Raw genomic sequence first — 230,686 nt, 5'->3', positions numbered from 1 at the left:
AAATCCTGCTGATTTTGCATGAGCTTTATGAATGAACCCTAGAAGACTGACCCCATCGATGTCGTTGCTGATTGCTTTCGAAGCCGCAGCCCGGCATGGCAGCTTCACCAAAGCCGCGGAAGAATTGACGCTGACCCAGAGCGCGGTCAGTCGGCAGGTGCAAACGCTCGAAGCCCAACTTGAAGTCGAGCTGTTCAGACGTGACGGACGCAAGATCGAACTGACGGCCGCCGGGGCGCTTTATCAGCATGAACTGGCCGCCGCTCTGGGGCGTATTCGTAGCGCAACACTGCAGACCATTTCGTACAAAAATGAAGGTGGACCTTTGAATCTGGCGGTGCTGCCGACGCTGGGCTCAAAGTGGCTGCTGCCGCGCATGCATGAGTTCTATGCGAAGCACCCTGGAATACTGGTGCACATCCACTCAAGGATTATCCAGGCAGAAACTCAGCCCACCACGCACGACATGGACGCAATCATCTGTGTAGGTTTAGGGGAGTGGCCTGGTTATGTCTCGCACAAGCTGCTCAGCGAAAAACTCGTGGTCGTTGCCAGCCCTGCAGCACTGCCCGACTACGAGGCAATGACGCCCGCCAGCGTTGCAGAGCATGCACTGCTCAACGTTGTGTCGCGGCCCAGCGCGTGGTCTGACTGGTTTGACAGTTATGACGTTGATCATCGAAACATGAGATCCGGCCCTAGTTTCGAACTCACTGCACATCTTATTCAGGCGGTATCGGCAGGCATCGGAATCGGGCTGGTACCGGAAATCCTGGTCCAGGACGAACTCAAGAGTGGTGAGCTCGTTGCACTGTTTGACGCGATGGACAGCGGCCGCAGTTATTACCTTGTCTACGCGACCCGGTATCAGCATCTGCCATCGCTGAACGCGTTCAGTCAGTGGCTTCTGTCGTTGCCATTTCCTGACAAGTAAAAACGCCGTCATTGCGTTGAATGCATTTCTTGAGGAGTTGCCGAAGGCTGCGAAGCATTAACGCTATCTCAACCTTCGGTAGCTCCTACAAGTGAATGTTTCTCAGACTACAGCTCCAACAAACGGTCAGCGATCAATCCCGACGCAACACTCTCTACCGACCCGATGAGAAATACCGGCCCCATCCCATCCCAGCGAACCGTCACGGTTCCGCCATCACACTCAACCTCGACCGTATTGTCCAGCAGACCACGGCGTATACCGTTGACGGCAGCACCACACGCGCAGGAGCCCGAACCGAGGGGAATGCCACCGCCCCGCTCCCAGATACGCAAGCGGATATGCTTGCGGCTCATAATCTGGACGAAATGCACGTTCGTCTTGAGCGGAAACAAGTCATTGATTTCAAGCGCCGGGCCTATTTTTGCGATATCAACATCGGCCAGATCATCGACAAAATAGGTACAGTGCGGATTGCCCATGCTGCAGGCTGTCGGACGACCGGCCAATGGTAAAACAACCGAGTCCAGCTCCACGGCCAGCGGAATATCTGCCCAGCCAAATAGCGGCTTGCCCATGTCGACCGCAATATCGCCGGTCGACGTTCGCTCGCACGCCAACAAGCCACGATTAGTCCTTAACGTTACCGACGTCACATCCGCTTCACGCATCAACAGATCCGCAACACCGCGCGTCGCGCTTCCGCATGCATCCAGCGCAGAGCCGTCCGCGTTCCAGAATATCAAGCGCGCCGCCGCATCATCGCAATCCAGCAGCACCGCAAGCTGATTGAAACCCAGACCTCGGTTACGGTCGCCCAATCGCCGAGCGATGGCACTGGTAAACGGATTGGCAGCGTTTCGTGTATCCACAATGACGAAGTCATCGCCATTGGCATGCATTTTATGAAAACCAAATGGCATCAATAAGATCCTGCAACGAGACATGGGTGATGTTTAAAGCGCTTCAGTCCACCACAAACAACTTGGCACCGGTAGTGGTAAATGACCGATGCCCCTCGGCGTCATTGCTCACTTGGTAGCTCATACCGGCAGTGAGGATGAACTGTCGACCATCCTCCAGTTCAGTGTGCAACTCACCCTCCAGACACAGCAGGATATGGCCTCTCCAACACCAGTGATCAGCAAGATAGCCGGGGCTGTATTCCACCATACGAACGCGAACCGAACCAAACTCACAGGTGCGCCAATAAGCAGTACCGGTTTCACCGGCATGTTCTACGGGTTCGATTGTCGACCAGTCGGTTGTACCGAATGGGAAAGCGCTGAGTTCGATCATGGCTGGCTCAAAACAGGAGGGATGCAAACCGTATCAGCCTGAAGGAATGGCTGATAGATACAGATTGCTTGTAGTCGCGGGATACAGCGCGCCTCAGTGACTGCGGCAAGCACCATAAATAGGCTGCCGCGCAATACGGCCCTTCAGACAGAATTACAACACGGCGGAGTCGTACCAAAACACGAGAGCGCCCTCTTGAAGCACTAGCGACTTAGCATGGCAGCCGTATCCAGCTGAAACTCATCATCAATGGCGAGTTGCTTCATTATGACGCCGTCGGTTCTGCCCCTCCTACTCTGGTAAACTCCCCCCCTCATCACGCCGTGATCAGCGCCGACTGACACCGTCCAGAATTGGTACAGATACGTTGAACACCATGTCGCCCGAAGCTCTCAACAATGTTCGCACTACGCCCCCTGAACCCTCCCGCCGCTTCAGCGTCGCTCCCATGATGGACTGGGCCCACTCTTGGTTCGGGCACTGTCCTACGTGACCTGCACGAAAGGTGGCTATTCTTCGTACCACTTCTGTACCACCCACTGCGTGTGTGTGTTTACCTCAAATATCGAATCGGCCCGAGGATAGCTGCAGTCAGCGGTTTTCAAGTCTCCAGACTTTTCTATAAACAGAAAATTACAGAATTATCAATTCCTAAAACATGACATTCGCAGTGCCCTGCACACCACATTATTCGGTTCTGAAGGCGTTTGTTTCGGAACGTCATCCCAAGGCTTACAGGCGGCAAAGGGTCACAAAAATTATGCTCCACCCCGTCGGATATCCGATCGGGTTCTGAATCTGGCAGACGCAAAACGCGCACCTGATTAGGGCTTTGTCGCCGTTCTCATTTTAAGGAATGTCCCTTATGAATATGTCTGAACTCCAGAACTGCTATCGACATAACTCAGCTCTGCCGGACTTGATCGGCAGCTATCGGACGATTCTGTTGAAAACAGCCGGTTTACCCAAACTGCTCAAATATTGATGGATAGAAACACCCTTTTTTTGCGGCTACGTGAAGTCCGAGCAAGGCAGCCTCTGCTGAAGGAAAGGATTTCGCTCTCAGGCGCGTACTTTTCAGCCATCGAAACCAGCTGGATTTTTTCAACACAATCGGACCATCGCTGCCTTTCAGTTACCATTATTTCCTAAGAAATCCACCACGAAATATGGAGCTATCCATGTGAATGTGCAAAGGTCATATGCTACGGTATTGTGATGAATTTGCACGACACAAAATTGCTTAAACTGTTTGCCAGCAAGCGCGCCATTCGTCAATAATCGAAAACTCTAGCAACGCTGCATTACCAAGCAATGCAACCGACTAAAATGGAAGTTGATTTTATGAGACCACAGGACAGCAAGGAATTTTTTAAAACTTACAACACCTGCGCAGAAAAACTTGCCCAATATAATCTAACTATAGCTACGCTTGCAGAAATATATGACGACCATACAGTAAAAACTCCAGCATTAGAGGACACGGCTATACTTTTGGCCTCAACAATTCAGAAGATTCCACTCGTTCACTCCGTGCGATGGAGAATCAAAGACGCGAAGCGTCTAATTTCGAAAATAATTAGAAAGCACGAGGCCGGTAGTGAGAAGTACAAAGATATTAATGCATCCAACTACCGTTCGATAATTCAAGACCTCGTAGGCTTGAGAGCGCTACACCTTTATAAGAGCGGCATGTTCTCTATTGACGACGAGATCAGGAAAACGCTAAATATCCTAGAAGGGCCCACTGCTTATATACGGCAAGGTGATTTGAAATCGGCTATGGAAGGCAAGGGTTTTACAGTACAGGAGCACGCTGATGCCTACCGGTCTGTGCACTACATAATCCAGACCACACCCTATAAAGAAACTACTTATACAGAACTTCAGGTCCGCACCATCTTCGAAGAAGGGTGGGCGGAAATCGATCATGACATCCGGTATCCCGACTACAACGACAATGCGGTGGTGAAGCAGTTTCTGAGCATCTTCAACCGCCTGTGCGGCGGAGCAGATGAAATGGGCGACTTCGTAAAGACACTGACTGATGCGCTCTCTGCTGGAGAATCCGGCGAATCACGCGAGTCGAAAGACACCCCATCCCAGATAAACTCGCTCAAAAACAACCTCTCTAAACTGCAAACCCTACCAGCTTCAGACGCGCAACATGAAATCATCGAAGCCCTAGCGCAACAAATCAACGAGCTAGAAGCGAGCTATACACATACAATAGTTGTTGCGAATAATGCGGTGAAAAACTCCTACGAAGGGCTCAACGGTTGGGGCTTGGCGGCCCGACTTATTTCGGATGTGATTGCCGCGTCTGCGGCAGCAGAAAAAGTCAAACAAGCGCAACCTATAATACTGGATATGGGGAAGGCAGTTACCCTAGACATCCCAGCGAGTAAGCATGGAAACCATAAATAGGCCCCCTTCCTACCTGGCCTGGCTCGCAATTCCCTTCGCACTTCTCGATGCTCTCCACCAAGAGCTAAAATAACCATTAGGGAACGTCTACTATTTGACCGATAGCTACCAGTGACTCCGGAGGTCATTGAAAATCAGAGGCTTACGTATTTCTATAAGTGGCCCTTGTCGTTAGGTACTAGTGAACACAAACGACGGACAACGGTGTCAATCCTATCAACCCGATATGGTAACCAACCAGCAGGATGCATCATGAAAGAAATCACACTGGAAAAACTGAATAGCACGTCTTTTGAAGGTATCGTTAAAGCATTAGCAATGGAAAAACTTGGTCCCGCTGGCCATGTCTTTCCTCCCGGCCCAGATGGGGCACGGGATTTTTCTTATGAAGGTTTAATAGAAGGCTATCAAGCTCAAAAGTGGGATGGTTATCTGGTAGTCCAAGCGAAGTTTAAAGAAAAGCTTCGTGGAGGCAGTGATGTCACATGGTTAATTGATCAACTTTCAGGCGAGCTAGCCAAATTTACCCGACCAAACTCGACCTACAGAAAACCACAATACTATATTATTGCAACAAACATCAACTTATCTGGAGCAGATACAAAAACCAAAACCTCAACAAGAAAGAGCGGATTAACAAAAGTTTCTGACCACATGAAAACCTGGGTCAATCAGATCGGCCTCAAAGGTTTTGATATATGGCCATCTGAAAAAATCGAAACCTTTCTCACTGCCTCAGAGGCGATTAGAACTGCCTATCTACCGTCCTTACTCGCAGGAGACGTTTTAAATAAACTTTATAGCAAACTAAATAAAGACCAAAAAAACCTAGAATACGCACTAAAAGTTTCACTTATACATTTATTAAAGAGAGACAAAAATGTCAGACTAAAAGATGCCGGCAGTTTGACCGATGATGCTATAAGAGCAAGCCAAGTATTCGTGGACCTGCCCACACGCCCGCTGACTGGCGTATCAATAATGCACTCAGGCCCTTTTGTAAAGCGCACCATTTATGATTCGAAAGGCATTTTTAGAGCTCAAAATATTGGCACAGACTCATCCCAAAAAAGAGATAGGAGGAATAAAATCGTTCTTCTTGGGGGTCCAGGACAAGGAAAATCTACAGCATCGCTTTTTCTCACGCAGCTTTTCCGCGCAGCTCTACTGAGAGAAACACCCAATCAGACTTTTGATGATCAGACTAATGAACTAATTACCGAAATTTTTGAGCGCGCGATCAACGAATCTATAGATGATGTGCTGCCAAGCAGATACCCAGCCTGGGTATCATTGCCTCAATTTGCTGACAAAATTAGCGCAGCAAAAGCTGGCAAAGTGAAAAAACCAAGTATCTTATCATTCATCGCCAACGAAATCTCTGATACCTCTCACATAGAGATCACTGTTAGCGACCTGCGTGATTGCCTTAAAAACTTCCCATGGTTTTTCACTTTTGACGGACTAGATGAAGTTCCACCAAGTGGAGAACGCGAATCTGTGTTGGCAGCAATTCAAGACTTAATAACTGAAGTTGAACTTCTTAATTGCGATGCTTTTTTTGTAGTCACAAGCAGACCGCAAGGCTATAACTCTGACTTTGACCCAGAACAATGGACTCATAAAGAGCTCAAGGACCTCCCCCTTACAACAGCTCTTTCCTACGCCAAACTACTTGCTAAATCGTATTACAGGGACGACCCCTATAGACAGCAAAAAATCGTTGATCAGTTAGAGCGCTCCGCCGATCGAGCTTCGACTAGGCGTCTAATGAAGAGCCCACTGCAAGTCACTATATTACATATGATAGTTGACACTGGCGGCGGAGTACCTAGCTCTCGATGGAGCCTGTTCCATGAATACTTTGAAATCCTGAAAAAGCGAGAAAAATCAAAGGGAGGAGAAGTACAGCGAACACTCGATAAAAATCTAACCCAGATCGGCCCTATTCACCAACGTGCGGGCCTACGCCTTCACGTAGACGCGGAAGTAGCCGGAAGTGCAACAGCGTCGCTAGATATGTATAAGCTGTCAATCCTTATCCGCAGCTTCTTAGTAAAAGAAGGCTTCGAGGAAGTTGAAATTCAAGAAAGGCTTGCGGAGTTGACCGAGCTAGCGCTCAACCGACTAGTGTTATTGTCCTCTCGAGAGGAAGGTAAAATAAGCTTTGACGTCAGGTCTCTCCAGGAGTTCATGGCGGCCTCCGCCTTGACAGCTGAGTCACCACAAGTAATTGAAGAGCGCCTGCTATTACTGGCAGGAAAGTCACACTGGCAACATGTGTTCACTATCGCCGCGAGTCGTTGTTTTTCTGAAGATAATCTACACTATCTCAGATCGGCAATTACCCAAATACCAAAAAGGCTTGAAGATAGTCGACCACATCAACTCGTGGGCAACGGAGCACTCCTCTCCCTCGCTTTATTCTCAGATGATATCGCAGCAGACCACCCAACTTTTCGCCGACTTCTTGCTCTGCATGCTTTGGAGACTCTACTACACGACTTCGACCACAATGCGGACCTGAATATCCTCATAGAACCCCACACAGAACAATGCATCTTCGATGCACTTCGCGACAAATATATCACTCATACTGATGACGCAGTGAAAGCTGCTGCGTGGGAACTTATAATTTCTCAGTCAACAAAAGGCCACCCAGTAGCCAAGCAATATTTAAGCCAATACTGGCCTTCCTGCACAGTTACTTGTTTTGAAATCATAAAACATGGCACCTTTCCTGCGCTTGATATCGAGTTTCACCCACTAGTACTCAAAACTTTAGTTCAAACGTCATTTTGCAAAATCCTATCAAACGCACCGACTTTAATATCCAGATTACTGTCCGATTTTTTTCAGCCTGAGCTTGATCCTGAAAGCCTTGAAATAATAAGCACTAGTAATCCCGGCATTATTGACACACTTAAAATATTTAGTCCTGGAAAAATTGAAGTCCCTGCATTGGGCCTACCTGGTTCTGTGAGCTCCGTGACAGCAAAACTCATAAAAATCGATGGACTATCGGGAATACCAAAGCCTCCCCCATCTATAAAACCCCATCCAGAGTGGGAATTTTTATTTACTTCAATCGACTTTTCAGACGCTCCAACTCGTGCGAACCTCGAGGCATGCGTCAGCGTTTATGATCAACTTTCGATATCTGATGACGATAAGAGTACTCTTTTAGACCACGTACCATGGGTAATACCCACCGCCATATCTTCATGCTCAGACCACTCGATTAACCTGAGCAAAATCCCAGACAGTTTCGACCTTGGTACTTTCGAGGACTGGAACCGAGCCGAACAGCGCTTTCTGTCCAAAGGATTCACACTTGAGGATTACTTTTTTCAAAGTAAACAGACAAATATTACCTCAGACATTTCGGAAACCGGTATTGGTCACTTCACTGGTTATTCACTGAACACCCAAGAGGATCCATCACCCGTCATTACTTATTATGTTGAAAAATGGCATCAAACGACAGATGAAAAAGCCAAAGAACTGCTCGAAAAATTTATTCAATATGAATTAATCACTCACAAAAGCTTTATCGACCTCGATCAGAAACTAACTTCAAATTTAATACACATACTTAACAATTACATCTCCAACCCGCAACACGATAGTCGCTTTATTTATCACGAGTCAGTTACAAAAATCAAGGATTTTGCATTAAAAGAATCAGACATCTTTAAACTAGTTAATATTGCTAACAAGGTAAAAGTAACTTTTCAGGAGCAGTTCGTAGAACCTTCTCAAGAGTCAAACTTTCACTTGCTGTGTTCCCATATCGATCTAGACACAAACAAAAAATCCCTCCTTAATATTGTATGCATTCTTAGAACCATATACAAAAATTCCACCACAACTTTGCGCCGACATTTGTTGTCCGAGCTCGCCAATGACATCGATAAAAATATATCTTTTTCCGCAAATACAATCCTATTTCTTGACAATCACAAAAATGCAAATGACTATGCTCAGGATATTATACCCTTGCTCAAACTTGATACTGAATCCAACCACTTCAACATACTGCTTAATGTCATTGAAAACCACAACCTAAAACTTCAATCCAAAATAGATCTAACATCCGCGCTAGTTGAATATTATCGGATCCACAATCATGCCAATTCAGTGAAACTCAAAACCAAGCTTAAATCATTCTTAGACTCGGAGTTTAGCGGCTTAGCAGAACAGGAAACATGGCTGAAATTAAGCTTACCTGGAGACGCGCACCTTCCTAACTCTCTATAAAATTACGCACAAAAAAGCCCATAGCGAGGCACTACCCTGGAGGGCTTTAAATGCACTTCAGGGTAATAGCCACTAAAAAGCAAGCTCATAGAACGAAAACTCAAAATTTCTCGTTCTTTAAGCAATCAGGTTGAACTTCATTGCAGATCTTGATCAATGGCTACAACGAGCGGTCCATTAAACGCTAAAAGGTAGCGCCGAGCACTCGCGTGGTAATTAGTCGGGGGTGGAGGAAAGTCTGAGCGTAGACAAAGTCCGCTGTGAATGTTCACCATTCTGGGCGAAGGAGAAAAGGCATGCCCCGATTAATGTGAGGGTCTAGACAGCGACGACAGGGAAGTTTTTCAAGCAGCTCAGGCCGAATGGACGCGTGTTTGTACCCGCAAATGGCTAGCTTGAGTGGGTCAAGGATGCTAAACGACCCGAAGAAAAAACAGCCCTAATTCATCAAGCTGAAAAGCCAGGCACCCATGTTTTATGGCGGACTGGCTCAGGTGGCACCCGGGTTGGAACCGATGGATGAGAATGGATTTGTGACCATCACCGCAGTCAGCGATCAAGGCATAGTCGACATTCACGATCGGCGACCGTTCGTGCTGAAGCCGGAATAGGCGAGTGAATGGCTTGATCCTGACCTTTCACCCGAACGTGTTACAGAGATTGCCATGGAGTGCTGCAGGCCGGTCGACGAATTCGAATGGTACGCAGTGGGCAAAGAGGTCGGGAACGTCAAGAATCAGGGCGTGCAACTGCTGCGCCCTGCTCTTCACAACAACATCATCCCTTAGTAACACCGACCTCTTCATAGCCTGGCGTAGGGACCATCCCTAAGACTGACTTGAGCTCATGCCAGGGGTACTTGCCTCCATGCTCGGCAGGACAGCCCTTCGCATGGACAAACTGCTCCCCTGACTCAACGACCTGCTGGGTAGCCAGGCACTGAGTACAAATCATGAAACTGCCCATCATTGACCAGCGACCAGTCCAACCAATGATTTGGTCGCTGATTCGTTCTGAGTCGCTCAGGGCCTTGCAGTACTCGTATACATCAAACTCCTTTGACATATCTTTCTCCTTGTGGGCAAAGAACGGTAGATACCGATAGCTCACGCTTTGAAGAACAAACCAAGGGATCAGCAAAACAGCCCACCCAGATCGGCGGGAACCCAATTGGTAATCACCAGCTCTCCGCTCACATCGGCTTGGCCCAGTCGCTGGTTTGTGGTGGTGTACTGGATGTTCAATGTTTCAAAGTGAAAGCCATCGAACACCCGGCGAATATCCGGATGGTCGTTGATGCTGACCATCACCTTGCCCTTGCAGCGCCGCATGAAGTCGGCCATCCGCTCGAAATTCTCAAACGCAAAGTCGACGCCATAGCCGGTAGTCTGCCAATACGGTGGATCCATGTAATGAAAGGTGTGAGCACGGTCGTAGCGCTCAGCGCATTCCAGCCAGGGCAGGTTCTCGACATAGGTGCCAGATAACCTTTGCCAGGCTGCTGATAAGTTCTCTTCAATGCGAAGCAGGTTGATTGCCGGGGCGGTCGTAGCCGTGCCGAACGTCTGGCCAGACACCTTGCCAGCGAAAGCATGGTGCTGCAGGTAAAAGAATCGAGCGGCGCGCTGGATATCAGTGAGGGTTTCCGGGCGGGTCATCTTCTGCCACTCAAAGACCTGGCGCGAACTGAGCGCCCATTTGAACTGGCGGACAAACTCTTCAAGGTGATTTTGCACAACACGATATAAGGTCACTAGGTCGCCGTTGATGTCGTTCAAGACCTCAACGGGAGCCGCCTGGGGACGCATGAAATACAGGGCCGCACCTCCGGCGAACACTTCAACGTAGCATTCATGAGGTGGGAAAAGAGGGATGAGGCGGTCGGCCAGGCGACGTTTGCCGCCCATCCATGGAACGATAGGTGTGGACATTAATTGCAAACCTTTACTGTATGGATAAACAGTTGCTAGACTCCGCTCCGCTTTGTGCACGAAGCGGGAGTCTTGGCTGGACTTGCAGGAAAAGGGCTGCGGGTTCGGCGTTCAGTCCGGATGTTGACGCATCCGGGCTGATCGCTCCTTTTGATTACTCGGCCTGTCCGAGACAAACCGTTCTGACGTACTGCTGCAGTGCGCTCAGTTGCCGGATGGCGTCGTCGCCGTCTGTTCCGGTATGGAGAATTCTTTCCGCAACCGCTGGGTCAAGTTCGGCTCTACCTTCTTCATCAGGCTGGCCGGTGGGGCTTGGGGCGGCTCGCACAGCGGGACAACTGGCTTTGACGTACACCCGCTGAGCGCCAGTAGCGACAGCAGCAAGCAGGGGCTTATTCGTTTCATCGGCTTTGGCCTGATCCTGAGTGTGCTGCGTGTCGAGATCGAGCAGCAGCTTCTGGGTTTTCTTTCGGGATTCATTGGCAGCGGTGAGCTTCCCCACCTTTTCTCGCTCCGCATTACGCTCAACCGTGACGGCATCGCGGGCGACCTTCACGGCATCAAGGCGCAGGGCCAGGTACGCAACAGCCACCAACAGCGCCACCAATGCCCACACCCAGACGGGCACCAGTTTGAAGAGAGCCGTCATGGCACGTCCCGAAAGAAAATGTGACGGCCGAGCTTCAGCGTTCGCTTCGCATTGGCTGCCCAGTCCGGTGCTTTCGGCATCGTGGTGGAGTAATAGTGAGTGGCTCCACCAGTGGGATTCGGCTGTTTCCCATCGATGACGATTGCAGCGGCCTGACGGGCCTGAGCGAATTGGGCAGCGGGGATCGGCTCAGCACCGCTCAAAAATGGAAAGTTCGGATCGTTCTTGTTCCAGCAACTGAATTGCCAGGCTTTCTGGCATACGCCTGTATAGCCCTCACCCCACCAATCCGGTTTACCGTCGTTGTGCAAATCCATGTCCACGCGGTTGCGAATAGACCAGGCCACCGCGACCATACCCGCCAAACCTTCACCACGGGCTTCACCCCACAGCGTCCGGGCGAGGATGTCGCGGTCTCTTTCAGTAACAGTAATGCTTTTCTCCAGACGAAAAAAAACCGCTCAATGGCGGCCTTGGGGATCGATGGTTTCGTTACAGCTGTACGACCTTGACTGGCTTCTTCTCCTTCTTTTTCTTGCCTTTAGCTTTGGCTTTACCGGACTTGCCACCATTGCATTCAACGGTCGTTGTCCAACCAGACTGGGTGAACATCTGCTCAACTGAGTCGACCAGGTATTCGCCGTCCAGGCCAACCTTGAAGCCTTGGGCTTTCACGATGCGCTCTGCAAACAGGTCTGTACGCCCGGCCATCTCCAGTCGGACACCCGCCGTGCTGCGATTGAATGCTGCCAGCCGGGCCTTCGCAGCCTGTTCTGCTGCAGACTTGTTCGGATAAATGTGGCGGTCGGTGTGCACAGGTGGCATGCCATCCGGTGATTCGTCGTTGCTCAGCTCGACGACCTGTAGCTTTCCGTTTTTCTTATCCTGGTGCTTGGTCTGAACGGCCTTGTGCGTGGATTTGTCGCCAAGCCGGATTGCCAGCGAGATACATCACTGACCCGAATCGTGACCACCCCCAGCGCTTTGCCGCTCGCGCTCTCGCTACCCTGACGCGGCATCACCAGCAGCTTGCCGTCCGCAACCTTTGCGGTGCAGTCGTACTGTTTGGCCAGCCGAGTAATGAAATTGAAATCTGATTCATTGAGCTGATCAACACGGGGGATTTTCGTCTGCACCGGGCAGACAGGCTCCCAGCTATTACGAGCCGCCACGTCGCGAACAATCTGCTGCAGCGAAACGTTTTCCCAACTGCCACTACGCGTGGTCTTGCCACTGCCCCGCATATCACTGGCTTTACCGCGAATGACCAGGGTGCTCGGAGGACCCGACACATCGATGTCATCGACGGTGTAACGCCCTACTTTCGTGAGCGCGTGACCGGCGTATCCCAGTTGCACCTCGATACCCGCACCGCGCCGAGGCAACGCGATAGCACCATCGCGGTCATCAAGGCGCAGCTCGAACTCATCCGACTCTAGGCCTGGTTTATCAGAGGTACGTAAAGACAGCAGCCGATCATTGATCAAGGCGGTGATGTCCTTGCCATCGGCAATAACTCGAAAGGTCGGCTTCATAAAGTCTCGTGCAAAAAAAACCTCGCCAAGGCGAGGTTATGATTTATCTGATTGGGCCTAGAAAGCTTCAACTGGCTTGGCCTGCTTCTCTTCAATCCTCTTGGAATCGAATTTGGGGAATGAGAAACGAATCACTAGAGCGTTGAAAGGCGGCATACTCGCAGCTACCATATCTGCTGCGCGGATGTTGTCAGGTTGGGATGCGAGGACGCCTGCCAGATTCCCGTTCCCCTGGAGATCAAACTTGCCTTCCAGAAAGGTATAAGTGAACTTCCCAGAGTTGAGGCCAAGCGATTCATAACGGTTAACCATTGCCTCCAAATCTTGATCTGAAGGCGTATCAAAGAGCTCAGCGATGTCCAGCGCTGTTTTGTCATCAGTCATACGAACTATGGTGAACGTCTTATTAAGTGCAGCACGAACATCAGAATACGCAGCTTGGCTAAAGGCCGTCATCAGACTGACCATCGTCAATTTCGAATCGGAAAATAAGAGCGATAGCGTGAAACTTCTACCGAGGAAGTCGACCTTGTTTCGGCATAACGCGTCTTGACCCACAGACTTCGTACAGTTGTAAAACCCTTTCACAGCTGCATAGGTTTTTTTATCGGTGCCGTACGCATAATCTTTGAACAGATTATCTGCAGCCCAAGCCGCATTCATATTAGTCATACCTGCAGCTAACAGCAGTAAAGCCCCTATTGTCTTACGCATTGTTCCATCCGGTAGATTCGATTAATGGCGGTAGGCTACCAGCGTGATTCTAACTTGTCTTGCTCAATCCCACAGCTGTATGAGCTCCTCATTCGTAACCGGCATATCCGGTAGCACGATCAGCACCCCCGCACGGAACGGTTGAGGCTCATCTGCCAGCCCCTGATTGGCATCCAGCACCGCCTCAACAGAGCCATTCAGGTGCCCATAATACTGCTGACACAGGGTGTCCAGCAGGTCGCCGTTAGACGTTCTGCAGGTCTTCGCCATAACTCACAAACTCCAGTGAAAAGCCCTGTTTGCGAGGAATGCCCCCAGCAAGCAAATGGCTCTGTTCTTCATCGACATTAAGCAGGCACCAGTTGCCCAGCACCTCGCCATAGCCTGTAGTGAGGCTCAACGGTTGCAGGTTGCTGGCCGATCTGGTTAAGGAGGCTGCGTGATGAGCCGGATATTAACCATGACCGGCCAGTCGTTCGATTTCTACGCGCCGGAAGCCGATCAGATCGACCCACGGGATATCTCACACGCCCTGGCCCACTTGTGTCGATTCAACGGTCACTGCCGAGACTTTTATAGCGCGGCCCAACACAGCTGCATCGTCGCGGACTTAGTGCCAGAGGAGCATAAGTTAGCCGCCCTGCTTCACGACGCCACCGAAGCTTACGTGGGCGACATGGTGTGCCCGCTCAAAGAGTTGATGCATGCCTACCAAGACGTCGAGAAATCGATATGGGAACGGATATGCACCCGCTTCGACCTCGAGGCTGACCTACCAGACGAAGTGCACCAAGCGGACCATGTTGCAGTTGCCACAGAACGCCGCGACCTCATGCCACCCGATACGGCCATCTGGCAATGGCTGGTAGGTATCGCCCCATCGAACGACATCATCCGGCCCTGGTCACCACTTGAAGCGCGGCTCACCTATCACCAGCGGCTGATGGCTCAGCTCGCTATCGAACACCGGAGGAAAGCGGCATGACTCACACACTGACACACAACCAGAACCTAACCGCTTTGCTCCGCATCACCGACAGCATCACCGCGCAAAAAACAAACAGTCTCTGCTGCGCAGCAGCAGGCATTACTGCTCTTTGCCGCAGCACCACCGAGGTGCTTATACCCCACGAAAAGCTGCGCGAGGCAGCCACAACCGATACAACGCTGATAGCTCAGGATCGCCCGCTCGCGCAGCTTTTGGTGGGGTGTCAGAGGTATTTGAAGTCAAAATGTGCCATGTTAGAGAGAGGCAATTTCCTCATCCCACTTCTCAAGCTCAGCCAGCAAGCTTCTGGCTTCCCGCATCACGAAAGAATGGCGAGTGAAATCGTCATAAAGAATTTTCTCCCATGCAGCCCCCACGACAGCGTTTTCTCTAAGCCCAATCAAGTAATGAATCATCTCGATGTGCATAGACGTAAGCGGAATTTCCTTCAACATCGCAGCGCTGGATTGAAGCTCGTTGAATATGTGCGGATCATCCAAGCTGGGTGGTGTAATCAGTCTGTAGGTAGAGGGAGAAATGGCTCTCAAATTTGTAACGCGCTCGAAAAGCCTGACTTGGTGATCCTTAAGAGCTATCACCGCATTCCTTGCATCTTGCCGTTGAGTTTTGTCTTTGTCCTTCTCAGCCTGGAGAGCCTGCTTACGCTGAATCTTAAGCGTCGAAATACCTACAAGCATGGCAGCAACGGTTGCAACGCCCTGAAACCAAGCTTCAAGCGATTTAGCCCCGATGGTATGAAGCCCCCCCATAACCAAGGCGACGATGACAAAGGCCAAAATGTAGGTCCGATAATAATCCCAACGGCCATCCGTTTTGTTCATCTCAACTCCAGCATAATTTTGGCCACAAAAAACCGGAAAGGCAGAAATCCGACCTCATTAGGTGGGCCATCAGTATGAACACCGCATTCATTCTGATGGCTCAATACAGTGGCCGGGCAATCATCCCACTAGATGAAGTTTGCAAAGACTACTTTACGCACCTCACGCCGGAGATGTTCCAACGCAAGGTGCTCGCTGGCCAAATCAAGATCCCGATAACGCGCTTGGAGCTTAGTCAAAAGAGCGCGAAAGGAATCCATATCACCGATCTAGCAGCATACCTTGACCTTCAGCGCGAGGCCGCCGTGAAGGAATGTGCTCAACTAACCGGCTATCGCCGGGCCAGTTGATTACTTCTCCATCCGAGCGCCCAATTTAACGGGCGCCAGGATAATCGGCTGAAGCCATGACCAGCCGATATAGGGATCCCCCCTCCCACGAAGATGGGTATAGCGCCGCAATGAGTTCCAATCACGGTGGCCCGAAACACTGGCCACTCTGCGAACCCAAGCCTGAGCTGCTTGTTTCCGGGCGAAGGTCTGGGCCTCTTGATAGACTATCGTCCCTTGCTGCTTGATCCGGATTTGAGCGGTGTAGCTGACTGATCCGTCGACCTTCTTTCTTGGTCTGATAGTCGCCATGGCACCGGTGGTACAAAGTAGAAAGTTAGGGGTACATTGCACCACCGACATCCAAAAAACGCCTGAAAATGCCCTAAAACGCATCAAAACACGTAGAGCCAAATGGTACAGAAAACCCGCCACACACCAGTATATACGAGCGATACAGTGATTAGACGCTTCTCCGTCGCCCCCATGATGGACTGGAACGACTCTTAGCTCAGGCCCTAATCTACGTGGCCGCCACGAAAGGCGAATATTCTCCGTACCACTTCTGTACCACCAACTGCGTACCGGTGCCTGCCTCACATACCGAGTCGCTCCGAGGCTAATCACCCGGGCTCTGGTTTCCCGCGAACGCAAAAAAGCCCACCGTACTGGCCGTTCTGGGGGGGGGATTTAAAAAATGTCCCGCTGTATGTAAAGGCATTGCCTCCTATGATTCCGTGTTAATGTTCTTGAAAGTGCGAATCTATTCGAGCAATAGCCATGGCGAACACAACTTACTGTGCTCTCTGCGAAGAGCAGATTGAATTCTCCAACAATTCCCGCGAGCATATCATTCCGCATTCAATAGGAGGCCGACGCAAAATCCGGTCGTTCATCTGCATCGATTGCAATAGCCGTACGGGCGATAGCTGGGATGCAGAGATTTGGCGGCAATTCTCCCATCTTGCGATGATGCACGGCGTTGATCGAGAACGAGGAATTCCACCGAGCATTAATATTAAAACCATCGATGGAGAAAATTACCTGCTGCTACCTGACGGCAGCATGACGATCCCTAAAGCTACCTACAGGTCTGAGGCAAACGAAAAAGGTTTGAAGATTCATATCACAGCAAGCGACAAGGCCACTGCTCGAAAAATGGTAAAGCAAGTGGCGAAAAAGAACCCAAAGGTTGATCTAAACTCATTCATGACTGACATGGCAGTTACAGAGACTCTCCTTGAATCACCCGTGACTTTCTCCGCTCAATTCGGTGGAGAGCTTGCTGGACGTTCAATAGTTAAAACTGCGGTTGCATTTGCTGCATCCTGCGGTTTGAGTTCCCAGAACTGCGATGCTGCGATGGAATACTTGAAGAGCAAAACTGCACTACCATCTTACGCATTTTTTTACTTGCGTAATCTGGTGAATAATCGACCGTCAACGCACGCCCTCAATTGTGTAAGCATTGTAGGTGTACCCGCTAAACGGCGATTACTAGGCTATATTGAATATTTCTCCATGTGCCGGGTCGTGGTTATATTGAGTGAAAAATATCATGGACCCAGCTTACATGCTACCTACGCCTTTGACCCCGCCACCGGATCTGAAATCTCACTTACCGTAGACCTTAACTTATCCGATGATGAACTAGAGATGGTCCGCGCCAATCAAGCGTCGACCGATGACGCCTATTCTACCGCTTTGAAGGAAGGCTTCGATATCATCTATAAACGCAGCCAAACTCGACACCTAGAACGCGAGGCAGGCAATGCCGTCAATCATGCGTACGAGCTGATGCGCATTTCAAGAGACAGCGCTATTCCTCCTGAACGTGCTCATGAGTTTTCCAGCCTGTTCGCAAGTTACCTCGCGTCGAAGATAGCTCACATGAATCGACGCTAGACATCACCGCGAGAAGATATTGTGACTTAGACCGCCCCCTCGGTTAACTCATCAAGTACTTTATAAACCTCCTCCAACTTCGCTGCATATGTTGCAGTATAATTTACAGTAATCACATTTCTTTCGACCCCTGTCAAACCCATATCCATAATACATTCACGATTCCGCCGCCAGTAGAGGCCCATTTGAATAGGGCTCAAACCGCCTGACAACCCTTTTGATGTAGGAATATAACCTCTCCCTGCTATCATCGAATAGAAATCATTCGTCAGATTAGCTAAACAGTAATCTATAAAATGATAGGCATTTTTTGGGCTCAAAACTGGGCAAAAACAGACTTCGAAGATGTAGCGATTCGTGATTTCAGCTATATCAGCTGAATCTCCTTTCCCGCACTCATCATAAACACCACAGCCCACGCCAGAACCACGGCCTCGTTCTAGATTTGCTAATTGATACGAAATAAATGTCTTTACCGAAGAGCGCGTAGCGGCCACCCGATCCGTTAACGGCCTGCTGCCTGGATTAGCTTGTACGTATTCACTATCATAATGGTTAGCCGCCTCCCCTAGGAAATCCACATCGGGAACTAGGTCAACCTCATCAAAGAAATTCAGACCACTATCTATATACCTTCTCTTAAACCTCGAAAATACTTCCTGAGACAAATACCTCATTCCCTCAACTGCAAGATATTCAACCGGACCGGTCGTTGCGGCGTTAATATCCTGATGCAGGATGAGTGCGGACTGTAAATTATGCAACTGCCCTTTCCTGTCTGCGCAACAAATCAGCCTGAACATCATTAGATCATTCCATCCTAAGACCCCTCTCTCAGGAGAAACTAGCCTATCGATCAAACCCTTTCCTTCATATTCCCCTTCCCCATAGATCCTCCTTGCAATCTCAACTATTTTTTCAGCGTTATTATCCGTGCGATTAGGCTCCCCCCAACCAGCCCTATCCAACAGACTACCTAGCGTAAAAATAGATCTAGGGCGAAGCGAAAGTTCAAAGAAGTCTAACCATGAGTATTTTGGTAAATAGTCTACAAGCGTATTTATTGCCTCGCCTGCAATTGGACGACTTAAGTTCTGAGACTGATTAGTTAGCACACGCCAAAATTGTTCTTGCGCATGCTCCCCATCCGCGAGAGCAAAAACCCTCTCTTCTAAAACCACACCTACAGACTTACCACTCGCAACACGAGTCACCGCATCCTTATAAAGGATGTATGTTTTACGCGGTTCAGGCTGAGATAAATGCACAATGAGACTTAAATATTTATCAAGATTACGATTTTCTCGACTGTTAAAACATGCTCGCGTCTTGATTGCATCCTCATCAGCTTGTTGGTAAGTTCCATACCCTAGAGATTCTACACAGAAAAGCTGCTTCAACAGAAATTTGGCACTGGGTTCCGTAACACCACCCAAATAGTCTCCAAACTTTTTATGATTAGCATAACCAGCTTGTTTCGCCCCCCTCACAACCCCAAAAAACCCTAAACGCCCCTCAGCCTCTTCATTATAAACATCCCTAAATACCGCAGGATAGTTCAAATATATCAAAACCAAATTGACTATATCTCTGCTATCGAAATCAGTAGCAACCCAGTCTATTCGCTCCAACTGCATAACAATCAATGAATTTACAAACCGTTTAACCTTCCTTAAATCTCCAATCAAAGGCTTGTAGTCCGCTACCGACTCCCCATCAAGCAGATCAGCTAATGTGCTAAGTATTGAACCCAGCTTCAGCATACTATCTGCGGGAACAGAGACCACATTCGCCCCTTGAGACTTCCAGTCAAAATCCAAATACCTTTTAATATACTGAACATCAACAAACAAACTAATCTTGACCATGACAAACTTTTCTAAAAACTCTCGTGCCTTCTGCCCATCAGATGCGCCCCTTATTAAGTTTTCAGTATCATAACAAAGAATATAAGTAGCTTGAGACAGATTAAATGTCCGGCGCACGGTAAAAAACACATTATTAACCGTAGCAGCTTCAAGCCGGTCCAAGTCATCAATAACGATCACAACTCGTTTCCCCGCTCTCTTCAGCACATCATCGATATCTTCTAGCAAATCATCAATTGTATCTACTGCAGGCTCGAGCGATAGCTTAAATCCGAGAAAAGAAAAATCGGCCTTCCCTTTTATAATTCGCGAATAACGGCTAGCAAAAGGCTTGAATTCCGGCACGAAAACTTGCTTCTGAATTACAGCAGATAGTTCCCTAATAAATCGTACAGCCAAGTCTGGCTCAGATGCATATCTAAGTGACTCAAAACGAAAAACAATAGCCGAGTCCTTATTATTTTTTTCCCAATGCTGTTGAGCAAGATTTATAAAACTCGTTTTCCCTACTCCCCATGGACCATCGACGCCAAATACCAAGCTCGCATGAGCGCCACTCGCCATAACAGTATCCGCGAAAGCTTTAGTCCGATCATCAGATGTAAATACATCCTGCGACGCTTCTCTTATCTCCTCGTCGGCGAGAAAATAGCCTTGCGTGTCTCTGCGCACCAAACTAAGTAAATACCCTCTAATTAGCGAAGATATCAGCATCAGTACCAGCATCGTCAAAACGACTGATGCCCAATATGCGTTGCTTTTCTCAACCACATCATGTCCAGGCCTTAAAAAAGGTTCAATCAGGAAATTGCTCCACACTCCAACCAGCAACGCTCCGAGCAAATCAATTCGCATGCTTTTTCCGAGACGCGCAGTAGCTGCGCAAGCACCACGCCCCCACGCATATAACGCACACACTCCAACTATAAATATTATGCCAATAGCAATTGGAAGTAGTGTAAAGCCTGTCAGCTTGACCGCTAAATTCGAACCTGAATAATAAGAGACACGAAAAATTTCAGCACCAATTACTCCAACCATAAATGCTTTAATATATACAATTAATTCAGGCATTTTTACTACTGATCGAGCCTCAGCCATTCCCCGCTCCCATCCCTTGGTCAAATTTTATCAGGCTTAGCTCTCTTCACTGCGAAGATCGTATTCAAGCCGCTAGTTGGTAGCGTAGCTAATCACATTTCACCGTCCATAGCTGACTTAGATTTGTCGTAAAGCTCTGACTCATCATTTCTCGCCGCATTGCCCAGTCTGGATCTGAGGGCACATTTGCGGTGCGAAGCGTCCCGCGCCCCCATTTTTGATTGATTTCGTCTAGGACGCCCATCACTTTCTCTGCTGCTTGCGGCTGGCATGGCGCGAACAGGTCATCGGTGAATTCGCCAGGCTGTCGCAAATCCATCAGCAGCACCTCAGCCTTGCTGTATTTGTACCCAGGCCGGAACAGACGGTTGACCGCCTCAGTCGCAGCCTTGGTCATCAGGCGCACATCGTTGGTGGGATACGGCAGCTCAACCAGAGCGCCGTTGGCATATTTCGCCTCGTCCGGATTGAACATGCCTGTTCGGATGCTGACTCTGATCTTTTTGCACAGCGAGTTCTGCGCTCGCAGCTTCTCGGCTGCGCGCTGAACGTAGGTGGCCACCGCCTCTTTTATAGGCTTGATGGTGGTAAGGCGCTTGCCAAACATCCGGCTGGAGCAGATCTCCTGCTTCGGCGGCTCCTCTTCGCCCAGCTCTAGGCAACTGATTCCGGATAGCTCGCGGACGGTCTTCTCGATGACCACACTGAATTTCTTCCCAAGCATCGTCGGATCGGCCTTGGCCAAGTCCATCGCGGTCAGGATGTTCATCGCTTCGAGATGGGCTTTCATCTTGCGTCCAACGCCCCACACCTCTGAAACCGCCGTGTTACGCAGCACCCATGCACGCTTGAATGGATCGCAGATGTCAACTACTCCGCCCGTATTGGACTGCAGTCGTTTGGCTGTGTGGTTGGCCAGCTTTGCCAGAGTTTTGGTCGGGCCAATCCCTACGCCGACCGGAATACCGGTTGCTCGGTGTACCGCGGCACGGATCGTTCGGCCAAATGCAGTCAGGTCGCCAGGGATGCCGGTGAGGTCGCAGAACGCTTCGTCGATGCTATACACCTCAACAGCGGGCACCATTGACTCGATGACGGTCATGACCCGTTCGCTCATGTCCCCGTACAGCGCATAGTTGCTGCTGAACGCCTGGACGCCGTTTTGCCGTAGCGCGTCCTTGATCTGGAAGTACGGCGCGCCCATTTTCACGAACGGCTTTGCGTCGTAACTGCGGGCAATGACACAGCCGTCATTATTGCTCAGCACCACTATCGGCGTTTTCGCCAAATCGGGCCGGAACACCCGCTCACAACTGGCATAAAAACTGTTGCAGTCGACCAGTGCGAAGACTGACTCACGAGTTGTCATGATCGCGCACGCTGTATTTCACAACGCCCCAGATCACTAACTCGTCGCATTCCAACACATGGCGTGGTGGATATTTGGCGTTTTCAGAGGTGAGCATGCACACGTTGTCACGCATATGGAGACGCTTGCACACCGGCTCTGAATTGAGCGCAGCAATAACGATATCGCCATGCTCTGCGTACAGGCTGCGATCAACGATCACGATGTCCCCGCTGTATATGCCCGCCCCTTGCATGCTGTCGCCCTCGATCTTGACCAGGTAGACATGCGGCGCTCGGATGTCGAAAAGCTCATCCAGGGAAAGATGCTTTTCGATGTGATCAGCGGCCGGTGACGGAAATCCCGCAGGCACATGGAAAGAATAGAGCGGGAGCTTTTCGCCCCCAGTAGACACTGGGCCAAGGACGGTAACGGTCATGATGCTAACCTAACGCTAAATACTGTATGAACGTACAGTTAACGATTTCGAAAGGCTGTGGTCAATCTCATGTGTAGGACATTTCGACGGGTGACATCATGTGCGGACGCTACTCGATCTACGAACCTATGGCCCACTACCTGAAAGAGTTGGGGTCAAAACAGATCGTGATCAACGGTTATGACGAGTGGCCGATTGAACGCTACAACGTCGCACCCAGCACTCGCGTGGAGGTCATTCGGGGGGTGGAAAATGGTATTAGCGTGGACAAGGTCCGCTGGGGATGGTCGCCCTTTTGGGCGAAAGGGAAAAGGCCCGACCCGATCAATGCGAGGGTCGAGACAGTAACGACGGGGAAATTCTTCAAGCAGCTTTGGCCAAATGGCCGTGTGCTTGTACCAGCAAATGGATGGTTTGAGTGGGTCAAGGATCCAGACGACCCTAAGAAAAAGCAGCCCTACTTTATCAAGCTGAAAAGCCAGGCTCCCATGTTTTATGGCGGGCTGGCTCAGGTGACGACCGGACTGGAGCCGAGCGATGAGGATGGGTTTGTGATCATCACCGCCGCCAGCGATCAAGGCATGGTAGATATCCACGACCGGCGACCGCTAGTGCTGACACCGGAATACGCGAATGAATGGCTTGAGCCTGACCTATCACCCGATAGGGCGGCGGAAATTGCGATGGAATGCTGCGCCCCGGTCGATGATTTCGAGTGGTACCCGGTGAGCAAGGCCGTGGGCAATGTTCGTAACCAAGGGGGTCAACTGATCGAGCCCATTTAGAAGTCAACAAAATTTTAGCCGCTAAAATTCGGCAAGCTAGATTCATAGCAATCTTGCCAGGGTGTCCTCGCTACCTAGCCCGGACCATTGCTATCGGGCACTTTTAACTATACGTATCTACAGATACCTATCTCTAACTCTACGTATCTACAGATACCTATCTCTAACTCTACGTATCTACTGATACCTATCTCTAACTCTACGTATCTACTGATACCTATCTCTAACTCTACGTATCTCTAGATACCTATCTCTAACTCTACGTATCTCTAGATACCTACCTTTAACTCTACCTATCTCTATCTCTATCTCTATCTCTATCTCTATCTCTATCTCTATCTCTATCTCTATCTCTAACTCTACATATCTCTATCTGCCTCCCCCCTACAAGCTGTTCGGCCCTGCAATTGGCCCTTTAACGGTTTAACGGTTTAACGGTTTAACGGTTTAACGGTAATGCTGAGCCTGCCGAGCCCCAGCCCTTTGCACCCTGCAGCCCTGATGCGGCCAGATTTAATGTGGATCGCACTCACCATTAATTAGGAAACAAAATTTGATGTAGCGCGCCTACATGGAAATTGGATTGTACAATCCAAAAAGTTGGCTACAAAAAATATTGACGTGGGAATAGGAGTTGATTAAGGTGACTTAAATCTTCGCCGCAACTATAGCCAAACAACCTTAACGGGTAAGCTGTGCGCGAATGGTTTTAAGAAAAAATGTAGTCAGCTTTAATGAAAAGGCGGAAGGGTTCGAGCCCTCCCACCTTATTTGCGAAAGCGCATAAACGTGAATCCTGAGGACGTTTAAGCCTTCAGCGCTTAGCTTTTCGTCTTACCTTCAGCAAGGAGACGTTAGCACAAGACGCTGGCGGGACCAAGACTCAGGCAACCAGAACCATGGGTATCCCGCCATGCTCAAAGAGCTACTCGTCCTGCTTTTGATAGAAGTAGTGAAACTGCTGCAAATTCTACTGACGTGACATAAAGGAGATAGGCAGGATTCCAGAATCCTGCCGTCACCCTCAGAACAGGCAGCCTAGAGCCGATGGTACCCAGTTCATGATCACCAGCTCACCCGATATCCCCGCCGCGCCCTGCCGTTGGTTAGTGGTTGTATAGCGAATATCCAGTGTTTCAAAATGGAAGCCATCGAACACGCGGCGAATATCCGGATGGTCGTTGATGCTTACCATTACCTTGCCTTTGCAGCGCCGCATGAAGTCGACCATGCGCTCGTAGTTCTCAAACGGGAAGTCGACACCATAGCCGGTGGTCTGCCAGTACGGCGGGTCCATGTAATGGAAGGTGTGGGCACGGTCGTAGCGCTCTGCGCACTCCAGCCACGGCAGGTTTTCAACGTAGGTGCCGGACAACCGTTGCCAGGCTGCTGACAAGTTCTCTTCAATCCGAAGCAGGTTGATCGCCGGTGCCGTCGTTGCGGTACCGAAGGTCTGGCCAGATACCTTGCCAGCGAAGGCATGGTGCTGCAGGTAGAAGAATCGAGCGGCACGCTGGATATCAGTGAGTGTTTCCGGACGGGTCATCTTCTGCCATTCAAAGACCTGGCGCGAACTGAGCGCCCATTTGAACTGGCGGACAAACTCTTCAAGGTGATTTTGGACGACGCGATATAAGGTCACCAAGTCGCCGTTGATGTCGTTCAAGACCTCAACGGGAGCTGCCTGGGGACGCATGAAATAGAGGGCCGCACCTCCAGCGAATGCTTCAACGTAGCATTCATGAGGCGGAAAAAGAGGTATGAGGCGGTCGGCCAGGCGACGTTTGCCGCCCATCCAGGGAACGATAGGTGTGGACATTAATTGCAAACCTTTACTGTATGGATAAACAGTTGCTAGACTCCGCTCCGCTTTGTGCACGAAGCGGGAGTCTTGGCTGGACTTGCAGGAAAAGGGCTGCGGGTTCGGCGTTCAGTCCGGATGTTGACGCATCCGGGCTGATCGCTCCTTTTGATTATTCGGGCTGCCCGAGGCAAACCGTTCTGACGTACTGCTGCAGTGCACTCAGTTGCCGGATGGCGTCGTCGCCGTCTGTTCCGGTATGGAGAATTCTTTCTGCAACCGCTGGGTCAAGTTCGGCTCGACCCTCTTCATCAGGCTGGCCGGTGGGGCTTGGGGTGGTTCGCACTGCGGGACAACTGGCTTTGACGTACACCCGCTGAGCGCCAGTAGCGACAGCAGCAAGCAGGGGCTTATTCGTTTCATCGGCTTTGGCCTGGTCCTGAGTGTGCTGCGTGTCGAGATCGAGCAGCAGCTTCTGGGTTTTCTTTCTGGATTCATTCGCAGCGGTGAGCTGCCCCACCTTTTCCCGCTCGGCATCACGCTCAACCGTGACGGCATCGCGAGCGACCTTCACGGTATCGAGACGCAGGGCCAGGTACGCGACAGCCACCAGCAGCGCGACTAACACCCAGACCCACATCGGCACCAACTTGAAGAGAGCCGTCATGGCACGTCCCGGAAGAAAATGTGACGACCAAGCTTCAGCGTTCGCTTGGCATTGGCTGCCCAGTCCGGTGCTTTCGGCATCGTGGTGGAGTAATAGTGAGTGGCTCCGCCAGTGGGATCAGGTTGCTTGCCGTCAATGACGATTGCAGCGGCCTGACGGGCCTGAGCGAATTGGGCCGGGGGAATCGGCTCAGCACCGCTCAAAAATGGAAAGTTCGGATCGTTCTTGTTCCAACAACTGAATTGCCATGCTTTCTGGCATACGCCTGTATAGCCCTCACCCCACCAATCCGGTTTACCGTCGTTGTGCAAATCCATGTCCACGCGGTTGCGAATGGACCAGGCCACCGCGACCATACCCGCCAGGCCTTCACCACGGGCTTCGCCCCACAGGGTCCGGGCGAGGATGTCGCGGTCTCTTTCAGTAACAGTCATGCTTTTCTCCAGACGAAAAAAAACCGCTCAATGGCGGCCTTGGGGATCGATGGTTTCGTTACAGCTGTACTACCTTGACTGGCTTCTTCTCCTTCTTTTTCTTGCCTTTAGCTTTGGCTTTACCGGACTTGCCACCGTTGCATTCGACGGTCGTTGTCCAACCAGACTGGGTGAACATCTGTTCAACTGAGTCGACCAGGTACTCACCATCCAGTCCGACCTTGAAGCCTTGGGCATTCACGATGCGTTCGGCAAACAGATCCGTACGCCCGGCCATCTCCAGCCGGACACCCGCAGTGCTGCGATTGAACGCTGCCAGCCGGGCCTTAGCCGCCTGCTCTGCTGCTGACTTGTTGGGATAGATGTGCCGGTCTGTGTGCACGGGTGGCATGCCATCTGGTGATTCGTCGTTGCTCAGCTCAACGACCTGCAGTTTTCCGTTCTTCTTGTCCTGGTGCTTGGTCTGAACAGCCTTGTGCGTGGACTTGTCACCGAGCCGGAATTGCCAACGCGATACATCACTGACCCGAATCGTGACCACGCCCAGCGCTTTGCCGCTCGCGCTCTCACTTCCCTGACGCTGCATCACCAGCAGCTTGCCGTCCGCAACTTTGGCGGTGCAGTCGTACTGTTTGGCCAGACGAGTGATGAAATTGAAATCCGATTCGTTGAGCTGATCGACACGAGGGATTTTCGTTTGCACCGGACAGACAGGCTCCCAGCTATTACGAGCCGCCACGTCGCGAACGATCTGCTGCAGCGAAACGTTTTCCCAGCTGCCACTGCGCGTGGTCTTGCCACTGCCCCGCATGTCACTGGCTTTGCCGCGAATAACCAGGGTGCTCGGAGGACCCGAGACATCGATATCGTCGACGGTGTAACGCCCCACTTTTGTGAGCGCGTGACCGGCGTAGCCCAACTGCACCTCGATGCCCGCACCGCGCGGAGGCAAGGCAATAGCACCATCGCGATCATCAAGACGTAGCTCAAACTCATCCGATTCAAGGCCAGGCTTATCGGAGGTGCGTAACGAAAGAAGCCGATCATTGATCAGCGCGGTGATGTCCTTGCCATCGGCAATAACTCGAAAGGTCGGCTTCATAAAATCTCGTGCAAAAAAAACCTCGCCAAGGCGAGGTTATGATTTATCTGATTGAGGCTAGAAAGCTTCAACTGGCTTGGCCTGCTTCTCTTCAATCCTCTTAGAATCGAATTTGGGGAATGAGAAACGAATCACTAGAGCATTGAAAGGCGGCATACTCGCAACCACCATATCTGCTGCGCGGATGTTGTCAGGTTGGGATGCGAGGACGCCTACCAGATTCTCGTTCCCCTGGAGATCAAACTTGCCTTCCAGAAAGGTATAAGTGAACTTCCCAGAGCTGACGCCAAGAGATTCATAACGGTTAACCATTGCCTCCAAATCTTCATTTGAAGGCGTATCAAAGAGCTCAGCGATGTCCACCACCGTTTTGTCATCACTCATACGAACTATGGTGAACGTCTTATTAAGTGCAGCACGAACATCAGAATACGCAGCTTGGCTAAAGGCCGTCATCAGACTGACCATCGTCAACTTCGAATCGGAAAATAGGAGCGATAGCGTGAATTTTTTACCGAGGAAGTCGACGTTGTTTCGGCATAACGCGTCTTGCCCCACAGACTTCGTACAGTTGTAAAACCCTTTCACAGTTGCATAGGTTTTTTTATCGGTGCCGTACGCATAATCTTTGAACAGATTATCCGCAGCCCAAGCCGCACTCATGTTAGTCACACCTGCTGCTAACAGCAGTAAAGCCCCGATTGTCTTATGCATGGTTCCATCCGGTAGATTCGATTAATGGCGGTAGGCTACCAGCCTGATTCTGACCTGTCTTGCTCAATCCCACAGTTGAATGATCTCCTCAGTCGTTACCGGCATATCCGGCAACACGATCAGCACCCCATCACGAAACGGCTGAGGCTCATCTGCCAGACCCTGATTGGCATCCAGCACCGCCTCAACCGAGCCATTCAGGTGCCCGTAATACTGCTGGCACAGGGTGTCCAGCAGGTCGCCGTTAGACGTTCTGCAGGTCGTCGCCATAACTTACAAACTCCAGTGAAAAGCCCTGTTTGCGAGGAATACCCCCGGCAAGCAGATTGCTTTGTTCTTCATCGACACTGAGCAGGCACCAGTTGCCCAGCACCTGGCCGTACCCTGTCGTGAGGCTTAGCGGTTGCAGGTTGCGGCCCATGCTGCGCAATGTGTCGAGCTGTTTGAGACCGCCCTTGAAGCCGGGAAAGATCACGCCCTTAAGACTCAGTTTGTCCTCTCCCTGCCCGATCGCTTGCTGGGCGATGCTGCGGGTTAGCCGTTCCTGACCGGCCCAGCGAAACCCCGTCTGCCGACGCAACTCGTCAAACGCGGCCGTATCAAGGTTGAAGTAGTACGGCTGCGAATCGGCCTTGAGTGGCTGAATGATCAGCAGATGGGGGAACGGCTTCACCGCCTCCGGAGCCGGTGTCGCATCGGTTGCCAGGCTGCTGGAGGGGACGATGCTACCCAGCGAGGGACTGACACTGCCCGCGATCCGATTGACTGCAGCACCCGCCTTCGCGGCCTGTTCCTTGAGCCTGCCGATGCTGTCCTGCACTTGCGAAAACGCCCGAGTTGCCCGGCTGTAGGTCGCAGCCACCTGACCGACCTTCGCCTGAGCGGCGCTGATTGCCCGCATGGTCCGCTGCAATTTTGCCCCGATGGCAGGACCAACGAATGGCACGTTTTCCAACTCGGAGGCCGCCCCTGTGATATCGCTGACCGCACCGTTCATAGGCCCGAGCATGTCGTCCATGTTTCGCCGACCGGCCTCACCGGCAGCAACCAGCGATTTCAGCCCGGACTGCAATTGTTCTGTGTACGTCATCACACCTCCTACGCCACATCGGGCTGATCAAACAACTGGCGGGCCGAGGCCTGCCGACTGAACTCATCGAATTGCCGCTGCAGGAACGGGGCAATTTCCCTTGCCAATTGAGCAGGGTCTTTCACGTCGCCCTGCACAGAGACCGCTACATTCGGTGCGAACGCGAACTGCTGATCAATCTTCGGCGGGGCTGGCTTGCTCTGCTCTGCCGCCTTGGCGATAGCAGGTATCGACTCAGGCGTAGGGGAAGCGGTTGCCATGGACTTGACGACATCTCCCGGGGCGTTCGCCCCCTCACCCGATCCAAAAAAGGACTTACCGAGAAAACCACCAAGACTCTCGCCGCCCATGCCGCCGAGAAACGCGCCTACGACACCACCAATCGCGGTACCGATCACCGGCACAATGGACCCTATCGCTGCCCCTGCTGCACCACCGGCCAGCGCACCGCCTAACCCGCCCGCCGCACCGCCATAACCCTCGGCTTTTTCGTCCTGGGTCTTAGCGTTCTGAAAGGTATCCAAGGCCATCAGCCCTGCATCGAGAATCTTCCCACCCGGTATTGCCTTGGCGACACCGCCCAGCTTCCCGGCAGCGCCGGTCAGCCGGGCCATTCGTCCCGGTGCAACAGCCGGAGCAGTTGATGCCGCTGAGGGCTGTAAACCACCGGCACGAGCACCAGCACCACCGCGACGACGTCCACGTCGCGAACGACGCTGGCCGCCAGCCTGACCTCCCCCGCCCGGGCCACCACCGATGGCATTGGCATTGACCACAAAGACCTTTTGCGGCTGACCATTGGCCCCGCCATTTCCGTCGTTGCTCGCACCGCCAAGCTGATCAAGCACCTTCAACCCCGCGCTGACAGGATTGAGGCCCTTGCTCTTGGTGCCAGTTTCCAACAATCGCCGTCCGCCTGATCGCTCCAGAAGAGAGCCGCGAGCAATATTGGCAATACCCCGACCGATCTTGACCGCGCTCAAGACTGACTTCAGGGCGACCAAACCTGCCCCAAGTGTCGTGATGCCCAGCACAACGGGTTTGGCATTGTCCGAAAGTCCGGTAAACCCTTTAGCCACCCAGGCGATGCCTTCAGCCACCTTGTCGGTCGCAGGACGAATGGCATCACCAATGCTGCGCATCGAGTCGTCGAGTGCCTGAAAGGTCTCTGACCAGATCTGCGACGAGGTCTGCCGACGCTCTGCCAAGTTCTTGTCGAGAATGCCCGTCGCGCTCTGGGCATCGGTCTTCAACTGCTCATACAGCGCTTTGTTTTGCGAAAACGCTGTCAGTGCCGCCTTGACCTGCATGTCGGCGAACAAATCACCTGTGCGAAGGGACTTCTCCAAGGACTCAAGCATCGACTTGGCTTTGACTGGGTCGGCTTCCTTGCTGATCCCAGCCATAGCCTCGGCCATTTTCTTGGCCTGCTCGGGGTTCGTGGCTTGAACGTAACGCTGAGCCAGGGCAAAACTCGATTCGAGGGTCGACATGCCCTTTTGAATCCCGGTATTCAGCGATGCCTGGTAATCAATCCCGGCATCCTTGTAAGCCTTGACCACATCGCCCGAACCAATTTTCTCGATCCAGTTCTTCAGGTTGTTTGCGGCTTCGTCAGAACCGCCGGCCGTTTTCATTTGCACCTGCAGCATCGCACCCAACTGCGCCACCGAATCAAGTCCAGTGCTGCCGTTTTTCTCCATGCTAGCCAGCAACTGCGGAAACCACTTCGCCATGTCGGACGCCTCGAAGCTACCCGCCTGCCCCTGCAGGGCGATGCCTTCCAAGGCCTTTTCCATCACAGCCGGGTCAACGATCTTGGCGTTTTGCTGCAGGGCCATGATCATCTTCGCGGTGTCTTCCCCACCGGAGCCCTGACCGATGGCGAACTTGGCAGCAACCGGCGCGTATGACAGGGCCTTGTCCAGTTCCATACCGGCTCCGACCAACTGGTTGACCAGGTCAGCCACATCGTTGCGCCCCATGCCGGTCTGCTGGGAGGTTTCGATGATCGTCCTGTTCATCTTTTCCTCTTCTGGCTTGTTCGCCACACCAGCCTTGATCGCGATATCGCGAACGATTGCCTGGTAATCCGCGCTGATCTTGGTCGGGATCGCCAACGCACCGACCCCAGCCACGGCAGTCCCTATGCCGGACTTGAGACCAGTCTTACCCTGTTCGACCTGTTGATGCCCTTTGACCTTGAGGTCGATTCCCTTGGCGACATTGCCGAGAGACTGATATTCCTGCCTCAGTTTACTGACCTGAACACCCTGCTTTTTAAGGCTGTCCAGGTTCGTTTCAAGCTTGCGCAGTAACCCCGACGCTGAGGCAGAGCCGCTGTCGTGGGCTTTCTTCCATTCATCGCGCAAGCGCATGGTTTCGCCAATGGTGTTCTTCAACACCTTGGCCCGATTGCCCTGCTGCTCCAGTTTCTTGATGCGGCCCTCAACCGAGTTGAACGCGGCACCGAGCGTCGAGCTGACAGCACCGCCAATCACCAGCCCGAGCGATAGATTGTTCGCCATCGTCCACCCCATTTATGCGGGAAAAAGGCTCAGTCCGTGAGCCACCAGACCATGTCAGAGAAAGACATCGACATGATCTCTTCAGCGGAAAAGTTCAGCTCTTTGGCGAGCCGCTTTGCCGCCAATTTCTGTAGCTTGGGGTCAAAGCTCATCATCCTGGACCATACGAAAATAGCCCGCCTGGAGACGGTTGTAGTCCTTGAGCGGCAACCCCTCCAGATCCTTGGAGCCCATCTCAGTGAGCGAGGCAAACAGCATCATTTCCCGCTGCTCGGAGTCGCCGTTAGATGTGGCCGTCGCGGCGCGGACATCGCGAACAGTTGGCTCGCGCATGGTCACGGTATCGACTTGCACACCATTCACCTCTGCAGGCCTGCTGAGTTTGATCTGGGCGTGACCGGCAGCGAAGGTTAACCACGAGTAGTTTTGCGTTACTTGAGACATAAAAAATCCTTAGAGGCCAAGGGCCGAGCGAACAGCAGCAAGTTGATCAACACCGTCAACAACACGGACCATGGCGAGAGGATCGATCTCGTACATCACTCGACCATCGACCTCGACCTTCCAGTAGGTCAGCGCCACGGCATGCTTGATTTCGGCCTTGTCGCCGGTCTTCCAGTCGCCAAGGTCGACCTCTTTGAGCATGCCGCGCAACGTGACCACCACCGGAACGACCGTGCTTCTCAGTCCCTTGAAAGCTCCACGGAACGTGCCGTTAAAAGCGGTGCCGTCTGCCAGGCCGAAATACTTCAGCGACTCGCGGCGTACCCCCACGGTTACAAAAGAGGCCTCGCCTTTCTCCATGCCCATGTCCATTTCGATAGGTGCATCCATGCCCCCGGCCCGGTGCTCTTCCGTTTTGAGCGTGAACTTCGGCAGGGTCAGGCTGGCGACATCGCCGTTGAAACTAACGCCATCGACGAACAGGTTCAGGTTGAACAACATCTGCGGAATCATTGCCATGTTTTTGCTCCTTAAGCGGCTATGTCGAGCACTTCAGTGATGTAGTCGTCCGTCACTTCGACGAGGAAGGTCGGGTTCTCCGCAGGCGGCACGTCGGTAAAACGAATACGCCAGAACACGCGACCCTCGCTCAGTTGGCTGGCCGTGTTGAGTTCGTTGTCCGGATAGACTTCGAAGTTGATCACCGCGCCCTCGTTCTTCAGGTCGCGCATGAAGGCTTGTAGGCCTTCGGTCACGTCTTTGACGTAGGTCTTGGTGATGGAGCGGTCGACCGCCCATTTGTGGCCATAGAGAATGGCGGCCATGACCATGTCTTGCGTTCGAACCCGGGTGACAAATGACCACTTGGGATCACTCGACAGCGTGCGGTTGCCCCACAGCCGATAGCCGTCATCGCGGATGATGGTGGTGATGTGAGCCTTGTTCAGCAGGTTCGCCCGGCACGTCGCATCACCGTCCAGAAACTCAACCGAACGAGTCGTGCCCGTGATGCCCACAAATTCCTTGTTCGACGGCGACGCCCAGAAGCCGTACTCGCTGTCTGTCCATGCAAACAAGCCAGCGGTCCAGGCTGATGCCGGTGCGTCCACCGTGGCATTGGCGACCGTGCTCCAGAACTGCACACCAGGATCGACCATGAACAGACGCTTGCTGCCGAAGTTTGCGGCGTAGGCAATCGCGGCTTCATCCGTAGTGCCTGGCCCGTCGATGATCGCAATAGCACCGAGTTTCCCAGCCAGCGCATCCATTTCAGTCGCCACTGCCTGGATACGGGAGTGACCCGGAGCGATCAACAAACGAGGCTGAGCGTTGAACAAGCTCTTGCCATCCAGCAGCGCCTGCAGCCCAGAGCGCGCTCCGGATGCCTTCACCCCCCCGATGACGGCAGAGGTCAGCGCGGCTTGGTCGGCAGTCTCAGCAACACCCACCGCGACGATCACCGCTTTGGCGCGCTTGTAGATTGCAGCCGCTGCCAGAGCAATAGCTGAGCCTGTACCGAATGCTGCAATGGCTTCACGCTCGGTCGTCAACAGCACCGGAACGCCAACAACGGCGGTAGGGATGCCGTCGGCCAGCGGCCCAGCAGAAAAGGTGTCCACCAAGCCAATGATCGAGGACGACGGCAGCGAGATCGTACGCGATCCCGTATCGACGCTCGTGACCGTGACACCGTGAAAGAAATCAGTCGCCATAAAGACTCTCCAGATACGAAAAAAGCCCGCTGAGCGGGGTTGTGTGTGAAGCCTGCGTTACGCGTAACGGAGGGGGGTTAGATGGAGGTCCACGGGTTGATCTTGAAAGTCATCCCCTTGGCTGGCTCATCGAGCTTGAACGCGTGATCCGGTCGGATCTTGAAACCGAGACGCACGACAAAGGCGCGGTCCGGCTTGAGCTGCCAGACCCAATACAGGCCGTACCAGCGCGCCCAGCGACCGGGGCGCTGCGCCGTCACGAACTGGAAGCCGCCCTTGCCCGGACTGTCTTCCACCAACGGCTTGCCCAAGTAATCGATCTGGCATTCCGCTACAGGGCAGCTAAAGGCCCGCAGCAAGCGCATGTTATTGACCGGGTTGCGCACTGCAGCCCACCACCAGCGGGCCAGCCAACTGGTGACGGCGAGCGGCGCAATGGGCAAACCGGCGCGCCGCAGCAATGGCAGCAGGCCAAACAGCACCTGGGCATCACAGTTCTCTGCCCACCAGTTGCGCTTATCGCCGTTGATGCCGTCGAAATCATTGCCGAACAGCCACGCCCAGCGCGGCAGGTTGACGATGGGACGCCCATCGCTGAGCGAGACACCCGGAACCGCCCAGAACACCGCCAGCGCGACCACAGGAAGCCCCAGCACAATCGGTACCATCCGTAGGAACAGCAGCAACAACCATTCGATACGGGCAAAAGCCAGCGCGCATAGCCAGGCCGCGCCATTGAAGACGTTTTTCATCGTTGAACTTCCAGTCAGGGAAAGCGGAAAAGAAAACGCCCCGTCAGTGCAGGGCGTTTAAATGGTGTCGAGCCAGTCAGGTGCGACCGGGCGAGCGCTTGAGTCGGGAAAGTCGGACGACTCCGGCCAATCCCGCAAAGCTTGAATATGCTTGAGCAATGCTGCGTACTGGTCAGGCGTGAGCGTTGTTTCCCGTCCCAGCTCCAGCTCGTCGCGATGCCGATCACGCGGCCCGGTGACCGCAACTAGCTGGCGGTCACGCCACTGACGCTCAGTGTCGATTAAGCTTTGCCGCTCGGCGTCCGCCATCATTGCCAACAGCTCGGGCGCACTATCGTCCAGCCACTGCTCGGCGATGCCGGGTTGTAAATTCGCAAACTGGCCGACAATTGCACCTGTTTCATTACGTTGAACAAATGGCATGCATCCCCCCTTAGGAAAGCTCCGTGTATCCGAGAGAAGTGACCGAATAGAACCCGGCATTACCTTGCGAATACTGCAAAGCAATAGCTCTTCCCGTGTCGGTGAGAATATCGAACGGAATAGATCCAAAGTCGATATCTGACGTGTTCATACCCAAACCGGCGCCCCAGGCTGCCAAGCTGGCAGCGGAGTTAGTGGCTACCAATAACTTGATGGGAATCTGCGCGGCGTCGGTGGAACGCGCATAGAAGCTGGAAGCATTGCCAGTAAATGCGGCTTGGAACTTGGCAATAACGCGAACACCGGGCGGCACTGTCATCGTCAAAGTGATTGCATTCGTATCCGTATTCGCGACCAGCGACCCAGCCGCCTCTTTCACCGGCGTAACCCACCAGAAATGGCGACCTACGTTGATAAACGGGGTGATGGAACGAGCAGGAGCAGGCACACCACTACCCGCCGTGCCAATGGAAGCTATCCGCCTGATCAACTCATACCCATTCGGAACAACAGCCGCTGTCAGACTTTTCGAGAGCAGCATGTCAGCCGCACCGTCCGCGAGTCTCCGGATCACAAAGACGTGATACCAAGACGCCTCGGCACGCACCCCCGTGTCCAGCTTGTTGCCACCACTGCCCGCAGACCAAGCGCCCGCATCCTGCAGAACCCCTGAAATTGTTTCGGTTAGTACAACCGGACTACCTCCAGCACGCGCGCAACCGGGAGCAAGGTCAATCGTCGTTTGCGGCGACGTAGCATTCATCGACAGCCCAAATCCGGTCAGGTAGTAACGAGGCATTGCGGCCGAAAGACTGGCGGCCAAGGCCGCAATGTCGATACTTCCCTGATTAACCGGCGCAGCCCACGCCTTGATACACCACATTACCGCTATGTTTCGCGGCCGTGTCTCTTCACCGCCGAATGCTGCTGTGCTGTCGGACCTGTCCAATCGCAACACGCCGGTATCGGATTCGGTTGAATCGTCATGGGCCAGCTTTCCAGCCCCTAAGGGCGGTAGCCCGCTATGGCTGTGACTTTCTAGCTGCCCGGCCTGATAGCTGCCCAAAACGCGACCGACATCCACGCCACGGCCGTGATCCCAGCCCCGAAAGAACTCACCGCGAGACTCGGGCAAACGCGTCCAACCGGCTGCGTCTCCAGCACGATTGTGTTTTTTGTTCAGGTGAACGGCCAAGTCAGGGTAAACCGTGTCCTGGAACAATTCGCCATTAACTTCAAGAAAACCAGGGGGGGCGGAATCAACTGAAAATGGGAACATAGCCCCCACGGGAAGAGACGAGGATTGTGCGACCAATGCTTGAGTTTCTTCCTTCGTATACGCATTTTTGATGTTGTTCCCGTCCAGCGTGTCCGGGTTATCCCCCGACACGACGATACCCTGCTCGTTGACCTTGACCCGAGTGAACTGACCCGCTGTCTTGTTCTTGGGCAGGACGTTTAGAATGGCCGCATCAACGTAAGCCCGGGTTGCCAGCACAACGGTGGAATCAATTTTCAGCTCAACGCTGCCCGCGTTACTGACGATGATATTCAGGCGCACGATCTGCGTGCGGCCGGAACCTTGTACCAGTAGTGGCTTGAACGACGGCGCGCAGTTTGCCACCGCAACGAAATCACCATCGGCGTCATAAAGGCCGATTTCGCGAATCCAGAAGCCGCCGACATCGGCCGGAATGACCTGCTCAGCAATGATCACCGAGGCGTTGGCCGGGTCGATCTTCAACTGGTTCAGAGGTGCGCGCCGCACTTCGTTGATCAGCTTGGTTTGTTTCACGTCAGGGACAGGATCCGCACCGTTGGCATCACCAATCGCCATCTGCGTGATCTTCCAGGGCACGCCCAGCGCATCAGCGTTCGCCTGCTTGGCCGCGCCGACGTTGGTCAGCGTGGCAAAGAACTGTGAGTTCTGGTTAATCATTAGAAGACATCCAAAGTATCGATAGAGGTTTCACGCGCCACCATCCCGAAAGAACCCGTGACCTCGATGTCACGCGGCACAGGGGGATAAATGTCGATTTCGTCACCTTCGTAGAGGCAGGCCGACATGTACTGGCGACCAGTGCTTTCGAGGCTGATCGCCAGCCCCGTGAGGTGACGACTGAGCGGCTTGGCGTCATCGATGAGCCACACCAATTCCTGATAGGTTTGCTCTGTAATGCCGGTTTCAAGCACACCGACTTCCAGAGCGAAGGTGCCAGGAACACCCTCAGGCATCGTCTCCCACCACTCTTGCACCTGGACCAAATAGCCCAGCGGCTCGACGACGCGACGAATCGCGCCAATCGTTCCTTTGTGTTTGTGGATGTAGAACGAGGCGCGGATGGCGGCCCGTTTAACAGACTCTGACCAGGTGTTGTCCCAGCGGTCCACGGACCAGGCCCAAGCGAGCTGGTAGAGCAAGTGCGCCGGGCAGGTATCGGGGTTGTACAAGGTGCGTAGTGGGACGACGGTCTGCTCATCAGCGGCCGCTTCCAATCCCCGTTCCAGCGTGACGCTATTGAGCGGGATCAGGCTGGTCATATTGCAGCTCCAGGCACAACTTCAAACCCTGTACACCAGGCGGCCTGAGCTTTGGTTACCGGGATGTCCACCCAATCCGTCAGCTCAACCTTACGGACACCGCTAATGTGCAGCTGCGCATCGATGGCCGAGCGAGAGATCTCGACGCCCAAGCGGCGACGAGGGTTGATCCAGTCAGCCAGGCGCTGAATACACTCAGCCAGGACCGCCTCGTTCTCCGAGCCGGTACCGGCCATGTGCACCACAGCGTCGATTCGGTACGGCAGCACCTGAGCGCCCCGAACAATGACCCTGTCGCCCAGCGGTCGCACGTCTTCATCATTGAGCCCGGCGCGCACCACGTCCAGCAACTCGTCATCAGCAGTGCCATCGCCCTCCAAGGCCAGCACCGTCACCACCACCGTGGCAGGCGAAGGACTCTCAGCCGATGCATCGGCGACTAACCCCGAGGCGTTTCGAGCGTGAAGGATGTAGCTGTTTCTGGGTCCTGCTGTAGTCAGTCCCTCGTACACCAGCTGGATCCGCTCGCGTAGCGCATCGTGCTCTTCCAGCACTTCGCTCACCGGCGGGACCGCCGTCAGATCCTCGGCCTGAACTACCAGGCGTTGCAGGTTGACGTTGGCAGCCAAGTGGTCAAGGTCGGTCCCTTTGGCGTGGGCCAGCAGCAGCGCCTTGGCAGCGTCATTGACCCGCGCCCGATTGCCCACCTTTCGATAGGCTCCAACCTCCAGCAGCTTGACCACTGGATCGCTTTCAAGCTGAGCCGTCCAGCTGTCGCCCATGTAAAGGCGGAAGGTTGCCAGATCTTCCTGATAGACCTCTTCGAAATCGAGGTCTTCCAGCACTTGCGGCGCGGGCAGCGCCGACAGATCAACGGTACTCATGCCGTTACCTCCACTATCTGGGAATCGCCCAGGTACTGCCCGGTCAGTTGCAGGGTGATCTTCCCGCCGACTACTGCTACCACCCGGACGCGCTCCAGTTTCAAACGCGGCTCCCAACGTGACAGCGCCCTGGCTACCTCAGCCTGAACGGCACTTTTCCAACCGTCATTGACGGGTAGATCGACAAAGCGACGTATCTTGCTGCCGTACTCGGGACGCATACGACGGCTGCCAATCGGCGTGCTGAGGATGTCCTCAATGGACTGCCGCAGATGCTCGACGCCGGAGATGGGCAAGCCGGTGCGACGGTCCATTCCGATCATGGGTTACTCCGGTACAGGCTCAAGGTCAGGATGCTGGTTGAGGTAATCCAGCGCGGCCGTGTCCATGACTGGAGCCGTCACGCGCCCCGCTGTCACCCTCAACTGACGCCCACCGGGCAGGATCAGCACCCGAGAGGTGTAGACGGTGTCGCGAAATGTCGACACCGCAACTGAAGGCTGGACTGCCGGTGCTGTTTGCGCGCCCGAAGTTGGGTCCATGCCCTGATCTGTCGCGTCCGCACTGACGGTCGTCTTGTCGGTTTTCCCACTGGCCATCGGTTTTTCTCCAGACATTAAAAAGCCCGCGGTGCGGGCTGATGGGTTAGTGCTTGTGGTTCGGGGTATTTCCCCCGGTGTCGATGATCTGACCGCCACCCTGAATGTCACCGACTACAGCCAGCTTGCCGCTGATGGTGACGTCGCCATCCAGGGTGATAGCGCCGGTCAGGGTGATCGTGCTGGCCGTCGCGGTGATTGCAGCGTCAGTGACAATCGCCGAACTGCCACCGACCTTAGTCGTGAGCGTGCCAGTGGGCAGGTCGATGCTGTAGCTATTGGCTTTCCAGTCGTATATCAGCGAGCCGCCGTCATCGAAGCGCCAGACTTCCACGTGGTCGCGGTTATCCGGCTGCGGACCAGCATCGCCGAACAACCCCGACACAAACGTGCCCAGTGCAGGGTTGCCGCTCGGGCTGATCAGCGCGCCCTGCTCACCCACACTCGGCGCTCGCCAATGCCTGGCCTTACCGGCCGCCTGGCTGTGCCACCGCACCAGGGCACTGGTCCAGCCAGCACCATCAGACACACGCACCATCGCGGCAGCCAAGTCGACCGCCACCACGCTGCAGGGGATGATGAGCCCCGAAAGCATGCGGTCATGTTGCGCGGATGCATAACTCATCGCTCAACCTCCATACCCGCCTCAACTACGTCATCACCCAGATCGAGGACCAGGACGCCAGCAGGCTGATCCGGCCACGGCCATTCTTCAGAACCGAGATAGATGCCTTGGGTCCACTCGACCACCCAAACCGCGTAACCATCCAGTTCGGGTCGCGTCCAGTCCTGCGCGGCACGCACAAACTCGGCGTGATCGACCGCAAGCCCCCAGCACTGAGTCCGCAGCAGCACGGCGATCTGTGAGGCGACAAAGGCGGCTTGTTGCTGGCATTGCTCCTGCTCGGAGCCAACGATCACACGGGCTTCTAAGCGGGCCGTCAACGCTGTTTCGCCAGTGCCTTGATCGTGGCCTGGCTCAAGCTCCACCAACTCCAAAACGACAGCCGGGATGGGCACATGATTAAGCATGTCCGGCATGGTTCCAACGTACTGCAGGCCCGGAATAGCATCACGAATGTGCGCCTCTATCGCCGCGTATAGTTGATCAAGGGTGAAGGTCTCTTCAGGCACGGGCTGATCCTCTCAAGTACTTCTGCAGCTCAAAGTTGAATTCCTGCTTGAGGATCTCCAGCAGACGTTGATCCGCACGCTTGATCCAGTTATCAAAGTGAGGACGGGCGTTTTCCAGAGACACTTTGGCTTTAGCCAACGGGAAGCGCCCGCCGCCCTCTTCGACGAAGCCGGTGCGACGCTTGCCCTGTTGGGATTCTGAATAATCGCCACCGGCAAAATGCTTGCTGGCCGTGCGGATCCAGATATCAGGGCTGCTGCCATAAACTGTCTTGTAGAACGCGCCTGCGTAACGACGCCCCGCGACAGACACGCCGGTGCGGCTCTGCCGGGCACGGCCGATACGGCTGGCCGAGATGGCATCCAGACCAAACCAGAGCTTGCCGCGCATCGTCCCGCCGCTCACCGGATAGGCCCGCAACCGCTGTCGAACAGCGGCGACGGCAATGCGTTCCTGCTGGCTGACCGCCCGTGCAATGTGTGTACGCAACCAGCGCAACGTCTTGTTGATCGCACGGCGCTGAGCAGCGGCGGCAGCTTTTGGAACCAACGAGGCAAAGTCTTTGAAGGCTTCCAGATCTGCGGCAGAAGGTTGCAGCGTGATCATGCCGTCGCGAGCGGATTGCTTGTAAAAGCTGCCGATGCTCATGGGTTGATCCTCAGTACCAACGTGACAAGACCGTCACCACCAGGCTCGACACGGATCAACGTGTAATCACCGCCACCGTCAGGTTTGGGCAACTCCACGCGGACCTGCTGACGCTCCTGAACACCTTCGGAATCTGCAACCCGAATAACCAGGTGCGGCTCACGCAGTCCGGTATTGATGCGGCCTAGCTTGGGCTGCAACCAAGGTGCGGAGAACATCCCCAGCACCTCGCGCCCTTCGATGAACGCTGGATCGCCCAGCGTTTCGAACACGGTATCGTCGACCGCAGCCACCAGTTCCCGGAACCCCACGATCAGAGCTCCAGAAGGATCTGCGCGAGCGGACGCGTGCACAGGTGCAACGGGTTCGACTGGGCTTCGCCAGCCATACCCTTGTTGAATGGCAGCGGCTCAATCTTGCTGTAGTAAGGAACACCCTCTGTGTTGACTGTTTCCATGTAGTCAGCCGGTGCGTACACCGAGATATACAGGTCCGGGACGCCTTCAGGAATGAGCAAAGCCTTGTCGTCGTGAACGAACGTTACACCCGCAATTTTGCCGCGATAGCGCTCCCAGACAATGCCACCAAACTCGAAACTTTCCCGTGCATCACCGCGCAAAGCGGCAGCCTGCTGAGTGTTGAGGTAAGTATCTTTGACTGATTTATGAACCAGCAGCTTGTTCCAGAAGTTCTTGCCGCAGAGGGCTCGCGAGCCGCTGCTGGTAACACTGCCGAGGGCTTCTTCTTGCAGGTCCAAGGCCTCGCCACATTTGACCCGCAGTTCGGTGTCGGGGTTGTTGAGTTCCATGGACATCTTCTTGCGGGACACCCCGAAGGTCTTGTAGAGGTCCAGCAGAACCGTCTTGCCATCCGCATCCAGAATCTGCCCGTTCAACGCCCCCATGCGCTGGTATTCATGCGTGGCATCGAGCTGACGGCGAGCCTTGGCCAGCCGTTTGTTGACCACGTCCTGCACTGCCTGCAGCTCTGAACGGCTACCGAAAGCGCGAATGCCTTGGATCTCGTCGGCCTTGATCGCGAAACGTTGCGGCAGATGTACAGTGTTGAAGGGGATCAAGTTGCGCTTGGTGCCCGCAACAACCAAACCAGAGGTGCCGCGTTCGCCAGCAGGCACCAGCGCGAGGGTGTCACCGTCCTTTTCGATCTGGACCGTCAGGGTGGTGATGCCCTCTTCCTGAAACAGACCCAGGCTACTGATGCGGCCTGGCAAATACTCTTGGTCGTTGATCGCAGCAGTCAACGAGGAGACGGAAAACGCGTCGTCGTTAAAGATTTCAATATCAGCCATGAAGCTATCTCCAGAAAACAAAAAACCCGCACATGGCGGGCTGGATCAGTCGAGGTGGATCGCCTTATCGGACGATCAGGAAGTGCGTTGTCAGGGCTTTCTCAGCGGCGGGGTCGAGCCCCGTCAGATGGGCCTCACTGATTTCAGCGAGGCGAACCACGGCACGACCGCGACGAGTGACATCAGACTCACCCAGCGGACCGTAAAGAATGGCGACCGCGTTTTCGGTACCGTCTTCGGCCAACGGATCGTATGGGGCAAACTCGCCGGTGAGGCTGATCAAGCCAAGCACTTGGCCAGGCTCCAGTGCAGCACCGGCAGCAACGTTGATGGCCTCACGGGAGATCGTGCCAGGTGCCTCGGACAGCAGGAATTCACCTGCATGCATCGGCTCGCGTTGAATGGTCATGTTCTTGCTCCTTTTGCAGATTGGGGTTTACCTGTCTGCGCGGCTTGCCGAGCTGACCAGATTGAGGATTGATCCAGTTGTTTAGCCTGCACCTTCGGCGCAGGGTCATTATCCAACGGCAAGCTGTTGTCGATTTCGAAGCCTTTGCCACTGGTGACGATCTTGTCGAACAGGCGCGCCCGGACAGCTGCTGCATCCAGGCCAGCTTCAACATACTCAGCGCTGAATTCAGGTAGCCGCGCTGCCACACACAGATCGTGCACGGCCTTGGCCCGCAAAATTCCGGCTTGGACAATGGACTCGCTTTCGAGCTGGGTGGAACTCAGCAACGGCGCGACCAAATTGCTGATGCCTTCTTCAGCACACCGTTGGGTGATCATCAGCGCCAACTTTGCCGAATCAGAAACCGGCAGCCCAGCAGGTGGGTCAACCGGGTCCGGCTCAGGGTCCTGCTCGGGCGGCTCATCCAGCTGGGCAAGTAGCTCAGGGGGTGCGTTCAGGTAACGCTGCAGCACTGCACCTTGTCCCAAACAAGCCTTGACCGAAATACCGTCGCCGACCTCGTCAGCCAGCCCCAAGGCCACAGCTTCACTGGCTGTCAGCCAGGTTTCAGCATCCACCAGTCGCCGCAGTTCAACTTCATCAATGTTGGGTGCCTTGGCCTTGTAGGCCGCGATGATCACCTCCATGGCTTGGTCGAGAGCGTCGGCTACTTTACGAAGGTCTTCGGCATCCCCTGCCGCGTAAGTCCATGGGTTATGGATCATCAGCATCGCGTTGGAGGCGATGACCACCCGGTGCGCGCCGCATACCGCAACGCTGGCAGCACTCGCTGCCAGCGCATCAACGCGGCCGGTGCAGCGTTCACCAAGGCGCGACAGCGCGTTGTGAATTGCCAAGCCGTCGAAGAGTTCGCCACCAATACTATTAAACGCCACGATCACCGGCGACACGCCGTCGTCCAGGGCGCGCAGATCCTGCACAAACTGATTCGCGGTGATGCCCCAGGTACCGATCTCGCCGTAAACGAAAACCTCGATCACACGCTCGGTGGCTTCGCCTTCGGCCTGCACGGCATACCAGCTTTCGTCTTTCACCTGGACTTGTTTACCAGCCCGGTTGTAAACGCGTGGACGCGCTTTCTTGCTCATGATTGCTCCTTCTCTTCGACGACTAACGTGTCGAGAGTGCTGTAATTGAGGCCGAGGTTTGTGGCCCTTTGGAGGTCAGCGGCGTTTTCCGCATCGACCGTTTCGGCGTCATAGCCGGTACGCAGGACCATCTCGCTACGCGAAGCAAAGCCCGCCCGCACTTCCATCTGCCGTGCCTGGACGTCCTGCACCGGCTGGATATAGGCCCAACCTTGAGGCACCCAGCGTGTACGCAGGTATTCCCGACGGCGCTTGGCGTAGTCTTCCAGCGCCAATGCACCCGACAGCACCGCCATGTCCATCCATGCAGCCCTGACCGGGCGACACAACTGATGCACGTAAACCCCGAACTGCAACTGTTCCAGGCGACGTCTGAACTCGTTGAGCACAACCCGCAAAGCCCGGTCGTTGACCTCGCGCATGTCGCCAGTGAGGATTTCGTAGGGCGTGCCAGTACCGGCCGCCGCAGCCATCAGCTGCTGCCGCATGAAGTCGGGATAGTTGTTGCCCGCATCGGGTGGCTTGGAAAACTCCACCTCTTCGCCAGGCCCCAGTTCCTGCATCGTGCCGGGTTCAAGTGCGACCATCGGGGTGAAACCGTCCCGGTCCAGGCTTAGCGGCTGGCCGGTGACGGGATCTCGAGGCACAGGTCCGGAGTCCGGAGCCGGTCGGCTAATGAATCCGGCGAACAGGTTGGCCACCTCCTGACGGAACAGCACGGCGTCGTCGTAGTTATCGAGACTGCGCAGGCGTTTGAGTACCGGTGACAATCTCGGCACACCACGCAACTGCCCTGGCTCCACCGGCTCGAAGATGTGCAGCACCTGAGAAGCTGGAACACGCACCAACTGGTTGTAACCGGCATTCAAGGATGATGAGTCGCGAGGGTGCGACAGATACATCCACACCGCTTCGCGCTTGCCACCGGGGGTGAACTCGATCCCGGCACGGATGATGTTGCCGTTACGGGTGGTCTCGAACTTGTCGTGCGGCACAAACTCAGGGGCCAGCACCTGCAGTTGCAGAGGAACCGCCAGCCCTTCATCCAAACTGCGCGGACGCAGGCGAACAAAGCATTCGCCCGACGTTTCAACGGTGCGGGCAATCAGCGCCTGCAGGCCGTAGAAGTCGGTGCGCTCATCGGCGTCGGCCTCGTCGACCCAGTCGTCCCAGAGCTCTTGCTGCCTCTGACGAAGCGCAGCATCTTCGGTCTTCGGTCGCGGTGTGATGCCGGTACCGATAAGGTTGCTGACTCGTTTGTCGATCACGTTGAAGGCATACGGATCGTTGCGAACCGCAGCCCGTGATCGAGAACGCAAGTTGCGCAGTGCCGGGGTGTTGATGGTATTGACCCCGTTGTCGGGAGCATCCCAGCCAGCAGATCGTCGGCCCTCTCCGGCACCTTCGTAACTGGCCTTGATGTTCGACGGCAGCAGGAATCCGTTACGAGTCAGTGTCGGATAGTGGCGAGCCATCAGAGTCCTTTGCCCCCGTGACACAGCCGGACAACACGAGAGCGCGGCCCGGCAGCGTTAACCAACGATGAACGAATCTCTTCACGAGCCTTGAGCAGCTCGTCTACCGTACGGTACTCAACGGTGCGGTCGGTATAGCGAACGGTTTTTTCACCGCGAGCGATAGCCGCCTCAACTGCGTCGAGGTGCTTTTTAGTAAATGACATATCAGCGTCTCTTCAGGTAACCGCTGCTTGAGCTGCGGCGTTGAGGTGGCGGTGCCACAGACCGGGGTTGAACGGCCGGAGCAGCAGGTTGCGGAGCTGGCTGTGAAGCAATGACTGGTGCCGCTTGAACAGCATTGCTGACACGTTCGCCTTGAACTGGCTTGATGCCCAGCGCATCGTCGAATAAGCCGGTCTGCGCGAGCGCTTGTCGTACCCGCTCCCAGTCATGTTCCTTGTAACGATTCAGGCCGAGGTAATGCGCCATCGCCAGGCAATACACCATCAGGTCAAGTGCCTCGTTACGCTCTGCCTTGCCCTTGACCCATTCGATACGCTTGTGGCCCCGAACGTAACGAGCGACTTTGCGCTCAGCAACGCACTGGTCGAAGAAGTCATCGGGCAGGTCGTTGGCAAAGTGCAGGGCACCCGGGCCAGATTCAAACGGGTAGCGGTTGTATATCCAGTCCTTGGCTGTGTCCGTACCGACGAACCAAAGCTCGGCACCGTTACGTTCGGTCTGGCCCTTCCAGGTCACGTCGACCATCGACGGCCGCTGAGCAATGACCGGCTTGCCAGGCTTGCTGGCACCCTTGATAGCGAACACGTTTCGCCAGCGCCGAACGCGGCAGAACTGGTACACCTCATCGGTGTGGTGACCACCAGAGTCGACGGCGACCGCAAGGATGCCAAGGCCAACGCCGCACGGATGGCGGTACTTAGCCTTGAGCAACTCATCCAGCGCCGCCCAAGTGCGCTCATCAGCGGGGTCGCCGGAGACGATCTGGTAATCAACTACCCAACGCTCCATGCCAACGCCGTATCCCATCGCCATGAACTCAAGACGATTGGCCTGCACGTCGACCGCACCAGTGATCATCAGCACAGCGGCTGGAAGCGAGCCGAGCGTGAAGTCTTCCAAGCGTGCCCGTTGTTTCAGCACGGAGGCCTTCGTTTGCTCCTGCGCGCTGTCCCAAACCTTCGCCAAACGTGTGTTGTAAAACACCTGCATGGGTTCAAGGTCGCCTTTGGCCTGGGCTTTCTTGGCCTTCTCAAACTGCTTTGCTAGGGACTTCCAATCCATCCAGCCCAGTGGCGAATACAGCGCATTGAGATGGAAGCCAACGGTCTCACCGTCGCCTTCTGAATGGCTGCGCCACTCGCCTTGCGCAAGCATCTCGCCCTTGTGGTACTCCTCGATCAGCACGTCACATTCAGGGCCTGCGCACTGGTAATGGACTACGCTGAAATCCTTCGAGTAGTGCAGCCGCTCCCACTCCAAAATCTGCATGTGACCGCAGGTCGGACACGGCACGTAGTAGTAACGTTGATCGCTACCTTCGAACAGGTCAGAGATCCGCGAAGCGCCCTTGATCGTCGGAGAGCTGGAGAAATAGAACTTGGCATTGCGGCCAAATGTACTGCCCCGGGTTTCCGCCAGTTCAATCGGGTCGCCCTCTTCACCGATGTCCACTTCCCAGCGGTCGATCTCGTCGCCGTACACGTAGCGCGCCGACAGTTCGGAGAGGTTGGCCGCCGAGCCAGCGGTCGTAACGTACAGCGAGCCACCTTCAAACTCTTTGGTGTCCATGGTGTTGCGCGAATCCCGCGACCGGCTGGACGCCACACGTTCGCGCAGCACCGGGGTCGCCTTGATCGTCTTGCCGATCCGAGACGAAACCCGCTTGGCGAGGCCGAGGCTGGGCAGCAGCGTCAGGATGTTGGAAGGTGCCATGTGGATCAGGCCACCTATCCAGTTCAACGCGATCTGGGTCTTCATCAACTGCGAGGCCACCATGGTGACGACACGCTTGCAAGGATGAGCCGGTGACAGGCAACGCATTGGCTCTCGGGCATACGGGGTACGCGAGGTGCGGTACTTGCCGGGTTCAGCGGCACCGGTGTCACGCGGGATCCGCATGTACTCATCGGCCCACTGATCAATCCAGACATCCGGGTCTGGTTTCAGTCCACGGAAATACGCCTCACGGTACACCTCTGCGCCGTCAGGAATTTCCTGGGTCATGGGCTTAACTCGTGATCAGTGCATGTTCAAGGTCAGCAGAGGACATGCGCTCTGCGTCTTCGAGGCAACGGCGAATGGCCGCCGTCAGGTGCTTCTCGATTTCCCAAGGGTCGGTCAGGGACGCCAGTTCGGGGGCAAGTTGCGGAGGCATGCCCAGCAATTGATCGCGCAGCATGCGTCCGGCGTTGAAGGCACCGTCCTTGACCGCCGCCATGGCGACCAGCGATCCCTTGGCCTTGTGTAATTCGATCTCGGCAAGCTGTGCCAGGTTGTGCTCGCGCAGCGCCCGGGCCTTCTGGAAATCCGGGAGCTGCCCCGCAGGGGTTAACGCGAGCGGCGGCGCAGCCGTTGAAGTCGGCTCGGCCACGGTGGATAGCTGGCTGTAAACATCCCGTTGGAGCCGATCTTGGTGGTGGCGATCCGCGACGGCGGCCTTGCTGGGGTCAGCGGTGTCGAGAATCAATGCTTCGCTGGCAAGTACATCGACCTGCTTACCGTCGGCGCTCAGCACCAGTCGGTCGTTGTTTTTCAACCAGGTGATGTAGCTGGGTGCCCTGCCAATCCGAGCCGCAAAGGCGCTCTTTGACAGGTACATTGGTTCTGTCATAAGCCCTCCTTTTCAACGGCTTTTCAATGGAAACCTTTCAATTTCAATGGATTGAATTTCAGTAAGCTGGGAACCCAGCCGCTAACACTTTCCCGCGGGTTTGCGACCCCGTACCCCCGAGATAACCCCAGGGTCCCCGGCAGTTTTGGGAACTCAGAACGGTTGAGGGTCGCGAATTCGATGGCATCGACCTACTGCCCCGGCTCGCCGTTGGCTGGCGGCACTTGGCAAACACCTAGTCGCTTAGCTGCCCACCGTTCGTACAACCCAATGGCAACATCAGCACCTGCCATGGCGGTGAGGCAACCGAAGCCGCCCGCCGTCCAGATCGAAACGCCTGCCGCGTACAGCAGCATCATGGTCGACAACCCACAGACTACGCAGGCACCGGACCGCAGGGCCAGCCGCCGAATCAGCGACCAGCCATGCATGCCGTCTTTGTCTGCCCTCCACATCTCGCCCGATACGCCGCCGACCAGGGCGAGGACGATCACTAACCAGATTGGCATCTCTGCCAACGCTTGCTGCTCTGTTGTCATTGCCCCGCCCCTTAAACGCAAAAACCCGGCGCAATGGCCGGGTTTGGTGGTGTGGTGCAAGCCGCTCTATGCGGTCGCACCTATCGAAGATGACTACTTTTTACAGGTCGATTCCGGTGGCAGCAAGCCTGTTTTAATGCCACCCGGTGAATATCTGGTGAACGCCTAGGCAATGTACGTGAATATCTCAAATCCGGTTCCCAGCGCCTGCGGCGCTGTCCGGGCTGTCCTACTTCTTTAATCGAAGTAGGACACCTGAGAGCACCTAAATTCGGGGCTTTGCCTCACTGTCCTACCTTTATTACTTCATTCTCCCGTAAAGAGGGAAAGCTTAAAACACGCTAACGCGCATAAGCGCGTGCACGATGCCCGCTACGCTCACACATGTAAGCGGTGTGCATGATGGTCGGACGGTCGGACAGGTCAACAACAACGCGCCCCGCGCTTGTCCGGCTGCTTGCAATTGCAGTAGGACAAGGCGAGCCAGTAGGACAACAACAGGCAGAACACGGGCTGGCATCAAGCAGCAGCCCCCATCAACATGCCGAAGATGCAGAGGTGAGCGTCATGTAGGCGTTGATAGTAAGTGTCACGCCCACAGCCGCAGTGGGCATATCGCAGGCGCATATCGATGGAGTCGGTGCAGTAGTGTTCACGTACGACCTGCTCCAACACAGGTTCGAGGTGTTTGGTCACGATCAGCTCGATGTCCAGCGATCCCTCAAGCGGAGCGCGGAATGCACGCCGACCTCGAATCAACTGGCCGTTGCTCTCCATCATCATGGCAACCATATTGCCACCGGCAAGACCGCCCTTGGTGAAGTCGCTGTGCAGTTCTTGAGCCCAAGTGCGCAGGCGTGCATCGATCTCTCTAATCAAAGCATGGCTCCTCGAACTGCTCCTGAACCAGGTTCGACGGCCTGCCCCAATCGGCGGGTTTCTTATAGGCCCAAGGCCGCTGCCCACTCTTTGGTAGAGCGGCAAGCCGGACCTTACGCCAGCCAAGACGATGCATGATCGCGCCGACACGCATTTGCTCAGGTTTGCCCCAGTGGCCGAGGTCGAGCTTGAGAGGGCCAGCAAGAATCTCGCTGCCAGTGGCTGTTTCGCCGATCTGTGAGTTCTCCAGCCAATCCAGAATCGGCCCTTCCCACTCGTCCACCACGAACCGCTCTTCTTGGGCATCCGCGAACAAGGTCGACTCTTCCCGGTTGACCCACCAAATGTCTCCAGATTGGTAGCAGAACATCGCCTCAGCCCAAAGCTGGTCGCGAACCTCTCGCAGCTTATCCAGATCTACCTTGGTACACGCCACCGGCCAGTAACGTCGGTTGCCTGTGGCATCTTTGAGGTATTCGTCCTGGTTGGTCGTACCCACGAAAACACACTGGCGTGGCACGTCCATCGTTCTACGGCCATAGCTCTCGCGGTAGGTGTCGGTCGAGGCTGAGAAGAACTGCTTAGCCTTCGTCGATTCCGCTTTGTTGAAGCTGTCCAGCTCCCCCAGCTCGACGATCCATTTGCCACGTATGGCCTGAAATCCATCCTTGTCACCCAGGGCAAAAGGAGTGTCCATGAACCACTCGCCACCAAGGACACTCATCGCCGTCGACTTACCAGCACCTTGGGCACCTTCAAGGATCATTACAGAGTCAGCCTTGCAGCCAGGCTTCATGACGCGCCCAACGGCTGACACCAGCCAACGCTTGCCAACCTTTGAACTGTACTCTGTGGGGACTACACCCATGATGTCGGTCAACCAAGCATCAAGGCGTGGCACACGATCCCACTCCAGTGCATTCAAGTAATTCCGTACGGGATGGAATGCATGGTCGTGCGCGACCACACTTACAGCTTCGATCACACTGCTGGCTTTGACCCGCAGGTTGTACTGCTGCGCCAGCCACTTCATCACCAACATGTCATCGATGTCGGCCCAGTCACCCACACCGCCGCCATACGGCGCTGCACGTAGCTTGACGATCTTGGAGCTGAAAGCACTGAAACCGATGACACCAGCCCAGCGCTCGTCGTTACCGAGGATCAGCTCGACGTTTTGCATGTGCGCAATCAACATGCCGTTCTCGGTCCGAGCGAGTTGGTCCTTCCAACCGCCCGCAGCTGGGGGTTTGACCACCGCCAGTACCTGACGGCGAACGGCCTCTAACCCCTCAGCGCAATGCAGGTCATTGAAGTCAGTCCACCTGTCCTCGCGCTCGACGGCGAAGATCGGTGCGACCACCTGACCACCAACAACTGTCGCCGCGTTTTCGGCCTTTTCCTTACCAGGATTCCAGGCATCACCATTTGATCGCTTTGTCTTCCAATCGTCGTCCCGGCAAATAATGATCGGACGACCAGGGAAGCGTTCGCGCATGGTCTTGGCGACGGACATCAGATTGCCCGCATCAAAAGCAATGGCGACCGTTAGTGAGGTCGCCATATGCAGGCTTGCGCCGGTAGCGAGTCCTTCACACACCAGCACAGACTCACCCGGCTCCGGGTGCGGCCCGATCAAATGGAAAGCACCCTCCTTCGACATCCCGTACGGCCAATAGGATTTATCCCGGCCGGTGCTTTCTTGTTTCTCTGGGTAGATCACCTGCAGACCGACGATCTGGTCACGCACATCACACATCGGAACCAAAACCGCGCCGGAGCGCGGAGCATAACGAACACCAAAACCGACTATCTGCTTTCGATCCAGATAACCGCTACGGCCCTTATCAGGCATCCGTTTGAACATTCCAGCGGCGCGGTTAGCAGCCCGCCGTGCCGCGTTGGCAGCTACTTCAGCAGCCCTACGTTTGGCCTCTTCCTGTCGAGCGCGCATGACCTCACGCTCTTCGGCGCTCATCTTGCCCGGCTTGACCTTGATCTTATGTGTCTCGCCCGAACGCCAATCGCCAAAGCTGCCGAAAATGAGCGTATCGCCCTTCTCGGTGCGATGCTCATGCACCACATACCAACCGTTTTTTTCAGTTCCCTTATCCTGAGAGGTCTTGCACCGAGTCAGCTTGGCAAATACCAAAGGCTGCTGGGGCTCCAAGCCGTAGTCCGCGAACTGGTTCAGTACCTCATCGAGCATGGCGTGCCCCAACAATTTCATCGACAGATTGGCAAACCACGCACTGGGTGCAGCCGGGTACTGCCAAACGGCGAGCTGGGGGAATGGGCTCGTCACAGGTTTCGCAGAAGAGGAACGAATGTCCCGCTAAAACAGACTTGGCAGCTGTACGCGCAGCCAGCGCCTGATCAAGCCGCTCCTGCACGAGGTCATTGGCGAAATCAGCAATATCAGCCACGAGCAGCCCCCTTAGTCGTCTGGTTGACGTAAGAGGCACGGTTGTACATGCCCAACAGCCCTTGGATACCTCGGAAAACCTGCTGACGGATTTCAGCAAGCTCCCCATCATCTACCCTGCCATCTCCAATGTGCTTAGCCCAGGTCTCGGACAAATCAGCGACTTGACGGAAGAAGGACGCGATACCCGATGTAAGGGTTTCAGGCATGTCACCGGTGTAAGTTTCAGCAAGGTCCTGCCACATGGTGTCGCCAACTAAAGCGTGCACCGCATCCAGGATCCGGCGATCCTTGGTCAGTTCAAGGATCTCAGCGAACTCCTGAATGTTGACAGTGTGGCTCGGGTGCGTAGGTGAAAGCTTATGCTGCAAGGTTGTCGCATTACGTCCGGTGGTCGCAGCAATAGCTGCGGCCCCGCCGGGATAGTCACGAGCGGCGTGGTAGAGCGCGAGATCGAGCGGCAGGATTTCCCGCTTTGCACGATCAACGCTATTGAGAGCAATTCGGCTCATGGCATTAATCCTTAAAAGTTGCCAGTGCCGCGCGACATGTAGTGGTGATACATTTGCCGCGTGGCTGAGAGGCCCAAACGCCGGTAAGGTCCGCAAGACCAAAAACGGCACCGTGCCGAGGCAAACGATCCGTCGTTCACCTCTGGCGCAACAGCTGCCCGCTCTGTGGTGGAAGAGGCAGCAACACCAATGCATCCGTGCATTGGAAAACGCTCTGAAGGTCGACGGTTTGCATGTGGTGTGCCCGTCTATCTTCATTGCGACCCGACAGCGCTGTGGTGGTGCTTATCGGGGGGAACGGGGCGGCCTATGGGTCGCCTTTTTTCTATCTAGCTATGCAGCTTTGATGGGTGACTCCGTGACGCCGAAATGCACGAGTACTTCGGCAAGCGATACACAACCATCGCTCTCACGAGCCAATGCTTTGATCAAAGAAACGCTTGGATCTTTGCTGGCGTATTTCACGTGCAGGCTGAGATAGCTAACCGCGATGCCACACCGCCGTGCATAAGCAATCAGGCCGTTCTGGTCCAACGAATTGATGTAGAGACGTAATTTCATGGGTATACCTCCTGAGCGCCAAATTAACCCTAATGGTTAACTTTATCAATACCAAAATGGACATTCACCCACAAGGTTAATTCTCTCAGAATTGATTCATGAAAATCTCAGATACCCGGCTCAAGAATTTCCGACGCCTCATTGCGGAGCGAAAGCTTCGTTTGACAGATATTGCCGATCTCCTAGGCAAGGCACCTGCGCAAGTCAGTGCTTTTGGGGGGAAAAATCCCACCAAAGGTATAGGCGATCAGATCGCTCGTGAGATTGAAGCCGGATTAGGTTTGCACACCGGCTACCTCGATATGCCCTATGGAATTGGGGAGTTCAACAACGCTACGATGCTTAGCCATACGGGACGCAAACTACCAGTGATGGGATCAATCGCGGCAGGTACTTGGTGCGAATCCGAAGGAACATTTGATCCGCGGGATGCAGAGGAATGGATCGATGCTCCCGGGCCAGTGGGACCTAAAGCATTCATCCTACGGGTGGAGGGCATAAGCATGGAGCCCAAGTTCATGGAGGGTGACAAGATCGTCATTGACCCTGCGCTTGAGGCTTTGCCTGGGCACTTTGTAGCAGCACGAAGAACCAGAGACCACGCGGCGACACTCAAACAACTTAAGCAAGAAGGTGGCGAGCAATATCTTTACGCGCTCAACCCTGACTGGCCTGAGAGAGTGATAAAGATGAACGAGGAATGGACTATCTGCGGCCGTGCACGTTGGAAAATTTCAGATTTGTAACAGTCAGGGACGCTCAACCAAAACGTCCCTGACTATCATTAGGTATCTAAAAACTGTTTACCCATATTCAAAGCCTTGCCCAATCCGTAGAAAATCTCATATCTGCAGTTAGTTTTAACCCTAGGATTTATATTAGAGACACTTCTATCTTTAAAACACCAGAAGAAAAATTTCTGGCCATTATCTGCCTCTTGAATACAAGAAATGATATTCATTTCGTAGAGAAACTGTAGAAACTCTACTTCATTATCCAAGAATGCGGGCCTTGCTTCAGCGTGCTGATCGACGAACTGTAAATACCGCTTGAAACAAGCGGTAAATTCATCCATTGAAAAGGCGTAATCGCCCCTTAAAAATTCAAAAAACTTCAAAAACAATTGATAATCTTTCTCAGAGTAGTAAAAAGACAAATGATCTTTTACTTCTCCCAATAAGTATTCGGAATATCGGCGCCTAAAGTGCGGATCTCTGAAATCCTCCTCAATGAAATAGTTCCTTTTGTTGCCACTCTCAATATGCAACTCTTTGAGAATATTTAACATAGTGACAATATCACGAGGCCTAAAATATGAAAACCGTAAAAAAGATATAAAAGAGTGTTCAACTTTACCTTGGACCGTCACAGTATAAGGGAAATAGTTCTCCCAATGAGAGTCTTTCTCTAACTCCTTCGACTGTCCAATGGAGAGCAACCTATTGGGGAGTTTGTAAAGTTCAGACTGCTCAAATCTGTTATAAGGGATTCGCCAGTCAAGCAACGCCGAGTTATCACGAATCCGATTATTCGCGTTCTGCAGACCTATCGCATGAAAAATGTCTGGCCGCAACAAAATAGTGACTTTCAGCCGGCCCCTTGAGTCGTTTATTGTGGAAAAAAATTCATTGTTGATAGACCAAACAGCATTTCCTAGCCCCTTAACGCACTCAAGATAGTCGCCGTAATCAATACCAGATGGCCGCAAGTCAACTCCATCTATAAAAACAGTGTGATTCTTTTCAAGCTTCAATGATCGAAGAGCATCTTCAAACTTCCTCTGAATATAGAGCAAATTTGTCTGGTATTTATTTTCAGTAAATGTTTTCTTGACAGCACTTACGCCTTCCAAGCTTGAATACTCAGAGAGCAAAGAAGCGGTTACAGAGGAGTCGTGCACAAACTCAATAGCATTCATTATTTCAGGAGAGAATGCGCCATCATAGTAATCATCAATAGCTTTATTAACTGCACGAAACTTAATATACTTATTGATCAATGTTTCCTTCCCCTCAGTCTCGTAGACGTGCCGGGAAATCAACAGCAGAATAATGACCTTCCAAATGTTAGTATAATCGGAAAGATTTAGATTCTTCTCTTTCTTAAGAGTAACGAATTTTTGGTATTCAGTCTCTCCAATATAATTTAAAGTTGATCTAGTATTTTTATATTCATTATTGGTCAACCACACAGCATAAGCGGTTTTACCTGTACCCTTATCGCCTATCAAAAAGTAAGTTGAGAGATCCATCAACTCATCCAACTTATCATTTTTGATGAAAATCTGATTGAAGGCTGTTTTATTCTCACGACGTCGATAGTTGATCGCGTCATTGAAACCCAAATTCAAATCCCTGATCTGTTTCAACATAATATCCTTTTACCTAGCAGGTGGAATGCAGGTCTGCCTGCGACCTATGAGAGCAGCATTCCACAAATGATGCCATATCGCCAGTCCTCATCAGATTAGGGAGGACTGCCTAACGACATCCAAGAAAACAACCCCAATGGTTGTTTTGTATTGACATATTAACCTCAAAGGTAGATTTTTATCTCACTCTTCCACCACAGAGCGAGGCAACACCATGCACACCACTGCAACTCTGCACGTCCATCCGGCCGCTGCTGAACCGTTCCGCATCTTCGAAATTCGCCGCCTAGCGCGTGAATCAGGCTGCGCGTATGTAGCCACCAAAACCAAACCAAAAAGCCGTTACGCGCCCGCACCGTTCGACCCCAGCGACGGAGGCCGGGCAGCATGAGCAAGTTCAAGGTCGATAACCGCACCCTAATGCTGCTCAAGGCCCAAGCCAACATGAGCGAAAGCTTCAACCACACATTGCGCTCAGCCCCAATGCGGGAAGCGCTGTCATTTCGTCTCAAGGTCGAACGCAACCAGGCGGACACTTTGTTCACCGTTGAATTGGGGGCCGAACGCCACACCCTGACCCTCGACAACACCCCGAAAGCTCACCTCAAGCTGGCCGACTTTATCGAAGAGATAGTCAACGGACCTTACGATCCGAGCACTGCAACCCATCTTCAACATGCGAGCCGTGAATACGCGGCCTTCAATGCTGAGCATCGCCAGAAGGTATTCGATCTTGTCCGCACTGGCGGGGCGCTGATTCTGGAAATGGGCTTTGAACTGCCCATCCATTTGGCTATTGATCGCTCTCAGAGACGCCAAGGCATCACCACCATCGTGAGCATTGGTGTGAAACGTCCACGCACTAAATGCTTCACCGCATCCGGCAGTGATGTCGAAATGTTTGAGATGGTCGCTGAATCCATCAACCACCTTGCAGCGGCAGCAACGCCTGCAGCTCATGCGGCTTGAGGGGGCAGACATGGAACGCGACCTCGAAAAGACCGCCAAGTACTTCGGCCTTACCCGCCCAAAACTCATGCAACTGATGCGCGCAAAGGACCTGCTTAAAGGAAACCTGCCCGCCTACCCAGTCCGCGACCGAGCATACCTGCGGATCAAAGACAGCAGTTGGTATCACGACACCCTGGGCATGCAGTACAGCCAGTCGACCAGAGTTCGCCAAGCCGGTATCCCCTGGCTTGCCGAGCAACTTGGCCTCGACCTTCCTGCCATTCCGGCAGACAACCGTGACGTGGCCTAGGGAATACGCCCGCCAGATCGTCGCTTTACGCACACGAGAGGAGCGCAATGCAGCGCTCCTTGAGGTGCCTGAGCATCTGCGCGAGCTCACCAAACGCCACTGCTTGAACAGCTGGAATCACCCAAAACGGAGAAGACCAGATGAAGGACACTAACCAAAACCCACTGCGCCTGATGGCAGCACCGGATCCGGCAACCATTGAACTGCTCTACCGGACCTTTGGTGACGTCTTGATCCCACTGGAAAAGCTGCGCGAGCAGTACTTTCGCAACCTCAATGAACAGACCTTTGCCATCGAGATTATGAACGGTCGTATTCAGCTACCGGTGACCACTCTGCACGCGAGCCGAAAGGCTCCCAAGTATGTGCACATTCGTCACGCAGCAGCCTTGATCGACATTCAGGCCTATCGGGCAGACGAGCAATACGCAAAAACTCAAGACCTGCCGGCCGACGACTAGCAATAACCGAAATGGCTGTCACCACCAGCCAAACACCACCACCAAGAGCACACCACATGACAACCACACAGATTTACGCACTGATCGGAATCATCTTTCTAGTCGGCCTTCTTTTTTGGTTTGGCTACATGATGGGATGGAGTGCAGGGGTAACTATCGGCCTTAAGAAAGGCGAGGCCAGCCCACGTCAACAAGACCTGTCCGCCATCAAAGAACTTGAGGAATCGCTACAACTCCTCCGAGCTGAACACCAGCGCCTAGCAAAGCATTGCAAAAGCCTTAAGCAAAGCTTGGCCTGGGGCATGAAAGAAAAAGAAGCACTGCTCGACATCGCTGAGAAGCTGCGGATTGCTGCAGAGACATTCAGCGCGTTCCGTACCGGCAAAAAACTTCACAGGGATTGCCTGAGCCTGCGAGAGCAAGCTCTGGAGATGGCCGCACGTCTGCAGACGACAGAGCAGGAGCAAGCAGCATGAGAAAGCCCATATCTGTGATCCGTCTCAGCCCGGAGGCGGCCGGTGATCTGAATCAAAAATACCTTAAAGCTAGCTCCGAGCTAAATAAGCTCAGCCGCTATCAACGTGAGTTCGACAAGCAACTAAAGGTGCTGATCGGGCAGGAAGCGTTGCGCAAATTGCACAAAGCCACCGAAAACGCGCTATTGCTGGGCGACCTGGTTAAGGAGGCTGCGTGATGAGCCGGATACTAACCATGACCGGACAGTCGCTCGACTTGTACGCGCCTGAATCCGATCAGATCGACCCACGGGATATCTCACACTCCCTGGCCCATTTGTGTCGATTCAACGGTCACTGTCGAGAGTTTTATAGCGTGGCCCAACACAGCTGCATCGTCGCGGACTTAGTGCCAGAGGAGCACAAGTTAGCCGCCCTGCTTCATGACGCCACTGAAGCTTACGTGGGCGATATGGTGCGCCCGCTCAAGGAGTTGATGCATGCCTACCAGGACGTCGAGAAATCGATATGGGAACGGATATGCATCCGCTTCGGCCTCGAAGCTGACCTACCAGACGAAGTGCACCACGCGGACCTCGTTGCACTCGCCACAGAACGACGCGACCTCATGGCACCCGATACCGCCATCTGGAAATGGCTGATAGGTATCGCCCCATCGGACGAGATCATCCGGCCTTGGTCACCACTTGAAGCGCGGCTCACCTATCACCAGCGGCTGATGAATCAGCTCGCCATTGAACACCGGAGGAAAGCGGCATGAATCACACACTGACACGCCACCAGAACCAAGCCGCTTTACTCCGCGAAAACTGCCGTATCAACGCGCAAAATACAAACAGCCTCTGCTGCGCAGCAGCAGGCATTACTGCTCTTTGCCGCAGCACTACAGAGGTGCTTATACCCCACGTAAAGCTGCGCGGGGCTGCACTCACTGATGCAATGCTAAACGCTCAGAAACGCCCGCTCGCGCAGCCTGTCGTGGGGTCTGAAACCACCTCGTACACTCGAATTATGAGCAAAATAAGGGAGCTTATGTGCATTCCCAGCGGCGGTCGAAAGCCAGCCGGACAGATCCATTCAGCGGGCTACCGACTGAGCCTCAGCGTGGTACAGCTAGGAGAACGTCAATGACACTCATTAGCTCAGACAACCCTGATCTCTGGACTAGTGACTCTTTTGAAGACTCTGTCGCCGCAGCCTTGATCACCTGCTTTGAAACCAGAATCAAAAAAAATAAAGGGGCAGGCCCAAATACTCTTACTAGCGAGCGGATGGGCTTCATCAGAAAAATCGGTCCCTATATTCCGAGCACCGACAGGTTCATTATCGCGCCAAGCACGACTGGCGTTGGAGATTGGGAATTCGATGTTACCAATGACCCTTTGCCTACACTGGGATGCATTGGATATACCAAGACAAAACAAACACCGCCCGACGAATATGGTGGCTTTTTTCAAACCACATACGTTCGGAAAGTCACCAGTCTGCCCAAGACATGGCACAAACGTTCGGGCGGACAGTTGTATGAAATGATAATTGCCGCATCAGAAAATGATTTTATTGAAGGTGAGCGCTCTTTCTTTTGCATAACGAGAGAAGGCAAAGTTGTTGCCTGTGAACAACGCTTTGAAATCGCTGGTCGGTACAAAACCAGCCACGACCTCACTACGCCGGAAAACGAATTAAGAGGTCGTGAAGCCAGAGCATCGATTGCTTTGCAATTCATAGCAGACAGCCGTTACTGCTGGACAATTGAGGCCCGTGAAGCCAGCTGCCTCGCTCGCCTGGGTTCAATGCCAGAGCAAATTAAATCCTTGCTGTACGCGAGATCAGTTCCGCTGACCGAGACAGGACGAAAACGACCGATACTCCACTTGGTAGCCGCTCATCAACGTCGTTTGAAGAATGGCATTGATGTCGACATAACAGGATTTCTTAGGGGCGTTCAAACAGTCGAGATAGGTGGAACATATTTTACTGTCAGGCCAGCACCAGCACTACTGCCAGACCTAACTGCGGCCAGCAGAAGCAAAGTATCCATGCGCGAGGATATAGAATGAACACAGCTTTCATTCTTATGGCCCAGTACAATGGCCGGGCCATTATCCCGCTGGAGCAGGTATGCAAGGACTACTTCACGCACCTGACCACTGACATGTTCCAGCGCAAGGTCCTTGCCGGACAGATCAAAATTCCGATAACTCGGCTGGAGTCGAGCCAGAAAAGCGCCAAAGGTATCCACATCACTGATCTCGCGGCCTACCTTGATTTGCAACGGGAAGCTGCGGTGAAAGAATTCAACAAGCTCAACGGATACCGCCGAGCCAGTTAACTCACTGTTTACCCCAGGCGCCCAGCTTCACGGGCGCCTGAATGATCTTTTCTAACCACGGCCAATTGGCATAGTGGTCACCTCTCCCGCGTAAGTGGGTGTATCTACGCAATGAATTCCAATCCCGATGCCCTGAAACACTTGCCACTCGTGGGATATCCCAGTCCATTTCAAATAACCGGCTCACGCCCTCGTGCCTCAGATCGTGGAAGTGCAGATCATCAATCATCATAAATTTGCACGCCTTTGCCCAGGCAGTGGCTATCGATGACGAGTTATAGGGGAAAATCTCTGCACGCTCCTTTGGCATGCTTTTCAGAATGCGCCAGGCCTCATCCGGGAGGTGACACCAAACATCGTTGCCAATCTTCTGGCCCGGGTTTTTCATGTCCCGCACCATCACCCGCTGACGCTCCTCATCGACGTCCTCCCAAAGTATTCGGCCAATCTCGTCTTGCCTACGCGTGGAGAACAACGCGAAGCCGGTGACTTTGAGCATGTTGATCGAACTAGGGCGACGCTGCTGAATACCTACGAAGTGCTCCAGCACCTTATCCAGCTCGTCCTTGGTCGGCCGCCGATCCCGCTCGCGGCTTTTCATGTTGTAACCCAGCTTTCTCAACACCTTTCGAGCGTCTGCCATCGCGTGGACATCGACCTCATACCCCCAAGCTGGCCGAGCAATCGATAGGACAGCCCCAAGGTGCGCCAGATCGTTGCCTGCCGTCTGCGGTTGGACACCGCCGCCCTCTTTGCTCATACGCCATAGTGCAAAATCCACCAATCGCTGACTGTTGATGGAGGAATCAACGGTCTGGCCAAACTCGGTCGCCGCGATAGCATTTAGAGTGGCTTCCTTGGTTTTACCCAAAGGGCGGACTTTCTCCATTTCATCCAGGTACTGCTTGATCATGTCCTGCACGGTGACGCCCTTGCGGTTCGCCCGCTCAATCGCACCAGGCTGATCCAGCTCTGCCTCACGCCGCCGCACCCAAGCTTGTGCGGCCTGTTTCCGGGCGAAAGTCTGGCTCTCTTGGTAGACTTGTGCTCCATCGCGATACAGGCGTATCTGTGCCGTGTAACTGACTGAGCCATCGGTGCGTTTTCGTGCTCTGATCGTTGCCATAGTCGACTGGTACAATTCGGAAAGTGATTGGTACATTGTACCAGCGCCACCGAAAAAACGCCTGAAAACGCCTAAAAACACGCTATAAATACGTTGAGCCAAATGGTACCAAACACCCACCCCAGCCCAGTAAACTCGAGCCCTGCGCTATCTAGGAGGTTCTCCGTCGCCCCCATGATGGACTGGACAGACCGTCACTGCCGTTTCTTCCTGCGCCTCTTGTCAAAGAACGCCCTGCTCTACACCGAAATGGTCACCACCGGCGCTCTGCTCAACGCCGATCCGCATCGTTTCCTCCAGCACGACGAGGCGGAGCATCCGCTGGCGTTGCAGTTGGGGGGCAGCGTTCCGGCTGATCTGGCGGCGTGTGCGCGGATGGCTGAGGCGGTGGGTTATGACGAGGTCAATCTGAATGTGGGCTGCCCGAGCGATCGGGTGCAGAACAATATGATTGGTGCAGTGCTGATGGCGCATCCGCAGTTGGTGGCCGATTGCGTCAAGGCGATGCGTGACGCGGTGTCGATTCCGGTGACGGTCAAGCATCGAATCGGGATCAATGGACGCGACAGCTACGAACAGCTATGCGAGTTCGTCGGCACGGTGCGTGACGCGGGCTGCACCAGTTTTACGGTTCATGCGCGGATTGCGATTCTTGAAGGTCTATCGCCCAAGGAAAACCGTGATATCCCGCCACTGCGCTATGACGTGGCCGCTCAGTTGAAGCGGGATTTTCCTGATCTGGAAATCATCCTTAATGGCGGTATCAAGACTCTGGAGCAATGCCAGGAGCACTTACAGGTGTTCGACGGCGTGATGCTGGGCCGCGAGGCGTATCACAACCCTTACCTGCTGGCCGAAGTTGATCAGCAACTGTTCGGCAGTGATGCACCGGTGATTTCCCGTGCTGAAGCGCTGGCGGCGATGCGTCCGTACATTGCGGCGCATATTCAGAGTGGTGGCTCCATGCATCACGTCACCCGCCACGTACTAGGGCTTGGCACAGGTTTCCCGGGGGCGCGACGCTTCAGGCAATTGCTGTCGGTGGACATCCACAAAACTCAGGATCCGCTGGCTCTTCTGGATCAGGCTGCCGGACTGCTGGAAGGTCGCTGACCGTACGGAACAACACAGGCGGATCGCGCTCCAACCAGTCTGGATCGAGTTTTCGCCCACCCGGCAGCAAGCCGCCCCGTTCTGGCGCAGCGTTATACTTTGCGCCCTTGAGTGGGCGGCGGCGCTCGGGTAATGTCATCTAACCGCACAGGACAGAGCACTCTCATGACTTCCAAGCTGGATCAACTCAAAGCATTCACTACCGTTGTTGCCGATACCGGCGATTTCGCAGCCATCGAAAAGCTCAAACCGGTCGATGCGACCACTAACCCTTCTCTGCTGCTCAAGGCCGGTTCAAGCGACAGCAATGCTGATCGCCTCAAGGCTGCCTTCAGCGGTGCCAATGGCGATATCGGTCTGGCATCTGATCGTTTTGCGGTCGCCATCTGCCAGGAAATCCTCAAGGTTGTGCCGGGCCGTGTTTCCACTGAAGTCGACGCCCGCCTCTCTTTCGACACCAACGGCTGCATCGAACGCGCCCAGCGTCTGATTGACATGTATGACCAGGCAGGCATCAGCAAGGATCGTATCCTGATCAAGCTGGCGTCGACGTGGGAAGGTATTCGCGCTGCCGAAGTACTGGAAAAGAAAGGCATCCAGTGCAACCTGACCCTGCTGTTTTCCTTCGCCCAGGCCCAGGCCTGTGCCGATGCTGGCGTGTTCCTGATCTCGCCGTTCGTGGGCCGGATCTACGACTGGTACAAAAAGGCCGAGGGCAAAGACTACGTTGGCGCGGAAGACCCAGGCGTAAAGTCTGTAACCCGCATCTACAACTACTACAAGGCCAATGACTACAAGACTGTGGTCATGGGTGCCAGCTTCCGAAACCTGAGCCAGATTGAGCAGTTGGCCGGTTGTGACCGCCTGACTATCAGCCCGGATCTGCTGCAAAAACTGGCGGAAGATAACGGCACACTGGAACGCAAGCTGTCGCCAGGCAATGCCGGCGAGCCACGCGTGACGTTGAATGAAAGCCAGTTCCGCTGGGCATCGAACGAAGATGCAATGGCGACCGAGAAACTGGCCGAAGGCATTCGCCAGTTCGCTCGTGATCAGGAAAAACTGGAAGCGCTGCTTAGCGCCAAAGTCTGATCTGTAAGTCTGAAATACTAAAAGGGCGGCATCCTCACGGGTGCCGCCCTTTTTGCTGCCAGCGAATCAGGGAGTGATCAGTGACGCTCGAGGGCGTTAACCAGATCATGGAAGGCTTCGCGATTGGAGTCATTGAGTCCCATGAGGATCTTGTGCGCTTCCAGCACCTTGGACTTGACCACTTCTTCGCACTGATCCTGGGACGGCAGGTCTGTCAGGCACTCAGGACACGGTATTGGTCGGTCAACGATGTTGAATACCTGATCGAAACCCATCGACTGCAAGAGCCGGGTGATGTCTTCATGGGTGGTGACCAGCGTTGGCAACAATCCAACTTTTTGACGCGACAAGATCGACAACTTGGCCAGCAAGCCGAGTGTCGTACTGTCGATGCTTCGGGTTTCGGTCAGATCGATCACAACTGCTGAAAAATTCAGTGCAGTGAAAATCCGCTCAATAGTCGCATCCAAAGCCGAACATAAGGTCAACCGCACTTCCCCAACAAACTTGAGGACAAACGTGCCTTCCTGCTCGGCGAACTGGATTCTACCGGTACTCATTAAAGGTTCCTGCTCAGCACTAACAAGGCGATATCATCCGGCATCTCCCCTAGCGTGGCCAATCCAAAACTCTGGCGCAGACCATCCAGGCTGCCACCCGCCGCTTTTACCAGTTCAGGTAGTACGGCCTCTTTCTCTTTGAGTGTATCACCGGGAAGAAGATCCAGAATGCCATCAGACAACAGGGTCAGACTAAACGACTCAGGCAAGTCGATCACATGATCCTGATAAGTGGCTTCGTTGAACAGCCCTACCGGCAAGCCACGCCCCTCAAGATAACGTGCTTCACCTGGCGTATACAGCACAGGCAACGGCAGATGACCGCCGACAGCGTAAGTCAGTTGACCCGATTCTTCATCAATCACACCGCCGACCATCGTCACATGCTTGCCCAGCTTGCAGCTGATCAAACCGCGATTGATGTGGCCCAGGACATCCGAGGGCTTGAATTCCGGCAGCGTACCACCGCGCTTTGACTCGAACAGCAAGCGCGTGGTCATGAACTTGAGCAGCACCGTAATGAATGCTGACGACGCACCATGCCCGGAAACATCCGCCAGATAAAACGCCACCCGGCGCTCATCGACGCGGAAGTAATCAACAAAATCACCCGACAGGTAGAGCGACGGAATGATTTCATGGGCGAAATTGAACTGATCAATCGACCACGGGCTGGTCGGCAGCATGTTCATCTGCACCTGGCGCCCGGCATCCTGGTCTTCCTGAAGCAGATGCAGACTGGCCTCCAGCTCGCGATTCGCCGTTTCAAGCTTCTTGCGATAGAGCTGGTTTTCCTGAAGCAGGCGCGCACGATCCAGAGCCCGACGCACTGAATGCTCAAGCACTGCGAGGTCTTCAAGCGGCTTTATAAGATAATCGGCGGCCCCCAGACGAAGTGCCTCGACGGCGTCGTTCATAACGCCCGCCCCCGACACAACGATTACCGGGGTCTCGGGCGCTATGGCCGTTACCTGACGAATAACCTCAAGCCCACCCATCTGCGGCATGCGCAAGTCGCAGATCACCAGATCGGGCTTGTCTTGCTCGAATATCTGTATGCCCTGCAAGCCATTGTTAGCTTGCAGGACGCTGAAGCCACTGTCTTCCAAATAGGCGGCAAGACTCGCTCGCACTACTTCGTCGTCATCGATTATCAGCAGCGTGGCACTGGTTTTCTGCATGTGGGCAAACGGCGCCAGATTAGGTTGGCGTAGGCAACCCGGTTCTCGGGTCTGCGTACTGGATTCGCTTCTAGCCTCTCTGACCGCTCGACTGGACTTTTGATCCTGTGGGAAGCGTTTCAGAGGTGCCCTTCAAGGCGCAGACGGTACTCCCATCCGACGGGCGTTTCAAGCACACGCCAGCGCCCACTTTGCGTCTTTACACGGCAAATCGCTCAGAGTTATAAGAACTGTGAATTCAGCAACGAAAACGAAGGACTGGACATGAGTCTAAATGATCGAAGCTACGAGGAGAAACGAGACTACATCCGCATGCGCGTGGAAGCCGACGTCAGCTTGATCTACGCAGGCCAGATCATTCCGGCTGTATGCATTGATTTATCGAGCTCCGGGATGCAGGTACAGGCACCCAGAACGTTCAAAGTAGGCGATAAGCTGAGCGTACGTATCGATTCAGACCATGCTGCACTCAAGGGGCTTGAAGCAGATACAGAGGTTGTCTGGGTGACTGACGAAGCCGATGGCGGACAGAAACTGGGCCTGACAATCGTCAAGATGAACTGATCTTCGACGGAACTGGTTCACAAACGGTAAAAAAATAAAGGCGACCACAGGTCGCCTTTATTCATTCAGCTCGGTTGATCAGAAATCGTCAGTGACCTGACCGTCCTTGACCCGGAACTCACGGTTCTGCAGATACGCGTTGCGGATGAAGATGTACTTGTCACCGTTGATCAAGCGCTCTGCCGACAACAGGCTAGCGCGGGTATCGACCAGGTTGATGCCCAGTGCCGTGTTACGGGTGGGTACGTGATCAATGTAGCGGTACGGCGAGGTGTAGGTGTCCGGGTACTTGGCAACGGCGTCACGCACGGTGCTCGGGCCAAACAAAGGCAGCACCACATACGGACCGCTTTGCACGCCCCAGTAGCCCAGCGTCTGACCGAAGTCTTCGTCGCTGCGTTGCAGGCCCATTTTGGTGCCTACGTCGATGAAGCCCAACAGACCAAAAGTGGTATTGAAAATCAAGCGAGCGGTATCAACACCGGCAGCGGCAGGTTTGGCCTGCAGCACGTTGTTGGCGAAATTGCCGACATCGCCGATGTTGTTGAAGAAATTATGAACGCCATCTTCAACAAACTGCGGAGCAACGAATTGATAACCCTGCGCGATAGGTTTCAAAGCATAGGTATCGATGGTGTCGTTGAAGCGGAAAATCACCCGGTTAACGCTTTCCCACGGATCTTCTTCAGCGGCCTGTGCAGCCATTGGCGCCAGCGCCATACCGGCACAGACACACAGCTGAGCAAGACGATTGAACACACCTGCACCGGTCACGGGCATAGCTGAAACTCCTGGCAAAAGTAATGAAGCGGGCGCTACGCCCCCACACGTCAAGGCTGGGAGTATAAGGCCATATGACAGGAATTAGGCAGCACCTTGGCTATTGAAGTCTGTAAGACCCGCGAAACGCCTTTAAACATCATCACCAGATATTCATCTTACTGTCACAAATGCTCAGTAGCGTTCAGCGTTATTTCAGAGATATCGCCATGCTCGCGCCTGTGACAGCCCCACTGCCCGCCTTTACTGCCGTCCTTTTTGGCCTGAGCGGCTGTCTGGTGGATTTCGGCGCGCAAGCGCGTAACGCTCGCGAACCGAGTGATGAACACTCGCTGATCACCCCAGGGGCGCTAAAAGCCTTACAGCGACTGCATCAACAAGGCATACCTTGCGCCTGGCTGGATGAGTTGCCAGAGAACGTCGCCACTCGAATGGCTCAATCAGTCAGCCATTTGATCAGAGCCTCCAGGACTACCGAGACACGCTGGCCTGCCCCCGATGCTTGCTGGCAAGCGCTGATGACCTTGAATGTCAGCCAACTGGACGGCTGCGTACTCGTCAGCGGCGAGCCAGACCTGCTGAAAGCGGGCCTTAACGCTGGCCTCTGGACCGTAGGCCTTGCGTCATGTGGATCGCTGTGCGGCCTGTCTCCCTCACAATGGCAAGCACTGACCGATGCCGAACGTGAACACCGCAGGGGGCAGGCGACATTGCAGCTTTACGCACTGGGGGTGCACTCAGCGATTGATCATCTGGGTGAACTGGAGTCGTGTCTGGCAGATATCGCGCTACGCAGGACCAAGGGCGAGAAACCCTAGCATCTGCTGATGCGTCTGCTGATGCGCCTGTTGCGCAGACTTGGGTTTGCCTGTGAGTTCTCTGCTTTGTCTTTGCCCTGCAGGAGCCCCTTTAGCCAGTCCTGCGGCAATGCTCCTGTTTGATCACAGTCATGCAACCCGCGCCGCGTTGGATTAGTCTTGATACAGGCTCATGACGAACCTTTGGCATTACGCCGGGGTCCATGGGACAGACTTATCAAACAAGGAGCACCTCATGCCTGCCCGCGAACTGCAAGAACAACTCAATACCCTGCGCGAGCAACTGGAGCAGAATCCACCACTGAACGAAGCTGAGCGCGCCGACCTCGAAAACCTGGCACAGCAGATTCAATCCCAGATCGAACTGGAATCTGTGACGCAGGACCCAAGCCTGGCCGACGGGGTCAATCTGGCGGTGGAGCGCTTTGAACTTGACCATCCCGGCATCGCTGGCACGCTGCGTAACATCGTAGTGACTCTGGGCAACATCGGTATCTAGTTCCCCTATCTGAAACACCGGCCACAAAAAAACCTGCTCCGCTCGCCTGAAGTACATTCTGAACAGGCGGCGAAGCAGGCTTTGGCTTGACGCTTACTGCAGTGGCACTTGAACGTCTGTGCTGGCCGCGACCGCAGCACTCGGCACCGCGATTTCTACCGGCATGCCGTCTTCAGCAGCGACTACGTCGCGAACCAGATCCCAGTTCATCCGCAGGTTGTTCGCCAGGTCTTCGCGCTTGAGCAAAGCGTTGATCACCGCCGTATGCTTGTCGACCACCGAAGGGTTGCCGTTGTCATCCACCGGCGTATGCGCCTCCAGATACACCTTGCCGCCGCTCAAACCAAACTTGTACGGCTCGGCGATGATGCGCACCGTGGTACCCACTGGAGCCATGCCAGCCAGTTCCAGCACGTTGTTGTTGTACATGCGGAAGCAACCGTGACTGGTGCGCATGCCGATACCGAATTTCTTGTTCGAGCCGTGGATCAGGTAACCGGACATGCCCAGGCCGAATTTGAATGGCCCCAGTGGATTATCCGGACCTGCAGGCACCACGTTCGGCAGTGGATCGCCATCAGCAGCGTGCTCGGCACGGATCGACGCCGGTGGAGTCCAGGTCGGATTAGGCGTTTTGGCGATCACCTTGGTGACGCCGATAGGAGAGCCCCATCCCTCACGACCAATACCCAGCGGATAGGTGTGAACCACGTTCTCACCTTTGGGGTAGTAGTACATGCGGTATTCGGAAAGGTTGATCACGATGCCTTCGCGCGGACCGGCTGGCAGTATGAAACGGGTCGGCAACACGATCTGAGTACCAGCGCCCGGCAGCCACGGGTCGACGCCCGGGTTGGCGGCGATCATTTCCAGATATCCCAGATCGTATTTGGTGCCCAGGTCGGCGAAGGTGTCTTCGTATTTGGCGGTGACGGTCTGCACCTGACCAATGATGTCTTCACCCGGAGGTGGCAGAGGGAATTCCAAAGCGGAAACGGAGCCCGCCGCACACAGTGCAGCAAGCGACAGGCAGCGGGTAACGGCTGGAATGCGCAACAACATCCGGGAATCCTTGGGCAATACGGCGGGTAGTGAAGATGGCGAATTGTACACCCAGTCCTGCTGGACCGGGAATCACCCCGCAATCTACTCCATGAAGCGCAATTCCGGCCAGATTGGCCGGGTGCCGCGCTTCTGTGCTTCTACAATAGCGCGACACAACGAGCATAGCCGCTCGTCACGAAAAACCTCCCTCGCCACCAGTGACCAGCGCGGCTGCGCAGGCAATAAGGTGCCACACAGCGTGCGGTCGACGGTCCCGCCCAGTTCCAGTTGACGGGCAACCAGATGCACTTTGACTTCCTGGCACGCGAACAGATCGAGCTGCTCATCGGGCTCGATCATTTGGTAGGCATACAGGGACCAGGCAGGACGTGGCATGGAGGGCTCCAGATTGGGGGCGCCACCTTAGCCGAAAGCCCCCGCCTAGAAAAGCCTCAAAGCAGCGGTTTTAGCGTCGGCCAGACATTTTCCAGCAACTTTTGCTGAGCATTGGCCGCTGGATGCAAGCCATCAGCCTGCATCAACTCGGGAACACCGCCTACCCCCTCCAGAAAGAACGGCACCAAAGGTACTTTTTTCTCTTCGGCCAGGTTGCTGTAAACCGCCTTGAACGCGTTGGTGTAGCGCGGTCCATAGTTAGGCGGGATCTGCATACCCAGCAAAAGTACCTTGGCGCCAGCGTCCCGCGAGCCATCAATCATCGATGCAAGGTTTTGTTGCAATTGAGTTGGCTGCTGACCACGAAGGCCATCATTGCCGCCCAGCTCTAGAATCACGAGTTCCGGCTTATGCTCTGCAAGCAGCGCAGGCAGCCGCGCCCGTCCTCCGGCACTGGTATCGCCACTAATGGAGGCATTGATCACTTTGTCGGTGAATCCCTCCTGCTTCATACGCTGCTCAAGCAAGGCAACCCAGCCAATGCGGGTATCCAGGCCGAAAGCCGCGCTGATACTATCCCCAACGATCAATACTGTGCCCGCCGCTGCGGCTTGTGACAGCAACAGCAAACCCAGGCCAGCACTTAAAAACCACGCACGCATCGGATTCTCCATGAGTGAAAGTATTCTCAGTGCTCTGAGCCTCAACAAAGTGGTCCCCAGCACCGAAGGTGACCTGACCATCCTGCACGAACTCTCTCTGGAACTAAACAAGGGCGACAGTCTGGCCATCGTCGGCGCGTCCGGCTCCGGTAAATCCACCCTGCTCGGCCTGCTCGCCGGTCTCGACCTGCCAAGCTCCGGCGCGGTGGTCCTGGCGGGACGCAACCTCAGTGAGCTGGACGAGGATCAGCGGGCGCGGGTTCGAGCGGAACATGTCGGCTTTGTATTCCAGTCATTCCAGTTGCTGGATAGCCTCAATGCGCTGGAAAACGTCATGCTGCCCATGGAACTGGAAGGTCGCAAGGACGCCCGCGATCAAGCAAGAGTCCTCCTTGAGCGAGTCGGGCTGGGCAAGCGTCTGACCCACACGCCGCGCCAACTGTCGGGCGGTGAACAGCAACGAGTCGCCATTGCCCGCGCGTTTGCGGCTGATCCGTCAGTGCTGTTCGCAGACGAGCCCACTGGCAACCTGGACAGTCAGACCGGTGAGCGCATTAGTGACCTGCTGTTCGAGCTAAACAAGGAACGCGGCACGACGCTGGTACTGGTTACCCACGACGAGCGCCTGGCACATCGTTGCCGACGCCTGATCCGTCTTGAAGGTGGCCGCCTGGTCGCCCCACTGGAGCCTTGATGGTACGCCTGCCGTTTTCGCGCCTGCTCACCCTCGCCACTCGCCAACTGCTGCGTGATGCACGCGCCGGGGAACTGCGAGTCCTGTTCTTTGCCCTGCTGGTCGCGGTAGCCGCCAGTACCGCTATCGGTTATTTCGGTGCTCGCCTGAATGGCGCGATGCTGTTGCGCGCCACCGAGTTTCTCGGTGCTGATCTGGTCGTAGAAGGCTCAAGCCCGGCCAAGCCTGAGCAGATTGAGGCGGGCGAAGCACTCAAGCTCGACCATGCGCAAATCGTCGTATTTTCTACGGTTATCGCCACCGATGCCGGTATTCAGCTTTCCAGCATCAAGGCTGTCGACAGTGTTTACCCGCTGCGCGGAGAACTGAAAAGCGCGGCCGACCTGTATCAGCCTGAAGAAGTCAGCCGCGGCCCGAAACCCGGTGAGGCCTGGGCGGAGTCGCGCCTGTTCCCGGCTGTGGACCTTAAAGTGGGTGACGACATCGATGTTGGCTCCAAGACACTCAAGCTGACCCGGGTTCTGACATATGAGCCCGATCGTGCCGGTAACTTCTACAGCCTGACGCCTCGCGTCATGATCAACATGGCTGACCTGCAGGCCACCGGCGTTGTACAACCGGGCAGCCGTGTCAGCTATCGGGACATGTGGAGCGGCCCACCTGAAGCACTGGCCGCGTATCGCAAGGCCATCGAGCCGGGCATGGAGCCTCATCAGGAAATCAAAGACGCTCGCGACGGCAGTCAGCAGATTGGAGGTGCGCTGGGCAAGGCCGAACGCTATCTGAATATGGCCAGTCTGGTTGCGGTGCTGCTGGCCGGTGTGGCCGTTGCACTTTCTGCTGCACGTTTCGCCGTACGTCGATTCGACGCCAGTGCGCTGATGCGCTGTCTGGGTCTATCCAGAAATGAAGCACTGGTGCTGTTCAGCCTGCAATTGGCCATGCTCGGCCTGCTTGCCGCATTGAGCGGTGCGTTGCTGGGCTGGCTGGCGCAGTTGGCGCTGTTCGGTCTGTTGCATGATCTGTTACCCGCCACCGTACCTCCCGGTGGCGTGATGCCTGCATTAGCCGGTATCGGCACCGGGCTGGTCGCACTGGCCGGGTTTGCTCTGCCGCCGCTTGCAGCGTTGGGCCGCGTACCGCCGCTTCGCGTGTTACGCCGTGACATGCTGCCGATCCCGGCCAGCTCATGGCTGGTATACGGTGCCGCCCTGCTCGCTCTGGGTTTGATCATGTGGCGTTTGAGCCTCGATCTGGTGTTGACCTTTGCCTTGCTGGGGGGCGGCGTGATTGCCGCGGTGGTGTTGGGCGGTTTGCTGTTACTCGCCTTGAAAAGCCTGCGTCGCCTGTTGGCCCGTGCATCACTGCCGTGGCGCCTGGGTCTGGGTCAATTACTGCGCTACCCCATGGCTGCTGCCGGGCAATCACTGGCGTTCGGCCTGATTCTGCTGTCCATGGGCTTGATCGCGTTATTGCGTGGCGAACTGCTGGACACCTGGCAAAACCAGTTGCCCAAAGACGCCCCAAACTACTTTGTGCTCAACGTGCTGCCAGATCAGAAAGACGCCTTCAGCCAGCAGATCAGCAAACTCTCACCCCACGCCGCACCGCTCTACCCGGTAGTGCCCGGTCGCCTGTTGAACATCAACGACAAGCCGGTGAGCGACTTCGTGACCAAGGATTCGCGCGGTGAAAATGCTACACGCCGCGACCTGAACCTGACCTGGTCGGCAAACATGCCGGAAGGCAACACCCTGACCGCAGGCAACTGGTGGCCAGCCAACGGCGAAACAAGCGCAACCCCCGGGGTTTCGGTAGAGGCCAAGCTGGCTGACAGCCTGCAGATCAAACTGGGCGACCGCTTGAACTTCATGGTCGGCGGGATGAGTCGTGATGCCGTGGTTACCAGTCTGCGGGACGTCAACTGGGACACCTTCCAGCCAAACTTCTTCATCATCTTCCAGCCAGGCACCTTGCAGGATCTGCCGACCACCTACATGACCAGCTTCTATCTGCCTGCTGAAAACGACAAACAGATCGTCGAGCTGTCGCGCACCTTCCCGGCCATCAGCATTCTGGGCGTCGAAGCATTACTGGCGCAGGTGCGCAGTATTCTGGATCAGGTCACGCTAGCGGTGCAGTTCGTGCTGCTGTTCGTCCTGGCGGCGGGCATTGCAGTGCTGTTTTCCGGCTTGCAAGCGACCCTTGATGAGCGCATTCGCCAAGGCGCTCTGGTGCGGGCTTTGGGTGCAGAACGGGCATTACTGATCAAAGCGCGACGCATCGAGTTCGGCCTGCTGGGTGCCGTCAGCGGCTTGCTGGCTGCACTGGGCTGCGAACTGGTGACGTTCGCGCTGTATCGCTACGCCTTCAACCTTGACTGGGCGCCGCATGCGTCGCTGTTGCTGTTGCCTGTCGTTGGCGCGTTGCTGGTCGGTGGCGCGGGCGTGTTTGGTACCCGTCGTGCGTTGAACGTCAGCCCGCTGACGGTTTTGCGTGATGGCTGATAAACTTCGCGCCCCTGTCCACTACAACGACAAGCCATGAGTCGCTACCGCCCTCCCCGTACCGCTGGCACCGCGCTGATCACCCCCGAGGGTGAAGCGCGGATGCGTGCCGAACTCCATGAGCTTTGGCATGTACGCCGTCCGCAAGTGACTCAGTCGGTGAGCGAAGCAGCGGCTCAGGGGGACCGCTCGGAGAATGCGGAATACACCTACGGCAAAAAGATGCTGCGCGAAATCGACAGTCGCGTGCGCTTTCTAACCAAACGGCTGGAAAGCCTCAAAGTCGTCGACGCGCACCCAAGCGATGTCAACAAAGTCTACTTCGGCGCCTGGGTGACCATTGAGGACGAAGATGGCAAAGAGTCGCGCTACCGGATCGTCGGCCCTGACGAACTGGACCTAAAACTGAACCTGATCAGCATCGACTCACCGCTCGCCCGCGCCCTGATCGGCAAAGAGCTGGATGCCGAAGTGAAGGTTCAGACCCCTACCGGTGAGCAGCTCTGCTACATCGTGGCGATTGATTACCCCTGACAACGCTGCATTTGCACGGGCGGCCACCGGCCCTGTGGGAGATTCTATGTTTGCCTAAAGGCTTGATCTTGAAGGACTAGCCGGGCGGCGCGATTTATGTGGGAGCAGGGCTTGCCCGCGATAAACGATAACTCGGTATGCCTTATGGCTGCATCTCATGCATCGCGGGCAAGCCCTGCTCCCACATAAATGGCATTCCAAAATGTGTATGCGGTGTTTTTTACGATCGCCAGGGGATCGGACATGCACCTGGGATAGAAGCCCTCAACACCGAGTAATCAACCCCTGCCGGGCAATCCGCGTCAGGTTACGTACCACTTCTTCCACACGTTCGGCAGACGGCGCCTGAACCACCGCCAGGTCGAACTGATCATCCTTGAAGCTGGCCAGTGACTGCCGCGGATCGACAAACTGGATCAGAAACGCGTGAGGCCCACCGTTGCGTCGCGGACGACCATCGAGGAAGCGCAACAAGGTTGGCTGGTGTGAACCGCACAGCAGGATCTTCGGGTTACGACGGGAAAATTGCGTGGCAATCGGGGAAATACGAACGACGGGATGGCTCATGATGTTTTGTCTCAGCCTCAATATCTCCGCTGGGCAGCGGTGAGAGGCAACACCGAACCAACGCTTTAGCGGTATTTCGAAGGCCCTGAGGACTTCTATCGACAAGCTTCATGCCTGTCTGGCGCCCCGCAAGTAGTTGTTTAAATCGGCGCATGGGCAGCATCGTAGAGAAGCGGCCGGTTGATTGTCAATTGCCATTAACGCATCTCAGCTTCGCCTTAAAATAAAAAAGGCCCGCAGCAGGCGGGCCTTTCAGGCGATATCTCTATCGTCGATCAGTTGCCGATAGCACGGTCGAAGGACAGCTTGCCCGCACCTTCAATCAACACGGCGACCACACCGCCCAGCAGCGCCAGAGCAAATTCGTAACCGTTGTTGGACATGAACAGGCCGTTGCTGATGTGTACCGAGAAGATCGCCACGACCAATGTTGCCGCCAGTACCAATGCCGCTGGACGTGCCAGCAAGCCCACCACCAGACCCAGACCACCGAAGAATTCTGCGCTGCCGGACAGCAGCGCCATCAGGTAACCCGGCGTCAGACCCAGGCTGGCCATGTACTGGCCGGTGCCTTCCAGACCATAACCGCCAAAAGCGCCGAACAGTTTCTGGCTACCGTGGGCAACAAAGATGATGCCGACCAGAATACGTACAACCGTCAGGCCGTAGCCAGCGCGCGTGGTGAAGAGCGATTTGATCTGAGTGTTCATGACGTGCGTTCCGTGAATGAAGTTGATGGCGCCATATTAATCGACTCAGCAAATGTGACAATCGCAAAAAACTCGCCATCAACATCTATTTATTCGATCACTTCCTGACTGTCACTTTGCCGGTTGGTGTGCTCTCCAGCGAATCACGCTCGCGATCAAACGCAAGGTAGTACTTGTTGACGCTGTTGACGTAACTCACCACGCCCATCCCTGCCTGATCCATGGCAACCCGTTCGGTCTGAAAGAACCACTGATCAGGGTTGAGCCCGCGTCGTTTGGCTTCCTTGCGCATGCCTTGAACGCGCTCGGGGCCAAGGTTGTAAGCCGCCAGCGTAAACGCCATCCGCTCACGCTCATTGAATCTGGAGCTGGCGAAAAACTTGCGCCGGATCAGCGCCAGGTACTTCGCCCCGGCCTGAACGTTGTTATCGGTGGACTGGATGTCTCCCACGCCCACTCGCTTGGCGGCCGACGGGGTGATTTGCAGCAAACCAGTAGCACCGCCGCTGCCTTGCGCCTGCGGCTCAAGCCCTGACTCCTTGAACGCGAGCGCAGCCAGGTTCAACCAGTCCATGCCTTGAGCGTCCGCATGGCGTTGCAAGGTGGGGCGCAGTTGTTCAAGCCGCTGGCGATCAGCGCGAGCCAACGGGTTGTGCACCTTATAGAGATTCTTGTAGGCCTTCTGGAACGCCAGATCCTGATTGGCTGGCGCCTTGTAGGTTTTCAGAAAACCGTCAATGGTAGCTCGCAACAGCGTCGCGTCCTGACGCACAAACCAGTTCATGTCGCTATTGGTACTGAGCGTCAGTGAACGGTCCACGCGCAGTTTGGGCATGACTTTGGCCCAGCGTTCAGCAATGGGCTGCTCGACAACGGTGAGGTGAAAGATGCCCGCCTGGACCATTTCCAGCACATCCTCTACGGCAAGACTGGGGTCCACCCACTCGATCTTCACCGGTGCCAGTTTGCGCAATGCCAGTCGCTGATTCAGAAGATGCACCGCTTCGTCAGCCGCGCTGCCCGCCGACAAACTCAAGGTTCGCCCGGAAAGCTGTTCGATGTGCCTGAAACTGCGCGTCCCTCTGACACCCACGACAACCAGTGGCACATGCCGGATGATCGGCTGACTGGCCTCTATGCCCTTGGTTTCCCGTGTGTCGAGCAGCTCGCCGGGGGCAACCAGATCACCCTCCCCACGCTGCAACGCACTGAGCAATTGGTTCTTGGCTTTGGGAATGATCTTGAACGTTACCTGTTGGCCATCACGGGAGTGGCCGTTTAGGTATTTTTCGAACGCCTGCAGTCGATGGTACTCGACGCCTATTTCCTCACCTTTTGCGTCCCCCGAACTATTGCGGCTCTGATTGACGAGCACGCGCAACACTTTGCTGCTGCGAATCGACGGCAGGTCACGCACAGCCGTCTTATGCTCGGCAACTTGTGGCCCGGCTTGTCGGGCACTGACCGAAAACGGCAGCAGTGCCAGCGCAAAAACAATGAGGTAGCGGGAGGCTCGGATCATTCACTCTCCAGGGAAATGCCGTTCTAAAAACATGAAAAAGAAGTCGATAGCGCCGCGCAGATAGCGTTTGGGCCACCCGCGCACTGCGAAATCCAATCAGGAAGACCGCACAAGGGCCTGATTGTATTGCCTTTTATTATTAGAACCGAAGCTCTGATATCCTCAGCGGTCTTCGGCCTGAGGTAGCACCATGCAACTCATCGACATCGGCGTCAATCTGACAAATGCCAGCTTCGACTCGCAACGACAAGCGGTGCTTGATCGTGCCTATGCCGCCGGGGTGTGTCAGTTACTGCTTACCGGCACCAGCGTCGAGGGTAGTGAACAGGCATTTCAGCTATGCCAGGAGCTGGACGAAAGCGCTCTGCGCCTATTCAGCACCGCAGGCATTCACCCACATTCGGCGGTTGACTGGAACGCTGACAGCGAGCGCCAACTACGCGCACTGCTTCAGGAAGATCGTGTAAAGGCCGTGGGCGAATGCGGGCTCGATTTCAATCGCGACTTCTCCCCGCGCCCGCAGCAGGAAAAAGTCCTGGAAGCACACCTGGCACTGGCCGTGGAGCTGCAAATGCCGGTGTTTCTTCACGAAAGGGATGCTAACCAGCGCCTGCTGGAAATCCTCCGCGATTATCGTGACCGTCTACCGGCTGCGGTCGTGCACTGCTTCACCGGCGAACAGCGAGCGCTCTATAGCTATCTGGACCTGGACCTGCATATCGGCATTACCGGGTGGATCTGCGATGAGCGCCGTGGCAGCCACTTGCATCCACTGGTGCGCGACATACCCCGCGGCCGATTGATGCTGGAAAGCGATGCGCCGTATCTGCTGCCTCGCACCCTGCGGCCCAAGCCGAAGAACGGTCGCAACGAACCCGGTTTCCTTCCGGAAGTCCTGCGTGAAGTCGCGCTGCACCGCGAGGAAACCCTGTCGGACCTGGCCAGCCACACCAGCGCCGCCGCCCGGAATTTTTTCGCACTGCCACAAATACCTGTCACCGACCAAGGATAGGTTGACCCACGTCAAGGAACGCTTTGTTCAGTGGGAGATGATGATGGCACCTTGCTGCATTTCTCCTGACTAACCAAAGAAGACCTCCTATGGGCACCTGGATTAGCAACCTTTCCTTGAAGTACAAATTCTGGGCCGTCAACGCGGTGGCCTTTTTCACCACGCTGATGCTGGTCATCTACGCGCTGCAACTGGAACGACAGGCGCGCTTCGACGCGGCCCGTGAATCCGCGCAGGCTCAGGCGCGCCTGCTCGGCAGTTGGCCCTTACCGCAGGCGCTGCCCGCGAATCCACAACTGTTGATTCTGAGTGCAGGACAAACACCCACATTCCAGAACCAGCCATTGCCGGAGCTCACCACCGCCAAGGACTGGGTCGCACTGAGCTCACAACCCCTGACGGGCGAGCATGCTTTGATTGGCGCTCAGGTCACGGCGCGCCCTGACGGGCAGCGTATCGCGGTGCTGGCTTTCGGTCCGAGTCTGATGCAAGTGCTGGAGGAGCGTTTCGCCAACTACGCCATTGCTGTGTTCGTGCTGATGCTGGCGATGCTGGGAGCCTCACAGTTGCTGATCCGCTTCTTGCTGAGCCAGCTCAATACCCTCAAGGACGTGATGCTGCACGTGGAAAAAACTGGCGACCTGTCAGCCCGCGTACCCTTGACCGGCGAAGATGAGGTGGGCCAAATGGCCAAGGCATTCAACGCCATGCAGGCCGGCTACCAACGGGTGGTCACGACGGTCTCGCAGACTGCGGCACGCCTTGATCAGGGCGCCGCACATCTGGCCGCAGGCATGAACGACGTGCGTCACGGCATGCTCGGCCAGCAAAGTGAGACCGATCAGGTCGCTACCGCTATCAATGAAATGTCCGCGACGGTTTTCCACATCGCCCAACACGCCAGCACCACCCGGGACCAATCCCAGACGGCCGATGGGCTGGCCGGTGGCGGCAAGGCTGTGGTTGATCGGGTTCAAACCTCCATTGCAGGCCTGTCCACTGGCGTACAGCAGACCGCCGTGATGATTCAGCGTCTGGCCGAAGACAGCCAGAAGATCAACGGGGTGGTCAGCGTGATCCACAGCATCGCTGAGCAGACCAACCTGTTGGCCTTGAACGCGGCAATCGAAGCGGCGCGGGCCGGAGAAATGGGTCGCGGCTTTGCTGTGGTAGCTGACGAGGTTCGTAATCTGGCAAAACGCGTACAAGTCTCCACCGATGAAATCACCACGATGGTTTCAGCCTTGCAATCGGGCACTCGCGATGCCGTGGACTTCATGCAGGACAGCTCGTTCAAGGCTGATGAGTGCGTGCAGCAGGCACACGAAGCGGGTGAAGCCCTGGCGGCCATCGCCGGTGCGGTAGCGCAAATGCGCGAAAGCAATACTCAGATTGCAGTGGCCGCCCAACAACAAAGCCAGGTCGCAGAAGAAATGAACCGCGCCGTGGTGAGCATCCGCGACGTGACCGAACGCACCGTCAACCAGACTGTGGATTCCGCCAGCACCAGCGATGAGCTCGCCACCCTGGCAGGAGAGCTGAGCAAGGCAATCGGGCAGCTTAAGCTTTAAAGCGGAACTGACTAGACCTTCATTTGCCCAGTTCCTTCGCCATACAAGGTTCTGTGGGAGCGAGGCTTGCCCGCGATAAGAACACCGCAACATGTCAGATAGACCGAGTCGCCTGCATCGCGGGCAAGCCTCGCTCCCACAGGAAATCGTGTTTCATTCCGCAAGTGGAGTTTCGAGGCTGACGTGTTTAGGCCCTATTACACCGATAGTCAGGCTTGATTCGCCGCCCCAGCGAGTCAGGCCTACTCTTCAGGCATTCACATAGTGTTTGTAGAGGAATGCAGTCATGGGCAAGCGGTTACCCAATCTTCATACGTGGCAGTGGCGTGGTTATGCCGACAATCACTGTCATCCGACAAATTTCGTCCTGCATCTAATCGCCGTGCCGTTGTTTATCCTGGCTGCGCTGCTGATTCTAGATGGGCTGTTTTCACTTAGCTTCTCTTCGCTGGCCATCGGCATCATAGGTCTGATCGCGGCGCTGGGTGTTCAGCGCCATGGTCATTCGCTCGCGATTTAACAGCAGCCTCACCCAAACACCGTCACCGTCTGCCGACTGATCGCAATCAACTCCCCGGTTGGCGACCAGAGCATTGCTGCCGTGTGACCGTAGCCATCGCGGGCATGCTCGATCACCGCCTTGTAAGAACACCAGTCATGAGTGCTCAACACAGGCATCGGCTGGACGAATTCGATGGTCCAGGTCAGCGAGCTGCCCGGTGCAGGCTTGCTCAGGTGTGGCAACAGCGCAGGTGGCCAGGTGTCGACCAGTGCCAGCACATGCGCCTCACTGGAAGGCCCCTCTTCGATATCGCGAAACCGTACGTAGCCACCAATCGCCGGTGACGGTGTGTTGCTGAAAGGCAGGCCACCCAACGCCCACCGTAGCTCCATGAACCTCAGGTACTCGGGCATCATGCCGCTGACGAAAGGTAATTGCGGGCATTCCTCCAACGGTTTGAGCGTGGGTGCCGGGTCGGCCTTGACCGAAATCACCGACTCACGCGCTGCACCGAAGCTGCCCTGAATCAGCGTCATAACCTGACCATTTTGCGTTGCACGTCCGAGCACCTGGCTGACGGCTTTACCGTCGCGTAACACTTCCACTTCGAAGGCGATCGGTACGCCGGGCTCGGCAGGACCGACAAACGTGAGGGCAAGGGAGCGTACGGGGCGATCAGCAGGCACTCTGGCACGCATCGCTTCATATTGCAGCGCCGCCATCAAGCCACCAAAACTGGCGCGGCCCTGCGCCCATTCAGCCGGAATAGTCACGGCCAGCGGATTGCTGCGCACCGCGTCGATCAGCTCGGAAAACTTCATGTATACCCCGTAGTTCCGATAATAAAAGACCCGCGCCGTGGCGAATCAGCAGACAGGCGTTGATCTTAACCAGCTATCTTGTGATGCGCGCACGGCATATCGGCCTTTTCTACGGACTGACAAGAGCAGCCTTGTGGCCAAAGCGCCGCGCTTTTCCCGGCAAGCAACTGTTCCTGTAAAAAGTACAACTACCTGATTTGGAGCGATTTTCTGTAGGAGCGCACGAGCACCGCGAGGCCGCGATGGGGTCCTGTCTGATACACCGCCATCGCGGTCTCGCGGTGCTCGTGCGCTCCTACAGCTCGGTATTTGCTTCGCGACAGCGCGGTGTCAGGGATACAGGACGATCTCATTCAGAACATACATCTGGCTTCAGTTAATTAATCTTTCCCCGGAGCCATCAACCTAATGCGTTTCAGCCGAAACAGGTCTTGCTCAAACGCACCAGCGCCACATCGGCTTTCTTCTCGGCACGCACGATTCCGGTTTGCCAGGCGGCGATGCATGGCGCCAGATCATGTTCGCGTCCGGCTTGAGCCAGCCATTGCAGATGATCGTGCCAATCACCCAACGCGCCTTGAGCAGCTTTCAAGCGCGACTGCATTTTCTTCGGTTGATGGCTCAACTCCGGATAAGCATCCGCAGCGTAGCGCACGCGCTTGATCAGCAACCGCAGACGGTGACGATCATGAGCGGGGTCGGCGATGGCTTCGCGGAGTTTTTTCCACTGTTTGTCCATGCCTTTCTCGACAGTCTTGCGTAGCCCCCGGAGCAATTGCTGGCGCTGTTGCACACGCAAAAACCCTGGGAATTGATCCAGAGTGGTGAACAGACGAGCGAGTTCGGCAGAGCTCGCAACCTGCCCGTAAGCCTTACTGACTTTATTGATACGCACGGCCGCAGCGTCAGTCAGCCCCTGTTCGGCCAAGTGGGCAGCCAGTACTTCAATGTCCCGTAGCGGCGTGGTCAGCTCCCCTACCGCTTTGGCCGCCACCTCCAGCTGTTCGACGCCTGCCACACCGCGCAAAGGACGTAACAGGCTGCGCAAGCGGCGCACAGTGGTGCGCAGGTCATGTAAGGCTTCAGGATCAGTGGACGCCGCAAGACGCGCCTGACAAGCCAGCAATTTTATGTGCAAGCCCAGGACTTGCGCGACCAGATGGTCGACCATCGATGACATGAATTCATCCTTATCGTGAATCGTGGGTTTCTTTGGCCGCAGACAAACGCCACGGCAAGCGACGAGGCAGTTGCTTCAAACGCCTGCGCAGTTCAGCCGGTGAAGGCGGACTTCCGGCGTAACGCTGCGCCTGAAATTCTCTGACAAACGCATCGATAGCTTCGGCGTGCGCCGGTAACAACAACGCTGCGCGGCGCGAAAACTCCTCGGCGCCCTCACTCGGCAATCGTCGCAGGCCATGACGGGACAGCAGTCTTTCGAACGCGTTGAACAGACGAAGTTGCGAGTCACTTTCCCGCTGCCAGGGTTTGAACACCCACAACGCAAGCAGTCCCAGAATCAAACCCAGCCCTGCGATGAAAGCAGGTGCTTGCAGACCGGAAAACCAGCGATTGAGTACCCGCAACTGCTCCTGCCCCTGATAGCCGAGCACCCAGCGCTGCCAACCGTAGTTCAGGTTGTCCCAACTCAAACGCAACGAGTTGATCCAGGCAACATTGCGGTACCGCAGTGCAGACATGGGGGAGTCTTCGAGAAACGCTTCATCCGCTGCCAGTGCCTGCTCCAGCCCCTGCTCGATACGTTGCGGCGCGACCGCAGCGGTAGGGTCAACACTGCGCCAGCCGACACCCGGCTGCCAATATTCAACCCAGGCGTGAGCATCAAACTGGCGAACGGTGAGGTATTGGCCGTCCGGGTTCAATTCACCGCCCTGATAGCCGGCCACTACCCGGGCCGGGATTCCCGCAGCGCGCAACACAAAGGTCATGGCCCCGGCGTAATGCGCGCAGAAGCCACGACGGCTGTCGAAAAGGAAGTCATCGATGCTGTCAGGGCCCAGCGTCGGAGGCTTGAGGGTGTAGTGATAGGCTTCGCGGGCAAAGTAATCGAGCATGGCTTGCACCAGCGCATCCGGCCTGGGGTAACGTCGCGCCAGATCACTGGCCCACTGCCGCGCCTGAGGGTTACCTTTGGCGGGGAGTTGGATGTCCTGACGCTGAATGTTCTCGTTGAGTTGCGCCTCACGGGTCGCGTCCGGCCAGGACGTCACGCTGTAGAGCAACGACTGTTCGACAGGCCGCCGTCGCTGCAAGCGAAAATCGTTCATCTGGCGCACATCTGCCAGCGTGCTTTCACCTACGTCCAGACTCGATAACCAGGGCCGACCACTGGGCTCCATCACGATGCTGTAACTCAGCGGATCACCGCGCTTCTGCCATTGCGGCATCTGTACCGTCTGCGCCCGCAGCGACTGTGACCAGCGCCGACCGTCAAACTGCTCAAGGGTCAGAGAGCGCCAGTACAACTGGTTGCGCGCCGGAATGGGCCCTTCAAAACTGGCGCGAAACACCAGTGCTGCCGACTTGCTCAACTCGGCCATGTCACCCGGCGCCATGCTGTCGGAAAGCCCGGTAAGCCCCCTGTTGCTTGGCTGCGGCAACGACCAGAGCGGCTCCAGTCGCGGAAAGAACAAAAACAGCAAGAGCATGAGCGGCACTGCTTGCAACAACAGCTTGAGTGCCAGCTTCAGACTGCTGCCTTGGCCACTGGCTTGAGCGGAAGACTGCAAGCCAATGAGTGCCGCCAACAGCATGCTGACCGGCAGCAGAGTAAACGCGGCCCATAGCAAGTTATTTTCAAACAGATAGCCGACCACAACGCAAAAGAAACCGAGAAAGATCAGCACCAGCGCGTCACGTCGACTCTGCATTTCGAGCATTTTGAGAACGAATGCCGACACCAGCAAAGCAGCGCCGGCTTCCAGCCCGACCAGACTGCCGCGAGCCAGAAACACCCCGCCTGCGGTGCCCACCAGCAGGCCGCCTTTGATCCACGAGCCGGGATGACGGGCGCGCATGCGAAAGATTTGCACACGCCAAAGCGTACAGGCCAGCCACAGAGCAATTATGATTCCGGGTATGTGCTGAATGAACGGCACGACGACCAGCGCCTGCGCCAGCAGCAACCAGATCAGACTGGTACGCGGGATCGGCAGGCTCAGGCCGGATGCGGCACCGCTCATTGCCGCACGCCATACAGCGCCAACGCGCGCAGGCAGGTTTCACGATGTTGATTGCCGCTGTCGACCGCCGACAGAAAACCCGGCAGACGCAACGCGAAAGGCTGCTGCCGCTGGGACAAAACCACCACCCAATAACACAAACGCGACAGCCGCTCTTCGATGTCACCGCCCAGTGCCATGAAATCCAGACATAAATCGTGGCCGCTCAGATCAGTGAAATCCTTAAGCAGCAGCCCTTGGCCTCGGGAATAAGCCTTCCAGTGCAGACGACGTCGATTGTCACCGGGTTGATAAGTGCGCAAGCCTTGGTAATCGTCGACACCCGGCCCCTGAGTCGCGAGCCCCTGATCCTCGGCGTGGGGTTGAACTCCCTCTAGCAGTGGCATGGCCCCCGCCACGGGACGAGGATAAATCAGCGCATTCTGCTCCAGATCCAGCCAGCTCCAGGTACGCAGAATGCTCAAGGGGAAGACGCTTTCGACCCGCAGCCGAGGTGCTCGCAACCAGCCGCGATTTTGCGCGGGCAAGCTCAGTTCGACCTCGACCCGCTCCTCCAAGGCAATATCGATTTGCTGCAGTTGCTCGGCGTCCCATCCCAATGAAATGGCCTGATGAGCATGGCCAGCGCTTTCAAGGCGCAGCTTCAATTGCACGGTCTCGCCGACGAAAACCGAACGCGCAACGCCAGCACTGATCACTAGGCCACTCAGGTTACGGTAGGTGTGCAAGATCCCCAGAAACGCCATCGACAGCAGTAGAAAGGTCAGGCCGTAAGCCAGGCTGTTCTGATAATTGATCGCCACCAGCAACATTAAAAACAGCACCAACGCGAAGCTGCCACCGGTACGAGTGGGCAGGATGAAAATGCGCCGATGGTCGAGCTGGACCCGCGAAGCCGGCGGGATACGACGCGCCAGCCAGCGCTGCCAGAACGGTTTGAACTGTTCGATCAAAGTGCCGGCACCTCACGCAACAGCCATTGGACCAGCGCTCCTAAGCCATGCCCGGTGGGGTCAGTGCGCTCGCGCAAACGGTGGCCGACCACCGAGGGTAAAATCGCCTGCACGTCTTCCGGAATCACGTACTCGCGTCCGGCCAACAGCGCCCAGGCCCGTGCAGCACTCAGGATCGCCAGACTGGCGCGTGGCGACAGGCCGTATGCGAACTGTGGCTGAGCACGGGTCGCGTCCACCAGGCGCAGCACATAATCAACCAACGCGTCGCTCACCCGCACTTGCCGGACCAGCTCCTGAAGCACCCGCAGCTCGGCGTGGTTCAGCAGTGGTTGCAGGCGGGGCACGAGATCCCGACGCGACTCGCCCAGCAGCAAGGCTTTTTCTGCCGAACGCGCCGGATAGCCCAACGAAAGACGCATCAGGAAACGATCCAGTTGCGACTCGGGCAACGCGAAGGTGCCGCCCTGGCTAAACGGATTCTGAGTGGCAATCACGAAGAATGGATCAGGCAGCAAGCGCGTCGTGCCTTCGATAGTGACCTGCCCCTCCTCCATGGCTTCGAGCAACGCACTCTGACTTTTGGGCGTGGCACGATTGATCTCGTCGGCCAGTACCAGTTCAGCGAAGATCGGGCCCGGGTGGAAGGTGAACTGCCCGGTTTCCCGATCGAATACCGAGGTGCCCAGAATGTCCCCCGGCAATAGATCCGAGGTGAACTGAATTCGTTGAAAACTCAGGCCCAATACTTTGGCCAGAGTATGACTGAGGGTGGTTTTGCCCATGCCGGGCAAGTCTTCGATCAATAAATGGCCGCCGCCGAGCAGACAAGTCATTGCCAGTCGGATTTGCGGCTCCTTACCCAGCACCACCTCGTTGATGGCGTTAAGGCACTCATCAAGTTTTCTGCCCATCGAAAACACTCTCCAGGCGACTGCCTATGGCTAAAAACGGGACTGCTGTGCAGTCACAATAAAGTTAGCGTAGGTGTTTTCGCCAGAGAGAAGAGGAAATTGGTACGGGAGGATGGGAATGTTGACTGAAAAAAATTGTGGCAGCAGTGCTTGTGCGCGATAAACGATAACTCGCCATGCCTTCTGGCTGCGTCTCATGTATCGCGGGCAAGCACCGCTCCCACAGGCGCGACCTACTCGACTTACCTGCCTGCGCGGGACTCACGGATGTAGAAGCGGGCTTTTTCGGCTTTTTCGGTGCAACCTTCAAATGCTTCGAATTGTTGCTGGGTCTTGGCACCGGTCAACAAGGACAAGGCCTTGGAGTAGCTGACCGTACCGGCGAAGCCTTCAGCTTTGGCCAGATCAAGTTCCTTCCAGGCCGAATCCAGTTGCGTCCCGCAACTTTCGCGATAACCGGTTTTACCCGCGCAACCAGTGAGAACCAGAGCAAACAAGGGCAGGACAATCCAGGCTTTCATCGGTGTTACCTCAAGAAGAACTATCAATGGTGCAGCTTTGACGGCGGCACTTGCTGAAAGTGCCATTACCGGGGCCGCAAGCGTAACTGTTTTTTACTGAAATAGAGCCTTCACACCACGCAAATGAACGATAAAAATAGCCCGATTCAAGCGTATGGTGGATCAATCTGACTCGGGGGGCCTTTCATGAAAAAACGTATAGCACTGGTGCTGGGTTCTGGAGGCGCTCGGGGTTATGCGCATATCGGTGTCATTGAGGAATTGGAGCGCCGCGGCTACGAGATAGCCTGCATTGCGGGTTGCTCCATGGGCGCAGTAGTCGGCGGTGTCTATGCGGCAGGTAAACTCAGGCAATACCGGGAGTGGATCGAAAGCCTGGACTATCTGGATGTACTGCGCCTGGTAGACGTCAGTTTCCGCCTTGGGGCGATTCGGGGTGAGAAAGTATTCGGGCAGATCCGCGAGATCGTCGGTGAAATCAATATCGAAGACCTGCGCATTCCCTACACAGCAGTTGCTACCGACCTGACCCATCAGCAGGAAATCTGGTTTCAGGAGGGCTGCCTGCATCAGGCCATGCGCGCCTCGGCGGCCATTCCCAGCTTGTTCACGCCGGTGATGCAAGGTAACCGCATGCTGGTAGATGGCGGCCTGCTCAATCCCCTGCCCATCGTGCCGGTGGTGTCCAGCCATTGCGACCTGATCGTCGCGGTCAATCTCAACTCGACCACCCAAGGGCATTATCAATTACCGGTGATCGAGCGCCCGCCAGCGGTTAAACGGCGCGTCGATCAAATGATCAGTTCGCTGGGTTCGCGCCTGCCGTTCCGACGCAAGCTGGACGCCGGTGGCAACGAGGTGTTGCACCTTTCTCAGAACACGCCCAAGGCAAGCGCTGCGACGATTGACAATCCCTGGCTGGAATCCGCCGACCCACAAGGTCAGCAACCCGCCGCAGCCCCTCAAGGCGAGAGCGCGCCGAAGTCCGCTACGGGATCAGTCATCATCGACAACGTCGGCCCGGCGTCGCTGCTGGACCTGATCAACCAGAGCTTTGAAGTGATGCAGACGTCACTGGCGCAGTACAAGATCGCCGGGTATCCGCCGGACATCCTGATCAATGTGCCAAAACGCGTGTGCCGGTTTTTCGAGTTTTACAAAGCCCCGGAACTCATCGCCCTGGGCCGGGAGATCGCCAGCGATACGCTGGATCGGTATGAGGCGGAGCATCGAGGCAATAGTTGAAGCGCTATTGGATGACTCATACCCTGTGGGAGATTCTATGTTCGCCCACGTCATCAGTTATACCTGTGGGAGCAGAGCTTGCTCGCGATAGGCTGGACGCGTTCTAAAGTGAATCGCGTACCGCTTTATCGCGAGCAAGCTCTACTCCCACAGGTATGCATTCAGTCACAAAAAGTGTTCAGGCCTCCCGCAACCGGTACCCCACCCCCGCCTCGGTCACGATAAACCTTGGCGCGGCAGGGTCATCCGCGAGTTTCTGGCGCAAATGACCGACCACAATTCGCAGGTAATGGCTGTCTTCGGTGTGGGTCGGGCCCCAGATGTCCTTGAGCAGTTGCTGCTGGGTGATGACTCGTCCTGGATGCCGTGCCAACTGGGCCAGGACCGCGTATTCCTTGCGGGTCAAAGCCACTTCAACCCCATCCAGCAGCACCCGGCGATACGCCAGGTCCACGGTCAATGGACCGAATACCAGCGCCGCACCCTGTTGCTCGCCCGTGGGAGCCTGACGCAACAGCGCGCGAATCCGGGCCAGAAACTCCTGAATGCCAAACGGTTTGGTCACGTAGTCATTGGCGCCACCATCCAGCGCCTCGACCTTCTGTGCTTCGCTGGCTCGCACCGAAAGCACCAGTACCGGGACGCTGGACCACTCGCGAAAATCGCGCAGCACCTGCTGGCCGTCCATGTCCGGCAAACCCAGATCCAACACCAATAAATCGGGCTTGCTCAGCGCGGCCTGGTTCAAGCCCTCAGCACCGGTCCCGGCCTCCAGCACTTTGTAGCCTTGGGACGCGAGGCTGATACGCAGAAACTTGCGAATCTGTGGCTCGTCGTCGATTACCAGAATGGTTGCGGTCTGACTCATGATTACCCTGATTCTTTAACGTAAAACCGGCTCAAGACAGCAGTTCCGCTTCGCTTTCGCCCTGAGGCTGAGCCTGCAGCGGCAAATATAAAGTGATGCACGTGCCATGACCATCGATGCCCTGACCGACGCTTATCCGGCCGCCATGCGCGCCGACCATACCCTGACAGATGGCCAGCCCCAAACCGGTGCCCTGCCCGCCGCGATCACCCCGTGCGGCGGTATAGAACATGTCGAAGATCTTTGCCCGCTCCTCTTCTGGAATGCCCGGCCCTTCATCACTGACCGCAAAGAACAGCTCGCCATCAATAGCCCCGGCTTCAAGTTCAAGACGGCCATTCACCGGCGAAAAACGTGCAGCGTTTTCCAGCACGTTGACCAGTGCCTGTTCGATCAAGGCCGCATGGACATACAGCAGCGGCAGCTCGCTGGGGAGCAAGGTTTTGACCTGCAATGGTGCCATCACCGCCCGCAGTCGATTCAGCGCACTGCCGACGATATCTCCCGGCGAGACCCAGTCCCGCGCCAGCTTCAACGCACCGTGTCCCAGACGGGTCATGTCCAGCAGGTTCTGAATATAGCGATCCAGACGCTCGGCCTCGTCGCGCGTGCCCTCGAGCAATTCCCGCCGATCTTCAAGAGGGATGGCTTCGCCCAGCGCCAGCAGACTGTCGATGCTGCCGCGCATGGCCGTTAGGGGCGTGCGCAAATCATGGGACACCGACGCCAGCAAGGCACTGCGCAACTGCTCGGTTTCGCCGTGCAAACGCGCCGCCTCCAGGTCATCCGCCAGTTGCGCGCGCGCCAGCGCCTGAGCCAGCGGTTGGCTCAGCGCAATCAACAGTCGACGTCGTTGCGCAGTGAAATCCTGCCCCGTACGCGCACTGACACCCAACAACGCCAACGGTCCGTCTTCGCCGGATAACGGCCACCACCACCAGCGACTGGACGGCAACGTGCCAGTGCCATAACCGGCAGGTTGATCATGCTGCCAGGCCCAGTCAGCGGCAGCGCGCTCAGGTTCAGACAGTTGGGCGCTGCCGCCTTGCACCTTCCAGCCGTTCGGGCCGTCACGCTCTATCAGGCAGATTTCCAGCTCCTGCCAGCCGCTCAAATGCTGCACGGCAGCGCTGAACACCGCCTGGCGATCCGTGGCGGCCGTCAGTTTGCGCGACAGGTCGAGCAACTCGCTGGTTTCTTCCTGCGTTTCACGCAAGGCTTGCATCTGGCGACGCTGACGGGCCGCAAGGTTGCCGGTCAACGCTGACATGAGCAGGAAAAACAGTAAGGTCAGCACGTCTTCTTCGCGCTGGATACTCAGGGAGAAACTCGGGGTGATGAACAGAAAGTCATAGGCCAGAAACGACAGAATCGAACAGGCCAGCGCCGGTCCCGTGCTGGTCCGGACGGCCACCAGCAGCACCGCGGCCAGAAACACCAGCGAGATGTTCGGCAAATCCAGCACGCTGGACACGGCCCAGGCAAAGGCGCTGGCCAATAACGTGGCGATCACCGCTAATAAATAGTCCTGCCAGCGGGCGGGACGCGCAGAACGCACCCGGGGTTGATCCGGTAAAGGTTCGCTGTCCAGCACGCTGATTTCCAGCCCGTGGGCTTCGCGCAGCAGACGTTCAGCCACCCCGCCACCGAACCAGCGACGGCGCAGTCGTGGCTGCGATTGACCCACCAGCACCACGCTGGCGCGGCGTTCACTCGCGTGCTGGATCAAGGTTCTCGCCACTTCCCCAGCCCGTAACAACACCACTTCACCGCCCAGCCGCTCGGCCAGTTGCTGAGCGCTTTGCAGGCGGGCACGATTTTGTTCATCGAACGGTCGGCCATTGTCGACATGCACCAGGCTCCAAGGCAGGTGCCGCCGCTGAGCGACACGACTGGCGTGGCGCACCAGTCGATCAGCATGCACATCGCCATCGACGGCGACCAACAGACGACCACGAACGGCCGGTGCAGCCTGCCCCAACTGGCGATACCCCTGAGCCAGATCGTCGTCGACCTGAGCGGCAGCCGTCTGCATCGCCAGCTCACGCAAGGCGGTCAGATTGGTCTGGGTAAAGAACGCGTCGATGGCTGCGCGAGCCTGCTCCGGCACGTACACCTTGCCGTCGCGCAGACGCTCGAGCAGTTCACGCGGAGGCAAGTCGATCAGCACCAGCTCATAAGCTTCCTGCAACACCCAGTCCGGCAACGTTTCCCGAACCTGCACGCCGGTAATGCCGCGGACCTGATCATTAAGGCTTTCCAGATGCTGGACGTTGACCGTGGTATAGACGTCGATGCCAGCGGCCAGCAGTTCCTGAATGTCCTGCCAGCGTTTGGCATGGCGACTGCCGGGGGCGTTGCTGTGTGCCAGTTCGTCGACCAGCACCAGTTTCGGCTTGAGCCTGAGCAGACCGTCGAGGTCCATTTCTTCAAGCGTCACGCCGCGATATTCCGAACGAACCATCGGCTGCTGCGGCAAGCCACTCAGCAGCGCCTCGGTCTCGGCCCGGCCGTGGGTTTCCACCACCCCGGCGATCAGCGCCACGCCTTGGCGCAACTGAATGTGGGCGGCCTGCAACATGGCGTAGGTCTTGCCCACACCCGGCGCAGCGCCGAGAAATACCTTGAGTCGACCGCGTCCGTCTCCGGGCATCTGGGCTAGTAACGCATCGGCACGGCCGGAATCACTCATATTGCTCACTCAAAGCTGTGCTTGTTGTTGCGCAGACGGTAACTCATTCAGGCTGCGATTCAAGTTCAAAACGTTGACCACTGGCGGACCGATCAGCGGCCGCGAGGTATTAGCCTCGATCAAGCTCTGGACTTTCTCCAGAGACAGCTTGCGCGCTGCGGCGACCCTTGCAGTCTGGTAAGCCACTGCCTCAGGTGAAAGGTGCGGATCAAGACCGCTGCCGGAAGTCGTCAGCAATGCCAACGGCACCGGCCCCTGAGCTGCAACGAGTTCTTTTGCGGCATCTTCGCTGATCCGCGTGGCCAATGCCGGATTGCTCGGAGAAAGGTTGCTGGCACCACTGGCGACCGTGGCAAAAGCACCTGCAGAAGGCCGCGAGTGGAACCACTCGTCTCCGGTGAAGGACTGGGCGATCAACTGCGAGCCACGGACCTTGCCGTCGGCGTCATGGATCAAGCTGCCATTGGCCTGGTCCGGGAAAGCGACTTGGGCAACACCGGTGACGGCCAAAGGGTAAGCGACGCCGGTGATGAGGGTCATCAAAACCAGAAGGCTCAGGGCGGGACGGATGATGGTGGACATGGTGAGAATCCTCATAAATTGATTTTGAAATGCAACCTCTTGTGGGAGCAGAGCTTGCTCGCGATCGGGTTCACAAATAATCGCGGGCAAGCCCAGCTCCCACAGGCCCGTTTGCCTTCAGTTAAACCAGGTGCAGCCCGACCAGAATCAGGTCAATCAACTTGATCCCCACGAACGGCACGACAATCCCGCCCAACCCGTAGATCAGCAGGTTTCGGCGTAACAGTTGCGCAGCATTCGCGGCCTGAACACGCACGCCGCGCAGCGCCAGCGGGATCAGCACCACAATGATCAAGGCGTTGAAGACGATGGCCGAGAGAATCGCGCTCTGCGGGCTGGCCAGTTGCATGATGTTCAGCACGCCCAGTTGCGGATAGATAGCCGCGAACAGCGCAGGCAATATCGCGAAGTATTTGGCGATGTCGTTGGCAATCGAAAAGGTCGTCAGCGCACCACGAGTCACCAGCAACTCCTTGCCGATCTGCACCACATCCAGCAGCTTGGTCGGGTCGCTGTCGAGGTCGACCATGTTGGCCGCTTCCCGCGCTGCTTGCGTGCCGTCATTCATCGCCATGCCGACGTCGGCCTGCGCCAGTGCCGGGGCGTCGTTGGCACCGTCACCACACATCGCGACCAGACGACCGTCGTTCTGCTCGGCACGAATACGCTCAAGCTTTTTCTCCGGCGTGGCTTCGGCCAGCACATCATCGACGCCCGCTTCAGCAGCAATCGCCGCAGCGGTCAGCGGGTTGTCACCGGTGACCATCACGGTGCGAATGCCCAGTTTGCGCAGCTCGGCAAACCGTTCGCGAATGCCTGGTTTGACCACGTCCTTGAGGTGAATCGCACCGATCAACTTCTTGTCGACACACACCAGCAACGGGGTGCCACCGGTCTTGGCAATGCCGTCGATTTCACGAGCCAGCGACGCGGGCAAATCACTGCGCTGCATGTCGACAAAAGCCAACAGCGAATCCACCGCGCCTTTGCGATACACCCGGTTCTGATAGTCCACACCCGACAACCGAGTTTCAGCGCTGAACGGCACGCCGGTGACGTCGGCAGGTTTTGGCTCCACCATCGGATGCAGGTTGCGCAGGTATTCGACGATGGATTTACCTTCTGCCGTGTCGTCAGCCAAAGAGGCCAGCAGCGCGGCTTCGCTCAGTTCTTTCGGGGTCACACCCGGTGCAGCATAGAGTGCACTGCAACGGCGGTTACCAAAGGTGATGGTGCCGGTCTTGTCCAGCAGCAGCACGTGCACATCCCCCGCCGCTTCCACTGCACGGCCGGATTTGGCGATCACATTGAGACGCACCAGGCGATCCATACCGGCAATCCCGATGGCCGAGAGCAAGCCGCCAATCGTCGTCGGAATCAACGTCACCAGCAGCGCCACCAGAAACACCAGCGGCAAACTCCCGCCCGCGAAGTGGGCGAAGGGTTGCAGAGTGACCACCACCAACAGGAAGATCAGCGTCAGACCGATCAGCAGGATATCCAGCGCTACTTCGTTGGGCGTCTTCTGCCGCTTGGCGCCTTCCACCAGAGCAATCATCCGGTCCAGCGTGGATTCACCGGGGTTGCTGCTGATGCGCACGAGCAACCAGTCGGAAACCAGCCGGGTATTGCCGGTCACCGCCGAACGATCACCACCGGATTCACGAATCACCGGCGCGGATTCACCGGTAATAGCCGCTTCGTTGACCGCCGCAATACCTTCAATGACCTCGCCATCTCCGGGAATCATTTCCCCGGCCTCGACTCGCACCACATCGCCTTTACGCAGGATGCTGGCGTTGACCACGCTGAAACGGCCCGACTCGTCACGACGACGCGCCGTCAGGCCTTCGCTGCCTGCTTTGAGGCTATCGGCCCGCGCCTTGCCGCGCCCTTCCGCCAAAGCTTCGGCGAAGTTGGCGAACAGCACGGTGAACCACAGCCACAGGGCGATCTGTACCGCAACGCCAGTGGACACAGCCGGATCAGGAATCAGGCACAACACGGTGGTGAGGATTGCAGTCAGCTCTACCACCAACATGACCGGTGAGCGTGCTAACTGACGAGGATCGAGTTTGACGAACGCCTGGATCAACGCCGGACGCCACAACGCGGCGAAGCCGGTTTTCACAGCCTCGGTTGCAGGCTGCGCTTGCACTGGTTTTGGTTCGGGAGATGCGGGTTTGGCAATGTGCATATTCATGGTCGGCTCCTCAGAAACCCAGACTCAAATGTTCGGCAATCGGTCCTAGAGCCAGGGTCGGCAGGAACGTCAGGCCGCCGACAATCAGGATCGTCATGGTCAGCAAGGTGACGAACAGCGGGCCGTGGGTCGGGAAGCTGTTCAGGCCCAGCGGCGCACTCTTCTTCATCGCCAGACTGCCAGCCAGCGCCAGCACCGGCAGGATGTAGCCGAAGCGACCGATGAACATCGCGAGACTTAGCATCAAGTTGTGAAACACGGTGTTGGCGCTGAAGCCACCAAATGCCGAACCGTTATTGGCTGTGGCCGAGGTATAGGCGTACAGCAACTGACTGAAACCATGCGGGCCGGGGTTACTGACCGACGCTATCGAGCCAGGCAAAGTCGCGGCGATGGCGCCCAGTACCAGCACACCCACCGGCATTACCAGCAAGGTAGCCACCAACAGCTTGACCTCCTGGGCTTGCAGCTTTTTACCGAGGTATTCGGGGGTACGGCCGATCATCAACCCAGCCAGAAACACGGCGATCAGCACATTGAGCAGCATGCCGTTCAGGCCCACGCCGACGCCGCCGAAGATCACTTCGCCGACCATCATGTTGGCCAGCGCAACCATGCCGCTCAGCGGGTTGAGGCTGTCATGCATGCCATTCACCGAGCCGTTGGACGCCGCCGTGGTCGCCGTCGCCCACAACACCGTGCCGGTTGTGCCAAAACGGCTTTCCTTACCTTCCAGAGGTGCGGTCTGCTCCACGTTGGCGACATTCAACGTCGGATTAGGCTGATATTCGGCCCACATCGACACGGCACCGCCGATCAGCAGCAGGGTCAGCATGCAGGCCATGATCGCCCGGCTCTGGCGCATGTCTTTGACGTAGTGGCCGAAGGTGAACACCAGCGCCGCCGGAATCATCAGGATCGACGCCAGCTGAAACAGGTTGCTCCACGCGGTCGGGTTCTCGAACGGATGCGCCGAGTTGACGCCGAAGAAGCCGCCGCCGTTGGTACCCAGTTGCTTGATCGCGATCTGGCTGGCAGCCGGCCCCATCGGCAGGCTTTGATCAGCGCCCTGCAGAGTCAGCGCATCAATGTAGTGAGCGAAGCTTTGCGGCACGCCCTGCCAGACCAGCAACAACGCCAACACGATGCACAATGGCAGCAAGCCGTAGAGTGTGACGCGGGTCATGTCGGTCCAGAAGTTGCCGAGATTCTGCGTCGAGCGACGGCTGATACCACGGCAGAACGCCAACAGCACGGCGATACCGGTCGCGGCGCTGACGAAGTTCTGCACGGTCAGGCCAGCCATCTGGCTCAGGTAACTCAACGACGCTTCGCCGCTGTAGGCCTGCCAGTTGGTGTTGGTGACGAAACTCATGGCGGTGTTGAACGCCAGTGACCATTCCATGCCTGGCAATTGCTGCGGGTTAAGCGGCAACGCGCCCTGCCCCAACAGCATCGCGAACAACAGAACGAAACCTGCGAGGTTGAAGGCCAACAAGGCCCAGATATAGGTTTTCCAGTTCTGCTCGACAGCCGGATCAACGCCCGACAGGCGATAGCAGAGGTTTTCAACCGGTCGCAGAACCGGCGTCAGCCAGGTGCGTTCGCCCTCCACCACTCGGTAATAGAAACGCCCCAACAATGGCGCGGGCAGCAGAACCAGTGCGAGGAAGGCCAGAATCAATAGATAGTCATAACTGTGCATGGCGACTCGACTCCTAGTTCTGGCCAGCGCGTAGTAGCGCGACCAGTAGGTAGATGAACAATCCAGCAGCCAATAACAGCGATACCCCGTCCACAACGCTCATCGAATTACTCCGTCTCTACGGCGATTGCCGCGTGTGGTTAATTGTCGGGAGAGTGGGTGTAAAGGAACGAGAGCGAGGGGTGGGGAGTGGCGTAAAGATGGCGTAAAGAAGAGGGATTGGAACCGCCGAGAGCGGACTTGCACATATCCATTACCGCGGTCTTGCTGATATTGGTTGCGCTTTACAGCGCCTCACTTTTGAACAGCGTGTATGGACCGGCTTCCGGAACCAAAAGTGACGCGCCGTAAGGACGCAACCAATAGAAGCCATGCCGCGGCAACGGATATGTACACGCATTTTGTACCAACCCCGATACATTCCAGACACGCCCCCGACACCCCCTCACGTCACCCTTTCGCCGCGCCTCCCGGCGAAGTAGCATGGCGGGTAGCGTTGATCTTCAATAGCGGCCAGTGATGGCGGCATCATCAGGCAGCAGTCGCATCATGCAACCAACTCCCGATACTTCAGCTCCAGCCCCACAGAACACCGAACAACGCTGGAACACCCGCGCCCTGATCGTCGACGACGACGTCCCCATCCGTGAACTGCTTTGCGACTACCTGGCACGCTTCAACATCCAGTGCCGGGGCGTGACCGACGGTACCGAAATGCGCCTGGCTCTCGAGGAAGAAAATTTCGACGTCATTGTCCTCGACCTGATGCTGCCCGGCGAAGATGGCCTGTCACTGTGCCGCTGGCTGCGCAGCACCTCGGACATCCCGATTCTGATGCTCACTGCCCGTTGCGAGCCCACCGACCGGATTATCGGCCTGGAGCTGGGTGCCGACGACTACATGGCCAAACCTTTTGAACCACGGGAACTGGTGGCACGCATCCAGACGGTGTTGCGCCGTGTACGCGACGACCGCAACGATGAACGATCTACCGTGCGTTTCGATGCCTGGCGTCTCAACAGCGTGCTGCGCCAGTTAATCGCTGCCGATGGTCTGGTGGTGCCCCTGTCCAACGCCGAGTTCCGTTTGCTACGCGTGTTTCTGGAACGTCCGCGCCGGGTACTGAGCCGCGAACAACTGCTCGATGCCGCACGCGGTCGCTCCATTGAGGCCTTTGACCGCAGCATCGATCTGCTGGTCTCGCGCCTTCGTCAGAAGCTCGGCGATGATCCGAAAAATCCACAGTTGATCAAGACCGTTCGCGGTGAGGGTTACCTGTTCGACGCAAGGGATATTGGTTGATCCGTTCTGCTGACACACTCTTCGCCCGCCTGTTCGGGGGAGCGTTGATTGCTATTTTACTTGCGCACCTGCTGGCGTTCATGTGGTTCAGATTCTATGGATTCCCGCCACCGCCGCCTCCGCCCATGTCCGAACAGTCAGGGCAACATATCGACGGGGCTAATTTTCAGCGTCCGGAAGACGGCCCACCGCACGACCGCCGACCACCGTTTCTTCGGGGTCCTGTGGTGCCGCTCATCTTCCAGCTGATTACTCTGGTGATCGCTGCATGGTATGGCGCCAAAGCATTGAGCAGACCTATTCAGCGTTTGAGCAATGCAGCCGAAAGACTCAGCGAAAATCTCGACAGCCCGCCCATGGAAGTCAAAGGTCCGCTGGAAGCACGTCAGGCGGCACAGACGTTCAACCTGATGCAGCAACGTATACGCGAGCAGGTGCAGCAGCGCGGACGCATGCTGGCAGCGGTTTCCCATGACCTGCGCACGCCACTCTCGCGCCTGAAACTGCGGGTCGAGCAGATCGACGAACCAAAACTGCACGGGCAGATGACTCAGGATCTGAACGACATGATTGGCATGCTCGATGCTACCCTGACCTACCTGAATGAGCAGCGCACCAGTGAAATCGTGCAGTTATTCGACCTGCAGGCCCTGATCGAATCCTTGGCTGAGAACGCCCAGGACAATGGTGATGACGTTCAAGCCAGCGGACAGTGCCTGCCGCTCAAGACGCAACCCATGGCGCTGCGCTCGTGCATCAATAACCTGATCGACAATGCCCTGCGGTATGCGGGTCAGGCGCGGGTCGAGATTATTGATGGCGCGCAGCAGGTGCGCGTCATGGTGATCGATCACGGCCCGGGGATTGGCGTCGAGCACCACGAAGCCGTGTTCGAGCCCTTCTACCGGCTGGAAGGCTCGCGTAATCGCAACTCCGGTGGCGTCGGCATGGGCATGACCATCGCCCGTGACGCAGCGCGACGCATGGGTGGCGACTTGTCACTGGCACAGACGCCTGGCGGTGGCCTGACCGTATTACTCGTCTTGCCGCGCTTCTGAGCAGAACGGGTATCGGCGTCGATACAAACACTAAACACCCTCGACATGAGCGACCTAGAGGCTTGATAAGCCGGTGCACCGTTACCGGATCAATCAACCTGAGGGAGTCAGCCCGATGATCAGTGGCGTCAGTAGTAACAGCTATTCGAGCTACACCAGTTCAAGCGCGAGTACCGCCGCGAGCAAGAAATTCCAGGAGCAATTGCTCGCCAAACTGGACACCGATGGCGACGGCAGTATCAGCAAGGACGAGTTGAGTGCGGCCAATTCGTCGTCCGACAGCAAGGACGGTATTACCGTCAGCCTGAGCGAAGCGTTCAGCAACCTGGACGCCAACGAGGATGACAGCCTCGACGCCGATGAGCTGGCTGCAATATCGGCACCGCCTCCGCCACCTCCAGGCGGCGCGCCAGCAACCGATGTTGCGGAGGACCTGCTCAGCGCGCTGGACACCGACGGCGACGGCACGATCAGCAGCGACGAACTGACCGCTGGCTTGAGCAGCGCTGGCAGCAGCGCCGACAGCGCGCAGGTGTTTGATGCACTGGACACCAACAAGGACGGCACCGTCAGCCTCGAAGAGCTGACCGCCAGCCTGCAGCCGCAACAGCCTCCTGCTCCGCAGGTTGCGGCCCAACAAGCCAGCGATGAGTTGTTTGGCTCATTGGACACTGATGGCGATGGCAGCATCAGCTCTGACGAACTGACCAGTGCCCTGACCGCAACGTCAAACGGCAGCACCAGTTCCGCTAACAAAACCTCTGAAGCCCTGAACCGCATGGTCGCAGCGCTGACCGAGCGTTACGACACCAGCGGCAGCAAGCCCGTTGGCAAGTACCTCGACACGGCTGCTTGATGTGAGACCTTTGCCTGCGCCCCAGTGCCAGGCAGAGCGACATCACTGTAGGAGCTCACGAGCACCGCGAGGCAGCGATAGCGGAGTGTCAGACAACCGTGATCGCTGGCCTCGTAACCTCGGTGAGCTCCTACAGGTCCAGTATGGCCACATCAAAACGCATCCCCATTCTGCGCCACTGGACGAACTTGTCCCCGTCGTCACCGGTCTGACATTTGCCTGCCTATTGAGTACCGCAAATGCCCGCGTTCGACCCCGCAATGGTTATCTGGATTGTCGCCGCCTTAGCCATCTGCGGCGTCATCACGCGACCGTGGCGGGTGCCGGAATTTGTCTGGGCGATGGGGGCCGCGGCGCTGCTCACGGCGTTGGGATTCATCCCGCTGCACAAGGCACTTGGTGCGGTAGCGGAAGGCGGTGATGTCTACCTGTTTCTGATTGGCATGATGGTTCTGGCTGAGCTGGCCCGGCAACAGGGCCTCTTCGATTGGCTGGCCATGCTTGCCGCGAAACACGCGAAAGGCTCGGGACAACGACTGTTCGACCTGGTGTTTCTGGTCGGCACCCTGGTCACCGTGTTTCTGTCCAACGACGCAACCGCCGTTGTCCTGACGCCCGCTGTTTACGCAGCAGCCCGCGCCGCCAAAGCCGAACCCCTGCCCTATCTGTTTATCTGCGCCTTCATCGCGAATGCGGCCAGTTTTGTCCTGCCGATTTCAAACCCGGCCAACCTGGTGATATTCGGCAGCAACATGCCGCCACTGGCAACCTGGCTCTGGCACTTCAGCCTGCCGTCGATTGCGGCCATTGGCTTGACCTATCTGGTGCTGCGCCTCACGCAACGTAGCCACCTGCGCAAACCTCTGGAAACAGACATCACCCTGCAACCGCTGTCCGGCGGTGCACGTCTGACGGCGTTCGGAATTGTGCTGACGGGGATCGTATTGCTGAGCGCATCGGCGCTCGACTTACAACTCGGTCTACCGACGTTTTGTGCGGGCATCGCTACCGCTGCACTGATCCACATACGTCAGCGACTTAACCCGCTGCCGGTGCTCAAGGCGGTTTCCTGGAGTGTATTGCCGCTGGTGGCCGGTTTGTTCGTGCTGGTCGAGGGTCTGGCACTGACCGGGGTTATCGATCATCTGGCCCACGCGCTGAAATCGCTGGCCGACCAATCGGGCACTCAGGCGACGTGGGCATCGGGTGTGTTGGTGGCGATTGCCAGCAACCTGATCAACAATTTGCCGGCCGGTTTGATTGCCGGCTCTGTCGGCCACATCGCCCATCTGCCCACCGAAACCACCAGTGCGTTGGTAATAGGCGTGGATCTGGGTCCCAACCTCTCTATCACCGGCTCGCTGGCAACCTTGCTCTGGCTGATCGCCATCCGCCGCGAAGGCGAAAACGTCACCGCAATGGGCTTTCTACGGCTGGGAATTCTGGTCATGCCACCCGCGTTGATCGGCGCACTGGCGGCGTTGTCAATTACCACCGGCTGACAAAATAGCCTGTCAGGCCACGACACTGGCAGGTTGCAACAACCTTGCCTCCAGTTGCCGGGCAATGCCCTGCAGGTCCATCAGCGTGGCCCGCCAGCTGTTTGCGCCACTGCCGATGCTCACCAGCGAGCGCGCCCGATCATTGACCGACACCACTTTGCCCGCATTGGTCTGCCAACCCTGAGCGAGCATCGTCGGGTCAAACTGGTTGAACGAATCAATGGCTTCCACCTGGGACACTGCAAAGCCAAACGTCAGCGTTTCTCCCCTGACGACCAGCACCCGCGACAGCGGCGTATGGGGCTGGGGCAGCGATTCGATCAGGCTGCTCAGGCACACCAGCGGAAGCTGTTCGCCCCGCAGATTGAATTGCCCCAGCAAGTGATTTTCCGGCTGAGCAAGGCCGATCATGTGCGTCGGTATCGAAAGAATTTCGAGTACCTGACTGAGCGGAACCACGAACTGGGTCGGCGACTTGAATAGCAGACAGGCCTGACGCATGACCGCTTTCGCCCTGCTCGCCCGACTCTCGGATGATTGCGGCTGGGTCTGGTAAAGCGCGGCGTAGTTCTTGACCCCGGATCGCTCCAGCAGAGCCTGATGATTGATCAAGACAGCCTGCAATCCTTCACGGAGGTTCATTACACCGGCCAACAGCTCCGGCTCGCGCAAGCCATAGGCAGGCATCGGCAGCAGGCTGTGCGGGTCTCGACGCTCGATGGCAACCATTCGATCGTAACCGAAACCCGACACCCTGCCGTCGGTGGCCGTCAGCAACAGAAGCTGGCTCTTGACTTGCGCGTTATTGCAGTCGAAACCCAACACGTGAGACAGGCTCAAAACCGGAATTTTGGTCTCGCGAATCACGGTTACGCCCAGGCAATAGCCATTGCCAAAATCGGTGGGCGCGACCTGCGGTTTGTCCACCAGCTCGGTGACCACGCTGGCATCGATACTGAAATGTTGCCCGTCACACTCAAATACCAGGTAATGACGCAGCTGACTTTTCGCCTGCAACGTATCGCGACTGATCGGTCCCGCCGCCGTATCCGCAGCGAACAGCACGCCGGGCAAGCCTGCCAGAAAGGCCAGATCCAACATGTAAATCAAGCGACTGTCATCAGCGCTCATGATCAGCGTGGGGATCAGCCCGCTGCCCTCGCCGCCCGGCCCCAAAGGACAGAGCTGGGAGTCAGCAGCCTTGACGATGTCGCACACGCCATCAATGGCAACGCCCAACAGACCGCCGTTGTACTTGAGGATGGCAACCAGCGGAGTTGGCGCATGCTCTGGCATGTCGTCACTGAGCAAAGGTCGCAGGTCCACCAGAGGAACCGGTCTGCCCCGCAAGGTGAAGACCCCTGCCAACACACCGCGCGTGACGGGGTGGCGCTGCAGATTGGTCGGCCAGTGAACGGCCTCCATCAGCGAGGTGGCTTCGATACCCAGAAACGCACCATTTATCTGCACCACGCCGTAGGCGCGCAGGGTGTTCATGCAGGCAGCCCGGAAGGCTTGCTGGTAAGGGCGCTGGTATTCACAACACCCTGCTCATTGCCAACCTTGGTCTGGTGCAATTCGAAAATGAGGGTTTCTACCTGACCCGCTGAATCCATTTGCTTGGCGGTTGCGGCATTGATGCTGTCGATAGCCACGGTGGTCTCGTTGACCCCTTTGACGATCTGCTCGAACGCGCTGCCGGCACTCAAGGAAATCTCGCTGCCAGATTTAATCCGGCTGACGGTTTCCAGGATCAGTTTGTTGATTTCCTTGGTGGCCAGCGAAGACTTCTCGGCCAGCTTGCGCACCTCATCAGCAACTACCGAGAAGCCCAGGCCATGTTCACCGGCTCTGGCAGCTTCGATGGCCGCGTTGAACGCGAGCATGTTGGTCTGACTGGCGATTTCACTGATCACCTGAATGATGTCCTGAATATCTTCAGCAGACTTGCCAATCATGGTCATGGCCTCGGCAGCCTTGACCAGCGTTTGCGAACCAAGGCTTGCCTGTTCACGGGTCAGCCTGGCCAGATCAGTGGCTTGATCCGTGCTCTGCGCCACATAGGAAATGGCGCTCATCAGGTTCTGCACGGAAGCGCCCATGGCCTGGGTCTTGGCTTCGATGGCTTCTTCCAGTTCGACCTGTTGAGTGATATCCGTGGCGAACTTCACCACTTTGTAAGGTTTGCCATCGCTGTCGAAAACGGGGTTATAGGTCGCTTGAATCCAGATGTGCTGGCCAAACTTGCTCAAACGCATGAACCGTCCGGAGAAGAACTGTCCTTGAGACAGGTCATGCCAGAACTCCCGGTACGCGGTGCTGCGCACATATTTCTTCATCGCAGAAGATACGGTGGTGCTGACCACGCAGCTCTTGCAGGCTGTAACCCAGCGACTTGAGGAAGTTGGCGTTGGCATCAAGGATATTGCCTGCCATGTCGAACTCGATCACAGCTTGCGCGCGATCAATTGCATTGACCTTGCCCTGACGCTCGGCGCTGCTTTCTTTTATTTCGGTGACATCCAGCGCGAACTTGACCACCTTGTAAGGCTGGCCGTGGGAGTTGAGAATCGGGTTGTAAGTGGCTTGAATCCAGATTTCCTTACCGTCTTTGCGCTTGCGTCGATATTCATTGGTGTCGTATTCGCCGCGACCGAGTTTTTCCCAAAACTCGCGGTAGCCCATGCTGGAACCGAACTCTTCGGTGCAGAACATCCGGTGCGGCTGGCCGATCACTTCGTCCAGCTCATAACCAAACACCGCGAGGAAATTAGGGTTGGCGGACAGGACTTTGCCGGTCAGGTCAAATTCGATCACCGCCTGAGAGCGCTCGATGGCGGTGACCTTGCCGACGAACTCGGCATTGCGGGCACGCACTTCAGTGACGTCGTTGGCAAACTTCACGATTTTGTACGGACGGCCATCGGGGTCAAAAATTGGATTGTAGGTGGCGCTGATCCAGATCTCACGCCCGCCTTTGCCCAGCCGCATGTACTCGCCGGAATCGTATTCACCACGTTCAAGCTTGGCCCAGAAGGCCCGATAGGCTGGACTGTTGAGGTATTGATCATCGCAGAACATGCGATGGTGCTGGCCCAGCACTTCGTCCAGACGGTAGCCAAGAACCTTCAGAAAGTTTTCATTGGCCGCCAGCACGCGACCATTCAGATCAAACTCGATCACGCCTTGAGAACGCTGAATGGCTTCAACCTTGCCTTCGTACTCCGCATTGCGCATGCGCTGATCGGTAATGTCCGTGGCGAACTTCACCACTTTGAACGGCTCGCCGGCCTGATTCAGAATCGGGTTATACGTCGCCTGCAGCCAGATTTCCTTGCCGCCCTTGCCCAGCCGTTTGTACTGCCCCTGATCAAACTGCCCGGCCGCCAGCTTTCGCCAGAAATCGGCATACTCGGGGCTGGAAGCGTATTCCGGGGTGCAGAACATCCGATGATGGCGGCCCTGCACTTCTTCGAGACGATAGCCCACCTTGTCGAGAAAATTGGCATTGGCCTGCAGTATGTTGCCTTCCAGATCAAACTCGATCATTGCCTGGGAATGATTGATGGCATTCATCAAAGAGCTCAGATCAATGGCAGATTCAACAGATGAGTTTGCAGCAGGAGTAGACATGGGCGGGTCTCGGAAAGGGGAGTAATCGTCGGGTTCTTATTGTTGCGTTGTCGGCCCTGACTGAAACTTCCTTAATGAAACTTCACAACCATCCGATCAGCGGGTGGCTATGTGCCATTAACGATGGATTGAGCGTAACTTACGTTATTCCGCAGCCCTTGATAATCATTATTTTCAATCGACCCGATAATATTTTCCGGAACTTTTCACTAGCGCCAAAGTCCGGCCTGCCGAGGCATGCAGGCAAAAAGACTGCCTGAACGCCCTTCTTTGAATTTAAATATGGATCCAATAATCCTGGCGTCAAAGTGCCTTTCAGGACAAAGACAATTAATGAGCTTTTGTAGCCCTCATACTGAAAAGGCATAACGACGGTAAGTCATATTGCAAAAAAAAGACCGCCCGACTCTTCAGTCATTAAGCGGCCTCAACTTCTTCAATCACACGATCTACTAATGATTCAATACACGCTCTACGAAATGCACCTTGATGCAGCGTTGTATTGAGCGGTCATCATGCCTTGTCGAGCGACTCGACACCCATTTCATCCCAGACCTCTTCGGCCAGGTGAAACGTTGCGTTGGCCGCCGGAATACCGCAGTAGATTGCGCTCTGCATCAGCACTTCCTTGATCTCTTCGCGAGTGACACCGTTGTGCTTGGCGGCCTTGAGGTGCAGGCGCAGTTCGCCTTCACGGTTCATGCCGATCAGCATGGCGATTGTCACCAGGCTGCGGGTGTGACGTGGCAGACCGGGGCGAGTCCAGATATCCCCCCAGGCGTGCCGGGTGATCATTTCCTGAAATTCTTCGTTGAACGGCGTGAGTTTTTTCAGGCTGTTGTCCACATGGGCGTCGCCCAGGACAGCGCGGCGCACTTGCATACCGGCTTCGTAACGTTGCTTTTCGTCCATTGCCAACTCCGGATTCAGGCTTGTAAAAAGGTGACGACACGCTCACCAAATGCCCTTCCCGCTTCGATGCTGGAAAGGTGCGCAGCGTGAAATTCGGCATACTCGGCACCGGCGATGCGCTCGGTCAGAAAACGCCCGTCGGCAGGCGTGGTAACAGCGTCCTGAGTACCACAGACCACCAACACCGGCAGCGTGATTGCGCTGATCTGCTCGCGGAAGTCCGCGTCGCGCACCGCTGCGCAGTTGGCGGCATAGCCCTGTGGTGAGGTCTGGGCCAGCATGTCCACCACAGGCTCCACCTGCCGCGGCTCGGCCTTGGCAAATTCAGGGGTGAACCATCGCGCAATCGACGCCTCGCGCAGGGCCTGCATGGCGGCTTTGCCGTCGCGCAGAACGGTATCAATACGCGGGTTCCAGATGTCGGGATTACCGATCTTCGCGGCGCTATTGCACACCACCAACCGTTGCAGACGCTGTGGCGCATTGATCGCCAACCACTGCCCAATCAGACCACCCATGGACAGACCGCAGAACGACACGCTCGGCAGTTGCAAGGCATCCAGCAAGGCCAATACGTCGCGACCGTTCTGTTCGATGCTGTAAGGCCCTTCGGTGACCAACGATTGACCATGCCCGCGGGTGTCGTAGCGCAGCACCTGGAAGTGCTCGGTGAACGCAGGCATTTGCGAGTCCCACATGCTCAGATTCGTGCCCAGTGAGTTGGACAACAGCAAAACCGGCGCGCCTTGCGGGCCATCGAGTTGGTAATGCAGATCGCCGTCGGGGAGTTGGATGAAGGGCATTTTGGGCTCCTGAAAATTGAAAATTGAATCTGGTTCATGCGCATCAAGTGTTTTCTGTAGGAGCTGCCGAAGGCTGCGAAAGCGATATTTCTGTCACACCGCCGTTCGCAGCCTTCGGCAGCTCCTACAAGCTCATCATTCCAGAATAAACAACCCATGCTCCGCGACCGCCCTCTCCACCCACTGCTGCGCAAGGCCCAGGTAGTTGGCGGGATCAAGCAGATGGTCCAGCTCTGCGGCAGAAAGCTCGGCACTGACCTGCGGATCTGCGCCAAGCACTTCGCGCAGATGCAGGCCCTGCTGCACAGCTCGGCGGCAGCTTTGTTCAATCAGATGATGCGCCGCATCGCGACCGATGCGCTGGGCCAAAGCGATGCTGACCGCCTCGGCAAGCACCAGCCCTTGGGTGGAATCCAGATTGGTGAGCATTTGCTCTGCGTTAACTTCCAGCGCAGGAATCACTTGCAAAGCCTGCTGCAGCGATCCGGAGACCAGGCAGCACAGCTCAGGCAAGGTTTCCCACTCGGCGTGCCACAGACCCAGGCTGCGCTCGTGCTCCTGAGGCATGGCCGCGAACATCGTCGCAACCAGCCCCGGTGCGCGCACGGAAGCGCTGATCATCACCGCCGCGCCCACAGGGTTGCGCTTGTGGGGCATGGTCGACGATCCGCCCTTGCCTGCTGCCGCCGGTTCGAAGACTTCGCCCACTTCAGTCTGCATCAACAGACTGATGTCCCGACCGATCTTGCCCAGGCTACCGGCAATCAAGCCCAGCCAGCCGGCGAACTCCACCAGACGGTCACGCTGGGTGTGCCATGGCTGCTCCGGCAAGCTCAGTTGCAGTTCGCGGGCCAGTGCTTCGGCCACGGGCAAAGCGTGATCGCCCAGTGCCGCGAGGGTGCCGGACGCGCCGCCAAACTGCAGGCTCAACAGCCGAGGCTTGAGTTCTTGCAGACGTTGCCGGTGACGGGTTATCGCCCCCAGCCAACCGGCGATTTTCATGCCGAGAGTGACCGGCGTCGCCTGCTGCAACCAGGTGCGCCCGGCCAACGGGGTGACGGCGTAACGTTGGGCCTGCCCGCAAAGCGCTTCAGCCAGCTCAGCCAGATCTCGCTCCAGCAACGCAATGGCGTCGCGTAATTGCAGCACCAGTCCACTGTCCATCACGTCCTGGCTGGTGGCGCCCATGTGCACGTAGCGTTCAGCCGTTGGATTGCGTGCAGCGATCTTCTTGCCCAGCGCCTTGACCAGCGGGATGGCTGAATTACCGGCGTTGCCAATCGCAACTGCCAACTCGGCAAAGTCGAACAGCTCAGCGCTGCAACTGGCCTGAATATCCTTGACCACCTCGGCGGGAATCAAACCCGTGCTGGCCTCGGCCCGGGCCAGCGCCGCTTCGAAGTCGAGCATGCCTTGCAGCCGACCGTGGTCAGAGAAGATCTCGCTTATCTGCGGCTGGCTGAAGTAAGCGTCGAAAAGTTGCTGACTCGATCTGTTCAAAACATGACTCCTGAATTCATGTGGCGTCCGAATGGCTGACCCAGCCTTTGATCAGCACCGCAATGGCCGCCAGTGCCGCAGGCACCACCAGCGCGGTCAGTACTTGCTCGAAATTCCAGCCCAGGCCCAGCAACGTAGCACCCGCCCAGGCACCGAGAATTGCACCGAAACGGCCGATGCCCAGCATCCACGAAACACCGGTGGCACGACCTTGAGTCGGATAGAACCGCGCGGCCAGCGAAGGCATCGCCGATTGCGCGCCGTTAATGCACATACCGGCCAACAGCACCAGCGTCGCCAACACGGCGACGTTACCCAGGCTTTGCCCCACCAGCCAGGCGAACACGCCAGCCAGGAAGTAGGCACAGCCAATCACTTTGTGCGGGTTGTACTTGTCCATGGCCCAGCCCACACCAACCGCGCTTAATACGCCGCCAAACTGAAACAGAGCCCCGATAAAGGCCGATTGTTCCATGCTCGCGCCGCTGTCGCGCATCAGGGTCGGCAACCAACTGGTCAGCAGGTAAACGATCACCAGGCCCATGAAATAGGTTAGCCACAGCAATAAGGTGCCAGCACTGTAAGTGCCGGAGAATATGACTTTCAGAACGTTACGGCTGCGCACGGTTTTCTGTTCCGGCACGCTGAAGTCCTTGGCAGCGTTGACTTCCTGACGGGAGATCGGTGCCAGCACCTTGCGAATGCGGTCCACTCCAAGATTGCGTACCACCAGAAAACGCGCCGACTCCGGCAGCCAGATCATCAACACCACGGTGAGGATCAGCGGCAGAATCCCGCCGAGCATCAACAGGCTGTGCCAACCCATGGCCGGAATCAGCTTGGCGGAAACAAATCCGCCGCAGGCCATGCCGAGGTTGAAGCCGCAGAACATGCTGGTCACCAGCAATGACTTGAGACGCTCCGGGGTGTATTCCGAGAGCAGTGTCGTGGCGTTGGGCATCGCCGCGCCAAGACCCAGACCAGTGAGCAGTCGCAGGATCAGCAGTTGATCGATGTTGCTGCTGTAAGCCGACAACAAGCTGAACAGGCCGAACAGAAACACCGCCACGACCAACACGACCTTACGCCCGAAACGGTCAGCCAACGGACCGGAACCCAGCGCACCGAACACCATGCCGATCAGTGCGGCGCTCATCACCGGGCCAAGGCTTGCCCGGTCGATGCCCCACTCCGCACTCAATGCGGGGGCGATGAAGCCCATGGCAGCAGTGTCCAGACCATCGAGGAACACAATCAGGAAACACAGGATCACCACTCGCCACTGATAACGGGACAAGGGTTGAGCATTGATGAAGGCCTGCACATCCAGTGTGCCAGCCTCGGGCACGCGAGCCGAAAGCGTCATGGTGGTTCCTTGTTATTGTTTTTTGGGGGCGCTATTTGAATATAAACACTGTCTTTGTAGGAGCGCACGAGCACCGCGAGGCCGCGATGGCGGTGTATCAGGCAGACCGCCATCGCGGCCTCGCGCTGCTCGTACGCTCCTACAGATTCGCGTGTATCTGTAAATCAAAAATCGAAAAACACCGTCTCGTCTTCACCCTGCACGCGGATGTCAAAACGGTATGCCAGCTTGCCGTCGACCGTGCAACGCTTGGCAACAAGGGTCTCACGGCGGATCGGCTGTTCGATCAGGTTCAGGACCGGATCTTTTGCGTTGGCTTCAGCTTCGTCGTCGAAATACAGCCGTGTCTGCAGATGGATATTGATGCCCCGAGCAAACAGCGACACGTTGATGTGCGCCGCCATGGGCACACCCGCAGCATTGCGCACGACGCCAGGCTTGATGGTGTTCAACAACCACTGACCATCTTCGCCCGTAGCGGTACGACCAAAGCCGTTGAAGGGTTTTTGTGGATCGTAGATCGGGTCGTAATGACCTTCGTGGTCGGCTTGCCAGAACTCCAGAAAGGCGTCACGGATCAGATGACCGTTACCATCGAAGACGTTACCCAGCAGCACGATGTGTTCGCCCGGTGCATTGGGCAGGACCATTTCGTGAGTGATTTCCAGATCACGGGGCGGATTGCCCGCAGCTTCCAGCGCCAGGCCAATATGCACGTAAGGGCCAGCCGTTTGTGAGGGCGTTTCAGGCAGCAATTGAACCGGCATGTTCTTCGCTCCTTAGCGGTTTTCGAAATGAGTCGCGCGTTGACCACGCAGGACGATGTCAAAGCGATAGGCCAGGCTGTCCATCGGATTGGCCATGCCCATATCGAGCCGGGCAATCAGACTTTGCACCGCGTCCGGGTTGGCGATCGACTTGACGATCGGGCACAACGGGATCAGCGGATCGCCTTCGAAATACAGTTGGGTGATCAACCGCGTGGCAATCGACGGACCACTGATCGACACATGGATATGCGCCGGACGCCAGTCATTGGGACCATTGCGCCATGGGTACGGACCAGGTTTGACGGTACGGAAACTGTAGTTGCCATCGCGGTCGGTCAAGGCCCGACCAACACCGCCGAAGTTCGGATCGATGGGCGCCAGATAGGCGTCGCGCTTGTGGCGATAACGGCCACCTGCGTTGGCCTGCCAGATCTCGACCAGCGTGTGCGGAATCGGCTTGCCATATTGGTCGCAAACCCGCCCGGCGAGAATGATCCGCTCGCCAATGGGCAGACCACCGTTGTTGAAGTTCAGCAACAGGTCGTTGTCGTGCTCGCCGAATTTCAGATGGGAAAAGTCCGGGCCGGTAGCTTCGGAGACCGATTGCGGAATGCTCACCAGCGCCTGACGCGGGGAGCGCAGGATCGAGGTCTTGTAATCGGGTGTCAGTGCTTTGGGGTGCCAGTTTCGGTCACGGACGACGAAACGGCTGCTGCTCGCATCAGACATGCGGTTCTCCCTGGTTTTTTATAATGAGGAGTCTTTGTTGATGTCGCGCAGTTTCTCTCGACTTAACCAAAACCTGAACTGAATAAATCAAACACATCCATATCCAAATGGTTATGGATGATCAGCCTGACCATACGCCTTGCCCACTTCCTGCAGCACATCGACGCACCACTGCGCGGCTCTGGACAATGGCAGCGCCGGATTACTGCAAATGCCCACCGAGCCGCCGGGTTCACGAATACCCAGCTCCAGCTCACGCAGCTCACCGGTGTGCAAATCCTGCTGAACCGCATCGAAGGGCGCGATCCAGATCGCATCGCTGCATTGCACGTAACGGCGGCTCAAGGTTAGCGACAGGGTTTCCAGGCGCTGTCGTGGCGGGCTGATCCCGCATTGCACAAACAGACTGTCGGCGAATTTACGGATAGTGGTACCCGCCAGCGGCAACACCATGGGGTAATTTTCAAGACTTTCACGACGCAGCTCGCCTGCCAGCAACGGATGATCACGCCGCACGACAAGCGTCATGGATTCGCTGTAAAGATGCTCAAACGTCAGGCCTTGAATCTGCGGGCTGTCGGTCATGCGCCCGACCACCAGATCCAGTTCGCCGACCCGCAACTGCGAAAGCAAATAGGCACTGGGGCCGGTCATGACACTGACAATCAGTGCCGGATGACGCTCGTGCAGTCGACGCACCACTTCCGGGACCAACAGGCTTTCCACCGTCGATAACACCCCGAGCCGCGCGGTCACCGGTTCATGCTCGCCAGAACGCAGGCTGTTCACCCCTTCGCGCAACGACTGCACGCTAGGCCCGGCGAAACGCAGAAACGCGACACCCGCCTCGGTCAACGCTGCGCCGCTTTTACTGCGCAGGAACAGTTGCGTTTCCAGCAGGGTTTCCAACTCCTTGAGGGTTTTGGACAAGGCTGGCTGGCTGATCGCCAACTGATCCGACGCCCGCGCCAGGCTGCCCTGTCGGGCCACTTCGAGGAAGCACACCAGATGACGGAATTTGATTCGGGTATCGATGTTCAATTCGGTGGTCGCCTTACTTTTTTACCAATTCGTGATGATTTTCTGTGGTGCACATCGACAACACACAATTACTTGAGTTGGAACACCGCTCCCACAAGGTAATCACATTCCAAACCCAGCCGCTGCGCGCTCTCACCGCTGCCCCCGAAACTGCTTGGGCGACTGACCCGTGCAGCGTTTGAAGAATCGGGAAAAGTAAGCAGGTTCGGAAAACCCCAACCGGTCCGAAATCTGATTGATGGTCAAGGTGGTGTAAACCAGATCGCGCTTGGCTTCCAGCAAAAGGCGCTGGTTGATGATCTGCAACGCCGACTGATCGGTTAGCCGTCGACACAAGCTGTTCAGCCAGGCAGCGCTGATATTCAGTTGCTGCGCGTAATGCTCGATGGACCAGTGCTGCCGAAAATGTTCGCCTACCAGCCGGGTAAACGCCTGGAAGTGCTCGCGGCCGCGCTCGTGGACGGGCATTTCAGGCGACAACGCAGCGCTACGGCGATCCAGCCAGATCGACAGCATAGTGATCAGCGCATACAACATCGAATCACGACCAGACTTATGCTGCGCGTATTCATCGCTGATCGCAGCAAACAGCGGATCCAGCTGCCTGCGCTGCTCACTGTCCACCGTATGGCAATGGGCAGTGCTCAACGCCGGAGTTGCTAACGCCGCGCCCAACTGCTCAGCCAACGGTTGCGCCAGACTGAGGATGTAACCCTGAATATCCGGGGCAAAACTGAAGCGGTGCACGCTCAATGCCGGGATCACTTGCAAGGCAGCGTTTTCAAGCCGCCGGGTAACGCCTTCCACATGCAGCGTTGCCTTTCCGGACTGGACATAGAGCACCTGCACCAGATCGCTGTGGGAATGGGTTTGTATTTCCCAACCGTGGAGCTGACTGCGGTCCGGAATCGACTCGCAATGCAACAGATCCGGTGTTGGCCATAGTGTGGTTTCACCGTAGAGCTTGAACACCGGTACGGTTTCGGCACGAGAGGAACGCATGCCTGCCCTCCTTGCGAGTCATGAAAAGTCCAGAAATTGCAGCGAATAATGTCTTCTTCTTACCCTGTGAGCCACTAAAAATACAGGACACACAAAAACAACAAAACAAAACAGGTCCTGATATGAAAACTCAAGTCGCCATTATTGGCTGCGGGCCGTCCGGCCTGTTGCTTGGCCAACTGCTCCAGCGTGCCGGTATCGACAACGTTATCGTCGAACGCAAAAACCCTGAGCACATCCTCTCTCGAATTCGCGCTGGCGTGCTGGAGCAAGGCACTGTCGACCTGCTCCGTGAAGCGGGCGTCAGTCAACGTCTGGAGAGCGAAGGCCTTCCCCATGACGGCTTCGAACTGGCCTTCGACGGACGCACTGAACGCATCGACCTGCACGGGCTGACAGATGGCAAGCGAGTCACGGTTTACGGCCAGACCGAGGTCACCAGAGACCTGCTGCAAGCCCGCGCTGATGCTGGCGCACTGAGCTTTTTCGACGCAGAGAACGTTCAGCCCCACGACCTGAAAACCGACAGTCCGTACCTGACATTCGAACACAACGCAGAGAGCATTCGGCTTGATTGCGATTACATCGCCGGGTGCGATGGTTTTCATGGTGCATCGCGGCAATCCATCCCTGTCGAGGCGTTGAAGACATTCGAGAGGGTTTACCCGTTCGGCTGGCTTGGCGTGCTGGCGGATACTCCACCGGTCAACGAGGAACTGATCTACGCCCGCCATGAGCGTGGTTTTGCCCTGTGCAGCATGCGTTCCACTACGCGTACTCGCTACTACGTGCAAGTGGATGCTGATGAGAAAGTCGAAGACTGGTCTGATGAGCGCTTTTGGGATGAGCTCAAGCAGCGCCTGCCAGCGTCGGTCGCGCAAAGACTGATCACGGGGCCCTCCATCGAAAAAAGCATCGCCCCGCTACGCAGCTTCGTGGTTGAACCCATGCAGTACGGTCGCTTGTTCCTGCTAGGTGACGCCGCGCATATCGTACCGCCCACCGGTGCCAAAGGTCTGAACCTGGCGGCCAGCGACGTCAACACCCTGTATCGCATTCTGCTCAAAACCTATCGGGAGGGGCGTACGGATCTGTTGCAGCGCTACTCGGAAATTTGCCTGCGCCGAGTGTGGAAAGCCGAGCGGTTTTCCTGGTGGATGACCTCAATGCTGCATCGCTTCCCCGACAACGATTCGTTCAGCCAACGCCTGCAACAGACCGAACTGGATTACTTTGTCAGCTCCGAAGCGGGCCGTCGCAGCATTGCAGAAAACTATGTGGGACTGCCGTTCGAGAATATCGAATGAGCTGCAGCGCCATGAACAGCCCGATGTAGCGCGCTGCACCGCAAAGCAACTGAAAATCAAGGAAAAATTGCTATTTTTGTGGCTGTTCATTTCGTGATCATTGGCCAAAAACCGCAGCCCATATGGCTTTGGCAATGTTATCCACAGACATACCCCCACTTTTCGTGGACAACTTTTGTTGAGGTTTATCAGTCGACACACGTAAGCCCGTAGTGGCGGATTTAGCCGGGAACAGGTTCAGACATTCAGCCCAGTGATATCGTCAAATACAGCGCCTTCCCGGCTAAAGCCGATAAACGACCCGGTTTACGCCCAATATTCATCAATACCGGGCCTAACCGCAGATTACGCCCCGACACTCGCCAAATCCGATCGACACCTGCCCGTCACGTTTGCAGCGGGCGCGCAGGATGACTTCGTCGCCATCTTCCAGAAAGCGCCTAGCTTCACCGCTTGCTAGCTCGATGCTGTGCTTACCCCCTTCGGTCACTTCCAGAAGACTGCCGAACTGCCCCGGTTGCGGGCCGGACAAAGTGCCCGTGCCGAGCAGATCGCCGGGCTGCAGTTTGCAGCCGTTGACACTGTGGTGGGTGAGCATCTGCGCCACGGTCCAGTACATATTCAACGTGTTGCTGCTGGCCAGCACCAGGGCGGGTAAGCCCTGCTCTTTCATCTGCCGGGTCAGTAGCAGTACCTCCAGCTCGATATCCAGAGCGCCACCCTGCTGATCCGCATCATCCAGTAAATAGGCCAACGGCTGTGGATCACCCTCGGGACGCGCAGGTTGTGCACGACGGAACGGCGCCAGTGCCTCGGCCGTGACTACCCAGGGAGAAACGGTCGTGGCAAAGCTTTTCGACAAGAAGGGTCCCAACGGCTGGTACTCCCAGGCTTGCAGATCGCGTGCTGACCAGTCATTGAGCAGGCACAAACCGGCCATATGCTGAGCCGCGTCAGAAATCCCGATGGGCTCGCCATCGCTGTTGCCGGGCCCGACCCAGACGCCCATTTCCAGTTCGTAATCCAGCCGTTTGCTGGGACCGAACTGTGGCACCTCCTGGCCTGGCGGTAATGTCTGGCCATTGGGGCGCTTGACCGGACTGCCGGAAACACACAGCGTCGAGGCGCGTCCGTGATAGGCAATCGGGACGTACTTGTAGTTAGGCAACAGCGGATTGTCTGGCCGGAACAGCTTGCCGACGTTCATGGCGTGATGAATACCGACGTAGAAATCGGTGTAGTCGCCGACACGCGCCGGCATATGCAACTGACATTCGCTCATCGGATGCAGCAGCGATTCGTTGAACGCTTGCAGACGCGCTCGCTGAGGGCTGTGCTCATCCAAAAGATGCAGCAACTCACTGCGCAAAGCTCGACGCCCTTGGGCACCCAAAGCAAAGAAATCATTCAACTGATCACGACTGGCGGCTTCAGCCGCGTCTTGCGCAGCACCCTTGAAGAAGCCCGCTGCCAGGGCGGCTGGAAGATCGAAAATAAAGTCCCCGATAGCCACACCGCCCCGCCGGGCTGAATCGCCGCGACTGAAGACGCCCAGGGGCAGATTCTGCAACGGGAAGTCAGCGTGGCCGTTGGCGGAGGTCACCCAGCTGCGGCTGTGTGCAGACATGTTCATTGCGGTGTTCCTCTATTCAAAGGCCGTTTAAAAGTCTTCGCCATACCGGTCCAGCAGGCGTCGTAATCGGTTTGCAGGTGCGGGCTTCGCAGGGCATGCAGACTTGGGCGCAAGACTTTGCCGGTTTCGAACATGAAGGCCATGGTGTTATCGATCTTGTGGGGCTGCAATTGCGCGGACGTCGCCTTTTCAGCCGTAGCGTTATCCGGGCCATGGGCGCTCATGCAGTTGTGCAAAGACGCGCCACCAGGCATGAAACCCTCGGCTTTGGCGTCGTAAGCCCCCTCGATCAGCCCCATGAACTCGTTCATCAGGTTGCGGTGGAACCAAGGCGGACGGAAGGTGTTTTCCGCCACCATCCAGCGAGGCGGAAAGATCACGAAATCGATATTGGCCTGGCCGTGTACAGCACCTGGAGAGGTCAACACGGTAAAAATCGAAGGATCCGGATGATCGTAACTGACAGTGCCGATGGTGTTGAAACGACGCAGATCGTACTTGTACGGCACGTTGTTGCCATGCCAGCCCACCACATCGAATGGCGAGTGATCCAATTGCGTAGCCCATAACTCGCCGAGGAATTTCTGCACCAGGGTCACCGGCTCATCGCGCTCTTCAAACCAGGCGCCAGGGACGAGAAAATCCCGTGGGTTCGCCAACCCATTGCTGCCAATCGGCCCCAGTTCCGGCAGGCGTAACGCGCAACCGTGGTTTTCACATACATAACCTCGGGCGGTCGCATCCAGTAACTGCACGCTGAAGCGCAGGCCGCGGGGCAACACGGCGATTTCTTGCGGTTCGATATCGAGCAGGCCCAGTTCAGTGACAAGGCGTAAACGGCCCAGTTGCGGCACGATCAGCCATTCCCCATCGGCGTTGAAAAAAGCCCGCTGCATCGAGGCCGTGGCAACGTAGTTATAGAGCGTTACGCCTTCGGCCTGATCGGCTGCACTGGTGCTGGCCATGACCTGCAGGCCATCAATGAAGTCCGTGGGATCGGAAGGCAATGCAAAGGCGTTCCAGCGCAGGCGATTAGGCGTGATGGCCCCCACTTGCTGGCCGATGATCTGTCGATCCAGCCGCTGATAATGCGGATGGCTGGCGGAGGGCTTGATGCGGTAAAGCCAGGTTCGTCGGGCTTCAGCACGGGACACCGTAAATGCAGTGCCTGACAGCAACTCGGCGTACAGACCCAAGGCATGCTTTTGGGGCGAGTTCTGCCCTACCGGCAATGCACCGGGCAAGGCTTCACTGCTGAACTGATTACCGAAGCCGGATTGATAAACCAGCGGCCCGGAAGACTGATGAGAGAACATCGGAACCTCTTCTTGTTTTTATAAGTAATCGCGCTGTCGCACAGCAAACACAGACCCTGAGCTCACCGAGGTTACGAGGCCAGCGATAACGGTTTGTCTGACCATCCGCTATCGCTGGCCTCGTAACCTCAGTGAGCGCCTACAGGATTGGACCTGCTAGAAATTACACCTAACAGAAAACGATTACGCATAACGTAATTTGAGTTTGCAGGCCGGTCAAGCTATAAAGCAGCCTCCTCAGACCGGCGTAGCCTCCCCGAAATGACCGCAACGACTGCAGACACCGAAAGCCCCGCAGGCGGGCGCCAACAGAAGGTTCAAGCCGCTGAAGTGGGCATGGGCATTCTCAAGGCGCTGGCTGAACTGGCGCCGTCCACCTCGCTGTCAAAACTCGCCGAACATGTGTCGATGCCAGCCAGCAAGGTGCACCGTTATTTGCAGGCGCTGATTGCCAGTGGGTTTGCCGAGCAGGATTCGGTGACCAACCATTACGCACTGGGTCGTGAGGCGCTGTACGTGGGCCTGGCGGCGGTGGGTCATCTGGATGTATTGAAAATCACCGCGCCACATTTGGCCGCCTTGCGCGATGAACTCAATGAAACGTGCTTTCTCGCGGTGTGGGGTAACAAGGGACCGACCGTGGTGTACGTCGAACCATCCAGTGGTGCGGTGACGCTGGTGACTCAGGTCGGTTCCGTACTGCCGTTGCTGAGTTCATCTACCGGCCTGGTGTTTGACAGCTTCCTCACCCAGAGCGAAACAGCCCAACTGCGTGATCAGGAGTCGGCGCCTTTAAACGCGGCGCAATTGCGTGAGATCGAGCAGCACGTAAAAGATATTCGCAGCAGCGGCGTACATCAGATCCGCGGGTTGTTGATGGCGGGTGTGAATGCGGTGTCATCGCCGATTTTCAGCGTCGGCAACAAGCTTGCCGGGGTGATCACCATGGTTGGTTCGGCATCGGTGTTTACCGATGAGCGTCAGGCCCAAGCAGCGCAGCAGTTGCGGGCGACAGCGCGGGTGGTGAGCGCGCGTATGGGTGGGGATGTGACGATATTTGAGGGTTGATGCCTTCCTTCATTTGATCGGGGTCCTAACTGGGGGAGCAATGTTTGCCTGGAATTGGGTTTACACACCATCGCGAGCAAGCTCTGCTCCCACAAGTAGAACGCATTAACACCTTTCTTGAATTGACAGTGCGGCCCTGTGGGAGCAGAGCTTGCTCGCGATGACTTGGTAACCCAATGCGAGACAAGCAAAGCTTCCACAGTTAAAACGCAATCCAGCTCTGCTTCTGAGCCAGCCCTACTCCACCGCCAATACCCCTCGCTTGATCTGGTCGCGCTCGATTGATTCAAACAGCGCCTTGAAGTTGCCCTCGCCGAAACCGTCGTCCCCCTTGCGCTGGATGAACTCGAAAAACACCGGGCCCATCAGGGTTTCGGAGAATATCTGCAGTAATAGACGCCGCTCGCCTCCATCAGAAGAGCCGTCCAGTAAGATACCGCGGCTTTTCAGTTCGGCCTCCGGTTCGCCGTGGTTGGGCAAGCGGCCTTCGAGCATTTCGTAATAGGTTTCCGGTGGGGCAGTCATGAACCGCATGCCGATGGCTTTCAGCGCGTCCCAGCTCTTGATCAGATCGTCGGTAAAGAACGCCACATGCTGGATGCCCTCGCCATTGAACTTCATCAGAAACTCTTCGATCTGCCCTGCCCCTTTGGACGACTCCTCGTTCAACGGAATGCGGATCATGCCGTCCGGCGCGGTCATGGCCTTGGAGGTCAGACCGGTGTATTCGCCCTTGATATCGAAGTAGCGAATCTCACGAAAGTTGAACAGCTTCTCGTAGAAATTCGCCCAATACGCCATCCGCCCGCGATAGACGTTATGGGTCAGGTGATCGATAAACTTCAGGCCTGCGCCCACCGGGTGGCGATCCACGCCTTCGATGAAGTTGAAATCGATGTCATAAATCGAAGTGCCCTCACCAAAACGGTCGATCAGATAGAGCGGCGCACCGCCAATGCCTTTGATGGCTGGCAGGCGCAACTCCATTGGACCGGTGGCGATTTCAACGGGTTGAGCACCGAGATCAAGCGCTCTCTGATAAGCGAGGTGGGAATCCTTGACCCGGAACGCCATGCCGCACACCGACGGGCCGTGCTCGGCAGCGAAATATGAAGCCGGACTGTTGGGTTCGTTGTTGAGGATGATGTTGATATCGCCCTGACGATACAGCACCACGTCTTTAGAACGGTGCACCGCGACTTTGGTAAAGCCCATGATCTCGAACACAGGCTCAAGGGTATTGGGCGTCGGCGAAGCGAACTCAATGAATTCAAAGCCCATCAGGCCCATTGGGTTCTCATATAAATCGGCGTGTAAATCAGCCATGGTCTGGCTCCTTGCAGGAAAGTGGATTAGCGGATGGTCGCGATCACCTTCCTGCGGGCGGTGCACAGGGGATTCCTCGTACGCTGCGAGCGAGGAAATCACCAAAGATCAGTTGCAAGCCAAGAATTTTCATAAGAACCAGACTACTCCGGCTTGTCCGGTTGCGCATCGGGATGCGCAACCTGAAATGCCCAATGGTCCATCGCCAGTTTTTCAACCCGCAAGATGCGGGGGTAACGCATCAAGTCAACATTGAAACGGCGGGCGGCGTAAATCTGCGGCAGCAAGTACACATCGGCCATGCTCGGCAAGACCTCGTCAAAGCAATAGCCCTGATCGCCGATCATCTGCTCCACAGCCGTGAAACCTTCGCCAATCCAGTGGCCAATCCACTGATTGACCTCATCCTCGCCATGACCCAGGCCACGTAAGCGATTGAGCACCGAAACGTTGTGCAACGGATGAATATCGCAGGCGATCAACGAGGCAACCGCCCTCTGTGCAGCGCGAAGTTCAAGCTGTGGCGACAACAACGGCGTATCAGGATAGCGGTCTTCAAGGTATTCGATGATTGCCGTGGATTGGGTAACGACCAGACGGTCATCCACTCGTAATGCTGGAACCCGGCTCTGCGGGTTTATAGCCCGGTATTCAGGTTTGAGATGCTCACCGCCGTCGCGGATCAGGTTGACCGGGATCGCGGTGTAATCCAGGCCCTTCAACGCCAGAGCAATGCGCACCCGGTAACTGGATGTCGAGCGGTAGTAGGTGAAGAGATCCAGGGACTGAGTCATTTTTATTATTCTGATAGTGGACCGGCCGGGCGGCGTTCCGTTTAGCCGGGAGAGCTCGGCGGCTTCAGCACGCCACCTGCACTCCGATCAATTTACGTAAACGACTTACGCAATACGTAAACTGCGTGATTGGCGAGCCGCTGTCAATCGCGTCTCAGACTAAAGGGCGACTCGAAAGCATGGACAGATCCGTCTGGAACCCCTAATGATGCAAGTTGCCTGATGTCCCAGAGCTGCCCCGATAAAAACAACACAGGGTCACGACGGATCATGAACATTCTCTACGACGAACGCGTCGATGGCGTGCTGCCGGTTGTCGACAAACAACAACTGCTGGCAGAGCTGCAACGCCAATTACCGGACCTGGACATCCTCCACCGTCCGGAAGAACTGCGCCCGTATGAGTGCGACGGGCTGTCGGCCTATCGCACCACGCCGATGCTGGTGGCCCTGCCCCGGCACCTTGAAGAAGTCCAGACCCTGTTGAAAATCTGCCACCAGCGCCACGTTCCAGTGGTTGCGCGCGGTGCCGGCACGGGTCTATCAGGCGGTGCATTGCCGCTGGAAACGGGTGTGTTGTTAGTGATGGCGCGCTTCAACAAGATTCTCGAAGTTGATCCCGCTGCGCGTCTTGCTCGTGTGCAGCCTGGCGTGCGTAACCTGGCTATTTCTCAGGCGGCGGCGCCCCATGAACTGTATTACGCACCCGACCCTTCCTCGCAGATCGCCTGCTCTATCGGGGGCAACGTTGCTGAAAATGCGGGTGGCGTGCATTGCCTGAAGTACGGCCTGACCGTGCATAACCTGCTCAAAGTTGAAATCCTCACCGTCGAAGGTGAACGCCTGACACTGGGGTCAGAGGCGCTCGATTCACCGGGCTTTGACCTGTTGGCCCTGTTCACAGGCTCCGAAGGCATGCTCGGCATCATTACCGAAGTCACGGTCAAGCTGCTGCCCAAGCCCCAGGTTGCAAAAGTGCTGCTGGCGGCATTCGACTCGGTGGAAAAAGCCGGGCGCGCCGTGGGTGACATCATTGCAGCGGGAATCATTCCTGGCGGTCTGGAGATGATGGACAACCTGGCGATCCGTGCCGCCGAAGACTTCATTCACGCGGGTTATCCCGTGGACGCCGAAGCGATTCTGCTCTGTGAACTGGACGGGGTCGAAGCCGACGTTCATGACGACTGCGAGCGGGTTCGAGAGGTGCTGACCAAAGCCGGGGCGACAGAGCTTCGCCAGGCCAAAGAAGAAGCCGAACGCGTGCGCTTCTGGGCGGGTCGCAAAAACGCATTTCCGGCGGTCGGCAGACTCTCGCCGGATTACTACTGCATGGACGGCACCATCCCCAGACGGGAACTGCCCGGAGTGCTGCAAGGTATTTCAGCCTTGTCTGAAGAGTATGGCCTGCGGGTCGCAAACGTATTTCATGCCGGCGACGGCAACATGCACCCACTGATTCTGTTCGATGCCAACCAGCCCGGTGAGCTGGAGCGCGCCGAGGCGCTAGGCGGCAAAATTCTTGAACTCTGCGTCAAGGTCGGCGGCAGCATCACCGGTGAACACGGGGTGGGCCGCGAGAAAATCAACCAGATGTGCGCCCAGTTCAACAGTGACGAGCTGACGTTGTTTCACGCAGTCAAAGCCGCCTTTGATCCCGGCGGCATGCTTAACCCCGGCAAGAACATCCCGACGCTGCATCGCTGTGCCGAATTCGGCGCGATGCACGTGCACATGGGCAAGCTGCCCTTCCCTGATCTGGAGCGCTTCTGATGATCGCTGATCCGCTTCTTCATCAGCCTGATGACGACGCCAGCGCGGTGCTGCTGGAGCAAGTCAATCACGCGCTGCAAACCATGACGCCGCTGCGTATTCAGGGTGGCAATAGCAAATCTTTCCTCGGGCGTGAAGTGGCCGGAGAAATACTCGACACCCGCGCGCACCGGGGCATCGTCAGCTATGACCCGACCGAGCTGGTTATTACTGCCCGCGCAGGTACGCCGCTGCAAGAGCTGTGTGCGGCGCTGGATGCTGCCGGGCAGATGCTGCCCTGCGAACCGCCGCATTTTGGTGAAGCGACGGTGGGCGGCATGATCGCCGCAGGACTGTCCGGCCCCCGACGCCCATGGGCCGGATCGGTACGCGATTACGTGCTTGGGACGCGAATCATTACTGGTCTGGGCAAGCACCTGCGCTTTGGCGGCGAAGTCATGAAAAACGTCGCTGGTTACGACCTGTCGCGATTAATGGCGGGTAGTTTTGGTTGCCTGGGAGTACTCACCGAAGTCTCCCTGAAGGTCCTGCCCAAACCCCGGTTGTGCGCCAGCATCGCCCTGGAAATGGACAGTGCCCGCGCCTTGGCACGTCTTGCCGAATGGGGGCAGCAGCCCTTGCCAATCAGTGCGGCAAGCTTTGAAAACGGTCTGCTGCGCCTGCGTCTGGAAGGCGGCGAAGGCTCGGTGGCGGCCGCCCATGAGCGGCTTGGCGGGGAGCGTATCGACCCGAGCTATTGGCAGGAACTGAACGAACATCAGCTGGATTTTTTCACCAGTGGTTCACCGCTGTGGCGCTTGTCCCTGCCCAACAAGACTGGCGTGCTGGATCTTCCAGGCGAGCAACTGATCGATTGGGGCGGTGCGCAACGCTGGCTGAAATCCGATGCGGATAGCGCAGCGATTCGCGCCACTGTCAGCGCAGCTGGCGGCCATGCGATCTGTTACAGCCATGGTTTGCAAGACAATCCGTTCCAACCGCTGCCAGCGCTGTTGCTGCGCTACCACCGCCAGCTCAAGGCTCAACTCGATCCCCACGGAGTGTTCAATCCGGGGCGGATGTACGCGGAGATCTGACCATGCAGACCACCCTGAGCGAACACGCCCGGCAACTGCCTCGGGCCGAAGAAGCCGAAAGCATTTTGCGCAGCTGCGTGCACTGCGGATTCTGCAACGCGACTTGCCCGACGTATCAACTACTGGGCGATGAACTGGACGGCCCTCGCGGGCGCATTTATCTGATCAAGCAGGTGCTGGAAGGTAACGAAGTCACCGAAAAAACCCAGTTGCATCTGGACCGCTGCCTGTCGTGCCGCAATTGCGAAACCACCTGCCCTTCAGGCGTCGATTATCACAATCTGCTGGACATCGGCCGCGCCGTGGTGGACGCCGCCGTGCCGCGTTCACTGGGGCAACGGGTCCTGCGTGAAGGCTTGCGCAACGTGTTGCCCAACGCAGCCGTGTTCAAATCGCTGACCCAACTGGGCACCACGTTCCGACCGCTGATGCCAGACAGTTTGAAAGCAAAGCTGCCCGCGAACATTGTTCAGCCAAGGACGCGTCCCGCAGTGCGGCATGCACGCAAGGTCTTGTTACTCGAAGGCTGCGTGCAACCCGGTCTGTCCCCCAATACCAACGCAGCCACCGCGCGCGTGCTGGATCGTCTAGGCATCAGTGTCATACCCATCGCACAAGCGGGGTGCTGCGGCGCACTGGACTACCATCTGAATGCTCAGGACGAAGGCCTTGATCGCGCCAGACGCAACATTGATGCGTGGTGGCCAGCCATCGAGGACGGCGCACTGGCCATCGTCCAGACGGCCAGCGGTTGCGGGGCTTTCGTCAAGGATTACGGGCATCTGCTTAGTCATGACCCGGCGTATGCCGCCAAGGCTCAAAGAGTCAGCGCGCTGGCAAGGGACCTTGTGGAAGTGTTGCGCGACGAATCGCTGGAAAGCCTCGGTATCCGCAGTGATCTACGTCTGGCCTTTCATTGCCCCTGCACGTTGCAACACGCGCAAAAACTCGGCGGTGCGGTCGAGGGTGTATTGTTGCGCCTGGGCTTCAATCTCACGGCCGTACCCGATAGCCATCTCTGCTGTGGCTCGGCCGGGACTTACTCAATCACGCAACCGGTGCTGTCCCGCCAGTTGCGCGACCAAAAAATGAACGCGCTGGAAAGCGGCAAACCGGATGTCATCGCTACTGCGAACATTGGCTGTCAGGTTCATCTGTCGGGCACCGGGCGGACCCCGGTAAGGCACTGGATCGAACTGATAGAAGACGCTTTGCAGACTACGATTTAACACTTCCTTTAAAACAACTGTCCGGAGTAAACGATGAAAACCAAAGCTGTTTTGACTCAGATCGAAGTGACCCAGATTCTTGCTGCCGCCCGCCAGGATGCCATCAACAATAACTGGCCCGTGTCCATCGCTGTGGTTGATGACGGCGGCCATTTGCTGGGCTTCGAGCGTCTCGACGGTGCCTCGCCTATCAGCAGCTACATCGGCATCGAAAAAGCTCGTACCGCCGCGTTAGGCCGTCGGGAGTCGAAAAGCTACGAAGAGTCGGTTAACGGTGGACGCACCGCATTCCTTTCGGCGCCATTACTAACCTCACTGGAAGGCGGCGTGCCAGTGATTGTCGATGGTCAGGTGATTGGTGCAGTCGGTGTGTCAGGTGTTCAGGCAGCGCAGGACGCGCAAGTGGCAAAAGCCGGGGTTGCTGCGGTAAATGCAGAGTAAACGTCGAATGAGACTGTAGAAGCGCACGAACACCGCGAGGCCGCGATAGCGGTCTGCCTGACACACGGCCATCGCGGCCTCGCGGTGCTCGTGCGCTCCTACAGATCCGCCGTTTGACCGATAACTGCGAGATGCGATGGACATTGAGCCAGCTTCTACAGATCAACATTGCTGAGCGCTAACATTGCCGCGCAGCAAGAGCACCACGACCAACCCGTTTCGCTCGTGTAAGCTCACCACCTGTTGGTTTAACCTTTCGAGAGGCTTATGCGGTCCAACTTCCGTCGTTCCAACCTTGCCGCCCTGCGCGGGTTTACCCTGCCTGGCGATGCAATCACGATTCTGCCTTCTGCTGCCGATTACCGCCGTTGCCTGCTGGAGAAGATCGCTGCGGCGACCCGCCGGATCTACATCATCGCCCTGTATCTGCAGCAGGACGAAGCTGGCCAGGAAATCCTCGACGCGCTGTATGCCGCCAAGGCTGCCAGGCCAGAGCTGGATGTGGTGGTGCTGGTCGACTGGTTCAGGGCCCAACGCGGCCTGATCGGTGCCGGACGGCAATTGGGTAATGCCGCCTGGTATCAGGCTCAGCATCTGGAATACGACCAGGAAGTGCCGGTGTATGGCGTGCCGGTGCAAACGCGTGAGTTATTCGGCGTCTTGCATTTGAAAGGCAGCGTGATCGATGACTGCGTGATCTACAGCGGCGCCAGTATCAACAACGTCTATCTGCACAAGCTCGACAAGTATCGTCTGGATCGTTATCACGTTCTGAGCAGCAAAGAGCTGGCAGACTCGTTCCAGGACATGGTGCAGCGCGAGATTCTGCCGTCACACGCGGTGCATCGTCTGGACCTGCCGTCGCCGCCGACTTCCCGCAGCTTGCGCAGCGAGATTCGCACTTTCCGTAATCACCTCAAACGCGCGAATTACGACACCCACCAGGGCGAGCGTGAGAATGGCGAGTTGCGGGTGATTCCGCTGCTGGGCGTTGGTCCGCGTAATGCTCTGAACCGCACGATTGTCGAGTTGATTGCTGCTGCCAAAACCCGTCTGACTATTTGCACGCCGTATTTCAACGTGCCGCTGTCCATCAAGCGCGAAATCAATCGTGCCCTCAAGCGTGGCGTGACGGTGGACATCATCATTGGCGACAAGACCGCCAACGACTTTTTCATCCCCGCCGATGAGCCGTTCAAGGTTATTTCCGCCCTGCCCTATCTCTACGAGATCAGCCTGCGACGGTTTGCCCAGAAGCACCAGAACGCTATCGCCCGGCACAAGCTGAATCTGCATTTGTGGAAGGACGGCGATAACACCTTCCACCTCAAGGGCATGTGGATTGATGATCGCTACACCCTGCTGACGGGCAACAACCTGAACCCGCGAGCGTTTAATCTGGACCTGGAAAACGGTCTGCTGATCGACGATCCCAAAGGCCAGTGGATCGCCCCGCGGGAAGCTGAAGTGGAGCATTTGATGCGTAATACCCAGCGCGTCGGCAAGTACGATGAGCTGGATACCCTTAACGATTATCCAGACGCTGTGCGCACCTTTCTGCGACGGGTGAGCAGGGTTCGTGCCGAGCGTTTGCTCTATCGCATCCTCTAACGGAAAAGGGACGGCGCGTGAACAAGAAAACTGGCGTCAGGGCGCAACGGGCTGACCAGACTCGCGCCCGCATCCTCAAGGCGGCGATCAAGGTGTTCACGCGTGATGGCTATTCCGGTGGGCGGATCGAGCAGATTTCCAGCGAAGCCGAATCCAATGACCGGATGCTTTATTACTACTTCGGTAGCAAGGAAAAGCTCTTCGTGCGGGTGCTGGAACACACCTACGAGCAGTTCAACCATGCCGAAAGCCTGCTGAAGCTGGACCCGTCCACACCCGAGCAGACCTTGCGTGAACTGGTGGCGTTTGTCTGGGGTTACTACGTCGAGCATCCGGAATTCGTCGCCATCCTGAGCATCGAAAACCTGCACAAGGGCAAGCACGCCAAACAATCCAGCGAGTTACGCAGGCTGTCCGGTGAAGCGGTCGATGTGCTGCGACCGATCATCGAAGCGGGTCAGCAACAAGGCGTGTTTCGCAAGGACCTGGACATCAAGCATGTGTACCTGATGATTGCCTCGCTTTGTTATTTCTATAACTCCAACCAGCACACCCTGACCTCATTCCTCGGCCATGACCTGGCGCAGCCGAGTGAGCAAGATGACTGGCTGCGATTCATCAGTGATCTGGTGATGCGTGGGGTGCATGCTTAACGACCTGTTGGAGCTAGGCTTGCCCGCGAAAGAAGCGCCGAGTGACAACAGGTAAACCGCGTCATCGTTCTTCGCAGGCAAGCCTCGCTCCAACATCGGTCTGGGCCCTGACACACTCAATGCGTCCCCGGATTAGCCCTTAAGTGCGCGACTTTCTCCGGCAGGCCCTGCCACTGCGCTTCGTTCGGCGCAAAACGGTTGCGCAGATAAGCGGCCAGGTCGCCGATCTGTGTGTCAGACAAGCTGTCCTTGAACCCCGGCATGTAACCCAGATCCGGCGTTGCTGGCGTGGGGATGCCTTGCAGAATGACCTTGATCAGGTTGTCCGGCAGCGCGCTGTGTACGTTGGTATTGCTGCCCAATGAAGGGCTTACGCCGAAAAGTGTGGGGCCGCTCCCATCCGCATGACAGCCCTGACACGAGCCTTCGAAAATCCGTCTGCCATTACCCAACGCCAACTGCGAAGCACTCGGCTGAGCAACCGCTTCAGGAGCAGGAGCCGCTTGCGCCACACCGTCCAGCGACGTCAGGTAAACCGCCATGGCGCGGATGTCGGCTTTGGGTAGTTTCGACAGCTCGCTGACCACGGGCCCCATTGGTCCGGTGGCGACCCCGTGCGCATCGGAATAGCCGCTGCTCAGATAGTTGAACAACTGATCTTCAGTCCATGGCGTCGGGGCTTTCGACAGGCCATTCAACGCTGGCGCTTCCCAGCCATCGACCATCCCGCCCGCCAGGAACGAAGCCCCGCCCTTCTCTGCGCCCAGCGCATTGCGCGGCGAATGACAGGCCGCGCAATGTCCCAGGCCGTTAACCAGATACGCGCCGCGATTCCATTGCGCGCTTTGCTGCGGTTGCGCCTGAATTTCACCCTTGCGCAAGAACAACGCGTTCCATCCCGCCATCAACGGCCGCAGGTTGAACGGGAACTGCATGTCATTGGCCTTGGCCGGTTGGCTGACCGGCTCCTGGGCCATCAAGTAGGCATACAGTGCCTGCATGTCGGCGTCGTTGATATTGCGAAAGGCGGTGTAAGGGAACGCTGGATACAGATGTTTGCCATCACGACTGATGCCCTCGCGCATGGCACGCTCGAACGCCGGATACGACCAGTTGCCAATTCCGGTTTGCGGGTCCGGCGTGATGTTGCTGCTGTACAGCGTGCCGAACGGCGTATCCATCGCCAGACCACCGGCATTGGTCTTGCCGCCCGGTGCGGTGTGACATACCGCGCAGTCGCCCACGGCTGCGAGCAAACGTCCCTGCTCCAGCGTCGCAGCCGACCAGGTGCCTGCAGCAGGCGGCGTGATCGGGGCGATTTCCGCACGCCAGGGCAAGGCGGTTGCCGCGACGCCGAGAATTGCGCCGAACGCCGCGAACAATGAACCGAACAACCATTTCGAGCGTTTGGATTTTGGCGATTGCGTCGGATTGCTGCTGGACTCCTCCCCCGCGCCCTTCAACGCTGCCAGCACGCGCTCGGCGGTAATCGGCAATTCACGAAAACGAATCCCGGTGGCGTCGTAGATCGCGTTGGCAATCGCTGCGGCACTGGGCACGGCAGCCGACTCACCCGCCCCCAGCGGCGGCTCGTTCTGGCGCGGCATCATCAGCACATCGACTTTCGGCACCTGCGGGAACGTCAGTATCGGATAGCCGCCCCACTCCTTGCTGCTCACGGTGGACTCTTCGAACGTCACCTGCTCCTTGAGCACGCGGCTGGTGGACTGAATCACGTTGCCGTGAATCTGGTGCTGGACGCCTGCCGGATTGATCATCATGCCCGCGTCATGGCCGATGACGACGCGAGTTACCGACACATCGCCGGTCAGTTTGTCCACGGCGACATCCGCGACCCAGGCGGCCCATGCCGCGCCAAAGCCAGGAAATTTGCTATGGATGTAACGCGCGTAAGCGAAGCCACGGCCGCGCAACACGTTGCCCTGCTCGGGAATCTGCATCGGCTCGGTACGCGGTGTCCATTCAGCGCGCGCGGCCGTGGATCGGACCAGTTCGGCGGCGCGTTCGTCATGCAGATAGCGCAGGCGATATTCCACCGGATCGACCCCGGCAGCGAACGCCAGTTCGTCGATATAGGACTCGTGGGCGAAGGTATTGGGCAACGCCGACACCCCACGCATCCATGACGCCCGGACAATGGGCGACATGTCATTGATGGTGACCCGCATGTGCTCGAAATCATAAGGCGGGATCGAGGTGCGGTCGCCCATCTCGAACATGGCCGCGACGGGTTCCACCCTGCCGGTGAGCAGCAGCGCCAGGGTTGGCGCTCCGTTGGAAGGGTAACTGCTGGCGAAGTCGTAACCGGCGACGCTGCCGTCGGCGTTGACGCCGCCATCGACCTCCATCAACTGCGCCGTGCCTTTGGGCTCCCAGACATGCTCCTGCTCGCGGGTCAGCTGTACCCGCACAGGCAGACCCACTGCCCGAGAAAGCAACACGGCATCGGCGCACACATCATCGGCACAGTTTCGCCCGTAGCAACCGGCCGCCTCCATGCGGATGATGTCGATGCGTTCTTCCGGACACTCCAGCAGCCAGGCCAGATTAGCGCGCAGCAAATGCGGGTTCTGGGAGCCGGACCAGACCCGGATACCCTCTTCGTGATAATCCGCCAGTCCGCAGGAAGGTCCGATAGAGCCATGAATCTGATAAGGCCACAGGTAAGTGCGGGGCATGCGCTGGCTGGCCTGATCAAGGGCCGTTTCAATGTCGCCCTTGTCCAGCACCACCCGCTGCACACTGGGGTTATCACGAATCGCCTGGGCAACGTCATTCATGTCGGGCAATTTATGATTCCAGGCTTTCCAGGTGACTTTCAGTGCCTGCGCCGCCTTGGCCGCCTGCTCTTCGCGCAGGGCCACCACGCCGACAAAATCGCGAATCACCACCACACGAACAATGCCCGGAATGTGCGCAATGGAAGACTCATCGACTTCCAGCAAGCTGTTGCCGACGAAATCGCCGCTGTCGAGCCCGGCGTACGGCGGGCGTACGACCCGCCCATGAAGCATGTCCGGCAGTCGCATGTCATGCACGTAGGTCAGTTCGCCAGTGGCTTTAGCTGGAATGTCGACCCGGGCGGCGTCTTTGCCGACAATTCGATAGTCCTCGATCGGTTTAAGCGGCGCGTTACCGGTGATGCTCAGCTCGACATGCTCACCCGCCACCAGCTCGGCAAAGCTTAGCTGGCGGCCATCGGTCGCGATGATGACTCCGGCATTGATGGCCAGCGTCTCAAGCGCAACGTCCATGCGCTCGGCAGCGCGCTGCAACAGAAAACGCCGGGCCTCGGCAGCGGCGTTGCGCAACGGAATCGCGGATATCTGCAGGGTGGCGCTCGCAATGGTCGCGCCCTGATTGGGAGCGCTGGCGGTGTCGCCGAGGATCATGTTGATCTGACCCGCCTCGACATCCAGTTCCTCGGCGACAATCTGTGCCAGAGACGTGCGAATCCCGGTGCCCAGATCAACGTGCCCATTGAACGCGTAGACCTGACCGTCATCAGTGATGGCAATGAATAGCGCCAGCTCCATGGGCTTGACGACTGGCACGCCACCTTTGGCCACCGGACCGGACGGTGGCTGGATGTTATCGACGATCAGCAGAACGCCGGTCTTGCTCATGAGTTGATCGCGAGTCAGCAAGGTCTGGGTCATGGCAACGTCCGTTCAAGACTTCTGGCGGGCGGCACGCAGCACCGCACGGAGGATTTCAATGTGGGTGCCGCAGCGACAGAGGTTGGCCGACAGCTCGTTACGAATCTGCGCTTCGCTGGGGTTGGGGATGCGATCAAGCAGGGCTTTGGCGGTCATGATCATGCCGTTCATGCAATAGCCGCATTGCGCGGCCTGCTCATCAATGAACGCCTGTTGCACAGGGTGCGGACACTCGCGAGTGCCGATACCTTCCAGCGTAGTGATCTCCCGACCTTGCGCACCGCTCACTGGGAACACGCATGAGCGCGCTGCGAGGCCGTCGATAATGACCGTACAAGCACCGCACTCGCCCAGGCCACAGCCATATTTGGGGCCGTTGAGTTGCAGGTCATTGCGTAACACCAGTAACAACGGTGTGTCAGCCATGGCCGTGATCTCAGCGGTCTGCCCATTGACCTTGAGCGTCATGGTCTTTTCCAGCGCCAGCGCTTGCTCACTCATGACTGCTCCGTTACCCAGAGACCACTCAGGGTATTTGATGAAGTGTTTACTTCATGAAATGAGAGCAGGAAGCGTGCCAGCCAAAAACTTCAGGGGAACACTATTCCTGTAGGAGCTGCCGAAGGCTGCGAAAGCGGTGTGTCATGGGAATGGTTCGCAGCCTTCGGCAGCCCCTACAGGTCCACGCAATCAGTCATCCCCGTCCCCAATCATCTTGCGTAACAGAAACAGCACCGCCACACGTTCGGCCGGGTTGAGGTTGCTCATGGTCAGCTCGGTAATTTGCGCGGCGTGAGGCACGGTTTCCTGGACCAGTTGCCGACCGCTGTCGGACAAGCCAACGATGACTTTGCGACGGTCCTCGGGATCGGGCTGCAGGGTAATCAGGTCACGCGCTTTAAGGCGCTCGACGATCCCCCGAATCGTGGCCTGATCCACCGCTGTCGCCTTGACCAGTTCAGTCAGGGAACTGGGACCGCGATCACGCACGGCGCATAGGGTGACAAACTGCACAGCGGTCAGCTGAGAGTCGCCGACGTTCTGCTGAAAAATAGCCATATGCCGCTGATAGGCCTTGCGCAGCAAGTGGCCGACTTGTTCGGAGAAGGTGTAATCTTTTTGGGTGTCTGGTGTTGGATCGGGCACGGCGTGGCTCGGGGCAGGAGGAAAGAGGCTTACGTTAACCTGTGGGCAACAAGAATAGAACCGCGCACGCGGCACTGTGGGAACAGAGCTTGCTCGCGAAGAGACTGGACGCGGCCTGAAGTGGAATCCTGTCCAGCCTTATCGCGAGCAAGCTCAGCTCCCACAAGGTTCTCCCTTGATTTTAATCAACGCGCCAGCGACGCCTCAGGCGCGACCACTTCCCCGCCCAGTACCACGGCCTTGTCGTCCAGATAGATATCGCAACGGCGTAGCGGAATATCCATATGGCACGGCGTCTTGCGAGTGCCACCGACTTCAGTATTGGGGCCGGTGGAGAACAGGAAGTTGCCGTAGAACGCCCGGGCATCCATACACATGCCGTCGTTCTTGTCGTGCAGGCCCATGGCGGTCCATTGCGCGCGGGGCTGCAGGCCCCAGCCAATGTGGGAGATGCCATAAACCTCGGGATCATTGAAATACTTCATGTAATCGCGCAGGTATTCGGCCTCGAAACCGCCCTTGATCTCGATAATGAAGCCTTTGTCGATTTCCAGAATGATCTGTTCGCGGGAGTAATTCTTGAACGGCAGCAGGATGTCGCCAACGTCGATAACCAGCACGCCTTCGGCGGTTTCTTCGTTCGGCCAGGAGAAAAGAAAACCGCTGGGCCAGTGATCCCATCGCCCCGGCTCATCCGCAAAACCGTACTCGGTGACGGACGGATACTGCCCGAGTTGCGCCCTGAAATCGCTGCCCGCTCTGGACTTCACATGGATGGAACGGGCCTCCTTGAGCACCTGCTCAGCAGCCATGACCCGCTCCTTGTCGGCCAGGGTCGGCAGCATGCGCGCCAACACTTCCGGGGGCTCTACCGCGAGCAAAATCCGGGTGCCGGTCTTGAGGATCTGCTCCTGTTCCGGTGAGTGCAGCAGCATCATCGTATCGATCACCAGATCAGCCGCTTCAAGCGCCCGTTGTGCCGCGAGATTGCCGGTCAGTGCGGTGTCACCGCAGTAAGCGGTCATGTCGTTACCCATGGCCTTGGGATGGTTGAACGACGGCAGCTCCACGGCGTACACCTTGGCCCCCAGACGCTGGGCAGCTTCCATCGCGGCACGCACGGTTCTGGGGTTTGAATAATGGCTCTTGAGCACTGCCACGCTCTGGGTCGCATCGACCTTCGACAAGGCCAGCACGTGCTCGAACATCTGGGTCAATTCGCAATCGCTTACCGCCATTTCATTTCTCCTTCGTCGTGCCTCGACGCTGTGATGTTTCGTATCTGCTTTCGCAGCCTGCACACGCACCAAAGAAAGGCGCAGCGCTACAAGTCAGTGCATTCTTATAGTGTGTACACCTTATATTTACGATAAGACATCAATCGAGAGCGGTCTGCAATAGCCACGCCAGATTGTTACCCACCCCTCCACACAAACCAACAAAACAAGGGCTGCATTAGGTTGCGCGGGTAATTGCAGCTCGAATTATTTTTTTCGAGAAGGCTATTCCAATCAGAAAAAAAGAGCGTATACACTTTAAAAACACCTCAGGACGAACAACTTCTCCCGACCGCCAAAGACTCTGCTACGAAGGAAACAGCCCATGCCAGATACGCAAAAGATAGCCATTGTCGGTGCAGGCCTGGGCGGGGCGGCAGCCGCCACGCTATTGCAGCAGGCGGGCTTCAAAGTCGACATCTATGACCAGGCGCCCGCGTTTTCGCGGATCGGAGCCGGGATCCATATGGGTCCGAACATCATGAAAATCTTCCGCCACATGGGCATCGAACAGCAGCTCAGCGACATGGGCTCGCACCCTGATTTCTGGTTCAGCCGTGATGGCGCCAGCGGTGATTACATGTCGCGTATCCCGCTGGGTGAGTTTGCTCGAAAGGAATACGGCGCGGCCTACATCACCGTGCATCGTGGCGACCTGCATGCCTTGCAGATGTCGAGCATTGCGCCCGGCAGCGTGCACTTCAGTAAATGCCTGAGCACCCTGGAAGAAACAACTAGCGGTGTGCGCCTGAGTTTCACCGACGGCACCACCGCCGAAGCGGACATCGTGATCGGTGCCGACGGCATCAACTCGAAAATTCGCGAAGAGTTGCTCGGCCAGGAAGCACCGCTTTACAGCGGCTGGGTAGCCCATCGGGCGCTGATCCCCAATCACGTCTTGAGTAAGTACAACCTGGATTTCGAGAACTGCGTGAAATGGTGGAGTGCCGACCGGCACATGATGGTCTACCACACCACGGGCAAACGCGACGAGTACTACTACGTGACCGGCGTGCCGCACCCTGCGTGGGACTTCGAAGGCAACTGGATCGACAGCAGCCGCGAGGAAATGTACGAAGCGTTTGCCGGCTATCACCCCACCGTGCAGGCATTGATCGAGTCCAGCGAAACTGTGACCAAATGGCCGCTGCTAAACCGCAATCCGCTGCCGATCTGGAGCCGCGGGCGCATGGTGCTGCTGGGCGATGCCTGCCATCCAATGAAGCCGCACATGGCCCAGGGCGCAGGTATGGCTATTGAAGACGCCGCTATGCTGACCCGTTGTCTGCAAGCCACCGGCCTGAGCGATTACAGCACCGCGTTCGATCTCTACGAAACCGCCCGCAAGGACCGTGCTTCTCGTGTCCAGGCTGTCTCCAACGCCAACACCTGGCTACGCACCCAGGAAGATCCGGCCTGGGTGTTTGGTTACGACCTGTATGGCCACGAACTGAAATCGGCGGTGCCAGCGTGAGTACTTTTATCCACGGCGGCAACCTCCAGGCCAACGGTATCCGTCAACATTACCTGCGCTACGGCGGCCAGGCGCACAGCAGCAAACCCGCGCTGATTCTGATCCCGGGGATCACCAGCCCGGCGATCACCTGGGGCTTTGTTGCTGAACGGCTGGGTCAGCATTTCGACACCTATGTGCTGGACGCTCGCGGACGTGGGCTTTCCTCTACCGGACCGGAGCTGGATTACAGCGTCGACACCTGCGCTGATGATATTGCAGCGTTTGCTGCCGCCATGAACTTCAGCACCTATCACCTGGTGGGCCATTCCATGGGCGCCCGCTTTATCGCCCGTAGCGCGGTCCGCCAGCCTCAAGGCCTGCAAAAGCTGGTGTTGATCGACCCGCCCGTCTCAGGCCCCGGCCGTCGCGAATATCCGTCAAAACTGCCGTGGTACGTGGATTCGATTCGTCAGGCACAGCAGGGAATGGACGCCGAGGCCATGCGCGCGTTCTGCGCCACCTGGACCGATGAACAACTGCAACTGCGCGCCGAATGGCTGCACACCTGTTACGAACCGGCGATCGTCCGCGCTTTCAATGACTTCCATGAAGTCGATTTTCATCAGGACCTGCCAAAGCTGCCGGTGCCTGCACAGCTGATCGTGGCAGGCCGTGGCGGTGTCATTCTGGCTGAAGACGAAGCGGAAATCCTTGAGCTGCAACCGGACATGCGCATCGCCCATGTGGCGAACGCCGGGCACATGATCCCCTGGGATGATCTGGAAGGATTCTTTGCAGCTTTCGGTGACTTCCTCGGTGAAACCATCGCCTGAACATGCAGCCTTGAGCGGAACTGAAAACGGAGTGCACGATATGAGCGAGCAACAATCTGCCGATGCCAACTATCAGGGCGTCTGGGGCCAGCGTATTGGCTTCGGCAACAAGCCGGCCTTGTTGATGATCGACTTCATGCAGGGCTACACCCAGCCAGGCGCCCCTTTGTATGCACCGGGCGTGGTCAGTGCGGTGACCGAGAGCGTCGAATTGCTGGCCTGTGCCCGAAAGAACGGGATACCGGTGGTGCACACCAATATCCGCTACCATGCAGGGCATTTTGCTGACGGCGGCATCTGGGTCAAGAAGGCCCCGGTGATGAAAGACATGGTGGAAGGCAATCCGCTGGCAGCGTTCTGTGAAGAGGTTTTGCCCAACGCCGACGAGGTGGTGATCAGCAAGCAGTACGCCAGTTCGTTTTTCGGCACCAGTCTGGCATCGATGCTGCACGCACAAGGGATCGATACCGTGGTGTTGGCCGGTTGTTCGACCAGCGGCTGCATTCGGGCGACTGCAGTGGACGCGGTTCAACACGGTTTCCGAACCATCGTGGTCCGTGAATGTGTTGGCGACCGCCACCCCGCTCCCCACGAAGCGAACCTGTTCGATATCGACAGCAAGTATGGAGATGTGGTTAACAAGGTGGAGGCGATGAAGCAGCTGCAAGCTTCCAGCGCCAAGCTACAAGAAAAAAGCTGAACTCACCGCCTCTTGCAGCTTATAGCTTGAAGCTCGCAACTGCCGTTAAGAACCAGGCCATAGAGCGCTGGTCAGGCCGACACTGGCCAAACCCACTGGGCAGACGTTTCGCAAGAGCGCTTTCCAGTCTTCTGACACTGCCTTTGGAAGCCGCATGCCAGCGCTGCCGAAGTGCCTGATACATGCGGCTAAACAAAAACGATAGGTTCCGCCAGGAGACCACCATGCCCTCTGCGAATGTGAATACCACGGCGACTGACATCACTGACCCCGTCAAAGCGATGTATCGCAAGATCACCTGGAAGCTGATTCCGTTCCTGTGCTTTTGCTACCTGGCTGCCTATCTGGACCGGATCAACATCGGCTTTGCCAAGCTACAGATGCTCGATCAACTGCACTTCAGCGAAACCGCGTTTGGCCTGGGTGCCGGGCTGTTTTTCGTCGGCTATATCCTCTTCGAAGTACCCAGCAATCTGGTATTGGAAAAAATCGGGGCGAAGATCTGGATCGCACGGATCATGATCACCTGGGGCCTGCTTTCGGCCTGCACCATGTTGGTCACCACGCCCATGCAGTTCTACATCCTGCGCTTTCTGCTCGGCGCTGCGGAGGCCGGTTTCCTGCCTGGTGTGCTGTTTTACCTGACCACTTGGTTCCCGACGTATCGACGCGGACGCATCATTGCCCTGTTCATGATCGGCCTGCCGCTTTCGAGCGTGATCGGCGGCCCACTGTCCGGCTGGATCATGGGCCACTTTGATCAGACGGCCGGATTGCGCGGCTGGCAGTGGCTGTTCATCCTTGAGGCGATCCCGAGTGTCGCGTTAGGCATCCTGACGTTCTGGGCCTTGCCGAATAACCACAATGAAGCCAAGTGGATGAACGCTGAAGAAAAGACCTTGCTGGAAAGCGAACTGCGTCTGGATGAGGCTGAAGCCAAAGACAGCAAGCACAGCTTCCGCGATGGCTTTTTCAATCTGAAGGTCTGGATGCTCGGCGGTATCGACTTCTCGATCCTGCTCAGCGCCTACGCAATGGGCTTCTGGATGCCGACGTTCATTCGCAACGCTGGCGTAGTCGATACCTTTCACATTGGCGTCTTGACCGCTTTGCCAAGTATCGCGGCACTGCTGGGCATGTTGCTGATCGGGGCCAGTTCGGACCGCCATCGCGAGCGTCGCTGGCACATCATCGTGCCGTTCCTGATCGGCTCGGTGGCCATGGCCAGCAGCACATTCTTCACTCACAACCTGGTGGCAACAGTGGCGCTGTTTGCGATTGCTTCAGCAGCGATTATCGGTGCGGTGCCGGTGTTCTTCAGCTTGCCTGCCACCTTCCTCAAAGGCCGCGCTGCCGCCACGGGTTTTGCGCTGGCGTGCTCACTGGCAAACATCGCCGGGCTGGTCAGCAACTCGCTGATGGGCATGGCCATTGATATCACCGGCAGCAGCGCTGGCGCCATGTGGTTCTTCGCCGGGTGCCTTATCCTGAGCAGCTTTCTGGTGATTGCACTGCCAGCCAAGCTGGTGAATCGCTGAGGCCGTTGATTTGGGATGGTATCGCCCTGTGGGAGCGGTGCTTGCCCGCGATAAGGCTGGGCGCGATCTAAAGTGAACAGCGTCCAGCCTTATCGCGGGCAAGCACCGCTCCCACGAAGGAAAATCCCGGAGCCCGCACCTGTATTTTCAAACCAAATCAATCAACTGCTCACGCTGCGCGCCGGTCAGCATCGGGCCGAACCCGGCGCCAGCATTCTCCAGCATGTATTTCGGGTTACCGGTGCCGGGAATAACGCAGGTCACTGCCGGATGCGCCAGCAGGAACTTCAGAGCCAGTTGTGCCCAACTGGTCACACCCACTTGCGCTGCCCAGCCGGGCAACGGTCTGCCCTGCAGCCGCCCCAGCAAACCACCGCCGCCAAACGGCCGGTTACAGATCACCGCCACACCTTTCTCCCGGCACAACGGCAAAATCCGCTTCTCGACGGCGCGATCATCCAGCGCGTAATTGATCTGCAGAAAGTCCATCTGCTCTGCCTTGAGCACCGCTTCTACATCGTCATAGGCCGACGACGTGTAATGAGTGATACCGACATAACGGATACGCCCTTCTTCCTTCCATTTGCGCAACGTCGGCAAGTGGGTTTTCCAGTCCAGCAGGTTGTGAATCTGCATCAGATCAATGCGGTCGGTCTGCAACAGTTTGAAAGACTCTTCCATCTGCTGAATGCCTTCCTGACGGCCTCGGGTCCAGACCTTGGTAGCCAGAAATGCGGGTGAACGCGGTTTATGAATCGACAGCAGCTCACCGGTGGTCTGCTCGGCACGGCCATACATGGGCGAGCTGTCGACCAGCGTGCCGCCTTTTTCAAACAGCGCATCAAGCACCGCAGACAGATTCTTGTACGCCGGACTAGAGGTCGCGACATCAAAACCACGGTAGGTACCCAATCCCACCATGGGTAGTGGCTCGTTGCTCGACGGGATGGCTCGGGTCAGCATGGTGTTTGCTCCTGTGTCCAGGGTCGAAGGTGAAGTGGGCGACGGGATCGTCGGCGGACTGGACTGCGCAGCGGCCGAATCGAACGTGAATACCGCCGAAGCACCGGCGGCCAGGGTGAGTATTTTTCTGCGCGTAAAAACCGCAGGATGCGTCATGGAATTCCCCCTTTATTTGCGGGTGCCTGACTTTGTCGGGACACAGGTTGAACGACCGGTGACGGCGGCACGTCAGACTTGTATCGACTCACTGACAGGTACAAGACAATGGACAAGATGATCACCGTAGATCAACTGGCTACCACAGACCTTAGAACAATCAACGAGATCTGGCTGAGTGGATCCAGCGAACTGTGCTTATGGCGCGCCGAACAAGTGTTCACCCACGACATGCTCAGCGAAGGTACTCACGACCAGAACAGCAGTCGCTTGCTGGTGAAAGTGGAGGACATAGAAGACCAGGCAACCGTGGTCGGCATTGAGGCCAAGGTTCGGGAGTTGCTGAAGGGAATGAGCATGGAAGGCGCGTTTTATCCGGCTGAACGCGCGGATACGCATGGGTGAAACTACCGGATTTTCCAATTAAAACGCTATTCCCTGTGGGAGCTGGGCTTGCCCGCGATTGGGTTTGCAGAGTATCGTCGGAATGCCGCCCAGACCAAGCCCAGCTCCCACATAGGATTGCATTTCAGATCAAGTATCTTTGTCACAACTGAGCTCAAAGGGAATTGAACTCCGAACAAGCTCAACGCCCTTCGACGCCCAACTGTTTCCACATTTTTTTGGTAATCCGCTGCCGATTGGTATAGCCCTTCCACGGATCAGCCTTGAGCTTGCGCAAGCGCTCTTGCACGTTCCCAACGTTCCACTGCTGGGCGGACTTCAGGCCTTCCAGCTCCTCGCGGGACACAGGCACCGACACAGGTAATCCCGGTCTGGCACGTACCGAATACGCGGTTACGGTGCTGGCGCCACGGCTGTTACGCAGATAATCGATGAAGATTTTCCCGACCCGGTTTTTCGGCCCCATGGTTGCGGTGAAACGCTCGGGCAGTTGCTTGGCAATGAACTCGGCGATGGCTTTGGCGAAACCTTTCACTGTTTCCCAGTCCGCCTGACGCTGTAACGGCACGATGATGTGCATCCCCTTGCCGCCACTGGTTTTGATAAACGCCTGCAAACCCAACTCATCCAGCACCGCCAGGGTCATTTGCGTGGCTTCGATCATGCTGCGCCATGGCAGCGCGTCATCCGGGTCAAGATCGAGTACAAAGTGGTCAGGGGTTTCGATGCGATCACTGGTCGCGCCCCAGGTGTGCAATTCGATAGTGCCCATTTGCGCTGCGCCTACCAGCGCTTGCACGGTATCGATCTCCATCAGGCGTGCATGCCCCGGGTCCAGCTCCGGTTCAAGTTGCTTGATGTTGGGAATGGCCAGTTTTTCCGAGTGTTTCTGAAAGAACTGCTCCCCAGCGACACCCTCCGGACAGCGTAACAAGGACACGGGGCGATCTTTCAGATACGGCAGGATCCAGTCGGCGATCTCTTCATAGTAATGCGCGAGTTCGGCTTTCTGGGTGCCGCTCTCGGTATCGATCACCCGCTCTGGATGGCTGATGTTCACGTCGGCAATCACTACTCGACCTCTGCTCGCAACGGCGGGCTTCTCGGGCTTTTCTGGCTTGGCTCGAGATGCTTTCTTGATATTTTTAGCCGCTTGCGGATATTCGTGAACGACCTGACTGGCAGGCTTATCAGTGCGCAGCGCGATAAAAGCACCCTGCCGAATGATCCCTTCTCGCGTCCATTCAGCGAACTCCGCTTCGCAGACCAGTTCAGGCTCAATCCAGTGAACGCCACGCCCTTGAGCGCTGGTGAGTTTTTTTGCCAGGGGTGAAGAATCACGCTCCAGTTTTTTCAGGCGTTCGCTGATTTGTTTAAGTGTCCGCTCGGAGAAGCCGGTACCGACTCGACCTGCATACACCAGCCCCGAATCCTCATCGTCGCCGTTTACCGCCAGCAACAATGCACCAAACCCGCTACGTGAGCCTTGTGGCTGGGTAAAGCCGACGATGACGAACTCCTGACGTAAGCGGCACTTGAGCTTGATCCAGTCCGGGTTGCGTTTGCTCAGATAGAGACTGCCGGCCCGTTTGCCAATTACGCCTTCCAGGCCCATAGCGCTGGCGCTTTCGACAATATCCTTGTGACGGGACATGAACGCATCCGAGAAGCGCAACAGCTTGCTACGGCTTTTGCCAAGCAGCTTTTTCAGCGCAGCGCGGCGCTCCTCCACCGGGGTTTCCCGCAGATCCTGCCCTTCAATGAACGGTGCATCGAAAAGGAAATACACCACGTCTTTACTGCGGCCAACCTCAAAGGCGTTTTGCAGAGCCTGAAAATCAGGAAGGCCTTCGTCGTTGAGCATGACCATTTCGCCGTCGAGCCAACTGTCTTTGGGCCCCAAGGATTGCAGCGCCTTGGCCTGTAACGGCAGACGGTCGGTCCAGTCATTGCCGTTGCGGCTGAACAACCGCACCTCACCGTCGAGAATCCGGGTCATGATCCGGTAGCCATCGAATTTGATTTCGTACAGCCACTCCCCGTTGGGGGGCGCATCTACCAATGTGGCGAGTTGCGGGGCGAGCGTTTCAGGGACCACGCTTACGGTCTTGCTGGTTTTTGCAGCTTTTGTCTTTGCGGGTTTGGTATTGGCAGATTTGGCTTCAGGCGCCGCGGTTTTAGCCGGGGCCGCTTTTTTCCCCGTCGCCGGTTTGCCCACCAACTTGCCGCTGATCACGCTCTGCGGCTGATCGGCAACGATGTCGTATTCCGCGCCAGGCCTGGCAATCTCGTCTTTCTCCTTGATCAGCAGCCATTGTTCCTTGTCGCCACTGCCTTTCAGCCGGGTGCGCACCAGCGCCCATTCACCGGTGAGTTTTTCCCCAACCAGTGTGAACTTGAGCTTGCCGTCTTTATAGGTTTGCTGCGGATCGCCATGCGGCTGCCAGATCCCCCGATCCCAGACGATGACATCACCCGCGCCATACTGACCTTCGGGAATGCTGCCTTCAAAACTGCCATAACCCAGCGGGTGATCCTCGACATGCACCGCCAGACGCTTATGGGTCGGATCAAGGCTTGGCCCTTTGGGCACTGCCCAGCTTTTCAGAGTGCCATCCAGCTCCAGTCGAAAATCGTAATGCAGGTTGCGCGCGTCGTGCTTATGGATCACGAAACTCAGGGCGTGCGCGGCCTTACCTTTCCTGGCCTTGACCGGTGCCTCCGCAGGCTCACTGGTGATATCAAAATTACGTTTGCGGGCATATTCGCTGGGCTGCTTGGCCATGGTTGATCCTCTGCGACGTCAGGCAATACCCCTCAAGATGCCTTGGTGGTTTTCTTGCGCGGTGGTGTTCGGCGTTTGGCCGGCGCTTTTTCTGCAGGCTCGGCTTTTTTGGCGGCCGGTTTTGCCGGTTTTTTGCTGACCGAACCTTTACCCGCCAAGCTACGTTTAAGCAGCTCAGTGAGGTCGATGACGTCGGCGCTTTTACGATCAGTGTCCTCAGGCTCGGTCTCGACACTTTCGAGCTTGCCTTCCCGGGCCTTGGTTTCCACCAGTCCCATGATTTGATCCTGGAAGGTGTCGCGGTAATCCTCCGGCGTCCAGTCGGCGCTCATGTCTTCCACCAGACGCTTGGCCATGGCCAGTTCGCTTTTATTGAGCTTCACATCGGTGACCGCATCGGTCAGTTCCAGCGTATCCAGGCCACGCACCTCAGACGGCCAGCGCAACAACACCAAGACCATCGCCGACTCCAGCGGCATTACCGCAGCCAGGTGCTGGCGGGTATGCAGGACCACATTGGCGAGCGCGACTTTCTTGGTTTGCACGAGGGTTTCGCGCAACAAGGCGTACACCTTCTCGCCGCGCTTGTCAGGGGCCAGGTAGTAAGGTGTCTCGATGTTTTGCAGCGGGATCTGATCGCCTGCGACGAAACCGAAAATTTCAATGGTCTGGGTCGACTTGGGGTGAGCGGCGCGGATTTCTTCTTCGCTGAGGACTACATAGCGGCCCTTCTCGTATTGCACACCCTTGACGATGTTTTCCTTGGTCATCTCTTTGCCGGTGACCTTATTGATGCGCTTGTAACCCACTGGATCCATGCTGCGCTTGTCCAGCCAGTCGAAATCCACCCCCTGCGAAGAGGTCGCCGAAACCAGCGCGACGGGGATATGCACCAGCCCGAAACTGATCGCGCCCTTCCAGATTGCCCTTGCCATCGCCTGATTCCCTTTATGAGGTGTTTAAAAGTGACCGGGGCGATGCGACAAAAGTTTCGAGGGGAGTGACGGGGTGTTGTGGAGTATGAAAAAACCCGCCTTGGCGGGTTTGTTCAACACAGTCAGCAAATGACCTTATGCAATGCGAGGGACAAACGCTCCGGGATCGACGTGGAACCGCGCTGCAAGTCTGGCCACCATCTCGATGGTCAAACGACGCTGCCCGCTGAGAATGCGTGACACCACGCTCTTATCGCCAATTTCCGGAAGGTCTGCACCGGTTAACTGGTTTTGCAGCATCAATGCCTTGAGCAGGTCCACTTCCGTCAACCCGGCTATACGCGCATTGAATGCCGAGAACTGCGGTGCATTGCTTTCGTAACGCTCAACTGTGTCACAGAGAATCTCGAGTAAATTGCTTTCGACAGACGTCAGTTCCTGGCCGTCGGTGAGTTCATCGATGACAGTCAACGCCTGCTGATAGTCCTCTGGCGAGTCGATGTGATGCAGGAAATGCGCCCCCAGACGATCCATGTCCAGACGAAGTATTTCCATACGCTGCGCCAATTCGCGAATGGCAGTCTTATCTACGGTTCGTTCGGCTACTGCAGGACTCATGGTCGGATCCCCGTTTTCTGCTTTTGGTACCACTTGTTTGCCTTGGTGTATTCGGCGTGGGTGTAGATGTGTTTTACGAAAACCAGTTGCTTGCTGAATTCAATAGCGGCAACCAACCGTAAATTGTTGCCGCCAATGTCGATCACATACCAGCCGTTTCTATGCGTGAAGCGATCCAGCGTGTTGAAAGTGCTTTTGAGCTCACTGGAGGTGTCGGCCGTTGACCGACTCAGCAAGCGATAGGTGGCATCAAGGTTCGCAGCATCATTGGGATACCTCCTTGAAGCGTCATCAAATGCGATCTTCTTGAAAACCCTCATCCATCATCCCTGTTGAATTTTTGGCAACCTTAGAGGCGCGTTGCCAATTTGTCAACCTCATCAATTTTCGACCTGCCTCATCAGGCGCCGCTGTCTGCGATTAGACGTCATATTCGATAACGATATAAAAATATGGATATCCGTTCTTTTGAGGAATAAATCCGACCCTTTATAACTAGCCCCCTACTGCTGGCTGAGCAACAGCCAACCAACACATCAGCGCCGCTTGCGGCTCAAGGGTTTTGTCATGGATGTTTTCTGGTTCCTTCCGACTCACGGCGACGGCCATTTTCTGGGCACCACCAAAGGTGCTCGCCCAGTCACCTTGAACTACCTCAAACAGGTGGCTCAAGCGGCAGACGATCTGGGCTACCACGGCGTACTGATCCCGACCGGTCGTTCATGCGAAGACTCCTGGGTAATTGCCTCTGCGCTGGTGCCGTTGACCGAAAAACTGAAGTATCTGGTGGCGATTCGTCCGGGCATCATTTCACCTACCGTTTCGGCGCGCATGGCGGCAACTCTGGATCGTCTGTCTGGCGGCCGTTTGTTGATCAACGTGGTAACCGGCGGTGATCCTGATGAAAACCGTGGCGACGGCAGTTTCCTCGATCACAGCGAACGTTACGAAGTCAGCGATGAATTCCTGCAGATCTGGCGTCGTGTTCTGCAAGGCGAAGCCGTGGATTTCGAAGGCAAGCACTTGCGCGTGCAGAACGCCAAAGCGCTGTATCCGCCGATTCAGAAACCTTATCCGCCGCTGTACTTCGGGGGCTCGTCCGAAGCCGCTCATGAACTGGCTGCCGATCAGGTGGACGTCTATTTGACCTGGGGCGAACCTCCGGCTGCCGTCGCAGAAAAACTTGCCGATGTCCGCGAACGCGCAGCACGCAAAGGCCGCACCGTGAAATTCGGTATCCGCCTGCACGTCATTGTCCGCGAAACCAGTGAAGAGGCCTGGAAAGCAGCCAGCACGCTGATCGAGCACATCAGCGACGAAACGATTGCGGCCGCCCAGAAATCCTTCTCGCGCTTTGATTCCGAAGGCCAGCGCCGCATGGCGGCCTTGCACGACGGCCGCCGGGACAATCTGGAAATCGCGCCAAATCTGTGGGCAGGCGTGGGCCTGGTTCGGGGTGGCGCCGGTACCGCATTAGTGGGTAACCCACAGGAAGTCGCCGCGCGAATCAAGGAATACGCCGACCTGGGGATCGAGAGCTTCATCTTCTCCGGCTATCCGCATCTGGAAGAAGCCTATCGCTTCGCCGAACTGGTCTTCCCGTTGCTGCCTGAGCCGTATCGCAGCCTGGCCGGGCGTGGCATCACCAACCTGACCGGACCATTCGGGGAAATGATTGCCAACGATTTGCCGCCGCAGAAGTAGGAGTCAGTTTTCGGTAGGCGCCAACGTGTTAGAGGCACGGAGGTTCTGAGCAATCAGGTCCAATGCCTCGCCAACAAGTTGGCTCCTGCAGGTAATTGTCGACTCCAATAAAAAAGAAGTGAGCCCCATGCAGCTACTGACCCTACCGCCGAACCCCGCGCTGGCGACTTCAATCCGCGCTACAGCTCAGGTGTTCGAAGACCCGAAATCCAAAGCCTTGCTGGCCCACCTCAAGCAGGTGGCGCCCAGCGACGCCAGCGTATTGATCATTGGCGAAACCGGCACCGGCAAAGAGTTGGTTGCGCGGCATATTCATAACCTCAGCGAACGTCGTAACCAGCCGTTCGTTGCGGTCAATTGCGGTGCATTTGCAGAGTCGCTGGTGGAAGCCGAGCTGTTCGGCCACGAGAAAGGCGCCTTTACCGGAGCCTTGAACGCCAAGGCTGGCTGGTTCGAAGAGGCTAATGGCGGCACGCTGTTCCTCGATGAAATCGGCGATCTGCCCATGCCGATACAGGTCAAGCTGTTGCGTGTGCTGCAAGAACGGGAGGTCGTGCGGCTGGGCTCACGCAAGAGCATTCCCATCAACGTCAGGGTGCTCGCAGCGACTAACGTGCAACTGGAAAAAGCGATCAATGCCGGGCATTTCCGCGAGGATCTGTATTACCGCCTGGATGTGGTCAACCTCGAACTGCAACCGTTGCGCGAACGTCCCGGCGATATTCTTCCACTCGTCAGACACTTTATCGACGTGTACAGCCTGCGTCTGGGATACGGACCAATCCGCATTACCGCCGAAGCGGAGCGGAAACTGCAAAGCTACAGTTGGCCAGGCAATATTCGCGAGCTGGAAAACGTCATTCACCACACGCTGTTGATCTGCCGTGACGGGCTGATTCAACGTGATGACCTGCGCTTGTCGAACCTGCGCATCGAGCGCCAGGACGATCAACCTGCAAACGACGAATCTGTCGACGCGTTACTGGAGCGGGCTTTCCATAAGCTGTTCGAAGAACAGGCTGGCGCGTTGCACGAAAAAGTCGAAGATGCGTTGCTGCGGGCGGCTTACCGTTTCAGTCACTGCAACCAGGTCCACACCGCTGCCCTGCTGGGCCTTTCACGCAACGTCACTCGTACCCGACTGATCAAGATTGGCGAACTGGCGGTTAACAAACGACGGCCAGGAGAAAATTTGCAGGGCGACCGGGTAATGCAGGTTTCAGTCTGAACAGTGCTCTGCCTCTCAGCCCCTGGCCGGGATGCTCCGAGTGACCTGCCAGGTATTGAACGTCACTGCGCTGACATGATGCCGTCGCAGTAGCGCGATGAAATCCTGCTCACTCGATTCGGCATTGAGTAACGCGTCTTCACTAGCGCGCCTTGATTGCCAGAGGGTCTGACCAAGCACTCTGCAGCCATCATTACTCGCCTGGACCGTGGCGCTGATAAAACCGGGATAAGTGCAGGTGTAGCGCTCCACCTGCTCGGTCAAGGCAACGACGAGACTGGCCTGCTGGGCGGGATTTACGGTGAATTCAATAAGCTGATTAAAGCGAGGATTCTCTTCTGCTGACTGCATGACAGCCTCCCGTCAAAAAATATAACCACCTGATTTTTAGTGATTTTCTATAGGAGCTCACGAGCACCGCGAGGCAGCGATAATGGTGTATCAGGCAAGACGCCATCGCGGCCTCGCGGTGCTCGTGCGCTTCTACAGGTTTCTTGTCTACTGAGCGACAGTGGCCCCTACAGGGTGTTGCCAACCAAGGCCTCGAAGGGTAAAACCTCTACTTAACTAGAGGTCAAGCATCCACTTATGACAATCAGCAAAAAATCCGGACCTGCCAGCAAACAACTGACCGTCGGCCAATTGGCGGCCCGCAGCGGTGTCGCGGTCACTGCCCTGCACTTTTATGAAACCAAGGGGTTGATCAGCAGCCAGCGCAATGCGGGCAATCAGCGTCGTTACCCCAGAGAAATGCTGCGTCGAGTGGCCTTGATCAAAGTCGCACAACGTCTGGGCATCCCGCTGGCGAGCATTCATGCCGCCCTGCAAACCCTGCCGGAAAAGCGCACGCCGACGGCGGCGGACTGGAATAAATTGTCGGCTCAGTGGAAAGACGAACTCGACGACCGCATCGCCCGCCTGACAGACCTGCGCGATCAGCTCACGGGCTGCATCGGCTGCGGCTGCCTGTCGATGCAAGCCTGTCCGCTGCGCAACTGGGGGGATAAATTGGGCGAACAGGGCAATGGGCCGGTTTTGCTGGATCAGGATTGAAGAGTTTCAGCGCCTGTATCGTCCCAGACCTGAGGACGCCCCAACAGGCGTCACTTCGTTGGAGCGAGGCTTGGTCTGGGCAGCATCCGGACGATATAGGCGTAAGGTCTTAAGCCAAATGAGTTCCGACCAACCGCCCCGCCAACGCCTTGGCCTGCAGCGCTACATCAGTCACGGCTGTACTCTCCCACCACAAACCGCGTAATGGCGGACCCATGGCGAACAGCCGTTCAGAGACCCGCCCTTGCGCATCCAGTACTGCCCCGCCATGGTCCGCGGCAATACCCAGCGCCAGCGGGCCAGGTTGAATCAGACCGCGGGCCAGCAGTTGTCGAGGCAGAGGCCGGTCCACCCGTCGCCAATCGTATTCAATGCCGGTGGAATTGATCAGCGCATCCCCCACAACCGTTGATGACTCAACCTGACCACGGTGTCGTACACGAATCTGCAATTGACCCGACGGCAAAACCTCAAACCCTTGCAGTGAAGCGGCCTGAACTGTGACGCGCCCTTCATCTATAAGCTGCGCAAGCAGGGCAGCGCTCAGCGGCGGTGAACGATGGTGATGACTTTCCCACCACGGCCGTACATGACGCACAAACTGACGGCGCTGCACATCCGAGGCCTGACTCCATAACCGGCCGATGTTAGCCCGCACGGTATCCAGCGGTGCCTGCCAGTCGATTCCGCTTTCGATCGCCTGCGCGCATTGCTCACGCACTTTGCGCAGCAACTGCCGTGGACTTCGAATAGTGTGATCTTCGGCGAGAAAGTCTGCCCAGACAGGCGGCTGACGACGCACATGAGGCAGCAATCCATGCCGGGAAAAAATATCGATGGGACCGCGATGTCCCGACTGCTGCAACGACACAACAGCATCGACCATGGTCAGTCCGGAACCAAAGATCAGCACCCGCGCCTGCGGATCAAGCTGGCGCATCGCGCCTACATCCCACGGATCCACCGCAGCAGCATTGAGTCCATTCGAGTGCCGTTGCGGCGTGCGCGACGCGGCGTACATCCCCGTGGCCAAAACCGCAAAACGCCCTTGCAGGGACTGACCATCGGCCAGGCTAAGCGTCACGCCCTGCCCGCTCGTCTGCAGGTCGATCACTTCGCCACGCACATGCTCGACACTTGAGCCGTAACTCGCGCCAGTCAATTGAGCTTCGGCCAGACGCTGCTGCACATACAGACCAAAAATGCCCCGTGGCGGGAACAGTTCAGCTATAGGCACATCCTGCTCAAAGGATTCAGGCCAGCCACCGTCGGCGATGAATTGTGTCAGCCATTGGGTCAAATCGTCGGCGTTGTCCGGGTCGACACTCATGCGCGCCGCGTTGCCATTAAGCGTATGCCCCAACTCCGTGGCGCTGTAGGCCTCGCCCCGCCCCAGCTCACTGCGCGTTTCAATAATCGAAACACGCCGTTTACCCGGCAAGCGCAGCAACTGGACCGCAAGCATGCTGCCGCTAAGGCCACCGCCGACGATCAGAACGTCAGCCGGTTGTTTGTCAGTGGAACTCATAGATCAGGGTCGCTCTTCGAAGTCTCAAGCTGGGGTCGATACCAACAACCGTGTCCAATGCACAGCCCGTGCCCGCTGCCGATTGTCCCTGTTCAGGCGAGATAACCCCCGCACTGTTGTTGGAGAAGATGCTGGAGCCGACATAACTGTTGATTCACTGTTGATCAGGCAACACCTCAAAGCACGACGTTACGGACAAATCGTACCCGGACCGGCCCCTCATTGCGGTAGCTGTGGGCTTGATTGCTGGCAAACATGAAAAACTCCCCCGGCCCGACCGCCTGACTACGCTCGACCAGACTCACCGTCAGCTGCCCTTCGACCACGTAGACCTGTTCACTCCAGCCATCCGGGTCGGCTTCGGACTGATACGCTTCCCCCGGCTCCAGGCAGAATTCCCAGAGTTCGACTTCACGTCTGGCGGTGGCTTTGGCCAACAGAACAGCGCGGCTGCCCGGTACCGAACCCGCCCAGGCCACTTCGTTGATGCGACTGGGGTCACGATGCTCGGGTGCCTGGATCAGATCGCTGAACGCTACATCCAGTGCTTCGGCAACGCGATCAAGCGTCGCGAGACTGACGTTTTTCTCGCCTGCCTCGATGGCCACCAACATGCGCCGGCTGACTCCGGATTTTTCCGCCAGCGCCGTCTGACTCATATCCTGCCCGTTGCGCAGTCGTCGCACGTTTTGACTGACGTGCTGCAAGACGGGCGCGCGTTGCGAATTGTCGTTGCTCAATATTTTATTCTCTCGAAACCGTTGCGCAGTATACTGCCCAGCTTTAAAGCCCAGGTCTATGTGTCACGCAAGCCCTTCAAAGCAGTGAGAAGCATGAAGTCTACCTCTATAACGCCCCGTATCAGCAAAGCGGAAATCGTACTGATCCTGATCACCCTGCTGTGGGGTGGCACATTTCTGATCGTACAACACGCCATGACCGTCAGCGGTCCGATGTTTTTTGTCGGGCTGCGTTTTGCTGCAGCCGCAATCATTGTCGCGCTGTGCTCATTGAGCGTTTTGCGCGGTATGACCTTGCTGGAAATTAAAGCCGGGGTCGCTATCGGAGCAGCAATCATGCTCGGCTATGGCTTGCAGACCATCGGGCTGCAGACTATTCCCAGCAGCCAGTCGGCATTCATTACCGCGCTTTATGTGCCTTTCGTACCGTTGTTGCAATGGCTGGTGCTGGGACGCCGCCCGGGGTTGATGCCCAGCGTGGGGATCTGTCTGGCCTTTACCGGGTTGATTCTGCTGGCCGGTCCCAAGGGCGCGACCCTGCAATTCAGCCCCGGTGAAATAGCGACGATCATCTGTGCAATCGCAGTGGCCGCTGAAATCATCATGATCGGTGCCTACGGTGGCAAGGTCGATGTACGCCGGGTCACCGTGGTGCAACTGGCAACCGCCTCGTTGCTGTCGTTCCTGATGATAGTGCCGACGGGCGAAACCTTACCGGACTTTTCCTGGATGCTGGTCACCAGCGCTGTAGGACTGGGGGCCATGAGCGCGGTGATTCAAGTGGCCATGAACTGGGCACAGAAAACCGTTTCTCCCACCCGTGCCACGGTGATCTATGCCGGTGAGCCGGTTTGGGCTGGAATCTTCGGCCGTCTTGCGGGTGAACGCCTGCCAGGCGTTGCCTTAATTGGTGCAGCCCTGATCGTCGCGGCGGTGATCGTCAGTGAAATGAAGCGCCGTACTAAACCCGCTGAAGAACAACCTGAGACCGATCAAGCGTTTAAAGAAACAGATTGAACACGCGATAAATCCGACTATAAATAAAGCGAACTCAGCTTCTGCCTACAAGGTCTGTAGGATTCTGCGACACCTTGGCGTTTGGTGATACACAGCCCAGCACGTATGATCCTTGACATTTCCCTGCAGATTAGAAGCCTATGTCTCTGATAGTTCTACTGCTTCTGCCTTTCATTGGCAGCTGTCTGGCGGCAATTTTGCCGCACAACGCTCGTAATACTGAATCCATTCTCGCTGGCCTTGTGGCCGTTACCGGTGCGATTCAGGTTGCCTTGTGGTATCCACAAATCGTCGACGGCGGCGTGATCCGCGAAGAATATTTCTGGTTACCCAGCCTGGGGCTGAACTTCGTCCTGCGCATGGACGGCTTCGCCTGGATGTTCTCCATGCTGGTGCTGGGCATCGGCACGCTGGTTTCGTTATACGCCCGTTACTACATGTCTCCGGACGATCCGGTACCGCGCTTTTTCGCTTTTTTCCTGGCGTTCATGGGCGCCATGCTGGGTCTGGTGATTTCCGGCAACCTGATTCAGATCGTATTTTTCTGGGAATTGACCAGCCTTTTCTCGTTCCTGTTGATTGGTTACTGGCACCACCGGGCGGATGCCCGACGCGGCGCTTATATGGCCTTGATGGTCACCGGCGCAGGCGGCCTGGCTTTGCTGGTAGGCGTCATGCTGCTCGGCCATGTCGTGGGCAGTTATGACCTGGATCGCGTGCTGGCCTCCGGCGATGCCATTCGCGCCCATGCGCTGTACCCGGTGCTGCTGACGCTGATCCTGATCGGCGCATTGAGCAAAAGTGCGCAGTTCCCGTTCCACTTCTGGCTACCCCACGCGATGGCCGCCCCGACGCCGGTGTCGGCGTATCTGCACTCGGCAACCATGGTCAAGGCCGGGGTGTTCCTGCTGGCACGTTTCTGGCCCGCATTGTCAGGGAGCGAACAATGGTTCTGGATCGTCAGCGGCGCAGGCGCCTGCACTCTGATCATCGGTGCCTACGCAGCGATTTTTCAGAATGACCTCAAGGGCCTGCTGGCCTATTCGACTATCAGCCACCTGGGTTTGATTACCCTGTTGCTGGGCCTGAACAGCCCATTGGCGGCGGTCGCTGCGGTCTTCCACATTCTTAACCACGCGACCTTCAAGGCCTCGCTCTTCATGGCTGCGGGGATCATCGACCATGAAAGCGGCACGCGGGACATCCGCAAGTTAAGCGGACTGATCACACTGATTCCCTACACGGCGACGCTAGCGATGGTCGCCAGCGCCTCCATGGCGGGCGTTCCGCTGCTGAACGGCTTCCTGTCCAAAGAAATGTTCTTTGCCGAAACGGTTTTTGTCAGCTCTTCAGCCTGGGTGGAGATGGCCTTGCCGGTGATCGCAACTATCGCCGGGGCATTCAGTGTTGCCTATTCGTTGCGCTTCACCGTGGATGTGTTCTTCGGCCCGAAAGCCACAGACCTGCCCCACACGCCTCATGAACCACCGCGCTGGATGCGTGCGCCGGTAGAGTTTCTGGTGATTGCCTGTGTGATCGTCGGAATATTCCCTGCGCAATCCGTCGCGCCCTTGCTGGCCGCCGCCGCGCACCCCGTCGTAGGCGGCACCTTGCCGGAATACAGCCTGGCCATCTGGCATGGCTGGAACGCGCCAATGATCATGAGCCTGATTGCCATGGCTGGCGGCGTTCTGCTCTATCTGCTGCTGCGCAAGTCGTTCAAACAGAACCGCTTCACCGGCCCGCCGCTGGTACAGCGCATGAATGGCAAACGCTTCTTCGAGCGTTCAATGGTGATCATGACCCGCTGGGCGCGGCGTTTCGAAAGCCGTATCAGCACCCGCCGTCTGCAACCGCAGTTGTTCCTGGTGGTATTGGCAGCACTGATCGGCGGTTTCATCCCGATGTACTTCAGCGGTTTGACTTGGGGTGACCGTCCGAAAATCCCGGGCTCGGGAGTCTTCGTTACGCTGTGGCTGATCGCGATTGCCTGCGCATTGGGCGCGGCATGGCAGGGTAAATATCACCGTCTCGCTGCCGTCATCATGGTCAGCGTTTGCGGACTGATGACCTGTGTCACCTTCGTCTGGTTCTCTGCGCCGGATCTGGCCCTGACCCAATTGGTGGTCGAGGTGGTTACCTCGGTGCTGATCCTGTTGGGCCTGCGCTGGCTGCCACGACGCAACGAGAACGTCGCACCTTCGGTCAGCAGCCGAATTCGTGCACGCACCCGCCGCATTCGCGACCTGATCCTGTCAGTCCTGGTCGGCGGCGGCATGGCGCTGCTGTCTTACGCGATGCTGACTCGCGCGACCCCCAACACCATTTCTTCGTTCTACCTCAGCCGCGCGATTCCCGAAGGCGGTGGCAGCAACGTAGTGAACGTGATGCTGGTGGATTTCCGGGGCTTCGATACCTTCGGCGAAATCACCGTCCTGGCGGCTGTGGCGCTGACCGTGTTTGCCCTGCTGCGCCGCTTCCGCCCGCCCAAGGAAAGCATTCCGCTACCCGCCCAGCAACGCTTGCTGGCGCCGGATGTGGCAACCGATCTGGTCAACCCGCGCAGCGCCAGCGATACCGCGCTGGGCTTCATGATGGTTCCAGCAGTGCTGGTACGTTTGCTGCTGCCGATTGCGGTGCTGGTTTCGATGTACCTGTTCATGCGTGGGCATAACCAGCCCGGCGGTGGTTTTGTCGCCGGACTGGTGATGTCCGTGGCGTTCATCCTGCAATACATGGTTGCCGGCACGCAGTGGGTCGAGGCACAGATGAGCCTGCGGCCTTTGCGCTGGATGGGTACCGGGTTGTTGTTCGCGATTGGCACCGGTCTGGGATCGATGTTCTTCGGTTACCCGTTCATGACCACCCACACCGCGCATCTGGATCTGCCGCTACTGGGCGATTTCCACGTCGCCAGCGCGTTGTTTTTCGATGTCGGGGTCTATGCGGTTGTCGTGGGATCGACACTGCTGATTCTGACAGCACTGGCGCACCAATCGGTCCGTAGCCACCGCCCTACTTCGCTGCCTAAACCGGTACCGAACCCCATCGCAGATATTGTCGCCGCACAACAAGGAGCCTCCTGATGGAAGAAGTTATCGCGATTGCCATTGGCGTACTGGCCGCCTCAGGCGTCTGGCTGATCCTGCGGCCGCGGACCTTTCAGGTGGTCATGGGGCTTTGCCTGCTGTCCTATGGCGTCAATCTGTTCATCTTCAGCATGGGCAGCCTGTTTATCGGCCGTGAGCCGATCATCAAGGACGGTGTTCCCCAAGACCTGCTGCACTACACCGACCCGCTGCCACAGGCGCTGGTCCTCACCGCCATCGTAATCAGCTTTGCCATGACCGCACTGTTTCTGGTGCTGCTGCTGGCATCCAGAGGGTTGACCGGCACCGACCACGTTGACGGCCGGGAGCCCAAAGAATGACGTTGATGAATCAACTGATCGTTGCACCCATTCTGCTGCCACTGCTAACTGCCGCAATCATGCTCTGGCTCGGCGAGAAGCATCGTCCGCTGAAGGCGCGCATCAATCTGTTTTCGAGCATGCTGGGCCTGGCGATCTCTGTAACCTTGTTCATGTGGGTACAGAAAACCGGAACCACAGGCTCAATCGGCGTGTATCTGCCCGGCAACTGGGAAGTGCCGTTCGGCATTGTTCTGGTAGTCGATCACCTGTCGGCAATGATGCTGGTGCTGACGGGAATCGTCGGGGTTTGCGCCTTGCTCTTCGCCCTGGCACGCTGGGATCGCGCAGGCGCCAGCTTCCATGCCTTGTTTCAGATTCAACTGATGGGTCTGTATGGCGCGTTCCTGACCGCTGACCTGTTCAACCTGTTCGTATTTTTCGAAGTCATGCTGGCGGCATCCTACGGCTTGATGCTGCATGGCTCGGGCCGCGCTCGTGTCTCTGCAGGCCTGCATTACATCGCGATCAATCTTTTGGCGTCCTCGCTATTCCTGATTGGCGCAGCCTTGATCTATGGCGTCACCGGCACGCTGAACATGGCCGATCTGGCCATCAAGATCCCGCAAGTGCCGGAAGCCGATCTGGGTCTGCTGCACGCCGGCGCGGCGATTCTTGCGGTGGCGTTTCTGACCAAGGCTGGCATGTGGCCGCTGAACTTCTGGCTAGTCCCTGCCTACTCTTCCGCCAGCGCGCCAGTAGCGGCCATTTTCGCGATCATGACCAAGGTCGGTATTTACACGCTGCTGCGACTCTGGACCCTGCTGTTTTCAGTCCAGGCTGGCCCGTCGGCGTTTTTTGGCGGCGACTGGCTGATCTATGGCGGTATGGCGACGATCCTGACCGCTGCGGTGGCGATCATCGCCGCACAACGACTGGAGCGCATGGCAGCCCTGAGCATTCTGGTCTCGGCCGGCATCCTGCTGTCGGCCATCGGCTTCGCCCAGCCGAGTCTGACGGCAGGCGCTCTGTTCTACATGGTCAGCTCCACCTTGGCCCTTAGCGCGATGTTCCTGCTCGCAGAGCTCATCGAACGCTCGCGCTCAGCCAACGAGCTACCGTTAGAGGACGATGCCGACCAGTTACCGCGTACCGTGGAGTCGTTAAACCCACCGCCAGGCACCAACCTGGATGACCAGCAAAAAGCGGTGGTCGGCCAGGTGATTCCGATGACCGTGGCCTTCATCGGCTTGAGTTTCATTGCTTGCGCGTTGCTGATCATCGGCATGCCTCCGCTTTCAGGCTTCATCGGCAAACTGACGCTGCTCAGCGCACTGCTTAACCCACTCGGCCTGGATGTCGCACAGGACGAAACGATTTCGAGCCAGGGCTGGTTGCTGGTGGGTTTGCTGATTTTCTCTGGCCTTGCTTCGCTGCTGGCTTTTTCGCGGATTGGCATCCAGCGTTTCTGGACCCCACAGGAGCGCCCTTCACCGTTACTGCGCCACTATGAATGCCTGCCCATAGTGATTCTGCTGGGCTTGTGCATCATGCTGACGTTCCAGGCCGAACCGCTGCTGCGCTATACCCGTGACACGGCAGCCGCGCTGCACGAACCCAAACAGTACATCCAATCGGTAATGGCCACCCGGCCGCTGCCCGGGCCAGTCAGCGACACAGCAATATCGGCGGTGCAACCATGAAGCGTTATTTCCCTGCTCCGTGGTTTTCCCTGGCACTGGCGGTACTGTGGCTGGTGTTGAACCTCTCCGTCAGCCCCGGCAATTTGATTCTCGCAGCCGTACTAGGCTTCCTCGCCCCCTTGCTGATGTCTCCACTTCGCCCTTTGCCTGTGAGCATCAAGCGCCCAGGCGTTATCTTCAAGCTGTTCTTTTTGGTGGGTCGCGATGTGATCGTCTCGAATCTCCAGGTGGGCTGGACGGTCTGGAACGCCCGTCGGCGACCACCACGCTCTGCCTTCGTAAAAGTCCCGCTGGACTTGAACGATGCCAATGGCCTGGCGGCGCTGGCAATGATCACCACAGTGGTTCCGGGTACGGTCTGGTCCGAACTGGCGCTGGATCGTAGCGTGCTGCTCATGCATGTTTTCGACCTGGAAGATGAGGCGCAGTTTATCGAGCACTTCAAAACCACCTATGAGCGCCCGTTGATGGAGATTTTCCAATGAGTGCCTTGCTCGGCAATGCGATTCTGGCAAGCCTGTTCATCTTCGCTCTGGCCATGGTCCTGACCCTGATTCGCCTGTTCAAGGGCCCATCAGCTCAGGATCGAGTACTGGCCCTGGACTACCTGTACATCACCGCCATGCTGATGATGCTGGTACTGGGCATCCGTTATGCCAGTGATACTTATTTTGAGGCGGCGTTGTTGATTGCGCTGTTTGGCTTTGTCGGTTCGTTTGCCCTGGCCAAATTCCTGCTGCGTGGAGAAGTGATCGAATGAACTCGACAGTGGTGTTGCCCTTCTGGGTCGAAATCCTCACGGCGGTGCTGCTGGTTGCCAGTAGTTTGTTCGCCCTGACCGGCGCAGTCGGCATGCTGCGCCTGAAAGACTTTTTTCAACGCATGCACCCGCCCGCGCTGGCCTCGACACTGGGTGCGTGGTGCGTTGCGCTAGCCTCGATTGTGTACTTTTCAGCACTCAAATCAGAACCGGTCATCCATGCCTGGCTGATCCCCGTGCTACTGGCGATTACCGTACCGGTCACCACCCTGCTGCTGGCCCGCACGGGGCTGTTTCGCAAACGCATGGCAGGCGACGATGTACCGCCGGAAGTCAGCAGTGGTGGTCGACAAGGTGATTCCAGCGGCAGCTGAATGGCTGCCTGCCGGGCTTACTCGCTGGCCTTGAAGGTCAGCTCGCCTTTGCGCCATTTCGCCGCTTTAGTGGTCGCAGTCTTCAGTGTTTTGGTCAGTCCGCCTTGAAGTTGCTCATGCGCTGCAAAAACCATCATGATGCCCTGACCTTCCTTGAACACGATGCCGTGCCCTTCAGGGATATCGACATAGGCATATTCGCCCAGGCCGTAAACAGTCAGTTTGATTTCGCGAAATTTGATTTCAAACTTGCCGCCTTCACGGCTGGGCAATACCGCTGCGCGAAAATGATCGCCGACCTTTAGCTCAAGCCGAGGCTTGTCGTCGACCACCAGTGCCGTTTCAGTGTCGATTTCAGCAATGTAAATGCCTTCAGCGGACTGCTCACAGACATAAACAAAACGGGACTGGAACTGTTTTACCAACTTCGCCCGCAGATCACCAAGCACGAACAGCGCGTGTGTCTCCAGATTACTTACTGCCAAAGTTAAAACCCCCAACTTGAAAATGATCCCGCCCGAACACGATCGGACGGTCAGAAAAGCTACCGCTACCTTTTTTGTAGCGCATCAGACGGGCAGTTCCCTTGCGCCCTCATGTGACAATTGCAGCCACATCGCATTGCCAACCCTGAGCCAGGGGTGCTTGTGCGGAGAACGTCGACGATACCGAAAGCGCTGTCAGCGCAGGCATTCGGGTGATTCTACCGGGTGCTGACGCCTGTCGACTATATCCGTTTTGTACATATCAGCAGATGCAGTCCATTCAGACGAGATGAGCGGCATCGTGTATAGCCCTGCAAGCCGGATTCCTACACTGATTTTCGCAATGACTCACAGAACACTCCTCACTCTCGCGACTAAAGGCCGCCGGCGATGGTCAACAACTGCCATACTCGCGCACATCAACAAGTCTGACGGGCTTAGATGTGCTCCGTCAGAAGCGACTCGTCATCCATGGGAAGGTAATAAGTGACTGAATTTGATATCGGCGAGTTTTTCATCTGGGGTGAATCCAGAGAAGTAGAAGGCGAGTTCCAGGCTGTCATCGTGATGCGCTCCAAGCAGGCTGCGAATGTTATCTCCTACCACCAAGTGGAAAAAGACCGCTGGTTCAAAACTGCGGATCTCGCGGCCACTGCTGCCCAGGAGTCAGCCAAAGAGCTGAAAGATGCCGTCGATGCAGGCGCGCTGAACGCTTGACGCTATTGCTTCGAACTCTTGGGTCACAGATGCGCTCAGATGCATGACGCAGCTTCAAGCGTGCAACCGACAGATCGGGTCAAGCCCGCCGGGGAGATGATATGGATTTGGAAACACCGACCCTGGCCACCTTGTTTGAACAACTGGGACTGGATTCAGATCAAGAGAGCATCGACGCATTTATCGATGAACATGGCCCGCTGCCTGATGACGTCAAGGTATCCGAGGCAGAGTTCTGGACACCTCAGCAAGGTAAATACCTCAAAGAGACATTGCTGCTTGACGACGACTGGGCTCCGGTAGTTGACGAGTTGAATGCGCTGCTTCACGCAGCCAAGTAACCTCCCTCCCAATAAAATGGCTCCGGTTATCCGGAACCATTTTCTGTTGATCCTAAACAACCTTCAGCAGGACTAGCGGCGCATCTCTTGATTCGGCCAACGAATCCGCCCACCGCTTTGAGGTGCATGAACAAACAGGGCGTCGTTGAATTTGTGACGGCTGTCGATCAATGCGTCCCAGTGCGCGGATCGATGGATGTACCGATGGCGCAGCATTTGCTCCTCTTGTGCGTCGAGTGCATAGTCCGCACCCCGCGCATAAGCAATCAGTTTGTGCGCAACACCTTGCAGCTCCGGCAGGATCAGGAAGTCCAGAGAGACCGGCACGGGATTGAAGGGAACACCTTCATCGCACGCCAGCGCATGCATGACGCGCAAATGAACCCTGGAAAGATGGCCGAACACCTGGCGCTGCAGGCACACAGCGGCCATCACCGCTTTGCCGCCCCCCCTGTTGTAAGCGCTTTTGGTCAGGCGCTCCTTGCTGGTTATTGACAGTGAGGCCTCGGTATCGCGCGGATCAATCAATGCCGCCCGATCCATACCTGTCATTTGCGCAAAGGATTGCTGCCAGGCCTCGGTTGACTCCTTCGGAGTGTCGCTCCCCACGAAACTCCAGACCGGTCGGGTCAACAGCACCTTCTCGATCATTTGTGGATGATAGCCACCGCCAATATCCGAATGTGCACCAGGCAGCACAATCTCCGTGGGCCAATGCGGCAGGACGCTGTTGAGCGCAAAGTTGCGGCGTTCCTCGTCGCGGGCGACGAGGTGCAGAACCTGTTCGGCGCACCCAGGGGGCAAGTAGAGGTTCACTTTGTCATTGTGAGCATCCCCGAGGTTGCCCATATCCCGGAGACTTCCGACGGCGGCGACGGTGTCGAACAAGCCAATCACTTTGATTTTGACGCTACCGTTAGCCCAGGAAAAGCCGGGACTCAAGGGAACGCTACGCCGATTGAGCATGGGTTCCAGCGCACCTTTTTCCTGCTTGAGCACCTCGTTGGTAAAATGCCGGGCTGCAGCAGCACCACGGCTGAAACCGAAGACATCCAGCTCCAGAGCACTGATAAAACAGCCGGGGTTGTGCTGGGAGAACGCCGCCAGGAGCGCGCCAAGCTTTTCGATAGCACGCGAGACCTTGGCGATAACACCGGTTCTGCCACGACCAAAACTTTGTCCCGGCCAAACAGAGTCACGCCCTCCCGATAAAGTGCCTATCCCGCTAACATAAATTGACCAGTAAACCTTGAGGCCATTTCCCTGATTGCTGGCGACCGGGCGATTGCAATAAAGCCCCGCCAACTTGGCGATATTACTTAAATCATTACTGTAGCTACTGTTCGGATCGCTATGCCGTCCACCACATTCAGCAATATGTTTATTTTCGCTGATTTCTGCCATGGCCCGGCAATCAGCTCCAATCTGGCTATTGTTTCGGTTATTCCCTGTGCCATCGAAGAACACGCCAACGCGTACGGTTACACCCAGTGTTGCGGCACCCGACGCCCCCTGCGCAATCAATACATCCTTTGTAAGTTTCATCACATATCCGCCTATTGGCGCAGCTGATAGTCAAGCTGCATTTAAATCAATTAAAAATCCTTGATCTAAACAGCTTGCTCAGCAATAGGATTTCGTCAACTAAGACACATCAGTTTCAGAAAACTCCTACGACCTTGAACGGCGAAAAACAACAAAATCTTACAATAATACTGAATTAGAAATAGTAGACGCGGCTTATAAAAAGCCTGGGGCTTTAAATTATCGCTTTGAGTCATATCAAGTCATGCACCACACATGACTTGATATCCGGGAATCAGGGGCGGTCGCCTTGCGGCTTATACCCCATTCGCAGACCACCCCAATGGCGCCCTCTAACCATGATCGGGACGGACAAATCGTGCATCAGTTCACCGGTGTCACGGGTATAGGTCTGTAACAATACTGCCTGCTGATGACTGCCACAGCGGATGCCGGTGCGATCATCAAACTTTCGCTTGCTGCGACTTTTCACTGTGTCCACCGAAACATCTCCCGTCAGTGGATGGCTGAAGGCCTTGTTATGAGTAGGTACATAACCCTGAGGCGTGCAGGCGATGACAAATACCAGACCATCATGTCGCGACAGGATGGGCTCTTGAATCGCAGGCAGGACCTGATCCGTATAACGATCAAAGCGCGTCTGAAATTTGGCTGGCAAAGTATTGGGAATGGGCTGGTAACTACGATCGAACAAATCATCCAGGGTAATTCGATTTTCGCTTATATCCGCCTCGAACCGGGCCGCGATCTGACTTGCACCCTCACGGGCCAGGTCATAAACACGCTGGTGGTAATCATCCAGACCGACCTCTGCCAGCCGCTCACTGATAGTTTCGGCCTGCCCCTCCATTTGCACTGCTGCGTCAGCCAGCTTGCGGGTCTGCTCATCACTGATCGCCAGATCACTGCGCATCTGCTGCACAGCAACAAAAAGGCCGGACAGCTGTTCTTGATTGGTTTCAGCCCCCTTGGCGATCTCACCCACCTGGGATTCAACACCGGCAGCGAGTCGAGCGATGTTTTCGAGATGTTGTCCTGTGAGCTCGACTTGATCGACTCCGCTGTCCAGATCCGACGACAACTGACGAATCTGCTCAACCACCTGTGCGGTACGCTGCTGGATGTCGGCCACCATCTGCCCGACCTCCTCTGTCGCGCTGGCAGTACGCCCGGCCAGGCCACGCACCTCATCGGCGACTACTGCGAAGCCTCGTCCATGTTCGCCCGCCCTGGCGGCCTCGATGGCGGCGTTAAGTGCGAGCAAATTGGTCTGACTGGCAATCGACTGGATAACCAGCGTTACACGCTGGATTTCCTCACTACGCTGGCTTAGCGCTTCGATTATTTGACGGCTGCCTACCGCTCGCTCGCTGAGCGAGTGCATGAGCGTGATGGAGTCGCCAAGTACCCCAATCCCTGCGTCGCTGCTCTGCCGGGCCTCTATGGAAGCTGTAAGCGCCAATTGGCTAAGCTGGGCAGTTTGCTGCTCGGTCGCAATCATGACATCGGCGCTGGAGACGATTTTCTCCGCGGCACCGAGCTGTGACTGCAACTTGCCGGCCAGTTGCTTCACGGAAAATGCCACGCCGGCAGCCGATAAAGCGTTATGGCTGGTTGAGCGAGACAAGTCGCGAGTCAGGCGGTTGATTTCGGTCCCCTCATCCTTTGCGGCAACAGGCTGGGAACGGCTAAAGAAAAGACGTGGGAGCCAGACGAAAAACAGTGCAAGAGTTAACGCGAGGTACACCGGAACTTCGATAAAGCTCATCGCGATAAACAAACACCCTAACGCGAGGCTTTGCAACGCAGGTATCAGCCAGGCAGTGAACTTACTGCTCCTTGCTTTCCCCGACGGGCTTTCAGGTGTTGTATTGACCACAGCTCCATTTGCGACCATTTGCGTTACCCCGTCATGCTTATCATTATTTTGATTGCATTAGACGCCAGATAACGGCTTTTCGCCATGACTCGTTAGTTGTAATGATTTAACAACACGTAGCCCCGCACGCTATCGACAAGCGACGAATAGCTTTAAGTGGTACCACAGGCGATGGCGCGGATCGATTCATGCGCAGCGAGGCGGGTTGAGGATAGGATGAGGAAGGGTTACAGCTATGGAGGTGACTGCGGGACGCGATCAGCTAACGACCAACAGGTAGCGAGGTCCCGGAGACCCCGCCCACCCTGCGTGATCAGGCCTGACGCTGATGCTTGTCGATCTGCTCGTGGCGCTCTTGCGCCTCAATGCAGTACTTGGTGGTCGGACTGATCAGCAATCGCTTGAGGCCGATAGGCTCACCGCTGTCGTCACACCAGCCGAAGCTGTCATCGGCAATGCGTGACAAAGCCATTTCCAACTGCGGAAGCATACGTTGATCGCGATCGATCACATTGACCAGCCAGTGACGCTCTTCTTCAACAGAAGCAGCATCGGCAGGATCGGCAGGCGTATCCAGGCTTTCGATAGCAATGCGACTCTGCTCGATGCGCTCGTGGATTTCAACCTTCATACCCTGCAACAGCTCGACGAAGAAAGCATGCTGTTCGGCATTCATGTAGTCATCGGCCGGCATGGCCAGCAACTTTTCCTTTGTCATTGATTTCTCTATAAAAAAAACGTGCATTAAGGCGAATTAAGGAGCGGCTCTGCGTTGCCGTAAAAGCGCCATAGTCTCCAAGCGCCACCTGGCACTCAATTTACGAGGGGCGGCAGTCTAAGGCCGCCTTCGGCCGTCGGCAACTCATTTGCTAAACAAGCGCCGAATAGCCGACAAATAAACGCTCGCCATTTGCGCGCATCATTAAATCCGGCCAAGCAAAAAGGGCCCGAATTGGCCCTTTAGCGTCGATTGGACAACGTCATACCCGGCTCGTGCGAGCGCGGTGTACTAATGAAGACCACCTTCCTGATGATTCTCCGAATATAAGCGCCAATGGCCACTAAGGTAAAGCCATTCGCCATTAAACGGAGGTCCGCCTGCGCTACAACGTCACCACCCGCCCTTCACGGGCGCTTAAGCGGGCAGCATCCAGCACCCGCGCTGAAGCGACTGCATCATGCGGGTCGACCGGGTTCGGCCCATCGCCAGCCAGAGCGACCTGCAACTGGCTGTAAAACTCCAGCCAGCAGCCACGCTCGGTAGGCACCGGCTCACGATGCTCACCCTGCACAAGGCTGCCCCATCGCTGCTCATTCTCAACACCCCAACGCTCGTCCTCCGATTTGGGAGTCAAGCCAGCCAACGCAGCCTCTTCCTGACAATCCAGCCCTTCGACGGTGTAACAGCCTCTGGACCCGCTGACCCGGAAGCGTGGCCCCGGGGCATTTTGCAGACAGCTACCCCACAAGTGCGAGACCACCCCGCTTGCATGAGTCAGCGACACGAAAAACTGATGATCGAAAGGCTGCTCGGGATCAGAGAATTCCAGCTCCGCGTAGACCCTCGCCACTGGCCCGAACAATACTAGCGCCTGATCAACCAGATGACTGCCCAGATCACGCAGCATGCCGCCGCCCGCGGCCTTACCCACTGATTTTGGGGAATAGCGTTCAACGCGGGATTCAAAGCGGGAAATTTCACCCAGCACTCCGCCGCCAATCAATTTGCGCACTGTGAGAAAATCCGAATCCCAGCGGCGGTTCTGGTAAACGCTGAGCATCACACCTTTACGCTCTGCCAGTTCAACCAAGGCCTGAGCCTGGGCTGCGTCGGCAGCAAAGGGTTTGTCGCTGACCACGGCGACGCCTGACTCGATGACCTCTCGAATCAGCGCCGGCCTGGAAGCCATAGGCGTGGAGATCGCCACTGCGTCTACGCCCGCCGCGATCAGATCAGCCAGGCTGTCAAACGCTTGCGCACCAGGGTGATCCTTGACAAGTTCTTCCCGACGCTCTGGCGAGCGAGTCACCACGCCCACAAAGGTCGCATCTGGCAGGCTGGCTATCAACGGCGCGTGAAAAAAGCGCCCACCTTTACCGTAGCCGACTAAGCCAATACGCATGAGCTTCTCCTTTTGATCCAGTAAGACCACCTTAATCGAATGAGACTCATGGTCAACCCGGACTAATACCTACACGAAAACCGAACGCGTTGAATTGATGGACTCTACGAACCGCAATTGCAGCAGCAACAACGTCTCACCAAGCAGTTGGCTCCTACAGGAACACACAGCCGCATACCTGAATGCAAAAAGGCCGCTCAGTGAGCGGCCTTTTTTTTAGCGCACGATCAAACCATCAGAAGCGTTCGATCTTGGCCTTGCTTTCCAGCTGTGCACGATAAGCAGCGAAATCCTGCTGTCCGGCACGCGACGCCAGGAAGCGACGGTACTGAGACTTCTCGGCATCCGTCGCCGGTGTAGCTTCGTTTACACCATTGAGGCGCACGATCACGAAGCTTCCGTCAGCCAGCGAAAGGCTGGTGAACTCCGGCTTGTCCTTGCCTTCAGGCTTGGGCATACGGAACAGCGCTTGCAGCACGGTCGGATCAACACCTTCCTGACCACGAGTGACTGCTTCCATCACTTTCCAGCTGTGACCATCCTGCTTGGCAGCCACGGGCGTCTTGCCATCACGCAGGCCAGCCAACAGCGCTTCGCCCTTCGCCTTGACTGCTTCAGCAGCATGATCCCTTACCAGCTTGGCGCGGATCGCTGTCGCAACAGCCTCAAGAGGCAGTTGCTCTGGCATGCGGTGCTCTTTGGAGCGAACCACCAGAACGGTTTCAGGATCCAGTTCCAGCGCGTTGCTGTTGGAACCCTCTTCCAGCACTTCCGGACTGAACGCTGCTTGAATAACTGCACGGTTGGCCGTCAGCCCTTCGCCGCCTTCACGACCGAATGGCGCAGTCGTCTGCACTTTCAGACCCAGCTCCTGAGCTGGCTGGGCCAGATCGGATGCTTCGAACGCCGAATCTTCGAGTTGTTTGGTAGCCTCGACGAAACGCTGCTCGACCTGCTGCGACTTCAGTTCATTGGTCAGCTTATCCTTCAAGCTGGCAAAACTCGGCACCGAGGGTGCTTCTACACCTAGCAGCTTGATCAAGTGCCAACCAAAATCGCTGCGCACCGGTGCCGATACCTGATCTTTGTTGAGCGCATACAGCGCCTCTTCAAAGGCTGGATCGTAAACACCTTTGCCTGCATAACCCAGATCGCCACCCTTGGATGCCGACCCCGGATCCTGAGAGAACTCTTTGGCCAGCGCGGCAAAATCTTCGCCCTTGGCAAGACGCTGTTGAATTTCGTCAATCTTCGCCTTGGCCTGCTCATCGGTCATCTTGTCGTTCACATCGATGAGGATGTGCGCGCCACGACGCTGTTCGGCGAGATTGGCGATTTCCTTCTGATAAGCCGCTTGCAAATCGGCGTCCTTGACCTGCACCTTGTCAAAGAAGTCAGACTTCTTCAGCTCGATGTAATCAAGTACCACTTGCTCTGGGCTCATGAACTCTTTGGCGTGCTCGTCGTAGTGCGCCTTGACTTCATCGTCGGTCACTTTGACCGCAGAGGTATCAGCAGTCAGCGTCAGCGAAGCAAAATCGCGGGTCTGTTTTTCCAGACGGGCAAATGCATCTACCTGAGCGTCAGTGACAAATGCACTACCGGCCACACCAGCACGCACCTGACCGATCAACATTTCCTGAGCCAGCATCTGGCGGAACTGCATCCGGGTGAAGCCTAATTGACGGATAACCTGATCAAAGCGGTCGGCGTTGAATTTGCCGTCAACCTGGAACTCAGGCGTCTGCAAAATCTGCTGATCCAGCGCAGCTTCCGAGAAGGAGAACTTCGCCTTGTCTGCACCTTGAAGCAACAACTTGCGATCAACCAGACCTTTCAATGCCGAGTCGTGCAGCATTTTTTCGTCCAGCAAGGCAGGATCGAAATCCTTGCCCAACTGCTGCACCAACTGGCGACGTTGCATGTCGATCGCCTGGCTCAGTTCGGTCTTGGTGATCTCGTCACCATTGACCTTCGCAGCGTCCTGAGCGGTGCTGGTTGCGGTAAAAATCGCATCGAATCCGGTCAACGCCATCAATGCGATGATGATTCCGATGATGGTCTTGGCAATCCAGCCTTGTGAATTGTCCCTGATGTTCTGCAGCATGCGTCCCCCAAAACGGTTGTACTGACTAACCAACCGCGGAGCGTGGGTAGAAAGCGGATAGAAGAAAGGCGCATCCGAGGATGCGCCTTCTCGTAACTGGCGAAGCGGACGGGGCTGAAACCCACGACCCGGGTGTGTCAGGCCGGATTCAGACCAGCCGCACTACCGCTTCGCTGCCGATACAGAGTGAATCCTGATCGGTTGGGCAAAGGCTTTGAGAACTTAGTTGACAGCTTCTTTCAGGGCTTTACCGGCTTTGAAACCTGGTTTTTTAGCAGCAGCGATTTCCAGCGTCTTACCCGTTTGAGGGTTGCGACCGATGCGTGCAGGACGATCGGTAACGGAGAAGGTACCGAAACCAACCAGTACAACGGAGTCGCCGGCCTTCAGAGCGCCAGTGACGGATTCGATTACTGCGTCCAGCGCACGGCCAGCAGCAGCTTTCGGGATATCAGCGGATGCGGCGATAGCATCAATCAGTTCCGACTTGTTCACTCTAAGTCCCCTTATCTCTATTGAGTATGTTTCTAAGTTTTTTTGGTGTAGCAAAAACGAGCGCTGAATGGCCTACAGACGCTTAGAAGAGCCGCTTTATAACAAGGGCTCTAAAAAGCTGTCAAGGAAGGCCGTCCAGACTAATGCGTGCTAATTCTTTCCTTAGAGTCAGACTCGCGCTTTTCATCCTTCGCAACCATCTCGGGAGCCACATCCGGCAAGGGCTCCGGCGCGTATTGCAGCGCAATTTGCAGGACTTCGTCAATCCATTTAACCGGCTTGATCTGCAAGTCTTGCTTGATGTTGTCCGGAATCTCTTTCAGATCACGCACGTTTTCCTCTGGAATGATCACCGTTTTGATACCACCACGGTGCGCAGCCAGCAGTTTTTCTTTCAGACCACCAATCGCCAGAACCTGCCCGCGAAGGGTAATTTCACCGGTCATTGCCACATCAGCACGGACCGGAATCTGTGTCAGGGCTGAAACAAGGGCCGTGCACATACCTACGCCCGCGCTAGGGCCATCTTTAGGTGTGGCCCCTTCGGGCATGTGGATGTGCGTGTCACGCTTCTCGTGGAAGTCCAGAGGGATTCCCAGACTTTTCGCACGGCTGCGTACAACCGTCAGCGCAGCGGTGATGGATTCGACCATCACATCGCCAAGCGAACCGGTTTTGATCAACTGCCCTTTACCTGGCACGACCGCCGCTTCGATAGTGAGCAACTCACCACCTACCTGGGTCCACGCCAGACCGGTCACCTGACCAATTTGATCCTGCTGTTCAGCCAGGCCGTAGCGGAATTTGCGCACACCCAGGAAATGCTCAAGCATGTCGGCAGTGACGCGGACTGCAAAACGCTTCTCCTGCGCGTGCTCTTTGACCGCCTTGCGGCAAACCTTGGCGATCTGTCGCTCAAGGCTACGCACGCCCGCTTCACGGGTGTAGTAACGCACGATGTCGCGAATCGCTTCCTCGTCGAACTCCACTTCGCCTTTCTTCAAGCCGTTGGCCTGCAGCTGTTTTGGCGAGAGATATTTAACGGCGATGTTGATTTTTTCGTCTTCGGTGTAACCAGGCAGGCGAATGACTTCCATACGGTCCAGCAACGCCGCAGGGATGTTCATCGAGTTGGCGGTACACAGGAACATTACGTCAGAAAGGTCGTAATCGACTTCCAGGTAATGGTCGTTGAAGTTGTGGTTTTGCTCCGGATCCAGCACTTCAAGCAATGCCGACGCCGGATCGCCACGCATATCACTGCCCATCTTGTCGATTTCATCGAGCAAGAACAGCGGATTGCGGACACCCACCTTTGTCATCTTTTGAATCAATCTTCCTGGCATCGAGCCGATGTAAGTCCGGCGGTGACCACGAATTTCAGCTTCATCACGCACACCACCCAAGGCCATGCGGACAAATTTACGGTTCGTCGCGCTGGCGATCGACTCGGCAAGAGAGGTTTTACCCACGCCTGGCGGTCCAACAAGGCAAAGAACCGGGCCGCGAATTTTCTTCACGCGCTTTTGCACGGCGAGATATTCGAGAATGCGTTCTTTAACTTCATCCAGGCCATAGTGGTCGGCATCAAGAATGTCTTCAGCGCGAGCCAGATCCAGACGAACCTTGCTCTGCGCTTTCCACGGCACCTGAACCAGCCAGTCGATGTAGGAACGAACGACGGTCGCTTCAGCAGACATCGGCGACATCTGTTTCAGCTTGTTCAGCTCAGCGGTGGCCTTGGCCAGAGCGTCTTTAGGCAGACCAGCAGCATCGATGCGCTTTTTCAGCTCTTCGATTTCGTTGTGGCCTTCTTCGCTGTCGCCGAGTTCTTTCTGAATAGCCTTCATCTGCTCATTCAGGTAGTACTCGCGCTGACTGCGCTCCATCTGCTTTTTGACGCGACCGCGAATACGCTTCTCAACCTGCAACAGGTCGATTTCTGCATCCAGCAATGCGAGCACATGCTCAACACGGGCAGGCAGATCAATAATTTCGAGGATTTCCTGCTTTTGCTCGATTTTCAGCGCCATGTGCGCGGCCATGGTGTCGACCAGACGACCAGGCTCATCGATGCTGTTGAGAGAAGACAGGACTTCAGCAGGGACTTTCTTGCCCAGCTGGACGTATTGCTCGAACTGAGCCAGAAGGCTGCGAACGAACACTTCAGACTCACGATCAGGCGCATCGACCTCATCGATCAGGGTAACTTCGGCCCGGCAATGGCCATCAACTTCGATAAAGCGATCAACCGAACCGCGCTGCTCGCCCTCGACCAGCACTTTAACGGTGCCATCAGGCAGCTTGAGCAATTGCAATACGGTTGCAATGGTGCCGACGTTATAAAGAGCCTCTTCACCAGGATCATCGTCAGCAGGATTTCTTTGTGCAAGCAGCAGGATCTGCTTGTCGCCTGTCATCGCAGCTTCAAGGGCCTCGATAGACTTCTCGCGCCCCACGAACAGCGGGATAACCATGTGCGGATAAACCACAACATCGCGCAATGGCAAGAGAGGCAATTCAATGGTCGTTTTCATGATTTCGCCTCTACGGCGGCCATGTGGCCGTGGACTGGAATGAGCTTGAGTCCAAGATGGGGGTAGACACCTCAAAAAACAAGCCTTTAGGCATGAAATGCAAAAGGGGCCCGAAGGCCCCTCTCTATTTGTGCAGCATTTTATTCATGCAGCAGTGACACTCACGCGTCGGGGGCAGCCTTGGCAGGCGGCTCGCTGTTTTCATAAATCAACAGCGGCTTGGACGTGCCTTCGATTACGCTTTCGTCGATCACCACTTTGCTCACATCAGTCTGCGATGGAATCTCGTACATGGTGTCGAGCAGAACGCCTTCGAGGATGGAGCGTAAGCCACGCGCACCGGTCTTGCGCTCAAGCGCACGACGAGCGACAGACTTCAGAGCGTCGGTACGGAACTCGAGGTCCACACCCTCCATTTCGAACAGCTTGGCGTACTGCTTGGTCAGCGCGTTTTTCGGCTCGGTGAGAATCTGCATCAAAGCAGCCTCATCCAGCTCGTCCAGCGTTGCCAGAACCGGCAGACGACCCACGAATTCGGGGATCAGACCGAACTTGACCAGATCGTCAGGCTCGACTTCACGCAGGGATTCGCCAACCTTCTTGCCTTCTTCCTTGCTGCGCACTTCCGCGTTAAAGCCGATGCCGCCTTTGGTGGAACGGTTTTGAATAACCTTTTCCAGACCGGAGAACGCACCACCGCAGATGAACAGGATGTTACGAGTATCAACCTGAAGGAACTCCTGCTGCGGATGCTTGCGACCACCTTGAGGCGGAACGGAAGCGACCGTGCCTTCGATCAGCTTGAGCAGGGCCTGCTGCACGCCCTCACCGGAAACATCACGGGTGATCGACGGGTTGTCAGACTTGCGCGAAATCTTATCGATTTCATCGATATAGACGATACCCATCTGGGCTTTCTCTACATCGTAGTCGCACTTCTGCAGCAGCTTCTGAATGATGTTCTCGACATCCTCACCCACGTAACCTGCCTCGGTGAGGGTGGTTGCGTCGGCGATGGTGAACGGAACGTTCAGCAAGCGGGCCAGTGTTTCAGCAAGCAGGGTTTTACCCGAGCCTGTCGGGCCGATCAGCAAAATGTTGCTTTTGCCAAGTTCGACGTCGTCATTCTTTTTGTCACGCTGGTTCAGACGTTTGTAGTGGTTGTACACCGCTACGGCCAAAACCTTTTTCGCACGCTCTTGACCAATCACATACTGATCAAGGATGCCGCTGATTTCTTTAGGCGAAGGCAATTTATGCGCGCTGCTTTCGGCCTGTGCTTCCTGCACCTCCTCACGGATGATGTCATTGCACAGGTCGACGCACTCGTCGCAAATAAAGACCGAGGGGCCGGCAATCAACTTACGTACTTCATGCTGGCTTTTGCCACAGAAGGAGCAATAGAGCAGCTTGCCGTTGTCCTCGCCGTTGCGGGTGTCAGTCATTCGTTCGATCCAAATCCGATAGGCTTGCAACACAAGATGAAGGCTATTGCGGGCTTTTTCAAGCCCGCAGGTGATCAGAGCAACCGACCAACCTTATTTGAGCTGCTTATTAAGCGGGACGCTGACTGATGACTTCGTCGATCAAGCCGTACTCACGCGCGGCTTCTGCGCTCATGAAGTTATCGCGATTGGTGTCACGCTCGATCTCTTCCAGAGTGTGCCCGCTGTGCTTGGCCATCAGCGTGTTGAGACGCTCACGAATGAAAAGGATTTCCTTGGCATGGATTTCGATATCCGAAGCCTGCCCCTGGAAACCGCCCAATGGCTGGTGAATCATCACGCGCGAATTCGGCAGGCAGAAACGCTTGCCCGGAGCACCAGCAGTCAGCAGGAATGCGCCCATGCTGCACGCTTGACCAATACAGGTAGTCGAAACGTTCGGCTTGATGAACTGCATGGTGTCGTAGATCGACATGCCCGCTGTTACCGAACCGCCCGGCGAGTTGATGTAAAGATGGATATCCTTGTCCGGGTTTTCCGCTTCAAGGAACAGCAGTTGCGCGCAGATCAGGTTGGCCATGTAGTCCTCTACCGGACCGACCAGAAAGATCACTCGCTCCTTGAGAAGGCGCGAATAGATGTCATAGGCGCGTTCGCCACGGGCGGACTGCTCGATAACCATCGGGACCAGGCCGCCGGCGGCCTGGATGTCAGAGTGCTGCTGAATATAAGAATTGCGGGACATGTCTCGCATTCACTCCCAAATAGTCATTTCTTGAATACGCACAAGCCAGCGCGAAGGCTGGCTTGTAGGTGTTTTCTAGCGAAAAAACAAATCAGTCGGCTTGTGGACCTTCCACCGGCTTGACTGCTTCTTCGTAGGAGACCGACTTCTCGGTCACGCTAGCCTTCTGCAAAACAGTATCCACAACTTGCTCTTCAAGCACAACCGAACGCACTTCGTTCATTTGCTGGTCGTTCTTGTAGTACCAGGCAACGACTTGCTCAGGCTCTTGATAAGCAGAAGCCATTTCCTGAATCATCTCGCGAACGCGGGCGTCATCAGGCTTGAGGTCGAACTGCTTGACCACTTCAGCAACGATCAGACCCAGCTCAACGCGACGCTTGGCTTGCTCTTCGAACAGCTCGGCCGGCAGTTGATCAGGCTTGATGTTGCCACCAAACTGCTGAACAGCCTGAACGCGCAGACGATTTACTTCGTTTTCCAGCAAGGCTTTTGGCACTTCGATCGGGTTGGCGGCCAGCAAGCCGTCCATTACCTGATTCTTGACCTTGGACTTGATGGCCTGACGCAGTTCACGCTCCATGTTCTTGCGAACTTCGGTGCGGAAACCTTCGATACCGGTTTCCTTGATACCGAACTGCTTGAAGAACTCTTCGTTCAGCTCAGGCAGCTTAGGCTCGGAAACCGTGTTGACGGTAACGGTGAACTCGGCAGATTTACCCGCCAGCTCGAGGTTCTGATAGTCTTCCGGGAAAGTCAGGTTCAGAACGCGCTCTTCGCCAGCCTTGGCGCCAACCAGGCCGTCTTCGAAGCCAGGGATCATGCGGCCGGAACCCAATACCAGCTGGGTGCCAGTGGCGGAGCCGCCAGCGAATGCTTCGCCGTCAACCTTGCCAACAAAATCAATGTTCAGCTGGTCTTCGTTCTGGGCAGCACGATCAGCCACTTCGAAACGAACGTTCTGCTTGCGCAGGATTTCCAGCATGTTGTCCAGATCGGCATCAGCCACGTCTGCAGACAGACGCTCAACGGCGATGGACTCGAAACCGGCAACGGTGAATTCCGGGAATACTTCGAAAGTAGCGATGTATTCCAGGTCTTTGCCTTTTTCAAAGGTCTTTGGCTCTACAGCAGGTGCGCCAGCCGGGTTCAGCTTTTGCTCAACCACAGCTTCGTAGAAAGTAGCCTGGATCAAATCACCCAGTGCTTCCTGACGCGCGCCGTCTTCGTAACGCTGACGGATCACGCTCATAGGCACTTTGCCTGGACGGAAGCCAGGGATCTTGGCTTTACGTGCGGTCTGCTGCAGACGCTTGTTGACTTCAGTCTCGATGCGTTCGGCAGGCACGCCAATGGTCATGCGGCGCTCAAGAGCGGAAGTATTTTCAACAGAAACTTGCATGGATATTCCTCGTTGCACAGACGTTAGCCGGCGTTTCCGACCCCAGAATCAAGGGCATGCATTCTAGTGGGTCAAACTCAAGAAGTCACCCTACTGAAAAAGGGCGCATATAAAGGAAGGAATCAGACGATCAGCGACTGGCAACCGCAGCTACTCTCGACCGATCGAAACGCGTCTGGCACGGCCCTGCACGAGGCATCACGCACCCGGCCTCAGCGTCGACTCCATTCCGCGAAGCACACCCCGCACGACCGACGGCAGCCAGGCTGGCCGATCAGCGAGACGAAAAACAATAATCCTGAAACAAAAAAAGCCGCACTAGGCGGCTTTTTTTAAACGTCATGACCGCATAGCAGCTGTGACGCGTTTTAATCTTGGTGCGGACGGAGAGACTCGAACTCTCACACCTTGCGGCGCTGGAACCTAAATCCAGTGTGTCTACCAATTCCACCACATCCGCGTACAAGCTTTTAAAGCAAAGGCGCCAGATTATAAGTCTGGCGCCTTTCTAAATATGGGGTGGACGAAGGGGATCGAACCCTCGACAACGGGAGTCACAATCCCGTGCTCTACCAACTGAGCTACGCCCACCATATTGCGTGTAACCGTGACATCTTACTTGCACTTGCCAAAGCTGCCTTAATGGCGCACCCGGCAGGACTCGAACCTGCGACCATCCGCTTAGAAGGCGGATGCTCTATCCAGCTGAGCTACGGGCACTTATATAATCTGTACTCTTTAACGATTACAAATTAAAAGGCTTTTTAATCACACTGAGCTAAGTAACCGCTCCGCCTGATTCAACACCGAACCTCATCTAAACATCGACTTGATTATCAGTGCCAGCTTAACCAGTGCTGGGTTGTACCCGGCAAGTGCGACGAATCTTATAGACGACCCTAAAGGTCGTCAACTCTTTTTTAGAAAAAAATTCAGTTAGATAAAGGAGTTAGGAGAATATGCAGACCAAGCGCCTTTGCCCGCGCGCGATGACATGCGAGAATGCGCGCTCTTTTCCGATCCCTCTCGATGGTTAATCACGCGTAATGACTGCAAAACTAATCGACGGCAAAGCGATCGCAGCCAGCCTGCGTCAGCAGATCGCCAAACGGGTCGCCGAACGTCGCGAGCAAGGCCTGCGCACACCCGGCCTCGCAGTGATTCTGGTGGGCAGCGATCCCGCCTCCCAGGTCTATGTCTCGCACAAGCGTAAAGACTGTGAAGAAGTCGGCTTTATCTCCCAGGCTTACGACCTGCCTGCGCAGACGTCACAAGCCGAACTGACCGAACTCATCGATCGCCTTAATGACGATGCGAACATCGACGGCGTATTGTTGCAATTGCCACTGCCTGAACATCTGGATGCCTCTCTGTTGCTGGAGCGCATTCGCCCGGACAAAGACGTGGATGGCTTCCATCCTTATAACGTCGGTCGTCTGGCCCAGCGCATTCCGCTGCTGCGCCCCTGCACACCCAAAGGCATCATGACCCTGCTGGAAAGCACCGGTGTCGATCTCTATGGTCTGGATGCAGTCGTGGTGGGCGCGTCCAACATTGTCGGTCGCCCAATGGCCATGGAGCTGTTGCTGGCCGGTTGCACCGTAACCGTGACCCATCGTTTCACCAAGGATCTGGCGGGCCATGTTGGCCGTGCTGATCTGGTGGTGGTTGCGGCTGGCAAACCAGGTCTGGTCAAAGGCGAGTGGATCAAGGAAGGCGCTATCGTGATCGACGTTGGCATCAATCGTCAGGACGACGGCAAGCTGGTGGGTGATGTGGTGTACGAAACCGCCCTGCCCCGCGCTGGCTGGATCACCCCGGTTCCAGGTGGCGTAGGTCCAATGACTCGCGCCTGCCTGCTCGAAAACACCCTGTACGCAGCAGAGACTCTGCACGCCTGATCGTCGTGGCATGCGGTAAATGAAAACGGCACCCCCAAGGGTGCCGTTTTTCATTGCGCAGAGGCCTTACTTCTTGGCCGCTTCCCAGCTTTTCAGCAAATCAGAATAAGCGATGGTTTCGCCCTTCGGCTTTTCATTGGCCAGCTTGCGTTGTGGAGCAAGGAACTTGCCGCCACTTTGCTCGGCTTTGGTGTACCACTCTTCGGCCGAGGTTTCCGGGTTCATCTTAGGCGCGCACTTGCTGGCGTCCTGAACCTTGGAGCGCTCGATGCGCGTCATGATCGCATCCTGATCCTTGGCCAGACCGTCCAGTGCCTGCTGCGCGGTTTTCTCGCCGGTTACAGCCTCGGCGACGTGACTCCACCACAGCTGCGCCAGTTTCGGATAATCCGGCACGTTGGTCCCGGTAGGCGACCATTGAACCCGGGCCGGGCTCCGGTAGAACTCCACCAGACCACCGAGCTTCGGCGCCAGAGCGGTCATTTCCTTGGAGTTGATGTCCGACTCACGAATCGGCGTCAGGCCCACGATGGTTTTCTTCAGGGATACGCTTTTCGACGTCACGAACTGCGCGTAGAGCCAGGCAGCCAGACGTTTTTTCTCGTCGGAAGATTTAAGGAAGGTCCAGGAACCCACGTCCTGATAACCCAGCTTCATGCCTTCTTTCCAGTACGGGCCTTTTGGTGAAGGCGCCATACGCCATTTTGGCGTGCCATCGGCGTTCATGACCGGCAGACCCGCTTTGGTCATGTCAGCGGTGAAAGCGGTGTACCAGAAAATCTGCTGAGCAACGTTACCTTGCGAAGGCACCGGCCCGGACTCGGAGAACGTCATGCCCGCCGCTTCAGGCGGCGCGTAGGCCTTGAGCCAGTCGATATATTTCTGGGTAGCAAACACCGCAGCCGGGCCGTTGGTATCGCCGCCGCGAGTAATGCTGGAACCGACCGGGTGGCAGTCTTCTACGCGAATACCCCACTCATCCACCGGCAGACCGTTTGGCAAGCCCTTGTCGCCGCTGCCCGCCATGGAGAACCAGGCATCGGTGAAGCGCCAGCCCAGGGACGGATCTTTTTTGCCGTAGTCCATGTGGCCGTAGACTTTCTTGCCGTCGATTTCTTTCACGTCTTCGCTGAAGAACTTGGCGATGTCTTCATAAGCCGACCAGTTCACCGGGACGCCCAGCTCGTAGCCGTACTTGGCTTTGAATTTTTCTTTCAGGTCTGCGCGATCGAACCAGTCAGCGCGGAACCAGTACAGGTTGGCAAACTGCTGATCGGGCAGTTGATAAAGCTTGCCGTCCGGCGCAGTGGTGAACGAGGTGCCGATGAAGTCTTTGAGGTCCAGCGTCGGCGAAGTGACCTTGCTGCCTTCCGGGCTTGCCATCAGGTCTGTCAGGGACATCGCCTTGCCGTATCGGAAGTGGGTACCTATCAAGTCGGAATCATTCACCCATCCGTCATAAATGCTTTTGTCGGACTGCATGGCGGTTTGCAGCTTTTCAATCACGTCACCTTCTTGCAGCAAGTCATGGGTGAGCTTGATGCCGGTGATTTCGGTGAAAGCCTTGGCCAGGGTTTTCGATTCGTACTCGTGGGTGGTCAAGGTTTCGGAAACCACCTTGATGTCCATGCCGCGGAACGGCTCGGCGGCTTTGATGAACCACTCCAGCTCTTTCAATTGTTCGGCATCGGAAAGCGTGCTTGGTTTGAACTCGCTAGCCGCCCATTTCTTGGCCGCATCCTGGTACTGATCCGCCCATGCCGAAACGCTCAATCCGCTGAGCATCACCATTGTCGCCAGCGTCACGCTATGTCGTAGCTTGTTTTTCTTATTGAACATAGACACCTCCAGTGTTGTTTCTTATGTAGTCCCGCTTCGAATACTGCCTACCGGATCAGCCTGGCATTTGCGCTCATCCGCCCTCTAACCCCACCGCATTACTACCAGGAGCCACACCAGAGAGATCCCTGAAGCGACCCAGATATTCCAGTCGGTTGCGCCAATCACCAGCAGATGCAGATAAGCGCTACCCAACAGCCCAATGAACAGTCGGTCACCACGGGTGGTGGCAATCGGCAGAAAACCACGACGCTCAATACTGGCCGAGCGCAATTCCCACACCGTCATCCCAGCCAACAGCAATGCAATGCTGCCGAAGAAGATCGCGGTGGGCAGTGTCCATGACATCCACTCCATTTTTCGACTCCTCAGACCCGGCCAAGAGCGAAGCCCTTGACCACGTGGTTACGAACGAACCAGATCACCAGCATGCCGGGCAGGATGGTCAACACCCCCGCCGCCGCCAGGACGCCCCAATCAATGCCCGACGCCGAGACCGTGCGCGTCATCACCGCCGCAATCGGCTTGGCGTTGACCGAGGTCAAGGTCCGGGCCAGCAGCAGTTCAACCCAGGAAAACATGAAGCAGAAGAACGCCGTCACACCGATACCCGAGCCAATCAGCGGCACGAAGATTTTCGCGAAGAATTTCGGAAAGCTGTAACCATCGATATAGGCAGTTTCATCGATCTCCTTGGGCACACCGGACATGAAACCCTCCAGAATCCACACCGCTAACGGCACATTGAAAAGGCAATGAGCCAGCGCTACGGCGATGTGGGTATCGAACAGACCAATGGACGAATACAACTGGAAGAACGGCAGCAGGAAAACCGCAGGCGGTGCCATGCGATTGGTCAGCAGCCAGAAGAACAGGTGCTTGTCGCCCAGAAAACGATAACGGGAAAACGCATAAGCGGCGGGCAGCGCGACGCTTAGCGAGATCACGGTATTGAGGCAAACGTAGTACAGAGAATTAATGTAGCCGCTGTACCAGCTTTCGTCGGTGAAAATCACTTTGTAGTTGGCCAGCGTGAAATCCTGCGGCCACAAGGTCAGGCCACCGAGGATTTCGGTGTTGGTCTTGAACGACATGTTCACCAACCAATAGATCGGCACCAGCAAAAACAGCAGGTAAATCCACAGCGGTATGATTTTGCGCAGGTTCATGTCCGCCTCCTCAGTTCTTTTCGCTATGGGTCATGGCGGTGTAGAACACCCACGACACGAGCAGGATGATCAGGAAATACACCAGCGAGAACGCCGCCGCAGGGCCCAGGTCGAACTGGCCCAGCGCCATGGTGGTCAGGGTCTGACTGAGGAAGGTGGTGGAGTTGCCTGGGCCGCCGCCGGTCAGCACGAACGGTTCGGTGTAGATCATGAAGCTGTCCATGAAGCGCAGCATCACAGCGATCAGCAACACACTCTTCATCTTCGGCAGCTGGATATGCCGGAATACAGCCCAACTGGAAGCCCGATCGATACGCGCTGCCTGGTAATAAACGTCCGGGATCGCCCGCAAGCCTGAGTAGCAAAGCAGCGCGACCAGCGACGTCCAGTGCCAGACGTCGATGATCAACACCGTCACCCAGGCGTCCGATGCGTTGGCTGCGTAGTTGTAATTGATGCCTAGTACGTTGTTCAGCGTGTAGCCCAGCAAACCAATATCGCCCCGGCCGAAGATCTGCCAGATGGTGCCGACGACGTTGAACGGAATCAGCAGCGGAATGGTCATGACGATCAGGCAGACCGTGGACCAGCGCCCCTTGCTCGGCATGCACAACGCGATAGCGATCCCCAACGGAATCTCGATCAACAGCACACACGCGGAATAAATGAACTGGCGGAGCAGCGAGTCATGCAGACGCGGGTCCTGCAAGACCTGCTTGAACCAGTCGGTGCCGACAAAGTAGCGGCTGGACTGGTCGAAGATGTCCTGCACCGAATAGTTGACCACGGTCATCATCGGGATGATGGCGCTGAACGCCACCAGCAGGAAAACCGGTAATACCAACCACCACGCCTTGTTGTTCTGAACCTTATTCATGGCCTGACTCCAGCAAGTAATCGTCGGCATAGACCATCAACCACTGACCCGGAAAGCTGATCCAGGCCTGGCCCGCGGGCACCGCTTTGTCTTCCTGCAGCCGCACCTTCAAGGCTTGTCCGGCCAGGCGCAGGGTCAGAATCTTGTAGGTGCCCAAGTCTTCAACGTGACTGACTTCAGCGCATAGCGCGTCATCCACCGGTCCGTCCCAAACATGCACAAACTCCGGACGTATGCCGACCTTCAGGCTGCTCCACTTTTTCTCGGCGATAAGCTGCTGCATTGATTCGGACAGCGGTAAATGAACATCGCCGAAGCCCACACCGCCGGCTTGAGGAGTGACCTCAATGAGATTCATGCCAGGGCTGCCGATGAAGTAACCAACAAAGGTGTGACGTGGTTTCTCGAACAGCTCTCGCGGAGTGCCGAACTGGACAATCGCGCCGCCATACATAACGGCGATTTTGTCGGCGAAGGTCGAAGCTTCCAGTTGATCGTGGGTGACGTAGACCATGGTGATATTGAACTGCTCGTGAATCTGCTTGAGCTTGCGCCGCAGCTTCCACTTCAAATGCGGGTCGATCACGGTTAGCGGCTCGTCAAACAGAATGGCCGACACGTCATCCCGGACCAGACCACGGCCCATGGAGACTTTCTGCTTTTCATCCGCGGTGAGGTTGCGGGCCTTTTTCTTCAGTAATGGCTGCAGGTCCAGCACGTCGGCGATTTCATGAACCTTGGTTTGAATCCGTTTCTCGTCCATGCCCTGATTGCGCAGGGGAAAAGCGAGATTGTCGTACACCGTCATGGTGTCGTAGACCACCGGAAACTGAAAAACCTGAGCAATGTTGCGCTGCTCCGGCGACAGGTCGTTGACCACTTTGGAGTCAAACAACACCTGCCCCTCCGAAGGGCTCAACAGCCCGGAGATGACGTTCAGCAATGTCGATTTCCCACACCCGGAAGGTCCCAGTAGTGCATAAGCCCCACCCTGCTCCCAGATATGACTCATCTCACGAATCGCATAATCCTCTGGCCCGTTCGGATGTTTGCTATAGCTGTGTGCGAGGTTTTGCAGTCGGATCTCGGCCATCAGGCAACCCTCGCCATACGCAAGCCGGGTGCCTGGATCAGGCGACCTTGCTCATCGAACACAAATAATTTGTGGGTCGGGATATACACCCGGATCGAAGCATCGACGTCGTAGGCATGTACCCCAGGAAGGTGCAGAACCAGCGGAAAATGTTCGTTACGCACATGCAGAAAGGTTTCCGAGCCGCTGATTTCCGCCAGCTCCACGGTCACCGCCAGCTCAAGGTCATCGTCGTTTGACGGCACCAGACTCAGATGGCTGGGCCGCACGCCAAAGCGGTAATTGCCGTCGCCGATCTTGCGCAGATCAACGTTGAGGGGGAAATGCACGAAATTGGCAAAACTGACTTCACTGCCCTGAATGCGCCCGGGCATCAAATTGATTGGCGGCTCGGAGAACAACTCGGCCGCCAGCACGGTTTGCGGCTGGTGATAGACCTCAGGCGTACGACCGCTCTGAATCACCCGGCCTTCATGCAGCACCGTGGTAGTGCCGCCTAGTGCCAGCGCCTCGTTAGGCTCGGTGGTGGCATAAATGGCGATGGTGTGACGGGCTTCGAACAGCTCGCGCATTTCCTGGCGCAGCTCTTCGCGCAGCTTGTAGTCGAGGTTGACCAGCGGCTCATCGAACAGAATCAGGTCGGCATCCTTGACCAGCGCCCGGGCCATGGCCGTGCGTTGCTGCTGGCCGCCGGACAACTCCAACGGATAACGTGTCAGAAATTTTTCGATGCGCAGCATCTTCGCGGTTTCCAGCACTTTGCTCTGGATCACGTCAGCGGCAACACCGGCCTGCCGCAATGGCGAAGCGATGTTTTCAAAGACGGTCATGCTCGGGTAATTGATGAACTGCTGATACACCATCGACACATTGCGATGGCGAACGGCCGTCTGCGTGACGTCCTTGCCGTTCATCAGGATGCGACCGCGATCAGGCTTGTCCAGCCCGGCCATCAGCCGCATCAGACTGGTCTTGCCAGACAGCGTACGGCCCAGCAAGACGTTGAAAGAACCGGGTTCGAAACTCAACGAAGCGTCATCGATCCAGGTTTGGCCGTCGACCACACGGCTGACGTGCTCCAGCGTTAGAGACATGGCTTGCCCTTTTTTGTCAGTTCTTATTCAGGGTGTGCGCGAATTCTTGTCAGGAGATAGCGACAATCGTGCCAAAGCGGGCATTCCTGCACACAGGCGCGAGATAGAGCCTCAGCTCAATATCACTCGCCTGATGAGCGTTCAGTGCTGAACAAAAGTGAACAGTAAAAACTGAACACCTGAACAAACTGAACATTGACTTTGAACAATCCTGAGCGACACTGGACGGACGCACGGGATTGGACGCCCGTGCCAGATCAATAAGAAAAATAAAAATACATGCAGGATCCACCATGGCCATACACCGTGCATCCGTTGCTCATGACGCCATCATCCGAGACTCATGGTCCCGCTGTCGGGACTTCGGTCTGAGTCATCAGTCCACCCCCTCTTTCGGCCAATTACCGAAAGATCAGGTATCGCAGTTACTGGAGCGCCATCAGGCACTGGTGCACACCACCCACCAGGAAGTCCTGCCCTTTTACGAAAACATCCTCAGTAACTCCAACTGCCTGATCATGCTGGCCGATGATCGCGGTCAGTTGCTCAAGTCATGGGGCACGCAGCGTTTTATCGAGCCGTCTCATGCCCATGGCTTCATGGCCGGGGCCAGCTGGATTGAAAGCGCTACGGGCACCAATGCCATTGGCACCGCACTGGTCTGCGAACAGGCGGTACACATCGAGCACAACGAACACTTTCTCAAAGCCAACCGTTTCATGACCGGTTCGGCAGCCCCCATTTATGACGCTGCGCGGCGGATGATTGCGGTACTGGATGTCTCCAGCGACAGCTTCCTGCCGCCCTCCCACACGCTGGGCATGGTGAAAATGATGAGCCAGTCGGTAGAAAACCGACTAATCCTCGATCAGTTTCAGGACAGCCACTTCCAGCTGACCTTCAACACCGGGCTGAACAACCTCGACAGTCAGTGGGCCGGCTTGCTGATATTTGATGAAAACGGGCGGATCATCAGCGCCAACCGTCGCGCCGATAATCTGTTGGGGGGCAGCCCGATGCGGACGAGCATCGAAGCGTTGTTCAATAACCCGACGGCATTTTTGCTCAACCAGCCTGAAGGCTTGCCGTTCTCCCTTCTGGCCTCAGGAAACAACCGCTTTCATGGCGTATTGAGACGACCTAAACGTAACCCCCTGAGCCTGCATGTTTTCCAGCCCGCGCTGAAACCAGCCGTGCAGGATGGCGTACCACTGTCAGCCGTCAGTCTGGGAGACGCCAAGGTCGATAAAGCCGTGCGTCAGGCTGCGCGGCTGCTTGAAAAGAACATCGCCCTGCTGATCCATGGCGAAACCGGTGTGGGCAAAGAGGTGTTCGTCAAAGCCTTGCACAACGCCAGCTCCCGATCCGCCAGGCCACTCATAGCGGTCAACTGCGCAGCGATTCCGGCAGAGCTGGTGGAGTCGGAGTTATTTGGCTATGAAAAAGGCGCGTTCACCGGCGCGCACTATAAAGGCAGCATTGGCCTGATCCGCAAGGCCGACAAGGGCACTCTGTTCCTCGACGAAATTGGCGACATGCCACTGCCGGTTCAGGCGCGTCTGTTACGGGTGCTGCAGGAACGCTGTGTACAGCCACTGGGCAGCAGCGAGTTGCATCCAGTAGACGTGCGATTGATATCAGCGACCAACCGTAATCTGCGCGATGAGGTATTGGCCGGGCGCTTTCGTCAGGATTTGTATTACAGAATCAGCGGGCTGAATCTCGAACTTCCTCCCCTGCGTGAACGCACCGACAAGGCCGCACTGTTTCAGCGAATCTGGGAGCAGCATCGGGAAGCGCAGCAGACTCGAGGCTTCGAGCCAAAAGTGCTGGCGTTATTTGATCGTCACCCGTGGCCGGGTAACTTGCGTCAACTCAGCAATGTGATTCAGGTGGCGTTGGCCTTGGCGGATGAGGAGGTCATCGGCACCGAGCATCTTCCGGATGATTTCTTTGCGGATCTGGAGATGAGCTTGCAGGATGTGCCGTCAGTGTTCAGTGACAAAGCACAGCTGCAAGAAACAGAAGACCTGGATCAGCTATTGCGGGCTGCTGGCGGGAATATTTCCCAACTGGCCAAGCGCCTGGGGGTGAGCCGCAATACGCTTTACAAGCGGTTGCGGGAAAGGCAGGGTTGAGTCACGACCGACAGTTGAACTGGAATGCAATCCCTGTGGGAGCTGAGCTTGCTCGCGATACCGACACCTCGGTTTCAGATCAAACACCGAGGTGCCTTTATCGCGAGCAAGCTCAGCTCCCACAAAGTTTTGCATCTTCTGCGAGACCGCGCTGTATCAGCAACACAGCGCAGATCAAAGTCAGCTAATCAATCCGCCAAGCGCCAGGTCGTCCCGCCTTTGCCGTCTTCCAGCACCACGCCCATGGCGGTGATTTGGTCGCGGATGCGGTCGGATTCTGCCCAGTCCTTGGCTGCACGGGCAGCCAGGCGCGCTTCAATCAGCGCTTCGACTTCTGCCGCATCAACCCGACCTTCCGCACCTGCGCGCAAAAAGTCATCGGCCTCAAGCTGCAAGACGCCCAGCACACTGGCCAGTTGCTTCAAACGTGCTGCCAAACCAGCTGCTGCTGCCAGATCGGTGTCGCGCAGGCGATTGACCTCGCGGACCATATCGAACAACACCGCACAGGCTTCAGGCGTGCCGAAGTCGTCGTTCATGGCCGCGGAGAAACGCTCGACGAACGCCTCGCCACCCACTGGCTCGGAAACCGGCAAGCCACGCAGGGCGTGATAGAAACGCTCAAGCGCGCTCTTGGATTCCCTGAGACTGTCTTCGGAATAGTTAATCGCGCTGCGGTAATGGCTGGAAACCAGCAGATACCGCACCACTTCCGGCGAGTACTTTTCCAGCACGTCGCGAATGGTGAAGAAGTTGTTCAAGGACTTGGACATCTTCTCGCCATTGATGCGAATCATGCCGCAGTGCAACCAGGCGTTGGCGTAGGTTTTACCAGTAGCCGCTTCGCTCTGGGCGATTTCGTTCTCGTGGTGCGGGAACTCAAGGTCACTACCGCCACCATGAATATCGAACGTTTCACCCAGGCAGCAGGTGGACATCACCGAGCACTCGATGTGCCAGCCCGGACGCCCGGCGCCCCATGGCGAATCCCAGCTCGGCTCGCCCGGCTTGACGCCTTTCCAGAGCACGAAGTCCAACGGATCATCCTTGGACTCGTCTACTTCGATACGTGCGCCAATGCGCAGATCTTCGATCTTCTTGCGCGACAGCTTGCCATAACCGAGGAACTTGCCGACGCGGTAGTACACGTCGCCATTACCTGGCGCGTAGGCATAGCCCTTGTCGATCAGGGTCTGAATCATGGCGTGCATGCCGTCGATGTAATCGGTCGCACGCGGCTCCATATCCGGTTTGAGGATATTCAGCCGTGCTTCGTCCTCATGCATCGCGTCGATCATGCGCGCCGTCAGCGCATCAAACGACTCACCGTTTTCACGGGCACGATTTATGATCTTGTCATCAATGTCGGTGATGTTGCGCACATACGTCAGGTCGTAACCGCTGAACCGCAGCCAGCGGGTAACGAGGTCGAACGCCACCATACTGCGGCCGTGGCCCAGGTGGCAGTAGTCGTATACGGTCATCCCGCAGACGTACATGCGCACCTTGTTGCCATCCAGCGGCTTGAAGACTTCTTTGCTCTTGGTGAGCGTGTTGTAGATAGAAAGCACTGAGGCTCCTTAAGACCACGAATCTCGTAGCGTTACAGTCCGGTTGAATACCGGCTGACCTGGTTTCGAGTCCTTGATGTCCGCGCAGAAATAGCCTTCGCGTTCGAACTGGAAACGGTCTTCCGGTTGCGCTTGTCCCAATGAAGGTTCAGCACGACAACCGGTCAGCACTTGCAGGGAATCCGGATTGATGTTGTCCAGGAAGGTCGCACCGTCTTCAGCCTTTTCAGGATTTGGCGAACGGAACAGACGATCGTACAGACGCACTTCGCATTCAACGCTTTCAGCCGCCGGGACCCAATGCACGACGCCTTTGACCTTGCGGCCTTCAGGGTTCTTGCCCAGGGTGTCCGGGTCGTAGGAGCAACGCAACTCGACGATGTTGCCGTCGGCATCCTTGATGGCTTCGTCGGCACGGATCACATAGCTGCCGCGCAGACGCACTTCGCCATTCGGTTCAAGACGCTTGTAGCCTTTTGGCGGCTCTTCCATGTAGTCGTCGCGGTCAATGTAAATCTCGCGGGAGAACGGCAGCTCGCGTACGCCGAGGTCTTCTTTCGGGTGACGCGGCAGCTCAAGCTTCTCGACCTGACCTTCCGGATAATTAGTGATCACTACTTTCAACGGACGCAGCACGCACATGGCACGCGGAGCGCTGTGGTCCAGATCGTCACGAATGCTGAATTCCAGCATGCCGAAATCCACTACGCCGTCGGAACGGTTGGTGCCGATCATTTCGCAGAAGTTACGGATCGACTTCGGCGTGTATCCACGACGACGGAAGCCCGACAGGGTCGACATGCGCGGGTCATCCCAACCGTGAACGTGCTTTTCATCGACCAGTTGCTTCAGCTTGCGCTTGCTGGTGATGGTGTAGTTCAGGTTCAGGCGCGAAAACTCGTACTGACGCGGTTTGCTTGGCACCGACAGGTTGTCGAGGAACCAGTCATACAGCGGACGATGGCTTTCGAATTCCAGGGTGCAGATCGAATGCGTAATACCTTCGATAGCGTCCGATTGGCCGTGGGTAAAGTCGTAGATCGGGTAGATGCACCACTTGTCGCCAGTCTGGTGGTGATGAGCATGGCGAATGCGATACAGGATCGGGTCGCGCAGGTTCATGTTCGGCGAAGCCATGTCGATTTTGGCGCGCAGAACACGGGCACCGTCTTCGAATTCACCGGCTTTCATGCGAGCGAACAGATCCAGGTTTTCCTCGACGCTGCGCTCACGGAACGGGCTGTTCTTGCCCGGTTCGGTCAGGGTGCCGCGGTATTCACGCGCCTGTTCCGGGGTCAGATCGTCCACATAAGCCTTGCCAGCCTTGATCAGCTCGACAGCCCAGTCGTGCAATTGATCGAAATACTGCGAGGCGTAGCGCACTTCGCCATCCCATTCGAAGCCCAGCCACTTCACGTCGCTTTCGATGGCGTCGATGTATTCCTGGTCTTCCTTGGCCGGGTTGGTGTCATCGAAACGCAGGTGCGTGACGCCACCGAATTCCTGAGCCAGACCGAAATTCACGCAGATCGACTTGGCGTGACCGATGTGCAGATAGCCGTTAGGCTCCGGCGGAAAACGGGTGACGATCTTTGTGTGCTTACCCGAATCGAGGTCAGCCTGGACAATCGGGCGCAGGAAATTGGTAGGGATTGCAGGGCCTGCCTTTGAATTCGCAGCGGGGTCTTGAGTGGGCTTGCTCATAGGATCCTTGGACAATACAAGTGCGCGGCCAGGGTAGGCCGACTAAATCAAAGCGCTTATGATAGCCGAAGCTGTCAATAGGCTAACAGCGCCCTGTAAGAAAACCGTCGAGTTAAAAACTCGAAAGAATTATGTAACGACCTCTGTAAACTGCGCGTCTGGGTTATAACGCGTCCATTCACGAATGCCAAAAGAGCGACTTTTGATATGTCCAAAGTAAAATTGACCACCAACCACGGCGACATCGTCCTGGAACTGAACGCTGAAAAAGCGCCGTTGACCGTTGCCAACTTCATCGAATACGTCAACGCCGGCCACTACGAAAATACCGTGTTCCACCGTGTCATCGGTAACTTCATGATCCAGGGCGGCGGTTTCGAGCCAGGCATGAAAGAAAAGAAAGACAAGCGCCCAAGCATCCAGAACGAAGCTGACAACGGCCTGCCGAACAAGAAGTACAGCGTTGCCATGGCCCGTACCATGGAGCCGCATTCTGCCTCCGCACAGTTCTTCATCAACGTGGCTGACAACAGCTTCCTCAACCACAGCGCCAAGACCACTCAAGGCTGGGGTTACGCTGTATTCGGTGAAGTGATCGAAGGCACTGACGTTGTCGACAAGATCAAAGGCGTGGCCACCGGCAGCAAATCCGGCCACCAGGACGTACCGACTGAAGACGTGATCATCGAGAAAGCCGAGATCGTTGAGTGATATTGCTGATCTCCGATCTGCATTTGCAGGAAGAACGCCCGGACATTACCCGGGCGTTTCTGGATCTGATCGCGGGCCGTGCCCGCGATGCTCAGGCCCTGTATATCCTCGGTGATTTTTTCGAGGTCTGGATTGGCGATGATGCAATGTCGCCCTTCCAGCGTTCTATTTGCCAGGCGTTGCGAGCGCTGAGCGATAGCGGCACCCAAATATTTCTGATGCACGGCAATCGCGACTTCATGATTGGCCGTGCGTTCTGTAAGGCGGCCGGCTGCACCTTGCTGCCGGACCCGAGCGTTGTTCAGTTGAACGGCGAGCCGGTGCTGCTGATGCATGGCGACAGCCTGTGCACCCGGGACGAAGGCTACATACGCATGCGCCGTTACCTGCGCCACCCGCTGACCTTGTTCGTGCTGCGCAATCTGCCCAAAAGCACCCGACACAAACTGGCGCGCAAACTGCGCAATGAAAGCCGTTCGCAAACCCGCATGAAAGCCAATGACATTGTCGACGTAACCCCCGAAGAAGTGCCCGAAGTGATGCAGCAATTCGGCGTACGCACCCTGATCCACGGCCACACCCACCGCCCCGCCATCCATAAGCTACAGATCGGCGATCAGGCAGCGCGGCGCATTGTGCTGGGTGACTGGGACAAGCAAGGCTGGGCCGTGCAGGTGGATGAACAAGGGTTTCAGCTGGGGGCGTTTGATTTTGTGCCGGAGCAGCAACCTGCCCTTCCTTCCCCCGAGACACACTGACCCTGTGGGAGCGAGGCTTGCCCGCGATAAGAGCGCCGCAGATATCAGGGCCATCGAATCCAGCCTTATCGCGGGCAAGCCTCGCTCCCACAAGTCATGTGTGAAGCCTCAAAACCGCATCAATGCCCGCCCCCAGCCGCAGGCCCGGCCTTGGCGGTGAATGGCGGTTTGGCCAGCCAGACCAGCAGAATCAAGCCCATGAACACCCAGCCCAGCAGATAAAAGTAATCCACCGTCGACATCATGTAAGCCTGGCTGTTGAGGGTCTGCTCCAGTTGCGCATAAGCCGAAGGGCTCGCACCTCCCAGTGCATTTAGCGCATCCCGGGTAGCAGGGTCGTAAGTGCTGATGTTTTCACTCAAATAAGCATGATGCTGATCGGCGCGGCGGATCCAGATCCACGTAGTCAGCGATGCCGCAAAACTCCCGCCCAGCGTGCGCAGGAACGTCGCCAAACCAGAACCGTCAGCAATCTGATTGGGCGGCAAGTCCGACAGCAGGATGCTCAGGGTCGGCATGAAGAACAACGCAACGCCCGCCCCCATGAACAACTGCACCAGCGCGATGTGTTCAAAGTCCACCTCATTGGTGAACCCCGACCGCATAAAGCAACTGGTACCAATCGCCAGGAACGCCAGTCCGGCCAACAAGCGCAGGTCGAACTTGTGTGCGTACTTGCCGACAAAAGGTGACATCAACACCGGCAAGATACCGATGGGTGCCACGGCCAGTCCCGCCCAGGTGGCGGTGTAGCCCATCTGGGTCTGCAGCCACTGCGGCAACAACAGATTGATACCGAAGAACCCCGCATAGCCACCGACCAGCACCATGGTGCCGATGCGAAAGTTACGGAATGCAAACAGCCGCAGATTGACGATGGGGTGCTTGTCGGTCATTTCCCAGATCACGAAGACCGACAACGCTACGGCTGAGATCAAGGCGCCGATAACGATGAAGTTCGACTCGAACCAATCCAGGTCATTGCCCTTGTCGAGCACGATCTGCAAGGCACCGACACCGATAATCAGGGTAATCAGCCCGACATAATCCATGGGCTGGTAACTGGTCACCACCGGCCGTTTGGCCATTTGCATACGCACGACCAGAACCGCGAACAGGCCAATCGGAATGTTGATAAAGAAGATCCACGGCCAGCTGTAACTGTCGGTGATCCAGCCGCCGAGAATCGGCCCGGCAATCGGTGCGACCACCGTGACCATCGCCAGCAGTGCCAGTGCCATCCCCCTTTTCGCCGGAGGGTAGACCGCAATCAGCAGGGTTTGCGTCATCGGGTACAACGGCCCCGCTACTACGCCTTGCAGCACGCGAAAGCCCACGAGCTCCGGCATCGACTGGGAAATCCCGCACAGGAACGAAGCCAGAACAAACAGAATCGTCGCCCACAGGAACAGCTTCACCTCGCCAAAGCGGCGGCTCAGCCAGCCGGTCAGGGGCAAGGCAATGGCATTACTTACGGCGAATGAAGTAATAACCCAAGTGCCCTGCTCCGAGCTGACGCCCAGATTGCCGGAAATGGTCGGCAAGGCAACGTTGGCAATTGTCGTGTCGAGGACCTGCATGAAGGTCGCCAGCGACAGGCCGATGGTACACAGCAGCAGGCTGGGTGGCGTAAATGATGCGGGGGCGTTGGCACTCATCGCGAATCCCTGAAAACTTGACGCGGCCCTGACCTTTCACAGGTCAGGGCATGCGGATTGGCGGATCAGCGCTGAGCAGTCTTGCCGGTCAGTGCGCTGTTTTCATGAATCAAGCGATTGATCAAGGCGTCAGCCTCGGCCAGTTGCTGCTCATAGACATTGGTGCTGAATGAGGCCTGCTTCGGCGGCTGCTGCGCCAACACCGGCCCGCTCTGATCGTGAAGGTCGACGTTGACCGTGGTGGACAGGCCGATGCGCAGTGGATGCTTCGCCAGTTCTTCGGCATTGATGTGGATACGGACAGGAACGCGCTGGACGATCTTGATCCAGTTACCGGTGGCGTTCTGCGCTGGCAGCAAAGCGAATGCGCTGCCAGTACCGGCGCCCAGGCTGTCGATGGTGCCGCTGTACTTCACATCGCTGCCATACAGGTCCGACTCGATTTCCACGGGCTGACCAATGCGCATGTTGCCCAGTTGGGTTTCCTTGAAGTTGGCATCGATCCACAACTGATCCAACGGGATCACCGCCATCAACGCGGTGCCAGGCTGAACGCGCTGGCCCAGTTGCACGGTGCGCTTGGCGACGTAACCGGTGACAGGTGCGATCAGCGTACTGCGCGCATTGGCCAGGTAAGCCTGACGCAACTGCGCTGCTGCGGCCTTCACGTCCGGGTGCGACGACACTTCAGTGTCATCCACCAACGCAACGCTGCTGGCCAGTTGCTGCTGAACATTGCTCAAGGCGCTCTGCGCACTGATCAAATCATCATGGGCGTGGGACAGTTCTTCCTGAGAAATCGCCCCGCCAGCGGCCAGACTCTTGCGTCGGGTGTAGTTGTCCTGGGCCTTCTTCACTTCAGCGCGCTGGGCTGCCAATTGAGCTTTCATGCCGTCGACATTGCTGTACAGACCGCGAACCTGACGCACAGTCTTGGCCAGACTGGCTTCAGCACTTTGCAGACCAACTTCGGCATCCGCAGGGTCGAATTGCAGCAACACCTGACCGGCGCGCACCAGATCACCATCATCCGCGCCAATGCTGGTCACGGTGCCGGTGACCAACGGCGTGATTTCCACCACGTTGCCGTTCACATAAGCGTCGTCGGTGTTTTCATTCCAGCGACCATACAGCTCATGCCAGGCCCAGACGCCCAGCCCGCCGAGAATGACGATCAGTGCCAGCCCGAACAGAAGCAGTTTGCGCTTGCGTGGGTTGGTGTCTTTTTTACTGTTTTCCGGAGCGTTGCCAGAAGTGTTTTCGCTAGCGGCAGTGGCCATGACGATTACCTTGAGTTAGTCAGCGAAGCAGTTGATGAAGTGGCGTCGGAGGGGCTTTCGCCCTCGAAACCACCGCCCAGGGCTTGCATCAACTGGATCGATAAATCGATTCGTTCGGCGTTGAGATCAGCCAGTTGGCGTTGTGACTGGAGCAATTGCTGCTCGGTGGTCAGCACGTCCAGGTAGTTGCCGATCCCCGAGCCATAACGCTGGGTCACGGTATTGAATGATTGCTGGACCACATCCGTGGCGTGCTGACGGGCCTGAATCTGGCCATCAATGGCACGCAGTTGGCCGATGTTGTCGCTGACGTCGCCCAAGGCCCGCACCAGGCTCTTGTTGTATTGCGCCACGGCAAGGTCGTAATCGGCATCCCGAGCGTCCAGATCTGCGCGCAAGCGGCCGCCATCGAACAGAGGAAGGGAAATGGCCGGGGCGACATTGAAGAAGCGACTGGCCGAGCCAAACATCGCATCGCCCAGCAACGACTCGGCCCCGGCAGCGGCGCTGAGGTTCAGGTTCGGATAGAAATTGGTCTTGCCCGCGACGATGTTCTTGCTCGCAGCCTCTACACGCCAGCGAGCCGCGACGATGTCCGGCCGACGTCCCAGCAGTTCGGCAGGCAAAGAAGACGGCAGCGCGACGACCGCAGGCTTGAGCACGTTGGGTCTGGCGATTTCCTGACCGCGATCCGGGCCTTTACCGAGCAACACCGCCAAGGCGATTTTCGCGCTGCGCAGGTTTTTCTCGGCAGCGATCAGCGCCTCTTGTGAGTTGGCCTCCAGGCTTTCGGTCTGCTGATATTGATACTGGCTGTCGATCCCCGATTGCAGGCGCTGGTTGCCCAGATTGAGCAACTGCTGCGTGCGCTTGAGATCCTCGGTCGCCAGATCATGAACAATGTAAGCCTGACCTACATCGCTGTAGGCCCGTGCCACATCGGCGGCCAGCGTCAGGCGTGCGGCTTGCTCATCAACCTCAGCAGCGCGAGCCTGCCCTAAAGCAGCCTCCCAGGCAGCACGTTGGCCGCCCCATAAATCGAAGTTGTAATTGAAGTTCACCGCCAGGCTACGCAACGTGCTGTAGCGCCCGCCCATGCCGCTTGGGTCTTGATCGCGCGCCAAACGCGAGCGGCTGACACTGGCATCGGCATCAACCGTCGGCATGCGGGCCGCATCGGCAGCGTAGGCCGACGCCATGGCTTGATGAGTGCGCGCATTGGCGACTTGCATGTCCGGACTATCACGCAGGGCTTCGTTGATCAGAGCATCGAGCTGCGGATCGCCGAGATTTTCCCACCAGTCACGTTTCGGCCAAGCTGCGGGTGAAAGGTTGATGCCTTGCAGGCTGCTCTCAGCTTGAAGCTTGTTTGCGTCAAGGCTTTTGCCTTGGGTGGTCAGGCCGCTGTAGTTGGCACAACCGGCAACACTCAGGGCGACCAGCAACAGGCTATAACGCGCCCGCGACACAGAAAGGCTCATTCTGCACCTCGGTCTTTGAAACTCAGACGGGTGATGGCGATGTGATCGTTAGCGTCAATCAGCACTTTGCTGAGGATTCGCTCCAGACTTGCCACCTCCTCCGCATCCAGCACGCCGAGCAATTCATTCATGGCTTCAGCGCCAATTTGCGGCAATTGGTCGGTGATGATTCGCCCCTGCTCCGTCAGAACGAGCTGAACCTGACGCCGATCAGTGGCCGAACGAGTGCGTTCGATCAGTTGCTTCTGCTCAAGGCGATCCAGCATGCGGGTCATCGAACCGCTGTCCAGGGACAGGTGCCGACACAATTCAGCGGGGGTGTCCGCGCGGAACTGGGCCACGATGATCAGGACCTTGAACTGCGAGAACGTGATGCCATAGGGCACCAATTGCTTGTCGAGGATGCGATCCTTCAGCGAGTTGGTGCGGCCGATCAGCATGCCCATGATCGTCGACTGCTGATTGTCAGGACTGAAATGTTTCATGAATCCACCAAATTAGCTGCCTAAGCAGAGAATATGGCGATATTACTGCTTAGGCAGCAAATGGCAAAGCCTTTATTAGCTTGCTTACTATTTAGACGAGATGGCGGCGACACCTGTAGGAGCTCACGAGCACCGCGAGGCAGCGATAGCGGTGTATCAGATAAGCCGCTATCGCTGCCTCGCGGTGCTCGTGAGCTCCTACAAGGAATAACTTTTTAATTCAGGAAATATTGAGTCGTTGATACAGACTCAACCGAACGCCGGCACACCGCTATGAAACCTAAACTCTTCATCCGGACTTTCGATCAGGTCGCGCTCGGCCAGGCGGATCTCTTCGATCTTGGCGTCAACATCAGCCTTGTCACCGTAGGTGTAAGCCAGCTTCAGGTAATCCTGAAAATGCCGTGCCTCGGACTTCAACAGCCCGGCGTAGAACTTGCCCAGCTCTTCATCCAGATGTGGCACCAGACAGGCAAAGCGCTCGCAGGAACGGGCTTCGACAATGGCGCCCACAATCAACGCATCCGTCAGGCGATACGGGTTGTGATTGCGCACCAGCTTGCGCAGGGCTCCGGCGTATCGCGCAGAGCTTACGTTAGCCATTGGGATTTCGCGCTTGCGGATGATGCTCAGTACTTGCTCGAAGTGGCGCAACTCTTCGCGGGCCAGGCGCGACATCTTGCTCAGCAGGTCGAACTTGTCGTTGTACTGGAACATGAACTGAAACGCCGCTCCGGCCGCCTTCTTTTCGTTGTTCGCGTGGTCGATCAGCAGGATGTCCAGGTTGCGTAGTGCAGCCTGAACCCAGCTGTCGGGTGTGCGGCAAAGCAGGAAGGCTTCAATTTCAGGAATCGGGTACATAGGCTCACAAAAGGCCGAACGACAAGGCCGGGCATTATACGAGCGCGACCCGCGTCCGGCGATAGAAATGAGCTGAAGTTGTCACGCACGAACCAACGTATTGCCCAGCGATAAGGTGATTACCCATAAGGAATGCGGTCCTGTGGGAGCCGAGCTTGGTCTGGGCGGCATTCCGACGATAAACGATAACGCGGAATGTCCTCTGACCGCGTCTCATGCATCGCGGGCAAGCCCAGCTCCCACAAAGTCGCATTTCAAATCAGGTTCGGGCGATAGTGCCACTCTCAGCCCTTGCGCTTGCCATCCAGTCGACGCAAATGGCAGGTCACTTCTTCGCGGTCGTGATACAGCTGCTTGCAGCCAATCTCCACCCGAATGCCCCGCGCCTCAAAACCTTCCTCAATGCGCAGCAACAGGCGACTGACTTCGGCGTAGCGCTGCTTCATCGGCAGTTTGAGGTTGACCACGGCTTCGCGACACAAGCCTTCGCCCAACCAGGTTTCCAGCAAAGCAGCGTTACGCGCAGGTTTTTCGACGATGTCACAGACCATCCAGTCCACCGGCTGACGCGGCTTGTAAGTAAAACCGTCCGCCATCAAATGTTGAACCAGCCCGGTGTCCATCAGGCTTTCGGCCATCGGGCCGTTGTCGATAGCCGTCACCAGCATGCCGCGACGTACCAGTTGGTAAGTCCAGCCCCCCGGCGCGGCGCCGAGGTCGACTCCGGTCATGTCACCTGAAAGACGCTCATCCCACTGATCGCGGGGAATGAAGTGATGCCAGGCCTCTTCAAGCTTCAGCGTTGAACGGCTTGGCGCTTCACGGGGAAACTTCAAACGTGGAATACCCATGGGCCACATGGCCGAATTGTCGGCATCCGCCAGACCGAGAAACACTTCACGACCACTCTTGAACGTCAGCAACAGGCGAGGTTTACGCGGGTCGTCTACCAGTTTGCCAGCCTGAATCAGAGCCTTGCGCAGCGGGGCTTCGAACTTGCGGCAGAACGTCGACAGCTCCTTGCCGTCGTTGGTATCCACTACTTCGAGCCAGAGGCTGCCGCAGGTGGCGAAGGTCGCCATGTGCGCGAGGATCACGCTGATGCGGTCGGTTTCCGGCAGTTCCAGGAACACACCTCGCGCCCATTGCCGGGGGAAGATCAGCTTCGAGAAGCGCTGGCCATTCATCAGGCGCTCGGCACCATCGTCCTCGGTGCAGACAAATTCGGCGAAGGCCGTATTCGGCTTGGCTTTAGCGTAGCCAGACACATTGAGGCGCGCCGCGTGTTCGGCGATTTCAGAACACACTTCGCCTTCAAAACCCGGACGACAGTGCATAAACAGGGTGTTCATGGGGGTGCTCCTGAACACGTCGACCTATACGAGAAGATTAATCTCAGCGACGCAAAAGGCGAGCATGATAGCTGAATCAGGAACCACTGGAGTGACCAACTGGTCAAGTACTGCATAGCCATAAATCACAAGCGGCGCTATTACGTCAGCCTGCCAAGGATTTCAATCGTCCAGTCCGTACCGTGCGGACGCGTCAAAGGAGTTATTTCATGCCCTCCCTCGATAGCCTGAACAGCCTTAAAACTCTAGAAATCGATAACAAGACCTACCACTATTTCAGCCTTCCGGAAGCCGCCAAGACCTTGGGCGACTTGAGCAAGCTGCCAATGTCCCTCAAGGTTTTGCTGGAAAACCTGCTGCGCTGGGAAGACAACAAAACGGTCACCGGCACCGACCTCAAATCGCTGGCCGCCTGGCTGAGCGAGCGGCGCTCGGACCGGGAAATCCAATACCGCCCTGCTCGCGTACTGATGCAAGACTTCACCGGCGTACCTGCCGTGGTCGATCTGGCTGCCATGCGCGCCGCTGTTGCCAAGGCTGGCGGCGATCCGCAGCGGATCAATCCGTTGTCTCCGGTGGATCTGGTCATCGACCACTCGGTGATGGTCGACAAATTCGGCGCTGCCGACTCATTCGCCCAGAACGTCGACATTGAGATGGAGCGCAATGGCGAGCGTTACGCCTTCCTGCGCTGGGGCCAGAGCGCTTTCGATAACTTCAGCGTGGTGCCGCCGGGCACCGGCATCTGTCACCAGGTCAATCTGGAATACCTGGGCCGCACGGTCTGGACCAAAGACGAGGATGGCCGCACCTATGCCTTCCCCGACACATTAGTGGGCACCGATTCGCACACCACCATGATCAACGGCCTCGGCGTGCTCGGCTGGGGCGTAGGCGGTATCGAGGCGGAAGCGGCAATGCTTGGCCAACCGGTGTCGATGCTGATTCCGGAAGTGATTGGCTTCAAGCTCAACGGCAAACTCAGGGAAGGCATTACTGCGACCGATCTGGTGCTGACTGTCACGCAAATGCTGCGCAAGAAAGGCGTGGTCGGCAAATTCGTCGAGTTTTACGGCGACGGTCTGGCTGAACTACCGCTGGCCGACCGCGCCACGATCGCCAACATGGCGCCTGAATACGGCGCGACGTGCGGTTTCTTCCCGGTCGACGATGTGACGCTGGAGTATCTACGCCTGTCCGGTCGTCCTGATGAAACCGTGAAACTGGTCGAGGCCTATTGCAAGGCGCAAGGCCTATGGCGCCTGCCCGGCCAGGATCCGGTGTTTACCGACAGTCTTGAACTGGACATGAACACGGTCGTAGCCAGTCTGGCCGGCCCTAAACGTCCTCAGGATCGTGTCGCGCTGCCTGATGTTTCCCAGGCCTTTTCTGATTTCCTTGGCCTGCAATTCAAACCCGCTCAGAAAGACGAGGGCCGTCTGGAAAGCGAAGGTGGTGGCGGTGTTGCGGTCGGCAATGCCGATCAGGTGACCGGCGAGGCAGACTATGAATATGAAGGCCGCACCTATCGCCTGAAAAACGGCGCAGTGGTCATCGCTGCGATTACCTCCTGCACCAATACCTCTAACCCCAGCGTGATGATGGCTGCGGGACTGGTCGCGAAAAAAGCTGTAGAGAAAGGTCTGACAACCAAGCCATGGGTAAAAACCTCTCTGGCTCCGGGCTCCAAAGTGGTGACTGATTACTACAAAGCCGCCGGGCTTACCCAGTACCTCGACGCACTGGGTTTTGATCTGGTGGGCTACGGCTGCACCACGTGTATCGGCAACTCGGGGCCGCTGCCTGAACCTATCGAGAAAGCGATTCAACAGTCGGATCTGACCGTGGCTTCAGTGCTGTCCGGCAACCGCAACTTCGAAGGCCGCGTGCATCCGCTGGTCAAAACCAACTGGCTGGCTTCGCCGCCTCTGGTTGTGGCCTATGCATTGGCAGGCAGCGTGCGGGTCGACATCAGCAGCGAATCGTTGGGCGAAGGCAAAGATGGTCAGCCGGTATATCTGCGCGATATCTGGCCGACCCAGAAAGAAATCGCCGACGCGGTTGAGCAGGTCAATACCGGCATGTTCCACAAGGAGTACGCCGAGGTGTTTGCCGGTGACGAACAGTGGCAGGCCATTGAAGTACCGCAAGCTGCAACTTACGTGTGGCAGGACGATTCGACGTATATCCAGCACCCGCCGTTCTTCGAGAACATCGCAGGTCCGCTTCCGGTGATCGAAGACATCCACAGCGCTCGCGTGTTGGCAATGCTGGGTGACTCTGTGACCACTGACCACATTTCTCCGGCCGGTAATATCAAAACAGACAGCCCCGCAGGCCGGTATCTGCGCCAACAAGGCGTTGAGCCGCGAGACTTCAACTCTTATGGTTCTCGCCGTGGTAACCATGAAGTGATGATGCGCGGCACCTTCGCCAACATCCGTATTCGCAACGAGATGCTCGGCGGCGAAGAAGGTGGTTTTACCCTGCACGCCCCCACTGACGAGAAGATGCCGATCTACGATGCGGCCATGCGTTATCAGGCTGAAAACACGCCATTGGTGATCATCGCCGGGCAGGAATACGGCACCGGTTCAAGCCGTGACTGGGCTGCAAAAGGGACTAACCTGCTGGGCGTCAAAGCAGTGATTGCCGAGAGTTTTGAACGTATTCACCGCTCCAACCTGGTGGGCATGGGCGTATTGCCGCTGCAGTTCAAGAATGGCCAAAGTCGCAAGACGCTCAACCTCACAGGCAAAGAGACGCTGGACATCAGCGGTCTGACTCACGCTGACCTGCAGCCGGGCATGAGCCTCACGCTGACGATCACCCGGGAAGACGGCACTCGGGAAAACGTTGATGTGCTGTGCCGCATCGATACGCTGAATGAGGTCGAGTACTTCAAAGCGGGCGGGATTCTGCATTATGTGTTGCGACAGTTGATTGCATCTTGAATTGACGTAAACCTGTGGGTGCGACAGGGTGGCGCCCCACCTTGCTCGCGATAAGGCTTAACTAGATCCACTTAAGAACGCGGGTGGCCTTATCGCGAGCAAGCTCAGCTCCCACAGGAGCTCATTCCAACTCATGTTCAGTAATAAGGGCGATAACCGAACAGATTTATCGCCTTGCCTTAAGTTTGGCTCTTCCGCAAAATTAACCATCTGGTACATTTTGCTGAAACCGCATCCTTCGATCCCAGAATGCGGCATCTAATAAGAGCCGATCGCCATGACTGTCATTCGTAAACCGTCCATTCTTGCCGGCCTCATTGGTTCGGGCATTCAAGCTTCGCGTACCCCGGCGCTGCATGAGCACGAAGGCGATGCCCAAGGCATGCGCTATTTGTACCGACTGCTCGACCTTGATGCACTCAAACTCGACATCACCGCCCTGCCAGACCTGCTCAACAGCGCCCAGCACATGGGCTATACCGGGCTGAACATCACCTTTCCCTGCAAACAGGCGGTTATCCCGCTACTGGATCAATTGTCACCCGAAGCCCGAGGCATAGGCGCGGTGAACACGGTGCTGTTCAAAGATGGTCAGCGGATCGGCCACAACACCGACTGCCTGGGTTTCGCCGAGGGTTTCCGTCGTGGCCTTGATGACGTAGCGCGCAAGCACGTGGTGCAGATGGGGGCTGGCGGCGCGGGCGCTGCGGTGGCGCATGCGTTGCTGGCCGAAGGCGTCGAGCAATTGAGTATCTTCGAAGTCGAGCCGGCAAGAGCTCAGGGCCTGGTAGATAACCTCAATAGCCACTTTGGTGCGAATCGGGCGGTGGTGGGTCGTGATTTACCCGCTGCAATGGCCGCTGCCGATGGACTGGTCAATACCACTCCGGTCGGCATGACCAAACTGCCTGGTACACCACTGCCACCGGAACTCTTGCACGAAGGCTTATGGGTCGCGGAAATCATCTATTTCCCGCTGGAAACCGAACTGCTCAAACACGCCCGCGCCCTGGGTTGCCGCACGCTGGACGGCGGCACGATGGCGGTGTTTCAGGCGGTGAAGGCCTTTGAACTGTTCAGCGGCCAGACTGCGGACGCGGGGCGCATGCAGGATCATTTTGCGAGCATGGGTGATTGAGGACGCAGATCAATAATTACCTGTAGGAGCTCACGAGCACTGCGAGGCAGCGATGGCGGAGTGTCAGGCAAACCGCAATCGCTGCCTCGCAGTGCTCGTGAGCTCCTACAGTAGAGGGGTCAGTGGACATTAAAAGCTTACGGCCGCAGGTAACGGCTCACCGAATCACACAGCATCGCCTTGTGCCGCTGTTTGATCTCGTCGTTGACCAATTCAATCTGGAAAATCTCGGAAAAGGTGTGGCGGTTCGAGATCCGGTAGAAACAGAACGAACTGATCATCAAATGCAGGTCGATGGCGTTCACGCCTTGGCGAAAAACGCCTTGAGCCTCACCCCGGCGCAAAATCTTGTCGAGAATACTGACAATGTTCTGGCTCAACTGGCGAATGGTCGGTGACTGTTTGACGTTCTCACCGTTGTGGATGTTCTCGATACAGACGATCCGCACAAAGTCGACGTTGCGGTCGTGGTGATCGAAGGTGAACTCCACCAGCCGCTCGATGGCCTGCATGGGTTCCAGCGCATCCAGATTGAGCCCGCTTTCAGTGCGGCGAATGTCGCCATAAAGCTTTTCCAGCACCTCGGCGTACAACTGCTCCTTGCTGTTGAAGTAGTAATAGATCATCCGTTTGGAGGTTTTTGTGCGCTCGGCGATGGCATCCACCCGCGCGCCGGATAACCCCTGGGCGACGAACTCGGCAATGGCTGCCTGGAGGATGTCATCCCGGGTTTTCTCCGGATTGTTCTTGCGCCCTGTCGCCGATGTTCGAACCGGGGCGATCACAGCACCTTCGTCAATAGTTGTCATTTCAGCGGCATACCACGGTCAGATCGGGGCGGTGCTATGTTTCTCATAGTCCGGGGCCGCCCTCGAGGCTCAAAATGACTGCGCTACATGGATCAGAGCCGGGCCTGACGAGCGGCACCGCTGCGTGTCTTGGCCATGGCTGCCAACCGTACTGCGACGTTGGCGGCGCCGTAACCCACATAGCCATTCTTGCGCTGCAGGATCTCGAAGAAGAAACGATCATCGAACGGCTCGGTGTACACGTGAAACAGCTCGCCACCTTGGGCATCGCGGTCGTAAAGCACGTTGTAATAAGCCAGTTCGCTGAGGAATTCGTCATCGAAATCGAAGCGCGCGGCCAGATCGTCGTAGTAATTGAGCGGGATGTCCAGCAGCTTCAAGCCAGCCTCTTTGGCGCGGCTGACTTCAGCGAAGATATCTTCGCAGGCAAAAGCGATGTGGTGGACGCCGGAGCCTCGATAACTGGACAGCGCGTGAGAAATTGCCGTGTTGCGATTTTCCGAGATATTCAGCGGCAAACGTACAGTGCTGCAACGGCTGCGCAACGCCCGGCTTTTGACCAAACCGTAAGGGTCGGGCAGCACCACTTCGTCATCGGCTTCGAAATCCAGCAGGCTTTTGTAGAACAGTACCCAGCTGTCCAGACTGTCCGCAGGCAGCGCCATGGCCATGTGGTCGATACGCTGCAAGCCGCCACCCGCTTGGGCGTTCGGGTTAACGACGAAGTCGATGTCGTAGATCGACTCACCCGGCACGGCAGGTTCGACCAGATAGATCAGGCTGCCATCCGGTGCACGTACCGACGGGACTTCCCGTTCGTTAGGCCCAACCAATCCACGGTACGGCTGGCCTTTAAAGGCCTGGGCACGTTCCAGCGCTGCCGAGCCGCTCTCGACTCGTAACGCTGTGGCACAGAGTGATGGACCGTGTGCCTCAAAAAAACTGTGAGCGAACGAATAAGGTTCGGCATTGAGCACGATCTTGATATCGCCCTGCCCCATCAGGCTGACGGCCTTGGAGCGGTGCTGGCCGAGCTTGGCGAAACCGAGATTACCCAGCCAGCCAGCAAGGCGCGCGCCCTGAGCGTCGTCCACTGCAAACTCGAGAAACTCGACGCCGTTGTAAGTGCTGGCGGGCGGCGGACTGAACAACAGATCTTTGGCCACAGGTTCATTCTGTGACTCCAGCAACAGCCGGGTTTTCTCTTCCAGGTACAACAGCGAACGCAAGCCATCAGCAGCATTGGCCCGAGGTGGCGCGGCGCGGAAACCATCATTGAAGATTTCCAGCGACAACGGCCCGGTATAGCCCGTTTTCAGAATCGGCGCGAGGAAGCCCGGCAGATCGAATTCACCCTGACCGGGGAAGCAACGGAAGTGGCGGCTCCACTCCATGACGTCCATGGCCAGAATCGGCGCATCGGCCATCTGCACGAAGAAGATCTTGTCGCCGGGGATCTGCGCAATTGCGCTCGGATCGCCCTTGAGGGACAAAGTGTGAAAGCTGTCGAGCAACACGCCCAAGGCGGGATGATCGACCTGTTTGACCAGATTCCAGACCTGTTGCCAGGTATTCACATGACGGCCCCAGGCGAGTGCTTCGTAGCCCACTCGTAACTGACGGGCACCGGCGCGCTCGGCCAGCATCGCCAGGTCATCGCGCAGAATGTTTTCGTCACCTAGCGAGTCGGCGGCGCTGTTGCTGCAGACCAGTACCAGGTCGGTACCCAGTTCCTGCATCAAATCAAACTTGCGCTCGGCGCGGTCAAGGTTGCGTGGCAAGCGGTCACGGCGGCAGCCTTCGAAGTCCCGGAAGGGCTGGAACAGAGTAATCGCAATGCCCAAATCGGCGCAGATCTGCCGCACATGGCGTGGGCTGCCATCGTAGTAAAGGAGGTCATTTTCGAAAATCTCGACACCGTCAAAGCCGGCAGCGGCGATGGCTTCGAGTTTTTCCGGCAGGGTTCCGCTCAAGGAAACGGTGGCAATCGAACGTTGCATGTTTGACTCCTGTGAGATCGCGACTTCTGCGAATCGCATGTCTGGTGCCACCCAATAGACCGCACGGCAGCGCAAGGATTGGGGGTGATTGAATTATTCTCCCGGCCAACGGCCATCGCAATTCATAATGTACCAGACAGTTAGTTTAATGTTCGATAATCGCCCCAAAGCAGATTTGTCTGATTGACGCTTTTGTCGGGCGTGCTCAACATCAGCAGCACATTGTCGAACAAGGCCAATCGCTCCAAGTTGATAACGCTCTTGCAAGCACACCATAACAATTTCAAAAACAGGGTCATGCACATGCCTTCATATACTGTTTCTCCCCGCCTCCGTCGCCGCCCTGTTGGCTACTCAGCCTTGGGTCGAGCACCGATCAATGCTCCTCTATCAGCCGTATTGGTAGAAACGCGTATCGGATCGGCTTCAGCCTGATTAAAATCCAGCGCCCACGTAATCGGCTCCTGCGGCGTAACCGCCGTTGTAGAGCACTGCGGCCTTTTGCCGGCCACGATTCGAGACGCTTTCACAGTTGGCTTTTATAGCCTGATTCAGGGCCACTTGCCTGAATCCTGGAACGGACGGCTTAACCATGATTCACACACACTCTGCTGCCAAGACGGCTAACGTCGCTCATCCGCATGCCAGCATGGGCGAGAAAATCCGCGGCGCCATGGCCGTCGGCAAGGTTCGCTGGGGCATGCTCGCGCTGGTATTTTTTGCGACCACGCTTAACTACATCGACCGCGCCGCCCTTGGCGTGATGCAACCCATTCTGGCCAAGGAAATGGGCTGGACGGCGATGGATTACGCCAATATCAACTTCTGGTTTCAGGTCGGTTACGCCGCAGGTTTCCTTTTGCAGGGCCGCTTCATTGACCGAGTCGGTGTGAAACGTGCGTTCTTCCTCGCCGTGCTGCTTTGGAGCGTCGCCACCGGCGCCCACGGTCTGGCGACTTCAGCCACAGGCTTCATGATCTGCCGATTCATTCTTGGCCTGACCGAAGCGGCCAACTACCCGGCATGCGTCAAGACCACCCGCTTGTGGTTCCCCGCAGGTGAGCGCGCCATTGCCACCGGCATATTCAACGCCGGGACCAACGTCGGCGCGATGCTCACCCCTGCGCTGCTGCCATTCATCCTGACCATCTGGGGCTGGCAAGCCGCGTTCGTCAGCATGGGCCTGCTCGGTCTGTTCTGGGTCGTGACCTGGCGTCTGAAGTACTACAACCCGGAAGATCACCCAAGCGTCAGCCAAACCGAACTGGATTACATCAACCAGAACCCTGAGCCTGAGCCGGTCAAAGTACCTTTCTCGCACATCCTCAAAATGCGCGGCACATGGGCGTTCGCCATTGCTTACTCGCTGACGGCTCCGGTGTTCTGGTTCTATCTGTACTGGTTGCCACCGTTTCTCAATCAGCAATACAACCTCGGTATCAGCGTGACCCAGATGGGCATCCCGTTGATTCTGATCTGGCTGACTGCTGACTTCGGCAGCATCGGTGGCGGCATTCTCTCGTCCTGGCTGATTGGCCGAGGCATGCGCGCCACCACGGCCCGCTTGCTGTCGATGCTGATATTTGCAATCACCATCTGCAGCGTGATATTTGCTGCCAATGCCAGCGGACTCTGGATCGCGGTACTGGCGATTTCCCTCGCGGTGGGTGCGCATCAGGCCTGGACTGCCAATATCTGGAGTCTGGTCATGGACTACACGCCCAAACACCTGATGAGTACTGTATTCGGCTTCGGCGGCATGTGCGCGGCGATTGGCGGGATGTTCATGACCCAGATCGTCGGTGCCGTACTGACCGCGACCAACAACAACTACAGCGTGTTGTTCACCATGATCCCGGCGATGTACTTCATTGCGCTGACCTGGATGTACTTCATGGCCCCGCGCAAGGTCGAATCAATCAAGGACTAAACCCCGCGCAATAAAAATCAGGCCGCTTGCTCACAAGCGGCCTTTTTTTTGCCTTGTGGAAACATCCGACAAAACTTTCCCTCAGACAAAACTTACAAAAGAGCTGGATATACACCTGCCTGATCAGGGAAGCTTGGCGCCCGCTGATGACACCGTCTTCGTATCAGTGGCCAGAAGCTATACCCGCGAACGGATTCCAGGAGCAATCAATGCCGGCGATACGCTGGACCAGCCTGACCTTACTGACCCTCGGTTACTGCATTGCCCTGAGCTTTGGCTACCTCAGCCTGCCTGCAGCAGTGACTTTCGGCCTGCTGGTCATGGCGGGTATCTGCGTAACGCAGTCCAGTCAACGAGTGGTGATTTGCTTCGGTCATGGGCTGTTTATAATCCTGGCGCTGGCGCTGGCCATCCACTGGCTTCCCGGCTTTTTTAGTGAGCGGGTCATCGCAGCTCAGCGCTTCTCGCCCGAAGCGGCTCCGTTTTCGATGTACTTCAATCTGGACAAACCGCTGACAGGCTTCTGGGTCTTATTGGTCTGCCCATGGTTGTTGCCAGCGATCCCTGCGCAGCAGGCATTGAAGACCGCAGTGCTGACCCTGCTCGGCACCAGTGCGGTGTGCATGACATTGGCGGTGCTGCTGGGCGTTACCGGCTGGTCTCCCAAGTGGCCGGCACAAAGTACGTTGTGGTTGCTGAACAACCTGCTGCTGGTCACCCTGACCGAAGAACTGTTCTTTCGTGTTTATCTGCAAGGTGGGCTGCAACGCCTGCTCCAGCGTCTGCCCTACGCCTCCGCGCTGGCGCTCTGTATAGCATCGTTGCTGTTCGGCCTGGCTCATCTGGGTGGCGGATGGCAATGGGCGCTGCTCGCGGGAATCGCCGGCATGGGCTACGGTCTTGCCTACCGCTTTGGCGGTTTGCAGGCAGCAGTGGCGACCCATTTCGGTTTGAATCTGGTGCACTTCAGCCTGTTCGCATACCCGATGTTTGATCGCTGAGTAAACGATTGGCGTCAATGACTAGCCAGTCATTTCGTAAATCAGCTCAACAATTGGGTATTTTTGTCGATAACGTCACAAAGCCCCAGCGGATCGGACAGCTCATGCGTAATAACCAGCCCATCACTCAACGCGAACGGACATTTCCTGCACAACAGCGTTTGATTTCCACTACAGACGCCCGTGGCGTGATCACTTACTGCAACGACGCCTTCGTCGAAATCAGTGGTTTCTCTCGGGAAGAACTGCTCAATGCGCCCCACAATACCGTTCGCCACCCCGACGTGCCGCCAGCGGTTTTCGAGCATATGTGGAGCACGCTCAAGCAAGGCCTGCCGTGGATGGGCATCGTCAAAAACCGCAGTAAAAATGGTGACCATTACTGGGTCAACGCCTACGTAACGCCGATGTTCGAAAACCAGAAAGTTGTAGGGTTCGAATCGGTGCGGGTCAAACCGACTGCGGAACAGATCAAACGCGCCGAAGCGCTGTATAGCCGCCTTAACAATGGCAAATCAGCGATTCCAAACCGCGACAAATGGCTGCCGGTGCTGCAGGACTGGCTGCCGTTCATTCTGGTCAGCCAGCTCAGTTTCCTGATCGGCGTATGGCTTAACACCAGTTGGGGCTTTGCTCTCGCTGCAGGTTTGTCGGTGCCTTTGGGCCTGCTGGGCCTGACCTGGCAACAGCGTGGCATCAAGCGCTTGCTGCGTCTGGCCGAACAGACCACTTCCGATCCGCTGATTGCCCAGATGTACACCGATAGCCGTGGCCCGCAGGCCCGCCTGGAAATGTCGATCCTTAGCCAGGAAGCGCGTTTGAAAACCTGCCTGACGCGCTTGCAGGATACTGCCGAGCAACTGACCGGGCAGGCGCGCCAGTCCAACAGCCTCGCTAACTCTAGCTCCAGCGGCCTGGAACGTCAGCGCGTCGAGACTGAACAAGTCGCCACCGCCATCAATCAGATGGCCAACACGACCCAGGAAGTCGCCAGCCACGTGCAGCGCACTGCTGACGCCACTCAGCAAGCCAACCAGTTGACTCGTCGCGGCCGCGATATCGCCGGGGAAACCCGCGAAGCCATTCAACGGCTGTCGAGGGCTGTTGGCGAAACCGGCCTGACGGTTACCCAACTGGCTCAAGACAGCAATGAAATCGGCGGCGTCGTCGATGTGATCAAGGGCATCGCCGACCAGACCAACCTGCTGGCGCTCAATGCCGCCATCGAAGCGGCGCGTGCCGGGGAAATGGGTCGCGGCTTCGCCGTGGTAGCTGATGAAGTTCGCCAACTGGCGCAGCGCACCACCGAATCCACCGGACAGATCCACAGCCTGATCGCCAAACTGCAGAGCACGGCCAACGCTGCCGTGCAAACCATGAACACCGGCCATCGTCAGGCGGAAGAAGGTGTCGCCAAGGTTCTGGAAGCTGACGAAGCCCTGATCGGCATCAGCGAAGCGGTCGCCAACATCACCGACATGACCACCCAGATCGCCGCCGCCACCGAGGAGCAAAGCTCGGTCGCCGAAGAGATTAGCCGCAACATCGCCACCATCGCAGACCTTGCCGACCAGACCTCCGATGAAGCACAACGCTCGGCCGCCCTGAGTGGCGAACTGACCGATACCGCCAACTCGCAGTACTCGCTGGTGGAACGTTTCAACCGTTGATTAATCTGCTTTATCGAAACCCCGGCAGGCGTGTTCTGGCGGGGTTTTTTATTGGCTATTGCAGCGTAAAGCGATGACTCCGGACTACAAAGTTAATGAAGTACTTTGTAGGCAACTTCTGAAAGTAAATAGATAAGGGGTATTGAGTAGGGTTTTGTGGTGCGCAGCGTTGACAGTCAGAACGGGTTCCGATTAGTTGATTTTTAGACCTCAACTTACATAGACATCTACTGCATAAGTAGAAATTATTAGGGATGGGCTCTGAACACCTAATCTATTTATGATTGCGCTGAATTGGAAGCGTGATCTGGAGTATCCAAAAAAATGAACACCATTTCAAAAAAAATCGGCTACTTTCCTGCGCCAAGCGTTCCATCAGCAGACCCTACTGATGGACTGATTCGGACAGCCGACCTGAACAATCTTATACGCGTCGAGTTCAAGGCATGGGAGGGTATCAGGCCGGGATATACAGCGCAGCTAATGATAGGAGATTCGTTCGCAGCGCGGACCTGGACCATGACACCAGACATCAGTGTCGGCGATACAATATCAATCGATATGGACCCAAATGTTCTGAATAAGGAGGGGGTATACAGCCTCTATTACATAACCGAAAACCCTAATAGCCTGATCAGAACCAATTCTAAAGCAACGTCTTTGATCGTGGACCTTACAGCTCCTGGCGCCTGCCTACTCGCGCCTGTAATAGTAGCCAATGTCAGCTTTGGCGAATACTTCAAAGCCCGAGTCCCAAGCTACGCAGGCATGGAACCTGGCGACGTGATCCAGACCGTCTGCAATGGGGCTCAAGGCCCTGCCTATCGTGTGCTGCCAAAAAACCTCACTACCAACCCCGTCGAAATTTCATTCTCCAAGGAATTTCTCGAAGGCTTGTTCAGCGATAGGATAAATATTACTTACCACGTAACGGACCGGGCAGGTAACCGCTCTATTCTGGCGCAGTCAGTTGAGCTGACAATGCAACATTAATAAAACACGCATCCCTCACTTGAATAGGAAAACAAAAATCCTGCACGCATTTGCGTGCGGGATTTTTATTACCAGTTCGCATGAAATTTCCACACCCAAGAACACACTTCACAAAACACAAACAATTGCCATTACTCCGAACGGTATTAGCTGTTATTCAGAATCGTCCGACTTGACCTTACAAACGCAACACACTCTAATACACCACGAATGCCATGGAGGCCCAGCCGCAAGCAGATAACCATTGAAACCCATCTGTCATTCAGGACGAAACAAGATGAACAAAGAGTTCACCGTTACAGCACCATTAAATCCAACGGTTATCGTAGACCCGTACAGTGTTCCCCCCTCTCTAACTGAATCGGGCCACCCCTTGAAATTAAAAATTGTACCCATCAACCCACCTCCTGAAGTTACGGACTCCACTGTGTCAATACAGCACCCCGAGCTGAATATTTCCCGGCATTTGAAAGCCCCCAAGCTGTCGCACGTCAAGCCTAATACCGTGACCTACGAACAGGCTCACGCCGGTGTCGATGTCAATATTCCCGGCTCGGACAAAATGCGCCTCGGCGATATTCTGATGTTCTATTGGGGCCAGAACAAATCCTCGACGCAGATTCACTTACGAACCATCACCAAGGACAGCACAGTACGCGTCCTGTGTGTCAGCTACGAACTCATCGCTCACCTGCAGTATGGTCTGGTGGACGTTTACTACGAGGTTCATCGCGATCAGTATCTGATTGGCACCTCTCCGGCAGTACGCGTCACGGTCAATCGCGAGCCGGCACCTCTCAAACAAAGAAAACAACGGGGCAGTCCGACAGATGCGGCCTGAGATGCCATAAAAATAAAACCCCCGACGATTGCTCGCCGGGGGTAATACAGGGACGTGACTCCGCTCCAGCAGAGTCAGGCCATATCAAGCACTCTCAAACACTGCCGATCAAAACGCGAAATTCAAACCCACATTCGCGCCCCATGGCTGATCGACCCGCTTGCCGTTCATGTAATCGAAATCGGCATGCAATTGCAGACGCTCAGCAAAGGACACCGAAATCCCCGCCCCCACTTCCGCCCGGGAGCCGGACAACTCGTTGTCGAAACGCGTGGAGTTGACCTTGACCTCGTTATCTCGGGAAAACTCCTGAGCAGCCGCCAACCGCAGGTAAGGTCGAACCACACCGCCATCCTTGAGGGGGATGCTGCGCCCTGCCGATGCCCCGACCTTGGCCTGTACCGATTGAGTCTGGTTATTGCGAGCCTGCATACCGTTATCCAGCGCATAGCTGTCACCTTTAACCCACACGCTGGAAAACTGCGCATAGGGTTCAATGAAATAACCCTCGGCAAAGCGAATGTTTCTGCCGAACTCCAGCGAGCCTCCGAGACCGGTGCTCTGGTAATTACCCTTGGCCTTGGCGCCATCACTCATCGCCACTTTGGATTCGTTGCGGAACCGGTTGAGCTTGAGCACAGCGTCCAGGTAATAGCCGTCGTCCAGCAACCAGGTACCGTAACCGCCGACATAGTAACTGCCGATCTTGCCACTGGTACCCTGCCCAATCGACAGATCGTTTTTGCTGTACCCGGCCATCAAGCCCAATGACAACTGCCCGATGCTCACTGGCAGCGGAACGTCAGCCCCCAAGGTCAGGCCACTCTGATTGTTTCGATACTCAACCCCGTCGCCCGTGCTGGTGTTAAATCGGCTGCCATAAGCGCGCATCCAGCCGCCACCCTGCTCATGGCCGCGCACCTCGCCCATGCGATTACGCAAGGTGCTCAACTCACTGTTCCAGATGTTCGGTGCCGCATTGAACAGCGCCAGTACACTTTGAGTTGACGGGCTGATGCCCCGGCCCGAGCCAACGATAAACCAGTCATCGCCTTGCTGCTCCAGTTCATAGGAGTACACCCCCAGATCCGCGCGTCCGCCCACAAGACTGAATTGGGCATCGCCACCCTCGGTGTCCACCAGCAGCAATCGCTGCATGTCGGGGTCGACCACCTCAACGCCGGTGTTTTTCAGGTGCAGGCCATGACTACCGGTAGCCAGCCCCTCAACACGCAATAAATCGCCCTGGAGGTCATCCGGATTGACCCGCATGTCAAAGTTCCCGCGACCCGAAAGCTCACCCAGGGTAAGCGTCTTGAACGCCCCCTCACCAAAACTCACACGCCCGCCCCTTATCGCTAGTGACTTTACCTGATTGCTATCGGCCAGCGTCCAGCTCGCCCCGGAGATGATCTCCAGCTTATCGCTGTTGATGATATTGCCGGTCAGTTGGGCGTTGCGTTGCAGGGTGATATTCAGGGTGCTGGTATTTTCAGCAACGAGGTTGCCGTTGAGGACGCTGTTGTCGACGACTAAATTCACGGTGCTCAGATTATCGGCTTCCAACAAGTTGCCATTACCGGACAGCAGCGTGGATTTATTCTGAATGGTGATATCGGCAATCGCGCCCTCACTCCCTACCTCCCCGGGGCCAACACTAATGGCCGGGCCCTCGACACCCTCCACAACAGAACCGTCAATGACTACTGTGCTTAGGGGTTGAAATGGAGTGGCTGAGGGGTCTAGAGCAAGTGCCACATTTATTCCGGTGTACTGACCGCGCACATGACTATTTTCGGACACCAGCAAGGTTGCCCCCACGACATCGATACCGAGGCCTCTGTTCTCCACCGATTTAGTACCGTAGACACGGCTGTCAGCAATTTTTAAAGAGCTGTTTGCGCCTAAACTTATCCCCTGACCTAGCCCTGAAAACTTACTGGAACGCAAGGTAGCCTCAGTACCGCGACCCCCAAAAGTTAATGCATACCCTGTTTCATTACGAACAACTGATCGTTCAATGGTCACCTCACTGAGGTGAGCTGCAATTCCTGCATTCACCACCCCACCATTGACGTTGATGGCTGAATTCTTAACGACAACAGCATCAATCACGCCACCGTTAATAACGTTGAGAACGCCACCTCGAGTGACGTGATAAGAATCTACCGGGGTAGAAGCATCCACCGTCTTAACCACACCGTCGACCGGTATTGTTTTTATCAATTCAGGCCCGATAAAAACCCCCTGCGAATTAGTAGTTATATGTTGCTCATGGGACGGAGTTAACTGAGCCGCCCACACTCCCGTAACGGGCGTAATCCCAGTAAACAAAATCACGGCAACACGCCCTAAACGTGCTTGCCCAAAGCGTATTTCGTACAACACAAGTTCGCCTCCCGATTAACAGAAGACGCATTCTTCTCGACTTAATCATGAGATTAACGTCCAGCACCAGCAGATAATAGTAGGAAAACTCCTAGAACAATGAGCTTATTTCCTACATACATCGGGATTTTGTAGGAAATTTCGGAAAATCCAGGAAAGGTAAGAATTATCTACCGCCTTCGGTTGACGCCCCGCTAAAAAAACGATTACTTCCGCTGTAACTTGAAATCAAGCGACGACGCTAACGTCGCAATAAAGCTTCCAAGTTATTACATCAGGAGCGCACCGTCTAACGGAGCTCCATCATCTTTAAATAATATTTACAAGAGCATTAAAAATGAAAGCCACACAGAGAAAACCGCTCATCATCCCGCAGCGTCGAAAAACAAAACAGGAAACGGTTGTTCACGAGAAGCCAGACGTGCCCGTCGCCTTTCATGACGAGGACACTCCAGGCTTACTGCCGATCTCCGAACTGGAAAATCCCGTAACCGTTACACTGAAAGTCTGGCCGGGTGGCCGCCCTGGGTATACCTATCAGCTAGTTTGGGACTCCGCGCCTTACGGCGAAGAAGTGCCAATTGAAGATGAGCAACCGGGCGACCTTCTCACACTACAAATCCCAGTCAGCCTGTTGGATGAAGGTGTCCACATGCTGCAATACAGAACTTACAACCCGTTGAGTCAGATAGCAAACCGCTCATTCCCCTACATGGTGGTTATTGATAAAACCCCACCGGGCTCCCCGGAGTTGAGCCAGATTCAATTTCCTCCGGAAGTGCAGAACGGCCTAACCGCTGCCGAACTCGCACAACTGGGAGGCAGGCTGGAGGCGCATATTGCCGGCTACACCGGCATGGCTAAACACGACCGTATCCAGACAATGTGGGGTGACACCCCAGGACCGAGCGTAGATGTCGATGAGGATGACATGGGACTCAATCGAGTTTCTGTGACATTCACCAAGAGTTTTCTGGAAAGTCTGGGTGAACAGGAGCAGCTTGTCACCTACCGTGTGCGTGACCGGGCCGGGAACATGTCAATCGAATCCAATCCGGTTCCCGTTGTCTTGAGACTACAGGAAATTCCATCGGACTATCCCGCCCCAATCATTGACCCAACGCTGGGTAATCTGATTGACCACGCGGAGGCACTGGTTGGAGTGAAGGTCGATATTCCTCAATACGACAATGCCAGCGCGCTGGATCAGATTCGGCTTTTCTGGGGAGAGAGCAACCCTATGCTCCCCGTGTCATTACCGCCAGGCAATGAAGACGAAGATATTGTTCTTTCTCTGCGCGTGCCATTTGAAACCATTAACGCGCTACCTCCTGGTGAGGTGAAGGTCTCTTATGAGGTATCCCGACAAAATGAAGTCGTCGGCACCTCGCTTATAAGCACTGTTGATGTGTTCCTGACACTGCCTGTGACGAGTCCTCTGACAGCCCTGACGGTACAAGGAACCAGTATTGAGAATCCAAATACCACCGACAACTTTATTGACGAGGATGACTACGAACTTAACGGTCGTGGCATCGTGACCTGGAACAGCGACTTTCAGGTAAGCGACGATTTGAATCTTTACTGGGGCGATCAACAAAAACGTCAGTGGTATCAAATTAAAGCTACCGACGTGAGTGCGGAGAAGGATCTGGTGATCCCTATTGACAATGGAATTCTTAAACTTCAAGGCACGGGCGCTGAAATACCAGTGTATTTCACCTTGGTACGAACCGGTAACCCAAATCCTGCGAAAGCTCCGCCGCAGACGGTAGTTGTCCGATCCAGAGAAGAACTACCGGGTGGGCCAGACGGACTAGAGGGGCCACCATTCAAACTCAATTCTGGAGGCTATATTGCCCCCGTCTTGAACCCCAATGGCGCTGATCTGACAATAATGCCTTATATGAATATTGCCAAGGATCAGAAAGTCACATTGACATTCAAAGGATTTGATGACGACAACAATCCAATTGAAGCATCGAATTACACGGCCGCACGGGAGCTGGATGAGTTTGACATTATTGAAGGTTACACATTCACCGTTCCCTACAGAAACTTGAGAATGATCTGCACGGGCTTTGCAGAAGCCAGTATAAAAGTAGAACCACCGCCAGGCAGCAATCAAAGTGCAGTGAACTCCACTGTGACGCGCGCACCTGTTCACATGCTCGACTCAGCCGAGCTGACTTGCACGTTTCGATAAAATATAAACGCTGCGGGCCTAATGGTCCGTAGCATCTGGCAGATACGACAAGGAAAAAGTCATGCTTAATCAAAAAGATATTCCCTCACCAGAACTTGATGCGCCGTCTGTACCTAGCGCACTTAATAATGGGATCATCCCTATCGAGCATCTGACCAAACCGCTATTGGTAGAGTTATATGTATGGACTGCAGCGCGCCCTCAGTTTACTTATCAACTTCTGTTTGATGACATGCTCATCGGCCCGGAAAAATTAATCCGTGATGAGCAGCCGGGGGAGCTCTTGACGCTTGAAATCCCCGCTGCACTATTGAGTGAAGGTCTACATAACGTCGGTTACAGAACCAAAAATCCATTTAGCGAACTCACTGACGATTCGTTCACAACCCTGATTGAAATCGACCGCACCGCCCCCGGCAATCCCCTCCTCGCCCCCATCATCTTCCCGGTCGCAATCCAGAACGGCCTGACTTCAGCCGAACTGGAGGCCTTGGGAAACAAATTGCCCGGAAAGATCGCAAGCTATGGCGACATGAAAGAGGGTGATGTGATCCGCACTTACTGGGGCACTGTCGAAGGGCCTGTGGCAATCGTCGGCCGGGATGACATGGGCCTGCAGCGGGTCATGGTGGATTTCTCTCGGGAGTTTCTGGAGAACATTGGTGATATCGAAGCACCGGTCTTCTATAGCGTGACCGATCTGGCGGGCAATCTTTCGGCGAATGCCCAGGCGGTAAAGGTCAAGCTGCAACTTCGGGTATTGCCTGAGCTGCCGTTGCCGGTGGTGAAGGAAGCCAATGGCGATACGCTTGATCCGGTGAACGCAACGCAGGGCGCGACGGTTGTCGTAAGTACCTTTGCGCAGCTGGCGCGCGGTGATCGGGTTGAAGTGCAGTGGCGCGGCCCCAACGCAAGCGATAGCAAGGAAAAGACGATTACCGATGCCGACGCAGGCAAGGACCTGGAGATGCTGTTCTCGGCCACCTTGGTCGAGGCAAATAAAGGGCAGACAGTGTCGATCTCTTATGATGTTCTGCGCGCCAACGGCAGTGCACAGACTTCGGGAACCTTATTGCTGAAAATCCAGGGAGCCCCCACCCGCCTCCCCGCCCCAACCATGGACACAGTCGGCCCTGACGGCCTGCTCACCCCTTCGCATATCCCCGAGTCCGGTGCCACGGTGCGAGTGAGTTACGCAGATATGAGCAGCGGCGACAGTGTGGTGGCCACCTGGGAAGGCGCAACCCGCTACGACACACCTGCGCAGGTGATCGGAGGCAATGCACAGTTGCAGTTCAGCATTCCCAAAGCCTTTATTACCCAGAGTATCGGCAGCTCGGCGAGCGTGACCTATACCGTGACGCGGGCCGGGACGGCGGTGGTTTCAGCGCCGCTATGGCTACGGGTTCAACAGGGCATGAACTTCGACACGTCGCCTGTAAGCCTGAGCGGCAAGATTTATCTGATTCCGGGCAGCCCGGATGTGTTGCCGACTTTCCCGGCGGGTACCACGGTGCGGCGCATTGCCAGCGGCGGGCAGGCACCTTATGTCTACCGCTCCAGTGATGCCTTGATCGCTCATGTGGATGAGAACGGGCTGACTTCGGTACGTGGCAACGGCACTGCAAGCATTTCGGTGACCGATGCACTCGGCGAAACCAAAAGCTACCCGGTTACGGTCAGTGGCGTCATTCAATGCATGGGACTGGGCTCTGGCAAATATGCACAGATGACTGCGGCGGCTGCGGGTAAGGGCGCGCGCATCCCGTCGGTTGACGAGCTGAACCAGATCTTCAACACCTACGGCAATCGCTGGCCTATGGGTAATGCGCTGTACTGGTCGTCCACGGTGGCGGCGCAGAATCTGGTCGGCATGAAGTGGTACCTGATCAAAAACCTGGTAACTGGCGCGAATTTTAAGGTGCTTGAGCACAGCATCAGCCTGGGCGTGTGCATTCGCTGATACGCGACGCCGACTAGCACGCTCACAGATCAACGCATTCTCAGGGCATCGCACGCCGTGCGATGCCCTTCATCCCCACCCCGCATAGCTGCTCAGCAAGGAGCACGTCCATGAGCGCTTCCGCAATGTCTCGTAAACCGCGGATTAACCCGCCGACCTGCGTGGGCAATTTTCAGGCCCTGATCAATCAACAACCTTTGACGGTGTCATCCCTGCTGGCCTGTCTGACCTTGCGCCCCGAGCTGTCGGCGGTGCCCCGGCAATGGATCTGGAAGGTGATCGCCGCTGGCAGGGTCGGACGCAAGCAAGCCAGTATTGGTCTGTTTTTTGATCTGGACCTTCCTCTGGGCACCCATGATCTGCTCGCCAGTGAGCAGATCAAGGTGGTCTACAACCAGGCCCCGAACAGCCAGAACATCATTTATCACTCGGGGCATATCCAGGCCGGACACCTGACTCTGCTTGAAGTCGATGTCAGCACTAAATGCCTTAAAGGAAAGTTCGGCTTCAGCATCTCGGCGGTCGATTTCGCCGTGACTGACGGTGAATTCGATCTGCACTGCCAACCGGCTTAACTCAACAGCTCGACGATACGACTCGCGGTGTTGGCCAGACACTCGTCATAGCTGATACCTGCCGACTTCAGGGGTTTGAGGTCATGGTTGGCGGCCGGAATCCACAGCATGTCGATTGCGGGGGACAGCGTGTAACCCTCGACGGCCTCCTTATTACCCAGCGCATCGCGCTCGCCCTGCACGATCAACGTCCGCGCGTGCAAATCAGCGAGGTGCGCAACCCGGGGCTTTTCGGGTTTGCCTGCCGCATAGAACGGATAACCCAGACACACCAATGCGTCCACTTGCAGTTCATCGGCAATCAGGCTGGCCATACGTCCGCCCATGGACTTGCCGCCAATGGCCAGACTTCCCGTGACATGAGGTCGCACAGCGGCATACACCTGACGCCAGCAGTCCAATAGTTGCGCCTGCGGATTAGGCGGTCGACGACGTCCGTCGACCCGGCGCTGCGCCATGTAGGGAAACTCGAAGCGCAACACGTTGACGCCTTTGGCAGCAAGGCGCGCCGCCATATCGCTCATGAAGTCGCTGTCCATCGGCGCACCCGCCCCATGCGCCAGGATCAATGTCGCCGCAGCGCCGTGGTGCTTGCCCTGCTGCTCTTTAAGCGCCGGATTCCATAACCAGCCGTGTTCTTTTGCCAGTTGCGCGCATTGATCTTCGTCAATACAGGCATTTTGCCCAGTGCTCATGCTTGCCTCGCTTTTGATGAGTCTGCCAATAACCAGAGCTAAACCTGCGCGTAGCGCCCCGACCTAGCTGGATGGGAATTACAACTAAATGAACACTACTAACAGTACCGCCTACAACTATCAGGTGGTCCGCCAGTTCGTCATTATGACGGTGATCTGGGGGATTGTCGGGATGGGCCTCGGCGTCTTTCTTGCCGCCCAACTGGTCTGGCCTGAACTCAACTTCGATCTTCCCTGGACGAGCTTTGGTCGCTTGCGCCCGCTGCACACCAATGCGGTGATTTTCGCCTTCGGCGGCTGCGCGCTGTTTGCCAGCTCTTATTACTCGGTTCAGCGTACCTGTCAGACTCAACTATTCCTGCCAAAACTGGCGGCGTTCACCTTCTGGGGCTGGCAACTGGTGATTCTGCTGGCGGCAATTACCTTGCCGCTGGGTTACACCAGTTCCAAAGAGTACGCCGAGCTGGAATGGCCCATCGACATTCTGATCACTATTGTCTGGGTGGCCTACGCCATCGTGTTCTTTGGCACCGTGGCCAAACGCAACACCAAGCATATCTATGTCGGCAACTGGTTCTTCGGCGCATTCATCCTCACCGTTGCCGTGCTGCACATCGTCAATAACCTGGAACTGCCGGTCAGCCTGACCAAGTCCTACTCGCTGTATTCCGGCGCAACCGATGCCATGGTGCAGTGGTGGTACGGCCACAACGCGGTGGGTTTCTTCCTGACGGCAGGCTTTCTGGGAATGATGTACTACTTCGTGCCGAAACAGGCCGAACGTCCGGTGTATTCCTATCGTCTGTCCATCGTGCACTTCTGGGCACTGATCACCCTGTACATCTGGGCCGGGCCACACCATTTGCACTACACCGCGCTGCCGGACTGGGCGCAATCGCTGGGCATGGTTATGTCTCTGATTCTGCTCGCGCCAAGCTGGGGCGGCATGATCAACGGCATGATGACCCTTTCAGGCGCCTGGCATAAGTTGCGTAGCGACCCGGTGCTGCGCTTTCTGGTGGTATCGCTGGCGTTCTACGGCATGTCGACCTTTGAAGGTCCGATGATGGCGATCAAGACCGTCAATGCTCTCTCCCACTACACCGACTGGACCATCGGCCACGTTCACGCCGGTGCTCTGGGCTGGGTGGCAATGATCTCCATCGGTGCGCTGTACCACATGATCCCGAAAGTCTTCGGCCGCCCGCAGATGCACAGCATCGGCCTGATCAATGCGCACTTCTGGCTCGCCACGATTGGCACCGTGCTCTACATCGCCTCGATGTGGGTCAACGGCATTACTCAAGGCCTGATGTGGCGGGCAATCAACGAAGACGGCACCTTGACCTACTCCTTCGTCGAAGCACTGGTGGCCAGCCATCCCGGATTCATCGTGCGCCTGGCAGGCGGCGCGATCTTCCTGCTGGGCATGTTGCTGATGGCCTACAACACTTGGCGCACCGTCCGGGCCTCCAACCCCGTCGAAGCTGCCGCCGCCGCGCAGATGGCCTGAGGAACTTGCTATGAAACACGCCATGACACATGAAACGATCGAGAAAAACGTCGGCCTGTTGATGATCCTGATGGTACTCGCCGTCAGCATCGGCGGGCTGACCCAGATCGTCCCGCTGTTCTTTCAGGACGTGACCAACAAGCCGGTTGAGGGCATGAAACCCTACACCGCGCTGCAACTGGAAGGTCGCGACATTTATATCCGCGAAGGATGCGTGGGTTGCCACTCGCAGATGATCCGCCCGTTCCGCGCTGAAACAGAACGCTACGGCCACTATTCGGTGGCGGGCGAAAGCGTCTGGGATCACCCGTTCCTCTGGGGCTCCAAGCGCACCGGACCGGACCTCGCCCGGGTTGGAGCACGCTACTCGGATGACTGGCATCGCGCGCACTTGTACAACCCGCGCAACGTCGTGCCGGAATCAAAAATGCCGGCCTATCCATGGCTGGTCACCCAGAAAGTCGACAGCAGCCACACCGAAGCCAAGATCAAGGCGATGCGTACATTGGGCGTGCCTTACACCGATGACGATGTCAGCGGCGCAGTTGCTTCCCTCAAAGGCAAGACCGAGATGGACGCTCTGGTTTCCTATCTGCAAGTGCTCGGCACTGCCATTAAGAGCAAGAGGTGAGCCATGGATATTCAGGATCTACGCGGCCTCGGAACGCTGATAGTTGCCATCGCATTCATCGGCCTGTCGCTTTGGGTGTTCAGCAGTAAACGCAACGCCGAATTCGACGAAGCCCGCCTGGCACCCTTTGCTGACGAGCCATTGCCGCCACCTGTTATCGAACAACTTTCAAAAGATCAGCCTGTCGCCCGGAGTAACCAGCCATGACCACCTTCTGGAGCACCTATATTTGCGTGCTGACCATTGGCAGCCTGATCGGCCTGACCTGGCTATTGATCGGCACCCGCAGGGGTGAAACCAAGGGCAGTACCGACCAGACCATGGGCCACAGCTTCGATGGCATCGAGGAGTATGACAATCCGCTGCCCAAGTGGTGGTTCATGCTGTTCGCGGGCACGCTGGTGTTCGCGGTGGGTTACCTGATCCTGTATCCGGGACTGGGCAACTGGAAAGGCATCGCGCCCGGCTATGAAAACGGCTGGACCGGCGTCAACGAGTGGCAGAAGGAAATGGACAAGGCTGACGCGCGATTCGGACCAATCTTCGCCAAATTCGCAGCCATGCCGGTGGAAGAAGTCGCCAAAGATCCGCAAGCGCTGCAAATGGGTGGCCGCCTGTTTGCCTCCAATTGCTCGGTTTGCCATGGCTCGGACGCCAAAGGTGCTTACGGCTTCCCTAACCTCACCGACAACGATTGGCGCTGGGGAGGCAATGCCGAAACCATCAAAGCCACCATCATGGCGGGTCGGGTCGCAGCGATGCCGGCATGGGGCACGATCATCGGCGAAGACGGCGTGAAAAACGTCGCAGCCTATGTGCGTCACTCACTGGCGGGGCTGCCGCTACCCGCTGACGACAAGGCAGATCTGGCTGCCGGACAGCAAGTGTTCAGCTCCACCTGTGTAGCCTGTCATGGCGCAACGGGTAAAGGCACCGCAGCAATGGGCGCTCCAAACCTCACACAGCCGGGCGGTTTCATCTACGGCACTGGCCTGGCTCAGTTGCAGCAGACCATTCGTCTTGGTCGCCAAGGTCATATGCCTGCTCAGGCCGATTTATTGGGCAATGACAAAGTACAGCTGCTGGCCGCTTATGTTTACAGCCTGTCGAAGGGTCCTGATCAACTCGTCGACAAGAGTAAAGCGGCGCAGTAGCAAAAAGAGCAGCACTGTGGACCCCTTCAACGCCGCACCCTGCAACAGGGTGCGGTGGTCCCTTTTATTTGCTGCCCCCCTGTCACAACGCCATCTCAGCCTTCGGCAGCTCCTGCAAACTCTGTGATTGCGGTCAGTCAGGAGCACCATCCTTTCCTCCCCAGCCTTTCGGGACTAAGCTTGCTCGTTAGTGGACTGGCGATGGCTGGCCACAGGCCCAGTGAAAGGAACGTGTCCGACATTCGTGCTCCGCAGACGCTCAATAACCTGATGAACCAGGGTTGTTCATCTACTGCCAGGCATGCTGCAAATGTCCGCCACTCACGCCGTCGACTTCACCCGTCCTGTAACCTCCAGTAACTTTCTGTCCACCGGGACAGGTTTTTCCTTTACGCTGCGCGTCGGAATTTGCCTGAAACGGCCGCAGAGCATGCCTGCGTCGGTTTTTCATACTAATAAATTAAATAGTCGAACCGTGGAACCTGATAATGAGCACAGCAATCAGTCCGACCGCTTATAACTATAAAGTGGTCCGCCAGTTCGCCGTCATGACGGTGGTCTGGGGCATCCTCGGCATGGGGCTTGGCGTATTCATCGCCGCTCAACTGGTCTGGCCGGAGCTGAACCTGGGTCTGGAATGGACCAGCTTCGGACGCTTGCGGCCGCTGCACACCAACCTGGTGATCTTCGCGTTCGGCGGCTGTGCGCTCTTCGGGACGTCTTATTACGTGGTGCAACGCACTTGCCAGACCCGGCTGATTTCCGATGGCATGGCCGCGTTCTCATTCTGGGGCTGGCAAGCGGTCATCGTCAGCGCCATCATCACCTTGCCAATGGGTTACACAACCACCAAGGAATACGCTGAACTGGAATGGCCGATCGCTATTCTGCTGGCGATTGTCTGGGTGACCTACGGCGCGGTGTTCTTCGGCACCATCGTCAAGCGCAAGACCAAACACATCTATGTCGGCAACTGGTTCTACGGTGCGTTCATCGTCGTCACCGCGATGCTGCACATCGTCAACCACATCTCGCTGCCGGTCAGCCTGTTCAAGTCCTACTCCGCCTATGCGGGTGCTACCGACGCGATGATTCAGTGGTGGTACGGCCACAACGCGGTGGGTTTCTTCCTGACCACCGGCTTCCTCGGCATGATGTATTACTTCGTGCCCAAGCAGGCTGAGCGGCCGATCTATTCGTATCGCCTGTCCATCGTGCATTTCTGGGCACTGATCACCCTGTACATCTGGGCGGGCCCGCACCATTTGCACTACACCGCCCTGCCCGACTGGGCACAGTCGCTGGGCATGGTGATGTCGATCATTCTCCTGGCGCCAAGCTGGGGCGGGATGATCAACGGCATGATGACCCTCTCCGGCGCCTGGCATAAGTTGCGCACTGACCCGATCCTGCGTTTTCTGGTGGTGTCGCTCGCCTTCTATGGCATGTCGACCTTTGAAGGTCCAATGATGGCCATCAAGACGGTGAACGCCTTGTCGCACTACACCGACTGGACCATCGGTCACGTGCATGCTGGCGCATTGGGTTGGGTGGCGATGATTTCCATCGGCGCGACGTATCACATGATCCCCAAAGTGTTTGGCCGACCGCAGATGCACAGCATCGGCCTGATCAATGCCCACTTCTGGCTGGCGACTATCGGCACCGTGCTGTACATCGCCTCGATGTGGGTCAATGGCATCACCCAAGGCCTGATGTGGCGAGCGATCAATGACGACGGCACGCTGACTTACTCGTTCGTCGAGGCGCTGCAGGCGAGCCATCCCGGTTACATCGTGCGCATGATCGGCGGCGCATTCTTTGCCAGCGGCATGCTGTTCATGGCGTACAACGTCTGGCGCACCGTGCGCGCTTCAGACCCGGCCGAGGCCGAAGCTGCGGCTCAAATCGCCGTCGTGGGGGCCCACTGATGAAGCATGAAGTACTCGAGAAGAACATTGGCCTGCTGGCCTTCTTCATGGTTATCGCCGTCAGCATCGGCGGCCTGACGCAAATCGTCCCCCTGTTTTTTCAGGACGTCACCAACAAGCCGGTAGAGGGCATGAAGCCACGCTCCGCGCTGGAAGTCGAAGGCCGCGACGTGTACATCGCCAACGGCTGCGTGGGTTGTCATTCACAGATGATTCGTCCGTTCCGCGCGGAAACCGAACGCTACGGTCACTACTCGGTGGCGGGCGAAAGCGTCTGGGACCATCCGTTCCTGTGGGGTTCCAAACGCACCGGGCCTGACCTGGCGCGAGTCGGCGGTCGTTATTCGGATGACTGGCATCGGGCGCATTTGTATAACCCGCGCAACGTAGTTCCTGAATCAAAAATGCCTGCTTACCCCTGGCTGGTAGAGAAACGCCTGGACGGCAAGGACACCGCCAAAAAAATGGAAGTCCTGCGCACCTTGGGCACGCCTTACACCGACGAAGACATCGCCGGAGCGCAGGCCGCCGTGCAAGGCAAAACTGAAATGGATGCACTGGTGGCCTATCTGCAAGGCCTTGGCACCCTCATCAAAAGCAAACGGTGATCTTGATGGATATCGGGATGATTCGTGGCCTTGGCACACTCGTGGTGATGGTGGCCTTTATCGGACTGGCGCTCTGGGTGTTCAGCCCCCGGCGCAAGTCAGAGTTTGACGACGCAACCTTGCTGCCCTTCGCGGACGACCCCGAGGCCATCAAAAAGGTTGAGCAGGAAAAAGCGTCCAGGAGCAAGCAATGAGCACTTTTTGGAGTCTGTACGTCACGGTTCTGACTTTGGGCACCATTTTCGCCCTGACCTGGCTGCTGCTTTCGACCCGCAAGGGCCAGCGCGACGAAGCCACGGAAGAAACCGTCGGCCACTCCTTTGACGGTATCGAGGAATACGACAACCCATTACCCAAATGGTGGTTCATGCTGTTTATCGGCACGATCATTTTCGCGCTGGGCTATCTGGTGCTTTATCCCGGTCTCGGTAACTGGAAAGGCCTCTGGCCGGGTTACGGCTACGTGAACACCGACAAGCAAATCGAGTTCTCCGATGGTCAGACGGGCTGGACAGGCGTGCACGAGTGGGAAAAGGAAATGGCGCGCTCCGAGGCGCGTTTCGGGCCGATCTTCGCCAAGTTCGCTTCGATGCCCATCGAAGAAGTCGCCAAGGATCCACAGGCCCTGAAGATGGGCAGCCGCCTGTTCGCGTCAAACTGCTCGGTGTGTCATGGATCGGACGCCAAAGGCGCTTATGGCTTTCCCAACCTGACCGATGCCGACTGGCGTTGGGGCGGCGAGCCCGAAACCATCAAGGCCACCATCATGGGCGGCCGCCACGCGGTCATGCCCGCCTGGGGTGATGCAATCAAGGAACAGGGCGTACGTGACGTTTCGGCGTACATCGTGACCGCGCTCAATGGGCGTAAGTTACCGGAAGACGCCAAGGCTGATCCGGTCGCCGGGCAAAAGATATTCGCCACGACCTGCGTCGCCTGCCATGGTCCGGAAGGTAAAGGCATGCAGGTGTTGGGTGCACCGGATCTGACACATCCGGGTGCGTTCATCTATGGATCAAGCTACGCACAACTGCAACAAACCATCCGCTACGGCCGTCAAGGCCAGATGCCTGCTCAGGAAGCGATTCAGGGCAATGACAAAGTGCATATTCTGGCGGCGTATGTTTATAGCTTGTCGCGGGAGGAAAAGGCTGAATAGCGTCAGTTCAATTTGCAGACATGTAACTCTGAATTGAAATGCATTCTCTGTGGGAGCCGGGCTTGCCCGCGATAAGGCAGGACGCGGTTCATTTTAGATCACACCCTGCCTTATCGCGGGCAAGCCCGGCTCCCACAGAAAAAGCGCAGACCGCAAACACCTGCACATCATCTGCACGTCATTTGATCCGAATCAGTACTCTTTACACCTGTTTGCACCAAGATTCGCCGCGCCCCATTAACGAAGACTGCAGGCGTATCATTGCCTTCATAACGCCACGCTCCTGACCACTGAGGCATTTTTCCACTGCCGTGGGACACACCGATGAGCAATAACATTCCTGTCGTCAACGTCACCCCGCCGCCCAAGAATGACAACCAGACGGTTGACCTCTATGCCTCGCGAGAAAAGATCTACACCCGCGCGTTCACTGGTCTGTTCCGCAATCTGCGCATGCTCGGTGGTGCTCTGCTGTTCCTGATTTACTTCGGTACCGTCTGGCTGAACTGGGGTGGGCATCAGGCGGTGTGGTGGAATCTGCCGGAGCGTAAGTTCTACATCTTTGGTGCGACCTTCTGGCCGCAGGATTTCATCCTGCTCTCGGGCATCCTGATCGTCAGCGCGTTCGGTCTGTTTTTCATCACCGTCTACGCCGGCCGCGTGTGGTGCGGTTACACCTGCCCGCAAAGTGTCTGGACCTGGATTTTCATGTGGTGCGAAAAGGTCACCGAGGGCGACCGCAATCAGCGCATAAAACTCGATAAAGCTCCCATGAGCGCCAACAAATTCGTGCGCAAATTCTCCAAACACAGCCTGTGGCTGTTGATCGGTTTCATCACCGGGCTGACCTTCGTCGGCTACTTCTCCCCCATACGTGACCTGATCACCGAGCTATTCACCGGTCAGGCCGACAGCTGGGCATATTTCTGGGTCGGCTTTTTTACCCTCGCGACTTACGGCAATGCAGGCTGGCTGCGTGAGCAAGTGTGCATTTACATGTGCCCTTATGCGCGCTTTCAGAGTGTGATGTTCGATAAGGACACTTTGATTGTTTCCTACGACCCACGCCGGGGCGAGAAACGCGGCCCACGTAAAAAGGATCAGGACTACAAGAGGCAAGGTCTGGGCGACTGCATCGATTGCACAATGTGCGTGCAGGTCTGCCCCACCGGCATCGACATCCGCGATGGCCTGCAAGTGGAGTGCATCGGCTGCGCCGCCTGTATCGACGCCTGCGACAGCATCATGGACAAGATGAACTACCCGCGCGGCCTGATCAGCTACACCACCGAGCACAACCTGTCCGGCCAGGTGACGCACAAGCTAAGACCCCGACTGCTCGGTTACGCGGCGGTGTTGCTGGTCATGATCGGCTTGCTGACCTCGGCATTCTTCATGCGCTCACTGGTCGGCTTTGACGTCAGCAAGGATCGCGTGCTGTACCGGGAAAACGCCGAAGGCCGGATCGAGAACGTCTACAGCCTCAAGGTCATGAACAAAGACCAGGTCGATCACACCTATGTACTGGATGCTACAGGCTTGCCGGATCTGAAATTGCAGGGTCGCCGTGAATTCAAAGTGGCCGCCGGGGATATTTTCAGCATGCCGGTGGAGCTGTCCAGCGCTCCCGAAAAACTGCCATCGAGTACCAACGAGGTGATTTTCATCCTCAAGGATATCGACGGCGATACTCATGCTGAAACCAAAAGCCGGTTCATCGGCCCGCAAGTTCGTTAGTCAGAAACGGCGTAAAGAGAATTGTCCATGTCCACCGCGACCGCTCAAAGCCCTTGGTACAAACACATCTGGCCCTGGATCCTGATTGGCATCCTGACCTGCTCAGTGACCCTGTCACTGACCATGGTGACCATTGCGGTGAATAACCCTGACAATCTGGTCAATGACAATTATTACGAGGCGGGCAAAGGCATCAATCGCTCGCTGGATCGCGAACTGCTGGCCCAGAACCTATTGCTGCGCGCCAATGTGCATCTGGATGAGCTCACAGGCGAAGCGGACCTGCGTTTGAGTGGCAACAGCAGGCCGCAGACCCTGGAGCTGAACCTGATCTCCCCGACGCAACCGCAAAAGGATCGCAAGATCGTCCTGACCCGCAGCAGCTCGGAGCCTGACCGCTACATCGGGCAACTGACTGATAAAGTCGAAGGACGCCGTTTTGTAGAGCTGCTGGGTGTTGAAAACGGCAAGACCTGGCGTCTGTTTGAAGAAGAACAGATCAGCCACGACAAAGATCTTGCGCTGGGGGATGAAGCGATTCAGGGAGCGGAAGCTTTGAAGAATTGAACACGGTCCCACTGGATGACGCAGATTCTGTGGGAGCGGTGCTTGCCCGCGATAAGGCCGACGCGATTTCAAGACGAAATAGCGTCCAGCCTTATCGCGGGCAAGCACCGCTCCCACAAGTACCGTGTTCCCACCCTGCGTGCTGAAGACCCAATGACCACTACACCCATCCCATGCTACCACTGCGCCCTGCCCGTCCCGTCGGGCAGTCGCTTTAGCGCCGTCGTGCTCGGGGAAAACCGGGCGATGTGCTGTCCGGGATGTCAGGCAGTAGCCGAGTCAATCGTTGCCGGGGGGCTGGAGAGCTACTACATCCATCGCAGCCAGGCATCGGCCAATCCGGAAACGTTGCCGGTGCAGTTGCTGGACGAACTGGCGCTCTACGACCGCGCCGATGTGCAGGCGCCCTTTGTCCGGCATCAAGGTGAACTGGCAGACACTACGTTACTGATGGAAGGCATCAGTTGCGCCGCGTGTGGCTGGCTCATCGAACGCCACTTACGCACACTGCCCGCCGTGGCCGAAGCACGTTTTAACCTGTCCAACCATCGACTGCAGGTCAGTTGGTCCGACAGCCAGATGCCTCTGAGTCAGCTACTCGCTCAATTACGCAGCATTGGCTATGTCGCCCACCCTTATCAGGCTGATCGAGCCGCCGCACAGCTCGCTGAAGAAAACCGACTGGCGTTGCGCCAGCTTGGCGTGGCCGGTTTGCTGTGGTTTCAGGCGATGATGGCGACCATGGCCACATGGCCGGAATTCAACATCGACCTCAGCCCGCAAATGCACACCATCCTGCGCTGGGTTGCGATGTTTCTGACCACCCCTATTGTGTTCTACAGTTGCGCGCCGTTCCTTCGTGGGGCCATGCGTGATCTGCGCACCCGCCATCTGACCATGGACGTTTCTGTGTCGCTGGCGATTGGGGGGGCTTACATAGCGGGCATCTGGACTGCGATCACCGGCAGCGGTGAGCTGTACTTCGACGCCGTGGGCATGTTCGCCCTGTTCCTGCTGGCCGGCCGCTATCTGGAGAGACGCGCCCGAGAACGCACTGCGGCAGCTACCGCACAACTGGTCAACCTGCTGCCCGCGTCTTGCCTGCGGCTGGATAAGCAGGGTCAGAGCGAGCGGATTCTGCTCAGCGAACTGCGCCTGGGCGATCAGGTGCTGGTGCAGCCCGGCGCAGTGCTGCCCGCTGACGGCAGAATCCTTGAAGGCCAGTCGAGCATCGACGAATCGTTGCTGACCGGTGAATACCTGCCCCATCCGCGAAGCCCCGGCGATGCCGTTACCGCGGGGACCTTGAACGTTGAAAGCGTACTCACGGTCGAGGTCCTGGCGCTGGGCCATGAAACTCGCCTGTCGGCCATCGTCCGCTTGCTGGAGCGCGCTCAGGCAGAAAAACCCCGGCTAGCGGAAATCGCTGATCGAGCGGCACAGTGGTTCTTGCTGTTTTCGCTGATGGCAGCGGCAGTGATTGGTGTTGTGTGGTGGCAGATCGACTCGTCGCGGGCATTCTGGGTTGTTCTGGCGATGCTGGTCGCGACTTGCCCGTGTGCGCTCTCACTTGCGACCCCCACCGCGCTTACGGCCGCCACCGGCACGCTGCACAAACTCGGTCTGTTGCTGACCCGCGGCCATGTGCTGGAGGGTCTGAATCAGATCGACACGGTAATTTTCGACAAGACCGGCACGCTGACCGAAGGACGGTTAGCGCTGCGCAGCCTCCAGGCGCTGGGCGAACTGAATGCCGACGCATGCCTGAGCCTCGCCGCTGCACTGGAAAACCGCTCGGAGCACCCCATCGCAAAAGCCTTCGGCCGCGCACCGAGTGCCGCCGAGGAGGTAGTCAGTCATCCGGGGCTAGGCCTTGAAGGTGCCGTCAACGGCCAACAATTGCGCATCGGTCAGCCAGCTTTTGTCTGCGCCTTGAGCGCCAGCGACATTCCACCCGCACCAGAACACACCGGGCAGCATCTACTGCTCGGCGACCGCCATGGGCCTTTGGCCTGGTTCATCCTGGATGACCGCCTGCGCGAAGACGCTCATGCACTGTTGCAGGCCTGCAAGGCGCGAGGCTGGAAAACCCTGCTGCTGTCCGGGGACAGCTCCCCTATGGTCGCTCATGTTGCGGCTGAACTGGGCATCGACGAAGCCCGTGGCGGTTTGCGCCCCGACGACAAGCTGGCGGCGTTGCAACAGCTGCATCGTCAGGGCCGTAAAGTGTTGATGCTCGGCGATGGCGTCAATGACGTGCCAGTGCTGGCCGCAGCAGACATCAGTGTTGCCATGGGTTCAGCCACTGACCTGGCGAAAACCAGCGCCGACGCCGTCTTGCTGTCCAATCGCCTGCACGCGTTGGTTCAGGCGTTTGCTCTGGCGCGACGCACACGCAGGGTAATCATTGAGAACCTGCTCTGGGCCGGGTTATACAATGGCCTCATGCTGCCCTTTGCAGCACTGGGCTGGATTACCCCCATCTGGGCTGCGGTGGGCATGTCCATCAGCTCGTTGACGGTGGTCCTGAACGCTTTACGCCTGACCCGCATGCCGTCTACCACTGCCCCTCATCGGCAGCCTGCTTCGGAGGCCTTATGCCAGCGCTCTACATCATGATCCCCGCCGCGTTGCTGTTGGTTGGTGTGGCGATCTACATCTTTTTCTGGGCGGTGGACAGCGGTCAGTACGACGACATGGAAGGCCCGGCGCACAGTATTCTTTTTGATGATCAAGACCCAAAGCATCAGGCGGCGGTGGATGAAGTCGCGAGCCAGAAAAAAGGTGAGTCTGATGTTTGAGCCCAATCCCGAGCAAACAGCGGATCCTGCAGGAGTGAGCTTGCTCGCGACAGCGCCAGCACAGGCAATACATTCATCAACTGACAGATCGAATCGCGAGCAAGCTCACTCATACAGGTCGCATATTTGCTGCGCGACAGCGCAGTGTCAGGGAAACTGGGCGACCTCGCACAGGGATTTGCGACAGGCCAGTCTGCATGGCTGACCTTTTACCCCTTCTGATCTCGGCCCTGATCCTCGGCCTGCTCGGCGGTGGCCACTGCCTGGGCATGTGCGGCGGGTTGATGGGCGCACTGACGCTGGCGATTCCCAAGGAACAACGCAGCCGACGTTTTCGATTGCTGCTGGCTTACAACATGGGGCGGATCTTGAGTTACACCTGCGCCGGTCTGCTGATCGGCCTCGCCGGCTGGGCCGCGGCCAATAGCCCTGGCGCATTGGCCTTGCGGGTAGTCGCTGCAGTGCTATTGATCGCCATGGGTCTGTATCTGGCCGGATGGTGGAGCGGCCTGACCCGAATTGAACGCCTGGGCCGCGGGCTGTGGCGCTATATCCAGCCGCTGGCTAGCCGTCTGCTTCCGGTGTCGAGTCTGTCACGGGCTCTATTGTTGGGCGCACTGTGGGGCTGGCTGCCTTGCGGGCTGGTTTACAGCACGCTGCTCTGGTCGGCGAGCCAGGGTAATGCCATCGACAGCGCCCTGTTGATGCTGGCTTTCGGCATTGGCACCTGCCCGGTGCTGTTGGCCACGGGCCTTGCGGCGCAGCGCATCACCGCGTTACTGCGTCAGCGTGGCGTGCGCATGGCAGGCGGCCTGCTGGTGATTGCGTTCGGACTCTGGACCCTGCCCGGTCCGCATCAGCACTGGTTGATGGGCCATTGACCCATATCAAAGGATCAAACGCGTGCTTCTCTAGACTGGCCGACACTGCAAGCTTACCCAGGGAACGCCAACATGCTCGACGCCATCCGTTGGGATTCTGATCTGATTCGCCGCTACGATCTGGCGGGGCCACGCTACACCTCCTACCCCACAGCGGTGCAATTTCACACGCAGGTCGGCGCGTTCGACCTGCTGCATGCGTTGCGCGACAGCCGCAAAGCCGTCCGTCCCGTGTCGCTCTATGTGCATATCCCGTTCTGCGCCAACATTTGCTATTACTGCGCCTGTAACAAAGTCATTACCAAGGATCGCGGGCGCGCCCAAGCTTATCTGCAGCGTCTTGAGCATGAAATCAAGATGATCGCCTGCCATCTGGATCCGGGCCAGGTCGTCGAACAACTGCATTTTGGCGGTGGCACGCCGACCTTTCTCAGCCACGACGAACTGCGTCAATTGATGGGCCATTTGCGTCAGCACTTCAATCTGCGGGACGATGACTCTGGCGACTACGGCATTGAAATCGACCCGCGTGAGGCCGATTGGTCGACCATGGGGCTGCTGCGCGAACTGGGTTTCAACCGGGTCAGTCTGGGCGTGCAGGATCTGGACCCGCAGGTACAGCGCGCGGTGAATCGCCTGCAAAGCCTGGAAGAAACCCAGGCCATTATTGATGCCGCGCGTACCTTGCAGTTTCGCTCGGTCAATATCGACCTGATCTACGGCCTGCCGAAACAGACGCCGCAAGCGTTTGCCCGCACCGTGGAGGAAATCATCGCCCTGCAGCCAGACCGATTGTCGGTGTTCAACTACGCACACCTGCCTGAACGCTTCATGCCACAACGGCGAATCGACAGCGGCGATCTGCCAACGCCGGAAGCGAAGCTGCAGATGCTGGAACAGACCATTGAGCAACTGACCAATGCCGGCTATCGCTACATCGGCATGGACCATTTCGCCCTGCCCGATGATGAATTGGCGGTCGCTCAGGAAGAACTGACCCTGCAACGCAACTTCCAGGGCTACACCACCCACGGCCACTGCGACCTGATTGGTCTGGGGGTTTCAGCGATCAGTCAGATCGGTGACCTGTACAGCCAGAACAGCAACGATCTGGCTGATTATCAAAGCCTGCTGGGCAGCGATCAGCTGGCGACCAAGCGCGGCCTGGTCTGCAATGAGGACGACCGCATACGACGAGCGGTGATTCAGCAATTGATCTGTCATTTCATCCTGAATTTCACCGATATCGAAACGCAATTCGATATCAACTTTCGCGCTTACTTCAGTGAGTTGTGGCCCCAGCTCGCCAGCATGGCTACCGACGGCCTGATCAGCTTGAAACCTGAAGGCATTGAGGTACTACCCGCCGGGCGATTGCTGGTGCGCTCGGTGTGCATGGTGTTTGACGCTTACCTGACCCAACAGAATCGAAAGCGTTTTTCACGGGTAATCTGAGCTGCGATGGCGGCATGTCTGACACACCGCCATCGCTGGCCTCGTAACCTCGATAAGTTCCTACAGGATGGGCCGCTCGCTTACATCCTGGCCAGCATCAGCATGCTGGCCTTGGTTTTGTCGGCTGAATTGAGTTGTAGCGCGTTCATGACAGAAGAAAGATCACTTGCCGAGGTACTGATCTGACGCTGATAAATCGCCGAAACCGTCTGCAATGCGGCAGCCTTGGCCTGGCGCATATCGGGGCTGAGCGACTTATCGTCTTTGGCCGCTTGTAACTCACTGTTCGACTGCGCCAAGCGTTTCTGGGAGTCACGCACCGAGGTCAGGATTTTCTGCACAGAATCAGGCAAGCCACTTTGCGTGATATCGGTATTGGCCGAGCCGGACAAGGCCGCACGCGCCAGACCGGCAGCCGAAAGCTTCACATCTACGCTCTGTGGAGTCTGAGCGGCGGCGTTGCTCTGCGACGCGGCCTTGTCGGCTGCGCTTTTCTGCGCGGCAGCATTGGCCGTCAGAAAAGCCCGACTGATGGCGGTAAGGGCGGATGACCACATGAGCAGCGACCTGTTTGAAGATGCGGATATTCAGGGCTATCGACCCATACGCACTAAGCTTGATAGCCACGCGACGGATCGTCGCTGGTCTGAACAGTCATCGGTGAGTTACCCTTATGACTTATGTGTGATTACCACAAGGAATAAAGTGATGCCCGAGCCAGTCAAAGTACGCGCTCATACCCAGGCCCATTGCAAGGATTGCAGTCTGGCTCCGCTGTGCTTGCCACTCTCCTTGAACCTGGAAGACATGGATGCGCTGGATCAAATCGTCAAACGCGGTCGACCGCTGAAGAAAGGCGAGTTCCTGTTCCGTCAGGGTGACACGTTCGGCTCAGTGTACGCGGTACGTTCCGGCGCGCTGAAGACCTTCAATATCAGCGACGGTGGCGAAGAGCAACTGACCGGTTTCCATTTGCCAAGCGAACTGGTGGGTATGTCGGGCATGGACGCAGAAGCCTATCCGGTTTCCGCTCAAGCGCTGGAAACCACTTCGGTCTGCGAAATCCCGTTCGAGCGGCTGGACGAACTGTCCGTGCAACTGCCACAACTGCGACGTCAGTTGATGCGGGTCATGAGCCGCGAAATTCGCGATGACCAGCAAATGATGTTGCTGCTGTCGAAAAAAACCGCCGACGAGCGCATTGCGACGTTCTTGGTCAACCTGTCAGCACGCTTCCGCGCCCGGGGTTTCTCGGCCAACCAGTTCCGCCTGAGCATGTCGCGCAACGAAATTGGTAATCACCTGGGGCTGGCAGTGGAAACCGTGTCCCGCGTCTTCACCCGCTTCCAGCAAAACGAACTGATTGCAGCCGAAGGCAAGGAGATCAGAATCCTTGATCCAATCCAGCTCTGCGCGCTGGCGGGCGGCGCTATCGAAAGCTGAGGGTGCGATTCAGGGCGAGCGGCTTTAGACTAGCGTTCAGACGACCTGCCCTGGATTACCTGATGATTTTCGACGAAGCCAGCTTCAAATCCCTCATTCGCCCGGTAGTGGACTTCCCCAAACCGGGCGTCATCTTTCGCGACATCACCCCGCTGTTC

211 protein-coding genes, 3 tRNA genes and 9 pseudogenes (1 of these 223 cut by a window edge) are annotated in these 230,686 nt (G+C 56.6%); 90 read left to right on the top strand and 133 right to left on the bottom strand.

Translation table 11 applies throughout. The features are described from left to right. Window positions 1-31: 31 nt before the first annotated feature. Window positions 32-934 (top strand): LysR substrate-binding domain-containing protein, encoded by a 903-nt coding sequence (locus ABRP31_RS10050; RefSeq protein WP_349970898.1) that lies wholly within the window; start codon window positions 32-34, stop codon window positions 932-934. 107 nt (window positions 935-1,041) lie between these two features. Here the strand turns inward: ABRP31_RS10050 and dapF are convergent, their stop codons facing one another. Further along, window positions 1,042-1,857 carry a diaminopimelate epimerase gene (gene dapF / locus ABRP31_RS10045; RefSeq protein WP_349970899.1) on the bottom strand — a complete coding sequence of 272 codons (816 nt, stop codon included), beginning with the start codon at window positions 1,855-1,857 and terminating at the stop codon, window positions 1,042-1,044. Window positions 1,858-1,900: 43 nt separating this feature from the next. Continuing rightward, a complete protein-coding gene (locus ABRP31_RS10040; protein ID WP_349971009.1) occupies window positions 1,901-2,230 on the bottom strand; it encodes a DHCW motif cupin fold protein in 330 nt (109 codons plus the stop codon). Between the two features lie 379 nt (window positions 2,231-2,609). Between ABRP31_RS10040 and ABRP31_RS10035 the strand changes: the two are divergent. The 4 genes and pseudogenes from ABRP31_RS10035 to ABRP31_RS10020 form a co-directional block, all read left to right on the top strand. Then, window positions 2,610-2,717 (top strand): annotated as a pseudogene (locus ABRP31_RS10035) (hypothetical protein); the annotation flags it as partial. 845 nt (window positions 2,718-3,562) lie between these two features. Further along, the gene (locus tag ABRP31_RS10030; RefSeq protein WP_349970900.1) at window positions 3,563-4,660 is read left to right on the top strand and encodes a hypothetical protein; all 1,098 of its coding nucleotides are present in this window, start codon (window positions 3,563-3,565) and stop codon (window positions 4,658-4,660) included. Window positions 4,661-4,912: 252 nt separating this feature from the next. Then, a complete protein-coding gene (locus tag ABRP31_RS10025) occupies window positions 4,913-8,920 on the top strand; it encodes a hypothetical protein (protein WP_349970901.1) in 4,008 nt (1,335 codons plus the stop codon). 140 nt (window positions 8,921-9,060) lie between these two features. Next, window positions 9,061-9,708 (top strand): annotated as a pseudogene (locus ABRP31_RS10020) (SOS response-associated peptidase family protein). Between the two features lie 345 nt (window positions 9,709-10,053). Here ABRP31_RS10020 and ABRP31_RS10015 read toward each other — a convergent pair. The 7 genes and pseudogenes from ABRP31_RS10015 to ABRP31_RS09985 form a co-directional block, all read right to left on the bottom strand. Then, window positions 10,054-10,851 (bottom strand): DNA adenine methylase, encoded by a 798-nt coding sequence (locus tag ABRP31_RS10015; RefSeq protein ID WP_349970902.1) that lies wholly within the window; start codon window positions 10,849-10,851, stop codon window positions 10,054-10,056. Window positions 10,852-11,005: 154 nt separating this feature from the next. Beyond that, window positions 11,006-11,500, bottom strand: a complete 495-nt coding sequence (locus tag ABRP31_RS10010) for a lysis system i-spanin subunit Rz (protein ID WP_349970903.1) — start codon at window positions 11,498-11,500, stop codon at window positions 11,006-11,008. Continuing rightward, the gene (locus ABRP31_RS10005; RefSeq protein ID WP_349971010.1) at window positions 11,497-11,934 is read right to left on the bottom strand and encodes a cell wall hydrolase; all 438 of its coding nucleotides are present in this window, start codon (window positions 11,932-11,934) and stop codon (window positions 11,497-11,499) included. The genes ABRP31_RS10010 and ABRP31_RS10005 overlap by 4 nt, the downstream gene beginning before the upstream one ends. Before the next feature lie 58 nt (window positions 11,935-11,992). Then, a pseudogene (locus ABRP31_RS10000) lies at window positions 11,993-13,035 on the bottom strand (phage late control D family protein). 57 nt (window positions 13,036-13,092) lie between these two features. Then, window positions 13,093-13,749, bottom strand: a complete 657-nt coding sequence (locus tag ABRP31_RS09995; RefSeq protein WP_349970904.1) for a hypothetical protein — start codon at window positions 13,747-13,749, stop codon at window positions 13,093-13,095. A 63-nt stretch (window positions 13,750-13,812) separates the two neighbouring features. Next, entirely contained in the window at window positions 13,813-14,019 is a 207-nt protein-coding gene (locus ABRP31_RS09990) for a tail protein X (RefSeq protein WP_349970905.1), read from the bottom strand. Next, window positions 13,994-14,164, bottom strand: a pseudogene (locus tag ABRP31_RS09985) (phage tail protein); the annotation flags it as partial. The gene ABRP31_RS09990 and the pseudogene ABRP31_RS09985, both read right to left, overlap by 26 nt. A 27-nt stretch (window positions 14,165-14,191) precedes the next feature. On the opposite strand from ABRP31_RS09985, the gene ABRP31_RS09980 reads away from it, so the two are divergent. Continuing rightward, window positions 14,192-14,734, top strand: coding sequence for a phosphohydrolase (locus tag ABRP31_RS09980; protein WP_349970906.1), 543 nt, complete (start codon window positions 14,192-14,194; stop codon window positions 14,732-14,734). Window positions 14,735-14,991: 257 nt separating this feature from the next. On the opposite strand, the gene ABRP31_RS09975 is transcribed toward ABRP31_RS09980, so the two are convergent. Then, entirely contained in the window at window positions 14,992-15,579 is a 588-nt protein-coding gene (locus ABRP31_RS09975) for a hypothetical protein (protein ID WP_349970907.1), read from the bottom strand. A 74-nt stretch (window positions 15,580-15,653) separates the two neighbouring features. Between ABRP31_RS09975 and ABRP31_RS09970 the strand changes: the two genes are divergently transcribed. Then, on the top strand, window positions 15,654-15,929 hold the full coding sequence (locus ABRP31_RS09970; protein ID WP_349970908.1) for a pyocin activator PrtN family protein: 276 nt from the start codon (window positions 15,654-15,656) through the stop codon (window positions 15,927-15,929). Window positions 15,930-16,076: 147 nt separating this feature from the next. On the opposite strand, the pseudogene ABRP31_RS09965 reads toward ABRP31_RS09970, so the two are convergent. Then, window positions 16,077-16,220: pseudogene (locus ABRP31_RS09965) on the bottom strand (site-specific integrase); the annotation flags it as partial. A gap of 468 nt (window positions 16,221-16,688) precedes the next feature. Between ABRP31_RS09965 and ABRP31_RS09960 the strand changes: the two are divergent. Then, entirely contained in the window at window positions 16,689-17,813 is a 1,125-nt protein-coding gene (locus ABRP31_RS09960; protein WP_349970909.1) for an HNH endonuclease, read from the top strand. Window positions 17,814-17,839: 26 nt separating this feature from the next. Here ABRP31_RS09960 and ABRP31_RS09955 read toward each other — a convergent pair whose 3' ends face one another. The 3 genes from ABRP31_RS09955 to ABRP31_RS09945 all read right to left on the bottom strand — a co-directional run bounded on the left by ABRP31_RS09955 (window position 17,840) and on the right by ABRP31_RS09945 (window position 22,569). Then, the gene (locus ABRP31_RS09955) at window positions 17,840-20,782 is read right to left on the bottom strand and encodes a P-loop NTPase fold protein (RefSeq protein ID WP_349970910.1); all 2,943 of its coding nucleotides are present in this window, start codon (window positions 20,780-20,782) and stop codon (window positions 17,840-17,842) included. 88 nt (window positions 20,783-20,870) lie between these two features. Then, the gene (locus ABRP31_RS09950) at window positions 20,871-22,151 is read right to left on the bottom strand and encodes a Y-family DNA polymerase (RefSeq protein ID WP_349970911.1); all 1,281 of its coding nucleotides are present in this window, start codon (window positions 22,149-22,151) and stop codon (window positions 20,871-20,873) included. Continuing rightward, the gene (locus ABRP31_RS09945) at window positions 22,138-22,569 is read right to left on the bottom strand and encodes a translesion error-prone DNA polymerase V autoproteolytic subunit (protein WP_349970912.1); all 432 of its coding nucleotides are present in this window, start codon (window positions 22,567-22,569) and stop codon (window positions 22,138-22,140) included. Before ABRP31_RS09945 ends, ABRP31_RS09950 begins: the two co-directional genes overlap by 14 nt. Window positions 22,570-22,667: 98 nt before the next feature. On the opposite strand from ABRP31_RS09945, the gene ABRP31_RS09940 reads away from it, so the two are divergent. Next, window positions 22,668-23,354, top strand: coding sequence for an SOS response-associated peptidase family protein (locus ABRP31_RS09940; RefSeq protein WP_349970913.1), 687 nt, complete (start codon window positions 22,668-22,670; stop codon window positions 23,352-23,354). Between the two features lie 1,024 nt (window positions 23,355-24,378). Here ABRP31_RS09940 and ABRP31_RS09935 read toward each other — a convergent pair. The 35 genes from ABRP31_RS09935 to ABRP31_RS09765 form a co-directional block, all read right to left on the bottom strand. Then, window positions 24,379-25,173, bottom strand: coding sequence for a DNA adenine methylase (locus ABRP31_RS09935; RefSeq protein WP_349970914.1), 795 nt, complete (start codon window positions 25,171-25,173; stop codon window positions 24,379-24,381). Window positions 25,174-25,327: 154 nt separating this feature from the next. Continuing rightward, on the bottom strand, window positions 25,328-25,822 hold the full coding sequence (locus ABRP31_RS09930) for a lysis system i-spanin subunit Rz (RefSeq protein ID WP_349970915.1): 495 nt from the start codon (window positions 25,820-25,822) through the stop codon (window positions 25,328-25,330). Further along, on the bottom strand, window positions 25,819-26,256 hold the full coding sequence (locus tag ABRP31_RS09925; RefSeq protein ID WP_349970916.1) for a cell wall hydrolase: 438 nt from the start codon (window positions 26,254-26,256) through the stop codon (window positions 25,819-25,821). The genes ABRP31_RS09930 and ABRP31_RS09925 overlap by 4 nt, the downstream gene beginning before the upstream one ends. A gap of 58 nt (window positions 26,257-26,314) precedes the next feature. Then, a complete protein-coding gene (locus tag ABRP31_RS09920) occupies window positions 26,315-27,358 on the bottom strand; it encodes a contractile injection system protein, VgrG/Pvc8 family (RefSeq protein ID WP_349970917.1) in 1,044 nt (347 codons plus the stop codon). Window positions 27,359-27,415: 57 nt separating this feature from the next. Then, window positions 27,416-28,072, bottom strand: a complete 657-nt coding sequence (locus tag ABRP31_RS09915; protein ID WP_349970918.1) for a hypothetical protein — start codon at window positions 28,070-28,072, stop codon at window positions 27,416-27,418. 63 nt (window positions 28,073-28,135) lie between these two features. After that, window positions 28,136-28,342 (bottom strand): tail protein X, encoded by a 207-nt coding sequence (locus tag ABRP31_RS09910; RefSeq protein WP_349970919.1) that lies wholly within the window; start codon window positions 28,340-28,342, stop codon window positions 28,136-28,138. Next, complete coding sequence (locus ABRP31_RS09905; protein ID WP_349970920.1) at window positions 28,317-29,162, bottom strand: phage tail protein; 846 nt, start codon at window positions 29,160-29,162, stop codon at window positions 28,317-28,319. The genes ABRP31_RS09910 and ABRP31_RS09905 overlap by 26 nt, the downstream gene beginning before the upstream one ends. An 8-nt stretch (window positions 29,163-29,170) precedes the next feature. Next, window positions 29,171-31,690: a phage tail tape measure protein gene (locus tag ABRP31_RS09900; RefSeq protein WP_349970921.1), complete on the bottom strand. Its 2,520-nt coding sequence runs from the start codon at window positions 31,688-31,690 to the stop codon at window positions 29,171-29,173. A 141-nt stretch (window positions 31,691-31,831) separates the two neighbouring features. Further along, the gene (locus ABRP31_RS09895; RefSeq protein ID WP_349970922.1) at window positions 31,832-32,134 is read right to left on the bottom strand and encodes a phage tail assembly protein; all 303 of its coding nucleotides are present in this window, start codon (window positions 32,132-32,134) and stop codon (window positions 31,832-31,834) included. 9 nt (window positions 32,135-32,143) lie between these two features. Beyond that, on the bottom strand, window positions 32,144-32,653 hold the full coding sequence (locus tag ABRP31_RS09890; protein ID WP_349970923.1) for a phage major tail tube protein: 510 nt from the start codon (window positions 32,651-32,653) through the stop codon (window positions 32,144-32,146). 11 nt (window positions 32,654-32,664) lie between these two features. Continuing rightward, window positions 32,665-33,846, bottom strand: coding sequence for a phage tail sheath family protein (locus tag ABRP31_RS09885; RefSeq protein WP_349970924.1), 1,182 nt, complete (start codon window positions 33,844-33,846; stop codon window positions 32,665-32,667). A 77-nt stretch (window positions 33,847-33,923) separates the two neighbouring features. Further along, entirely contained in the window at window positions 33,924-34,598 is a 675-nt protein-coding gene (locus ABRP31_RS09880) for a hypothetical protein (RefSeq protein WP_349970925.1), read from the bottom strand. Between the two features lie 57 nt (window positions 34,599-34,655). After that, window positions 34,656-35,021, bottom strand: a complete 366-nt coding sequence (locus tag ABRP31_RS09875; protein WP_349970926.1) for a phage tail assembly chaperone — start codon at window positions 35,019-35,021, stop codon at window positions 34,656-34,658. A 10-nt stretch (window positions 35,022-35,031) separates the two neighbouring features. Beyond that, a complete protein-coding gene (locus ABRP31_RS09870; protein ID WP_349970927.1) occupies window positions 35,032-36,960 on the bottom strand; it encodes a phage tail protein in 1,929 nt (642 codons plus the stop codon). Further along, window positions 36,960-37,562, bottom strand: a complete 603-nt coding sequence (locus ABRP31_RS09865; protein WP_349970928.1) for a phage tail protein I — start codon at window positions 37,560-37,562, stop codon at window positions 36,960-36,962. Before ABRP31_RS09865 ends, ABRP31_RS09870 begins: the two co-directional genes overlap by 1 nt. After that, the gene (locus ABRP31_RS09860) at window positions 37,559-38,446 is read right to left on the bottom strand and encodes a baseplate J/gp47 family protein (RefSeq protein ID WP_349970929.1); all 888 of its coding nucleotides are present in this window, start codon (window positions 38,444-38,446) and stop codon (window positions 37,559-37,561) included. Before ABRP31_RS09860 ends, ABRP31_RS09865 begins: the two co-directional genes overlap by 4 nt. After that, window positions 38,443-38,769 (bottom strand): GPW/gp25 family protein, encoded by a 327-nt coding sequence (locus ABRP31_RS09855; RefSeq protein WP_087274692.1) that lies wholly within the window; start codon window positions 38,767-38,769, stop codon window positions 38,443-38,445. The genes ABRP31_RS09860 and ABRP31_RS09855 overlap by 4 nt, the downstream gene beginning before the upstream one ends. A 3-nt stretch (window positions 38,770-38,772) precedes the next feature. Beyond that, entirely contained in the window at window positions 38,773-39,045 is a 273-nt protein-coding gene (locus tag ABRP31_RS09850; RefSeq protein WP_349970930.1) for a hypothetical protein, read from the bottom strand. Window positions 39,046-39,091: 46 nt separating this feature from the next. Further along, window positions 39,092-39,670, bottom strand: coding sequence for a phage baseplate assembly protein V (locus ABRP31_RS09845; protein WP_349970931.1), 579 nt, complete (start codon window positions 39,668-39,670; stop codon window positions 39,092-39,094). Next, on the bottom strand, window positions 39,667-40,179 hold the full coding sequence (locus ABRP31_RS09840; RefSeq protein WP_349970932.1) for a hypothetical protein: 513 nt from the start codon (window positions 40,177-40,179) through the stop codon (window positions 39,667-39,669). Before ABRP31_RS09840 ends, ABRP31_RS09845 begins: the two co-directional genes overlap by 4 nt. Next, a complete protein-coding gene (locus tag ABRP31_RS09835) occupies window positions 40,172-40,828 on the bottom strand; it encodes a phage tail protein (protein ID WP_349970933.1) in 657 nt (218 codons plus the stop codon). Before ABRP31_RS09835 ends, ABRP31_RS09840 begins: the two co-directional genes overlap by 8 nt. After that, window positions 40,825-41,139: a hypothetical protein gene (locus ABRP31_RS09830; protein ID WP_349970934.1), complete on the bottom strand. Its 315-nt coding sequence runs from the start codon at window positions 41,137-41,139 to the stop codon at window positions 40,825-40,827. The genes ABRP31_RS09835 and ABRP31_RS09830 overlap by 4 nt, the downstream gene beginning before the upstream one ends. A 2-nt stretch (window positions 41,140-41,141) precedes the next feature. Next, a complete protein-coding gene (locus tag ABRP31_RS09825) occupies window positions 41,142-42,137 on the bottom strand; it encodes a major capsid protein (RefSeq protein WP_349970935.1) in 996 nt (331 codons plus the stop codon). Window positions 42,138-42,201: 64 nt separating this feature from the next. Further along, window positions 42,202-42,546, bottom strand: coding sequence for a head decoration protein (locus tag ABRP31_RS09820; RefSeq protein WP_349970936.1), 345 nt, complete (start codon window positions 42,544-42,546; stop codon window positions 42,202-42,204). Next, a complete protein-coding gene (locus ABRP31_RS09815) occupies window positions 42,543-43,697 on the bottom strand; it encodes a head maturation protease, ClpP-related (RefSeq protein ID WP_349970937.1) in 1,155 nt (384 codons plus the stop codon). The genes ABRP31_RS09820 and ABRP31_RS09815 overlap by 4 nt, the downstream gene beginning before the upstream one ends. After that, a complete protein-coding gene (locus ABRP31_RS09810) occupies window positions 43,694-45,172 on the bottom strand; it encodes a phage portal protein (protein WP_349970938.1) in 1,479 nt (492 codons plus the stop codon). The genes ABRP31_RS09815 and ABRP31_RS09810 overlap by 4 nt, the downstream gene beginning before the upstream one ends. Further along, complete coding sequence (locus ABRP31_RS09805; RefSeq protein WP_349970939.1) at window positions 45,172-45,378, bottom strand: phage head-tail joining protein; 207 nt, start codon at window positions 45,376-45,378, stop codon at window positions 45,172-45,174. The genes ABRP31_RS09810 and ABRP31_RS09805 overlap by 1 nt, the downstream gene beginning before the upstream one ends. Before the next feature lies 1 nt (window position 45,379). Then, the gene (locus ABRP31_RS09800; protein ID WP_349970940.1) at window positions 45,380-47,401 is read right to left on the bottom strand and encodes a phage terminase large subunit family protein; all 2,022 of its coding nucleotides are present in this window, start codon (window positions 47,399-47,401) and stop codon (window positions 45,380-45,382) included. Window positions 47,402-47,405: 4 nt separating this feature from the next. Continuing rightward, window positions 47,406-48,008, bottom strand: a complete 603-nt coding sequence (locus ABRP31_RS09795; RefSeq protein WP_349970941.1) for a terminase small subunit — start codon at window positions 48,006-48,008, stop codon at window positions 47,406-47,408. Window positions 48,009-48,199: 191 nt separating this feature from the next. After that, window positions 48,200-48,547 (bottom strand): phage holin family protein, encoded by a 348-nt coding sequence (locus ABRP31_RS09790; protein WP_349970942.1) that lies wholly within the window; start codon window positions 48,545-48,547, stop codon window positions 48,200-48,202. Window positions 48,548-49,066: 519 nt separating this feature from the next. Then, complete coding sequence (locus ABRP31_RS09785; RefSeq protein WP_349970943.1) at window positions 49,067-49,426, bottom strand: hypothetical protein; 360 nt, start codon at window positions 49,424-49,426, stop codon at window positions 49,067-49,069. Continuing rightward, entirely contained in the window at window positions 49,419-51,635 is a 2,217-nt protein-coding gene (locus ABRP31_RS09780) for a VapE domain-containing protein (protein ID WP_349970944.1), read from the bottom strand. Before ABRP31_RS09780 ends, ABRP31_RS09785 begins: the two co-directional genes overlap by 8 nt. Next, on the bottom strand, window positions 51,625-51,852 hold the full coding sequence (locus tag ABRP31_RS09775; protein ID WP_349970945.1) for a TraR/DksA family transcriptional regulator: 228 nt from the start codon (window positions 51,850-51,852) through the stop codon (window positions 51,625-51,627). The genes ABRP31_RS09780 and ABRP31_RS09775 overlap by 11 nt, the downstream gene beginning before the upstream one ends. Further along, entirely contained in the window at window positions 51,845-52,363 is a 519-nt protein-coding gene (locus ABRP31_RS09770; RefSeq protein ID WP_349970946.1) for a phage regulatory CII family protein, read from the bottom strand. The genes ABRP31_RS09775 and ABRP31_RS09770 overlap by 8 nt, the downstream gene beginning before the upstream one ends. 333 nt (window positions 52,364-52,696) lie before the next feature. Next, on the bottom strand, window positions 52,697-52,924 hold the full coding sequence (locus tag ABRP31_RS09765; RefSeq protein WP_349970947.1) for a hypothetical protein: 228 nt from the start codon (window positions 52,922-52,924) through the stop codon (window positions 52,697-52,699). A 98-nt stretch (window positions 52,925-53,022) separates the two neighbouring features. Here ABRP31_RS09765 and ABRP31_RS09760 point away from each other — a divergent pair, with 98 nt between their 5' ends. After that, window positions 53,023-53,670, top strand: a complete 648-nt coding sequence (locus tag ABRP31_RS09760) for a S24 family peptidase (RefSeq protein WP_349970948.1) — start codon at window positions 53,023-53,025, stop codon at window positions 53,668-53,670. A gap of 38 nt (window positions 53,671-53,708) precedes the next feature. On the opposite strand, the gene ABRP31_RS09755 is transcribed toward ABRP31_RS09760, so the two are convergent. Next, window positions 53,709-55,295 carry a P-loop ATPase, Sll1717 family gene (locus ABRP31_RS09755; RefSeq protein ID WP_349970949.1) on the bottom strand — a complete coding sequence of 529 codons (1,587 nt, stop codon included), beginning with the start codon at window positions 55,293-55,295 and terminating at the stop codon, window positions 53,709-53,711. A 387-nt stretch (window positions 55,296-55,682) separates the two neighbouring features. On the opposite strand from ABRP31_RS09755, the gene ABRP31_RS09750 reads away from it, so the two are divergent. The 8 genes from ABRP31_RS09750 (at window position 55,683) to ABRP31_RS09715 (ending at window position 59,825) form a co-directional block, all read left to right on the top strand. Beyond that, window positions 55,683-56,264 carry a hypothetical protein gene (locus ABRP31_RS09750; protein WP_349970950.1) on the top strand — a complete coding sequence of 194 codons (582 nt, stop codon included), beginning with the start codon at window positions 55,683-55,685 and terminating at the stop codon, window positions 56,262-56,264. A gap of 10 nt (window positions 56,265-56,274) precedes the next feature. After that, window positions 56,275-56,556: a DNA-binding protein gene (locus ABRP31_RS09745; RefSeq protein WP_349970951.1), complete on the top strand. Its 282-nt coding sequence runs from the start codon at window positions 56,275-56,277 to the stop codon at window positions 56,554-56,556. A gap of 140 nt (window positions 56,557-56,696) precedes the next feature. Beyond that, window positions 56,697-57,017, top strand: a complete 321-nt coding sequence (locus ABRP31_RS09740) for a pyocin activator PrtN family protein (protein ID WP_349970952.1) — start codon at window positions 56,697-56,699, stop codon at window positions 57,015-57,017. Between the two features lie 56 nt (window positions 57,018-57,073). Beyond that, a complete protein-coding gene (locus ABRP31_RS09735) occupies window positions 57,074-57,493 on the top strand; it encodes a hypothetical protein (protein ID WP_349970953.1) in 420 nt (139 codons plus the stop codon). Continuing rightward, entirely contained in the window at window positions 57,490-57,711 is a 222-nt protein-coding gene (locus ABRP31_RS09730; RefSeq protein WP_349970954.1) for a hypothetical protein, read from the top strand. The genes ABRP31_RS09735 and ABRP31_RS09730 overlap by 4 nt, the downstream gene beginning before the upstream one ends. Continuing rightward, complete coding sequence (locus ABRP31_RS09725) at window positions 57,711-58,253, top strand: phosphohydrolase (RefSeq protein ID WP_349970955.1); 543 nt, start codon at window positions 57,711-57,713, stop codon at window positions 58,251-58,253. The genes ABRP31_RS09730 and ABRP31_RS09725 overlap by 1 nt, the downstream gene beginning before the upstream one ends. A gap of 367 nt (window positions 58,254-58,620) precedes the next feature. Continuing rightward, window positions 58,621-59,553 (top strand): hypothetical protein, encoded by a 933-nt coding sequence (locus ABRP31_RS09720; protein WP_349970956.1) that lies wholly within the window; start codon window positions 58,621-58,623, stop codon window positions 59,551-59,553. Then, window positions 59,550-59,825 (top strand): pyocin activator PrtN family protein, encoded by a 276-nt coding sequence (locus ABRP31_RS09715; protein WP_349970957.1) that lies wholly within the window; start codon window positions 59,550-59,552, stop codon window positions 59,823-59,825. The genes ABRP31_RS09720 and ABRP31_RS09715 overlap by 4 nt, the downstream gene beginning before the upstream one ends. Window position 59,826: 1 nt before the next feature. On the opposite strand, the gene ABRP31_RS09710 is transcribed toward ABRP31_RS09715, so the two are convergent. Then, complete coding sequence (locus ABRP31_RS09710) at window positions 59,827-60,951, bottom strand: site-specific integrase (protein ID WP_349971011.1); 1,125 nt, start codon at window positions 60,949-60,951, stop codon at window positions 59,827-59,829. A 102-nt stretch (window positions 60,952-61,053) separates the two neighbouring features. Between ABRP31_RS09710 and dusA the strand changes: the two genes are divergently transcribed. Then, window positions 61,054-62,064 carry a tRNA dihydrouridine(20/20a) synthase DusA gene (gene dusA, locus ABRP31_RS09705; protein ID WP_349970958.1) on the top strand — a complete coding sequence of 337 codons (1,011 nt, stop codon included), beginning with the start codon at window positions 61,054-61,056 and terminating at the stop codon, window positions 62,062-62,064. A 165-nt stretch (window positions 62,065-62,229) separates the two neighbouring features. Next, a complete protein-coding gene (gene tal / locus ABRP31_RS09700) occupies window positions 62,230-63,156 on the top strand; it encodes a transaldolase (protein WP_087266134.1) in 927 nt (308 codons plus the stop codon). Between the two features lie 77 nt (window positions 63,157-63,233). Here tal and rssC read toward each other — a convergent pair whose 3' ends face one another. Together rssC and rssB are read right to left on the bottom strand one after the other, a co-directional pair. After that, entirely contained in the window at window positions 63,234-63,716 is a 483-nt protein-coding gene (gene rssC / locus ABRP31_RS09695; RefSeq protein ID WP_087266136.1) for an anti-sigma factor antagonist RssC, read from the bottom strand. After that, complete coding sequence (rssB, locus tag ABRP31_RS09690; protein ID WP_349970959.1) at window positions 63,716-64,897, bottom strand: two-component system response regulator RssB; 1,182 nt, start codon at window positions 64,895-64,897, stop codon at window positions 63,716-63,718. Before rssB ends, rssC begins: the two co-directional genes overlap by 1 nt. 264 nt (window positions 64,898-65,161) lie before the next feature. Between rssB and ABRP31_RS09685 the strand changes: the two genes are divergently transcribed. Next, window positions 65,162-65,461 (top strand): PilZ domain-containing protein, encoded by a 300-nt coding sequence (locus ABRP31_RS09685; protein WP_087266140.1) that lies wholly within the window; start codon window positions 65,162-65,164, stop codon window positions 65,459-65,461. 78 nt (window positions 65,462-65,539) lie between these two features. On the opposite strand, the gene ABRP31_RS09680 is transcribed toward ABRP31_RS09685, so the two are convergent. Next, window positions 65,540-66,241, bottom strand: a complete 702-nt coding sequence (locus ABRP31_RS09680) for a VacJ family lipoprotein (protein WP_087266141.1) — start codon at window positions 66,239-66,241, stop codon at window positions 65,540-65,542. Window positions 66,242-66,450: 209 nt separating this feature from the next. Here ABRP31_RS09680 and ABRP31_RS09675 point away from each other — a divergent pair, with 209 nt between their 5' ends. Together ABRP31_RS09675 and ABRP31_RS09670 are read left to right on the top strand one after the other, a co-directional pair. Continuing rightward, window positions 66,451-67,059 (top strand): HAD family phosphatase, encoded by a 609-nt coding sequence (locus ABRP31_RS09675; protein WP_349970960.1) that lies wholly within the window; start codon window positions 66,451-66,453, stop codon window positions 67,057-67,059. Between the two features lie 235 nt (window positions 67,060-67,294). Then, a complete protein-coding gene (locus tag ABRP31_RS09670; protein ID WP_087266146.1) occupies window positions 67,295-67,558 on the top strand; it encodes a DUF4404 family protein in 264 nt (87 codons plus the stop codon). A gap of 93 nt (window positions 67,559-67,651) precedes the next feature. On the opposite strand, the gene ABRP31_RS09665 is transcribed toward ABRP31_RS09670, so the two are convergent. The 3 genes from ABRP31_RS09665 to ABRP31_RS09655 form a co-directional block, all read right to left on the bottom strand. After that, entirely contained in the window at window positions 67,652-68,620 is a 969-nt protein-coding gene (locus ABRP31_RS09665; protein WP_087266148.1) for a L,D-transpeptidase family protein, read from the bottom strand. An 84-nt stretch (window positions 68,621-68,704) separates the two neighbouring features. Beyond that, window positions 68,705-68,998 carry a hypothetical protein gene (locus ABRP31_RS09660; RefSeq protein WP_087266150.1) on the bottom strand — a complete coding sequence of 98 codons (294 nt, stop codon included), beginning with the start codon at window positions 68,996-68,998 and terminating at the stop codon, window positions 68,705-68,707. A 56-nt stretch (window positions 68,999-69,054) separates the two neighbouring features. Next, complete coding sequence (locus ABRP31_RS09655) at window positions 69,055-69,660, bottom strand: arylesterase (RefSeq protein ID WP_087266152.1); 606 nt, start codon at window positions 69,658-69,660, stop codon at window positions 69,055-69,057. 10 nt (window positions 69,661-69,670) lie between these two features. Here ABRP31_RS09655 and ABRP31_RS09650 point away from each other — a divergent pair, with 10 nt between their 5' ends. Genes ABRP31_RS09650 through greB form a run of 3 tightly spaced genes read left to right on the top strand, consistent with a single transcriptional unit; the run spans window position 69,671 to window position 73,395 of the window. Beyond that, window positions 69,671-70,354 carry an ABC transporter ATP-binding protein gene (locus ABRP31_RS09650; protein ID WP_087266154.1) on the top strand — a complete coding sequence of 228 codons (684 nt, stop codon included), beginning with the start codon at window positions 69,671-69,673 and terminating at the stop codon, window positions 70,352-70,354. Continuing rightward, on the top strand, window positions 70,354-72,861 hold the full coding sequence (locus ABRP31_RS09645; RefSeq protein ID WP_349970961.1) for an ABC transporter permease: 2,508 nt from the start codon (window positions 70,354-70,356) through the stop codon (window positions 72,859-72,861). Before ABRP31_RS09650 ends, ABRP31_RS09645 begins: the two co-directional genes overlap by 1 nt. A 36-nt stretch (window positions 72,862-72,897) precedes the next feature. Continuing rightward, entirely contained in the window at window positions 72,898-73,395 is a 498-nt protein-coding gene (gene greB / locus ABRP31_RS09640; protein ID WP_349970962.1) for a transcription elongation factor GreB, read from the top strand. 264 nt (window positions 73,396-73,659) lie between these two features. Here greB and ABRP31_RS09635 read toward each other — a convergent pair whose 3' ends face one another. The 3 genes from ABRP31_RS09635 to ABRP31_RS09625 all read right to left on the bottom strand — a co-directional run bounded on the left by ABRP31_RS09635 (window position 73,660) and on the right by ABRP31_RS09625 (window position 76,194). Beyond that, on the bottom strand, window positions 73,660-73,962 hold the full coding sequence (locus ABRP31_RS09635) for a class I SAM-dependent methyltransferase (RefSeq protein WP_349970963.1): 303 nt from the start codon (window positions 73,960-73,962) through the stop codon (window positions 73,660-73,662). Window positions 73,963-74,237: 275 nt separating this feature from the next. Continuing rightward, on the bottom strand, window positions 74,238-74,672 hold the full coding sequence (locus ABRP31_RS09630) for a DoxX family protein (protein WP_349970964.1): 435 nt from the start codon (window positions 74,670-74,672) through the stop codon (window positions 74,238-74,240). A gap of 97 nt (window positions 74,673-74,769) precedes the next feature. Then, window positions 74,770-76,194, bottom strand: coding sequence for a transglycosylase SLT domain-containing protein (locus ABRP31_RS09625; RefSeq protein WP_349970965.1), 1,425 nt, complete (start codon window positions 76,192-76,194; stop codon window positions 74,770-74,772). Window positions 76,195-76,384: 190 nt separating this feature from the next. Here ABRP31_RS09625 and ABRP31_RS09620 point away from each other — a divergent pair, with 190 nt between their 5' ends. From ABRP31_RS09620 to ABRP31_RS09605, 4 genes and pseudogenes are all read left to right on the top strand, one after another. Further along, window positions 76,385-77,206, top strand: a complete 822-nt coding sequence (locus ABRP31_RS09620; RefSeq protein WP_349970966.1) for a TatD family hydrolase — start codon at window positions 76,385-76,387, stop codon at window positions 77,204-77,206. A gap of 89 nt (window positions 77,207-77,295) precedes the next feature. Next, window positions 77,296-77,907, top strand: a pseudogene (locus ABRP31_RS09615) (HAMP domain-containing protein); the annotation flags it as partial. Then, window positions 77,893-78,777, top strand: coding sequence for a methyl-accepting chemotaxis protein (locus ABRP31_RS09610; protein ID WP_372489431.1), 885 nt, complete (start codon window positions 77,893-77,895; stop codon window positions 78,775-78,777). The pseudogene ABRP31_RS09615 and the gene ABRP31_RS09610, both read left to right, overlap by 15 nt. 286 nt (window positions 78,778-79,063) lie before the next feature. Further along, window positions 79,064-79,288 (top strand): annotated as a pseudogene (locus ABRP31_RS09605) (terminase); the annotation flags it as partial. Between the two features lie 17 nt (window positions 79,289-79,305). Here ABRP31_RS09605 and ABRP31_RS09600 read toward each other — a convergent pair. From ABRP31_RS09600 to ABRP31_RS09575, 6 genes are all read right to left on the bottom strand, one after another. Then, window positions 79,306-80,100, bottom strand: coding sequence for a thioesterase family protein (locus ABRP31_RS09600; RefSeq protein WP_349970968.1), 795 nt, complete (start codon window positions 80,098-80,100; stop codon window positions 79,306-79,308). Window positions 80,101-80,515: 415 nt separating this feature from the next. Further along, window positions 80,516-81,280 carry a CHAD domain-containing protein gene (locus ABRP31_RS09595; RefSeq protein ID WP_349970969.1) on the bottom strand — a complete coding sequence of 255 codons (765 nt, stop codon included), beginning with the start codon at window positions 81,278-81,280 and terminating at the stop codon, window positions 80,516-80,518. Window positions 81,281-81,290: 10 nt separating this feature from the next. Beyond that, complete coding sequence (locus ABRP31_RS09590; protein WP_349970970.1) at window positions 81,291-83,303, bottom strand: DUF3488 and transglutaminase-like domain-containing protein; 2,013 nt, start codon at window positions 83,301-83,303, stop codon at window positions 81,291-81,293. Further along, a complete protein-coding gene (locus ABRP31_RS09585) occupies window positions 83,300-84,256 on the bottom strand; it encodes a DUF58 domain-containing protein (protein WP_349970971.1) in 957 nt (318 codons plus the stop codon). Before ABRP31_RS09585 ends, ABRP31_RS09590 begins: the two co-directional genes overlap by 4 nt. Further along, complete coding sequence (locus ABRP31_RS09580; protein ID WP_349970972.1) at window positions 84,253-85,170, bottom strand: MoxR family ATPase; 918 nt, start codon at window positions 85,168-85,170, stop codon at window positions 84,253-84,255. Before ABRP31_RS09580 ends, ABRP31_RS09585 begins: the two co-directional genes overlap by 4 nt. A 242-nt stretch (window positions 85,171-85,412) precedes the next feature. Then, window positions 85,413-85,691, bottom strand: coding sequence for a hypothetical protein (locus tag ABRP31_RS09575; RefSeq protein ID WP_027901763.1), 279 nt, complete (start codon window positions 85,689-85,691; stop codon window positions 85,413-85,415). A gap of 186 nt (window positions 85,692-85,877) precedes the next feature. Between ABRP31_RS09575 and ABRP31_RS09570 the strand changes: the two genes are divergently transcribed. Continuing rightward, complete coding sequence (locus ABRP31_RS09570; RefSeq protein WP_349970973.1) at window positions 85,878-86,936, top strand: patatin-like phospholipase family protein; 1,059 nt, start codon at window positions 85,878-85,880, stop codon at window positions 86,934-86,936. Between the two features lie 178 nt (window positions 86,937-87,114). On the opposite strand, the gene ABRP31_RS09565 is transcribed toward ABRP31_RS09570, so the two are convergent. From ABRP31_RS09565 to kdpF, 6 genes are all read right to left on the bottom strand, one after another. Beyond that, window positions 87,115-87,804, bottom strand: coding sequence for a response regulator (locus tag ABRP31_RS09565; protein WP_087266182.1), 690 nt, complete (start codon window positions 87,802-87,804; stop codon window positions 87,115-87,117). A gap of 31 nt (window positions 87,805-87,835) precedes the next feature. Further along, on the bottom strand, window positions 87,836-90,496 hold the full coding sequence (locus ABRP31_RS09560) for a sensor histidine kinase KdpD (protein WP_349970974.1): 2,661 nt from the start codon (window positions 90,494-90,496) through the stop codon (window positions 87,836-87,838). Window positions 90,497-90,505: 9 nt separating this feature from the next. Continuing rightward, the gene (kdpC, locus tag ABRP31_RS09555; RefSeq protein WP_349970975.1) at window positions 90,506-91,078 is read right to left on the bottom strand and encodes a potassium-transporting ATPase subunit KdpC; all 573 of its coding nucleotides are present in this window, start codon (window positions 91,076-91,078) and stop codon (window positions 90,506-90,508) included. A 121-nt stretch (window positions 91,079-91,199) separates the two neighbouring features. Beyond that, window positions 91,200-93,281: a potassium-transporting ATPase subunit KdpB gene (gene kdpB, locus ABRP31_RS09550; RefSeq protein WP_372489352.1), complete on the bottom strand. Its 2,082-nt coding sequence runs from the start codon at window positions 93,279-93,281 to the stop codon at window positions 91,200-91,202. Window positions 93,282-93,291: 10 nt separating this feature from the next. After that, window positions 93,292-94,986: a potassium-transporting ATPase subunit KdpA gene (kdpA, locus tag ABRP31_RS09545; RefSeq protein ID WP_349970976.1), complete on the bottom strand. Its 1,695-nt coding sequence runs from the start codon at window positions 94,984-94,986 to the stop codon at window positions 93,292-93,294. A gap of 13 nt (window positions 94,987-94,999) precedes the next feature. Continuing rightward, window positions 95,000-95,089, bottom strand: coding sequence for a K(+)-transporting ATPase subunit F (gene kdpF, locus ABRP31_RS09540; protein ID WP_087266190.1), 90 nt, complete (start codon window positions 95,087-95,089; stop codon window positions 95,000-95,002). Window positions 95,090-95,535: 446 nt separating this feature from the next. On the opposite strand from kdpF, the gene ABRP31_RS09535 reads away from it, so the two are divergent. From ABRP31_RS09535 to ABRP31_RS09520, 4 genes are all read left to right on the top strand, one after another. Continuing rightward, window positions 95,536-96,288, top strand: coding sequence for a response regulator (locus ABRP31_RS09535; RefSeq protein WP_144443247.1), 753 nt, complete (start codon window positions 95,536-95,538; stop codon window positions 96,286-96,288). Then, window positions 96,285-97,346: a HAMP domain-containing sensor histidine kinase gene (locus ABRP31_RS09530; protein WP_349970977.1), complete on the top strand. Its 1,062-nt coding sequence runs from the start codon at window positions 96,285-96,287 to the stop codon at window positions 97,344-97,346. The genes ABRP31_RS09535 and ABRP31_RS09530 overlap by 4 nt, the downstream gene beginning before the upstream one ends. Window positions 97,347-97,461: 115 nt before the next feature. Beyond that, window positions 97,462-98,202 (top strand): XopAW family type III secretion system calcium-binding effector, encoded by a 741-nt coding sequence (gene xopAW, locus ABRP31_RS09525; RefSeq protein ID WP_349970978.1) that lies wholly within the window; start codon window positions 97,462-97,464, stop codon window positions 98,200-98,202. Between the two features lie 239 nt (window positions 98,203-98,441). Beyond that, window positions 98,442-99,704: an arsenic transporter gene (locus ABRP31_RS09520; RefSeq protein WP_349970979.1), complete on the top strand. Its 1,263-nt coding sequence runs from the start codon at window positions 98,442-98,444 to the stop codon at window positions 99,702-99,704. Window positions 99,705-99,716: 12 nt separating this feature from the next. Here ABRP31_RS09520 and ABRP31_RS09515 read toward each other — a convergent pair whose 3' ends face one another. The 12 genes and pseudogenes from ABRP31_RS09515 to ABRP31_RS09460 all read right to left on the bottom strand — a co-directional run bounded on the left by ABRP31_RS09515 (window position 99,717) and on the right by ABRP31_RS09460 (window position 111,460). Further along, entirely contained in the window at window positions 99,717-101,201 is a 1,485-nt protein-coding gene (locus ABRP31_RS09515) for a chemotaxis protein CheW (RefSeq protein ID WP_349970980.1), read from the bottom strand. Further along, window positions 101,198-101,782: a methyl-accepting chemotaxis protein gene (locus ABRP31_RS09510; RefSeq protein ID WP_372489430.1), complete on the bottom strand. Its 585-nt coding sequence runs from the start codon at window positions 101,780-101,782 to the stop codon at window positions 101,198-101,200. Before ABRP31_RS09510 ends, ABRP31_RS09515 begins: the two co-directional genes overlap by 4 nt. 144 nt (window positions 101,783-101,926) lie before the next feature. Next, window positions 101,927-102,043: pseudogene (locus ABRP31_RS09505) on the bottom strand (hypothetical protein); the annotation flags it as partial. Then, window positions 101,997-103,280: a PAS domain S-box protein gene (locus ABRP31_RS09500; RefSeq protein ID WP_372489351.1), complete on the bottom strand. Its 1,284-nt coding sequence runs from the start codon at window positions 103,278-103,280 to the stop codon at window positions 101,997-101,999. The gene ABRP31_RS09500 and the pseudogene ABRP31_RS09505, both read right to left, overlap by 47 nt. A gap of 570 nt (window positions 103,281-103,850) precedes the next feature. Further along, window positions 103,851-104,249 carry a 4-carboxymuconolactone decarboxylase gene (pcaC, locus tag ABRP31_RS09495; RefSeq protein ID WP_087266202.1) on the bottom strand — a complete coding sequence of 133 codons (399 nt, stop codon included), beginning with the start codon at window positions 104,247-104,249 and terminating at the stop codon, window positions 103,851-103,853. 14 nt (window positions 104,250-104,263) lie between these two features. Continuing rightward, entirely contained in the window at window positions 104,264-105,052 is a 789-nt protein-coding gene (gene pcaD, locus ABRP31_RS09490) for a 3-oxoadipate enol-lactonase (protein WP_349970981.1), read from the bottom strand. Window positions 105,053-105,187: 135 nt separating this feature from the next. Then, window positions 105,188-106,552 carry a 3-carboxy-cis,cis-muconate cycloisomerase gene (locus ABRP31_RS09485; RefSeq protein WP_349970982.1) on the bottom strand — a complete coding sequence of 455 codons (1,365 nt, stop codon included), beginning with the start codon at window positions 106,550-106,552 and terminating at the stop codon, window positions 105,188-105,190. Between the two features lie 16 nt (window positions 106,553-106,568). Beyond that, a complete protein-coding gene (locus ABRP31_RS09480; RefSeq protein WP_095097082.1) occupies window positions 106,569-107,918 on the bottom strand; it encodes an MFS transporter in 1,350 nt (449 codons plus the stop codon). A gap of 164 nt (window positions 107,919-108,082) precedes the next feature. Then, window positions 108,083-108,685: a protocatechuate 3,4-dioxygenase subunit alpha gene (pcaG, locus tag ABRP31_RS09475; RefSeq protein WP_087266210.1), complete on the bottom strand. Its 603-nt coding sequence runs from the start codon at window positions 108,683-108,685 to the stop codon at window positions 108,083-108,085. 12 nt (window positions 108,686-108,697) lie between these two features. Beyond that, complete coding sequence (pcaH, locus tag ABRP31_RS09470) at window positions 108,698-109,417, bottom strand: protocatechuate 3,4-dioxygenase subunit beta (protein ID WP_027898127.1); 720 nt, start codon at window positions 109,415-109,417, stop codon at window positions 108,698-108,700. 111 nt (window positions 109,418-109,528) lie between these two features. Next, complete coding sequence (pcaQ, locus tag ABRP31_RS09465; RefSeq protein ID WP_349970983.1) at window positions 109,529-110,458, bottom strand: pca operon transcription factor PcaQ; 930 nt, start codon at window positions 110,456-110,458, stop codon at window positions 109,529-109,531. 132 nt (window positions 110,459-110,590) lie between these two features. After that, a complete protein-coding gene (locus ABRP31_RS09460) occupies window positions 110,591-111,460 on the bottom strand; it encodes a helix-turn-helix domain-containing protein (RefSeq protein WP_349970984.1) in 870 nt (289 codons plus the stop codon). A gap of 122 nt (window positions 111,461-111,582) precedes the next feature. Here ABRP31_RS09460 and pobA point away from each other — a divergent pair, with 122 nt between their 5' ends. Next, window positions 111,583-112,767, top strand: a complete 1,185-nt coding sequence (gene pobA, locus ABRP31_RS09455; RefSeq protein WP_349970985.1) for a 4-hydroxybenzoate 3-monooxygenase — start codon at window positions 111,583-111,585, stop codon at window positions 112,765-112,767. 334 nt (window positions 112,768-113,101) lie between these two features. On the opposite strand, the gene fahA is transcribed toward pobA, so the two are convergent. Together fahA and hmgA are read right to left on the bottom strand one after the other, a co-directional pair. Next, complete coding sequence (gene fahA / locus ABRP31_RS09450) at window positions 113,102-114,400, bottom strand: fumarylacetoacetase (RefSeq protein ID WP_349970986.1); 1,299 nt, start codon at window positions 114,398-114,400, stop codon at window positions 113,102-113,104. Next, complete coding sequence (gene hmgA, locus ABRP31_RS09445) at window positions 114,397-115,716, bottom strand: homogentisate 1,2-dioxygenase (protein ID WP_349970987.1); 1,320 nt, start codon at window positions 115,714-115,716, stop codon at window positions 114,397-114,399. The genes fahA and hmgA overlap by 4 nt, the downstream gene beginning before the upstream one ends. Window positions 115,717-115,977: 261 nt before the next feature. Here hmgA and ABRP31_RS09440 point away from each other — a divergent pair, with 261 nt between their 5' ends. Further along, on the top strand, window positions 115,978-116,784 hold the full coding sequence (locus tag ABRP31_RS09440; protein WP_349970988.1) for an IclR family transcriptional regulator: 807 nt from the start codon (window positions 115,978-115,980) through the stop codon (window positions 116,782-116,784). A gap of 237 nt (window positions 116,785-117,021) precedes the next feature. On the opposite strand, the gene hppD is transcribed toward ABRP31_RS09440, so the two are convergent. Further along, window positions 117,022-118,110, bottom strand: coding sequence for a 4-hydroxyphenylpyruvate dioxygenase (gene hppD, locus ABRP31_RS09435; RefSeq protein WP_349970989.1), 1,089 nt, complete (start codon window positions 118,108-118,110; stop codon window positions 117,022-117,024). A 143-nt stretch (window positions 118,111-118,253) separates the two neighbouring features. After that, on the bottom strand, window positions 118,254-118,892 hold the full coding sequence (maiA, locus tag ABRP31_RS09430; protein ID WP_349971013.1) for a maleylacetoacetate isomerase: 639 nt from the start codon (window positions 118,890-118,892) through the stop codon (window positions 118,254-118,256). Between the two features lie 282 nt (window positions 118,893-119,174). Between maiA and glcD the strand changes: the two genes are divergently transcribed. The 6 genes from glcD (at window position 119,175) to ABRP31_RS09400 (ending at window position 125,684) form a co-directional block, all read left to right on the top strand. Continuing rightward, window positions 119,175-120,674: a glycolate oxidase subunit GlcD gene (glcD, locus tag ABRP31_RS09425; protein WP_349970990.1), complete on the top strand. Its 1,500-nt coding sequence runs from the start codon at window positions 119,175-119,177 to the stop codon at window positions 120,672-120,674. Further along, window positions 120,674-121,750, top strand: a complete 1,077-nt coding sequence (gene glcE, locus ABRP31_RS09420) for a glycolate oxidase subunit GlcE (protein WP_349970991.1) — start codon at window positions 120,674-120,676, stop codon at window positions 121,748-121,750. The genes glcD and glcE overlap by 1 nt, the downstream gene beginning before the upstream one ends. 2 nt (window positions 121,751-121,752) lie before the next feature. Next, complete coding sequence (glcF, locus tag ABRP31_RS09415) at window positions 121,753-122,979, top strand: glycolate oxidase subunit GlcF (protein WP_349970992.1); 1,227 nt, start codon at window positions 121,753-121,755, stop codon at window positions 122,977-122,979. A 33-nt stretch (window positions 122,980-123,012) separates the two neighbouring features. After that, window positions 123,013-123,420 (top strand): heme-binding protein, encoded by a 408-nt coding sequence (locus ABRP31_RS09410; protein WP_349970993.1) that lies wholly within the window; start codon window positions 123,013-123,015, stop codon window positions 123,418-123,420. A gap of 267 nt (window positions 123,421-123,687) precedes the next feature. Next, window positions 123,688-125,031, top strand: coding sequence for a CDP-diacylglycerol--serine O-phosphatidyltransferase (pssA, locus tag ABRP31_RS09405; protein ID WP_349970994.1), 1,344 nt, complete (start codon window positions 123,688-123,690; stop codon window positions 125,029-125,031). Between the two features lie 17 nt (window positions 125,032-125,048). Then, on the top strand, window positions 125,049-125,684 hold the full coding sequence (locus ABRP31_RS09400; RefSeq protein ID WP_349970995.1) for a TetR family transcriptional regulator: 636 nt from the start codon (window positions 125,049-125,051) through the stop codon (window positions 125,682-125,684). A gap of 116 nt (window positions 125,685-125,800) precedes the next feature. Here ABRP31_RS09400 and ABRP31_RS09395 read toward each other — a convergent pair whose 3' ends face one another. The 4 genes from ABRP31_RS09395 to ABRP31_RS09380 all read right to left on the bottom strand — a co-directional run bounded on the left by ABRP31_RS09395 (window position 125,801) and on the right by ABRP31_RS09380 (window position 131,748). Next, the gene (locus tag ABRP31_RS09395) at window positions 125,801-129,364 is read right to left on the bottom strand and encodes a molybdopterin cofactor-binding domain-containing protein (RefSeq protein ID WP_349970996.1); all 3,564 of its coding nucleotides are present in this window, start codon (window positions 129,362-129,364) and stop codon (window positions 125,801-125,803) included. 12 nt (window positions 129,365-129,376) lie between these two features. Further along, entirely contained in the window at window positions 129,377-129,865 is a 489-nt protein-coding gene (locus tag ABRP31_RS09390) for a (2Fe-2S)-binding protein (RefSeq protein ID WP_349970997.1), read from the bottom strand. 189 nt (window positions 129,866-130,054) lie between these two features. After that, on the bottom strand, window positions 130,055-130,510 hold the full coding sequence (locus ABRP31_RS09385; protein ID WP_349970998.1) for a MarR family winged helix-turn-helix transcriptional regulator: 456 nt from the start codon (window positions 130,508-130,510) through the stop codon (window positions 130,055-130,057). Window positions 130,511-130,695: 185 nt separating this feature from the next. Continuing rightward, the gene (locus ABRP31_RS09380; protein ID WP_349970999.1) at window positions 130,696-131,748 is read right to left on the bottom strand and encodes a 2,5-dihydroxypyridine 5,6-dioxygenase; all 1,053 of its coding nucleotides are present in this window, start codon (window positions 131,746-131,748) and stop codon (window positions 130,696-130,698) included. A gap of 364 nt (window positions 131,749-132,112) precedes the next feature. On the opposite strand from ABRP31_RS09380, the gene ABRP31_RS09375 reads away from it, so the two are divergent. The 4 genes from ABRP31_RS09375 (at window position 132,113) to ABRP31_RS09360 (ending at window position 136,314) form a co-directional block, all read left to right on the top strand. Beyond that, on the top strand, window positions 132,113-133,261 hold the full coding sequence (locus ABRP31_RS09375) for an FAD-dependent monooxygenase (RefSeq protein ID WP_349971000.1): 1,149 nt from the start codon (window positions 132,113-132,115) through the stop codon (window positions 133,259-133,261). Next, window positions 133,258-134,076 (top strand): alpha/beta hydrolase, encoded by an 819-nt coding sequence (locus tag ABRP31_RS09370; protein ID WP_349971001.1) that lies wholly within the window; start codon window positions 133,258-133,260, stop codon window positions 134,074-134,076. The genes ABRP31_RS09375 and ABRP31_RS09370 overlap by 4 nt, the downstream gene beginning before the upstream one ends. Before the next feature lie 40 nt (window positions 134,077-134,116). Further along, window positions 134,117-134,776: an N-carbamoylsarcosine amidohydrolase gene (locus ABRP31_RS09365; RefSeq protein ID WP_349971002.1), complete on the top strand. Its 660-nt coding sequence runs from the start codon at window positions 134,117-134,119 to the stop codon at window positions 134,774-134,776. Window positions 134,777-135,000: 224 nt separating this feature from the next. After that, window positions 135,001-136,314 (top strand): MFS transporter, encoded by a 1,314-nt coding sequence (locus tag ABRP31_RS09360; protein ID WP_349971003.1) that lies wholly within the window; start codon window positions 135,001-135,003, stop codon window positions 136,312-136,314. Between the two features lie 147 nt (window positions 136,315-136,461). Here ABRP31_RS09360 and ABRP31_RS09355 read toward each other — a convergent pair whose 3' ends face one another. Next, window positions 136,462-137,433 (bottom strand): aldo/keto reductase, encoded by a 972-nt coding sequence (locus ABRP31_RS09355; protein WP_349970660.1) that lies wholly within the window; start codon window positions 137,431-137,433, stop codon window positions 136,462-136,464. A gap of 108 nt (window positions 137,434-137,541) precedes the next feature. Between ABRP31_RS09355 and ABRP31_RS09350 the strand changes: the two genes are divergently transcribed. Next, the gene (locus ABRP31_RS09350) at window positions 137,542-137,838 is read left to right on the top strand and encodes a hypothetical protein (RefSeq protein ID WP_349970659.1); all 297 of its coding nucleotides are present in this window, start codon (window positions 137,542-137,544) and stop codon (window positions 137,836-137,838) included. 181 nt (window positions 137,839-138,019) lie between these two features. Here ABRP31_RS09350 and ligD read toward each other — a convergent pair whose 3' ends face one another. The 4 genes from ligD to ABRP31_RS09330 form a co-directional block, all read right to left on the bottom strand. Then, window positions 138,020-140,623, bottom strand: a complete 2,604-nt coding sequence (gene ligD, locus ABRP31_RS09345) for a DNA ligase D (RefSeq protein ID WP_349970658.1) — start codon at window positions 140,621-140,623, stop codon at window positions 138,020-138,022. Window positions 140,624-140,655: 32 nt separating this feature from the next. Continuing rightward, window positions 140,656-141,558, bottom strand: a complete 903-nt coding sequence (locus ABRP31_RS09340) for a Ku protein (RefSeq protein WP_027899379.1) — start codon at window positions 141,556-141,558, stop codon at window positions 140,656-140,658. A gap of 135 nt (window positions 141,559-141,693) precedes the next feature. Continuing rightward, on the bottom strand, window positions 141,694-142,176 hold the full coding sequence (locus ABRP31_RS09335; protein WP_349970657.1) for a transcriptional regulator: 483 nt from the start codon (window positions 142,174-142,176) through the stop codon (window positions 141,694-141,696). Continuing rightward, window positions 142,173-142,496 (bottom strand): type II toxin-antitoxin system HigB family toxin, encoded by a 324-nt coding sequence (locus ABRP31_RS09330; RefSeq protein WP_349970656.1) that lies wholly within the window; start codon window positions 142,494-142,496, stop codon window positions 142,173-142,175. The genes ABRP31_RS09335 and ABRP31_RS09330 overlap by 4 nt, the downstream gene beginning before the upstream one ends. A 247-nt stretch (window positions 142,497-142,743) precedes the next feature. Here ABRP31_RS09330 and ssuD point away from each other — a divergent pair, with 247 nt between their 5' ends. Continuing rightward, a complete protein-coding gene (gene ssuD / locus ABRP31_RS09325) occupies window positions 142,744-143,880 on the top strand; it encodes an FMNH2-dependent alkanesulfonate monooxygenase (protein ID WP_087266249.1) in 1,137 nt (378 codons plus the stop codon). Between the two features lie 127 nt (window positions 143,881-144,007). After that, window positions 144,008-145,108, top strand: coding sequence for a sigma 54-interacting transcriptional regulator (locus tag ABRP31_RS09320; protein WP_349970655.1), 1,101 nt, complete (start codon window positions 144,008-144,010; stop codon window positions 145,106-145,108). Window positions 145,109-145,123: 15 nt separating this feature from the next. Here the strand turns inward: ABRP31_RS09320 and ABRP31_RS09315 are convergent, their stop codons facing one another. Then, window positions 145,124-145,459 carry an antibiotic biosynthesis monooxygenase gene (locus tag ABRP31_RS09315; protein ID WP_349970654.1) on the bottom strand — a complete coding sequence of 112 codons (336 nt, stop codon included), beginning with the start codon at window positions 145,457-145,459 and terminating at the stop codon, window positions 145,124-145,126. 237 nt (window positions 145,460-145,696) lie between these two features. Here ABRP31_RS09315 and soxR point away from each other — a divergent pair, with 237 nt between their 5' ends. Continuing rightward, the gene (soxR, locus tag ABRP31_RS09310; protein ID WP_087266255.1) at window positions 145,697-146,161 is read left to right on the top strand and encodes a redox-sensitive transcriptional activator SoxR; all 465 of its coding nucleotides are present in this window, start codon (window positions 145,697-145,699) and stop codon (window positions 146,159-146,161) included. Window positions 146,162-146,270: 109 nt separating this feature from the next. Here soxR and ABRP31_RS09305 read toward each other — a convergent pair whose 3' ends face one another. Together ABRP31_RS09305 and ABRP31_RS09300 are read right to left on the bottom strand one after the other, a co-directional pair. Continuing rightward, entirely contained in the window at window positions 146,271-147,689 is a 1,419-nt protein-coding gene (locus tag ABRP31_RS09305; protein WP_349970653.1) for an FAD/NAD(P)-binding protein, read from the bottom strand. Window positions 147,690-147,865: 176 nt separating this feature from the next. Beyond that, window positions 147,866-148,429: an XRE family transcriptional regulator gene (locus ABRP31_RS09300; protein ID WP_349970652.1), complete on the bottom strand. Its 564-nt coding sequence runs from the start codon at window positions 148,427-148,429 to the stop codon at window positions 147,866-147,868. A gap of 93 nt (window positions 148,430-148,522) precedes the next feature. On the opposite strand from ABRP31_RS09300, the gene ABRP31_RS09295 reads away from it, so the two are divergent. The 7 genes from ABRP31_RS09295 (at window position 148,523) to ABRP31_RS09265 (ending at window position 155,692) form a co-directional block, all read left to right on the top strand. After that, the gene (locus ABRP31_RS09295) at window positions 148,523-149,446 is read left to right on the top strand and encodes a DMT family transporter (RefSeq protein WP_349970651.1); all 924 of its coding nucleotides are present in this window, start codon (window positions 148,523-148,525) and stop codon (window positions 149,444-149,446) included. Window positions 149,447-149,586: 140 nt separating this feature from the next. Continuing rightward, window positions 149,587-152,532, top strand: coding sequence for a monovalent cation/H+ antiporter subunit A (locus ABRP31_RS09290; RefSeq protein WP_087266263.1), 2,946 nt, complete (start codon window positions 149,587-149,589; stop codon window positions 152,530-152,532). Next, the gene (locus ABRP31_RS09285; protein WP_032628821.1) at window positions 152,532-152,876 is read left to right on the top strand and encodes a Na+/H+ antiporter subunit C; all 345 of its coding nucleotides are present in this window, start codon (window positions 152,532-152,534) and stop codon (window positions 152,874-152,876) included. The genes ABRP31_RS09290 and ABRP31_RS09285 overlap by 1 nt, the downstream gene beginning before the upstream one ends. Then, entirely contained in the window at window positions 152,873-154,558 is a 1,686-nt protein-coding gene (locus ABRP31_RS09280) for a monovalent cation/H+ antiporter subunit D (RefSeq protein WP_087266265.1), read from the top strand. The genes ABRP31_RS09285 and ABRP31_RS09280 overlap by 4 nt, the downstream gene beginning before the upstream one ends. Continuing rightward, window positions 154,555-155,043, top strand: a complete 489-nt coding sequence (locus tag ABRP31_RS09275) for a Na+/H+ antiporter subunit E (protein ID WP_087266267.1) — start codon at window positions 154,555-154,557, stop codon at window positions 155,041-155,043. Before ABRP31_RS09280 ends, ABRP31_RS09275 begins: the two co-directional genes overlap by 4 nt. After that, complete coding sequence (locus tag ABRP31_RS09270; protein ID WP_087266269.1) at window positions 155,040-155,318, top strand: K+/H+ antiporter subunit F; 279 nt, start codon at window positions 155,040-155,042, stop codon at window positions 155,316-155,318. Before ABRP31_RS09275 ends, ABRP31_RS09270 begins: the two co-directional genes overlap by 4 nt. Further along, window positions 155,315-155,692: a Na+/H+ antiporter subunit G gene (locus ABRP31_RS09265; RefSeq protein ID WP_087266271.1), complete on the top strand. Its 378-nt coding sequence runs from the start codon at window positions 155,315-155,317 to the stop codon at window positions 155,690-155,692. Before ABRP31_RS09270 ends, ABRP31_RS09265 begins: the two co-directional genes overlap by 4 nt. 17 nt (window positions 155,693-155,709) lie before the next feature. Here ABRP31_RS09265 and ABRP31_RS09260 read toward each other — a convergent pair whose 3' ends face one another. After that, window positions 155,710-156,177 (bottom strand): hypothetical protein, encoded by a 468-nt coding sequence (locus ABRP31_RS09260; RefSeq protein ID WP_087266274.1) that lies wholly within the window; start codon window positions 156,175-156,177, stop codon window positions 155,710-155,712. Window positions 156,178-156,663: 486 nt separating this feature from the next. On the opposite strand from ABRP31_RS09260, the gene ABRP31_RS09255 reads away from it, so the two are divergent. Both ABRP31_RS09255 and ABRP31_RS09250 read left to right on the top strand, forming a co-directional pair. After that, window positions 156,664-156,894: a hypothetical protein gene (locus tag ABRP31_RS09255; RefSeq protein WP_087266276.1), complete on the top strand. Its 231-nt coding sequence runs from the start codon at window positions 156,664-156,666 to the stop codon at window positions 156,892-156,894. Window positions 156,895-156,995: 101 nt separating this feature from the next. After that, window positions 156,996-157,235, top strand: coding sequence for a DUF2789 family protein (locus ABRP31_RS09250; RefSeq protein ID WP_087266278.1), 240 nt, complete (start codon window positions 156,996-156,998; stop codon window positions 157,233-157,235). Window positions 157,236-157,307: 72 nt separating this feature from the next. Here the strand turns inward: ABRP31_RS09250 and ABRP31_RS09245 are convergent, their stop codons facing one another. The 13 genes and pseudogenes from ABRP31_RS09245 to ABRP31_RS09185 all read right to left on the bottom strand — a co-directional run bounded on the left by ABRP31_RS09245 (window position 157,308) and on the right by ABRP31_RS09185 (window position 172,233). Further along, window positions 157,308-158,780, bottom strand: coding sequence for a DUF2235 domain-containing protein (locus tag ABRP31_RS09245; protein ID WP_087266280.1), 1,473 nt, complete (start codon window positions 158,778-158,780; stop codon window positions 157,308-157,310). A gap of 274 nt (window positions 158,781-159,054) precedes the next feature. Continuing rightward, window positions 159,055-160,083, bottom strand: a pseudogene (locus ABRP31_RS09240) (methyl-accepting chemotaxis protein); the annotation flags it as partial. A gap of 889 nt (window positions 160,084-160,972) precedes the next feature. Further along, entirely contained in the window at window positions 160,973-161,377 is a 405-nt protein-coding gene (locus ABRP31_RS09235; protein WP_027897818.1) for a TraR/DksA C4-type zinc finger protein, read from the bottom strand. Window positions 161,378-161,762: 385 nt separating this feature from the next. After that, on the bottom strand, window positions 161,763-162,782 hold the full coding sequence (locus ABRP31_RS09230; RefSeq protein ID WP_349970649.1) for a Gfo/Idh/MocA family oxidoreductase: 1,020 nt from the start codon (window positions 162,780-162,782) through the stop codon (window positions 161,763-161,765). A gap of 235 nt (window positions 162,783-163,017) precedes the next feature. Then, a complete protein-coding gene (locus tag ABRP31_RS09225) occupies window positions 163,018-164,889 on the bottom strand; it encodes a SurA N-terminal domain-containing protein (protein ID WP_349970648.1) in 1,872 nt (623 codons plus the stop codon). Window positions 164,890-165,111: 222 nt separating this feature from the next. Next, a complete protein-coding gene (locus tag ABRP31_RS09220; protein WP_002552737.1) occupies window positions 165,112-165,384 on the bottom strand; it encodes an HU family DNA-binding protein in 273 nt (90 codons plus the stop codon). Between the two features lie 140 nt (window positions 165,385-165,524). After that, entirely contained in the window at window positions 165,525-167,921 is a 2,397-nt protein-coding gene (gene lon / locus ABRP31_RS09215; RefSeq protein WP_087266288.1) for an endopeptidase La, read from the bottom strand. A 161-nt stretch (window positions 167,922-168,082) separates the two neighbouring features. Beyond that, window positions 168,083-169,366, bottom strand: a complete 1,284-nt coding sequence (gene clpX / locus ABRP31_RS09210) for an ATP-dependent Clp protease ATP-binding subunit ClpX (RefSeq protein WP_081568662.1) — start codon at window positions 169,364-169,366, stop codon at window positions 168,083-168,085. 109 nt (window positions 169,367-169,475) lie between these two features. Beyond that, window positions 169,476-170,111 (bottom strand): ATP-dependent Clp endopeptidase proteolytic subunit ClpP, encoded by a 636-nt coding sequence (clpP, locus tag ABRP31_RS09205; RefSeq protein WP_027897813.1) that lies wholly within the window; start codon window positions 170,109-170,111, stop codon window positions 169,476-169,478. A gap of 91 nt (window positions 170,112-170,202) precedes the next feature. Then, entirely contained in the window at window positions 170,203-171,513 is a 1,311-nt protein-coding gene (gene tig / locus ABRP31_RS09200; protein WP_349970647.1) for a trigger factor, read from the bottom strand. A 375-nt stretch (window positions 171,514-171,888) separates the two neighbouring features. Further along, window positions 171,889-171,973: transfer RNA gene (locus tag ABRP31_RS09195), tRNA-Leu, on the bottom strand. 55 nt (window positions 171,974-172,028) lie between these two features. Then, window positions 172,029-172,104, bottom strand: a tRNA-His gene (locus ABRP31_RS09190). 52 nt (window positions 172,105-172,156) lie between these two features. Continuing rightward, window positions 172,157-172,233 (bottom strand) — tRNA-Arg (locus tag ABRP31_RS09185). Window positions 172,234-172,559: 326 nt separating this feature from the next. Here ABRP31_RS09185 and folD point away from each other — a divergent pair. Beyond that, on the top strand, window positions 172,560-173,414 hold the full coding sequence (folD, locus tag ABRP31_RS09180) for a bifunctional methylenetetrahydrofolate dehydrogenase/methenyltetrahydrofolate cyclohydrolase FolD (protein WP_349970646.1): 855 nt from the start codon (window positions 172,560-172,562) through the stop codon (window positions 173,412-173,414). Window positions 173,415-173,480: 66 nt separating this feature from the next. Here the strand turns inward: folD and ABRP31_RS09175 are convergent, their stop codons facing one another. The 6 genes from ABRP31_RS09175 to ABRP31_RS09150 form a co-directional block, all read right to left on the bottom strand. Then, the gene (locus tag ABRP31_RS09175; RefSeq protein ID WP_087266294.1) at window positions 173,481-175,253 is read right to left on the bottom strand and encodes an ABC transporter substrate-binding protein; all 1,773 of its coding nucleotides are present in this window, start codon (window positions 175,251-175,253) and stop codon (window positions 173,481-173,483) included. Between the two features lie 84 nt (window positions 175,254-175,337). Next, the gene (locus tag ABRP31_RS09170; protein ID WP_349970645.1) at window positions 175,338-175,610 is read right to left on the bottom strand and encodes a DUF2160 domain-containing protein; all 273 of its coding nucleotides are present in this window, start codon (window positions 175,608-175,610) and stop codon (window positions 175,338-175,340) included. An 11-nt stretch (window positions 175,611-175,621) separates the two neighbouring features. Then, a complete protein-coding gene (locus tag ABRP31_RS09165) occupies window positions 175,622-176,422 on the bottom strand; it encodes a carbohydrate ABC transporter permease (RefSeq protein ID WP_027898462.1) in 801 nt (266 codons plus the stop codon). A gap of 10 nt (window positions 176,423-176,432) precedes the next feature. After that, the gene (locus tag ABRP31_RS09160) at window positions 176,433-177,299 is read right to left on the bottom strand and encodes a carbohydrate ABC transporter permease (RefSeq protein ID WP_087266298.1); all 867 of its coding nucleotides are present in this window, start codon (window positions 177,297-177,299) and stop codon (window positions 176,433-176,435) included. Continuing rightward, the gene (locus tag ABRP31_RS09155; RefSeq protein ID WP_349970644.1) at window positions 177,292-178,392 is read right to left on the bottom strand and encodes an ABC transporter ATP-binding protein; all 1,101 of its coding nucleotides are present in this window, start codon (window positions 178,390-178,392) and stop codon (window positions 177,292-177,294) included. Before ABRP31_RS09155 ends, ABRP31_RS09160 begins: the two co-directional genes overlap by 8 nt. Beyond that, window positions 178,392-179,486 (bottom strand): ABC transporter ATP-binding protein, encoded by a 1,095-nt coding sequence (locus tag ABRP31_RS09150; RefSeq protein ID WP_087266302.1) that lies wholly within the window; start codon window positions 179,484-179,486, stop codon window positions 178,392-178,394. Before ABRP31_RS09150 ends, ABRP31_RS09155 begins: the two co-directional genes overlap by 1 nt. Window positions 179,487-179,779: 293 nt before the next feature. Here ABRP31_RS09150 and ABRP31_RS09145 point away from each other — a divergent pair, with 293 nt between their 5' ends. After that, window positions 179,780-181,624: a sigma-54-dependent Fis family transcriptional regulator gene (locus tag ABRP31_RS09145; RefSeq protein ID WP_349970643.1), complete on the top strand. Its 1,845-nt coding sequence runs from the start codon at window positions 179,780-179,782 to the stop codon at window positions 181,622-181,624. A 188-nt stretch (window positions 181,625-181,812) separates the two neighbouring features. Here the strand turns inward: ABRP31_RS09145 and cysS are convergent, their stop codons facing one another. Both cysS and ABRP31_RS09135 read right to left on the bottom strand, forming a co-directional pair. Then, window positions 181,813-183,195, bottom strand: coding sequence for a cysteine--tRNA ligase (gene cysS / locus ABRP31_RS09140; RefSeq protein WP_349970642.1), 1,383 nt, complete (start codon window positions 183,193-183,195; stop codon window positions 181,813-181,815). A gap of 9 nt (window positions 183,196-183,204) precedes the next feature. Next, window positions 183,205-184,899, bottom strand: a complete 1,695-nt coding sequence (locus tag ABRP31_RS09135) for a glutamine--tRNA ligase/YqeY domain fusion protein (RefSeq protein WP_087266308.1) — start codon at window positions 184,897-184,899, stop codon at window positions 183,205-183,207. Between the two features lie 207 nt (window positions 184,900-185,106). On the opposite strand from ABRP31_RS09135, the gene ABRP31_RS09130 reads away from it, so the two are divergent. Together ABRP31_RS09130 and lpxH are read left to right on the top strand one after the other, a co-directional pair. After that, the gene (locus tag ABRP31_RS09130; protein WP_349970641.1) at window positions 185,107-185,610 is read left to right on the top strand and encodes a peptidylprolyl isomerase; all 504 of its coding nucleotides are present in this window, start codon (window positions 185,107-185,109) and stop codon (window positions 185,608-185,610) included. Next, entirely contained in the window at window positions 185,607-186,368 is a 762-nt protein-coding gene (gene lpxH / locus ABRP31_RS09125) for a UDP-2,3-diacylglucosamine diphosphatase (protein WP_349970640.1), read from the top strand. The genes ABRP31_RS09130 and lpxH overlap by 4 nt, the downstream gene beginning before the upstream one ends. Window positions 186,369-186,487: 119 nt before the next feature. On the opposite strand, the gene ABRP31_RS09120 is transcribed toward lpxH, so the two are convergent. From ABRP31_RS09120 to rlmM, 6 genes are all read right to left on the bottom strand, one after another. Continuing rightward, window positions 186,488-188,026: a DHA2 family efflux MFS transporter permease subunit gene (locus ABRP31_RS09120; protein ID WP_349970639.1), complete on the bottom strand. Its 1,539-nt coding sequence runs from the start codon at window positions 188,024-188,026 to the stop codon at window positions 186,488-186,490. A 65-nt stretch (window positions 188,027-188,091) separates the two neighbouring features. Further along, window positions 188,092-189,306 carry an HlyD family efflux transporter periplasmic adaptor subunit gene (locus ABRP31_RS09115; protein WP_349970638.1) on the bottom strand — a complete coding sequence of 405 codons (1,215 nt, stop codon included), beginning with the start codon at window positions 189,304-189,306 and terminating at the stop codon, window positions 188,092-188,094. 5 nt (window positions 189,307-189,311) lie between these two features. Further along, the gene (locus tag ABRP31_RS09110) at window positions 189,312-190,787 is read right to left on the bottom strand and encodes an efflux transporter outer membrane subunit (RefSeq protein WP_349970637.1); all 1,476 of its coding nucleotides are present in this window, start codon (window positions 190,785-190,787) and stop codon (window positions 189,312-189,314) included. Further along, a complete protein-coding gene (locus ABRP31_RS09105; protein ID WP_349970636.1) occupies window positions 190,784-191,272 on the bottom strand; it encodes a MarR family transcriptional regulator in 489 nt (162 codons plus the stop codon). Before ABRP31_RS09105 ends, ABRP31_RS09110 begins: the two co-directional genes overlap by 4 nt. A 249-nt stretch (window positions 191,273-191,521) precedes the next feature. Next, window positions 191,522-192,133, bottom strand: coding sequence for a tRNA-(ms[2]io[6]A)-hydroxylase (locus ABRP31_RS09100; protein WP_087266322.1), 612 nt, complete (start codon window positions 192,131-192,133; stop codon window positions 191,522-191,524). A gap of 284 nt (window positions 192,134-192,417) precedes the next feature. Next, complete coding sequence (gene rlmM / locus ABRP31_RS09095) at window positions 192,418-193,485, bottom strand: 23S rRNA (cytidine(2498)-2'-O)-methyltransferase RlmM (RefSeq protein WP_349970635.1); 1,068 nt, start codon at window positions 193,483-193,485, stop codon at window positions 192,418-192,420. A gap of 209 nt (window positions 193,486-193,694) precedes the next feature. Between rlmM and acnA the strand changes: the two genes are divergently transcribed. Together acnA and ABRP31_RS09085 are read left to right on the top strand one after the other, a co-directional pair. After that, window positions 193,695-196,439 (top strand): aconitate hydratase AcnA, encoded by a 2,745-nt coding sequence (gene acnA / locus ABRP31_RS09090; protein WP_087266326.1) that lies wholly within the window; start codon window positions 193,695-193,697, stop codon window positions 196,437-196,439. A 277-nt stretch (window positions 196,440-196,716) separates the two neighbouring features. Next, complete coding sequence (locus ABRP31_RS09085; protein WP_349970634.1) at window positions 196,717-197,577, top strand: shikimate dehydrogenase; 861 nt, start codon at window positions 196,717-196,719, stop codon at window positions 197,575-197,577. Between the two features lie 137 nt (window positions 197,578-197,714). Here the strand turns inward: ABRP31_RS09085 and ABRP31_RS09080 are convergent, their stop codons facing one another. Both ABRP31_RS09080 and quiC read right to left on the bottom strand, forming a co-directional pair. After that, window positions 197,715-198,386 (bottom strand): TetR/AcrR family transcriptional regulator, encoded by a 672-nt coding sequence (locus ABRP31_RS09080; protein ID WP_087266330.1) that lies wholly within the window; start codon window positions 198,384-198,386, stop codon window positions 197,715-197,717. Window positions 198,387-198,478: 92 nt separating this feature from the next. Beyond that, window positions 198,479-200,386, bottom strand: a complete 1,908-nt coding sequence (gene quiC, locus ABRP31_RS09075; protein ID WP_087266332.1) for a 3-dehydroshikimate dehydratase QuiC — start codon at window positions 200,384-200,386, stop codon at window positions 198,479-198,481. 592 nt (window positions 200,387-200,978) lie between these two features. On the opposite strand from quiC, the gene ABRP31_RS09070 reads away from it, so the two are divergent. The 5 genes from ABRP31_RS09070 (at window position 200,979) to ABRP31_RS09050 (ending at window position 206,821) form a co-directional block, all read left to right on the top strand. Beyond that, on the top strand, window positions 200,979-202,316 hold the full coding sequence (locus ABRP31_RS09070; protein ID WP_349970633.1) for an MFS transporter: 1,338 nt from the start codon (window positions 200,979-200,981) through the stop codon (window positions 202,314-202,316). 209 nt (window positions 202,317-202,525) lie between these two features. Further along, window positions 202,526-203,317, top strand: a complete 792-nt coding sequence (locus ABRP31_RS09065; RefSeq protein ID WP_349970632.1) for a CPBP family intramembrane glutamic endopeptidase — start codon at window positions 202,526-202,528, stop codon at window positions 203,315-203,317. 104 nt (window positions 203,318-203,421) lie between these two features. Further along, a complete protein-coding gene (locus ABRP31_RS09060) occupies window positions 203,422-204,987 on the top strand; it encodes a PAS domain-containing methyl-accepting chemotaxis protein (RefSeq protein ID WP_349970631.1) in 1,566 nt (521 codons plus the stop codon). A 324-nt stretch (window positions 204,988-205,311) separates the two neighbouring features. Further along, window positions 205,312-205,980 carry a hypothetical protein gene (locus ABRP31_RS09055; RefSeq protein ID WP_349970630.1) on the top strand — a complete coding sequence of 223 codons (669 nt, stop codon included), beginning with the start codon at window positions 205,312-205,314 and terminating at the stop codon, window positions 205,978-205,980. A gap of 277 nt (window positions 205,981-206,257) precedes the next feature. Further along, window positions 206,258-206,821: a hypothetical protein gene (locus ABRP31_RS09050; RefSeq protein ID WP_349970629.1), complete on the top strand. Its 564-nt coding sequence runs from the start codon at window positions 206,258-206,260 to the stop codon at window positions 206,819-206,821. A 108-nt stretch (window positions 206,822-206,929) separates the two neighbouring features. Here ABRP31_RS09050 and ABRP31_RS09045 read toward each other — a convergent pair whose 3' ends face one another. Beyond that, the gene (locus ABRP31_RS09045) at window positions 206,930-208,579 is read right to left on the bottom strand and encodes an autotransporter outer membrane beta-barrel domain-containing protein (protein WP_349970628.1); all 1,650 of its coding nucleotides are present in this window, start codon (window positions 208,577-208,579) and stop codon (window positions 206,930-206,932) included. Between the two features lie 967 nt (window positions 208,580-209,546). Here ABRP31_RS09045 and ABRP31_RS09040 point away from each other — a divergent pair. The 3 genes from ABRP31_RS09040 to ABRP31_RS09030 all read left to right on the top strand — a co-directional run bounded on the left by ABRP31_RS09040 (window position 209,547) and on the right by ABRP31_RS09030 (window position 213,953). Beyond that, the gene (locus ABRP31_RS09040) at window positions 209,547-211,415 is read left to right on the top strand and encodes a hypothetical protein (RefSeq protein WP_349970627.1); all 1,869 of its coding nucleotides are present in this window, start codon (window positions 209,547-209,549) and stop codon (window positions 211,413-211,415) included. Between the two features lie 61 nt (window positions 211,416-211,476). Next, window positions 211,477-213,378, top strand: coding sequence for a hypothetical protein (locus ABRP31_RS09035; RefSeq protein ID WP_349970626.1), 1,902 nt, complete (start codon window positions 211,477-211,479; stop codon window positions 213,376-213,378). 110 nt (window positions 213,379-213,488) lie between these two features. Continuing rightward, window positions 213,489-213,953 (top strand): hypothetical protein, encoded by a 465-nt coding sequence (locus ABRP31_RS09030; RefSeq protein ID WP_349970625.1) that lies wholly within the window; start codon window positions 213,489-213,491, stop codon window positions 213,951-213,953. Here the strand turns inward: ABRP31_RS09030 and ABRP31_RS09025 are convergent. Beyond that, entirely contained in the window at window positions 213,950-214,648 is a 699-nt protein-coding gene (locus ABRP31_RS09025; RefSeq protein ID WP_349970624.1) for an alpha/beta family hydrolase, read from the bottom strand. The genes ABRP31_RS09030 and ABRP31_RS09025 overlap by 4 nt on opposite strands. An 88-nt stretch (window positions 214,649-214,736) precedes the next feature. On the opposite strand from ABRP31_RS09025, the gene ccoN (ABRP31_RS09020) reads away from it, so the two are divergent. The 14 genes from ccoN (ABRP31_RS09020) (at window position 214,737) to hemN (ending at window position 229,085) form a co-directional block, all read left to right on the top strand. Then, the gene (ccoN, locus tag ABRP31_RS09020; RefSeq protein WP_349970623.1) at window positions 214,737-216,161 is read left to right on the top strand and encodes a cytochrome-c oxidase, cbb3-type subunit I; all 1,425 of its coding nucleotides are present in this window, start codon (window positions 214,737-214,739) and stop codon (window positions 216,159-216,161) included. Window positions 216,162-216,183: 22 nt separating this feature from the next. Then, the gene (gene ccoO / locus ABRP31_RS09015) at window positions 216,184-216,792 is read left to right on the top strand and encodes a cytochrome-c oxidase, cbb3-type subunit II (RefSeq protein WP_087266410.1); all 609 of its coding nucleotides are present in this window, start codon (window positions 216,184-216,186) and stop codon (window positions 216,790-216,792) included. Window positions 216,793-216,795: 3 nt separating this feature from the next. After that, window positions 216,796-216,999: a cbb3-type cytochrome c oxidase subunit 3 gene (locus tag ABRP31_RS09010; protein WP_087266350.1), complete on the top strand. Its 204-nt coding sequence runs from the start codon at window positions 216,796-216,798 to the stop codon at window positions 216,997-216,999. Then, entirely contained in the window at window positions 216,996-217,946 is a 951-nt protein-coding gene (ccoP, locus tag ABRP31_RS09005; RefSeq protein ID WP_087266352.1) for a cytochrome-c oxidase, cbb3-type subunit III, read from the top strand. Before ABRP31_RS09010 ends, ccoP (ABRP31_RS09005) begins: the two co-directional genes overlap by 4 nt. Window positions 217,947-218,434: 488 nt before the next feature. Beyond that, window positions 218,435-219,877 (top strand): cytochrome-c oxidase, cbb3-type subunit I, encoded by a 1,443-nt coding sequence (ccoN, locus tag ABRP31_RS09000; protein ID WP_087266354.1) that lies wholly within the window; start codon window positions 218,435-218,437, stop codon window positions 219,875-219,877. Then, entirely contained in the window at window positions 219,877-220,485 is a 609-nt protein-coding gene (ccoO, locus tag ABRP31_RS08995) for a cytochrome-c oxidase, cbb3-type subunit II (protein WP_349970622.1), read from the top strand. The genes ccoN (ABRP31_RS09000) and ccoO (ABRP31_RS08995) overlap by 1 nt, the downstream gene beginning before the upstream one ends. Window positions 220,486-220,490: 5 nt before the next feature. Further along, entirely contained in the window at window positions 220,491-220,679 is a 189-nt protein-coding gene (locus ABRP31_RS08990) for a cbb3-type cytochrome c oxidase subunit 3 (RefSeq protein WP_087266359.1), read from the top strand. Further along, a complete protein-coding gene (gene ccoP, locus ABRP31_RS08985) occupies window positions 220,676-221,644 on the top strand; it encodes a cytochrome-c oxidase, cbb3-type subunit III (RefSeq protein WP_349970621.1) in 969 nt (322 codons plus the stop codon). Before ABRP31_RS08990 ends, ccoP (ABRP31_RS08985) begins: the two co-directional genes overlap by 4 nt. Window positions 221,645-221,968: 324 nt before the next feature. Continuing rightward, window positions 221,969-223,381, top strand: coding sequence for a cytochrome c oxidase accessory protein CcoG (gene ccoG / locus ABRP31_RS08980; protein WP_349970620.1), 1,413 nt, complete (start codon window positions 221,969-221,971; stop codon window positions 223,379-223,381). Between the two features lie 27 nt (window positions 223,382-223,408). Continuing rightward, window positions 223,409-223,948 carry a FixH family protein gene (locus tag ABRP31_RS08975; protein ID WP_349970619.1) on the top strand — a complete coding sequence of 180 codons (540 nt, stop codon included), beginning with the start codon at window positions 223,409-223,411 and terminating at the stop codon, window positions 223,946-223,948. A gap of 153 nt (window positions 223,949-224,101) precedes the next feature. Then, window positions 224,102-226,567 (top strand): heavy metal translocating P-type ATPase, encoded by a 2,466-nt coding sequence (locus ABRP31_RS08970; RefSeq protein WP_349970618.1) that lies wholly within the window; start codon window positions 224,102-224,104, stop codon window positions 226,565-226,567. Continuing rightward, window positions 226,546-226,749, top strand: a complete 204-nt coding sequence (ccoS, locus tag ABRP31_RS08965) for a cbb3-type cytochrome oxidase assembly protein CcoS (protein WP_087266366.1) — start codon at window positions 226,546-226,548, stop codon at window positions 226,747-226,749. The genes ABRP31_RS08970 and ccoS overlap by 22 nt, the downstream gene beginning before the upstream one ends. A gap of 197 nt (window positions 226,750-226,946) precedes the next feature. Beyond that, the gene (locus ABRP31_RS08960) at window positions 226,947-227,630 is read left to right on the top strand and encodes a sulfite exporter TauE/SafE family protein (RefSeq protein ID WP_349970617.1); all 684 of its coding nucleotides are present in this window, start codon (window positions 226,947-226,949) and stop codon (window positions 227,628-227,630) included. A 72-nt stretch (window positions 227,631-227,702) separates the two neighbouring features. Beyond that, complete coding sequence (gene hemN, locus ABRP31_RS08955; protein WP_349970616.1) at window positions 227,703-229,085, top strand: oxygen-independent coproporphyrinogen III oxidase; 1,383 nt, start codon at window positions 227,703-227,705, stop codon at window positions 229,083-229,085. Window positions 229,086-229,165: 80 nt separating this feature from the next. On the opposite strand, the gene ABRP31_RS08950 is transcribed toward hemN, so the two are convergent. Then, window positions 229,166-229,642: a chemotaxis protein gene (locus ABRP31_RS08950; protein WP_349970615.1), complete on the bottom strand. Its 477-nt coding sequence runs from the start codon at window positions 229,640-229,642 to the stop codon at window positions 229,166-229,168. 151 nt (window positions 229,643-229,793) lie between these two features. On the opposite strand from ABRP31_RS08950, the gene fnr reads away from it, so the two are divergent. Both fnr and ABRP31_RS08940 read left to right on the top strand, forming a co-directional pair. Beyond that, on the top strand, window positions 229,794-230,528 hold the full coding sequence (gene fnr / locus ABRP31_RS08945; protein WP_087266374.1) for a fumarate/nitrate reduction transcriptional regulator Fnr: 735 nt from the start codon (window positions 229,794-229,796) through the stop codon (window positions 230,526-230,528). Window positions 230,529-230,590: 62 nt separating this feature from the next. Further along, window positions 230,591-230,686, top strand: partial view of an adenine phosphoribosyltransferase gene (locus ABRP31_RS08940; RefSeq protein ID WP_027900957.1) — the start only. 450 nt of this gene lie beyond the right edge of the window; 96 of the gene's 546 nt are visible here — the first part of the coding sequence; its start codon is at window positions 230,591-230,593; its stop codon lies beyond the right edge, outside the window.

This window comes from Pseudomonas caspiana, assembly GCF_040224095.2.
Classification (GTDB): Bacteria; Pseudomonadota; Gammaproteobacteria; order Pseudomonadales; family Pseudomonadaceae; genus Aquipseudomonas; species Aquipseudomonas caspiana.
This window is presented reverse-complemented; position numbering and strand designations above follow the sequence as displayed.

Excerpts from the sequence above, each read along its gene's own strand:
- ABRP31_RS10050 (WP_349970898.1), top strand. The coding sequence starts at position 32 with ATGAACCCTAGAAGACTGACCCCATCGATGTCGTTGCTGATTGCTTTC.
- dapF (WP_349970899.1), bottom strand. The coding sequence starts at position 1,857 with ATGCCATTTGGTTTTCATAAAATGCATGCCAATGGCGATGACTTCGTC.
- ABRP31_RS10030 (WP_349970900.1), top strand. The coding sequence starts at position 3,563 with ATGGAAGTTGATTTTATGAGACCACAGGACAGCAAGGAATTTTTTAAA.
- ABRP31_RS10025 (WP_349970901.1), top strand. The coding sequence starts at position 4,913 with ATGAAAGAAATCACACTGGAAAAACTGAATAGCACGTCTTTTGAAGGT.
- ABRP31_RS10015 (WP_349970902.1), bottom strand. The coding sequence starts at position 10,851 with ATGTCCACACCTATCGTTCCATGGATGGGCGGCAAACGTCGCCTGGCC.
- ABRP31_RS10010 (WP_349970903.1), bottom strand. The coding sequence starts at position 11,500 with ATGACGGCTCTCTTCAAACTGGTGCCCGTCTGGGTGTGGGCATTGGTG.
- ABRP31_RS09995 (WP_349970904.1), bottom strand. The coding sequence starts at position 13,749 with ATGCGTAAGACAATAGGGGCTTTACTGCTGTTAGCTGCAGGTATGACT.
- ABRP31_RS09990 (WP_349970905.1), bottom strand. The coding sequence starts at position 14,019 with ATGGCGAAGACCTGCAGAACGTCTAACGGCGACCTGCTGGACACCCTG.
- ABRP31_RS09980 (WP_349970906.1), top strand. The coding sequence starts at position 14,192 with ATGAGCCGGATATTAACCATGACCGGCCAGTCGTTCGATTTCTACGCG.
- ABRP31_RS09975 (WP_349970907.1), bottom strand. The coding sequence starts at position 15,579 with ATGAACAAAACGGATGGCCGTTGGGATTATTATCGGACCTACATTTTG.
- ABRP31_RS09970 (WP_349970908.1), top strand. The coding sequence starts at position 15,654 with ATGAACACCGCATTCATTCTGATGGCTCAATACAGTGGCCGGGCAATC.
- ABRP31_RS09960 (WP_349970909.1), top strand. The coding sequence starts at position 16,689 with ATGGCGAACACAACTTACTGTGCTCTCTGCGAAGAGCAGATTGAATTC.
- ABRP31_RS09955 (WP_349970910.1), bottom strand. The coding sequence starts at position 20,782 with ATGGCTGAGGCTCGATCAGTAGTAAAAATGCCTGAATTAATTGTATAT.
- ABRP31_RS09950 (WP_349970911.1), bottom strand. The coding sequence starts at position 22,151 with ATGACAACTCGTGAGTCAGTCTTCGCACTGGTCGACTGCAACAGTTTT.
- ABRP31_RS09945 (WP_349970912.1), bottom strand. The coding sequence starts at position 22,569 with ATGACCGTTACCGTCCTTGGCCCAGTGTCTACTGGGGGCGAAAAGCTC.
- ABRP31_RS09940 (WP_349970913.1), top strand. The coding sequence starts at position 22,668 with ATGTGCGGACGCTACTCGATCTACGAACCTATGGCCCACTACCTGAAA.
- ABRP31_RS09935 (WP_349970914.1), bottom strand. The coding sequence starts at position 25,173 with ATGTCCACACCTATCGTTCCCTGGATGGGCGGCAAACGTCGCCTGGCC.
- ABRP31_RS09930 (WP_349970915.1), bottom strand. The coding sequence starts at position 25,822 with ATGACGGCTCTCTTCAAGTTGGTGCCGATGTGGGTCTGGGTGTTAGTC.
- ABRP31_RS09925 (WP_349970916.1), bottom strand. The coding sequence starts at position 26,256 with ATGACTGTTACTGAAAGAGACCGCGACATCCTCGCCCGGACCCTGTGG.
- ABRP31_RS09920 (WP_349970917.1), bottom strand. The coding sequence starts at position 27,358 with ATGAAGCCGACCTTTCGAGTTATTGCCGATGGCAAGGACATCACCGCG.
- ABRP31_RS09915 (WP_349970918.1), bottom strand. The coding sequence starts at position 28,072 with ATGCATAAGACAATCGGGGCTTTACTGCTGTTAGCAGCAGGTGTGACT.
- ABRP31_RS09910 (WP_349970919.1), bottom strand. The coding sequence starts at position 28,342 with ATGGCGACGACCTGCAGAACGTCTAACGGCGACCTGCTGGACACCCTG.
- ABRP31_RS09905 (WP_349970920.1), bottom strand. The coding sequence starts at position 29,162 with ATGACGTACACAGAACAATTGCAGTCCGGGCTGAAATCGCTGGTTGCT.
- ABRP31_RS09900 (WP_349970921.1), bottom strand. The coding sequence starts at position 31,690 with ATGGCGAACAATCTATCGCTCGGGCTGGTGATTGGCGGTGCTGTCAGC.
- ABRP31_RS09895 (WP_349970922.1), bottom strand. The coding sequence starts at position 32,134 with ATGTCTCAAGTAACGCAAAACTACTCGTGGTTAACCTTCGCTGCCGGT.
- ABRP31_RS09890 (WP_349970923.1), bottom strand. The coding sequence starts at position 32,653 with ATGGCAATGATTCCGCAGATGTTGTTCAACCTGAACCTGTTCGTCGAT.
- ABRP31_RS09885 (WP_349970924.1), bottom strand. The coding sequence starts at position 33,846 with ATGGCGACTGATTTCTTTCACGGTGTCACGGTCACGAGCGTCGATACG.
- ABRP31_RS09880 (WP_349970925.1), bottom strand. The coding sequence starts at position 34,598 with ATGAAAAACGTCTTCAATGGCGCGGCCTGGCTATGCGCGCTGGCTTTT.
- ABRP31_RS09875 (WP_349970926.1), bottom strand. The coding sequence starts at position 35,021 with ATGCCATTTGTTCAACGTAATGAAACAGGTGCAATTGTCGGCCAGTTT.
- ABRP31_RS09870 (WP_349970927.1), bottom strand. The coding sequence starts at position 36,960 with ATGATTAACCAGAACTCACAGTTCTTTGCCACGCTGACCAACGTCGGC.
- ABRP31_RS09865 (WP_349970928.1), bottom strand. The coding sequence starts at position 37,562 with ATGACCAGCCTGATCCCGCTCAATAGCGTCACGCTGGAACGGGGATTG.
- ABRP31_RS09860 (WP_349970929.1), bottom strand. The coding sequence starts at position 38,446 with ATGAGTACCGTTGATCTGTCGGCGCTGCCCGCGCCGCAAGTGCTGGAA.
- ABRP31_RS09855 (WP_087274692.1), bottom strand. The coding sequence starts at position 38,769 with ATGATCGGAATGGACCGTCGCACCGGCTTGCCCATCTCCGGCGTCGAG.
- ABRP31_RS09850 (WP_349970930.1), bottom strand. The coding sequence starts at position 39,045 with ATGGCCAGTGGGAAAACCGACAAGACGACCGTCAGTGCGGACGCGACA.
- ABRP31_RS09845 (WP_349970931.1), bottom strand. The coding sequence starts at position 39,670 with ATGAGTTATGCATCCGCGCAACATGACCGCATGCTTTCGGGGCTCATC.
- ABRP31_RS09835 (WP_349970933.1), bottom strand. The coding sequence starts at position 40,828 with ATGAGCATCGGCAGCTTTTACAAGCAATCCGCTCGCGACGGCATGATC.
- ABRP31_RS09825 (WP_349970935.1), bottom strand. The coding sequence starts at position 42,137 with ATGGCTGATATTGAAATCTTTAACGACGACGCGTTTTCCGTCTCCTCG.
- ABRP31_RS09820 (WP_349970936.1), bottom strand. The coding sequence starts at position 42,546 with ATGACCATTCAACGCGAGCCGATGCATGCAGGTGAATTCCTGCTGTCC.
- ABRP31_RS09815 (WP_349970937.1), bottom strand. The coding sequence starts at position 43,697 with ATGAGCAAGAAAGCGCGTCCACGCGTTTACAACCGGGCTGGTAAACAA.
- ABRP31_RS09810 (WP_349970938.1), bottom strand. The coding sequence starts at position 45,172 with ATGGCTCGCCACTATCCGACACTGACTCGTAACGGATTCCTGCTGCCG.
- ABRP31_RS09805 (WP_349970939.1), bottom strand. The coding sequence starts at position 45,378 with ATGTCATTTACTAAAAAGCACCTCGACGCAGTTGAGGCGGCTATCGCT.
- ABRP31_RS09800 (WP_349970940.1), bottom strand. The coding sequence starts at position 47,401 with ATGACCCAGGAAATTCCTGACGGCGCAGAGGTGTACCGTGAGGCGTAT.
- ABRP31_RS09795 (WP_349970941.1), bottom strand. The coding sequence starts at position 48,008 with ATGACAGAACCAATGTACCTGTCAAAGAGCGCCTTTGCGGCTCGGATT.
- ABRP31_RS09790 (WP_349970942.1), bottom strand. The coding sequence starts at position 48,547 with ATGACAACAGAGCAGCAAGCGTTGGCAGAGATGCCAATCTGGTTAGTG.
- ABRP31_RS09780 (WP_349970944.1), bottom strand. The coding sequence starts at position 51,635 with ATGCTCGATGAGGTACTGAACCAGTTCGCGGACTACGGCTTGGAGCCC.
- ABRP31_RS09770 (WP_349970946.1), bottom strand. The coding sequence starts at position 52,363 with ATGAGCCGAATTGCTCTCAATAGCGTTGATCGTGCAAAGCGGGAAATC.
- ABRP31_RS09765 (WP_349970947.1), bottom strand. The coding sequence starts at position 52,924 with ATGAAATTACGTCTCTACATCAATTCGTTGGACCAGAACGGCCTGATT.
- ABRP31_RS09760 (WP_349970948.1), top strand. The coding sequence starts at position 53,023 with ATGAAAATCTCAGATACCCGGCTCAAGAATTTCCGACGCCTCATTGCG.
- ABRP31_RS09755 (WP_349970949.1), bottom strand. The coding sequence starts at position 55,295 with ATGTTGAAACAGATCAGGGATTTGAATTTGGGTTTCAATGACGCGATC.
- ABRP31_RS09750 (WP_349970950.1), top strand. The coding sequence starts at position 55,683 with ATGAGCAAGTTCAAGGTCGATAACCGCACCCTAATGCTGCTCAAGGCC.
- ABRP31_RS09745 (WP_349970951.1), top strand. The coding sequence starts at position 56,275 with ATGGAACGCGACCTCGAAAAGACCGCCAAGTACTTCGGCCTTACCCGC.
- ABRP31_RS09740 (WP_349970952.1), top strand. The coding sequence starts at position 56,697 with ATGAAGGACACTAACCAAAACCCACTGCGCCTGATGGCAGCACCGGAT.
- ABRP31_RS09735 (WP_349970953.1), top strand. The coding sequence starts at position 57,074 with ATGACAACCACACAGATTTACGCACTGATCGGAATCATCTTTCTAGTC.
- ABRP31_RS09730 (WP_349970954.1), top strand. The coding sequence starts at position 57,490 with ATGAGAAAGCCCATATCTGTGATCCGTCTCAGCCCGGAGGCGGCCGGT.
- ABRP31_RS09725 (WP_349970955.1), top strand. The coding sequence starts at position 57,711 with ATGAGCCGGATACTAACCATGACCGGACAGTCGCTCGACTTGTACGCG.
- ABRP31_RS09720 (WP_349970956.1), top strand. The coding sequence starts at position 58,621 with ATGACACTCATTAGCTCAGACAACCCTGATCTCTGGACTAGTGACTCT.
- ABRP31_RS09715 (WP_349970957.1), top strand. The coding sequence starts at position 59,550 with ATGAACACAGCTTTCATTCTTATGGCCCAGTACAATGGCCGGGCCATT.
- ABRP31_RS09710 (WP_349971011.1), bottom strand. The coding sequence starts at position 60,951 with ATGGCAACGATCAGAGCACGAAAACGCACCGATGGCTCAGTCAGTTAC.
- dusA (WP_349970958.1), top strand. The coding sequence starts at position 61,054 with ATGGTACCAAACACCCACCCCAGCCCAGTAAACTCGAGCCCTGCGCTA.
- tal (WP_087266134.1), top strand. The coding sequence starts at position 62,230 with ATGACTTCCAAGCTGGATCAACTCAAAGCATTCACTACCGTTGTTGCC.
- rssC (WP_087266136.1), bottom strand. The coding sequence starts at position 63,716 with ATGAGTACCGGTAGAATCCAGTTCGCCGAGCAGGAAGGCACGTTTGTC.
- rssB (WP_349970959.1), bottom strand. The coding sequence starts at position 64,897 with ATGCAGAAAACCAGTGCCACGCTGCTGATAATCGATGACGACGAAGTA.
- ABRP31_RS09685 (WP_087266140.1), top strand. The coding sequence starts at position 65,162 with ATGAGTCTAAATGATCGAAGCTACGAGGAGAAACGAGACTACATCCGC.
- ABRP31_RS09680 (WP_087266141.1), bottom strand. The coding sequence starts at position 66,241 with ATGCCCGTGACCGGTGCAGGTGTGTTCAATCGTCTTGCTCAGCTGTGT.
- ABRP31_RS09675 (WP_349970960.1), top strand. The coding sequence starts at position 66,451 with ATGCTCGCGCCTGTGACAGCCCCACTGCCCGCCTTTACTGCCGTCCTT.
- ABRP31_RS09670 (WP_087266146.1), top strand. The coding sequence starts at position 67,295 with ATGCCTGCCCGCGAACTGCAAGAACAACTCAATACCCTGCGCGAGCAA.
- ABRP31_RS09665 (WP_087266148.1), bottom strand. The coding sequence starts at position 68,620 with ATGTTGTTGCGCATTCCAGCCGTTACCCGCTGCCTGTCGCTTGCTGCA.
- ABRP31_RS09660 (WP_087266150.1), bottom strand. The coding sequence starts at position 68,998 with ATGCCACGTCCTGCCTGGTCCCTGTATGCCTACCAAATGATCGAGCCC.
- ABRP31_RS09655 (WP_087266152.1), bottom strand. The coding sequence starts at position 69,660 with ATGCGTGCGTGGTTTTTAAGTGCTGGCCTGGGTTTGCTGTTGCTGTCA.
- ABRP31_RS09650 (WP_087266154.1), top strand. The coding sequence starts at position 69,671 with ATGAGTGAAAGTATTCTCAGTGCTCTGAGCCTCAACAAAGTGGTCCCC.
- ABRP31_RS09645 (WP_349970961.1), top strand. The coding sequence starts at position 70,354 with ATGGTACGCCTGCCGTTTTCGCGCCTGCTCACCCTCGCCACTCGCCAA.
- greB (WP_349970962.1), top strand. The coding sequence starts at position 72,898 with ATGAGTCGCTACCGCCCTCCCCGTACCGCTGGCACCGCGCTGATCACC.
- ABRP31_RS09635 (WP_349970963.1), bottom strand. The coding sequence starts at position 73,962 with ATGAGCCATCCCGTCGTTCGTATTTCCCCGATTGCCACGCAATTTTCC.
- ABRP31_RS09630 (WP_349970964.1), bottom strand. The coding sequence starts at position 74,672 with ATGAACACTCAGATCAAATCGCTCTTCACCACGCGCGCTGGCTACGGC.
- ABRP31_RS09625 (WP_349970965.1), bottom strand. The coding sequence starts at position 76,194 with ATGATCCGAGCCTCCCGCTACCTCATTGTTTTTGCGCTGGCACTGCTG.
- ABRP31_RS09620 (WP_349970966.1), top strand. The coding sequence starts at position 76,385 with ATGCAACTCATCGACATCGGCGTCAATCTGACAAATGCCAGCTTCGAC.
- ABRP31_RS09610 (WP_372489431.1), top strand. The coding sequence starts at position 77,893 with ATGGCCAAGGCATTCAACGCCATGCAGGCCGGCTACCAACGGGTGGTC.
- ABRP31_RS09600 (WP_349970968.1), bottom strand. The coding sequence starts at position 80,100 with ATGAAGTTTTCCGAGCTGATCGACGCGGTGCGCAGCAATCCGCTGGCC.
- ABRP31_RS09595 (WP_349970969.1), bottom strand. The coding sequence starts at position 81,280 with ATGTCATCGATGGTCGACCATCTGGTCGCGCAAGTCCTGGGCTTGCAC.
- ABRP31_RS09590 (WP_349970970.1), bottom strand. The coding sequence starts at position 83,303 with ATGAGCGGTGCCGCATCCGGCCTGAGCCTGCCGATCCCGCGTACCAGT.
- ABRP31_RS09580 (WP_349970972.1), bottom strand. The coding sequence starts at position 85,170 with ATGGGCAGAAAACTTGATGAGTGCCTTAACGCCATCAACGAGGTGGTG.
- ABRP31_RS09575 (WP_027901763.1), bottom strand. The coding sequence starts at position 85,691 with ATGAAAGCCTGGATTGTCCTGCCCTTGTTTGCTCTGGTTCTCACTGGT.
- ABRP31_RS09570 (WP_349970973.1), top strand. The coding sequence starts at position 85,878 with ATGAAAAAACGTATAGCACTGGTGCTGGGTTCTGGAGGCGCTCGGGGT.
- ABRP31_RS09565 (WP_087266182.1), bottom strand. The coding sequence starts at position 87,804 with ATGAGTCAGACCGCAACCATTCTGGTAATCGACGACGAGCCACAGATT.
- ABRP31_RS09560 (WP_349970974.1), bottom strand. The coding sequence starts at position 90,496 with ATGAGTGATTCCGGCCGTGCCGATGCGTTACTAGCCCAGATGCCCGGA.
- kdpC (WP_349970975.1), bottom strand. The coding sequence starts at position 91,078 with ATGTCCACCATCATCCGTCCCGCCCTGAGCCTTCTGGTTTTGATGACC.
- kdpB (WP_372489352.1), bottom strand. The coding sequence starts at position 93,281 with ATGAATATGCACATTGCCAAACCCGCATCTCCCGAACCAAAACCAGTG.
- kdpA (WP_349970976.1), bottom strand. The coding sequence starts at position 94,986 with ATGCACAGTTATGACTATCTATTGATTCTGGCCTTCCTCGCACTGGTT.
- kdpF (WP_087266190.1), bottom strand. The coding sequence starts at position 95,089 with ATGAGCGTTGTGGACGGGGTATCGCTGTTATTGGCTGCTGGATTGTTC.
- ABRP31_RS09535 (WP_144443247.1), top strand. The coding sequence starts at position 95,536 with ATGCAACCAACTCCCGATACTTCAGCTCCAGCCCCACAGAACACCGAA.
- xopAW (WP_349970978.1), top strand. The coding sequence starts at position 97,462 with ATGATCAGTGGCGTCAGTAGTAACAGCTATTCGAGCTACACCAGTTCA.
- ABRP31_RS09520 (WP_349970979.1), top strand. The coding sequence starts at position 98,442 with ATGCCCGCGTTCGACCCCGCAATGGTTATCTGGATTGTCGCCGCCTTA.
- ABRP31_RS09515 (WP_349970980.1), bottom strand. The coding sequence starts at position 101,201 with ATGAACACCCTGCGCGCCTACGGCGTGGTGCAGATAAATGGTGCGTTT.
- ABRP31_RS09510 (WP_372489430.1), bottom strand. The coding sequence starts at position 101,782 with ATGAGCGCCATTTCCTATGTGGCGCAGAGCACGGATCAAGCCACTGAT.
- ABRP31_RS09500 (WP_372489351.1), bottom strand. The coding sequence starts at position 103,280 with ATGAATGCCATCAATCATTCCCAGGCAATGATCGAGTTTGATCTGGAA.
- pcaC (WP_087266202.1), bottom strand. The coding sequence starts at position 104,249 with ATGGACGAAAAGCAACGTTACGAAGCCGGTATGCAAGTGCGCCGCGCT.
- pcaD (WP_349970981.1), bottom strand. The coding sequence starts at position 105,052 with ATGCCCTTCATCCAACTCCCCGACGGCGATCTGCATTACCAACTCGAT.
- ABRP31_RS09480 (WP_095097082.1), bottom strand. The coding sequence starts at position 107,918 with ATGACGCTTTCGGCTCGCGTGCCCGAGGCTGGCACACTGGATGTGCAG.
- pcaG (WP_087266210.1), bottom strand. The coding sequence starts at position 108,685 with ATGCCGGTTCAATTGCTGCCTGAAACGCCCTCACAAACGGCTGGCCCT.
- pcaH (WP_027898127.1), bottom strand. The coding sequence starts at position 109,417 with ATGTCTGATGCGAGCAGCAGCCGTTTCGTCGTCCGTGACCGAAACTGG.
- ABRP31_RS09460 (WP_349970984.1), bottom strand. The coding sequence starts at position 111,460 with ATGCGTTCCTCTCGTGCCGAAACCGTACCGGTGTTCAAGCTCTACGGT.
- pobA (WP_349970985.1), top strand. The coding sequence starts at position 111,583 with ATGAAAACTCAAGTCGCCATTATTGGCTGCGGGCCGTCCGGCCTGTTG.
- fahA (WP_349970986.1), bottom strand. The coding sequence starts at position 114,400 with ATGAACATGTCTGCACACAGCCGCAGCTGGGTGACCTCCGCCAACGGC.
- hmgA (WP_349970987.1), bottom strand. The coding sequence starts at position 115,716 with ATGTTCTCTCATCAGTCTTCCGGGCCGCTGGTTTATCAATCCGGCTTC.
- ABRP31_RS09440 (WP_349970988.1), top strand. The coding sequence starts at position 115,978 with ATGACCGCAACGACTGCAGACACCGAAAGCCCCGCAGGCGGGCGCCAA.
- hppD (WP_349970989.1), bottom strand. The coding sequence starts at position 118,110 with ATGGCTGATTTACACGCCGATTTATATGAGAACCCAATGGGCCTGATG.
- glcD (WP_349970990.1), top strand. The coding sequence starts at position 119,175 with ATGAACATTCTCTACGACGAACGCGTCGATGGCGTGCTGCCGGTTGTC.
- glcE (WP_349970991.1), top strand. The coding sequence starts at position 120,674 with ATGATCGCTGATCCGCTTCTTCATCAGCCTGATGACGACGCCAGCGCG.
- glcF (WP_349970992.1), top strand. The coding sequence starts at position 121,753 with ATGCAGACCACCCTGAGCGAACACGCCCGGCAACTGCCTCGGGCCGAA.
- ABRP31_RS09410 (WP_349970993.1), top strand. The coding sequence starts at position 123,013 with ATGAAAACCAAAGCTGTTTTGACTCAGATCGAAGTGACCCAGATTCTT.
- pssA (WP_349970994.1), top strand. The coding sequence starts at position 123,688 with ATGCGGTCCAACTTCCGTCGTTCCAACCTTGCCGCCCTGCGCGGGTTT.
- ABRP31_RS09395 (WP_349970996.1), bottom strand. The coding sequence starts at position 129,364 with ATGACCCAGACCTTGCTGACTCGCGATCAACTCATGAGCAAGACCGGC.
- ABRP31_RS09390 (WP_349970997.1), bottom strand. The coding sequence starts at position 129,865 with ATGAGTGAGCAAGCGCTGGCGCTGGAAAAGACCATGACGCTCAAGGTC.
- ABRP31_RS09380 (WP_349970999.1), bottom strand. The coding sequence starts at position 131,748 with ATGGCGGTAAGCGATTGCGAATTGACCCAGATGTTCGAGCACGTGCTG.
- ABRP31_RS09375 (WP_349971000.1), top strand. The coding sequence starts at position 132,113 with ATGCCAGATACGCAAAAGATAGCCATTGTCGGTGCAGGCCTGGGCGGG.
- ABRP31_RS09365 (WP_349971002.1), top strand. The coding sequence starts at position 134,117 with ATGAGCGAGCAACAATCTGCCGATGCCAACTATCAGGGCGTCTGGGGC.
- ABRP31_RS09360 (WP_349971003.1), top strand. The coding sequence starts at position 135,001 with ATGCCCTCTGCGAATGTGAATACCACGGCGACTGACATCACTGACCCC.
- ABRP31_RS09355 (WP_349970660.1), bottom strand. The coding sequence starts at position 137,433 with ATGACGCATCCTGCGGTTTTTACGCGCAGAAAAATACTCACCCTGGCC.
- ABRP31_RS09350 (WP_349970659.1), top strand. The coding sequence starts at position 137,542 with ATGGACAAGATGATCACCGTAGATCAACTGGCTACCACAGACCTTAGA.
- ligD (WP_349970658.1), bottom strand. The coding sequence starts at position 140,623 with ATGGCCAAGCAGCCCAGCGAATATGCCCGCAAACGTAATTTTGATATC.
- ABRP31_RS09340 (WP_027899379.1), bottom strand. The coding sequence starts at position 141,558 with ATGGCAAGGGCAATCTGGAAGGGCGCGATCAGTTTCGGGCTGGTGCAT.
- ABRP31_RS09335 (WP_349970657.1), bottom strand. The coding sequence starts at position 142,176 with ATGAGTCCTGCAGTAGCCGAACGAACCGTAGATAAGACTGCCATTCGC.
- ABRP31_RS09330 (WP_349970656.1), bottom strand. The coding sequence starts at position 142,496 with ATGAGGGTTTTCAAGAAGATCGCATTTGATGACGCTTCAAGGAGGTAT.
- ssuD (WP_087266249.1), top strand. The coding sequence starts at position 142,744 with ATGGATGTTTTCTGGTTCCTTCCGACTCACGGCGACGGCCATTTTCTG.
- ABRP31_RS09320 (WP_349970655.1), top strand. The coding sequence starts at position 144,008 with ATGCAGCTACTGACCCTACCGCCGAACCCCGCGCTGGCGACTTCAATC.
- ABRP31_RS09315 (WP_349970654.1), bottom strand. The coding sequence starts at position 145,459 with ATGCAGTCAGCAGAAGAGAATCCTCGCTTTAATCAGCTTATTGAATTC.
- soxR (WP_087266255.1), top strand. The coding sequence starts at position 145,697 with ATGACAATCAGCAAAAAATCCGGACCTGCCAGCAAACAACTGACCGTC.
- ABRP31_RS09305 (WP_349970653.1), bottom strand. The coding sequence starts at position 147,689 with ATGAGTTCCACTGACAAACAACCGGCTGACGTTCTGATCGTCGGCGGT.
- ABRP31_RS09295 (WP_349970651.1), top strand. The coding sequence starts at position 148,523 with ATGAAGTCTACCTCTATAACGCCCCGTATCAGCAAAGCGGAAATCGTA.
- ABRP31_RS09290 (WP_087266263.1), top strand. The coding sequence starts at position 149,587 with ATGTCTCTGATAGTTCTACTGCTTCTGCCTTTCATTGGCAGCTGTCTG.
- ABRP31_RS09285 (WP_032628821.1), top strand. The coding sequence starts at position 152,532 with ATGGAAGAAGTTATCGCGATTGCCATTGGCGTACTGGCCGCCTCAGGC.
- ABRP31_RS09280 (WP_087266265.1), top strand. The coding sequence starts at position 152,873 with ATGACGTTGATGAATCAACTGATCGTTGCACCCATTCTGCTGCCACTG.
- ABRP31_RS09275 (WP_087266267.1), top strand. The coding sequence starts at position 154,555 with ATGAAGCGTTATTTCCCTGCTCCGTGGTTTTCCCTGGCACTGGCGGTA.
- ABRP31_RS09270 (WP_087266269.1), top strand. The coding sequence starts at position 155,040 with ATGAGTGCCTTGCTCGGCAATGCGATTCTGGCAAGCCTGTTCATCTTC.
- ABRP31_RS09265 (WP_087266271.1), top strand. The coding sequence starts at position 155,315 with ATGAACTCGACAGTGGTGTTGCCCTTCTGGGTCGAAATCCTCACGGCG.
- ABRP31_RS09250 (WP_087266278.1), top strand. The coding sequence starts at position 156,996 with ATGGATTTGGAAACACCGACCCTGGCCACCTTGTTTGAACAACTGGGA.
- ABRP31_RS09245 (WP_087266280.1), bottom strand. The coding sequence starts at position 158,780 with ATGAAACTTACAAAGGATGTATTGATTGCGCAGGGGGCGTCGGGTGCC.
- ABRP31_RS09235 (WP_027897818.1), bottom strand. The coding sequence starts at position 161,377 with ATGACAAAGGAAAAGTTGCTGGCCATGCCGGCCGATGACTACATGAAT.
- ABRP31_RS09230 (WP_349970649.1), bottom strand. The coding sequence starts at position 162,782 with ATGCGTATTGGCTTAGTCGGCTACGGTAAAGGTGGGCGCTTTTTTCAC.
- ABRP31_RS09225 (WP_349970648.1), bottom strand. The coding sequence starts at position 164,889 with ATGCTGCAGAACATCAGGGACAATTCACAAGGCTGGATTGCCAAGACC.
- lon (WP_087266288.1), bottom strand. The coding sequence starts at position 167,921 with ATGAAAACGACCATTGAATTGCCTCTCTTGCCATTGCGCGATGTTGTG.
- clpX (WP_081568662.1), bottom strand. The coding sequence starts at position 169,366 with ATGACTGACACCCGCAACGGCGAGGACAACGGCAAGCTGCTCTATTGC.
- clpP (WP_027897813.1), bottom strand. The coding sequence starts at position 170,111 with ATGTCCCGCAATTCTTATATTCAGCAGCACTCTGACATCCAGGCCGCC.
- tig (WP_349970647.1), bottom strand. The coding sequence starts at position 171,513 with ATGCAAGTTTCTGTTGAAAATACTTCCGCTCTTGAGCGCCGCATGACC.
- folD (WP_349970646.1), top strand. The coding sequence starts at position 172,560 with ATGACTGCAAAACTAATCGACGGCAAAGCGATCGCAGCCAGCCTGCGT.
- ABRP31_RS09175 (WP_087266294.1), bottom strand. The coding sequence starts at position 175,253 with ATGTTCAATAAGAAAAACAAGCTACGACATAGCGTGACGCTGGCGACA.
- ABRP31_RS09170 (WP_349970645.1), bottom strand. The coding sequence starts at position 175,610 with ATGGAGTGGATGTCATGGACACTGCCCACCGCGATCTTCTTCGGCAGC.
- ABRP31_RS09165 (WP_027898462.1), bottom strand. The coding sequence starts at position 176,422 with ATGAACCTGCGCAAAATCATACCGCTGTGGATTTACCTGCTGTTTTTG.
- ABRP31_RS09160 (WP_087266298.1), bottom strand. The coding sequence starts at position 177,299 with ATGAATAAGGTTCAGAACAACAAGGCGTGGTGGTTGGTATTACCGGTT.
- ABRP31_RS09155 (WP_349970644.1), bottom strand. The coding sequence starts at position 178,392 with ATGGCCGAGATCCGACTGCAAAACCTCGCACACAGCTATAGCAAACAT.
- ABRP31_RS09150 (WP_087266302.1), bottom strand. The coding sequence starts at position 179,486 with ATGTCTCTAACGCTGGAGCACGTCAGCCGTGTGGTCGACGGCCAAACC.
- ABRP31_RS09145 (WP_349970643.1), top strand. The coding sequence starts at position 179,780 with ATGGCCATACACCGTGCATCCGTTGCTCATGACGCCATCATCCGAGAC.
- ABRP31_RS09135 (WP_087266308.1), bottom strand. The coding sequence starts at position 184,899 with ATGAGCAAGCCCACTCAAGACCCCGCTGCGAATTCAAAGGCAGGCCCT.
- ABRP31_RS09130 (WP_349970641.1), top strand. The coding sequence starts at position 185,107 with ATGTCCAAAGTAAAATTGACCACCAACCACGGCGACATCGTCCTGGAA.
- ABRP31_RS09120 (WP_349970639.1), bottom strand. The coding sequence starts at position 188,026 with ATGAGTGCCAACGCCCCCGCATCATTTACGCCACCCAGCCTGCTGCTG.
- ABRP31_RS09115 (WP_349970638.1), bottom strand. The coding sequence starts at position 189,306 with ATGGCCACTGCCGCTAGCGAAAACACTTCTGGCAACGCTCCGGAAAAC.
- ABRP31_RS09110 (WP_349970637.1), bottom strand. The coding sequence starts at position 190,787 with ATGAGCCTTTCTGTGTCGCGGGCGCGTTATAGCCTGTTGCTGGTCGCC.
- ABRP31_RS09105 (WP_349970636.1), bottom strand. The coding sequence starts at position 191,272 with ATGAAACATTTCAGTCCTGACAATCAGCAGTCGACGATCATGGGCATG.
- ABRP31_RS09100 (WP_087266322.1), bottom strand. The coding sequence starts at position 192,133 with ATGTACCCGATTCCTGAAATTGAAGCCTTCCTGCTTTGCCGCACACCC.
- rlmM (WP_349970635.1), bottom strand. The coding sequence starts at position 193,485 with ATGAACACCCTGTTTATGCACTGTCGTCCGGGTTTTGAAGGCGAAGTG.
- acnA (WP_087266326.1), top strand. The coding sequence starts at position 193,695 with ATGCCCTCCCTCGATAGCCTGAACAGCCTTAAAACTCTAGAAATCGAT.
- ABRP31_RS09085 (WP_349970634.1), top strand. The coding sequence starts at position 196,717 with ATGACTGTCATTCGTAAACCGTCCATTCTTGCCGGCCTCATTGGTTCG.
- ABRP31_RS09080 (WP_087266330.1), bottom strand. The coding sequence starts at position 198,386 with ATGACAACTATTGACGAAGGTGCTGTGATCGCCCCGGTTCGAACATCG.
- quiC (WP_087266332.1), bottom strand. The coding sequence starts at position 200,386 with ATGCAACGTTCGATTGCCACCGTTTCCTTGAGCGGAACCCTGCCGGAA.
- ABRP31_RS09070 (WP_349970633.1), top strand. The coding sequence starts at position 200,979 with ATGATTCACACACACTCTGCTGCCAAGACGGCTAACGTCGCTCATCCG.
- ABRP31_RS09065 (WP_349970632.1), top strand. The coding sequence starts at position 202,526 with ATGCCGGCGATACGCTGGACCAGCCTGACCTTACTGACCCTCGGTTAC.
- ABRP31_RS09060 (WP_349970631.1), top strand. The coding sequence starts at position 203,422 with ATGCGTAATAACCAGCCCATCACTCAACGCGAACGGACATTTCCTGCA.
- ABRP31_RS09055 (WP_349970630.1), top strand. The coding sequence starts at position 205,312 with ATGAACACCATTTCAAAAAAAATCGGCTACTTTCCTGCGCCAAGCGTT.
- ABRP31_RS09050 (WP_349970629.1), top strand. The coding sequence starts at position 206,258 with ATGAACAAAGAGTTCACCGTTACAGCACCATTAAATCCAACGGTTATC.
- ABRP31_RS09040 (WP_349970627.1), top strand. The coding sequence starts at position 209,547 with ATGAAAGCCACACAGAGAAAACCGCTCATCATCCCGCAGCGTCGAAAA.
- ABRP31_RS09035 (WP_349970626.1), top strand. The coding sequence starts at position 211,477 with ATGCTTAATCAAAAAGATATTCCCTCACCAGAACTTGATGCGCCGTCT.
- ABRP31_RS09030 (WP_349970625.1), top strand. The coding sequence starts at position 213,489 with ATGAGCGCTTCCGCAATGTCTCGTAAACCGCGGATTAACCCGCCGACC.
- ABRP31_RS09025 (WP_349970624.1), bottom strand. The coding sequence starts at position 214,648 with ATGAGCACTGGGCAAAATGCCTGTATTGACGAAGATCAATGCGCGCAA.
- ccoN (WP_349970623.1), top strand. The coding sequence starts at position 214,737 with ATGAACACTACTAACAGTACCGCCTACAACTATCAGGTGGTCCGCCAG.
- ccoO (WP_087266410.1), top strand. The coding sequence starts at position 216,184 with ATGACACATGAAACGATCGAGAAAAACGTCGGCCTGTTGATGATCCTG.
- ABRP31_RS09010 (WP_087266350.1), top strand. The coding sequence starts at position 216,796 with ATGGATATTCAGGATCTACGCGGCCTCGGAACGCTGATAGTTGCCATC.
- ccoP (WP_087266352.1), top strand. The coding sequence starts at position 216,996 with ATGACCACCTTCTGGAGCACCTATATTTGCGTGCTGACCATTGGCAGC.
- ccoN (WP_087266354.1), top strand. The coding sequence starts at position 218,435 with ATGAGCACAGCAATCAGTCCGACCGCTTATAACTATAAAGTGGTCCGC.
- ccoO (WP_349970622.1), top strand. The coding sequence starts at position 219,877 with ATGAAGCATGAAGTACTCGAGAAGAACATTGGCCTGCTGGCCTTCTTC.
- ABRP31_RS08990 (WP_087266359.1), top strand. The coding sequence starts at position 220,491 with ATGGATATCGGGATGATTCGTGGCCTTGGCACACTCGTGGTGATGGTG.
- ccoP (WP_349970621.1), top strand. The coding sequence starts at position 220,676 with ATGAGCACTTTTTGGAGTCTGTACGTCACGGTTCTGACTTTGGGCACC.
- ccoG (WP_349970620.1), top strand. The coding sequence starts at position 221,969 with ATGAGCAATAACATTCCTGTCGTCAACGTCACCCCGCCGCCCAAGAAT.
- ABRP31_RS08975 (WP_349970619.1), top strand. The coding sequence starts at position 223,409 with ATGTCCACCGCGACCGCTCAAAGCCCTTGGTACAAACACATCTGGCCC.
- ABRP31_RS08970 (WP_349970618.1), top strand. The coding sequence starts at position 224,102 with ATGACCACTACACCCATCCCATGCTACCACTGCGCCCTGCCCGTCCCG.
- ccoS (WP_087266366.1), top strand. The coding sequence starts at position 226,546 with ATGCCAGCGCTCTACATCATGATCCCCGCCGCGTTGCTGTTGGTTGGT.
- ABRP31_RS08960 (WP_349970617.1), top strand. The coding sequence starts at position 226,947 with ATGGCTGACCTTTTACCCCTTCTGATCTCGGCCCTGATCCTCGGCCTG.
- hemN (WP_349970616.1), top strand. The coding sequence starts at position 227,703 with ATGCTCGACGCCATCCGTTGGGATTCTGATCTGATTCGCCGCTACGAT.
- ABRP31_RS08950 (WP_349970615.1), bottom strand. The coding sequence starts at position 229,642 with ATGTGGTCATCCGCCCTTACCGCCATCAGTCGGGCTTTTCTGACGGCC.
- fnr (WP_087266374.1), top strand. The coding sequence starts at position 229,794 with ATGCCCGAGCCAGTCAAAGTACGCGCTCATACCCAGGCCCATTGCAAG.